Here is a 179,643-nt window from a genome sequence, read left to right on the forward strand (position 1 = left end):
GGTGGTGTTTCAAAAAGTATGCTGAAACAAAGCAGGTTGAATTTTGATAAAATAGAGAAATGCGAATAACTCTAGAAATCAAATGTCCAACCTGCCTCAGTGACAGTATAAAGAAAAATGGCATCAAAGTAGATGGGAAACAAAACTATCAGTGCAAAGACTGTAAACGTCAGTTTATTGGTGACCATGCTCTGAGCTATCTAGGATGTAATTCAGGCATTACTCGAAAAATATTACAGTTGATGGTCAGAGGTAGTGGTATACGAGATATCGCTGAAGTTGAGCGAATCAGTATCGGTAAAGTTTTACGTACTTTAACCGAATCGACCTACCAAATTCAGCCTAAACAAAGTCATTATGAGTCTCTTGAAGTTGATGAGTTTTGGACTTTTGTGGGAAATAAAAATAATAAACAATGGCTTATTTACGCCTACCATCGAGAAACAGGTGAGATTGTTGCTTATGTTTGGGGTAAAAGAGACTTAGCTACAGTTCAACGATTGAAAACAAAGCTTAAACAATTAGGTATTCACTACACCCGAATTGCAAGTGATCATTGGGACAGTTTCATAACTGCTTTTAAAAACTGCAAGCAAAGTATTGGTAAATTTTTTACTGTAGGTATTGAAGGTAATAATTGCAAAATAAGGCATCGAATTAGGCGTGGTTTTAGAAGGAGTTGTAATTTTTCAAAAAAGATTGAAAACCATTTTAAAGCTTTCGACTTAACCTTTTTTTACATCAATAATGGCTTCATTTAATGTCAGCATACTTTTTGAAACACCACCAACAAATTATGTCAACGCTTGCAGCGAATTGGAAAATTGTAGTTGTTGGAATGTGTATGGTTGCAACAACTACAACCATGTTCTATTTCATTACAGTTTACACCCCAACTTATGGAAAAGAAGTTCTACATTTAACAACTGCAGAAAGCTTATTTGCAACGGTAATGGTCGGGGCAAGTAACTTTATTTTATTACCTATAGGTGGTTATTTATCAGATAAAATTGGTCGAAAACCATTATTGATTACCACAACAGTTTTAATTTTTGTAAGTGCTTATCCACTATTAAGCTGGCTGACTCAAAACATTAGTTTGGCACACATGTTAGTTTCACTACTTTGGCTATCTCTGCTCTATAGCTTCTATAACGGCGCATTGGTTGTTTCCCTCACTGAAATGATGCCAAGCTCTGTAAGAATTGCTGGATTCTCTGTAGCGTATAGTCTTGCCACTTCTATATTTGGTGGGTTAACACCTATGATTGCCACATATCTTGTACAAGAATCTGGCAGCAAAAGTATGCCTGCTTTCTGGTTAATGTTTGCCGCAATCATTAGTTTAATTGCAACGCTTATTGTATTTCGCAATCGGAAAACTCTTGCTATAGAATCCCCATCAATGAAGGATCAACTTGCATAATCAAATAAGCAGTAATATTTAAACAGTTAAAGGAGACCTTAGTCTGCCTTTAACTGTTTTAAAATCGCTCTTAACACCTCTAACCGAGCTGTATATTTGTCATCAGTCGCAACAATATGCCAAGGCGCATACTCAGTGCTCGTCCGTTCAAACATATCTGCCGCCGCTTTTAAATAATCATCCCATTTATCACGATTACGCCAGTCTTCTGCGGTAATTTTAAAGCGTTTATGTGGTGTCTCTTCTCTGGCTTTAAAACGCTGTTCTTGCTCATCTTTACTAATTGCTAGCCAAATTTTCACTACAATGGTTTGACTATCAAACAAATCTTTTTCGAAGCGGTTAATCTCATCATATGCCCTTTGCCACTCTAAAGGTGACGCAAACTCTTCAACTCGCTCAACGAGTACGCGACCATACCATGTCCGGTCAAAAATCGTAATTTTTTCAGCTTCATTAATACGGTTCCAGAAACGCCATAAATAAGGATGTCTCGCTTCAAAGCGTTCAGGAGCTCCAATACAGTGAATTTCATATTCACGCGGATCTAAATTTTTAACAATTCGTTTAATGGCACCACCTTTACCTGCGGCATCCATTCCTTCAAACGCAATTACCACATTTCGTTTATCAAAGCGCATGCTATCTGCAATTCTTTTGCTCAGTTTATCGAGCTCTTTTTTATATTCAGCTTTATCAAGCTTTTCCTGAGCAGGTTTTAACAAACTTTCAGGAATCTTTGCTTGCTGCCATTTTCCTTTGACTTCACTTTCGTGCTCAGGTAAATCACGCATATTTTGCAAAAGATATTGGGCAAAAAACTGATCACGCTGTGTTTCATCTTCCCCATCAATAATGTACCAATCATCGGTAAAACGGCGGCGTAAATTTTGCAAAGTGTCATATTGTTTTTTATTACGCCAGTCTAAGCCATGGAGTTTATGCCAGTGCTGTTCAGAAGGGTCTATTTTATCTAACCGTTTTTGCAATGATTTCCAAGAAAGATCAAACCAGACTTTAATCACATCGACATAATTATTTTTTAAGTCTTGCTCAAATGAACGCATATTTTCAACATAGGCATCAAAACGTGCTTCATCCAAAGGCTCTGCAACATGAGTTGCAGTAACCAACAAGTCGCTATACCAATTACCAAACATCACCACAATTTGGCCTTCAGTTGGAATAAATTCTGAATAAAACTGCCAAAATGCTTCTGTATCGGTAAGCATACGTGGCGCATCTGCTTTTACCCGCAAATATCTCGGGTCTAACCATTCGCGAAGCTGCTTAACAGCCTCCCCCTTTCCAGCAAGCTCAATACCACTCATTAATATCAATGTACTTTTAGCATTAGGCTTCCCTCGACTATCTTTTAAAGCATATTGTGCTTCAATCAAATCGACTGAGAGCTGTTCTTTATCTCGAATTTCGAATTTCGGTTGTTGTTTACTCATAGTCTGGAGCTCTAATCTTTTATTGTTTAATTTCGATGATCTTTAACTTATGCGCTTAAATGATGAATTGCTATACAAATTATGTCATTGCGGCAAGATTTCACTTAAAAATTGACGCATAAATCATTTTTTTACATCTACTCGCCATAGTAGAAGGTTACAATGCCTCTTATGATTTTTTGTAAATAGCCCAATATTAGAGCCTTACATGTCTAAACTCGCTGCTTTTGATGATCTTTTACAACAATATAAAACATTTAATTATCATGATAATCCTGTACTTGCCCAACGTTTGCAAGATGTACAAACATGGCTAAAAGAGCGGATGAAAGATACCCATCATGACTTTTTTAATTTGCCAGAGCATAAGCTCATGTCAGAGTATTTTTTAAACCGTTTATATGGTGGCCCAGAGTTCGATGCGCTTGCTGCACAAATTGAACGTCTATTGAAATATGCCCATAAAGCCGAAAAAGTATTGCCTGAAAATGCGATTAAAACCGGAACTAAATCGGTAAGTTTGGCTGTGCTTGCGACTCAACTTGATGAGCAAGTGGCCATGCAACTTCTCACAGACTATCCAGCAGATACCATACTCACCGACGAGATCATGCGCTTAACCTTAATCAAGCTTGATCAAGCAGAAGCCCGTTATCAACAGCTTGCTCTTCTTGACGATCTAGGGATCGCTTTAGATAAATACATGCGTTCGTTTATGATGTTCACTGCTTTTAAAATGTGTAAAGGTATTGCTCAAAAATATCACTTTGAATTGATGTATGATTTTATTCAGGATGGTTTTAGCGCAATGAAACCATTAAAATCGGCTGAGGCTTTTATTAAGACTTTTACGGAAAAAGAACGTCAGATTGTTGAAAAAGTACATTCAGGACATCCGAATCCGTTTAGAGTGTGATAAGGTCGGCACATAGAAAAAACTCAACCTCGCGAAGTTGAGATTTTATTCATTATATTTGCATGATGATGCCTGTAAAAATAGACAAAATCTGTCATCATGCAGAACTTATTCCGTTTCACTTGAGTTTGAGTCTAGGAGAGACAATATGTCTAACGAAAACCAAAAGCCAACATCTCCAACTGAGCAGGCACAAAGTTCAGACAAAGTTAGCCCATTCCTAAGCTCACCTTTACCGCAAGGTACTCCTCAAGGGCAACAACAATCTTTACAGCAAACGCTAACAGATACACCTGTTAGTGGTTCTGTACCTAAATATAATTTACCACGTGGCGCAGGTAACACTGGCAACGTTGGTGAAACAACACACTTTGGTTACTCAACAGTTAGAACTGAAGATAAAGCTCAAAAAGTTGCTGAAGTTTTCCATTCGGTTGCAAGCAAATATGACCTTATGAATGACTTGATGTCATTTGGTATCCACCGTCTATGGAAGCGCTTTGCAATTAATATGTCTGGTGTTCGCCGTGGTCAACACGTGTTGGATATTGCTGGCGGTACAGGCGACTTAGCAAAAGTATTTAGCCGTGAAGTAGGTCCGCAAGGTCATGTGGTACTTTCAGACATTAACGAGTCTATGCTGAATGTTGGTCGTGACCGTCTGATCGATGCAGGCTGTACCAATGTCGATTTCGTTCTTGCCAATGCAGAAACATTAGAGCCATTTGCAGACAACAGCTTTGACCTTGTTACTATTAGCTTTGGTTTACGTAACGTAACTGATAAAGATGCAGCACTTGCTTCTATGTTCCGTGTACTTAAGCCAGGCGGTCGTTTACTGATTCTTGAATTCTCTAAACCTGTATTTGAGCCATTCTCAAAACTTTATGATCTTTATTCATTCACTGCTTTACCGATTATGGGTAAATTGGTTGCCAATGACTCAGAAAGCTATAAGTACTTAGCTGAATCAATTCGTATGCATCCAGACCAACGTACTTTAAAAGGTATGATGGAAAATGCTGGTTTCCAGAACTGTGACTATCACAACTTAACTGCTGGTATCGTTGCCGTTCACCGTGGCTTCAAACTGTAAGGTATAGCGATATGTGGTCGATTCTGGCACTTGGTGCAGTCGAACGTATCATTCATCATCTGATCGATCTGGATGCATTAACCCGCATTCAGCTCAATCAGTTACAGGGCAAAATGTTGCGTGTTGTGATCGATAGCCCGCAACTTTCTGTCGATGTATTCTTTGACCAAGAAAAAGTACGTCTTGAACCTACTGCAACTGGGCATAGCGAAAAACCTTCTATTTTTGAACAACGCCCTTTTGATCCGCAATTCAAAATTTCTGAAGCAACAGCAACTTTGCACGTTAAAGATGTGGTTGAACTCATCAAACTATTGGTGAGTGATGCAGACCAGATTGGTAATATCCCACTAGAAGGTGACTATCACCTATTACAAGATATTCAAAAAATTATGCAGCAAGCTGAACCTGATTTAGCTGCGCATTTATCAAAATGGGTTGGTCCTCAACTCGCTCATGAAATTGGCAAGATTCAGCTTGCACCAAAGCATTTAAAACGTTCTCTTCAAAGCCATCTATTTTTTGCTGAAGATGCTTTAAAAGAAGACAGTGGTTTATTTGCCCCACGTTGGGAAATGGACAATTTAAATCAAGCTACGCGTAAGCTTAATCAAGATATTGACCGTCTAGAAGCTAAATTGCAGCAGCTCAATGCACAACTACAACCCACTCAAGACTAGGTAAGACTGTATATGATTCCGCACGTTTCACGTTTACTCGAACTTTGGCGTATTGCAGCGCACTATAGACTCGATACGTTGTTCCCTGCGGATGAATTACCAGTTAAAGCTCAACGTGCATTAAGTGTTATTAAAATGCACCCAGCTGCATGGTCTAGTCGCGAACGTAAAAATCCTTTAAAGCTCAAAGAAGCTTTGGAAGAGATGGGACCGCTTGCAATTAAGCTTGGACAATTACTGTCAACTCGACGTGATTTGATTCCACCTGAAATACTCGCTCAATTGGTCTTACTTCAAGATCAGGTAAAACCTTTTGATAGCAATGTTGCCAAACAACGTATTCAAGAATCATTAAAAGCTGACGTAAATACCTTGTTTGCACGATTTGATGACCAGCCATTAGCAGCTGCTTCAATTGCACAAGTTCATACTGCTGCTTTGCACGATGGTCGAGAAGTTGTTGTTAAAGTGACTCGTCCTGACATTCGCAACCAAATTTTGCAAGACTTTGAGATTTTGGCATGGTTAGGCAACACACTAGAAAGCCGCCTTGAAGCTGCTCGTGCCTTACATCTATCTGAAATTATTCAAGATTACCGCCAGATTATCTTAAATGAGCTGGACTTGAGTATTGAAGCAGATAACACTCGTCGTATGCGCCATTATTTTACTGGCTCAACCATGATGTATGTGCCTGAAGTCTACATGGACACCAAAGATGTCATGGTAGCAGAGCGCATTACAGGTGTTCCTATTTCAGATACGGCAACCTTTGACCGTCTAGGCATGGATCGCGCTCAACTTGCAGAAAAAGGTTTAACCATTTTCTTTACACAAGTATTCCGCGATAACTTTTTCCATGCCGACATGCACCCTGGCAATGTCTTTGTAGAAACAATTAACCCAAGCAATCCACGCTTTATTGCACTCGACTGTGCAATTATGGGCGAGTTGTCTAAGCATGACCAAATGACCATTGCCCGCATGTTGCTTGCGGTAATGAACAGCAACTTTATGCAGCTCATTCAAATTGTGCATCAAGCTGGTTGGATTCCACCAGGTACAGACCAAGATGCGCTATCGCGCGAAATGCGTCGCACCGTTGGCCCAATGGTATCTAAACCAATGGATCAACTTGATTTTGCGGGTATCTTGATTCAAGTAATGGATATTGCTCGTCGCTTCCATTTAGAGATTCCACCACAGCTCATGCTGCTACTCAAAACTTTAGTGCATGTCGAAGGCCTAGGAACCGATCTTTACCCGCAGCTCGACATCTGGAAATTGGCAAAACCAATTTTGACAGAATGGGTCAAAGCCAACATGAACCCAGTCAAAAATATAAAAGAGTTAGGACAGCAACTACCTGACCTGCTTTTAGGTGCCCAAGATTTCCCAAGCTTAATTGTTGATAGTTTAAATGGTTTAAAAAATCAGTCTGCTTGGCAAGACCGTCAGTTACGCGAAATGCAGCAACTTCGTTTGCAAATGGAACATCAACAACGCCGCAGTTGGATATTTGGCAGTACCATGCTGATTTTGCTCACCATCGCGATTATTAGCCCTTGGTTTGTTTCTATTATTTTAATTGTGCTAAGCAGTTTATTAGCGCTTTGGCGTATATTGAAATAAGTTCTAAAACCCTTGCAAGTGCAAGGGTTTTTTATGGCCAACTTTAATTTTTAAAAAATATAGATCGCTTATTCGTTCATTGCTAAATTAACATTCATAAATGCTTGAAAAGAACAAACAATGAAAACACCTCATTTTGCCATTGTTGGTGCAGGTACAGCAGGTTTAGCCACTGCCATTTTGCTTGCCCGAGAAGGCAATAACGTTACTATTTTTGAACAAGTTGATGAGTTATCTCCAGTAGGTGCTGGGTTATTACTACAACCTGCGGGCTTAGCTGTATTTGAACATTTAGGTGTACTCGACAAAGCCTTAACCTTAGGTGCGAGAGTCACAGGCCTAGAAGGACAACTTCCGGATAAGCGCCTTTTAGTTAACAGTTATTATCACGAAGCATCAGCAAATCTTTATGGTTTAGGTATACACCGTGCCACTTTATGTCATGTACTCACTCAAAAGCTTAGCGAGTATTCAAGCCAGATTACTTGGTGTATGAACCATTCTATTGAAAGTTTTGAAGAACATAACGATGAAGTTCGGATATTCGGCAGCCATCAAAACCAAAAGTTTGATGCTTGCTTTGATGGCCTACTTATTGCCAATGGTGCTCGTAGCCAGTTACGCCCCAAAGCATGGGTAAAGGTTGACAAAGCTTATCCATGGGGAGCGGCGTGGAGTATCGTGCCTGAGTGCCAAGTCCTCGATTCTGAGATTCTGCATCAATTTTATGATCGCTCGAAAATTATGATGGGAATTCTTCCTACTGGAGCCATTCCAGCAGAACCTCAACAGCGCCTTTCGAGTATATTTTGGAGCTTACCTACCCCACAATTACAAAGCTTTTTGCAAGATGAACAAGCCAAGCAGGCTTGGTTAAAGCAAGTCTCAGAGCGATGGTCCAAAGTTGCAGAATGGCTCAAAGAAATTTTGTATAACAGTCCAACTGAGCCTAAATGGTTATCTGCAAACTATCGTGATGTCGTCATGACTCAATTTGGTCAAGGAAGAATCGGGGTAATTGGAGATGCAGCTCATGCAATGAGTCCACAGTTAGGGCAAGGCGCCAATATGGCATTATTAGATGCTTGGGCTTTTTCTCAATCATTACAACATGCCAATAAGAATCAGAATATTGATTGGTCCCTACTCTGGCAGCACTATCACCAGCTTCGCCAGTCATCCACCCAGTTTTATCAATTTCTCAGTCGCTCATTAACACCACTTTATCAATCTGATCATTGGTGGACTGGAAGTTTAAGAGATCTTGTTTTTCCGTGGATGTATCAAATTCCCTATTTTCGAAAGGAAATGGCCATCACAATTTCAGGTTTAAAGACTAGTCCGTTTCAACAACTTAATTATGATCAAGTCGCTCAATTACCTAAAGAAAGCCGTGCGTTTCATTTAAAAAATGAATCCCTGTCTGACTATTAACCCTATTGAATACTTGTGAGTAGCATATGAAAATCAGCCATCTTGATCATCTTGTTTTAACTGCTGCCAGTATTGAGAATACATGTAATTTCTATCAAACCGTATTGGGGTTTGAAGTCATCACGTTTAAAGGTAATAGAAAGGCTCTAAAGTTTGGAAATCAAAAAATAAATTTACACCAGCAAGGCAACGAGTTTGAACCGAAGGCATTACAGCCGACTCCCGGATCTGCCGACTTGTGTTTTATTTCAGACACTCCCATTTCCGAAGTGGTTGCACACATTAATCAGTTAAATATTCAAATTGAAGAAGGTCCTGTGGAACGTACGGGTGCAATGCATCCTATTCTTTCAGTTTATATTCGTGATCCAGATCAAAATTTGATTGAGATTTCAAATATTCTCACGCCTTAGTCATTTGAATAAGATACAGATTGGTAAGTGTTACAAGCTATTCATTACGCTAGCAAAGACAAAAAGGACAAAGAATTTTTCCGCAAAGCGACGTTGATGCCGTACACTATACAAGCTATTTTTTAGCATCAGATTGAAATCAATTTATAGTTCATATTTCTTTGGTGATTCCTCATGAATAACACGCAATGGCTCGATGAAGTAAAATTTAACGAACAAGGTCTTATCCCTGCCATTGCTCAACATCATCAAACCGGACGTATTTTGATGGTAGCGTGGATGAACCGTGAATCACTTGCGCTCACAGCAGAAAAAAATCAGGCTGTATACTTCTCTCGCTCTCGCCAAAAACTCTGGCACAAGGGTGAAGAATCAGGCCATTTCCAAACGGTTTATGAAATTCGTTTAGACTGCGACGGCGATGTAATTATTCTACAAATTGAACAGCACGGTGGTATCGCGTGCCATACAGGTCGTGAGTCTTGTTTCTACCGTAAACTTACTCCACAGGGTTGGGAAATTGTCGATGCACAATTAAAAGATCCTACCGCAATTTATGGTGACAAAGCTAAAACTGAAAGCCACGATCACGCTCACACCACTGAACAAGTTGATGTGCTTGCTCACTTAGGGCAATTAATGCAAGAGCGCAAGCAAGCAGAAGCAGACACTTCATATGTGGCAAGCCTCTACAAAAAAGGCATCAATAAAATTTTAGAAAAAGTTGGCGAAGAAAGCGTAGAAACTATTATTGCTGCAAAAGACTACGCTGCTCAGAATACAGAAAGCAATTTAAATGACTTGATTTATGAAACTGCCGATTTGTGGTTCCATAGCATTGTCATGTTGGGTTATTTCGATCTTAATCCACAACTTATTATTGACGAATTAGCTCGTCGTCAGGGTTTATCCGGTTTAGTTGAAAAAGCTAACCGCAACAAGGTTTAAAATCACTCAGTGTCGAATATCGAAAAACCTAAAGCCACCTATGAGCAAGCAATTGCCATAGATAATGGACGTCTTGGGCAATCATTTAAAGTGATTGCCTATGCGGGTACAGGTAAAACCACCACATTACAAATGATTAGCGATGCCATGCCTGAACGGCGTGGTATGTACCTAGCATTTAACAAGGCCATTGCAGGCGAAGCTCAGAACAAATTTCATCGCAATGTAGACTCCCGTACTTTTCACTCACTCGCGTTTCGTAGTGTGCCACGTGGTGTGACTGATAAATTACGCTTGCCTCGTTTAAGTCCAAGCTTTATTGCAAAAGAATATCGACTAGAACCGATTACCTTGCGACGTATGATGGGTGGGCGTTATGAAAAATACGTCTTAATGCCAAGTCGCCTCGCAAGCCTTGTCGCAAATGCGGTGAGCTATTTCTGTTCGACTAGCTCACAATACCCCGCTCCTCGACATATTCAGGCACCCAACTGGTTACATCCAGACGATATTACTGAGCTACAAACCCACCTTTACCCTGCTGTTGAACGGCGCTGGTTAGAGTCTATCGACCCGAACCATCAAGCCGGAATTGGTCACGATATTTATCTCAAGCTTTGGGCATTGTCTGAACCTAACATTCCAGCCGATTATGTCTTATTTGATGAAGCCCAAGATGCTGATCCTTTAATGTTAGGTATCTTACTTCGTCAAAAAAGTACGCAAGTTATTTATGTAGGCGATGCACATCAGCAAATCTACGCGTGGCGCGGTGCAGTAAATGCCATGCAACAACTACCTTTGCCAGAGTCTCGTCTCACCACTTCTTTCCGTTTTGGAGAGGCAATTGCCGATGTCGCCAACGCTTTGCTAGGGGGGTTAAATGAAACAGTTCCTCTGCTTGGCAATCTGAACCAAAAATCAAGTGTCGTCAATAAGCCTCATACCAAAATGCGTGATGCGATTTTGTGTCGTACCAATGCTCGGGCAATGGAGCTTTTATTAGCTGGTTTAGTTCACGGTGATAAAGTAAGTTTGCAGGCAGACCATCAAAAATTAAACCGTTTTGTAGATGCTGCGAGTCTCTTGAAACAGGGGAAACGAGTTACTGACGTTCCCGAGTTGGCATGGTTTAACTCATGGCATGATGTTCATGAATATTGTGAAACCAATGAAGGAAGTGACATTAAACCCTTGGTTAAACTGGTAGATGATCACGGCACTGACCCACTAAAAAAAGCGCTTGCAAAGATCACTCCACTTGAGCACGCTGACTATGTCATCTCTACTGCCCATAAAGCAAAAGGACTAGAATGGAATCGTGTCCATATTGAAGATGACTATCAATTTAAAATTAATGGCTTAGAGCACAAGATTACAGATGAAGAATTAAGATTACTTTACGTGGCCTGTACTCGTGCTAAAGTAAGTCTAAACATCCATCATCTTTATGATCTGATACAACAATTAAAAGTAAGGGCGCCTTTAAGTCTTCGAAAGTCGGTTGGTTGAAGCGCTCATAATTAGGTGAGCCTATGAGACTTGAATCTATCCAATTTAAACATGTTGCTCTGTTTCATGATCTAAAGATCCAGTTTGAATATGATAAACAACCAATTACTTTAATTTTAGGTGAACAGGCAACCGGAAAAAGTATGCTACTTAAGCATATTTATAATGCCTTAACATGGTTTCCTGCTCGCTTGAAAGATGTCCGTACTCCAGGCGTGGTTATGCCTGATCAAGACATTACCCTTTCTCGTTTGCAGTCTAAAATAGAAGTCAGTATTCATATTCCTTCAGAGTTTGGTCAACTCCCTGAAACAACTTCAGTACAGCAGACTGACACATCACTTTGTAGCTGGAAACTGTTTAAGACCTTAAATTCGAGTGGAATAGGCATGAGTCAAGTCGAAACTCAACAACTCGATCAAGCCATTGCACTTTATCATCAAGTAACGAGAAAAGACCCACTTCAAGGTCTGCCCTTACTTGCCTATTATCCATCTGAGCGCTTTGTTAACGATATAAGTTTGCTCAACAAAAACCTACCTGGCATTACCCAATCTATTTCTGCTTACGATATTAGTTTAATTCCATTTACAACGTTTACTCGCTTTTTTGAATGGCTACGTGAAATTAGCGATATTGAAAATGCGCAAGCAGCTCATGTTGTACAAAAAATTATTTCACAACAATCAAATCCAGAAGATCAGGACGAACTTTTACGCCAACTTCAAATCGAATTGGCAGGACAACCAAAGCAACTTCCCTCACCAAATTTATACGCACTCAAATCAGCGTTAAAAACTGTTTTTCCAGAGCTTTCTGAGCTCTATTTACAATATCACCCAAAGCTTCAACTTATGGCCCATTACCAAGGTGAGATTTTAACGTTTCAGCAACTTTCAAATACCACAAAAACATGGATTGCTTTGGTAGGTGATATTGTTCGTAGACTTTGTTTGCTCAATCCATTGAGCCTAAACCCTTGCCTTGAAGGCGAAGGAGTTTTGTTAATTGACCAGATTGATTCGCAATTAGATGCTCTGCATTGTTCTGAAATTTTAAATCGTTTACATCAAGCCTTTCCGCGTTTACAAATTATTGTGACTGGAAGTCGTGAAGAACTACTTGAACATGCAGTTACCTACCAATGTCTTAAATTAGAACATGGCAAGGTTACTCAACTTGATTTAAATACCACTCAACAGCAGCTTGAGCACCTTTATACGCTATTGCAAAGAGATGAAACAGTTCCTCATGTCGATACGCTACCGCTTGATACTCAACCTTCAATAACTCAAATCGACAGTTTGTACCAACAAATCCAAAGCTTAAATGAACAGCAAAAAATTGAATTATTACGTATGATTCATACAGGAGATACTTCAGAAGAAACTTCTTCTCTTTAAAACGTTATTATTCATTTAGTGCAATTTTTATAATAAAAACCTCATTCGCTAAATATACGATGAAATCTGGTTTTTAAGCTGAAAAATCACTAGATGTTGTTACCGCATGTAATAACATCAGATTTTTAATGATTTTTTAGTGTACAATAAATTTCATTTTGCGTTTTTATTATTCAAGTTGCGCAATACAACTTGTTTCTCGCTTTATTTTTCTAATTTGGTCGGGTTTTCAGAATATAAGCTTTGGAAATCTCTTTGAATTCCTATCTATTCTGAAATGAAAATTTCACCTTTAGGCTTCGGTCTAAATTATATATGGATACGAGTGTGCTACCGATAATTATCTTATTACCGTTAATATTAGGCACCACCCTTGTTTCATTGCTTCAACGGTTTTCACGTGGAGTAACGGCTTTAGGGGCAATCGGAGTCAGTTTAACCAGTTTTGGTTTATTACTGACTCAAGCTAAAACAGTGCTTAGTGGTGCAAGCATTCAACAAAGTTGGGATTGGTTACCACAACTTGGGATTAATCTGAGCTTTAGACTTGATGCCCTTGGTTTATTATTTTCTCTTCTTATTACCGGTATCGGTACACTCATTTATATTTATGCCTATTACTATTTAGGCCCTAAAAATTCACTAAGTAAACTATATTTATTACTCATGCTGTTTATGGCAGCTATGTTGGGTATTTCTCTTTCCAATAATTTAATTATTTTATTAGTCTTTTGGGAACTTACCAGTATTTCATCCTTCTTATTAGTGGGTTACTGGAGTCATTACGAAGCAGCCCAGCGTGGCTCACGTATGGCACTTACCATCACAGGAATGGGTGGACTCGCTATGCTAGGTGGATTTGTCTTATTAGGACAAATCACAGGTACCTACGAAATTAATGACATTGTCGGAATGAAAGATCTCATTCAAAGTCATCATCTTTTCGTTCCAGCGCTTTTGCTTATTTTACTCGGTGCTTTTACAAAAAGTGCGCAGTTCCCTTTCCATTTTTGGTTACCCAATGCAATGGCTGCACCCACTCCGGTATCGGCTTATTTGCACTCAGCAACCATGGTTAAGGCTGGTATTTTCTTATTAGCTCGTCTTGCACCTATCTTTATTGGTGCCGCGCTTTATCACAACATCGTTACTTTTGTAGGCCTATTTACGCTCTGTATGGCCGCATGCTTTGCAATCTTTAAAGAAGATTTAAAAGGACTGTTAGCCTATTCAACCATTAGTCATTTAGGTCTTATCGTCTGCTTGCTTGGTATTGGCTCACCTTTAGCTGTTGCAGCAGCGGTTTTTCATATTATTAACCATGCAACATTTAAAGCTGCGCTGTTTATGATTGCAGGGATTATTGACCATGAAACTGGTACACGTGATCTTAGAAAGTTAAGTGGGGTATGGCAATTACTGCCGTTTACCGCAACACTTACCATGATTACTGCAGCATCAATGGCAGGTGTTCCGCTCACCAATGGCTTTATTTCAAAAGAAATGTTCTTTACCGAACTGTTAGCAAACCTTTCAGGTTCAACAGTTATCTTTGCCAGCATTGTTGCGACTCTTGCTGGTATTTTTGCAGTGAGTTATTCAATCCGATTAGTACACGGCGTGTTCTTTGACGGTCCAATTGGTAAACAAGTGCCAAATAAAAATGCGCATGAACCACCAATTGGCATGCGAGCACCAGCCATACTACTTGCAACACTCTGTATTTTAGTGGGTATTTTCCCATCCTTACTAGTCGAGCCTTTAGTTAACAGTGTGACACGCGCAAGTCTCATGCAGCCTGATTTTGCAGGAACTCATCTTGCAATCTGGCATGGATTCAATGCACCTTTAATCATGAGTATTATTGCCTTAGTGGGCGGTACACTTTTCTATTTTGCTTTAGCAAAAGACGGCATGATTCGTAAAATTGACCTCGATCCAAGACTCGGTCGCTTACAAGGTCGCATTTTGTTTGATTTATTTTTAAAACATTTATTATTAACTAGCCGTAAAATCAAACAAAAAACTGAGAATGGTTCGCTACAAAGTTACCTGTTCCTCATCATTGCTTTTAGCATCATCATGGTTACCCTGCCTTTAATCAATCAAGGGCTTACAACAGGTACCCGTGAACTGACACATGCACCATGGATTGCTATTGTTCTTTGGCTAACATTATTCTCTGGTTGTTGGATGATGCTCTGGTTTCATCATGAGCGTATCAAAGCAGTACTGATTAGCGGTGCAATTGGTCTTGTGGTTACCATGGTATTTGTCACCATGTCGGCACCAGACTTAGCGCTGACTCAAATTACAGTCGATGTAGTTACTACTGTATTGCTGTTAATGAGTTTATCTCTACTTCCCCAACTCACACCATATGAATCTCTTCGTTCTCGACGTTTAAGAGATGCAGCTTTAGCAATTATTGGTGGTTTAGGTATCGGCTGGATTACGTGGCTCATTTTAACTCGTGATCACAATTCAATTTCATGGTTCTTTGCGCAGCAGTCTTTACCACTAGGTGGTGGTTCAAACATTGTAAATGTCATTTTAGTCGACTTCCGTGGCTTCGATACCTTCGGTGAAATTACTGTACTCGGCATTGCTGCGATTGGAGCACTTTGCTTAATGGATGGTATGCGGGTACATGGTACCACCATGACACAAGGCCTCACATATCGCTTTAACCCATCTCCACTCATGTTCCGTATTACGGCATCATGGGTACTGCCTTTAGCACTTGTCGTAAGTGTCTACATCTTTATGCGCGGACATAATTATCCTGGCGGTGGCTTTATTGCAGGTCTAATTACCTCAATGGCACTCATTATTCAGTACATTGCTTTAGGTCAAGATCAAGCGGAACAAATGCTAAAAGCACAATCTGGTCGTCTATACGAAGTCTGGATTGGTTCGGGTTTAACAATTGCAGGCTTAACTGGTATTGCCGCATGGTTCTGGGCACGCCCATTCTTAACTAGTGCTCATGTCTATGTTGAGTTACCAGTTTTAGGAAAACTACATCTGGCTTCAGCAGCAAGCTTCGATTTGGGTGTGTATATCACAGTGGTAGGTGCCACGATGCTACTCATTTCTGTATTAGGGGACTCTCGCCACTCGAGTATGTCTGGTCCTGTACCTCATGGGGAGAAATCATCATGATCAGTTTAGAATTCTTACTGGCCTCTGCCATTGGGCTACTTGTTGCGACAGGCATTTATCTCATTTTGCGTGCACGTACATTCCCTGTTGTATTGGGATTAGCCGTACTCGGTTATGCAGTTAACTTATTTTTATTCGCGATGGGCCGCTTACAAGTGAGCTCACCTGCAATTTTAACTGAAACGACGAATATTACAGACCCACTTCCTCAAGCACTTGTTTTAACTGCGATTGTTATCGGCTTTGCGACTACAGCGTTCATTGTGCAACTAGCATTACGAAGCCGCTATGAATCAGGTAGTGATCATGTTGATGCTAAAGAAGATATTTCCCCAACATACGACCCACGTGAGGATGAGCCGTGATGTTTGATTTTTTATCTTTTTGGCAAGCAAATACACCTATTTTCAGCATCCTCATTCCTGCTTTTACTGGTTTTATCTTATTACTTTTAGGTAATCCTGGCGCTGGCGCATTGAAAGAAGATTGGCGACAACCTTGGCGTCGTGGCATTAGTTTAGTCTCAGCAGTTGCAGGCTTAGCCACTGCTGTTAATTATCTTATTGTTGCAAATACCGGACAAATTACGGTTTATCAGTTGAGTGAGTGGTCAGCTCCTTTTGGTATTGTCTTGGTACTCGACCGACTCTCTGCATTTATGCTGGTTTTAACCAATGCATTAGCAGTTCCAGTTCTATGGTATGCCAGCGCAAATTGGGATACACGTGGACGCTATTTCCACGCCATATTCCATTTTCTTTTAATGGGATTATGCGGAGCATTTCTCACAGGTGACTTATTCAACCTGTTCGTTTTCTTTGAAATTTTGCTTATGGCGTCTTATGTCCTGCTACTACATGGACAAGGGAAGCCACGATTTCAACTTGGCGTACACTATGTCATTATCAATCTTTTAGCCTCTGCCCTATTCTTAATTGGCCTTGGTATGATTTATGGCAGTGTAGGCAGTCTAAATATGACTGACGTTTCACGCCTTTTACCAACTTTAGATGCAGACCAGCATAAATTAGCAGTTGCTGGTGCCCTACTCTTATTTGTTGTATTTGGTATTAAAGCTGCCATGTTACCGGTTGGTTTTTGGCTACCAAAAACTTATGCCGTTGCAAGTACGCCCGTTGCAGCAATATTTACCATTATGACCAAAGTGGGGATTTATGCCATTTTACGTGTCAATGGAACAGTATTTAACGATGTAATCAGTCAGGAAATCTTTAAAGGTTGGCTTCTTCCAATTGGTTTAGTCACTTCTTTATATGGTGTGATTGCAGCAATTGGTGCAGATCGTCTCAGACGTTTTGTTGGTTTTATGGTGCTGTCTTCGATTGGTACTCTATTGACCGCAATAGCAATGTCAAACACGCAAGCATGGTCAGGAGCATTGTTCTATCTCGTACATAGTACACTGATTGGTGCTGCGTTTTACCTGTTCTGTGGCTGGATGACTTCACAACGTGGTGACTTTAAAGATCACTTAAAGATTGCTCCGCGAATCAAGCAAGAAAAAGCAGCGATGCTGACTTATTTTTTAATTGCAATGATGCTTGCCGGGTTACCGCCTTTTAGTGGCTTCTTTGGGAAAGTATTTATTCTACAAGCGACTGTTGAAACTGCATATCAAGGCTGGATCATTGGAGTCGTGCTTGTTGTAAGTCTATTAAGCATTATTGCGTTAACACGTATCGGGTTTATTTTATTCTGGAGAGCTTCAGTACCAGAAGAAGACCCAAAAAATCCTGCTTACATGAGTTATCAAGCTCTACCTGTACAAGCACCACCACGTAATGATTCGGTTATTTATATTCTGCTTGCAGGCTTGATCACTTATGTAGTGTTTGCTTCACCCGTATTGCACTACACCACTGGTACGGCTCAACAAATTCAAAACCATGCGCTCTATCAGCAGTCTATTCTTAAGACTGACCAAAATGGCGAAACTATTAGTGTTCAGCCTTATGACTCATCTTATTTACCAGAAACAAAGTATGGTGGAGAAGTTGAAGATCATAATGCATATCTCGTTCCTGACATTATTTCTAAAGACACTTTTAACGGTGAGCATATTTCCGAATATAAGCGCCGCCAAATTCAGCAGCAGGAAAAATTGCTAACACCAACGATTGCTGATGAAAGTCAACTGAAACCTATGGAGCCTTAACAATGCAGCTATCTAAATTGCTTGAACGTTGGTTCCCACATCCATTTGTTTCTTTTTTGATTATTATTTTCTGGTTAATGCTCTCGCATAGTCTTGATGCCAGTGACCTACTTATGGCTGTAATTTTGGGTCTTGTGATTCCGCGTTTAGTTCGACCTTTTATTACCAGAACACCTCACATCCATTGGCAACCAGCAATAAAACTATTTTTTATTGTACTTTGGGATATTGTTATTTCCAATTTTCGTGTTGCAAAGCTGGTATTAGGGCCGCCTAAAAAATTACATCCTAAATGGTACCGTGTGCCTTTAGAAACGGAACATGAACAGGTAAATTCCTTACTGGCAATGATTATTACCACAACACCGGGAACTGTCTCAGCTGGTATTGATCAAGAACGTGGTGATATTCTGGTGCACTCACTGAGTACAGAAAATACCGAAAGTGATGTGCAAGACATCAAACAACGTTATGAAGCTCCGCTCATGGAGATTTTTGATGTAAAAAGCAAATCGGAGGACAACATATGATCATCCTACCTTATGCTCTTGGTATTAGCATGATTGCTATCACAATCTCTATGTTGCTTTGCTTGTTTCGAATGGTGATGGGGCCATCAATTGTAGATCGTCTTTTGGCACTCGATACGCTTTTTCTAAATGCAACTTGTCTGATTGTTGTATTAGGTATCTATTGGACAACCACCTCTTTATTTGAAGGGGCATTATTGGTTGCCATGCTAGGGTTTGTTTCGACAGCTGCTTTGGCACGTTATTTCACAACTGGTCATGTGATCGATTAAAGGGAGGTCAAAATGCAATTTACAATGGAAATTATTGTTTCGATCTTTCTGGTTTTCGGTGCATTCTTTATGTTAGTCGGGTCGATCGGAATGGTACGCCTACCCGATCTATTTATGCGCTTACATGCACCTACCAAATCGAGCACGTTGGGTTTAGGTAGCTTTTTAATTGCTTCAATGATCTTTTTTGCTTTCCAAGGCCGCTTTGGTTTTGCCGAACTATTGATCACACTTTTGGCTTTTATTACAGCTCCTGTTTCAGCCAATTTAATAGCACAAGCGGCACTGCATCTACGCTTACGCTCACTCAGTGGTGAAGTTCCTGAAGCAATAGAACGTCCATTACCATGGGATCGTTATAAAATCGGACAACGCTTTTCACAGAATAAACCTCCGATGGATCCACCTAAACATTAAGTAAAATGTTGAATAATAAAAAAGCCACCCCAAGGTGGCTTTTTTATTTTGAGTTTTAATTACTCTTGGTCATCTGACTTACGTTCCGGTAAATCTTGTACCGCTTTTTCAATAAGACCAAACATATAGTTACCATATGCATTAGTCTTATCGTAATGGAAACGTAAACGAGGCGTAATACGAGTTTTAATACGACGGCTTAACTCATGACGCAAGAAACCAGAAGCTTTATTTAATACATCTAAAGTTTCTTTATTTGCTGCTTCACTTTGTTCATCACCTAGCTCACGCCCCATAACAGTAACGTAAACTTCAGCATATCCCATATCCGCACTGACTTTCACCGCAGAGATGGTCACTAGACCACCTAAGCGAGGATCTTTAAGCTCTTGACGGATTAGCTCAGACAACTCGCGTTGTACTGAATCCGCCATGCGCTTTAAGCGTTGGCTACCCGCCATTAAAGACTCCGTTTAATCAATTGAACATCATATACTTCAATCTTGTCTTGTACTTTGATGTCTTTATAACCTTTGACCGCAAGACCACATTCCATACCGGCACGAACTTCCTCAACCACATCTTTATAACGACGTAATGATTCAAGTTCACCTTGGAACACAACCACGTCATCACGTAATACGCGAATCGGTTTATTACGATGCAATGTACCTTCAAGTACCATACAGCCTGCTGCTGCACCAAACTTACTTGAGTGGAATACTTCACGTACTTCAGCAACACCCAAGATTGTTTCACGGTGTTCAGGAGCAAGTTTACCGCTCATGGCATCTTTCACATCATCAATTAATTCATAAATGATGCTGTAGTAACGAATATCGATACCGTCTTGGTCACTGCGTTGACGAGCAGCTGTATCAGCACGAACGTTAAAGCCTAACAATACAGCTTCTGAAGATTCAGCAAGAATCACATCAGACTCAGTAATCGCACCAACACCTGAACTAATTACACGAACTTTTACTTCATCAGTAGATAGTTCATATAAAGCTGCATTTAATGCTTCTAAAGTACCACGTACGTCAGTTCTTAAAACAACGTTCACTGTAGGAACGTCTTTTTTGCCCATTGACGACATAATATTTTCAAGACGCATTGCGCTTTGACGGTCAATACGTTTTTGACGTTCACGGTCAGCACGAGCATCGGCAACTTCACGTGCTTTCTTCTCGTCATTTACAACAAGAACTTCATCACCTGCCATTGGAGCATCTGGAAGACCCAGAATTTCTACTGGAATAGATGGTCCTGCTGATTTAATTGGCTTACCGTTTTCATCAGACATTGCACGGACACGACCATAAGATGAACCTGCAAGAACAAGGTCACCAATATTTAATGTACCGTTTTGAACAAGAATAGAAGTTACTGCACCACGGCCTTTATCAACACGTGCTTCAATAACAACACCTTGCGCAGCACCTTCAGCAGATGCTTTTAATTCCATCAATTCCGATTGAATAAGAATTAAATCAAGGAGTTCATCAATACCTTGTCCAGTATGTGCAGAAACCTTAGCAATCGGAACATCACCGCCCCATTCTTCTGGAACGATTTGTTTCGTTGTTAATTCATTTAACACACGGTCTGGATCAGCAGATTCTTTATCCATTTTGTTGATTGCAACAATAATTGGAGTACCTGCTGCACGAGCATGGTCAATTGCTTCTGCAGTTTGTGGCATTACACCGTCATCTGCCGCAACAACCAATACCACGATATCTGTCGCTTTAGCACCACGTGCACGCATTGAAGTAAACGCAGCATGTCCCGGTGTATCAAGGAATGTAATGATTCCTTTGTCTGTTTCAACGTGATACGCACCAATATGCTGGGTAATACCACCTGCTTCACCAGCCGCCACTTTCGAACGACGGATACGGTCAAGCAATGATGTTTTACCATGGTCAACGTGACCCATAATCGTAACAACTGGTGGACGAGTTGTTTGCTCACCACGTGCTTCTTCAGCCGCTTCAAGCAAGTTATCTTCCGCTTGTGTATCAGAAACTAGAACAGGGTTATGGCCCATTTCTTCTACAACAAGTGCTGCTGTATCTTGGTCAATCGCTTGATCTTGGTTAACCAACTCACCCATTTTCATAAGTGTTTTGATAACTTCACGTACTTTAATCGCCATTTTTTGAGCAAGATCGGCAACAACAATACTTGAACCGATTTCTACATCGTAGACTTGCTTTTTAACTGGCTTTTCAAATCCATGCTTATTTGCTTGGCTTGATTTTAAACCACGTTTGTTATGGTTAACGAAGCTTTGCTCTTCTTGACCACGACGACCGCCTTTCTTACCAGCACGCGGGTTAGTAGTTGCACCACCGCGTTTAATTTCACGGTCTTCTTGCTTGAATGAATCTTCATAAGCTTGGCCAACAAGACCTGAAGCAAGTGGAGAATCATCAATTACGCGAATTGTTGTCGTTGTATCATCATTTGAATACTTAGACGCCATTTTGCGCATTTGTTCAAGTGTACGTTGTTGAGCTTCTTCAGCCGCTTTACGACGTGCAGCTTCTTCAGTTGCTTTTAACTGAGCTGTTTGTGCTTCGCGTGCTTTCTTTTGCTCTAAAGTTTCTGCTGGTTTTGGTGCAGGTTTTACTGTACCACCACCACGTTTTTTCACTACAACAGCAGCTTTAGGTGCTGACTGTGCAGCGCTATCTTGTTGATGAGCAGCACGCATAGCATCTAAAGTTGCTTTTGCTTTTTGCTCTGTTTGAAGACGCGCTTTTTGCTCTGCAGTATCACGCGCTTGTTGATCTGCACGTGTTTTAGCTTCTGCTTCTGCACGCGCTTTAGCTTCTGCTGCAATTTGTTCTGGGTTTGGCTTAGCAAAAACCTGTTTTTTACGTACTTCTACGTTAATTGTTTTTGCTTTACCTGAAGTACTTGCAACTTTAGCGGTACTGGTTGTTTTACGTTTCAACGCAATTTTTCCTGTGTTACCACTTTCCTGACCATGTACTTTTTTCAAATGATTGACCAAAGTATCCTGTTGTTCAGTGGTAATAATGTCGTCTGCTGTACGTTGAGGCAAACCTGCTTCACGAGCCTGTTCTAGGAGCTTCTCAACAGGACGTCCTACAGTGAGAGCTAACTCTTTAATCGACTTGTCCGTCATATTTCATCTCCTAGTTAAACCATGATTCGCGAGCTTTCATGATCAATTGACCAGCTTTTTCATGATCAAGACCTTCAATATCAGAGATATCGTCAGTAGCCTGATCTGCCAAATCATCAACGGTAATAATACCGCGAGCGGCAAGCGAGTAAGCGATCTCAGAAGTCATGCCTTCCATAGTGAGGAGGTCTGCGCTCGGTTCTTGAATATTTTCTTGCTGTTTCAAAGCATCAGTAAGAGCTGCTTCTTTTGCACGACTTTGCAATAACTCAACCAATTCAGCGTCAAGCTCAATTTCGTCAAAAGTTTCAGCAGGTACATAAGCAATCTCTTCTAGAGAAGTGAAGCCCATTTCCACCAATGCCATTGCTAAATCTTCTTCAATATCTAAACGTGATACAAACATGTCAAGATACTGCTGAGCTTCATTTTGCTGACGAGCACGATACTCTTCTTCAAGCATCATGTCGAGTTTATAACCAGTTAAATCAGAAGCCAAACGAACGTTTTGACCTTGTGAGCCAATCGCACGAGCCAATTGATCGCTGGTTGCAAAAATAATGTCGGCACTTCTTGCATCTTCATCAAGCACGATGCCTGAAACATCAGCTGGTTCTAATGCACTTGCAATGTATTGAGCTGGATCATCAGACCAAACCACTACATCAATACGTTCACCATTTAACTCTTGTTGCACAGCTTGGATACGCGTACCACGCATACCAATACACGCACCTACAGGGTCAATACGGTGATCATTTGTTTTCACTGCAATTTTAGCACGAACACCCGGTTGACGTGCTGCTGCTTTAATTTCAATGATTTCTTCAGAAATTTCAGGAATTTCTTTTTTCATTAAAGCAATTAACATTTCAGGCTTAGCGCGTGATAACAACAACTGAGCGCCACGACCTTCACGGTTAACATTATATAAAATAGCGTTTACACGTTGCTTTGGACGAAGAATTTCTTTAGGAATCATTTCTTCACGTGCAAGATAAGCTTCTGCGTTGTCGCCTAAGTCGATAATAAAGCCATCTTTGGTTTGTTTTTTCACTTCACCGTAAATCAACTCACCAACTTTAGACTCGTATGCATCAGCAACTAAAGCACGCTCAGCTTCACGAATTTTTTGTACGATAACTTGTTTTGCAATTTGTGCAGCAATACGACCAAACTCGATAGATTCCACTTCGAGCTCACGTACATCACCAATTGACCATTTAGATGGGTCAAGATCAGAAATCGCGTCTTGGCAAGCTGGCATTTCATGATCTTCATCTGCCACAACAGTCCATTGACGGAATGTACGGTAATCACCTGTTTTACGATCAATTTCTACACGAAGCTGAGCTTCTTCAGCATGTGTACCTTCGTAAAATCTTTTCTTCGTTGCAGCAACTAGAGCTTGTTCTAAAGCCTCGAAGATCGCTTCACGACTAACACCTTTTTCATTACTAACCGTTTCTACAACGGTAAGAATTTCGCGGCCCATAAGTCACCTACCGATTTCTTATATAATTTAAATAAATTTAATCTTGATAGATCAAGTTTGCTTTATCGATATTGTTGCTGTCGATATCAAGCACATGCTTTCCTTCAACTTCAACCTTAATCTCTTCATTTTCAAGGTCTACAGCAAGGAGTTTTGCTTGAAATTTACGGCGATTTTCTACTGCTGAAATTAAACGCAAAGCAACCTGTTGTCCAATGTAGCTTTGCAATTGTTCGAGTTGAAAAAATGGGCGATCCCAACCTGGTGAAGAAACTTCTAATGAATACTCACCTGAAATCGGGTCATGAACATCTAACATTGCGCCGACTTGTTGTGTAACTCGTACACAATCTTGCACACCAATACCACGACCTTGTTCTACTTCACCATCTTCATTAATCACTGGTTCAGCATTTTCATCAACTGGTCTATCGATATAAATACGCAATAATGAACGTTTACCTTGTGGAAGGAATTCAATTCCCCACAGGTCAACACTACATGCTTGCACTGCTGGGGCAATCATGTCATACAATGCTTGGGATTTATTTGATAATTTCATTTACTCTCGTCATTCTCGTGCGATTCAATCGGTTGTTTTAACCGACACAGACCTACTATAGTGAAGCATGACTATTTGACCAATTGATGTCGACACTACACGATAGCGATACGATAACCAATAAAAAAGGGCGTTAATCGCCCCTATGTAGCACAGAAAACAATAGTCCACTGTGCAAAAAGGCCCACTTGTCTGTGAGCCTCTTTTAAGAAACTTGGTAGCGGGAGCTGGATTTGAACCAACGACCTTCGGGTTATGAGCCCGACGAGCTACCAGACTGCTCCATCCCGCATCAACGTGCAAAAATTATATACAAATATCAAAAAAAGTCAATGTAAACTTATCTAATATTCGCTTGATTAAGTTGCACCTTAATCAAATTGGTAGCGGGAGCTGGATTTGAACCAACGACCTTCGGGTTATGAGCCCGACGAGCTACCAGACTGCTCCATCCCGCATCAATAAACTGCTTGCACTCAACTTTCTGGTTCAAAGTTGGTGCGGAAGGGGGGACTTGAACCCCCACGCCCGAAGGCACTACCACCTCAAGGTAGCGTGTCTACCAATTCCACCACCACCGCAGCTTGTGGGACGCATTCTAGTCCTTCCAACTGTAAAAGGAAAGCCCTATTTCGAATTATTGACCCGTTTTTGGTGCATTTGGTGAAGTTTCAGGCGATGTTGTTTGAGCTGGTGCTGTTGTTTGTACAGTTTTCAAGCTATACGCTTCCGTCGTCTGTTTTTTCGCAAAAACAGCAAGAGTTAAACTCGTTACAAAGAACAATGCAGTTAAAACAGCAGTTAAGCGAGTAAGGAAATTACCCGAACCCGATGCACCAAATACAGTTGCTGCACCGCCGCCGCCAAAAGAAGCACCAGCATCTGCGCCTTTACCGTGTTGCACTAAAATCAATGCAATCATCAGTACAGCTAAAATAATATGTACAACAAGTACAAAAGAGTGCATACCCTATCCTCGTTATTTGCTTTGCGCGAAGGCTTGTACAATTTGATAAAAAGATGCTGCATTTAATGAAGCACCGCCGACCAACGCACCATTAATGTCTGGACATGCAGCTAATTCAACAGCATTTTCAGCTTTTACACTACCACCATATAAAATAGCAATATCTGAACCCGCTGAAGTAAGCTGACATAAGCCTTCACGAATTTTAGCGTGCATCGCTTGTGCATCTTGTGGAGAAGCTGTTTTACCTGTACCAATTGCCCAGATAGGTTCATAAGCAATCACGACTTGGTTTTGCCATTGTTCAGCAGTAACCACAGGTGCAATATCGCAAATTTGCTGTAAAACAACTTGCTCTGCATGGCCTTGCTCACGCTGTTCAAGACTTTCACCCACACAATAAATTACAGTTAAGCCCGCACTTAATGCATTTTGGAGTTTCGCCTTCAAAATTTCAACGTTGTCGCCAAAAATATCACGGCGTTCAGAATGCCCGACCAATACGAAATTAATTTGGCTATCTTTTAATAATTCTGCACTAACTTCACCAGTATAAGCACCTGTACCTGCAATACGCGATACATCCTGCGCAACTGTATATACTGTTCTTGCAGCATCCTGCAATTGCGCCTGTACTGTTGTAAGTGCAATAGAAACAGGGGCAACGCCCACATGGCAGCTTTCATCTGCAATTTGGTTTTGTTGCAATAATTGTTTAAATTCTTCTATAAGTTGGTTGGCGTTAGCACGCATTGGATTCATTTTCCAGTTGCCAACTACCCAAGGCGTAATCGTCGTACCCGACATACTGCTCACCTTTCATCAAAAATGCAGCACATTCTACACGCATTTATACAAATTTCAGATACTTTTCTTTAATGGGATTACTTATATCTTTTCTACTCTTTGAAATTAAAAAAACTTTATAAGGGCTCAAACTTAAACATTCTAAAAATTAATCCATAAAAACTTCGACTGGTTCAAGCTTTAACAGTCTGAGTAGGACTAGAGCAACATTTTATAAGGTAGTAATTTTACATAACAAAAGTATAATTTTTCATATACCAATTATAAACACATTAGCATAGGCAGGCAGATGTCAGCATTACATACATCTCCAAAATTTACGGGGTTTTTTCGGCGTTTAGTCGAAGAAAAGCATGTGTCGGCAGCGACCATGCAAAATGCATTAGATGCAGCAAAGAGAGCTAAGCAGGATACAGTCGCATATTTAATTGAAGAGGTTCATCTCTCCCCTTCTTTATTGGCTGAAACAATCTCTGCTGAGTTTGCTGAACCATATTTTGATCTTGATGTTTATGACACATCTCAGATTCCAAAAGATTTGGTCGATCAAAAACTGATTTTAAAACATCGGATTTTGCCACTTATTCAAAGAGGGCAAATTTTATATGTCGCAACCAGCAATCCAAGCAATATTGAAGCGATTGATGCGATCCGCTTTAACAGCAAACTGATGGTTGAGCCTGTCATTGTCGAGCATCATAAGCTGGAAAAAGTTTTAGGCCAGCATTTTGCAGAAGAAAGCAACTTTGATTTTAATGATGAAGAGTTTGATCTCGATGTCAGCCTAGATGCACCTTCGACTCAAGAGGATGAAGAAGAAACACCTCAAGGTGATGAAGCTCCAATTGTTAAATACATTAATAAGTTGCTTATTGATGCCATTCGCATGGGCGCTTCAGATTTACATTTTGAACCGTATGAAAAGTCATATCGGGTTCGATATCGTGTCGACGGCGTGTTACGTCAAATTGCTAATCCGCCTTTACAATTGGCAAACCGTTTGGCTTCACGTTTAAAAGTAATGTCTCAAATGGATATTTCCGAAAAACGTGTCCCACAAGATGGTCGTATCAAACTTAAGCTCTCAAAAACTAAAGCAATTGATTTTCGTGTGAACTCACTTCCGACGTTGTTTGGTGAAAAGCTAGTTCTACGTATTCTTGATCCATCAAGCGCAATGCTAGGGATTGACGCCCTAGGATACGAAGAAGAACAAAAAGCTTTGTTTATGGAAGCTTTAGATAAACCACAAGGTATGCTTTTAATTACTGGACCAACAGGTTCCGGTAAAACTGTATCTTTATATACAGGCTTAAACATTTTAAATACTGAGAGCTCTAATATTTCTACTGCCGAAGACCCTGTAGAAATTAACCTTGAAGGGATTAATCAGGTTAACGTGAACCCGAAAGTAGGTCTTACGTTTGCTGCTGCACTTAAATCATTTTTACGACAAGACCCTGACATTATTATGGTTGGTGAGATTCGTGATTTGGAAACAGCAGAAATCGCGATTAAAGCTGCACAAACGGGTCACATGGTGATGTCAACACTGCATACCAACAGTGCACCGGAAACACTGACTCGCTTACGCAATATGGGGGTTCCTTCTTTCAATATTGCAACATCAGTCAACTTGGTTATTGCTCAGCGGTTAGCACGCCGCCTTTGCTCTCAATGTAAAACACCTACAAATGTTCCAAAACAAAGCCTATTGGAAATGGGCTTTACCGAACAGGATCTAGCACATCCAGACTTTCGCGTTTTTCAACCTGTGGGTTGTCCTGAATGTCGTGAGGGCTATAAAGGCCGTGTGGGTATTTATGAAGTAATGAAAGTTACACCTGAAATTTCCAAGATTATTATGGAAGATGGCAACGCTTTAGAAATCGCAGCTGCTTCTGAAAAATTGGGGTTTAATAATCTACGTCGTTCAGGTTTAAAAAAGGTGATGCAAGGGGTGACCTCTTTACAAGAAGTCAACCGTGTAACCAGTGAATAAGACACTATTTAAAATAAGGATAATCTAATGGCTGTCAAAAAGGCACAAATGATGCCTACTTTTGCTTATGAAGGGGTTGACCGTAAGGGTGTAAAAATTAAGGGGGAACTTCCAGCTAAAAATATGGCTTTAGCTAAAGTGACCTTACGCAAACAAGGGGTTACCGTTCGAACCATACGGGAGAAACGTAAAAATATTCTTGAAGGTTTATTCAAGAAAAAAGTATCAACGCTTGATATTACGATTTTTACCCGACAACTGGCGACTATGATGAAAGCGGGTGTACCGCTGGTACAAGGCTTTGAAATTGTCGCGGAAGGTTTGGAAAATCCAGCTATGCGTGAGGTAGTACTTGGGATTAAAGGTGAAGTTGAAGGTGGCAGTACCTTCACTTCAGCTTTAAGAAAGTATCCTCAACATTTTGACAATTTATTTTGTTCACTTGTTGAGTCTGGTGAACAATCAGGTGCGCTTGAAACCATGCTAGATCGTGTGGCGATTTACAAAGAAAAAAGTGAATTGTTGAAGCAGAAAATCAAGAAAGCAATGAAATATCCTGCGACAGTTATTGTGGTAGCCATTGTGGTGACTATTATTTTGATGGTTAAAGTGGTACCCGTTTTCCAAGATCTATTTTCTTCTTTTGGAGCAAAGTTACCAGCCTTTACGCAAATGGTCGTAGACATGTCGAAATGGATGCAAGAATACTGGTTTATTATGATTATCGCGATTGGTGTAATAATTGCCGCTTTTTTAGAAGCTAAAAAACGTAGTAAGAAATTTCGTGATGGCTTGGATAAACTCGCGCTTAAATTACCTATTTTTGGAGACTTAGTTTATAAAGCAATTATTGCCCGTTATAGTCGTACACTTGCCACAACCTTTGCAGCAGGTGTTCCACTCATCGATGCGCTTGAGTCGACTGCTGGTGCAACCAACAATGTCATCTATGAACAAGCTGTGATGAAAATTCGCGAAGATGTCGCAACAGGACAACAACTTCAGTTTGCCATGCGTTTATCTAACCGTTTTCCTTCTATGGCTATACAAATGGTTGCAATTGGTGAAGAATCTGGGGCGCTAGACAGCATGCTCGATAAAGTTGCGACCTATTATGAAAATGAGGTTGATAATGCTGTTGATGGTTTAACTTCAATGATGGAACCTTTAATCATGGCGGTTTTAGGGGTGTTGGTAGGCGGTCTCGTTGTTGCCATGTATCTTCCAATTTTCCAAATGGGCTCAGTTGTATAATGCAGGACATCATTGCTTATTTTATTCAAAACTTAACTGCACTTTATATTGCAGTTGCACTCGTGAGCCTATGTATTGGTAGCTTTCTTAATGTAGTGATTTACCGCACTCCAAAAATGATGGAGCAAGATTGGCAATTCGAATGTCAAATGCTCCTAAATCCAGAGCAACCCATTATTGACCATGAAAAACTAACATTAAGCAAACCTGCTTCATCATGTCCAAATTGCCACCAACCGATCCGTTGGTATCAAAATATTCCTGTCATAAGCTGGCTTGTGCTAAGAGGAAAATGTGGTCATTGCCAACATTCGATTAGTATTCGTTATCCAGTAATTGAACTACTCACCATGTTATGTTCATTGGTGGTGGTTATGGTGTTTGGTGCAACCATACAAATGCTTTGGGGTCTCGTCCTGACTTGGGTCCTGATTGCCCTCACCTTTATAGACTTTGATACACAACTTTTACCTGATCGCTTTACCTTGCCTTTGGCAGCACTTGGCTTGGGCATTAACACCTTTAATATTTATACCTCACCAAACTCAGCCATTTGGGGCTACCTTATCGGCTTTCTATGTCTTTGGATTGTCTATTACCTCTTTAAAGTGATTACCGGCAAAGAAGGTATGGGTTACGGCGACTTTAAGTTACTTGCAGCCTTAGGTGCATGGATGGGACCATTGATGCTGCCATTAATTGTGTTATTGTCATCTTTATTGGGTGCAATCATTGGCATCATCTTATTAAAGTTAAGAAATGAAAATCAGCCTTTTGCTTTTGGGCCATATATTGCCATTGCGGGTTGGGTTGCCTTTTTATGGGGTGATCAGATTATGAAGATTTATTTAGGAGGTTAAGATGGCTTTTATTCTGGGAATCACAGGTGGTATTGGCAGTGGAAAATCTGCTGCAACACAATGGTTCGAGTCCCAAGGAATTCAAGTCGTCGATGCCGACATCGTTGCGCGTGAAGTCGTTGAAAAAGGCCAACCTACTCTCCAAAAAATTCAGCAAACTTTTGGAGACTGGGTACTTCAGTCCGATGGTAATTTAGATCGTCGTGCCCTACGCGAACATATTTTTCAGAACCCTGAAGCAAGACACATACTCGAGAGCATTATCCATCCTGCGATTCGCCAATCGATTATTCAACAACTACAAAATCCAAAAAGTCCTTATGTGATTTTAGTTTCACCATTACTCTTTGAAACCAACCAACATGAATTGGTTAATCACACTTTATTAGTTGATGCGAGTGAACAAACTCAAATTCAGCGTGCAAGCCAGCGAGATGGGCAAAACCAGGAACAAATCCAGAAAATTATTGCTGCACAAATGCCACGCGAGCGTAAACGTGAGCTTGCCAATGACATTGTGTTTAATGACGGATTACTCGAACATTTATATCAGCAACTAGAGCCTTTACATCAAAGCTATTTGAAGCGCATCAACTAATCTTACATATTTTGCTGCTTAATTTTTTGTGTCAGGCTATCTTGTCTAAACCAGCGCCAAGGCTGTAAAGCGCCTATTCCCATACCTACTAAGCCCACAACAATTGATGGGCTTAATGACTCACCAAGTAAAGGTACAGCTAAAATAGCGGCAATGAACGGCGCCAAAGTGACAATACTTCCCGTTTTAAAAGCACCAAGACGTTGAATGGCAGCAACATAAGTCAAAGTTGCAATAATAACGACAAATACACCATGGAAAATGCCCTGTATCGCTAAATGAACAGGACTAACTTCCATGAAGTGCTTAGGCAAAAATAAAACATAGATGGGTAAATAAATAATTGCAGACCAAATCGCAACACTTGCCATAGAATGCCATGCAGAGAGCTTCCACTGTTTAAGTAAAACAGTGAAGATACCCCACCAAATCGCACTAATAAAAAGGAGTATGTCTCCAATTCCAAACGCAGAGGTACTTGTACGTAGCATCAAAATGCTCATGAGTGCTAAGGCAGCGATCATGATTGCGAGACTCGCCCATGTGTGTTTATCAAACGGCTGTCTAAATAAAATATAGGCAGCTATAGCAGTACAGATGGGTATGCAGCCATTTAAAAATATTGCAGCATGTGCGGCTGGAGCATAAAGAAAAGCGGTATAAACAGTCAGACAATAGATAACACCGCCAATGAGCGCCAAAATAACCGCATGCTTACTCCATAAAAAAGCGAGATCTTTTTTATAAATTAAGATAGGCATTAAAATTAGAAAGGCGATAGCGAAGCGCAGTGCGGCAATGTCCCAAGCACTGATGTGCCATTGTGCATTTAAACGAGCAAAAAGTGTAAACCCGCCCCAAATGCACATGGTCACCAATACAAAGAAATAACCTTGTTTACGGGGAGACATATGAAGACTGCTTAAAAACTAGAAAGGCAGCTCAATTATACCTCAGAACGCTGACGACAAGCCTCATAAAGTGCCATACCTGTTGCCACGCTTACATTTAGACTCTGTAAATTCCCAGACATCGGAATATAAACTTTGTGATCACACTGTGCCTGAGTAATTGGGCGCAAACCTGTATCTTCAGCTCCCATCACAATCACGACTGGGCCAGAGAAATCACACTTTTGGATTGGCATTGCACTTTCATCAAGCATAGTACCAATTACACGTATATGAGTTGTTTCTTTCAGATGAGCCAATGTACGAGCTAAATTTGTGACTTGAATAAATTTAACTTTTTCAGCTCCACCCGCCGCAACTTTACGAGCCGTTGGGGTTAAGCTTGCCGAACGATCACGAGGCACAATCACAGCTTGCACGCCCATTGCAGCAGCGGTACGGATACAAGCACCTAAGTTATGTGGATCTGTTACCTGATCTAATGCAAGCAATAAAGCATCTGGAGTTTCAGCCAAGATCTGATCTAGATCTTTTTCATTTAAAATCGGATGAGGACGTACTGCTGCTACTACACCCTGATGAAATGGCAAACCAGCAAGTTTTTCAAGACTATCACGGCTTGCCTTTTGTACACTAATTCCAAAAGGCTCTGCCAATTGCAAAATCTTTTGCAAACGTTGGTCATCCCGCCCTTTTAAAGTAAACAGGGTTAGCACACGTTCCGGCTCAAGTTCTAACAATGACTCCACTGAGTGAACGCCATAATAATATTCCGGTTTTGCCATGCTTGACCTCTAACAACGTTTGAGCAAAAAAATAAAAATCCTGCAAAGCCAACTTCACAGGATTTCTTTGGGCATAGTGTACCCGATTTAAACAGGAATTTCTTAGCCTTCTAAATGGCACACATAATCAAGCACTTCATCAGTCTCAATTTTAAAAACGCTGTTTCCAGGAACATAAAATGATTGACCAGCGCGGAACAATTCACTTTCATTACTGTCTGCAATTTTGACACGACATTCACCTGAAATAATTTCCATACGCTCAGGAACATGTGTTTCAAATGTTAAAGGCTGCTCAGTCGGCAAAATAACACCTAATGTTTTTTTCGTTCCATCTTCAAATTGCACGGTATGGCTGATACATGCTCCACCAAAATAAACGTTTGACTTTTTGATGACCGTTACATGATCAAATTGGGTTGAACTCATGCACATTCTCCAGATAATGCCGCATTTATATAAATTATGTTGAATGTAGTTTAATTGTGCCTAAATAACTAATCAATCAGTTTTCATACGCATAGACTTGTAATTTCCACTGCTGTAGCTGAATTTTTTTAGCAAAAGCGTGGGGTAAATTCACTTCAATATTTCGACTCTTCGACACAATTGCATCATATCTGCAAACTTCATCGTGATTTTCATCGAGTAAAACCCAATAAACTTTCTCTGCCGTTGGATGAGTAACAGCAGTTGTAACCACTGGTGAGCCATTATCCATGCCAATATGAAAATTATCTGGGTCATTTTGCATTGAAGCTGATTCATAAACCGGGAATTTGACACTATTTTCATCAAATTGCTGGCTATCATGTATAAGCACACTTTGTTTTAAAGTCGGCCAGATACAATAACGCAGATAATGTTGATCTATAACTCGATTATCCGGATACCTTCCAGTGGCAATATAATCTCTGATATGTGCTTCAATATTATGAAAATATGATATATTTTTTCACTCTTCAAAATAAACTGGCAAGTAAAAAATATCTTTCTACACAATTAAATAAATGTATCCATGAATAATTCTGATAATTTTTGATATCGACGATTATTGCTAAATAATAAACGAACAAGAATCTTGGAGTTCTATAATTTCAGTTAGAATAATAGATCACTTGTAGCAAATTCAAAACTTCTCTATCTTTAACCCATAATTTGGCGCGTTGGATGCGTTTATGCTCACACATTTAACTTTAATTAATTTTGCATTAGCTGATCATTTAGCTATTGATATAGAACAAGGATTTAATGTTCTAACAGGTGAGACAGGTGCCGGAAAATCATTATTACTGGATGCACTTTCTGCCTGTTTAGGTGAACGTACAGATACAAATTATGTCCGCTATGGTTCGGACAAAGCGGATGTAACCGCTGTTTTTACTTATCAGGACAATAGTCCTGAAGCGAAATGGCTACAAGACCATGAACTAGATGATGATTCTGGGGAAATTCATTTACGACGTGTTATTTTCGCAACTGGTCGCAGTAAAGCATGGGTCAATGGACGTCCGAGTAGTCTCTCTGAGCTTAAAGAATTAGGACGTTTACTGGTTCAGTTATATAGCCAACACAGCCAACAGCAACTTCTTGAACCACCTTATCCAAAGCATTGGTTAGACCGTTATAACAATTTTTATGCTGAAGCGAATGATGTCCGTGAAGCTTATAGTACATGGCAACGTACCATTCGTTTACACCAAGCAGCCTTAGATGCTCAAGCAACCCGTCTACAACGTATTGCGACCTTAGAGCTACAAATCGAAGAGCTTGAAGAGGTTATTCAAACCGATTACAAAGAAATCGAGCAAGAGTTCGATCGCCTTAGTCATCATGAACATATCATGCAAGATTGTAGCTATAGCCTGAATGCGCTTGATGAAGCTGAGCAAAACATTACTCAAGAAATGTCGTCGATTATTCGTCGTTTAGAATCTCATGCTGGACGTAGTGAACAGCTTTCTGAAATTTATAACTCATTATTAAATGCGCAAAGTGAAATTGATGATGCCACATCAAATTTACGTCAGTTCATTGATCGTCAAAGTTTTGACCCTGAACGAATGGAAGAACTAAATTCCAAGCTTGAAGTTTTTCATCGTCTGGCGCGTAAGTACCGTACTCAGCCAGAGACGCTCAAAGAAGAATACGAAACTTGGCAAAATGAGCTTGAACAATTGCACCAACTTGAAGACCCAGAGACTCTGGCAGAGCAAGTAGAAAAGTCACATGAGGAATTTTTAGAGAAAGCTCAGCATTTAGACAATATTCGTCGTGAAGCTGCTGCCCCACTTGCCAAACAGTTAACCGAACAAGTGAAACCCTTAGCACTACCAGAAGCCCACTTTGAGTTTAAGTTTGAACCCCTAGAACAACCAAGCTCAGAAGGTTTAAGCTTTATTCAACTTTTATTTACGGCTAATAAAGGTATACCACCACAACCATTGGCTCGTGTGGCATCGGGTGGTGAACTTTCACGTATTGCACTCGTCATGCAAGTCATGAACGCGGAAAAAACAGAAGCCGAAGTTTTAGTGTTTGATGAAATTGATGTGGGGATTAGCGGTGGTACAGCTGAAGTAGTTGGACGTTTACTTGCCGACTTAGCTCAACATGTCCAACTTTTATGTATTACTCACCAAGCACAGGTCGCTGCGCAATCTGATCAACATTTGTTAGTTAAAAAGCAGCAAACTGACCCAGCCAGTAGTACCATTGTACAACTTGATGAAAATCAGATTATTTCTGAATTAGCACGTATGTCTGGCGGTGTTGAAATTAATGAAACGACCTTACAGCATGCTAAACAATTACGACAACTTAAATTTCAGGCTTCTTCAAATTAATAAAGAAAATGAGAGAAAAAGATTGGCGAAATCCGATTAACTCTTGTATGTTGATAAAAAGAACCTATATAGATAAAAGGGTCGTGAGACCCTCTAGCGACATTTTTTGAGGGAGAACCGCTTAGGTGACCAAACAATACATGACTCACCGTTGTCTGATTGCCCCGCCAGAACTGGCAGATGACTTTTTTGCAAATACAGTAATTTATCTTGCCCGTCACGACGAAGAAGGCGCTCAAGGCATTATCATTAATCGTCCTGCTGGCATTCAAATTAAAGAACTCCTGAATGATTTAGATATTGATGCAGACAATGTAAATCCACATGAGGTTTTACAAGGTGGGCCTTTACGCCCAGAAGCAGGCTTTGTCCTTCATACTGGCCAACCAACTTGGCACTCTTCTATTGCTGTGGGTGAAAATGTCTGTATTACCACCAGTAAAGATATTCTTGATGCAATCGCACATAACGAAGGTGTGGGTCGCTATCAAATCGCACTAGGTTATGCGAGTTGGGGTAAAAACCAGTTAGAAGATGAAATCGCTCGTGGTGACTGGCTTATCTGTGATGCCGATATGGATCTGATTTTTAACTTACCGTACGACGACCGTTGGGATGCAGCCTATAAAAAGATTGGTGTAGATCGCACATGGCTGGCTTCTGAAATCGGACATGCTTAATGACTGTGACACAATCCAAATCAATTATGGCTTTCGACTTTGGCACTCAAAAAATGGGGATGGCGATAGGTCAATCTGCAATTGAAAGTGCTAACCCACTACCGTTATTTGTAATGAAAGATGGAATTCCTAACTGGGACCAGCTTTTAAAAATTGTAAAAGAGTGGCAACCTGATTTGTTTATTGTTGGTCTTCCATTAAATATGGATGATAGTGAGTCAGAACTTTCTACACGTGCCCGCAAATTTGCAAGACGTTTACGCCATCAAACCAATATTGAAACTTGGATGGTGGATGAGCGCTTAACGACGCGTGAAGCAAGAGAAGAGCTCGGCTTCTACCAAGAACAAGGACGCGCAAAGAAATTATCAGCAGATAGTTTTGCAGCAGCCTTGCTGATCCAGAGTTGGTATCGAAATCCAGTCGGCTTAACGCCATAAAAGTAAAAAAAGCATGTTTTACACATGCTTTTTTATTGAGTAGAAAAACTTAAGCTTTTTATTTTTCAATAATATGTACTGTCGCAGTACGGCCAGAAACAAAAGCAAGCTGATTTTTTGGCGATTCGTCTAACACAATTTTCACAGGTACGCGCTGCGCTAAACGAACCCAGCTAAAGGTTGGGTTTACGTTTGCAAGCAATTTAGAACTGCTTGAACGCTCACGGTCTTCAATACCCGATGCAATACCTTGTACATGACCTTTAATTTTTTGACTATCACCCATTAACTGTACACTCGCTTCATCGCCAATATGAATACGGTCTAATTTTGTCTCTTCAAAATATCCCACCACATAAAGTTGTTTACGGTCTAGTAATGCTGCAACTGCTTGCCCAACTTGAATATAATTACCAGGGCGCATATCAAAGTTAGAGAGTGTTCCATCTGCGGGTGCCACCACAGCAGCACGATGCATATTAAGTTCAGCTAAATGCAAGTTACTTGTCGCAGCTTCAACGAGTGCCTGTTGCTGCTTAATAGTTGCTTCTGCTTGTTCAATCGCAGCTTGAAGTTGTTCATGCTCTGCAAGGGATTGATCGCGTGTTGCAAAAACTTGATCTTGTTCTTGTTTAGAAATAGCGCCATCCATTAAGTTTGAATAACGGTTTGCGTTTTTCTCGGCTAACTTAATGTTTGTACTCGACTTAATTAAGTTAGCCTTGGCTTGTGCTAAACCTGCTTGCGCCTGAGCAAATGCTGCTTTTGCTTTTGCCAAATCAGACTTTGCTTGCTCTACATCTAAAGCTCGGCGAGAGACATCAATTTTAAAAAGCACCTGACCTTTTTTGACAGTTTGGTTATCTTGAACCAATACTTCTGTTACAAGCCCTGCTACATCTGAAGAAACTTGAATGACGTCACCACGAACGCGACCATCACGTGTCCACGGCGCTGCATTATAGTAATTCCACAAATGCACAATGGTATAGACCGCAATCATTAATGCGACAATCAAAATCACTGGACGGATGACTTTTTTCAACTCCAATTGATTCATTTCACTCACCTAACTCAATCTTTAATCTGGCAATCATCTTTAAGCACCTAACCCAACAAAAACTTGGTGTATCACCAAAAGTAATAAAAGGTAAAAACACAAATTGAAAATGCTGGGCAATGCAATCCAGCCTTGTGCAATCCATTTGTTAGTTAAAGGACTTAACAAGCGGAAACATATATATGCAAATAAGGCTTGGACGAGCAAAGCGGGCACGTAAATACCGTATACATTAAACTCACCCATGCGCTGTGGCTCCTGTAAGCGTACGATCTGCATTCATTTGGTTTGATGAAACATGACACATGCTATAAGCAATATTATTTAGTGAAATAAATAATCTTTGGCGAATAGCCATATCTTCTATATTTGAAGCAAGCTGTTTTAGTTCAAACAAAGTCTGATGAATATGTTGTATTAATACATCTGCTTCATCTTTTTCATTCTCTTTAGCTCTAAATAGCTCATCTAAATCTTGTTGCAAACGCCCAATATGATGCGCCAGTTCTGAAGATGACTGAACCTGATTTGCTAACTCTTGCAAACGGGTTAAATCAACAATTGCACTTGATTCAACAAGTGCCTGATGAATTGATTTTTTAATCTCTTCTGACTGAACCATTTTGGTATTTAAAACACCTACACGGTCTAACATCGCACGCAAATGAACTTTGAATTCAATACCATAAGGAATATAAATTGCTTGGCGCATCGCGCGATAATGTAAAGCCAGAATACGATTTGCACTGGTATCGGGTGACATAGCACGTACAACATCTATCACAATGAGAGATACCAATACACCCATGACCATACCAAATGAACTGTCTAGGTAAGACACTGCATCCATGCTATAAGCATTGTGCAAGTTCAGACCCATCATGGTATTAATACCGAGCACCATACCCACAGGCATGAGTGCCTGATTTGCCATCATAGAAACCGCAAATAAGAACATCGGTAGTAAAACGAGTCCAAGCTCCCAAAATGTAGTGACATGAGGGAAAACACCAAAAGCATAAATAAACACTAAAACAGCTGATGCCACACTTCCCCATATAAAAATACGTAAGACAGGAACAGGATTATCTAAAGCTGTTAAAATACAAGCAGTTACTGCACCAATCTGTGCCATCATAAATCCAGCCTTCCAGCCAGACAGAATCCACACACCTGTCACAATAAATGTAATGAGTACCGCACTAATACCACCTCTGACCGCTACCCCGTGATCTCGGTGTAAACTTGGATATTTAGTTGTCATTGGGGTAATGTTATCTGGTATCTCTTTATTACCCTGCTTGATGCGTTGCCATAAAACTTTTACAGCTAAAACATTACTAATAAAGTGGCGGACATCCATTTTCATGGCAGCCAATAAAACTTGCTGATGTTCAGAAGCCGAGTCATTTAAGTTCAAAAAGTCATTTTCAAACTCAGCAGGTAACTGCAAAACATTTTCATCAGTCATCTGGTCTTTTTGTTCGAGAAAATGAATTACATGACCTGAAAGCTGTTTTAATTTGTCCGCATGACTTTCAATAAAATTAAGTTCTTGTAACTGTTTAATTCGCTCGGACAAAGCAACTAAGTTTGCAACTACCATCGACATTTGATGGAGCATTTCTTGTAAAGGCTTGGTCATGCCATGCAATTCACCTTTTTCATAGCTCAAGTGAACTGCCAAAGCATGAATATCAGTTGTATCACGAGTAATTGCGGCTAAAAGCTGTGTATTGTTTTGCTGCTGATCTGCATTTAATAAGTTTGCAAACAGACTCTCGGTATCTTTGAGTGTTTTAGTTACACGCTGCTTAATGGCTGAACCAATATGCATAGGCAAAATAGTTGCGGAAACCACTGCACTTGAAATCACACCAATTGAAATCTCAAGTACACGCGCCAAAGCAATATCAAAAATATTGTACTGATCAATATAAGTAATCGCGTTGTACGCAATCATTGCAGTTGAATAACCCGCCAGCATAAATGCATAACTACGAGGCGTCCGGTCGAGTAAGGATACATAAAGCGCAAAGCCCACCCATAGTGATAACACCACCGTAAAGATCCACGGCGTATTAATCAGATGAGGCGTGATTGTTAATGCAACAATGGCGCCACCCACCGTCCCTAAAACACGATAGACACACTTAGACGACACCATACCCGAATAAGGGTTGGCGATAATCAAGACAGTACCGATCGACCACATTGGATTAATCAGGTCTAATTCAAACGAGACAAATAATGCCAACATGCCGGCAATAAATGTCTTTATTGCAAAAATTAGATCAAGCTTACTCGGGCGAAAAGCCAGTATTTGCTTTAATAACATGAACTCATCTCAAATACAGATTTGAACTGATGAGCATGCTCCTCAGCGTGCCCTTGCCTTTTTAAAAAGACAACACGACTTTGTCATTTGCCTTATAGACAAATGAGTTAATGAGAGCATCCTTCAATACAATGATTTTTCCTACATCTTTGCATGATATGCCCAGATGATTTCAGTTTGACCGCTATTTAGGCGACCAAGCTTAGGAAAGGAGAGACATCGAGAAAGCCGGCAGAGTAAACCAATTTCTCGATTAGATATTTTGTTGCACAATTTTTTCAAATTAAAGTGATTTAGTCAACTAAAATATCTTTATTTGATAATTTGATATGTTTTTAGTTAATCATATATGATGTACGAATCAAGAGAACTTTTCTGATTCTGAGCGTAAAATATTTAAATCAGGTAGTTATCTTGCAATTGAGACAAAGCTTCAATTTTTCTGTTATAAGAACTCAAGTGTGACTCTTTATTAAGGATACGAATAAGACATCATGGCAATTTCAAGTTTTGGCAAAATTTTAACCGTACTGGATTTATTTTCAGTTTCACGACCAGTGATTAATGTCGATATTATTTGCGAAGAACTTGGCTTGTCTAAACCGACCAGCTATCGTTATCTGAAAGAACTCGTATCAGCCGACTTATTAAAACGTATTAATGGTACTTCTGGCGATTACACTTTAGGCTCAAAAATAGCAGTTCTTGACTATGTATCCAGAACAACCGATCCACTTGTCCAAATCAGTACGCCGTTTATGCGTAATATTGTTGAGCGCACTGAACTTTGCTGTTTACTCACCTATTTAAATGACGACTATTGTATTGATATTCATCATGAAATTTTCAAAGATACAGAGCTACTTTCATATGGTCGAGGCTGCCCGCGTCCGATCTATGTTGGAGCTTCACCAAAAACAATGGTGTCACATTTAAGTAAACAGCGTATGCATGACTACTATGAACGTTTTCAGAATGAGCTATCGCAGTCAGGTTTTGCTCTAGACGAAACAAGCTTTATTCAACGCATGCGTAAAATAAAAAAACAAGGCTTCTATTTCTCACAAGGTGAGATTGACCCTAATGTTTCAGGCCTTGCCGTTCCCGTTCGTTTTTCGAGTAAAGAAGTTCCTTTGGCTTTAACATTAGTCGCATCAAAGAATCGTTTTGACTTTTTAAATATTCAAAAACTGATTGAAATTTTGCAAGAAAATGCTGGATTGATTGAGCAGCGGTTTATGGAACTCTCAGAAAAAGGTGAGATATAAAATAGTATTTTTGATAATTTAAAGTTTTTTTACATTTTTAAGCATTGAAAAAACCAAAATATTCTCATATTATGATTTTAGCACCTATTGATGATTCTTTTCATCAGCAGCTCATCAATAGAAGGCTCTCCCTCAGAGGAATAAGCTCATGCAGCCATCATGGGCTTTTTTTCTTGCCTAATTTTTAGCAAAAACTTATGAAAATTTGAACTGACGGAATGTCAGATTAATACGTGGTTGTAAAATTTTTGTCGAACGATTTAAATGATGTTGCCAATATTGTTGAGTTTCACCGCGCATCACAATAAGTTGCCCCGGCTGTAACCACATTTCAACTTTTTCTTTAGTGTGAATATGTCTAAAAGAGAACTTTCTGGTCGCTCCAAAACTTAAAGAAGCAATGGTGGTTGTTCTAGCTAAAGAAACATCTGAGTCGCTATGCCAAGCCATACCTTGCGTTCCATCTTCATAAAGATTGGCTAAGCAAGAATTAAATTTTTCTGAAAGAATTTGTTCTACCTGCTGTTTCAGCTTAGCAAGCGCTTTGTCCCACGGCAAAGAATCCCGAAAAACACCAGAATACTTATATCTATAATGCTCGTCACCATACCAAGCAACTTTGCGGGGAGTAATGAAGTGCTTGCCGTATAACTTCGCTTCATCATGTCGCCATGCCAGATGTTGATACAAATACTCAAAATATTTCTCGGCCTCTTCAGCACCTAAAATACATCCATAGTCCTGAACTTCACCATCATAAGGTAATAAATTTTCACAAGGTTCTGGAGAAAATAAATCTAGAGTCATGCAATCTCCCCTTGCTGCTTAGCTATCTCTCAAGCTAACAATGCCAGTTTAGTGCCGTTTTGCCAATGGTATTTACTCATCATACCAATTACGTGAGTTACGCTATTTTTGCGCTTTGCAATAAAAAAAGCCTTTCTCAAGGAAAGGCTTTTTAGAATCTTATTTGGTTTTATGGTTGCTTTAGATATGGCCACGCGGCTTTTAAATAAATAAACATTGACCACAAAGTAAGAATGACTGCTGTATATAACAAAGCATAAGCCAACATTTCTAAAGGCTGCCAGTTGAGTAAGAACACACTAATCGCAATCATTTGAAATGCAGTTTTATATTTACCTACAGTTGACACTGCTACACTGGTTCGCGCACCCAGTTCTGCCATCCACTCACGTAGAGCAGAAACAGTAATTTCCCGTGAAATAATAACAATTGCTGCAAAAGCCATCGCAATGGTAGGTTTCCACTGTACTAAAACAATAAGTGCAGCTGCTACCATGAGTTTGTCTGCAACTGGGTCTAGAAATCGGCCAAATGCTGAAGTCTGGTTTAAAGATCGTGCCAAATAGCCATCAAACCAGTCGGTTATAGCAGCCAGCACAAAGATCGCAGTCAAGATAATATGACGAGTCATACTTCCTACGTGCTCACCAATACCTATTGCAGGCGGCCAATATGCAATCACCAAAAATACTGGAATAAGCGCGATACGCGCCAAAGTTAGGATATTTGGGATATTCAGGATTCGCCCTGTGGTCATAAACACCGCCAATTTAGTCTTCACGCATCTTTTAACAGACAAAGACACATACTTCAATATTGTATCTATCTGTAACAGTCACTTTATACGAAATATGTGAATCGAGAAAGTAGATTGCTTAGGTAAATACCGTAACAGTTTGCCTCAAAATTGCAATTAAATGATCACTTTGATTCCAAAGATATGCATATTCTGTTGAGTAACCTTCACTTGCATATTCTGTGGCGACTTTATATTTAAACCAGTCACACAATTGATGCTGGACTGGGTTCACATACGTAATGTGCCACGTTAAAGAACTTGCAGGTGCAACTTGCTTAAACATTGGCAATACACCCGGCGGCCAAATATCCATGAGAACAATCAAATCAGGCAATGTAAGTTGACGATTTTCATGTTGCTCTGGTGAGAACCTTGACCAACCACCAAAGTCTGGATGCTCACTTGCTGTCACCGGATAATTACCCTCAGCCCAACACACTTCAAAGTGCTGAAAGCATTCAGGCATATGCTGACCAAAAGGAATGACAGATAAATTTTCAGGTTGTACATACGTAGGAGCAACGGGTTCTTGTTTGACCTCAATACTCGATGCGCGAGATGCCCCAAAACTTGCAACCAAAATGGTTTGCACTGCATCATCTTGCCATAAACGTGCCTCAAGCGTAGTGACTGACTTCCCCTCTCTTAAAACTTCAATAGTCAATCGGGCAGAGCCTTGCTGTACAGGCCCCACAAAAGTAACACTACAACTTAATAATCTTTTATTTGAATCTTGAATATGGGAGCATGCTTTTTGCATTAATAGCCCAGCAACAAGGCCCCCAAAAACCGTACGGCCCTGTAACCATCCTGCAGGTATATCAATCCATTCATTTTGTTTTACATCTTCAAATAGTTGTAATAATGACATGCATATCCCTAAGTCATGTGCGTGATTAGAAAGTATCTTTCATTATTTTGACCATCATGTGAATGGTCATTCAGCTATTAATTTACGAGCGCTTTTGTCACTCAAATTTTAAATACGTGGCTACTCATGCAAAATTTTATAAATTGTTCTTGCCATCACTTCACCTAAGCCCGGCACGACTGTCAGTTCTTTTTCCGATGCTTTTAACACGCCTTGAATCCCACCAAAATGTGTTAATAAATCTCGACGGCGTTTAGGTCCTAAGCCCGGAATTGCTTCTAAAACTGAGGTGCTACGGCGTTTATCACGTTTAGCGCGATGTTTGGTAATCGCAAAACGGTGAGCTTCATCACGGACCTGTTGAATCAAATGTAGGGCTTTATGATCTTCAGGTAACTGAATCTTTGTGCCATCAGTAAAATGAAGCGTTTCAAGTCCCGGTTTACGCCCCTCACCCTTTGAGACACCAATCATGAAAGCTTCAAGTCCAAGTTCTTGCATAACTTCCATTGCCATATGAAGCTGGCCTTTACCACCATCAATTAAAAGCAAATCAGGCAGCATCGCCTTTTTATAGCGACGCGTTAAAGCTTGTCGCATCGCAGCATAATCATCGCCCGCAGTAATATCTTGAATGGCAAATTGTCGGTAGTCACGTTTACGCGCACCGCCTTGGTCAAACACCACGCATGATGCGATCGGTGCTTCGCCCATGGTATGACTAATATCGAAACATTCGATACGATCAATTGGACGGCCAACCACCTGCTCAAGCTGGTGGAAACGCTCATTGAGTTCTAAGTGGTTACTCAACTGCCCTTTAATCGCATGTTGAACATTCATTTCGGCAAGCTCTAACCATTCAGCACGTGTTTCTCGTACACTGCTCTTAATCTGGACTTTCTTTCCAAACTGCTGTGCTAAGGCTTCTTCCAACTCTTTACGGTCAGGTAAGGCAGTATTTACAATCAGTTCACTTGGTACTTCATCGGCAACCTGAAAATAAAAGTTTGCCATAAAGTCACTTAGCATTTGTCCGAGGTCATCACCCAACATATCAGGGAAATAACTTTTACCGCCTAGCATACGTCCATTACGCACATGCATAATCTGTACACATGTCACACCAGCCTGATAAGCAATTGCCAAAATGTCAGCTTCACCTTTCACTTTGAAAACAGCTTGTTGCGCTTGTACTTCACGAAGCAAAGACAATCGGTCTCGATAAAAAACGGCTTTTTCAAATTCAAGATCTGCCGCAGCCTGCTCCATTTTCGCAATCAGTTCTTGGTTTAATTCTTTGGTGTCACCTTGTAAGAACCGAATACTGTTATTCACATCTTCTTTGTAATCTTCTGGTGAAACCAAGCCTACACATGGGGCCGAACAGCGTTTGATTTGATATTGTAAACATGGACGTTTGCGCTGTGAGAAGTAACTGTTTTCACACTGGCGCACATTAAAAAGTTTTTGTAAAACCAGCAAGGTATCTCGCGCACTATAAGCGCTTGGATACGGGCCAAAGAACTTCCCAATTTGATGTTTACCCTTGCCACGACCACTGGCAATTCGCGGATACGGCTTATCTGCGGAAACAAAAATATAGACATATGATTTGTCGTCTCGCAGCATGATGTTATAAGGCGGACGATGTTGTTTAATTAGGTTTTGTTCTAAAAGCAGCGCTTCTGTTTCTGAACGCGTGACAAGCGTTTCAATATCATAAATTCTGGCAACTAAAGCCTGAGTTTTTGGATGCTCAATGGTTTTGACAAAATAACTCGATACCCGATTTTTTAGGTTTTTTGCTTTGCCCACATATAACAACTCACCATCTTTCCCTAGCATTTTATAAACGCCTGGAAGCTGGGTCATATGAGCTAAAATTTTTTCAATATGAGGACGAGCGTTTTGATTCACTATTGGCATGCATGGCTTAATACTGAATACCTAATGTGATGTTTTCATCCTTACTTTTCAAGTGCTTTACTGTGCCAGAACCTAAATTTGACAAGCGATGACGAAGTAGACCGACAAAGTGTGTCGTAGGTCTTAAGAATCGAGACGATAGTAACTATATTTCACGTCTTTTTCTTTATACACCGCATAGGTTTTTTGACGAAAATCTGAGAACCAGCCATTGCCCGTATAGCCAGCAATATGCCCGTAGGTATGGCCACTGGTACGTTCAATAATATAAATATCGCCTTCTTGAGGACGGTTGAATGCCGGTTTGATTTTCTTATAGCCATTCTTTTCTAGAGTATGTCCCCAGTCAGATGCAGCCACTGGATGCTTTGAAACGTCTGCACCAGCCGCTTGTAAAGCAATACGGATATTCTTGGCACATTTTTCTTTACTGTGTTTTGCTGACATGCTTTCAAGTTTGCTTGAGAACTTATGCAGATCGATATTTTGGTCTTCTACCTTATGTCTTTTAGAAGCCGATCGGCTATGCTTTTTAGTCTCAGCAGAAGCTTTGTTTAACATCGCTTTCGTTTTTAAGTCACCCTGAGAACTTTCTTCTTTTCTCAATTTAATATGGTGAACATGTGCATGAGCTACGTGATGAGCATGAGCCATTTTGAAACCTACTTCCGCTAACCAGTCTTCGAAAAAACGGAGCAATTGTAGAATCAAAATTATGCGTTGGCTTTTAATAGTTGTAACAAATTCCTAGCATTGTGAAATTGGTCACAAAAAAAATTATCGAATTTATTCTATAGAAAATCCCTTTCGAGCTTACTATAGATTGGTCAATCCCATCTATTTCAACACGATTGACCAAGCACTTATAGAGGGTTTCAGATTAGTTTAAATTATTTAAATAAATCGTACGCTCTGCAGTTTTTTGAATAAAGCACTGGGTATATTGCATCTCTTGATTTTGCTTACGCATATCAGCAGTCCAATAATCGGATTGCTTCTGGTAAGTTTCTAAGTCCTTTTCAGGAATTTCTTCCACACTTTTTTGTGCCAGTACTTTACATTCAACATCACGTTTTTTAAACCAATCTGATTGATCTTGTTTAAATTGAGTTTTTTTATCGGCACCCAATTTATCCCAAGTCAGATTTAAGCGTTCCACTTGCTTCGCTTTGTCGCTATCCAATTCTTTTTTACGAACATCCATGGCTTCTTGAGCCAAAGCAGTCTGCTCTTCATTATTTTGTTCAGACATTTGTCGATTTTCTTCAATATTCTCGTCAATCAACTCATTTTCTTTAACATAAGCCGCATATTGCACAGCTTTAGTGGCAACAAAAACCAATCCTTCAATCACAGTGTTTTGACTTGGCAAATCAAATACCAAGCCCTCTTTATCTGTTTTTGTGATGTTATAGAGAAATTCACCTTTCAATTGGTCATTTTCAAGAGTCAAAGATGATTCATTATCCGAAAAATAGTCATTAAGCGTTTGCGATTCTTCATTAGAGTGACGCAGTTCTTCAACATATGCTTTTTCCGCACGTTTTTGTAAACCTTTAGGAAATGAAACAACTAACTGGCTTTCACAGCTGAGTTGTGTATTTTTTTGACTTTCATCTTCTAACGGTAAAGTGCGAATATTTTTAATTTCAAACTTCAAACCTTGATTAATTTTATTAAGAATATCAGCATCAACCTGATATTGACTTTGTCTTAAGCTACGTTCGATTTGCTTCAAATATTCTTTTTTCAAAGAGGTTTGAATCTGATTTAAATTGTCAGGATGCGTACAGCTCCAATCCGAAATTGCCTCAACTTTTTCTGTTTTTGATTTTGGCTCTGGCTTAGATTTACCACATCCAGTTAATATTACTGCTGCACTGAATGTAGTTATTACTAAAGCTTGTTTCATCACCGTATTCATTTATATTCCACGCAAATTTTTAAAATTTATCAAGTACAAGAAAGGTATATATTTACCAGTCGCATTATCATCCCAATAATTAATATAAAATTCACCTAAAATTTTAAATAAAATACTCCCCACGCTAATAATCATCGTTTTAAATGCATAAAAATAAATCTAAATGATTTAAATAATCACAATAAAAAAACGCCCTTTCGGGCGTTTTAATTAAAATACATATGGTCGTACAAAAATCAGGAAGAAAATCCCAAGCATGAGGAACCATTTTAAAAAGTAATATAACTTACGGTTTTTCGCTTTTAACGCTTTAGCTTTAATACGAATTTGGTACACATAACCAAAAGCTTTATTTAAACCACCCGTTTGGTCACCTGTTTCATTCGGTGAGCTTGCCGCAGTCATCACATTACGACCAAACCAATGATTAAAACGTTCCATCCATTTCACTTTCATTGGACGCTCAACGTCTGCAAAGAAAATAATACGGTTTTGATCAGTCTTATTTTCAGCATAGTGAATATACGTTTCATCAAACACAACGCTTTGACCGTCACGCCAAGAGTATCTTTCACCATCTACATCAATAAAACAACGGTCATCATTTGGTGTAATTAAACCCAAGTGATAACGAAGTGAGCCTGCGTACGGGTCACGGTGTCTAACCAAACGGCTGTCAGGAGCAAGTTCGGTAAACATTGCCGCTTTAATGGTTGGTAATGTTTTGAGTAAAGCAGTCGTTTTTGGGCAAAGCTCAGCAGCCGAAGGATGGCTTGACTCATACCATTTCAGGTAAAAACGTTTCCATCCTGTTTTAAAGAACGAGTTGAAACCTAAGTCATTGTAGGTACTTGATGCTTTAATCCCACCTTGGTCATATAAAGCTTTCGCTTCGTCTCGAATCATTTCCCAATTTTCATCTAACACTTTTAAATCTTTGAAGTGTTGAGTATCGATATAAGGCTGATTCGGTACCTTTGAAAAGATGTACATTAAAAAGTTAATCGGTGCGAGCAAGGTTGAATGGTCAAAAAATTGACGATAAAACGAGTGACGCACTTTGCCGCGATGTTGGATATACAATGCAGATATTACAAAAATCGCTAATACGATCCACTTAATCATATTGCTACTCTTTCAAAAGTTTAGGGCAACCTTACCTTATTTTTCAAAGGTAATCGCAGCCGGAAGATTATTAATTGGCGCAAATTTTAACAAAATTGACTTATAAAAAGCGAATGTCAAAAAATTAAGTTAAATAGTAGGCAGCCCTATTGTAATAAAAATTTAAAATATACTATATTTTTCCATAACATCCAGAAGGTTAAAATTCATCACAATTGTTACTGTTATTTATAGACGATTCTACGAACAATTGACATTTTTGACAGAAAATTAACTTTTAAAAATTACTCATTTTTATATAAAAATTTCATAATCCTAATGCCTTATAAACAAAAATTTAAATTAAAACAAATATCTTTGATTAGAACCTATCTTTATGATTTCTTTTATGCATTTAATAAAGATGAATTGAATAATAAATAAGATGACCCTTGCGTCACGGCTTGATACAACTTGTCAGGTTTTTTTTAGATATAGTTATCGTAAGATTAGCGAAGCATAAATGTGTACCGAAGTTGTGCACACGCTTCATAACATCAACTTAGAAGTCCTCCAAAACTAAGGAGATCAGGCATGATCCACGCTGGCAATGCCATTACCGTCCAAATGCTTTCGGACGGAATTGCAGAATTCCGCTTTGACTTACAAGGTGAGTCGGTCAATAAATTTAACCGCGCAACAATTGAAGATTTCCAAGCAGCGATTGCTGCTGTAAAAGCCAATAACGATATTAAAGGCTTAGTTGTAACTTCGGGTAAATCTACATTTATTGTTGGTGCAGATATTACTGAATTTGGCGAAAACTTCGCCCAAGGCGAAAAAGCAATTGTTGACTGGCTTATGCCTGTTCACGAGATCTTCAATAGCTTTGAAGATTTAGACCTTCCAAAAGTTGCTGCTATTAATGGCATGGCTTTAGGTGGCGGTTTTGAAATGTGCTTAGTGTGTGACTATCGTGTGATGTCAGAAGCTGCACAAGTGGGCTTACCTGAAATCAAACTCGGTATTTATCCTGGTTTCGGTGGTAGCGTTCGTTTAAGCCGTGTTATCGGTATCGACAACGCAGTTGAATGGATGGCAATGGCTGTTCCTAAAAAACCGGCTGCTGCACTTAAAGATGGTGCTGTAGATGCGGTTGTCGCTGCGGACAAATTACTTGAAGCTGCAACTGATTTGGTTAAACAAGCAATTTCTGGTCGTTTAAACTGGAAAGCAAAACGCCAAGAAAAACTTGATGCTGTAAAATTGAATCCGCTTGAACAAATGATGGCGTTCAACACAGCAAAAGGTGCAGTACTTGCTAAAGCAAACCCTGCTCAATACCCTGCTCCAAAATTATTACTTGATTCATTACAAGCAGGTGCAAGCCTTGCACGTGATGAAGCGTTAAAAGTTGAAGCTGAAGGCTTTGCGAAAGCAGCGATTACTCCACAAGCTGGTGCATTGATTGGCTTATTCCTCAATGACCAAGTTGTTAAGAAAACTGCTAAAAAACATGAAAAAGGTGCTCATCCTGTAAACCAAGCAGCTGTACTTGGCGCTGGTATTATGGGTGGTGGTATTGCTTACCAAGCTGCAAGCAAAGGCACACCAATTATCATGAAAGATATTGGTAACCCACAACTTGCATTAGGTATGTCAGAAGCGAACAGCTTGTTAACTAAACAAGTTGAACGTAAGAAAATGAAACCTGCGCAAATGGGTGAAACTCTTGCACGTATCCGCCCTACTTTAAGCTACGACGAGTTTAAAGAAGTTGATATCGTGATCGAAGCAGTTACAGAAAATCCAAAAGTTAAAGAAATGGTACTTGCGGATACTGAAAAGAATGTTCGTGAAAATACGATCATTGCTTCTAATACATCTACGATTTCAATCACACGTTTAGCGAAAGCATTACAACGTCCTGAAAACTTCGTTGGTATGCACTTCTTCAACCCAGTTCACATGATGCCGCTTGTAGAAGTTATTCGTGGTGAGAAAACTTCTGAAGAAGCGATTGCAACGACTGTAGTGCTTGCTCAAAAAATGGGTAAAACACCAATCGTTGTAAACGACTGCCCAGGGTTCTTGGTTAACCGTGTATTGTTCCCTTACTTTGGTGCGTTTGACCTTCTTGTAAAAGACGGTGCAGACTTCCAACAAGTTGACAATGTAATGTCTAAGTTTGGCTGGCCAATGGGTCCTGCTTATCTCATCGACGTTGTTGGTATCGACACAGGTGTACATGGTGCAGAAGTCATGGCAGAAGGTTTCCCAGACCGTATGAAGCCAGACTACAAAGGTTCAATTCAAGCAATGTACGAAGCTAAACGTCTTGGTCAAAAGAATGACGTTGGTTTCTACAAATACGTACTCGACAAGAAAGGCAAGAAAGCAAAAACTGTTGATCCAACAGCATATGAAATCATTGCTCCTTTCGTGACTGGTGAAAAACGTGAGTTTGATAACCAAGAAATCATTGACCGTATGATGCTTGCTTTCTGTAACGAAACAGTTCGTTGCTTAGAAGACAACATCGTTGCAACTGCCGCTGAAGCAGATATGGCAATGATTATGGGTGTAGGTTTCCCTCCATTCCGTGGTGGTCCATGCCGTTACATCGACCAAACAGGTGTTGCTGAATACGTTGCGCTTTGCGATAAATATGCACACTTAGGTAAGGCTTATGAAGCGCCGCAAATGTTGCGCGACATGGCTGCTAACAACAAAAAATTCTACGGTTAAGGAGCGACGTGAATGGCTACTTTAAATCCACGTGACGTTGTGATTGTTGATGGCGTTCGTTCTGCCATGGGCAAATCTAAAAACGGTATGTTCCGTAATGTACGTGCCGACAGTTTATCTGCTGAACTTGTACGTGCGCTCGTTGCCCGTAACCAGTTTGATGTAAACGAAGTTGAAGACCTGATCTGGGGCTGTGTAAACCAGACTCTAGAACAAGGTATGAACATTGGCCGTAACATCGGTTTATTGGCTGACTTGCCTAAAACTGTTGCTGGTCAAACAGTGAACCGTCTTTGTGGTTCGTCTATGCAGGCAATCCATACAGCGGCAGCACAAATTGCGACTAACCAAGGTGATATTTTCATTATTGGTGGTGTAGAGCATATGGGCCACGTAGGTATGATGCACGGCATCGACCTTAACCCAGAAGCATCTAAACACTATGCGAAAGCATCTAACATGATGGGCTTAACTGCTGAAATGTTAGGTCGCATGAACGGCATTACTCGTGAAGAGCAAGACGCTTTTGGTGTTGAATCTCACCGCCGTGCTTGGGCTGCAACTCAAGAAGGTCGTTTCAAAAATGAAATCGTTGGTGTTGAAGGCCACGATGCAAATGGCTTTAAAATCCTTTGCGACATCGACGAAGTTATTCGTCCAGATGCAAACCTTGAAGCGTTCAAAGCATTAAAACCTGTATTTGATCCTAAAGGTGGTTCAGTAACTGCAGCAACATCTTCTGCTCTTTCTGACGGTGCTTCTGCAATGTTGCTTATGTCTGCTGAACGTGCTCAAGCATTAGGTTTAAAACCACGTGCTGTCATTCGCTCTATGGCAGTTGCAGGCTGTGATGCAGCAATCATGGGTTACGGTCCAGTTCCAGCAACTCAAAAAGCGCTTAAACGTGCTGGTTTAACGATGGCTGATATTCAGACTATCGAGTTAAACGAAGCATTTGCTGCTCAAGGCTTATCAGTAATGAAAGGCTTAGGCGTTTATGATAAGCAAGACATCATTAACTTAAATGGTGGTGCGATTGCTTTGGGTCACCCACTAGGCTGTTCTGGTGCGCGTATCACCACTACGTTGTTAAACGTAATGGAACAACAAGATACTCAAATCGGTCTTGCAACTATGTGTATCGGCCTTGGTCAAGGTATTGCAACAGTGATCGAACGTGTTTAATTAACACCAAGATAAAAAAATCCCCGCTCAATGCGGGGATTTTTGTCCTAGTCGGAAATTTTAATATTAGATATTTTAGAAATTTCCAACTTAATATACGATACAAAGTTATTATATATATCAACAGTTATATTATTTTTTAGAGATAGAGGAAGCAAAGTTTTATATTCATCAAATGGTATAATATGTATTTCCTGAACTGTATAGTAAATTGGAAGAATTATTTTATTCTCTGCGGAAAATTCATTAAAAACATCAGGAAACAGTGTATCCGAAACTAAAATTGGGAAATCTGTATCTTCATAGCTATCATCAGCTCTTCTTTGCTCAGATCTAAAAATAATTTTAGATTCTAAAAAAAACTTTAAAGACTTTTCTATACTTTCAACCTGATAAATATTAATCCTATCATTCTCTGTACTAATGATATTTTTACTAAAAATTAAACTTATATCGCCTCTCCTAGCTAAATTGTTATTCACCAATTAAAATGTCTATGCGATAAACCATTTAAAATGTCCTGTTTTTAACCACAAGAGTCAAGCACAGGATTTAACTTTCTTTGTTCAATAACAGCTTTCTGAGCTTTACGACTCGGCATACTTTTCTTGAGACGGGAACGTTTATTCTGTTTTTCCAACTCTTCATGCTGTTGCTGAATATGTGCCAGAACTGTACCTAACCGTTTATTCTCAACGATCTCATTCTGCTGTAGCCCAGCTAATTTATTGAAAATGCTGTAGTTGAGCTTTCGTCCCTCGTACATGAGGGCCACAGTGCCATCTGGGTACTCCAGAAATGAAATATATTGCCCAACAAGCTTATGATTCAGCTCTGTCGGTTCAAGCAGATAAATACATTTGTCATAGGTCAGGGTCAGATTCTTGGTGACCTTACGCGGTTCCTGCCAGGTAAAAATATCATCCAGTTCAAGATGAGATTCGGTTAATGGCCGATGTAAATTCTTTGAGTTTCGCGCACACTTGGCAAACTTCTGATTGAAATGCTCAATAAAGCAGGGCAGCCAGGCATTTGCCTCGGCAATTGAACAGATACCTTCTAGGCGCATTTCCTTGATCAGGCGATCCTGGAGTGTTCTATTGGCACGTTCCACACGGCCTTTGGCCTGGGGTGAGTTGGCGAAGATAATATCAATATTTAACTCATTCAGAATCCGCCCAAATTGCGTGATCTGGCTGTCCTGGCTCGATTTCTGGTTCACTCGGAAGACCGAATGTTTATCGCTATAAAAGGCCAGAGGCTTACCGTATTGTTCAATGTAGGCTCGGGTTGAAAGCATATAGTCGAAGGTCGTTTCCGCCTCACAGAAGCGCAGATGCAACAGCTTTCCAGTGGCATCATCGATATAAACCAGCAAGCAGCACTTAGCAGCGCGTCCTTCGAACCAGTCATGATATGAGCCATCAATCTGGATTAGCTCACCGAAGCAATCCCGGTTATAACGTGGCTGATATGGACGTTTAAGGCGCTTGGATCGTGGAATCCAGAGGTCATTTGCAGTCATCCAGCGCCGAAGCGTTTCTACCGGGATATTCAGGTCAAACATGCTGCTGAGCTTCTCATGGGCCAAGGTAGGTCCAAATCCCAGCAGATGTTCAGAAATAATGGAAAGACATTTTGATTTTAATAAATCATCATGGCGACGATGGCCAGGTTGACCACGACTGGCATGCGCCATACCTGAAACACCATCTTGATTGAGCTTCTGTAATAACCGGGTAATTTGACGGGTTGAAAGATTAAGGATTTCAGCAGCACGGACTTGTGTAATACGATGATCTCGAACGTCTTGCAGAACAGCAAGACGTTGAATTTCTTTGTCAGACATAGTGATCAGCATCTATATTTCATATCCAGTCCATGATGTTTAAGCCATCATAAACTAGACATTTTTATTGGTGAGAATATAGACACTTTAAATGGGTTCTAACATAAATATTGCAAACCTTCTACTTTATGACAAATGAATAAGTCCATAGATTTAATAAAATTATCAATAATTTTAAGATCATCAATTAACATTATAATATCTGGATTAAAAACTTGAGGAATAGCATCATAATTAGCATAATATACTTTGGTTAAGTATATAATATTATATTTTTTAATATCCTTAAGACTCAAATAGCCTTTATTGGTATTAAATTCAATATTTTCAATACAATCAATATTATCTTGAATATATAATTTAACTAAATTATAAAACTCATCAAATATATTTTCGAACCCATTCTTCTTATGTAAAATATCATCAATAATTTCATGCATAATTTTATTATTAAAAAGTTCTACAAAACTTTTTAACCAATAATCTCTACTAACATTTAGACAATCACTTGCATCAAATCCATAAAAGTCTATACTAATATCATAAAAACTTCTAAATGGAAAATTAAAGCCCCACCCCTTATTCTCAGCCTTCTGCCCTTTGAAATAAAATTTTGATATTTCTCCTCCCGCAAATTCTTTTTTATTAATCATGAATTTCAAGTTTAATCGCTTATTCCAGTATACATAATTAAAATTTCTATATGATTGATTAAATTGAAATTTATCTTTAATTAATATTTCTTTTAATTGTCTCTCTAATCTTTCATCAAATATCAAAGGTAAATTTAAACTATCATTAAATATTTCTTTAATTTTTTTTATTATTTCTATATAAACTAAATCTCTTTTTAAAATTTCGTTATTTTCAATAAAACCATTCTTTTTTAAATAATTTTCTTGAACAAAGAAACTTTTTTCTAATTTTTCAATATTTAATGGCACTTCTAAATAAGTACCAATCCTAGCGCCTTGAGAACTCAATTTACTTATAAAACAATATCCATTATGACTATCAAGTGGAGAGTTCATTTCTACAAAAAAACTCTCATTTGTTATAAAACTTTTTGTTTTAATAAAAAATTTACTTGTTAAGAGGAATGTACTTTGTAAACCTATTCCAAAATAACTTGATGGTTTTATCCATAATGGCATTTCTAAAATTATTCTCTTTCTATTAATATTTTTACTTGAACCAGCGATTCTTTGCACAAATTTTAAATCATCTAAACTAAAGCCAATTCCGTTATCTTTAATAGATAAATAGTATCCATCTTCTCTTTCTAAAAATTTTATTTCTATGGGATATTCATTTAATATTGTTTTAAAACTCTGATCATCTGGTGTTAGGTCAGCTAGTATAGATTGATGTTCAAGCCAGATTCTTATTTGTGTTGCATCAATAGAGTTTTGGATAAGCTCTCTTAAAATACTTGAAATATCTGTATATAAATTAGCTCCTTGTAGTATTTTAATAGCATTCTTTTCTTCTAATGCAAATTTCATAGGTTTATGATCTAACAACTCCTTATTTCCATTGATTTTTACCTCTAGTTGCTCAATTGTAGGTAAAGAACCAAATTTTAAGTTAGGTACAATTAAGTTCCATTGTGACATTTGGTTTTGAAACTCTTCACGTATCCAACCAAACCAGTTTTGAGTTTCAACATAAGACATTTCATCAGAACATTCTGCTACAAGCTTCACCGTCCGTTTATCAAGCTGGAACTCACGCAATGACAAATGTTTATTATGATGATGTTTACTGACTGAAGGCATATTGCTGACATGTTTTGCCATAACAGGACAAAAACGGTTGTCATCTAAATCAAATAAGTCACCTAAACGAAGTAAACATCCTATAAATCTCGGATGACAATCCTCTGTACCCAAACCTGTCTGTTTATAAGGTAACGTTTCTATCAAAGTATCAAAATTCATACCATGAGAGACACAAATTTGTCCTAAATAACGATAAATCCGATTAGGTAAAAGTTCGGTTCTAGGTGAACTTATTCCTAGATCTTTAAATGGATCTTCAACAATTTTACCTACGCGCTTGTCATGCCCACGTCTAAACCACTCAGCAACTAATTGACGGTATTGTTCGATTCCATCAAAAGGATGATCTGCAGTACCAATTGCCGATAACCAATTATTTTCGACATAAGCTTGGCAAAATTTTTGTAAATCATGTCCTTTTTCATTTGCTATTGTTTGAATCATGAAATTGAAATCAGGATTTATATGGACTTCTTTTGCATTTTTTGCATCTACTAGCATTCCTACATCATGCCAATATGCAGCTTCAAGAATTAGCCATGCATCTGTGGCACTTAACAAATCGACATCATCACCAAGAATACGTTCGATATTCACTAATATTTGTTGTGAGTGTGATGCATTATGATTACTAAAGTGCGGGTAAAAACCGCCAATATTTTCTAATGCCTTTCCTACTAACTTTTGATCGAACTCCCACTGAGCATATAAAATTGCAACGTTAGCATCTGCTTCGCATTTATTTTTGAGGTGCTGAATTAATCTTGTACTCATATCTTTATTTTTAAATAAGTATAGTTACACCCATAATACCGCATCTTTTATTTTTCGATCAAAATAACAGACTCTTTTTAAATAAAAATCCCCGCTCAATGCGGGGATTTTTATTTTAACGGCCTTTTAAACCGTCTTGAATTTGCTGCTGTAAATTTATGAGGTCATTAAGGTTAACTTTCATCGTACCATCACGATAAGCACCAACATTACTTCGGTTAATATTCAAAGGTCTTAACATTTCAAAAATGCCGTTGGTTGGATCAGAAGACTGAATCCCACCCGCTACTGCCAAAATATATTCTCGTAAAAATGGAGAAAGTTGTGAGAGATCAGGCTGCGCCATAACGGGCTGATAATCTATGGTCGTCATCCCTTCAGGGACTAAAGCATTCTGTATATCGTTATGTATTTTATATTCATAGTGTTGTAGTGCTTGGCGTACCTTCTTATCTTCTTGAAACGGCACAAAGCCCACCTCATCACGTAGCTCAGATTCAGCCATAACGTGAATAGTGGGTAAAGTCGTTACTTCTTCTGCCTGAACAGTTGGTAAACCCATAAAAGCAAATGCAGCGATTAAAGCTGATTGTTTTAGAAAGTTCATAACTAGCTCCAAAAAAATCAGTCATCCTATTTCAATCAAAAGATGAAGATTCAAATAAAGGTCTCTATAAATAGGCTACAACAAACTGCTTTTTGATTCAGTAAGGCTCAGATAAACGGTAAATATAATTAAAATTTTTAATGTAATAGTAAGAGACTTTCTTAATAAAAAGCTGAATAGAAAAACCACCCTATAAATGAGTTATAACCATTTATAGGGTGAGATTTATCTTATAGATTTTATTTCTTCTCTAACATTTCTTTTAAAGAGTCGACCAATTGAGGAAATGTCGTATAACCTTCCCGACCTAAAAAGTGCCCGCCATTAGGAACAGTAATGTACGGCGCATCAATATCCTTAGCTAATTGAACTGTCAGTTTTGGTGGAACTAAATCATCATTATCAGATAAATACACCAGCTTTTTCTTTATGTCCTTAAAGTAATTGGTGTCGACTTTGCTTTTTGCTATATAAGCATCGAGTGGAGAAATGTCTGAAAGTGGCCTAGAGAACCCAGATACTAAAATCATTCCTCCAATATGTTGATAATCATGTCTTTGCAAAAAATGCAGCAAAGTAATTACACCCAAACTATGTGCCACAAAATAGGTATTTTCATTAACGTGAGGAATCTGTTCATCTAGTATCTTCTGCCAAGCATCTACATCGGGATGCTCAGAATCTGGAAATGGTATTAGGGTCACAGCCGTATGTTCATCTTCTATTTGATGTTTTAGGTCCAAAAACCAGTGATCATTTATAGAAGCTGAATAACCATGAAGTACAAATATTTGACGCATGTTCTTCTCCTGAAGTTCCAGTGTTTTGGCATTTGCAACAAATGACATCAATCCGAATAACACCAATAAAATGAGTTTTCTGATCATTGAACAAGTACCATTTTGAAAGATAAAAGCATGCTAAACTATGACACCACTGTTAAGGTCAAGTCTATTTTATGAACCTAGCTAAAGTCGCCGAACTTACAAAAGTTAGTCCGCGTATGCTGCGTTATTATGAAAGTTTAGGGCTAATACAACCGCATCGCGCAAGTAATAACTATCGCAGTTATACGCAAAAAGACATTGAAAATATTAAGAAAATTAAAATATTAAATGATGCTGGTATGACGCTAAAAGATATCCAAGTATTATTACCGTGTTTTGATTTAGATGAAAGGGTATTTACGCTCTGCCCTATTGTTCAAGAAAAGCTACAAACAGAACTGATGCATGTATCTGAGCAGTTAAACAAACTACAAACTTCTCAAAGTTTATTACAATCTTTCTTGGTAAAAGGCAAAGCTGAGAGCACCAATACATAGTAGTTGATGCTCATGCTGTCATTATTCTTCTAGCTCATTTTCTAAAGCAGCCACGTTCTTTTTCTTAATACTTTCAATTTTTGCATTAAGCTTTAAGACATGCTGGTAAAGCTCGTTAAATTTTTTAACTTGGGCATTTTCATGAAAAAGAATCATATGATCTTTCTTTTGCCACGAATAATTTTTTAGAAGTTTAAACATTTCCTCTGCGTCATCTAAAATTTGTAGCTCAATCACAAAAATTGCATGATCCTGATCAGCCTTTTGCTGAGTTCCCAATTTCATTTCAAGAAGTTGTCTCGTATCTGCATCAACAGATAATTCCTGAATTTTAGCGAGAAAAGTCTTATGAATTGATTCATATTCAGATTGATATTTATCTGAAGCTTTTCGAACATCCGCCAACATCTTTTCTGTTTCGGCATATTTTTGCTTTTTATCAATATCCAAACGGTCAACATTTAAAAAAGTGTCCCATTTTGCAGCTTTTAGTTCTCTTAAATATTCATTGCGCGCATTTACGTTTTGAACCCAATAATTTAAAAGAAACTCGGAGACTTGCTTGTAGTGTCCTGCAAGGCGTTTATCATGAATATCGAGTTGTACAGGTTTGGACCAATCTTGAGCCTGTTCATAAAGTTCACTCATTTTTTCACTCATCACCACATCGAACATTTCGCTACTGTCTTTAGCTTGTTGCTGTTTAATATGTTGATAGGAAAAAAAGACAATAGCTGCAATGACGACCAGACCTGCTATCGCAATCAAAATTCGGCGCATACGCACCTCCTATTTCCATTCTTATAGTTTTGCTCTTTATAGTTATAAAATAGAGCTCTTAGTTCTTTATATGTCATTTATTTCACAATACGCAACACTCTATTCGCTATTCAATGCTTTAAATCCTGATACATCACCCCTATTATGATGGGTAATTAAAATTTATGAGATTCTCCCATGCGTGTTGATGTCTGGTCTGATGTAGTTTGTCCTTTCTGTTACATCGGCAAAAAACGCCTTGAACATGTCGCGGCTGAAGCTGGTATTGAACTTGATATTCATTGGCATAGTTTCGAACTAGATCCAAATGCGCCAGCAACACATGACACTTCAAATACTGAGCGTTTAGCGAAAAAATATGGCCGTACCTATGAAGAGATGGAAGAAATGGAGCGCAACATTGCGGCCATGGCTGCCTCTGAAGGTATCGACTTCCAATGGCAAAAAGCCAACTCGGGCAATAGCTTTAACGCTCATCGCATTATTCACCTCGCCCAAAGTAAAGGCTTAGGTAACCAAGCAAAAGAAGCCTTTTTCCATGCTTATATGACTGAAGGTTTAGCGATTGGTGAACGTGAAGTAGTAGAAGAAATTGCTTCTCGTATTGGCCTTGATAATGCCGAAGTTGAATTCGTATTAGATACAAATGAATTGGCTGATTTCGTTCGTCATGACGAAAAAATTGCGCACGAGCAACTCAACGTAACTGGCGTACCATTCTTTGTATTTGATCAAAGAATTGCGCTTGCAGGTGCACAGCCTCGTGAAGTGTTTTTACAAGTGTTAGAACAAGCACAGCTCAAGTCAAATACTCAAGAAATCGAGCAAGATGATGCGGCTGTTTGTAATGATGAAACATGTGATATTCCACAAAATAAACAGTTTTAACTGTAAAATGTGAACAAATCGTATGTTTTATCACCGTTTTAGCAATAGAGCGTTCTAAAAAAAGAACTATTCAATTGTTTAAAAAGCGTTTATGATTGCCACTTAGAATATTCGCGCTGTAATGTTCTGTTTTTTATGTGTTTAATGATCGGAATTTGAAGTTTCCCTGATCTAAAATCCCCCTAGTTTGGGGGATTTTTTTTGCTTAAAAATTCTCGCTACTAGCTTAAACTTTTTCATTTAGTTCAAATATGTAAAAAAAGTTAAATTTACTTAACTTTTGTGTCGTCCTCTTGATTTTATTAGAAAAATCAACAAAAGTGACAATAACAACAAAACATAAAGATAGATATGAAAACATTTCACGTTATTACGTATCGGCAGCTTTTTGCACTTGTAACATTAGGATTTGGTTCAGTATGCATGGCTCATGCAGAAATAAATTCTTCGTCAACTCAGCAAGTAGAGAGTTTGCCATCTGGAGCTCAAACTCAAGAAAATAAAGATGAAAATCTTTTAGATCAGATCCCAAGGTGGATTGATGCAACTCCAACGATTTTTCCTGAGCAGTCCAATCACCCTATTGTTCCACCCATGGAACAAACTGAAGACCAGACTTGGTTTGATCGCAAGCAAAAGAAAATCCGCAATTGGGCCGATCATACATCTGAAAAAATTGACAACTGGTTTGGTGAAGTCGACCCTCAAAAACCAGCAACAGCAACGATCCGTGTCATGGTTGATAACTATTGGAATGAGTACGATAACTTTGAAATCAAGCCCAGAATTCGCGGTAAGATCAAGCTTCCTACACTAGAGAAACGTTTGAGCGTGGTATTTGGTGATGACTCATTAGATAATGAATTTAATAACAGTCCGGCCAATATCAATCAGAATCCAAATCAAGATTCAAACAAGAAAATTGATGCTAAACGCACACGAGATGACAATAGTTCAATCGCGTTACGATGGTCAAATTTCTCTAAAAAACTGCCGTTTGAAACAGATGCCGACTTGGGTATACGCTCTGGAGACGATGTGTATGTCCGTTTAAAAGCATCAAGAGATTGGCAATTACGTAATGATTTTAAATTTTATGCAGAAGAAATTTATCGATATGGTATTCATAGCGAAAATTATTTACGTACTAACCTAGAACTCACCCATGCTCGTCCAAATCAGCCAATATTATCCAATCAGTTCAGCTTAACGTATGCCGATGATCAAGACGATGATTTAACATGGGAGAACCGACTTTTCCGTGAACATAGTTTCTTTGCAAACAACCGTTTTAACTACGGTATTTATACCGGCGGTTATTACAACAGTAACGATTTACGTTTAAATAGTTGGGGACCATTTGTCTCATGGCGCCAACCTCTTTTACGTGAATGGTTCTTTGTACAAGGCGATGTCAATTACTTTAATGACCATCGTGAAGATCGTAATCATTTCGTGAGTACTTTCTTGCGTTTAGAAGCGCTGTTCTAATTGCTACGGACGACCTTGGAGGTTGCCTCCAAGGTGGTGAAAAATAAAATACTTTTAAATAAAAATTTAAGCTTTTTCCCTTACAATACTGAGCTAACTTTTGATTCCTGATTTTCAGAAAAATGAATCAATTCTCTTCTTTTTCATTTAAATATAAATCTAAAGCCTTACTTTGTATTTATAGTTTAGGTATGCTGGTTTTAATTCCCCATACGCAACTTTTCTCTAATTCTTTCAAGCATCCACGCTCTACAAGACGATCTCTACATTCTTCTACACTATTTATCAAAACTCCAAGATTCTCAGCATTTTCTGACCACTTACCCTGTGAAGCAGAAACAAATAATGATTCAGATGCCGCACTGATTCAGGACTTAATGGCCGTATTTGGAAATGATACGTTATGGAATCGTGTAAGCCAGTATAAAGATTCTTATAAAACCTTGGGTAAGAAAAAGAAGAAAGCTTCAACCCCTCGTATTTCGGTTAGTAATCCACTTACCGCAAGCTGGGATACGATTTCAACATGGATACCTTTTGAAAATAATCTTGATTTAGGCTCAAACTCAGACAGTGATGTTTACGTCCAATTTCTTGCCAAGAAAAAATGGAATTTAAGACATAATATGAGCTTAGATACAGAGCAACTGTTCCGCTATGGCTCAACCAGCAGGAACTACACTGAAACAACACTGAACTTGACGCAAAAAATGCAGGACAATACACTTTTTGCTAGTAAATTTAATATTAATAAAAGTGAAAATGAAGACTATAGTTGGGGTAATTGGACTTTTCAGCAATACGAGTTTGTAAAAGATAATCGTCTCACTTACGGCGTTTATAGTGGGGGCGTATATGCTAAAAATGACATTCGAGTAAATAGCTGGGGGCCTTATATTTCATGGCGCCAACCTATATGGCGAGATTGGATTTTTATGCAAAATGATCTTAACTTTTTTAACCATATTGATGATGACCCTAAGCATCAATTGAGTATGCAAATGAATCTAGAAGCTAGTTTTTAGCCAAAAATCATTAAGTTGTGGATAACTCTTTCTTTATCCACAAAAAAAGCCCCTGACAGTTCAGAGGCTTTTTTTATATCAAAATTATTTCAACAACAAGCTATTAATACGCTTCACATAAGCTGCTGGGTCTTCTGGTAAACCACCTTCAGCAATCACAGCCTGATCAAAAATCACGTTCGCCAAATCATCAAATTGTTCCGAGCCTTCAAGTTTTTTCACCAAAGGATGCTCAGGGTTAATTTCTAAAATTGGCTTGATTTCAGGAACAGCTTGACCTGCTTGTTTCAGCATACGAATAAGTTGCGGTGATAATTCACCTTCACTTGTTACTAAACACGCTGGAGAGTCGACCAAACGGGTTGTTACACGTACTTCTTTAGTTTTGGCTTTCAATGAGTCACTTAGCTTTTCAACCACAGGCTTAAATTGTTCAGCCGCTTGCTCAAGTGCCTTTTTCTCTTCTGCATCTTGCAAGTCACCTAAATCAACCGCGCCTTTAGAAACATTCTTCAATGGAGTACCGTCAAACTCTTGAACAAAATTCATTGCCCATTCGTCAACACGCTCTGCCATTAACAATACTTCGATGCCTTTTTTCTTAAACAACTCAAGCTGTGGTGAGTTTTTAGCAGCAGCTAAGCTGTCAGCAGTCACATAATAAATAGCTTTTTGGTCTTCTTTCATGCGAGCTTTATAGTCTGCAAAAGAAGTTACGACTTCATCATTTGTTGAAGTTGCATAACGTAATAATTTTAAAATACGTTCGCGATTACCAAAGTCTTCACCCAAACCTTCTTTAAGTACTGAGCCAAACTCAGTGTAGAACGCTTTGAACTTTTCTTGGTCTTTTTCATCTTCTGATTTAGCCAAACCATCAAGTACAGTCAATATACGGCGTGCGTTACCTTCACGAATTGTTTTGACATCGCGGCTTTCTTGCAACAACTCACGGCTCACATTAAGCGGTAAATCTGCACTATCCACCACACCTTGTACAAAGCGTAAATAGTTTGGAATTAAGTTATCTGCATCATCCATAATGAAGACACGTTTCACATATAGCTTAATTCCCGCTTTTGCTTCACGTGTAAAAATGTCATGAGGAGCTTTGCTTGGAATATAAAGTAATTGGGTATATTCAGTGCTACCCTCAACTCGGTTATGCGCCCAAGCAAGTGGTGCATCAAAGTCATGCGTTAAGTTTTTATAAAACTCAACATATTGCTCATCTGTCACTTCACTTTTGTTACGAGTCCATAAAGCACTTGCAGAGTTAATCGCTTCCCACTCGTCAGTTTTGACCATTTGGCCACCTTTAGGTTCTTCACCTTCAGCGACTTCCTCTTCTTGCCAAACTTCTTTTTGCATTTCAATTGGCAAGCTAATGTGGTCAGAATATTTGTTAACGATCTGCTTAACTTTATAAGATTCTAAATAATCAAGCGCGTCATCACGCAAATGAAGAATAATGTCAGTACCACGTGAAGCTTTATCAATTTGCTGAACTTCAAACTCGCCAGTACCACCACTAATCCAGCGCACCCCTTCAGATGCATCTAGACCCGCACGACGTGATTCAACCGTAATTTTGTCTGCAACAATAAAACCTGAATAGAAACCAACACCAAACTGACCAATCAACTGAGCATCTGCTTTCTGGTCACCCGTCAATTTTGACATGAAGTCTTTAGTCCCAGATTTTGCAATGGTACCCAAGTTATCAATTGCTTCTTGTTGGCTTAAACCAATACCGTTATCAGAGATCGTTAAGGTTTTATCTTCTTTATTTAAGCTGATTCGTACATGTAAGTCTGGATCATTTTCATAATATTCAGGATGATTGATTCCTTCAAAACGTAACTTATCACATGCATCAGATGCATTAGAGATCAGCTCACGCAAGAAAATTTCAGGGTTAGAATAGAGAGAATGCGTCACTAAATGTAAAAGCTGTGCTACTTCTGCTTGGAAACTATAATTTTGTGATGCTTGTTCACTCATAAATCACTCCTTAAATTTTGAAGTCTGTTTGTTCTCGAATGCTTTATGAATGGAGTATTTCTAGAATTTTTCAATCCTGAATATTAAAAAATTTTACTTTAATTAAAATGGGCCATGGCTTAACACTCTATCTTGCAGGATAGAATCCAACTGTTGTTGTCTCTGCTGATAAGCTTTGGAAATACAACTAACGTTGGCAGCGCAGGCATTTCTTTTTTTCAACCATTGTTGTTGAGTATCTTTTTGATTATCTCTGCCTCCCATCGGTAACGCATGTAAAACAATTTGATAGGTCGTTGCCATTTTCACATCTGCATCATTTAAAGAACGATTTTTACAAATACTCAGTTCTGTCTTAGTTTTTGCAGCATTACACGAAAAACTAGCAGCCTGTACATTATGGGCAAAAGCCATACCACTAAAAAGTGCTAGAGCTATGGCAAATTTTCTATTCATGAGATTATTCCTTTAAAGATATACAAAAAATAGTTTAAAAATAAAAGGTGAAATAATATGTAGAAAACTGTCTGTTTTATGCTTTTTTAGTGATATTAAAAATAAAAAACCTCACATAAAATCTATGTGAGGTGCCTGAGTCTAGGTTTGTTATTATATTCTTTCTATTTATTATTATGCTTAAAATCTATAGCTATAACCTAAAGTGTAAACAAATGGGTTAATATCTAAATCAAACTTAGCACCATTTGTTAAAGTAACTTCTGGACTAATATCTGCATAACGAACATCTACAAATACTCCCCAGTTTTTCGCATCAGCAGGCTGAAAGTTAAAACCAACTTGCCCTGCTACACCAAAATCTTCTTTTACTTTGTCAGCAACGCCTTGCTCATCCCAAGGAATAAATGCTGTCGCCCCGATACCAATATACGGTGTGAAACGAGTTGAATTTTTAAAATGATATTTTGCAGTAATTGTTGGTGGTAATTGTTTAATACGCGCGACATTCTTACCATCTAATAAAACATCATGATTGACTGGCGCTGCTAATAATAATTCAGCCGAAAAAGGAGATTCGCCAAAAAAGTATTCAACTGATGGTGTAAATGCATATTCATGATCAGCTTTTACTACACCTAAAGCAGTTGTTGTATCATCAGATGGTGCAATAACACTACCACCAAATTTTACTTGCCAATTACCAGCAAAAGTAAATGAAGACATCCCCATTAATGCAATAACCAACGCTTTTTTGAACACTTTAATATCTCCAACCTTATTTATATTTATAATAAACATTTATTTTAAATTGATGCAACACCTATTATAAAATTATTTTTATATTTATTTTTAAATAACTGTTTTAAATAAAATTATATATTAACCAACTATTTTAATTGGTTTTTATTCCAACCTTATTAATCAGAATTATTTTATATAACCAACCTTTTTAATATACTTTTAATTCCGAGCATTTTAATATAATTTATTTTAAATACATGTTTTATTTATTCCATAAAAAAAGCCTTCTTAATGATCACCTTTGGATAATTATTAAGAAGGCTTTAAATTTAATATATTATGAAAAATTATAAAATCATAGCTGCAATCCAGCCAAAAACGAGTAGAGGGATATTAAAATGAATAAATGTTGGAATAACAGTATCCCAAATATGGTCATGTTGCCCATCAACACCTAAACCAGCTGTAGGCCCTAGCGTTGAATCAGAAGCTGGAGAGCCTGCATCACCTAAAGCCGCAGCTGTACCTATCAGTGCAATCGTTGCTAATGGTGAAAAACCAAACTGTACACATAAAGGAACGTAAATCACTGCCAAGACAGGAACACTAGAGAAAGATGAACCAATACCAATCGTGACAAACAAACCAATACAAAGCATTAAGAAAGCCGCAAGGGCACGATTATCACCAATAATTTCAACCACTCCTTTTACAAGTTGATTAATATCACCCGTATGCGTCATGACTGATGCAAAACCCGCAGCAGAGATCATAATAAAGCCGACTAGAGCCATCATTCGCATACCTTGTACAAACACATCATCTGCATCTTGCCATTTAAAAATGCCTGCTGTAGACAAAATTGCGAAGCCGACTAGACCGCCTAAAATCATTGAGCCAGAATAAAGCTGTGCAACTAAAGTGAGACCTATCGCCAGTAAAGCCATAAAAATTGTTTTTTTTGCAATGACAGGAGCTTGTTCTGCTTCATGTTTAAGTTCTTCTGCATCTGCTTTTAGATCTGCTGTTTCATCTTGTACTGTTGCACGTAAAGGTTTATCTAAATCAATCGTGGTTACAGGAGTAATAGCTCGATCAGCATAAATTCTTGGTTTACGGTAACTAATAAATACTGCAACTAAAGTGCCTAACACCATACCTAAAACCGGAATTGCCATACCAATTGGCATCATGCCTCGTTCGACATGTAAACCATAAGCAGCACCGATTTTGTTGATATTCCCCATCAAAATTTGTTCAAGGAAAATCGCACCAAAACCAACAGGTAGAAAAATATAGGTACCCACCAAGCCCAAAGTCAGAATACAAGCTGCTGCGCGGCGGTCTAGTTTCAAGTGATTCATGACTCGTAATAATGGCGGTACGAGTACAGGAATAAATGCGATATGAACCGGAATCAGGTTTTGAGAGAAAATCGCAGAAATGAGTAGAATACCTAAGAGTAAATATTTTACTTTGGTTTCACGGCTTTTCCCCGCTTCCATTCCTAATAAACCAATCAGCTTATGGGCAAGTAGGTCAGGTAAACCCGATTTAGAAAGAGCAAGTGCAAATGCACCTAATACGGCATAAGCGAGCGCAACTTCAGCACCATCACCAAGGCCTGCATTAAAAGCATCAACAGTTTGAGAAAGACTTAAACCCGAGACAAGACCACCAACAATGGCAGAAACCACTAATGTCAATACGACAGAAACACGTGCTAGTGAGAGTAAAAACATCACAGCAATCGCCACAACAACAGCATTCATCAACAAATTCAGAACAAAATAAAAGGCGATATTCTATCAGATTCGCATCTACGAAGCCGAAAATATCGCCAAATTAGCAGTTTTGTATATTAAACAATCACTTATTTGCTTTGTGATTGAATAAACTCACGAATATGAGCTGCTACTTTCTCAGCTTGACTTAAAATAGCCCAATGGTTTGCTTCAAGCTCAACATACTCAAAGTTTTCAACCCATTTTGGCATCGCTTCCGTAATATATTCAGGGCTCACAAAAGTATCATATTTTAAAATAATTGCTTTAACTGGACACTGTGCATAACGCTGACGAGGTGCTGTTAAGCGAGGAATAAAATTAGCACGATATAAATTAATCCCGTATTTACCATCAGCAGAAATATTATTATTTAACGGTAAATTATCTTTTCGCTCTAAGTCTTTTAATATTTTACCCCACTTTTCTGGACTAAAAAGCGACCATACGGTTGGCGCGACAAATGGTAAATGGAAGGCACCGATATACCATGATTTTGTTAAAATTTTTAAGATCTTTGCAGGAGACGTTTTAAATTTATCTCTTAAGAACAACGCAGCGTGATCTAAACAAGGACCAGAAATGGTTGTATAAGATAACAAGCGGCCTTTAAATTTAGGTTCAGTTGCAGACTCCCAAGACTGAATCGAACCCCAATCATGTGCAGCCATATGGAACTGTCGATTTGGCAGTACTTCATCGACGACTTCTTTTAAATCTAAAGATAAGCGCTCTAAACGATAATCGCGTATCCGTTTAGGAATAGATGACAAACCCGCTCCACGGACATCATAAGTAACGATATAAAAATCATTAATTAAATATTCAATGACCGATTCCCATACTTCCTGATTATCAGGATAACCATGTACTAAAACTAATGGGGTCTTTTTCTCATCGCCCCAAGCCTTGGCACATAGGGTTTGTTGATCAGTTGTTGTTACTGTATAAATCTTTGGCTGCATAATCATTTCCTATTTTGTTTTTCAATTGATCATGTCGTTAATCGGATAAAGCATTGCCATCAATATAAAAAAGATGATACTTATCTAGTATGACCAGTGTTGCAATAAAAAAAATTGACTATTATGGCTATTTTAAAAAAACTTCAGAACATTCCTTCTATCTCTAAATTCTTATTTAATTATTATCCTCCCTACCGTGGTGCAGGGATTCATATTGAAATCATGAATTTAGAACTTTGCCACGTTCGGGTAAAAATGCCCCTTAGCTGGAAAAACCAAAATTTAGTGGGAACACATTTTGGCGGTAGTCTTTATTCAATGGTAGACCCGTTCTATATGCTTATTCTTATGCATCACTTAGGATCAAAATACATTGTCTGGGATAAAGCGGCTGAAATTAATTTTTTATCGCCTGGCCGAAGTACTGTTTATGCCGACATCCGAGTTGATTTAGCAGAAATCGAACAAATTCGAGAACTCGCCGAGAACTATGCGCCAGTTCTTAGAACATATCATCTCAATATTTTTGATGAATCTGGAGTAAGAATTGCTGAAGTACAAAAGACTCTTTACATCCGCCGCAAAAAAGCTAAAGCTTTCCACCAATAAAATAAGCGCTCAAAAGCGCTTATTTTATGTCAATAAATTCTATCTCTTCTCTTCATAGGCTGCGCCAGCACCACCGCCGAGTGCACCACCAATTGCAGCGCCCGTATCACCACCAAAAATTGCTTTACCTACGACAGAGCCAATACCGGCACCAATTGCGCTGCTTGTTGTCGAACTTTTATTACTACCTTTAGCATTTGCCCCCACACCGGCGCCTGCTGCTGCACCAACACCCGCACCTAAACCACCACCTACATGGTTACCTACGCCACCACCCACGGCCCCTCCTAATGCAGCAGCACCAATACGCTGATCAGATGGGCTCATATTTTGACAGCCAGTAAACATAACCGCAGACAATACTAAAGTAGACACTAAACCAATTGTTTTCTTCATGACCATACTCACTCCATTGTGCTCTATTCCAAGGATAATCTTCTTTTATGGGGAATTTTATGAGTTTGTGTTAACACACTGTTGTGGACGATTGATATTTTGTAAAAGCCTTATAGAATCGATAATTAATTCATCTTAACGCGCATAAATTAAGCAAAAAAAGAAGCCCTTAAAAACTTAAGAGCTTCTTTGTTAGATACGATCAATCTAACTTAGTACTTCCCTTTTTTTTCCTCATAAGCAGCTCCAGCACTACCGCCAAGTGCGCCACCAGCGGCAGCACCCGCCTCACCACCAATGACTGCTCCACCTAAAAGTGCCCCTACACCTGCGCCAATTGCACTATTACGCGTAGTTTTACTATTTGAACCTTTTGCATTTGCAGCTACACCTGCACCTAATGCAGCTCCTAAGCCTGCACCAAGGTTACCACCCAAGCTTTTACCCACTGCACCACCAGCACCACCACCAATCGCAGCAGAACCAATACGCTTACTTTCTGGACTTGCGTTTTGACAACCTACAAACAAAGTGCTCGACATTAAACCCACACCTGCAATCATCATCATTTTTTTCATTCGATTTACTCCAGTTTTCATAAGTAGGTAGCCTAATTTGCTTATGTGGAGTCTTTATCCCGCTTAAGTAATAAAATATTTGCTCTTTAATATTCTTATGTAATTACAACTTAAAATTGTTAAATAACTTTAAATAAAAAAGGCACCCTAAGGTGCCTTTTTTAATGCCAATCTAAACTTAGAATTGTTCTGAGTTTAATGCTTGGCTAAATGCTTGGTCTACTTCACTGAAGTCATTATGAAGCTCATGTTCTGCAGCTTCTGCTTCTTGACGACGACGCTCTAAGTGGTAAGCAAGACCAGTACCAGCTGGAATCAAGCGACCAACAACAACGTTTTCTTTCAAGCCACGTAAATCATCTTCTTTACCTGTTACAGCAGCTTCAGTTAACACACGAGTTGTTTCCTGGAACGATGCAGCAGAGATGAACGAGTCAGTAGAAAGCGATGCTTTCGTAATACCCATCAATTGACGTTCAAACTTAGCTGGGAACTTGTTCTGAGCCAATACAGCTTGATTCTCTTGAACAACGCGGATGTAATCCACTTGCTCGCCTTTGATAAAGCTTGTATCGCCACCATCAGTGATATCAACTTTACGCAACATTTGACGTACGATAACTTCAATGTGCTTATCGTTGATTTTTACACCTTGGAGACGGTAAACGTCTTGAACTTCGTTCACGATGTAGTTTGTTAATGCAACTTCACCTTTCAAACGTAAGATGTCATGCGGGTTTTGTGGACCATCAGAAATAGTTTCACCACGGTTCACATGCTCGCCTTCAAACACGTTGATTTGACGCCATTTTGGAATCAACTCTTCGTAAATTTCAGAGCCGTCATCTGGTGTAATCACTAAACGGTTCTTACCTTTAGTCTCTTTACCAAAGCTTACGATACCAGACACTTCTGCCAAGATTGCATGCTCTTTAGGTTTACGCGCTTCGAACAAGTCAGCAACACGCGGAAGACCACCGGTAATATCACGAGTACGCGATGTTTCTTGTGGTACACGACCGATAACGTCACCCACACCAATTGTTTCGCCATCACGGACAGTTACAATTGTATTTTGTGGTAAGAAGTAGAACTGTTCAGTGCCATCAGTCATATCTAATACGATTGCTGGACGTAAATCTTTACCAGAAGCAGGACGTGCTGTTACAGGTAAGATTTCAACAGTTGTCATACCAGTTGCATCATCAGTTTTCGATGTTGCAGTTACACCATCAGCAATTTGGCTGAAACGCGCTTTACCAGCAACTTCTGTTACTAATGGATGTGTATGCGGATCCCAAGTTGCAACGATGCCACCAGCCTCAACCATTTCACCATCTTTCAACAAGATGCTTGCGCCGTAAGGAAGTTTATAACGTTCGCGCTCACGACCTAGCTCATCAGCAATACCAATTTCACCTGAACGTGAAACTGAAACTAAATGACCTTTCGCATGTTGTACAGTTTTCACGTTGTGGAAACGTACAGTACCTTTGTTACGTACTTGAACACTGTTTGCAGCAGAAGTTCGGCTCGCAGCACCACCAACGTGGAACGTACGCATCGTTAACTGTGTACCTGGCTCACCAATTGATTGCGCAGCCATTACACCTACTGATTCACCTGGGTTCACCAAGTGACCACGTGCAAGGTCACGACCATAACAACGAGCACATACACCGAATGTAGATTCACATGCGATTACTGAACGTACTTTAACTTCATCGACACCAGCTTCTTCAAGCTGAGCTGCGATTTTCTCGTCAATTAACGTACCACGAGGTAATACAACTTCATCATCAGATGCACGACGTACATCTTCAGCAGTTACACGACCTAATACGCGGTCACGTAATGGCTCGATAACATCACCACCTTGAATGAATGGAGTCATCACCAAACCACCCGCTGTACCACAGTCAGGTTCGGTAATTACTAAATCTTGCGCTACGTCTACAAGACGACGAGTCAAGTAACCAGAGTTCGCAGTTTTTAATGCTGTATCGGCCAAACCTTTACGCGCACCGTGTGTCGAAATAAAGTACTGAAGTACTGTTAAACCTTCACGGAAGTTCGCTTTAATCGGTGTCTCAATAATCGAGCCATCCGGTTTTGCCATCAAACCACGCATACCAGCAAGCTGACGAATCTGTGCCGCACTACCACGGGCACCAGAATCAGACATCATGTAAATGCTGTTAAATGATTTTTGCTTCTCGTCTTCACCTTGTTTGTTTTTAACAACAGTGTAAGACAAGTTATCCATCATCGCTTTCGCAACTTGGTCGTTTGTACGCGCCCAGATATCGACAACTTTGTTATAACGCTCACCAGCAGTTACGAAACCTTGTTCGAACTGTTGTTCGATTTCACGAACTTCTGTTTCCGCTTTATCAATAATTGTGTGTTTCGTAGGTGGAATGAGCATGTCTTCCATACCTACCGATACACCTGAACGAGTCGCTTGACGGAAGCCCAAGTACATTAACTGGTCAGCGAAGATAACAGTATCTTTCAAACCAAGTTTACGGTAGCAAGAGTTGATTAACTTAGAGATGTTCTTTTTAGTCATCTCAAGGTTGATCATGTCAAAGCTTAAACCTTGTGGAACAACTTCCCAAAGCAAACAACGACCTGGTGTTGTATCAACGATAATCGTTTGGTGTTCACGTTCACCATTCTCATTGATAACAGTTTGATGCACACGCACTTTAACACGCGCATGAATCGCAACTTGACCAGTTGCAAGTGCACGGTTTACTTCGTGAGTATCGGCAAACACCATGCCTTCACCTTTGGCATTTACTGCATCACGAGTGATGTAGTAAAGACCCAAGACAACGTCCTGAGAAGGAACGATGATTGGCTCACCGTTTGCTGGTGACAAGATGTTGTTTGTTGACATCATCAATGCACGAGCTTCTAACTGTGCTTCAAGTGTCAATGGAACGTGTACCGCCATTTGGTCACCGTCGAAGTCGGCGTTAAACGCAGCACAAACGAGTGGGTGAAGACGGATTGCCTTACCTTCAATAAGAATAGGTTCAAATGCTTGAAGACCTAAACGGTGAAGTGTTGGCGCACGGTTCAACATCACTGGATGTTGACGAATTACAGATGCAAGAACGTCCCAAACTTCTGGAGTTTCACGCTCAACCATTTTCTTCGCAGCTTTAATGGTTGTTGCCTGACCTGAAGCTTGTAGTTTCGCGAAAATAAATGGTTTGAATAATTCAAGTGCCATTTTCTTCGGAAGACCACATTGGTGAAGACGTAAAGTAGGACCTACAGTAATTACCGAACGACCAGAATAGTCAACACGCTTACCTAACAAGTTCTGACGGAAACGACCTTGCTTACCTTTGATCATGTCTGCCAAAGATTTTAATGGACGTTTGTTAGAACCAGTGATTGCACGACCACGACGACCGTTATCAAGCAATGCATCTACAGACTCTTGTAACATACGTTTTTCGTTACGTACGATAATGTCTGGTGCTGCAAGGTCAAGAAGACGCTTCAAACGGTTGTTACGGTTAATCACACGACGATATAAATCGTTCAAGTCAGAAGTCGCGAAACGACCACCTTCAAGTGGAACTAATGGACGTAAATCTGGTGGAAGCACCGGAAGTACATTCATTACCATCCATTCAGGCTTGTTGTTTGAATCTTTGAATGCTTCCATCAATTTCAAGCGTTTAGACGCTTTTTTCAACTTCGTTTCAGAAGTTGTTTGAGGAATTTCTTCACGTAAACGTGAAATTTCAGCTTCAAGATCGATGTCTTTCAACAAGTCTTGAACAGCTTCCGCACCCATTTTTGCAACAAATTCGTCACCGTGCTCTTCTAGAGCTGTGAAGTATTCTTCATCATTAAGAAGTTGATACTTTTCAAATGGCGTCATGCCAGGATCAGTAACAACGTATGATTCGAAATACAACACGCGTTCGATATCACGAAGAGTCATATCAAGTAATAAACCGATACGGCTTGGTAACGATTTTAAGAACCAGATATGAGCAACTGGTGAAGCAAGTTCGATGTGACCCATACGTTCACGACGAACTTTCGCTGTAGTTACTTCAACGCCACATTTTTCACAAATGACGCCTTTATATTTCATACGCTTGTATTTACCACACAAGCATTCGTAATCTTTTACTGGACCAAAGATTTTGGCACAGAATAAACCATCACGTTCTGGTTTGAACGTACGGTAGTTGATTGTCTCAGGCTTTTTAACTTCACCATGAGACCATGACTTAATCATTTCTGGTGACGCAAGACCAATACGGATACGGTCGAACTCAATTGGTGCATGACCATCTGAATCCGTTTTCTTACGCATGATATCGAGCAAGTCTTTCAATTTTTTTCTCCGTGTGTCGGGAAGCCTCGCTTACCCGACTGGGTCACAAATATTGTTTTTTCCTAAAAAATCGTGAGTCTTACGACTTAGTCACCATTTTTCAGTTCAATGTTGATACCTAAAGAACGGATCTCTTTGGTCAATACGTTGAACGATTCAGGCATACCCGGATCCATATAATGGTTACCATCTACAATATTCTTATAGATGCGAGTACGTCCTTCAACGTCATCCGACTTCACTGTAAGCATTTCTTGAAGGGTATATGCTGCACCGTATGCTTCAAGTGCCCATACTTCCATCTCACCGAAACGCTGACCACCGAATTGTGCTTTACCACCAAGCGGCTGTTGTGTAACAAGTGAATAAGAACCAGTTGAACGCGCATGCATCTTGTCATCAACCAAGTGGTTCAACTTAAGCATGTACATGTAACCAACAGTTACTGGACGATCGAACTGTTCACCTGTACGTCCGTCAAACAATACTGTTTGACCTGTACGTGAAATGTCAGCTAATTCAAGTAAATCTTTAATTTGACTTTCTTCAGCACCATCAAATACCGGAGTAGCCAAAGGCACACCAGCGCGCAAGTTGCCTGAAAGTGCTAGGATTTCGTCATCCGTTAAGCTATCAAGATCTTCTTGCTCGCCACCGACTTTGTTATAAATCTTGTCTAAGAATTCACGTAGCTCTAAAACTGTACGTTGTTCTTTCAACATTTTTTCGATTTTGTCACCAAGCCCTCTAGCCGCCATACCCAAGTGAGTCTCAAGAATCTGACCCACGTTCATACGAGATGGTACACCCAGTGGGTTCAATACGATATCTACTGGTACACCGTTAGCATCGTGTGGCATGTCTTCAACAGGTAAGATGTTAGAAACAACACCCTTGTTACCGTGACGACCAGCCATCTTATCACCAGGCTGAATACGACGTTTAACAGCTAGGTAAACCTTAACAACTTTCAATACACCAGTTGTTAACTCGTCACCTGTTGCAAGCTTACGTTTCTTCTCAGCAAATTTCTCATCGATTTCTGCGCTCTTCTCTTTCAAGAATACTTGAATTTGAGTTAAACGCTCAGCGATTGCTTCATCTGTTGGCTGGATTTCAAGTAAATCAACAAGCTCTAAACCAGATAATAAATCTTCAGAAAGTTTATCACCGCGTTTAGTTGAACCACCGCCATTAGACTCTTGGCCTTTAAGTAAACGAATTACACGTTCACGAGCCGCTTCTTCGAAGATTTTATATTCTTCTTTCAAGTCTTTACGGTAAGAATCAAGCTGTGCTTTTTCAATCGCTAATGCACGGTCATCTTTCTCTAAGCCATCACGAGTGAAGACTTGAACATCGATAACTGTACCTTTAGTACCAGATGGAACACGTAAAGATGAATCTTTAACGTCAGCAGCTTTTTCACCAAAGATTGCGCGAAGCAATTTTTCTTCAGGAGTTAACTGAGTTTCGCCTTTAGGCGTTACTTTACCAACTAAGATGTCACCAGCAGTAACTTCAGCACCGATATAAACGATACCTGATTCATCAAGTTTAGAAAGCGCAGCTTCACCTACGTTAGGAATATCGGCAGTAATTTCTTCTGCACCTAACTTAGTGTCACGTGCTACACATGACAATTCTTGAATATGAATAGAAGTTAAACGGTCTTCTTGAAGAACACGCTCAGATAACAAGATCGAGTCTTCATAGTTGTAACCATTCCATGTCATGAACGCTACACGCATGTTTTGACCAAGCGCAAGTTCACCCATGTCTGTAGACGGACCGTCTGCCAAGATGTCACCACGAGCAACTTTATCGCCCAAATTCACGATAACATTTTGGTTAATACAAGTATTTTGGTTCGAACGTGTATATTTGATGAGGTTATAGATATCTACACCCGCCTCACCAGCAACCATTTCATCTTCGTTTACACGAATAACGATACGAGAAGCATCTACAAATTCAATTGCACCACCACGGTTTGCGATTACACACACACCAGAGTCACGTGCTACGTTCGCTTCCATACCAGTACCAACAAGTGGCTTGTCAGCACGTAAAGTAGGAACAGCCTGACGTTGCATGTTCGAACCCATCAATGCACGGTTCGCGTCATCGTGTTCAAGGAATGGAATAAGTGATGCAGCAACGGATACAACCTGCTGTGCAGAAACGTCCATATGCGTCACTTTTTCAGGTGGCATACGTACGAATTCACCTTGGTGACGAACAGAAACGAAGTCTTCTGTTAAGTTGCCATCTTTATCTACAGCAGAATCGGCCTGTGCAATAACAGTGCCTACTTCTTCAATAGCAGATAAATATTCAACTGCATCAGTTACACGACCATCTACAACTCGACGGTAAGGTGTTTCCAAGAAACCGAAATCATTCGCTTTTGCATATACAGAAAGCGAGTTGATCAAACCAATGTTTGGACCTTCAGGAGTTTCAATTGGACAAACACGACCATAGTGAGTTTGATGTACGTCACGTACTTCAAAGCCAGCACGCTCACGTGTTAAACCACCAGGACCAAGCGCAGATACACGACGCTTGTGTGTAATCTCAGATAATGGGTTGTTTTGGTCCATGAACTGAGATAACTGGCTTGAACCAAAGAATTCTTTGATTGCCGCAGCAACTGGCTTAGCGTTAATCAAGTCTTGTGGAGACAAGTTATCTGTTTCTGCTTGGCTTAAACGTTCTTTAACAGCACGCTCAACACGAACTAAACCAACACGGAATTGGTTCTCTGTCATTTCACCAACAGAACGTACACGACGGTTACCTAAATGGTCGATATCGTCTACTTCGCCTTTACCGTTACGGATTTCAACCAATGTACGTAATACATCGATGATATCTTCGTGCGACAAAATACCTTCAACTTCACGAGACTTCTGATCAGTACCAACTTCGTAAGGACGACCTAAACGACGGTTGAACTTCATACGACCTACTGGAGATAAGTCATAACGCTCAGAAGAGAAGAATAAGTTGTTGAATAAGTTTTCAGCAGCTTCTTTTGTTGGCGGCTCGCCTGGACGCATTACTTTATAAATTTCAACTAAAGCTTCTTCACGTCCTGCTGTTGTGTCTGCACGCAATGTATCAGCAACAAAAGAACCACGATCGATATCGTTTGTGAACAGGATGTTAAATTGCTTAACACCACCTTCCGCTAACTTCACCATCACTTCATGGCTTAATAACGTATTCGCAGCAATTACTTCACCATCACGTAAAGTAATATCTTCAGCAGTAATACGCTCATATAAGTATTCATCAGGAACTGAAAGCTTAGTTAAACCTGAAGCTTCCATTTGACGTACATGGCGCGCGTTAATACGTTTACCTTGCTCAACAATGACTTTACCTTCATTGTCAGTAATATCAAATTGAGCCATTTCACCACGTAAACGCTCAGGAACAAGGTCAATTTGATAACTGCCCATGTCTAGGTACACAGGTACTTTTTCGTAGAACAAATTCAAGATTTGTTCATTGTTATAACCTAGTGCACGTAACACAACAGTAGCAAGTAATTTACGACGACGGTCAATACGTACGTAAACTAGATCTTTTGCATCGAACTCGAAGTCTAACCATGAACCACGGTAAGGAATGATACGTGCTGAATACAACACTTTACCACTTGAGTGAGTCTTACCTTTATCATGGTCGAAGAACACACCTGGTGAACGGTGTAATTGAGATACGATTACACGCTCAGTACCATTGATTACAAAGGTACCATTTTCAGTCATGAGTGGCATTTCACCCATGTAGACTTCTTGTTCACGTACGTCTTTAATTGATTTAGTTTCGCGATCTTTAATAATCAAACGAATTTTTACGCGCATTGGTGCCGCATAAGTCGAACCACGTAAAATACATTCACGCACATCAAACTCAGGCTTACCAAGGCTATACTCAACAAATTCTAAAGCAGCATTGCCAGAATAACTTTCTATAGGAAAAACTGAACGAAATGCGGCCTGGAGACCGATATCTTCACGGTTTTTTGGAGATTTGCCACCTTGCAAGAACGTTCTATACGAATCGACCTGAATCGAGAGTAAGTACGGTGCTTCCATTACTTGGGGCAACTTACCAAAATTCTTACGGATCCGTTTCTTTTCGGTATATGAGTATGCCATCTGGAGTCCTCGGAAAGTAAACCAAGCCCGCCTGCAGAACGGGCTCAGAAGGAATTACACAGGCCGATATGGCCACCACTGCTTACAAATGCTGCAACTTTTAGTGGTACTAAAACACTTAACAATATTTTTTAAAAAGAAAAATATTGGTAAGCATTTGAAATTAATTGATTTATTTAGTTTTTTCTAAAAAATAAACAAAACTAACAAAAATCGAGCCGATTATTGTAACGCAAAAAGGCTGATGACCCAAGAGCCATCAGCCATTTTATGGAGCCGATTTAAAAACCGACTCCTTTTACAATTACTTAAGTGTAACTGTAGCACCAGCTTCTTCAAGTTTCTTCTTAAGTTCTTCGCCTTCTTCTTTAGAAACGCCTTCTTTAAGAACTTGAGGAGCACCTTCAACTAGGTCTTTAGCTTCTTTAAGACCAAGGCCAGTTGCTTCACGAACTGCTTTAATTACAGCTACTTTGTTAGCACCGAAAGAAGTCAACTCAACGTTGAATTCAGTTTGTTCTTCAGCAGCAGCAGCGCCTGCAGCAGGAGCAGCTACAGCTACAGCAGCAGCAGAAACGTTGAATTTCTCTTCGAAAGCAGAAATTAATTCAACAAGTTCAAGAACAGTTTTTTCAGCAACTGCGTTTAAGATTTCTTCGTTTGTTAAAGCCATGAGATTAACTCCAAATGGATATTGAATGGTGTGAAAGTAGATTTAAGCTTAAGCAGCTTCTGACTCGTTTTTCTCTTGGAGCGCTGTAAGTAAGCGACCCAATTTCGAAATAGGAGCTTGAAGAACAGATGCGAGCATAGTAAGCGCTTTTTCTTGGTTCGGAAGATTTGCAATTACACTAACATCAGCACCTTGATAAAGTTTGCCGTCAAATGCAGCAGCTTTTAATTCAAATGCTTTGTTAGTTTTAGCAAATTCTTCAAACAAGCGTGCAGCTGCACCCATATCGTCTTCAGAAGTTGAGAATGCTAAGATTGTTGGACCAACAAGGTTGTCATTCAAGATTGCAAATTGCGTATCTTGAAGAGCACGTTTAGCCAAAGTGTTACGTACAACACGTGTAGCAACACCTAGTTTACGAGCTTCAACACGAAGAGTAGTTAATTGCTCAACGGTTAAACCTTGATAGTCAGCAACAACGGCAGCGAACGCTGTAGAAGCAGTTTGAGCTACTTCAGCAACGATCTGTTTTTTGCTTTCAATAAGAAGAGCCATTGTAAAACCTCCTAACGGTGATTTATGTACTCAAAAAAGTACACTCCCAATTCGTAAGCCTTTCGACTTACACGCGGAGGAGGAACAAATCACACCACCGCGTCTACTCAGGCTGAGCTATTAAGAAAAGTCACTATTAAAAAAATAACGCCTTCTCGCCTGAGGTCTTTGACGCTGATAAATTCTCATTTATCAATTCAAAGTCTGCCTGATAAGTAAGTAATAAAGCTTTGCTTCATTCAAACTTAAATAAAAATATTTTTTATTTAAGTTTTGTCCTCATCAGGACTTTAAAATTCTTTACTAAGTTTAAAACTTAGTTAGAAACGTTGTTTACATCAACAGTAAGACCAGGACCCATAGTTGAGCTCAAAGTGATCTTTTTGATGTATACACCTTTAGAGGTTGCAGGTTTTAACTTTTTCAAGTCAGCAACTAAAGTTTCAACGTTTTGACGGATAGCAGCAGCATCGAAGCCTAATTGACCGATCGCAGCATGGATAATACCCGCTTTGTCTACACGGTAACGAGCCTGACCAGATTTAGCGTTTTTAACAGCATTCGCTACATCAGGAGTTACAGTACCAACTTTAGGGTTTGGCATTAAACCACGTGGACCAAGAATTGTACCGAGCTTACCAACAACACGCATAGCGTCTGGAGCAGCGATTACAACATCAAAGTCAAGGTTTCCACCTTGGATGCTTTCAGCAAGGTCATCAAAACCTACAACATCAGCACCAGCTTCTTTAGCAGCTTCTGCTTGCGCGCCTTGAGCAAATACAGCTACACGTACAGTTTTACCAGTACCTGCAGGTAATGTAGTTGCGCCACGAACAACCTGGTCAGATTTACGTGGGTCTACACCAAGATTTACAGCAACATCCAAAGATTCTTTGAATTTTGCAGCAGGTAGGCTGTTAAGAACTTCTACCGCTTCTTCCAAAGTGTAAACTTTGTTTGCTTCAACAGCAGCAGCAATGGCTTTTTGACGTTTAGTTAACTTTGCCATGTCTTATAGCTCCACTTCCAAGCCCATAGAACGTGCAGAACCAGCGATGGTACGAACACGTGCGTCTAAATCAGCACCAGTTAAATCTGGCTCTTTAGTAGTCGCAATTTCTTCTAACTGAGCACGAGTCAACTTACCAACTTTAGTTTTGTTTGGTACAGATGAACCCTTTTGGATACCAGCAGCTTTCTTAAGAAGAATAGAAGCTGGAGGAGTTTTCATGATGAATGTGAACGACTTGTCGTTGTACACAGTAATCACTACAGGAATTGGAAGACCTGGTTCAACTTTTTGTGTAGCAGCATTGAATTCTTTACAGAATGCCATGATGTTTACACCACGTTGACCTAATGCAGGACCAATTGGTGGAGATGGATTTGCTTTACCAGCTGGAACTTGCAGCTTGATATAGCCGTCAATCTTCTTAGCCATTTTAAAATACCTCTGGGTACAAACGCCGCTAGGCTCCCCAATCTTTACGCAACACTACTGTTACAACAACAATGCCCGATAAAATCGGGCGCTTTTCAACCAATTGAGATTAAATCGTTTTTTCGACTTGACGAAATTCGAGTTCAACCTGAGTTGGTCGATTAAATACATTAATCGTCAACGTTAAACGTGACTTTTCGTATTGAACCTCTTCCACCACACCCTTAAAGTCAGTGAATGGGCCATCAATAACGAGTAATTCTTCACCTGGTTCAAACATCGTCTTAGGACGTGGAGCTTCACCAGTATTACGTACACGCGCAAGAATCGCATCTGCTTCACGTTGAGTGATTGGTGCAGGTTTTTCGGGTGTACCACCGATAAAACCTAATACTTTCGGACATTCTTTAACAATATGCCAAGTATCGTCATTCATTTCCATTTCAACTAACACATAGCCAGGAAAGAATTTACGCTCAGACTTACGTTTCTTACCATCCTTCATTTCTACCACTTCTTCGGTAGGAACAAGGACATCACCAAAGCTATCAGCAACAGCGCTACGCTGGATTCGTTCTATAAGCGAACGCAACACTTGTTTTTCATAGCCAGAGTAGGCATGAATAATGTACCAACGTTTCATAGCTCTTTTACCCGATAATCAACTTAATTAACCAACCCAAACCATAGTCAAAGCACCATAAAACCAATGATGCAACAACTACAACCAATAGAACCTGCCACGATGTCGTGACTGTTTCTTGTTTTGTTGGCCAAGTTACTCGACGCAATTCGACTCGTGCATCTTTTAGCAAACGAACAAAGCCTTTACCTTGATGGGTGGCGTATAATAAACCTAAAGCCACAACGATACAAGCTAAAATTGCACCAACGCGAACCCAAACATTATTTGCAGGTGCCCAATACGCTGGCAAGTGCTGATTCACCATAGTAGCCGAAAGCAACAATGCAATTGCAATCACCCATAGAACAATATCTAGAGGCGAACCAGAACGAACAACTTCAGCAGAATTATTTCTTTGAGGAATTGGCGCGTCGCTCAATGCGTCACGCGATTTATCATTCGACATTTTTGTACTCGTCGTAGAACTCGCGACTTATTATATGAACAACTAAGCCAGCATCAAGCTTTTTATTTCAAAATATGGCAGGTCAGGAGGGACTCGAACCCCCAACATTCGGTTTTGGAGACCGACGCTCTACCAATTGAACTACTGACCTATAATGCAAGTTGAGAGCTAAAGCCCTCAACTTGAGACGTAATCCGTCACTATATTATGCTTATGCAGTTACTTTCGCAACAACACCAGCACCTACAGTACGACCACCTTCACGGATCGCAAAACGTAGACCTGGGTCCATTGCGATTGGGTGGATTAATTCTACTGACATTTCAACGTTGTCACCAGGCATAACCATTTCAACGCCTTCTTTCAACTGGATCGCACCAGTTACGTCAGTTGTACGGAAGTAGAACTGTGGACGGTAACCATTTAAGAATGGAGTGTGACGACCACCTTCTTCTTTAGAAAGTACGTATACTTCTGCGTCGAATTTAGTGTGCGGCTTGATTGTACCTGGTTTAGCAAGTACTTGACCACGTTGTACGTCTTCACGCTTAGTACCACGAAGTAATACACCACAGTTCTCGCCTGCACGGCCTTCATCAAGAAGTTTACGGAACATTTCTACGCCAGTTACAGTTGTTTTAACTGTATCTTTAATACCAACGATCTCTACTTCTTCACCAACTTTAACAATACCTGATTCTACACGGCCTGTTACTACAGTACCACGACCAGAAATTGAGAATACGTCTTCGATTGGCATTAAGAATGCTTTGTCGATAGCACGTTCTGGTTCTGGGATGTAAGAGTCAAGAGCTGCTACAAGAGCAAGAACTGATTCTTCACCGTAAGGACCTGCTTCACCGTTAAGAGCAGCAAGAGCTGAACCACGGATTACTGGAGTGTCATCACCTGGGAAGTCATAAGTAGAAAGAAGTTCACGAACTTCCATTTCTACTAATTCAAGTAATTCTTCGTCATCAACAAGGTCGCATTTGTTTAAGAATACGATGATGTAAGGTACACCAACCTGACGAGAAAGAAGGATGTGTTCACGAGTTTGTGGCATTGGACCGTCAGTCGCAGCACATACAAGGATCGCGCCGTCCATCTGAGCAGCACCAGTGATCATGTTTTTAACGTAATCGGCGTGGCCCGGGCAGTCAACGTGTGCGTAGTGACGAATTGGAGAATCGTATTCTACGTGTGAAGTATTAATTGTAATACCACGTGCTTTTTCTTCAGGTGCTGAGTCGATTTGTGAGTAATCTTTCGCTTCACCGCCGTAAGTTTTTGCACAAATAGTTGCAATCGCAGCAGTTAAAGTTGTTTTACCATGGTCAACGTGACCGATTGTGCCCACGTTTACGTGTGGCTTATTACGTTCAAACTTAGCCTTAGCCATGTTTATAATCCTCGTTTACGTCGAACACAATTCTGAGCAAACACCCAGCATCGACATGTCGCCTAAAAAATCAAACACCCAATACTTGAAAAGCAGACTAATAAGCCTGCTTTTTAAATCTTTGTAGAAAATCTACTAAACTGTATATCTGGAGCTCTTATCGAGATTTGAACTCGAGACCTCTCCCTTACCAAGGGAGTGCTCTACCACTGAGCTATAAGAGCGATTGTCCTTCGATGGAGCGGGAGACGAGGATCGAACTCGCGACATGCAGCTTGGAAGGCTGCCGCTCTACCAACTGAGCTACTCCCGCACTGTGTTGGCATATATACCACTTCAATCGAAGTTAATGGTGGTGAGAGAAGGATTCGAACCTTCGAAACTTTCGTAGCGGAGTTACAGTCCGCCCCCTTTGACCGCTCGGGAATCTCACCATATCACACTTATTTCAGTGTTGTTCTTTACTTCACAACTACACACCTTTAAGATGGTGCCGGCACACGGATTCGAACTGTGGACCTACTGATTACAAGTCAGTTGCTCTACCAACTGAGCTATGCCGGCTCTTCTTAATGTTTCGTACGTTTCGTATCGGAACGGTGTGCAGTTTAGCAAAACTTCCAAACGATGCAAGCGGTTTTTTAAAAAAAATCGCTAAAAACTCATAAAATCAATCCGTTTGATGATAATTCAACCGCTTTGATCACTGCGCGAGCTTTTATTTGGGTTTCATTCCATTCAGATTCAGGATTTGAGTCAGCTACCAAGCCTGCTCCAGCCTGTACATAGACTTTTTTGTCACGAATAACGCATGTACGGATTGCAATCGACATATCCATTTCACCATGCCATCCCAAATACCCCACTGCTCCACCAAAGACACCTCGTTTCACTGGTTCTACTTCATCAATGATTTCCATTGCACGAATTTTTGGGGCACCAGATAAGGTACCAGCAGGGAAAGTCGCTTTAAACACATCTAAAGCATCTATATCGTCACGAACTTCGCCTTGTACGTTTGAAACAATGTGCATGACATGTGAATAGCGCTCAATCACCATTTGATCAGTTACTTGAACCTTACCTATTTTAGAAACTCGTCCAACATCGTTTCGACCAAGATCAATTAGCATTAAGTGCTCAGCAATTTCTTTTTCATCTGAAAGTAAGTCTTTTTCTAAAGCAATATCTTCCTCTTTAGTTTTTCCACGCGGCCTCGTACCTGCAAGTGGACGAACTGTCGCAATACCATTTTCTAAACGAGAAAGAATTTCTGGTGAAGAACCAACAATATGAAATGGTTTTTTATCAGTAATCGTTTGCCCTTGTACCAAGAATAAATAAGGCGAAGGATTTAAATGACGTAATGCACGGTAAACCTGTAAAGCTTCACCATCAAAATCAGAAACCATGCGCTGCCCTGGAACAACCTGCATTACATCACCAGCACGGATATATTCTTTAACTTTTTCTACTGTTTCTAAGAACTTTGCTTTACCCGTAATTGATTCAAAATGAGGAGGAGTATGTGGTTTAGCTTGCAAGCTAACAGGAATAGCGAGTAACTGTTCTAATTGATCTAATTTTTGCTGGGCATCTTGATAAGCATTTGCCTGTGTTGCATCAGCGTGAACAATTAAAAATAGAGTATCTTTAAGGTTATCAAAGACAATAACTGTTTTTGACAACATTAACCACAAATCAGGTAACGTGATTGGGTCAGCTGCAGGTACATTCTTTAATCGTGGTTCAATATAACGGACAGCATCATAACCCAAATATCCCACTAATCCGCCTGTAAAGCTTGGTAAGTCTGGCAAGAGCTCTGCTGATGGCACTTTAAATTGTTTTTGGAAGTTACGAATATATTCAAAAGGATCTTGGCAATCTTGTTGTGTGATTGAGCCATCAGCATGCTGTATAGACAAAACCCCAGCATTGCATGAAAAAACGGTTGATTCGCCTAATCCAATCATAGAGTAGCGCGCCCAGTTTTCCCCACCCTCAACCGACTCAAATAAATAAGCTTGTGTTTGGTCTTTAAAACGAGCAAAAACCGATAATGGGGTTTCTGTATCTGCTAACCGCTGACGATAAACAGGAATAGTGTTATAACCAGCAGCCTTAAGTTGCTCGAATTGCGCTAATGTTGTCATGAATCTTCTCTAATATGGTTTCGATTTAAAAGTGTGTTTTTCTAGATTCGGTTTAGACACGCCATCGAAAAACCATACGCTTATTCATTCTTATCTCCATTTTCTTCATTAAACAATTAACTCAGCAAGACTATCAACAACTTGCTGAGGTTGGCAATCATAGATGCTTTCTCCATGATTATAGCCATAGCTAACCACAATACAATCAATTCCAGCACGGCGCGCAGCTTCTACATCATTGCTTGAATCACCAATCATTAACGATTGTGAAGCAGACGTATTTAGACTTTGCATGCAATGCAGCAATGGTAATGGATGTGGTTTTCTTTCAGGTAAGCTATCTCCCCCAAGTACAACTTGGAAATAAGAGGAAAGCTCTAATGCATCTAATAGTCCTTGAGCAAGTTTGACAGGCTTATTAGTAACACAAGCCATTTTTATATTTAGAGTTTGGCAATGTTTTAAAAACTCAGGTACACCAGAGTAAATTTGAGTATTTACACAAAGTTCTGCACCATATGTCTCTACAAATGTGTGCAATAAAACCTTATGTTGTTCAGCGTCTAATTTACCAAATAGATGAAGCAAAACACTTTCACAGAGTTTTGAGGCACCTTTACCCACCCATTCTCGTATTTGTAGTTCTGTCACCATTGGCCAACCGAGTGATTGCAGACTTAAATTCATAGACCGATATAAATCGGCAGCGGAGTCAACAAGTGTTCCATCCAGATCAAATAAAATTAAATCGCGCTTACTTAGTTGTGCAACAGACATTTTCTTCTACTCAAAATTAAAAAGGCATGCGTTTGGCATGCCTTGATTGTAAAAGCAGCAACGGATTATTTAAAGAATAACCATGCTAATACAGCTAAAATTACTAAAATAATAATAGTGATTAAACCAACTGAAGCATTCTTCTGTTGCTCTTTTTCTTCGGCAACACGAGAAACAGGCTCATCAAAAGTCACAGGTGATGGTTGTTTTACATTGACATCTACACCTTTAGGAATAGGCGCAGGTTTTGGAATAGAAATATTCTGCGGCATACCATCGTGGCGAACTTCTACCTCTGCAGCACGTTCTGCAAGGCTTGGCATGCCTTGATCGCTTAAATCCTGTGTTGGTGCAGCTTGCACTGGTTCTGCTTCAACTTCAGGTAAATCAGTAATTTTTTGAGCAGGTGCTAAAACCGAGAATTTGAAACTCGCAAATTGAACAATATCACCATCATGTAGCTGCTTTTCTTGCTCAATACGAATATCGTTTACAAATGTACCATTCGATGAATTAAGGTCTTGAACCCATAGCAATTGATCTTTTAAAAGCAATGCAGCATGGCGACGTGAAATTTCAGCAGCTTGTAACAACAAATCAGCGTCCTGATGACGCCCTACCAACATATCACGATCAACTGTAATTTCTTGTCCAGTAATTTCACCAGTAATTGCTTGTAGTTTCCAAGTCATGCATATGTCCTATTCATTTTTTATCAATCATAACATGCTACTACTGCGCTGTGTTTGGTCGCAGTGTGGTAGTTGTTACTGTATTTTTAGTACGATTCACTTCTGGTTCAGGCAACTGCAAAGTTTGCTTTTGAACCGTTGGTTCGACTGCTACAGGTGTGATTATGGTCGAACTTTTACCACCTGAAGGAACTTGCTGATAATTTTTTGACTGCGGAGCAATACTTGGGGCAGTCATCTTTTGATTATAGACGTCATCAACCTGTTCAGGCAGTTTTGCAAAATTACCATTTTTATCCATAGCTAATTGCAAGCTATAAAGCTGGTTATAGCGCTGCTGAGATAAACGACGAACATCATTTGCATCACCCACAATTGTTGGATGAATAAAGACAAGAAGGTTACGTTTTACATTACTTCTATTGTCCGAACGGAACAATCGTCCAACATAAGGAATACTACTCAAGCCGGGTATACCTTGTCTTGAAAGTGAGGTGTCATCCGACACCAAGCCACCAAGCACTACTGTCTGTCCGTGTTCAGCCAAAACTGCAGTTTTAATGGCGCGTTTACTTGTCACCAAATCAGCTGCTTGCCCACGATTATCTTGAACAGCAGAGACTTCTTGTTCTACTTCTAGACGAACCGTACCACCTTCACCAATATGCGGAATGACTTTTAATGTCACACCGACATCCTTTCGTTCTACAGTTGTATATGGGTTGATACCGGTACTATTGGTAGTCACTGAGCCTGTTACAAATGGAACGTTCTGGCCGACAACAATATAAGCCTCTTCATTATCCATCGTTACAATGGATGGCGTTGAAAGCAAGTTTGATTTGGTATTGGTTTTAAGGGCCTGAATTAATGCACCATATGCCTTACGGGAATTCTCAAAATTACCCAAAGCTAAAGTTGCACCATTACCTTTATTAGCACCACTAGCAATAGCGGATGCAGCTCCAGCCGAACCACCCGACAAATAACCAGCAGCAATAGAAGATAAGCTAGCACCTACATTACTAAAGCTAAGTAAACCAATCCCACTAGATAAATCGCCGAGTGCCCATTGAATTCCAAGTTGATCTGCATCATCACCCGAAACTTCAATAATTGCAGCCTCAATCAGTACTTGTTGGCGGCGAACATCCAGCTGTTGAATCGCAGATTCAATTTCACGCATTAATTGCGGATCGGCCTTAACGACCAAAGAGTTTTGAGCATTATCTGCAATAATGCTTACGCCATTTTGGCTAAAGCTGGAAATATTGTTCCGATTACTATTGTTTGAATTGCCATTTAGATTGATTGATGGAGTCGAGATCGAACTTCCGTTTGAACCTGATGTATTTGAACTCGAGTTCTGGTTATTCCCAATCAAATTATTCATCGAATTTGATGAGTTTGATGAATTGTTATTGTTACCAGACGACGAGACAGCTTGACCAGTGACCAAACCTTGTAAAATTTCTGACAAGCTTTTAGCACTTGCATATTTCAAACGGAAAACTTTTAAACCACCTAAACGGTCAGCAGAAGGTACATCCAGCATTTCAATCATGTGGCGAATGCGCTTACGCGTTCCCGGATCACCTTTTACCAAAATACGATTCGTTCGATTATCGGCAATAATACGAATACGAGCACCATTAAAATCTTTTGATGCTCCAGTTGCACTCATCGCTTCAAGTTGAGTAATAATTTCTTCTGCTTGACTCGACTGAAGGTTAATCGCCTCAATATCATTTTGCCCAGTTCCGTCTAAGTTACGGATAATATTTTCAAGCTGATAAATGTTCGCAGCTCGATCAGAGACAATAAGAGCATTGGTGCCTGCAATCGCAGCCATATGGGCAAACTGCGGCATTAAGGGGCGAAGTGCTGGAATTAAGTCATTTGGATTTGTGTTTTCAAGCCAAATCACTCGTGTAACAATTTGATCACCACGAACCTTATTTCGAGAATCATAAGGAATTCCCGAGTTTTTAACGTTGCTATCTGGCACAAGTTTAATTGTATTACCAGATGGAATCGCAACTACCCCATTTACATTTAAGACCCCAAGAAATAAATCATAAACCTCATCTTTATTTAAAGGTTTATTCGAAATAACAGTGACATTCCCACGCACTCTCGGATCAACAGCAAAGTTCTTACCAGTAATGTCTGCAACTTCATTAATAAAGGCAGTTAAGTCAGCATCACGTAAATTGATCTTCCATGTTTGGGCATAGGCACTGCTACTTACTGTCGCAATCAATGGGGCTGCTGCAAGTAATGCCCAAAGTGGACGTTGATGATTCAATAAAGCCATAACTCGCGATATTTCCTAACTCTTATGGTGACGTGTTATCACTAAAAACTTTGTTGTATGGTCATCACTTGATCACCACGTTTTATTTCTATTTTTACTTGTCCTGCTCGCCGAGCCTGTTCAAGTAATTGCACATCCGTTTGCCCTTGCCCAACCGTTTGACCATTTAAAGAGACAATTCGATCGCCAGGCCTTAAACCTAGCTTATTTCTAAGCGCGGTTGGTGTACGTTCTGTAACTTCATATCCTTCACCAGAGCCTCCACTAACCCCCATATCTTTGAGGTACTGATCTCGATTTCCTTGCATCTGCTGAATCGCTTGCCCCAAAGCTTCTTGGGTCGTATTCACAGGTGCCGTAGGCTGAGATGGCGTGACAGCTTGCGGTGATGCATTAGGAGTCATAGGTTGATATAAACCATTTGGCAGACCTTTGAACTGAAGTTCGCGAGTACTACCATTTCCTTGACGCAGTACCACGTGATCCCAATAAACCTCTGCCAGTTGATAAGAGGTAGAACCTATGGTTTCACCAACTCGATAACGTTCAGCAGTATTATCAACCTTAATAACAGCAGAAGAAAACTGGTTTGGATACCCAACCATTACGCCTTGTAATTCTAGATTCACATTTTCTTGAGCCGCATTGGCAGAAGGTTCATTAAAAATTGAAAAAGTACTAATGTTTGGTATTTGAGGTTGTTGAGAACCGAGTTCCACCCGATCAAATTGCATCATTTGAGGGGGGACTACCACCAACCAAAAAAATGAAGCCAGCTTCCAACATAACCACAAAATTAAAATAATAAGGACAACTACACTGAGTCTATCTAACTTTTGCCACTGTAACTGCTGTAATTTATCAATCCATGTTTTCATCAGTTACCACCTTGTAATAATGGTTGACGAGAACTAATGACAAAAGTATCTAAACCAGCTTTTCCGTCATAAGATGGAACATTAAGCAATAAACGCTGTGTAAGTTGAACATCAAGCATCATATTGGCATCCAGTAAAAGATTCGCCATTTTTTGATTGCGTTGATCTCGAATATCAATTTGTAGCTGCCCATTATGGTCAGTCAACTGTCCACTTAAAGAAGGCATATTCATACGATCTTGACGATCACCAATCGTGTAGACGAGTGCTCCACCACCCCAATGCAATTGACCATCAACCGCAGCAAAACCTTGCTCTTTTTTATAGTTAAATTGGATATCTTTAAGTTGAATACTATTTACAGGCCATTGCCAATTCACAATCTGCTTCAATGTTTCTGGCGCAACTTGCCCAGTCATGTTCCTTACAATGACTTTTTTGCCAAAACCATACGCCATGATCCCCGTTAACTGCGTATTACCACTATGAATATCAACATCTGCGGCGAAGCGTAATAAAAGTAAATCTAGAGGTCTTGTTTTCCAGTGAATGGTTCCGCGCAAAGCACCACGATGCCAGTCTGCCTGCCCCTGCCAGATATTCCCACTCACATTATGGACAGTTTGATTATTCTTTGAAAATTTAGAGATAAGCCAAGTCGCTGGAATCTGTAAAATAATAAAAATTAAAAATGCAATGAGGGCAAAAAACCACCACTTCCATTGCTTAGACTTTTTCTTCATTCAGCCTTACCAACATGCAAATTATCGTCCTTATATGAGAGTTCCTCTCTAGTCTGACATTATGCATACTTTTTCAACATCGCCAATTGACTTCATATAAAAAAACCAAGCAATCAAGCTTGGCATCTTCTTAAAGACTATAAGTTGAACGTATGACAGAATCATGAAAATTTAAGATGATCTTTCTAAATGTAAATTTAGTCTCAACAATACATTTAATTAGGAATTTAAACACTTTATTGATGACTTGATTTAAAATAAGAATTTTTATTTTTTTAAAATAAAAAAGCCAAGCAAAATCGCTTGGCTTTTTAAGAAGCAAAAACAATTAGATTAAGAAATCTTCAAGTTTTGCACCTTTTTCAATTTCAGCAACTAACCAACGTGGTTGTTTACCGCGACCAGTCCAAGTCTCTTCAGAATTGTTTTTGTTACGGTAACGTGGTTCTACAGATTTACGTGTAGTTTTCTTACGTTTTTGAGCACCAAACTCAAGAAGTTGTTCAACACTGAAACCTACATTTTCAGCAATCTCGATAATTTGATTATAAGCATCTTCGATTGCTTGATCTTTTTTGCTTGCAATTAAAGCTTCTGCTTCTTCTTGTAAGCGTTTTAACTCTTCAACAGATAATTCACTAATATCCGGTTTCATTAATAAATACTCCAGTCTTACTGACAATTCAAATAATACAGACAAAATTTAAAACATTAAATCATAACCAATAGTATTTATAATCTATTAAATAAGCAATAGTTCAAAAGACAAGTTCATCAGAATAATGCTATAAATTTACTTTTAATTACATTAATAATTATAATTGCAATATATTTTCTTAATATTTATTTAAGCTAAATGTATTAAGTCATGTCCTACTGATTTTTCTAATTCAATTATTTTACTTTTTACTTCATTTGGTATTTCACATTTTAACCCTGTCGTTTTATCTAGACAGACCATTATGGCTTCACCCGTCGCAACGATTTGCTGCTGTGCTTCACTCCATAATATATAAGCCATACGGAATGCGCTATTGCGTATTTCTTCTACGCGAACCCCTACTTTCAATACATCAGGATAAAAAACGGGTTTTAAATATCTACACTGACTTGAAGCAACAACAGTATATATATTGGGGATCAATATATTTACATTTTCCATATATAAAATACGTGAGCTTTCAATATATCTATAATATTGTACATTATTGACATGACCAAAAGCATCCATATCTCCCCATGCAACTTTCTGGTCGTATATTACAGGGTAGACAGACAGTTCTTTCATTTTTACCTCAGATTTTAAATTTTAAAAAATTTGCATCATTTTCAAAGATTAGGTTTAACTGTTTGATTAACTCATCATCTTCTTTTAAGGTGGATTTAATACGTAAATAGTTCATTAAAATATTATCAGGGTATAAACTTAATAATATTTCAGCTTCAGCTTGACGATTCGTTGCCATGTAAACATGCCATTTTGCAAATGTTAAAACTGGCAAATTCATATATTGAGTTTCAAGTTGATTTATCTTTTCTTCAACATCGGCATAGTCAGGAACCTGCTTAAGCAGTTGCTGCTGAAACCACAAATAAAATACTTCTGGATCAAATTGCTCTTTGAGCAGATGCAAAGTTAATGTTTCATGCTGAATACTCATTTCTGGCATACGTGCCAAAAGTTTTAGCCACAGCAATTTACTACTATAGGGTCTAGTTTGAATCTCAGACTCTAAATCTAGATAACGCTGTTGCAATGCATGCAAGTCATCAATTGAAGCTTGATCAAATTGTTGGAGAAGCTGCTGCAACCATAAATCACGATGCTCAGCGTCCAATAATCCATATTTCATTGAACGTAAATATAACCATGGTTGCTGTAAAGCAAGCTGCCCCCATAACGCAGTTAATCGCTGTTGATAGGCTGTCTCGATTTCTTCAAGCCATGGCGATAATTGATGCTGATATAGGAACTCAAGATGTGTTAATGCACGTTCAGCTTCATTTTGAGTTAAAAATATTTCAATCCGCTGTAACTCTGCCAATTCAAAAGCCATTGGTGGCGATTGATCTAAAGCATCTAGAGCCTTAGGGTAATCTTCATTTAATACTAAGAACTTGGCATCAATAATATTTTTTAAAAGCCCTGACTGGGTAAAAACCCGTTCGATAAAGACACGTTGATCTTCGGCGGCTTCTAATAGCCAGACAATACCCAATTGCTCATAGGGGTGAAGGTTTTTAAACTGAAAAATATTTTCTCTTTTACGTTGTTCACGAGAAGAATAACGTTTAATCCAAAGCCATATTAACTGAGCAATAAAACTCATTACGACAAAAGTAAGGACTAATCCCCACACGTTTGTTTGCAATTGCAGCTGTCGCCAGTAGATATAAACATATCCCATGCCGTAGCCATAGCTAAGCAAAGCCAAAGCTGCAAAAAGTACTAAACTAATAAGAAGATAAACCCATAGGAGATGTTTCATATGCCCTCCTTATGAGCCTAGTAGGCCAAGAGTCGATAATTTAGGTACAGGTACGATAGATAAGTGAGATACTTTAGCAATACGATTTTTCAATTGCTGACTGGTCGCATCTGGCATTTCATTTAATTTCTGCATTACTGATTGCAGCTCATTTTGATACTCAGCCATTTTTCCTTGGTTTAATGCCTGCTCGGCAATTAATAACCTTAGTTGCACTTCTTTCAGCACAACACTTCGATTCATTAAATTAATAGACGGTGTTTCTACTTTTTCAATACGGAACCATTTCTTCCACCAAGACACTGACTCAGATTGATCCATCTCAAGTTTAGGTCGAGCCAATGCTTGCTGAATATTTTTATCGATAGTTTGCAGTAGATCGTCAATCATTTGATGACGCTGATTTTGAGCAATTACGTATTGTTGTATTGCTTGTTTATCTTGTTCAAGCGCCTGATTTAGGCTGTGTTTTAATGCTGGAGCAATTTCATATTGAGGCAATGCTTGTTGTAATTGAGTTAAATGATCTACTGCATAAATAAACTGTTGTTGATCTATCGCAAACTGAATTAAGTCTAATTTTTGTTTAATTAATACCGTTGGCTCAATGCCTGCATGAATGATTTCACTATTTGTCGATGGTGCCGATTGAACATCACTACCCGGCTGGGTTTGAACTTGTCTCTTTAGTGCAACCAACTGATCATTCAGATTGGCATATTGCTGTTCCGATTGCATTAAGCTTTGCTGAAGCTCAGGAACCGTACGAGAAATTTGCCACATATCGTAGCTAAGCTTAGCCAACCAAGCGATGCCCAGCAAAATGATAATAGAAACAAGTTTTCTCATACGAATCCTTATAATGCCTGAATGTGATGAATCATCCCCGAAGGCGATAAATTTTCAAGTTGAATAATGTGAAAATGAGCCTGTTGCTGATCGCGATATTTTTTTACAAGTTGAAAAAGACGTGGTCCTAAAACCAAATATACACAATCAGGTTGTACATTATTATTTAAACAAAGCTCTAACCAATATTTCCAGCTTGCCTCACTGGTAATTAAGACAAGCCATTTTTCTAAATTATAATTTGAATTCTGTATCAGATGCTTAAATGTTGAATATGAGTCTTCTGGGCACTGCCGATGATATAAGACAAAATTTAAAATCTGGATACCTTGCTGCTGCAAAGTGTCCATCATAAATTGGCGGCCGCCTTCCCCTCTCCAAAAAGCCACACTACCCTTTTGTTGCATATTATAGAGAATAGGTAGTCTGAGCATGCCTTCAGAAGTTTCAACATCTGGAACATGTGCTTCAATTCCATATTCATGGAGACGATTCGCCGTGGCCTGCCCAACCGCAATCCACTGAATATGTTTTAAGTTATCTAGCTTTAAACCACTTTGCGTTAAGCACTGCATACCCACATCAACTGCAGTAGGGCTCACAACTACAATCGCTTGTGCATCTGTCAACTGCTGATAGAGTTGAAAGAGTGAATCTGAAAAAGGCTGAGCAACCAGTTCTAAAAGAGGTAAAGACTCGACCTGATACCCCTTGTTTTGCAAAGCTTCTGTTAATTCAGCTGCACGTGAGTCAGGTCGAGTATTAATGAACAGCATAATTTTAGTAAAGAGCCTTTAATAAATCGCCCGCACCTTGTTCAAGTAAGTTTCGAGCGAGGTTCTCACCTAATTGCTGAGCATTATGAATTTCATCGTTCAGTTCAGCACGCAGTAATGTTTGCCCATCGACACTACCTACACGGCCTTCAATATGAATTTTGCCATCTTGCAAGGTTGCATAGCCCGCAATAGGTACCTGACAACCACCTTCAAGATAGGCATTAAACGCACGCTCAGCACGTACACATACGTCAGTCTCTATGTGTAAAAGAGGTTGTATTAAAGCTAATACTTCTTGATCATCTGCACGGCATTCCAAACCAAGAGCACCCTGTCCAACAGCAGGCAGACTTACATTTGGCTCGATAGTATGACGAATGCGATTTTCTAATCCTAAACGTTTTAAACCAGCGCTTGCCAAAATAATCGCATCGTATTGATCATCATCTAGCTTAGATAAACGCGTCCCAACGTTACCTCGCAAATCAATAATTTGTAGATCTGGACGTTGTTTTAAAATTTGTGATTTACGACGTAAACTTGATGTACCAACTTTAGCACCTTGCGGCAAGTCAGCAAATTTTTCAAAATTATTTGAAACAAAAGCATCTAATGGATCTTCACGTTCACAAATGACTGCCAAGGTTAAACCTTCTGGTAATGCCATTGGCACATCTTTCATTGAATGTACAGCAAGGTCCGCGCGACCATCTAAAAGAGCAGCTTCTAATTCTTTAACAAACAAACCTTTGCCACCAATTTTTGCTAAAGGCGTATCTAAAATTTTATCGCCCTGCGTGACAAACTTGACCAACTCTACCGTTAAATCTGGGTGAAGCTCCTGCAAACGGGCACGAATATGTTCTGCCTGCCAAAGAGCAAGTGGGCTTTGTCGTGTAGCAATTTTCAAGGTTTTCATAAATTCAAGCATGGGCTGGTCAAACAATACACCCTAAACTTAACTTGATCCCTTAAAATTGCAAGTAAAATCTCACCAGCAAAAATAAGACAGGCGCAAGTTAAAGCTGATGTATCCGCTCTCTGAGCGTAGACAAATGACGACGGCTGACGGAAAGTCTTTCATCAAGACCTCGTAAACGAACCTGATACTGGCCTGAGCTCACAAGCTCTAAACCATCTAAATAAGCAATTGAGACCAAGGCATTTCGATGAATACGAATAAATTGATCTGCAAATTCAGTTTCAAGCTCTTTCAGTGTTTCATCAATTAATACACTGCCATTTTTATGACGTATCGTGACATATTTTTGATCTGCCAAAAAATAATAGATATTTTCAACAGGAATCAGTTCAACCCCACGGTAGGTTTTGGCAGCAATTTGATGTCTTTGTGTTTTTAAACCCTGTAAAAGTTCAGGGTTTGGCAAGGCATTGAGCTGTGCTTGGGTAAGTTGCGTTAACTGCTTTAAAGCTTGTTCAAGTTCTGCCGGATCAATCGGTTTAAGAAGATAAGCTTGTGCTTGTGACTTAAACGCCTCTAAAGCATGCTGATCATAAGCTGTACAAAAGACAATAGCAGGTCGAGGGTTAAGCTGGCTTAGCTGCTCCGCACAGATGAGACCATTCATACCCGGCATTTGGATATCAAGTAAAATCACATCCGGTTGATGAAGCCGTGCCTGTTCCAAGGCATCTTGGCCATGATGAGCTGTTGCAACAACCTCATGTCCCATCTTTGAAACTAAACGTGACAATCGCTCCACTGCTAATGGCTCGTCATCACAAATTAGCACCTTCATTCATCCTCCTTGTCACCGTTAACTTGGTCCATTTTTTTATGGTTAACTCTGACTGGCTTATTATTTTGATTGGTATTGATAGCTCATAATAGTGGTATATAAAGTTTCACCCTTATATACCTGGAACCTAACTGAGTTCCCATAATACGCTTTCAAGCGTTGTTTAACGTTTTCAAGAGCGATTCCATGCCCTTTCCGTGATTTTATTGTATCGTCTGTATAAGGGTTGGTAATGACTATACTGACCTGATTTTGCAATATTTCAACCAATACCCCTATGGTTGCCTTACCCATCATTGGTTCCACCCCATGAAAAATACTATTCTCTAACAAAGGTTGTAATGTCAATAAAGGAATCGTGACCTGCTTTAATTGCAAAGGTTCAAGCTCCACTTTCCAGTCGACTTGTAAACGCTCACCTAAACGTATTTGTTCAATCATTAAGTATTGTTTACTGAGTTCAATTTCTTCATACAAACTTACCAATTTTAATTCTTGGAAACTCGCTCTAAATAAACGCGACAGACTAATCAGCATACTTTCGGCTTTATCTGGGTCTATCGTAATTAAACTCACCACATTATTTAAACTATTAAATAAAAAGTGAGGATGAATACGCGCTTGCATGGCCTGAATACGCGCATTTAATTCTGCATATTGTTGATGTAACCACTGTTCTCTGACATATAAATAGCGCAAACAAAATGCGCCGAGTAGTATTCCATAGCTTAAATATAACGGGACATTGGTAAAATAAATGCTCCAGTCATGCGCTATATCACTCGTTCTTTTCAAGATTCCGAATTGAAAAAAATTACTTATTAATGTAGTTAATACGACAATGGCTTGCAGCATAACAAAGCCAATTGCCAAAGCATATTTTTGCTGCAGTTGACTAAAAAAATTTTGAAAATATTCAACTAAGGCAAAAAAAGACAAAATCACCCAGTTAATAAAAATCATATATTGTAAAAGGCGCGACCCGCTTAAGGCATGCCATGATTGCGCTTCAGCCAAAGCTAAAACCAGCGCCAAAACATTACTTGCGATAATTAATTCGAATAAATGTTGCCAACGATCAATTTTCGTAAAAAAATAGGAGGAATTTTGATTTCGATATGCTGTAGAAAACAACTTTGTTTGTTGAGCTTCGGCAAGTGATATACTCTTTTTTATTTTACTGAGCCACCATGACCACATCTTCAAATCCCCCTAATTCAGCAGCCCCAGACCAAACCTCAGGTATGTGGGGTGGTCGTTTTTCTGAAGCGACAGACGCTTTTGTAGCAGAATTTACTGCCTCTGTTCAGTTTGACCAACGTTTTTATAAGCAAGACATCGCAGGTTCAATTGCGCATGCTACCATGCTTGCAAAAGTTGGCGTACTCACAGAAGCAGAACGAGACGACATTATTGAAGGTTTAAGCACCATTCGTGCAGAAATTGAAGCTGGAAACTTTGAATGGCGTATCGATCTTGAAGATGTTCACATGAACATTGAATCACGTTTGACTCAGCGTATTGGCATTACAGGTAAAAAACTCCATACGGGTCGTAGCCGTAATGACCAAGTTGCAACTGATATTCGTCTTTATCTACGTGACGAAATTGATGACATTTTAGGTTTATTAGAGCGTTTACAAAAAGGCTTGTTAGGCTTGGCTGCTAAAAATGTAAATACAATTATGCCTGGCTTCACTCATTTACAAACAGCTCAACCAGTAACTTTCGGCCATCACTTATTGGCATGGTTTGAAATGTTGGTTCGCGATACTGAACGTCTTCAAGACTGCCGTAAGCGTGTTAACCGTATGCCACTTGGTTCTGCGGCTCTTGCTGGTACTACCTACCCGATCGATCGTGCTTATACAGCAGAACTTTTAGGTTTTGAAGCTGTATCTGAAAATTCTCTTGATGCTGTTTCTGACCGTGACTTTGCGATTGAATTTAATGCAGCAGCTGCGCTTATCATGATGCATTTATCACGTATGTCTGAAGAACTTATTCTTTGGACTTCTGCACAGTTCAAATTTGTGAATATTCCTGACCGCTTCTGTACTGGCTCATCAATTATGCCACAGAAGAAAAACCCAGATGTTCCAGAACTGATTCGTGGTAAATCTGGCCGTGTATTTGGTGACTTAATTAGCTTACTTACGCTCATGAAAGGTCAACCATTGGCATACAATAAAGACAACCAAGAAGATAAAGAACCTTTGTTCGATGCTATCGATACGGTTCGTGGTTCACTCATGGCATTTGCAGATATGATTCCTGCATTGGTTCCGAATATTGAAATCATGCGTGAAGCTGCACTTCGTGGATTCTCGACTGCAACTGACCTTGCTGACTACTTAGTGAAAAAAGGCGTTGCGTTCCGTGATGCGCATGAAATTGTAGGTAAAGCTGTTGCATTAGGTGTAGCTGAAGAAAAAGATTTATCTGAGTTAACACTTGAACAATTACAACAATTCTCTGACTTAATCACAGCAGACGTATTTGATAAAGCTTTAACACTAGAAGCTTCTGTAAATGCACGTGATCATATTGGCGGAACTTCACCAAAACAGGTTGAAGCTGCAATTACTCGTGCCCATACACGTTTAGAACAGTTATACGCTTAAGGATAAATCATGAGTCGCCAAGTATTTTGTCGTAAATATCAAAAGGAAATGGAAGGTCTAGACTTCGCTCCTTTTCCAGGTGCTAAAGGCCAAGATTTCTTTGAAAATGTTTCTAAGCAAGCATGGCAAGAATGGTTACAGCACCAAACTACGCTGATTAATGAAAAGCGTTTAAATGTGTTTGAACCAGATGCAAAAAAATTCCTTGAAGAACAACGTGAAAAGTTCTTCAATAATGATGAAAGTGTTGAAAAAGCAGAAGGTTGGAAACCTGAATAATTAGCTTGCTCTAACTCATTGTCATTGAGAAGGCAGATCTATATACATAGATCTGCCTTTTTTTACGTGAAACTTACACAAACATATAAAGCCTTACATAGAGCGCACAGGACTCTACATGACATAAATTCAATGAAACCTTATTATGAATCCATAGCAAGTGAGACACGATCCCTGTCGTGTTTTCTCTTAATGCACTTGATTTTCTGTCCTGAACTTCCCCCCAAAGTTCGGGACATTTTTTTATGTATTATTTTTAATTATAAAAAAGCCTTGTTTGAAACAAGGCTTTTATTTTCTCAATTAAAGCATTATTTTTCGTGGACTTTTGCTTCAATTTCTTCAATTTTGGTATGACGAGCATCAAAGCCTTTCGCCATATAAATCACTTGTTCAGCAATGTTACGCGCATGGTCGCCAATACGCTCTAAAGAACGCAAAACCCACATCACGTTAATTACGCGAGCAATATGACGCGGATCTTCAATCATATAAGTCATTAAAGTACGCGTTGCTGATTGATATTCACGGTCAATGTCAGCGTCTGCTAAAAGTACACGTAATGCCTGATCGGCATCTAAACGTGCAAAAGCATCAAGGGCATCGTGAATCATGACACGTACTTGGTTACCAATATGACGAGTTTCCATGTAACCACGAGGTGATCCACCCTCTTCACAGAGGTTTTGTGCAATACGGGCAATTTTTGCAGCTTCATCCCCAATACGCTCAAGGTCAGTATTGGCTTTGCTCATGGCAATCACCATACGCAAATCAATTGCTGCTGGATGACGACGCGCCAAGATGAGTGTCAAACCCTCATCAATATCACGCTCATATTGATTGACTGCATTATCTTTAAATTGAACATCAATTGCTAAATTCGCATCTGTATCAAGCAAAGAATGAATTGCATTGGCAACCTGTTGTTCGACCAAGCCACCCATGGTCATAAACTTTGTGTTCACATCTTGCAAATCTTCATTAAATTGAGAAGAAATATGATGGCTTAACACCGGATTACTTGGACTCAAGGAAGCCTCCAACATGATGGCGCAGGGATAAAATGATTGAGCATTAAAACACATCAATCATTAAATTTTTATGACAAAATTAAAATTCAGATAAAAGCATTTTTTATTACTGATACGTTAACCAGCTGTTTAATTCGACCAGATCTTTTTCACCTAACTGGCCTACAGCAGCTTTTAAACGCAGTACATTTAATAAATAGTCATATTGAGCATTAAGATAATCCTGTTTTGCAGAAAAAGCATTACGCTGCGCCAATAAAACATCAACCATACTTTTTAAGCCTTCGTTATAACTGGCTTTTGAAGCTTGCGACACCAGTGCCGAAGAATCCATTGCCGCTTTTCTTGCTTCAAGCTTGGCTCGATCTGTATCTACCTGCATGAAAGCGCTTTTTACGTCCACATTGGCACGGCGAATGGCCGCATCAAGTTGGGCTTGCGCTTTATTTAACTCTATAGTGGCTTTTTTAATAGAAGTTCGAGTCTGCCCGCCATTAAATAAGTTCCAGTTCATCTCTACCCCAACCTGATCAAACTTTCCATCAGTCGAAATGAGCGTTTCTGGGGTTTGTTTGGTATAGCCATAGCTCGCAACTGCATCTACCTGTGGATAAAGTGCTGCCTTTTCCACACGGCGTTGGTCTTCGGCATATTGCTTTTGTGTGCGTGCCTGCAAGATCTTTAAATTTTGTTGTTGGGCTAAACTTAACCAATCATCAAGCTGAGCTGGATAAGGTTTTTGAAAGGTAAAATCACTTCGTAAGACCGCAAGCTTATCTTGATAAGGGCCAATATATTCAGATAATTGCTCTTGTGCCAAAAGAAGCTGAACATTGGTCGCAATACGATTTGCTCTGGCATTTTGATATTGAGCATTTGCTTCACTTACATCACTACGCGCTACCAAACCCTCTTTAAGTTTGGCATTCATCATATTGAGCTGTTCAAGCAAAGCCTTTTCTTCTTGTAAATTTGCAGCAGTAAGTGCTTGCTGACGAAGTACATTAAAATAAGCTTCTGCGACATTTAAAACATGATCTTGTTTTTGCAGTTTTAAAGTGATTTCACTTAAAGCAATTGAGGTTTTAACTTGCTTATAACCTTCCCAAGCATCCATACGAAAAAGCGGCTGACGCGCAGATAGAGTCGCTTGTCGGGTTGTGGAAGTACTGCTTACTAAAGCATCTGACAGTCCTTCTTGATCTACACCTGGAAAATTTGAACGCTTTACTGTTTGGCTATTACGATTAATTTTTCCAGATAAGGTAACTGTCGGTAATAAAGCACCCGTTGCCAAGCCTAAATTGAGCTGATCTGCTTCAAATTGTTGTTGATTCGCTTGCCATGTCGGATCATTTTGTTTCGCGCGCTCATAAGTTTCAACTAAATCTAGAGCAAAACTTGACGAGGTAAAACTCCATAAACCCGCCACAAGCATTAATTTTATTTTCATTGTTTAAATCAACGATAAAACTTGGCTTTAAGACTAAGAAAAATTCGAATCAAACTCAAGCCATTAAAAGTTTTAGTTTTTTTAAGAGTCCTGCGGTTTTGATAATATTAAAATACAAATAAAAATCAAAAACATGCCGATCCATCCCAACCATGATACATGCTCACCCACCAACACAATCGCAAAAATCGCAGCAACTAAAGGTTCAAATAAAGTTAAGGTAGTCGCTTTGCTCGCATTTACAGTCTTTAAGCCAAAACCGAAAAGTAAATAACCTAAAAACATAGGAATCAGCATCATATAGCCAGCTACAAGTAGATTGGTTGAACTTTGTAATAAACCCCCACCTGTAACCAACAAAGTAGGAAGCAAAATAACTGCCCCACCACCCATAATCATGCCCATTGCAGCTTTAGAGGCAACACCTCGATCTATTAATCTTTTTGCAGCCCATGAATAAAGCGAATAAGTTGTAGCTGCGACAATTCCAAGAAAAATACCGAGGTATTTATTCCATTGATTTGTACTATTTAGAACTGCATGACTTTCACCCATCGACAACATCGCTACGCCAAGCACACCGCAAATAAAACTTAGAAACCAGATGGCAGATAAAGCTTTGCGATCAAAAAACCGCTCTAAAATTGCTGCAATCAGTGGAGCCGAGCCAATTGAAACCACAGTACCAATCGTAATGCCGGCATAATGCATTGAGGAATAAAAAGCCAAGGGGTAAATACCCACCGCCGCTACACCCAAAAGTAGTATTAAAAGATTCTCCCTTATAAATTGTCGGTTTTCACGGATCGCTCGGGATGCAACTAAAGCTTGTAAAAGACCTCCACCGCCCATCGCTGCGGCACCAATAGCAAGTGGGCCAAGTGTCGGTGCAAATGCCGCCGCAGTACCTGTTGTTCCCCACAAAATAGAGGCAACTAAAATCGCAATTGTGCCTCCATAGCTACTATTTTTAATGAGGCTAATCATGTGGACATTCTCTATTTAAAATGTCTTCTGCCATTTGCTTTGCTAATAGAAGTTGACGACTGTTGCCTTCCAACCCTGCTCGTGCCATAGAGCCTTCCAAAAGAAATGAAAGCTGTGTAGCCACATAGTTAACACGCTGTGAGTCTGGTATTAATTTTTTTAAATGCTCGGCAACAATAGCCTCAACTTCTTCTTTATGTTGTCTTACCGAACTTCGACCTGAACTATTCGCGGGAAACTCTGCGGCAGCATTTAAAAGCCCACATCCTCGAAACCCTTTTTCATAGGCAAATTCCGCATGGTCTTGATAGGCATCAAATACGGCTAAAATAGCGTCTTTAGGTGTTTTTGTTATTGCTAAACGGTTTTGATAAAGATCAAGCCACTCTTGATGCCGTGCAGCAATATAGGCATCGACCAACTCACCTTTTGAAGAAAAATTATTATAAAGCGACATCTTGGCTACATCTGCTTTAGTCGTAACTGAGTTAATACCAGTTGCAGTAATGCCATCGTTATAAAACAAAGTTGAAGCGGCATCGAGAATTTTCTGTCTTGCTGTTTTATCATTCATAGCTTTAATTTAAGTAGACCGACCTACCTAATAATAAAGATTTCTAACAATGATGCAATCTTTTTCCGAGTTATAATTTGAGCAATATTTACTTTGATAAAAATACAATCATGAAAAAAGTTTTAATGATGAGTATGTGCAGTGCACTACTTTTAGCTGGTTGCAATAAAACCTCACAGCAAGATCAAGTTGTATCTAAAGAACAAAAACCTACTGAACAAGAAGCTACCCAAAAACAAGAAAGTAGCTGCACACAAATCATGACTGCAATGCAAAAAATTAATCAAAACAGCAAAATAGAAGACTTAAACCAAATTAATGAAAAACTCAAAACCTGTGTTTCATCATTAAAAAATGAGGAACAAATTAAGCTAATGAATGCTTCAACCGCCATGTATCAACGTTTCCTTAAACAAGACGATAATGAAAAAACAGCGAAAGCTTTTGAGGCATTTGGCTATGCCATTTTAGAAAAAGAACCATTAGATGCTAAAAAAACAATGAAAACCAAGAAAAAGTTATTCGATCAGCTTAGTGCTCGTGATCAATATCTGATTCAACATGAGGGCCAAGTCTATATCGAACTTCTCTATCAAGGTGAAGGCATGTTTACGTATCGACGTCAGCCAAACTATTTAGTTGATGTTTTTGCTAAAGCCCTACCCGCTGACCAAAAAGAGTTCTTAACGCGTATGGCAAAAGACAATAAAAACATTTTCTATGACGACGGTGCTTTGGCTATCTCATGGAAAGAGCTTACTGAGCGTGCATTATTTTGGGAGAAATTTATTCAAAAATATCCAAAGAGTTATTTTATTAGTGATGCAAAATTATTATTTAATGAGTACCGATACTTTATTTTCTTTGGTCTCGATAATACGCCTGTGTCCGATGAGTTTGCTCCAAACACATGGATTGATAAAGATGCTTTACAACAAATTCAATTTTTATCTACACAAAAACAGTCGAGTTTAGCGAAACCTGCTCAAGAGTTTCTTAAATTTATTGCCACTCCAGTTGAAGAGCGAAATAAGCAGTTTAACCTAGATTTAATGGATGAAAATGGACAGGAAAAATCAAACTATCAGCTTGTACATGAACAGCTTGAGCAGTTATTAAAACTAGAGTCACCATGGAATACTCAAAGCTACCGTGACTGCCACATGGATGCGGTTTGTATAGATACAAATTGACAATGCCAGCCAACCTAAAACATGTTAGTCTTTAAATCGCTTGACGGAGCGCGAGTAATAGCTCGCTGAGATTGTGTAAATTCCGTGTTATCGCAACACAAGTTTGATCACAAGTACCGTTGAACCTGATCAGGTTAAGACCTGCGTAGGAATCAAGCCATCTAAAAACTTACAGCCTTAAATTTATCTACTAAAGATAAATCCGCCATCGTTTTTGGTCGTGCTTGATTCGTTGATGTTATTCATAAGGATCATGTGATGAACCAGTTAACGAATCTTTCTTCTGCTGAAATTTCAGCACAACATGAACAAGATGCAAAAGATTTAACCCGCATCTTGCCCGCTTCAAAAAAAGTTTATATTGAAGGCTCTCGCCCTGATATTCAGGTTCCAATGCGGGAAATTTCTTTAACAGATACCCCTACTGGACTTGGTGGTGAACATAATCCACCTGTTATGGTCTATGACACGTCAGGTGTTTATACAGATCCGAATGTTCAAATTGATTTAGACAAAGGTTTACCTTCAGTTCGCCAAAACTGGATTGAAGAACGTAATGATACCGATGTACTTGATGGCTTAACTTCAAAGTTTGGTCAGGAACGTTTAAAAGACATTCGTACCGCTGACATTCGTTTTGCTCATATTCAAAACCCACGCCGCGCTAAAGCAGGTAAAAATGTCACTCAAATGCACTATGCCAAGCAAGGTATTATCACACCTGAAATGGAATATATTGCAATTCGTGAAAATCAACGCCAGCGTGAAGGTGTTGATATGCGCCAACATGCTGGACAGAATTTTGGTGCAAAAAACTTAAAAGAAATTACCCCTGAGTTTGTTCGCCAAGAAGTTGCTGAAGGTCGCGCTATTATTCCTGCCAACATTAACCATCCAGAACTTGAGCCAATGATTATTGGTCGTAACTTCTTGGTTAAAATTAATGCCAATATTGGTAACTCAGCTCTTGGCTCTTCAATTGATGAAGAAGTTGCGAAAATGACTTGGGCAACCCGTTGGGGTGCCGACACGATTATGGATTTGTCGACAGGTAAGAACATCCATGAAACACGTGAATGGATTATTCGTAACTCACCTGTTCCAATCGGTACCGTGCCAATCTATCAAGCCCTTGAAAAAGTGGATGGTGTTGCAGAAGACCTAACTTGGGAAATTTTCAAAGACACACTGATTGAACAAGCAGAACAAGGTGTTGACTACTTCACAATTCACGCAGGTGTCTTGCTTCGCTATGTACCACTTACAGCAAACCGTTTAACGGGTATTGTGTCGCGTGGTGGTTCAATCATGGCTCAGTGGTGTCTAGCACACCATGAAGAAAACTTCTTATACACACATTTCGATGAAATCTGTGAAATCATGAAAGCTTATGACGTGTCATTTAGTTTAGGTGATGGCTTACGTCCGGGTTGTATTCAAGATGCCAATGACGAAGCTCAGTTCAGCGAACTTAAAACATTAGGTGAACTAACTCACCGTGCATGGGAACATGATGTTCAGGTCATGATTGAAGGACCAGGCCATGTACCAATGCACATGATTAAAGAGAACATGGACTTGCAGCTAGAAGTATGTAAAGAAGCGCCATTCTATACGCTTGGGCCATTAACAACTGACATCGCACCGGGTTATGACCATATTACATCTGCAATTGGTGCAGCCATGATTGGTTGGTACGGCACAGCGATGCTTTGTTATGTGACGCCAAAAGAGCATTTGGGCTTACCAAACAAAAAAGATGTTAAAGACGGAATTATTACCTATAAGCTTGCAGCACATGCTGCTGACCTTGCAAAAGGACATCCGGGTGCTCAAGTTCGCGATAATGCCTTGTCAAAAGCTCGTTTTGAATTCCGTTGGGATGATCAGTTCAACTTAAGTTTAGACCCTGACACAGCACGTAGCATGCATGATGAAACCTTACCAAAAGAGGCTCATAAATCTGCTCACTTCTGTTCAATGTGTGGTCCGAAATTCTGTTCAATGAAAATCACCCAGAATGTACGTGACTATGCCAACAATCTCACCAATAACGATTCAGAGGTTGAAGAAGGCCTCAAAGCGATGAAAGAGGTTTATCAAGAGCAAGGACAAAAACTGTATCATAAAGTGTAAATATTCAAAAAAAACACTTGCCTAGACATGATTCTCGGTTAGGATGAAATAAATAGATTTCGTCCTGATCGAATCATGAGTATTGTCGAGCGTCCAAGTTATACATCTAAAGATGTCGAAGTAACATCACGTGAATCTCTGTTCCGTGGTTTTATTCAAGTTGAAAAAGTTAGCCTTCGACATCGTCTATTTAATCAGTCTGAATATACTCCTGTATTGCAGCGCGAACTTGTACATCGGCCTGAAGCGGCTGGTGTTCTTCTCTACAATGACCAAAAACAACAGTTTGCACTGATTGAACAGTTTCGTGTGGGTGCTTTAGGTGATTTTCAATCACCATGGCAGCTTGAAGTTATTGCTGGGGTATTAGATGGTAATGAATCACCAGAAAACTGTATTCGACGTGAAAGCCTTGAAGAATCAGGTTGTGAAGTTCAGGATTTAGAACATCTATTTAGTTTTTACCCATCAGCAGGCGCATGTTCCGAGCTATTTCACCTGTATGTTGCCGAAACCAATTTACCCGATGAAGGCGGTATTTTTGGGGTAGATGATGAGGGTGAAAATATTCAGCTACATTTGTTTAGTTATAGTGAAATTCAAACACTACTAGACAGCGGACGTTTAAGAAATGCCCCTGTTATTATGGCATTGCAATGGCTGGCTCAACACAGCAAAACGATAATAAATCCGAAGAGGTAGGACGGTGACTTTTCAAGTCTCAACACTTTCACAAAAAAATCATGTCATCATACAAATTACCGATACACATTTATTGGAGTATCCACAGCTAGAATTTGTCGGGATGAATCCTGAAGAAAGTTTCCATGCCATTATCAAACAGATATTAAAGCTACATCCTGAAGCAGACGCGATTATTCATACTGGAGACCTCGCACAAGCACCAACACCGCTTACCTACAAGCGTTATATAAACTTTATGCAAACCTTGGGGTTACCTTTTTTTCATACGCTAGGTAACCATGACAATGTGGACCACTTTCCTTTGCATAACGAAAATCATCAGGAACCTGTGGTTGTAGGTTTAGGCAACTGGCGCATCATTATGCTCAACAGTGCCGTAAAAGGAAAAATAGATGGTCATTTGTCTTCAGAACAATTAAAAAATCTAGCGAACTTGCTTGAACAATTCGCAGATCATCCAGTTTTGCTGGCTTGTCATCATCATCCATTTGCCATGAAATCAAAATGGATTGATCATCATAAGCTTCAAAACTCAAATGCCCTTCTAGATACGTTAAGCCCGTTTAAAAATGTAAAGGCATTGGTCTGCGGACATGTCCATCAAGACTCTCTTAATATTTGGCAAGGTATCGAGTTTTTCTCCACACCTTCAACAAGTGTGCAATTTAAACCGTTTAGTAAAGATTTTGCGCTCGACCAAAATGCACCGGGTTATCGTTACATTCGTCTGAATAATGATGGCACTTTTGAAACAAAAGTATTTCGACTTGAAAATTTTAAAACCCTTATAAATACTGATATTTCAGGCTATTAACCCTATTTTTTATATGCTTATATAGAATTATGACTAGGGTAAACACGTTTTGAAAATATTTACGGGTCAGAATGACTATCATCTTGCAGGAAAAATCTATATGATGACGACCCGATGGGAAAATCCCATCGATGGTTTTCTATAAAAACACTTGCATATCACCATATTTTTTGCGTATAGATAATACGTGTATGATGAGGAATGCCCTATTATGGCGAATGACAACCACAACCAAGTTTTGGATGAACATACAGAAGTTGTAGTAGAAGGTGATAAAGCTTCTGCAAAACGTGCACGTAAAGTGAAACCTAAAACTTCTGACATAGGCACAACTGCAAGTTTATTTGGTATTGCACCTTATCAACCTAAGAAAAATGAAGAGTACATGTCTGAAGGACAGCTCGAGCATTTCCGACAAATTCTGCAAGCATGGAAAGCTGAATTAATGTCTGAAGTTGATCGTACTTTAAATACGATGCAAGACGAATCAACTGCACTGCCAGATGTAAACGACCGTGCTACCCAAGAAGAAGAATTTGCAATTGAATTACGTACACGCGACCGTGAACGTAAATTAATTCGTAAAATCGAACAATCTATGGAAGCGATTAAAAACGAAGACTACGGTTTCTGTGAAACTTGTGGTATCGAAATCGGTTTACGTCGTTTAGAAGCACGTCCAACTGCAACGTTATGTATTGACTGCAAAACTTTGGCAGAAATTAAAGAGAAGCAAAATAACGGTTAATATGACCGCTGTAGCTACTCAAGAAAAGCCCAGCTTTTCGTACTCAGGTCGGTTTGCGCCCTCGCCAACCGGCCCTTTACATTTCGGGTCACTGATTACTGCTGTTGCCAGTTATTGTGATGCCAGAGCTCATCAAGGGCGATGGGTAGTTCGTGTTGAAGACACCGACATCCCACGTATCTATCCCGGTAGTGAAGACCATATACTTGCATCAATTGAAGCTTTTGAGTTCGATTCCGATGCCGAGATTATCTTTCAAAAAGGCCGCCTAGACATTTATGAAAGCGTATTAGACCAGCTTAAAAAAGAAGGTCTGGTTTATGCTTGTCAGTGTACCCGTAAAATGCTCGGTTCAAATGCAATCTATGCAGGCACTTGCCGTGATTTACATCTCGACTTTCAAGATCAAGCAATTCGGGTAAAAGTTCAAGATCAGCAAATTTGTTTCGATGACCGCCTACAAGGATACCATTGCTCCAATCTGCAATATGACCTTGGAGACTTTGTTCTTAAACGCCGCGACGGCATTATTAACTATCAACTTGCTGTAGTTGTAGATGATTATCTGCAAGGCATTACTCACGTTGTTCGCGGTGCAGACCTCTTAGATAATACCGAACGTCAAATCTGGCTAGGTCAACTGCTCGGTTATCCTAAACTCAGCTATATGCATCTTCCCTTAGCTATGAATGACCAAGGGCAAAAACTTTCTAAACAAAACCTTGCTCATGCGCTTGATTTAACCAAGGCACCTCAATTACTACAACGAGCTATACAAGCACTAGGCCAACCAAACGTCGATTTAGACCGCCCCGAAGTCATGCTCAAGCAAGCTGTAGCGCAGTGGAATGTAGATTTAATTCCTCATAAACAAGAGCTCAGCGGAACATATTTATAAATAAAAAAGCCCGATTTGATATCGGGCTTTTTATAACAACTAAATGCTTTAGAAGTTTGATTCTTCTCTTTCAGGATTCACTTCTTGAGTTGATGCATCAATCTTTAAGATCAAACTAATCATGGCTGCGCACATCATTAAAGACGTACCACCATAACTAATAAATGGCAGAGTTAAACCTTTAGTTGGCATTAAGCCCATGTTCATACCCGCATTTACCAAAATCTGGAGTAAGAAAATAATACTAATGCCATAAGCTAAATAGCCCGCGCGAAGATAATGGTGTTTCAAAGCACGATGACCAATTTTGATACAACAAGCCAACATCAAGAAAGACAAGCCAATGACAATCGAAATACCAAAGAAGCCAAACTCTTCACCTAACACGGCCAACATAAAGTCAGTATGTGCTTCAGGTAAATAAGATAGTTTTTGAACACTATGTCCCAAACCTGTTCCAAACCATTCACCACGACCAAATGCCATGAGTGCATTCGATAACTGATAACCCACACCTAATGGGTCTGCCCATGGGTCAGTAAATGAAATCAAACGTTGAAAACGATAAGGCTCAAATAAGATTAAGAACACAATACCCGTTACAATCGCACCTAGCATGATTAAGAACTGCGTTGGTGGTGCACCAGCTAAAAAGAATACCCCAACCATCATCATGACAATAACGATCGTTGCCCCCAAGTCAGGCTCGGCAATAATCAAACCAACCGTAATTGCCATCACACCACTTAAACGCAGTAAACCTTTCCAGTGCGTACGAACCTCTTTAGCACGGCGTACCACATAGTCTGCTGTAAAGATTGCCATCATAACCTTGGCAACCTCTGTAGGCTGCAAGGTAAAACCACCGATTTTAATCCAACGAGTAGAACCATTCACTTCCGAACCTACCGCCAGAGCAGCAAGTAACAGCACCATGGTTAATAACCACAGCGGGAAAGTGTTTTTAAACCATGTATTCAGTGAGATTCGGTAAGTCAAATACGCCACTACCCCAGCAACCGCAATAGAAATTGCATGGCGGATGACATAGTGAAACGGGTTCTCATGCATATATTCGGCATAAGGCATGGAAGCAGATGCAACCATCACCGATCCGATACATAACAAAGCAACGACACAGAAAATCAGAACATTACGTGGTGTCACTTCCGCTGGCCATTTAGGCAATATCCGTTCATACCACTGATTGATTTTCTGGATTGTGGTCTGAGCTAAGCCTGCCATACTACATTCCTAATCATAATACTTCTTTAAACCAACGAATTGACGCAGGCAACAAACTGCTGACCACGGTCATTATAACTTTTAAACATATCAAAACTTGCACACGCTGGTGATAGCAACACCACGTCTTCAGCATGCGTTTCACGTTGACACAGCTCTACAGCTTCTTTAAGCGTTGCTGCATGTAAAATTTTAGTTGCACCTTGAATAGACTGCTCAATGACTGGAGCATCTTCACCAATCAATACCACAACTTTGGCATACTTTTCGATAGAAGAACGTAACGGAGCAAAGTCTTGGCCTTTACCTTGTCCACCCAGAATTAGGGCTACCTTACCTTTCTTCACTTCAATCGCAGCACCTAAACCATCAATTGCTGCAAGTGTAGCGCCAACATTGGTTCCTTTAGAGTCATTGTAATAACGTACATCATGCACGGTTTTTACATATTCACAGCGATGCTCTAAGCCTTTAAAATGTTTTAAAGTTTCAAGCATAGACTCCATAGGTAGGCCAATTGCTTCACCCAATGCTAAACACGCTAAAGCATTAGCTACGTTATGCATACCTTGAATATATAAGTCTGAGCTTTTAATTAAACGCTGCAAGCCACGAGCAAGCCAAAGTGTCCCGTCAGCATCTCTTAAAACGCCGTACTGGTTTAAGTCAGGTGCATTTAGTCCAAAGCTTTGCATAGGGGTTGTATCAGGTACAAGAGGACGGCTTAAAGCATCATCACGGTTAAATACAACTTTCTTGGTACCTTGGAAAATACGGTGTTTTGCTTTGTGATAACCCAACATGTTTCCGTGACGATCTAAGTGATCTTCACTCATGTTAAGGACTACAGCGACCTCAGCATTTAAGTGAGATGTGGTTTCTAACTGGAAGCTTGATAACTCAAGTACCAATAACTCTGGTTGATCTTTTAATAAATCTAGAGCTGGACGACCAAGATTGCCACCAACAGCAACTTTCTTACCTGCATCTTTAGCCATTAAGCCCATTAGAGTAGTCACAGTACTCTTCGCATTAGAGCCTGTAATCGCGACAATCGGCACATCTGTTGCACGGCGAAGTAGCTGAATATCACCTACTACAGAAATACCTTGAGCAATGGCTGCCTGAATCTCTGGTAATTGTGGTGCGAGGCCCGGGCTTAAAATAATTTCTTCTGCTTGTAATAGTAATTCTTGATCAAGCTGACCAAAACTGGTCTTTACTTCTGCAGGAATTTGATCATGACCGGGAGGTGTGGGACGAGAGTCTGTTACTGCAACTTGGTAGCCTTGTTCATGCAGGAAATTTACAGCAGAAACACCTGATATACCCAAGCCTGCTACAACTTTTAACCCACCACGTTGTATTAACATTTTTGCCCCACAATTTATCAATCGACAGAATGGCAAAAATGTTAGCACTTTGCTGTTTTGAATACTTTTTCAGTTTGACTTTTATTCTACTTTTTTTGTGTCAGTGCGTAAAAAAGCCATCATTCGATGGCTTTTTATACAAAAAAATTAGCGCCACTTCACCGTTTGCACAGGAGTGGACTTTTGTGCAGGTGCATCATCCGTAGAACAGCCACAATTGCCGCCACAACCAGCAGCCTGTTTAGGCTTCAGCCATGCCGCCAAACGCTGCCAGCCCAACTTTTGACACTGGGTTGATAGCACACGAAATACTGAAGCGGACGTTTGAGGAAATACCTTTTTAAAGACAACAATGGCACTCCACAACACCAATACAGCAACAATAAGGTAATCAAACATAAGCGCCTCCTATTAACCCCAAATGCGTGATGCAATTTGGTAGGTTAAAAATGACATGAGATAAGCCAAACCAAAGAGATAAGCCGTCATGACTGCCACATGTTTCCATGAACCTGTCTCACGGCGTACTGTTGCTAAGGTTGCTAAACAATGTGGTGCATAAACAAACCACACCAATAAAGACAAGCCTGTAGCCAATGACCAACCTGTGCCGTTTGCACTAATCAAATGGGCAAGCCCTTGTGCAACCGCATTATCATCAGCACCAGATAACGCATATACCGTACCTAATGCTGCAACCACAACTTCACGAGCAGCCATCGCAGGAATTAATGCCACCACGATTTGCCAGTTAAAGCCAAGCGGTGCAAATAAAGGCTGAATAAAGTGCCCTGCCATACCCGCAAAACTATAATCAATTGCTGGTAGTGTTGCGCCTTCTGGCGCTTGAGGGAAAGTACACAAGAACCAAAGAATAATAGTTAAGGCAACAATAATCCCACCAACACGACGCAAGAAAATCTTTGCACGTTCCATCAGCCCAATAGCAATACTTTTGGGGTCAGGAAAACGATAACTTGGTAACTCCATTAACAGCGCATGTTGTGATTTGTCTTTACGCAAGAACTTCATCACAAAGGCAACACAAAGCGCACTTAAAATACCCGCCATGTATAAACCAAACAGCACCAGACCTTGTAAGTTAAAGACCCCTAAAACAGTTTGACTTGGAATAAATGCACCAATTAACAAGGCATAGACAGGCAAACGTGCCGAACATGTCATGAGAGGTGCAACCATGATCGTGGTAAAACGATCACGCGAATCACTGATACTTCGAGTTGCCATAATGCCGGGAATGGCACAGGCAAAACTCGATAATAATGGAATGAAAGAACGGCCACTCAAGCCAGCTTTAAACATTAATTTATCGAGCAAGAATGCTGCACGCGGTAAATAACCTGACTCTTCGAGTACCAGAATAAAGAAGAAGAGAATCAAAATTTGTGGCAAGAATGCCAATACTGTGCCCGCTCCCGCCAGAACACCATCTACCACTAAACTACGTAGCACAGGTTGATGAATAGCTCCATTTAACCATTCACCTAACCATGGAATGACACCATCTTCGATTAAAGCTTTAAACGGTTCAGCCCAAGCAAATACTGCCTGAAAGACAATGAACATCATCACTGCCAAGCTGAATAAACCCAACACAGGATGTAAGAAAATTCGATCTAGAAAATCAGTACGTTTATCATCATGATCAACAAAATGAACTACATCTTTAAAAATCATTTCGATTTTTTGATGATGTCCACCACTTAAACCACTTAGCTCTGTATGCGGTACGGTATATTTTTCTTGGTCAAGCGCATGCAATAAGTTTTCGATGCCTGAGTTACGTACGGCAACCGTTTCAACAACTGGAACACCTAAACGCTCAGACAACTTCTGTGTATTGATTTGAATACCGCGACGACGCGCCTCATCCATCATATTCAATACAACCAGAATTGGGCGCCCTAATTCAATAATTTCAAGCACCAAACCCAAGTGCAGTTTTAAGTTGGTCGCATCGACAATACATAAAAAAGCATCTTGCTGCCCTTCTTCGGCAATTTTGCCTTGGCAGACATCACGAGTGATTTCTTCATCGGGGCTAGTTGCCTGCAAACTATAGGTACCCGGCAAATCTAGTACACGAACGGCACGGCCAGAAGGTAACTGAAAGTTACCGACTTTACGCTCTACGGTTACACCCGCATAGTTAGCAACTTTTTGTCTTGTTCCAGTTAGGTGGTTAAACAGTGAAGTTTTACCACAGTTTGGATTCCCAACAAGGGCAATACGTAGCGCATCCCTCATGCCGGTACTCCTTCTAACTGAATCTCGATTTTTTCCGCTTCCGCCTTACGTAAAGCGAAACGAGTAAAGCCAATTTGGATTAAGATCGGATCACCACCAAAAATACCCTTGGTAATCACTTCTATTCGAGTACCTGGCACAAAGCCCAGACTTTCCAAACGAATTGCGACCAAATCTTCTTGCTCGGACGTTTCTGTCATCCGATCTACTTTGGTGATGGTAGCCGCTTGCTTCACTTTCAACGCTGATAAACGCACCGCATCCGATCCTAAAACCTTTTTTTCTAGTATACATATAAATGAGAATAATTACCAAATAAGGTTAAATTTCAATTCTCACCTACTTTAATCGACAAATCTTAAAGTTTCTTTTAAAGTACAGTGGTTTAGAGGATATTGTTTATGATAAGTAAAAAACCGCGTATTCCGAGCCCTGTTCAAATTCCTGAACATTTGAGCTTTTTACAAGGTTTTCGTGACTATTTGGTTGCTCAAACAGTGAGTCCACATACTCGTAATGCTTATTTATCTGACCTAATTCAATGTGCTGAACTTCATAAAAAAAATAGCTTGCCGAAATGGTCGAGTGATGACATTTCTGATGTCTTAATTGAACTTACCCAAATAGGAAAAAGTCCACGCTCAATCGCACGCTGCTTATCTGCCCTACGCCAGTTTTACAAATTTTTACGTGAACAAAAATTACGAAGCGATAACCCCGTAGCGACACATCACTCACCCAAAATTGGCCGAGCTTTACCCAAAGATTTATCAGAAGAAGATGTAGAAGCACTGATTCAAGCGCCTGACATTACAACAGCTTTGGGGTTGCGTGACCGAGCGATGTTTGAAGTGCTTTATGCATGTGGTTTACGCGTTTCTGAGCTAATCAACCTACGCTTGGAGCTAATCAATTTAAAACAAGGCTATTTACGTATTACGGGTAAAGGCAATAAAGAACGTTTGGTACCTTTAGGTCAATATGCTTGTGATTGGGTAGAGCGCTACTTAAGCGATGCACGTCCTCAACTTTATAAAAGCTCAACTGACTATTTATTCTTAACTCAACATGGCGGAATCATGAGCCGTCAGAATTTTTGGTATGCGATTAAACGTTACGCCTTGCAAGCTAATATTCAAGCTGAACTATCGCCTCATACCTTACGCCACGCCTTTGCAACACACTTGCTCAATCACGGTGCTGACTTACGCGTAGTACAAATGTTATTGGGTCATAGCGACTTATCTACCACCCAAATCTATACCCATGTGGCACAAGTGAGAATGCAACAATTACATGAAAAACATCATCCTAGAGGTTAAAATTTTTTAAGCGAATGATTTGAAATTCATCAAACAATCGTTTGATTTCGTTCACAAAGGTTAAGAAAGTTTTAACAATACACACTAGATTTTTTGTTATGCTTAGCAGCTTCTGACTATAAATACTGATGAAATAAGGGTTATCTATGTCTTTTACCCGATCTCAACTTTTTCTTGCCTGTGCTTTGGCTTCTAGCTTGCTGTTCAGTGCTTGTTCTAAAGAAAACAAACCACAAAAAGAAGATGCACTCACAGCGACCGCACCTGCTACTGGGGAAGCGTCAACCATCATTGAACGCAATGCTAAACAGCGTTTAATTGAAACTTTGCAAAAACAATTTAAGAACGCAAATATCAACGCCAAAATTTTAGATATCAAGCCGACAGAAGTTCCTAATTTATATTGGGTAAATCTCGAAGGCATGACATCAATTTATACAACCAGTGATGGTAAATACCTGATTCAGGGTGATGTCATCCGTTTAGGTGGCAAAGAGCTGCATAATATTGGTGATAACCTGCAAGCTTCAGAAAATAAAAAGCATCTTGCTGCTTTAAAAAATGAAGATTTGATTGTTTACCCAGCGAAAGATGGTAAGGCTAAACATGTGATTTATGTGTTTACCGATGCAAGCTGTCCTTATTGTCATAAATTACATGAGCATTTAGCCGAGATTAATGAGAAAGGCATTGAGGTTCGTTACATTGCTTGGCCACGTGGTGAACAATTTATGCCAACTATGGAAGCCGTTTGGTGTAGTGCAGACCGTAAAGCTGCATTTAACCAAGCTGTACAGGGCGTTAGTATTCCGCCAGCTCAATGCAAAAACCCTGTCCGCGAACAATATCAACTTGGTTTAAACATGGGCGTGAATGGTACTCCTGCAATCTACAATGTTGATGGCGAGTACTTGGGTGGCTACTTAACACCAGATGAATTGATTAAAAAATTGAATAAATAATATTCGCCAAGCTGATGAATGATTAATCAGTCATCCCTTCAACAAAGCGCTGCTCATATTGCAGCGCTTTGTTTTTTCAATAATTAATACTTTTTCCACCAATGTTTAAAGACTGATCTAATCAGCTTTTCCGAACATCGCACTCTAATTGATTGAACAAGCATGAAAAGCGCTAGAGTCTGGCGTTTTTTTTAGCTATGATCTAGCTTCAACTAAATGATTAAATGATGATATGGAGTGTGACGTGAAACCAGTTCGCCTGGCAATACTCGGTTTAGGAACCGTAGGTGGAGGAGCCCTTAAACTACTACAAGAAAATGCCGCTGAAATTAAACGTCGCACCGGTCGAGAAATTCAAATTACCCACGTTGGAACACGTCGCCCTCGTCCAGATCTTGAATTAGAAGGGATTAAACAAAGCGCGGACTTACTTGACATCGTTCGTCAACCAGACGTTGATGTGGTTGTAGAAGTGATGGGTGGGATCCACCCTGCTTACGAAGTCATTATGGAAGCGATCAAACACGGCAAACAAGTCGTGACTGCAAATAAAGCCTTACTCGCTGAACATGGCAATGAACTATTTAAAGCAGCTGAAGACAATGCTGTACAAATTGCTTATGAAGCAGCAGTAGCTGGCGGTATTCCAATTATTAAAGTGATTCGTGAAGGCCTTGCTGCAAACCATATTGAATGGTTAGCAGGCATTATTAATGGTACAGGCAACTTTATTCTGACTGAAATGCGTGAAAAAGGTCGTGCATTTGATGATGTATTAAAAGAAGCTCAAGAACTCGGTTATGCAGAAGCAGATCCAACTTTTGACGTTGAAGGTATTGATGCTGCGCACAAGCTTACCATTTTAGCGTCTTGTGCGTTTGGTATTCCTCTTCAGTTTGATAAAGTTTATACCGAAGGTATCAGCAAAATCACTGCGCAAGATGTGAAATATGCCGAAGAGCTTGGTTTCCGCATTAAACACCTAGGAATTGCACGCCGTGCTGAAAAGGGTATTGAACTACGTGTTCACCCAACGCTTATTCCAGATGAGCAGCTTATTGCAAATGTAAACGGTGTTAAAAATGCTGTATTAGTTCAAGCGCATGCTGTAGGTCCAACGCTTTATTACGGTGCTGGTGCTGGTGCTGGCCCAACAGCTTCCGCTGTTGTTGCCGATGTAATTGATATTGTTCGTGACATCTCTTATACCGAAGATGGCGCAGGAACAATTCCTCAGCTGGCTTTTGAAGCATTAACAAATGTGCCAATTTTAAGCCGCGAAGAAATGACCACAGGTTATTACATCCGCTTAAATGCTGAAGATCAGACTGGTGTACTTGCAGATGTAACGACCATCTTAAGCCGTGCTGGAATCAGCATTGATGCCATCATGCAACAATCCCGCTTAAAAGACCTTATTCCAATCGTGATTTTGACCGATCCAATCGTTGAATCAAAAATGGATGACGCTCTTGCGCAAATTCAAGCATTACCTGCTATTCGTGGCGAAATCGTAAGAATTCGTTTAGAATCGCTCGATAGTTAATCAGGTTGAGGGAAAGATTCCCTCTCCCGCTTCACCTCTAATTGGAACACCATCATGTCTAATGCCAATCGTTATACTGGTCTTGTAGATCGTTATCGTGACCGTTTGCCAGTTTCGGCAACTACTCGTGCTATCTCTTTGGGTGAGGGCAACACCCCACTCATTAAACTTGAGAATATTCCACGTATTATTGGCAAAGATGTTGAAATTTATGTGAAATATGAGGGTTTAAACCCGACTGGTTCATTTAAAGACCGTGGTATGACCATGGCTGTAACCAAAGCGGTTGAAGAAGGCTCTAAAGCGATTATCTGTGCATCTACTGGTAACACTTCTGCTGCTGCTGCTGCATACGCTGCTCGCGCTGGTATCAAAGCATTTGTTTTGATTCCGGAAGGCAAAATTGCGATGGGTAAAATGGCGCAAGCGATGATGTATGGTGCGATCACTATGCAAATCCGCGGTAACTTCGATGATGGTATGCGTCTTGTAAAAGAAGTGGCTGATCAAGCACCTGTAACGATTGTAAACTCAATCAACCCTTACCGTTTGCAAGGTCAAAAAACCATTGCTTATGAAATCGTTGAAGCTTTGGGCCGTGCGCCTGATTATCACTGCTTGCCAGTAGGTAACGCAGGTAACATCACAGCTCACTGGATGGGTTATACAGAAGCTGTAGCAAACCAACCTGCTGATCAGTTCGAACAAGTTATTTACGATGCTGCGACTGATCAATTCACTGGCCCTAAACCAGAAGGCTTACCAACAATGGTAGGTTACCAAGCTTCTGGCGCAGCTCCATTCTTACGTGGTGCTCCAGTTGAAAGCCCTGAAACAGTTGCAACTGCAATCCGTATTGGTAACCCACAAAGCTGGAACCATGCAAAAGCTGTGGTACGTGACTCTAAAGGCTGGTTTGATGAACTTCAAGACAGCGAGATTTTAGAAGCTCAACGCTTACTTTCTATGTATGAAGGTGTATTTGTTGAGCCAGCGTCTGCTGCTTCTATCGGCGGTGCAATCCGTGACATTAAAGCGGGTAAAATTGCTGAAGGTTCTGTCATCGTATGTACAGTAACTGGTAATGGCTTGAAAGATCCTGATACTGCAATCAAACAATGTGCTGATGCAGTGATGTTGTCAATTGATGCAACAATGGACCAAGTAAAAGATTCGATTTTATCTAATATGTAAGATCTGAGTTTTTATAAGAAACGGCTGTTTAATACGGCCGTTTTTTTATGTCTTTTTTATATCCATAAAAAAACGCTTCTTGATAGAAGCGTTTTTTAAATATTGAACTTAAATACGTTTTGGCAAATTACTCAACCAACCCAATAAGTTAGTTGCATCGTTATTACGTGCCTGTGTACTTGGCTCACCAAGCAATACAATCACTGCTGGACGTGAGTTTACAGTCGTATGCATCACGACACAGCGACCGGCTTCATTGATATAACCAGTTTTTGACAAGTTGATATTCCAACCACCATTACGCACTAGCGCATTGGTATTGTTAGATTTCAACACGCGATAACCCAAGTTAAAATCATAAGTCGGTGTAGTTGAGAATTGACGGATTAAACCATACTGAGATGCTGTACTCGCCAAAATTCCTAAATCACGTGCAGAAGAAACATTGCGTGGGTCTAAACCAGTTGATTCATAATAATGAGTTGCACTCATACCCAAAGAACGTGCTTTAGCATTCATCGCTGCTACGAATGCAGGACGACCACCCGGATAAGTACGCGCTAAAGCTGCTGCTGCTGGGTTTTCAGATTTCATTAGAGCAAACAGAAGAACTTCTGCACGGTTCATCTTGTCGCCAACACGTAAGGTTGAGCTTGAGTTTTTACCATTTGCACCAGCAAAATCAATTTGCTCAAGTGTAATTTCTTCTGACATGTTTAAACGCGCATCTGCCGTTACAACTGCTGTCATTAATTTGGTAATAGACGCAATCGGTACCGATGCATTGGTATTTTTACTATAAAGAACCTCACCTGTTTGCGCATCCATGACAAGTGCAGCACGTGCACTTACACTCGGCTGGGCATTAAAACCCCCGGTATCACGAATTGGAGCAACTCTAGGTGTAGAGCTAATAACTTTCGGTGCATTACTGCCACGCAAAGTTGTAGTTACAGATGTTGAACCTTGCGGAGTTGGCTCATCATCTTCATCATTTAAAAGTTGACTAGCATCCGCTGCCGACCAATTTAAACTTGCAGTACCAGTACTCCCTGAGGACGGGTTATTGACGAGTTCTGCAAAGCTTGTTGAACTCAAACTAAGCAAAATAGACATGCTTAGCACATGCATTAAAGACTTTTTAGAATTTTTCACGGCACAATACTCGACTCAGGGTGACACACATTTGCGCTTACTATCATTATGCCTTACATTTGAGATATAAGGTATAAAGGTTTACCGACACAATTGTGCACAACTATTCGCTCACTATAGAAGAATAGGATTGCTAATTTTGTCATTCCATTGCAAGCTTATTTTGCTTTATGTAACAAAAAACTTGTTTTTTGAAAGAAAGGAGGTCTTCTTGATTACAGTTTTAGTTGTCGATGACCATGAACTGGTACGTACGGGTATTTGCCGTATGTTAGAAGATCATGCAGATGTTGAGGTAATTGGACAAGCCGAATCTGGGGAAGAAGCAATTGCTATCGTTCGCCAACAACATCCGCAAGTCGTACTACTTGATGTCAACATGCCGGGCATCGGTGGCGTAGAAACAACTCGTCGTTTATTACAAACAGCTCCAGAGACGAAAGTCATTGCTGTGAGCGGCCTTGCCGAAGAACCCTACCCGTCTTTATTGCTAAAAGCCGGTGCAAAAGGTTATATCACCAAGGGGGCACCAATTGCCGAGATGGTTCGTGCAATTAACAAAGTGATGCAAGGTGGTAAATATTTTAGTGCTGATATTGCCGAACAACTAGCAAGCTCATATTTATACGACACCCAACAATCCCCTTTTGATTCGTTATCAGAACGTGAAATGCAAGTTGCCATGATGGTTGTCAACTGCATTAGCGCACAAGAAATTGCCGATAAACTTTTTGTGAGCGTGAAAACTGTAAATACTTACCGTTATCGTATTTTTGAAAAGTTAGCAATTGATAGCGATGTAAAACTTACACATCTTGCGATTCGCTACGGTCTGATTAAACCATAATCAGACTTACATGCACTCTCCTTTAAATTCATCCCTGTCCCATACGATTTTTCGTTTGGGCACTTGGTATGGTTTATACCGTCTTATTATTGCGGTTAGCCTGACTATTATTTTGGTTTCAACCAATGCTCAAGCCGACAATAGTTTGCAGCAACCATCTTTATATTTTTATACGCTACTAGGCTACTCAATTGTCAGTCTTGTTCAATTGTTAGGCTTTAAATTTATCGCAACTCAGGCAACACGCCAGCTTGCTTTATTTTTTATTGTCGATGTTATTTGTTTGAGTTTACTGACTTTTTCTGTTGGTGAACCAAATTTACAGCTTAGTCTACTTTATGTAATTGCAATCTTTACCTCGGCAATTTTGCTCAGCGCAAGAATGTCTTTAATCATTACCTTGCTTGCGATCATTGCAGTTATTTACCAACGCTTCGTGGGGAGTTTGTTCGACTACAACAATCTAAACACGATTGGGAATAGTGCCTTACTCGCTTTCTTATTTTTTGTCGTTCATGGGATTGGTCAAATTGCGGTTCAGCGCTTTAAATTACTTGAAGCTTTGACCTTTCACCAGTCAGTTGAACTTTATCAACTTCAAAATATTAACCGTTATATTTTAGAACAAATTGAAGAAGGCTATTTAGTCTTAGATGAAGACTACAACATTGTGCTCAGCAATCCAGCTGCTTGCTCACTGCTCGGTATTCCACCCCAATTTGCCAACGAAAAATATCCTTTAGCCAAGTGGCATACCGACTTATATGAGATTCTTAAGTTTGGTGAATTACAAGAAGGTGACCGATTTATTTTTGAGTCCCGCCTATCGACTTATTCCATTAATATTAAAGTGCAGCACCTTTTGGTCCCACAACAAGCACTGACACTGCTCATTTTACAAGATGCCCAGCAAATTAATCAGCAAGCACAACAGCTCAAACTTGCTGCTTTAGGGCAACTTTCAGCAAGTATTGCACATGAAATCCGCAATCCTTTGGCTGCAATTGTACAAGCAAATGAGCTACTTAAAGATAGCGATCCAGAACAACAAAATACTTTGCGACATATGATTGGTAAACAAGCCAAACGTATTGACAGTATTGTTCAAGATACTTTGGGGCTTGCACGTAGTGAAAGAACTCATCCTATTCAGATTGACTTAAGTCATTTTATAACAAGTTTATTCGAAGAAGATTTATCAGACGTTAAGCACTCTATCCGACTCGAAATATCTGATAATTATCTAAAATTTTTATTTGACGAAAAACAATTACGACAAGTTATGATCAATTTGGTGCGAAATGCTTTACGGCATAATGCACCTGATTCACCTAATGTCACGATCAATATTCATTCACAAGCAAATAAAATTTATATTGATGTGATCGATTACGGTGAAGGTGTATTAAAACGTGATATATCTCAACTATTTAAACCATTTTTTAGTACCGAAATTAATGGAACTGGTTTAGGATTATACTTGTCTCATAGTTTCTGTGAGGCAAACCATGCAAAGCTCACTTATGTAGAGCAAAAACAAGGGGCATGCTTCAGAATAGAGTGCCCAATAATATATTGATTTTTTTATTAGGTTTTTGGGGAAATGGCAGAACAGCAACCACTGGTTTTGCTTGTAGACGATGAAGAAGATTTGTGCCTTTTAATGCAAATGACACTTGCACGAATGGGGATTAAAACACATCTTGCTTATCGGGTTGAACAGGCCAAACAACTCTTCACTCAGTTTCATTACGACGCATGCTTAACCGATTTAAATCTACCTGATGGTAGCGGGTTAGACTTAGTCAAACATGTCTCTCAAAACTACCCCAACACCCCAATTGCAGTTTTAACTGCATACGGCAATATGGATATTGCAATTGCTGCATTAAAAGCAGGTGCTTTTGATTTTGTGAATAAACCTATTAACCAAGTCCATTTAGATCAGTTATTGCAAAAGGCGCTCAATCGGCAACAAACAGATCAAGACTTTGCAGAAACAGCGCTAGAAAATAAATTATTAATCGGCCGTTCTCTACCTATTCAACAATTACGCATTGCAATTAAAAAAATTGCTCGCTCTCAAGCACCTGTATTTGTTACAGGTGAGTCAGGAACAGGTAAAGAAGTAGTTGCCAACCTAGTTCATCGGTTAAGTAACCGTAGTGAAGGTCCTTTTATTGCAATTAACTGCGGTGCCATTCCAACTGAACTCATGGAAAGTGAGCTGTTTGGACATAAAAAAGGCAGTTTTACTGGGGCAACTCAAGATAAACAGGGTCTGATTTTATCGGCTCACGGCGGTAGTTTATTTTTAGATGAAATTGCCGAATTACCACTTAGTATGCAAGTCAAACTACTGCGTGCGGTACAGGAAAAAAAGATCCGTCCTCTCGGTTCCGATCAGGAAATTGATGTTGATTTCCGTGTCATTAGTGCGAGTCATCAAGACTTGGATTTATTGGTTAGACAAGGCAAATTCCGTCAGGATTTGTTTTTCCGTATCCATGTTATGGACTTGATGTTACCACCGCTACGAGAACGTGGCGAAGATGTCCTTTTACTTGCAAATCACTTTATTCAGAAAATTTGTATGGAGTGGGAAACACCACCCAAACAATTAAGCGACGCAGCCGAGACTTATCTCTTACAGCAACACTTTCCTGGCAATGTTCGCGAATTAAGAAACATGATTGAGCGAGCAATCACCCTAAGTGACGATGCTCAAATTGATGTACCACACTTACATCCAGCACCATTAAGAGCAAATATCTCTAGCTCAGTACCATTGGTATCTCAGACAATACAAAATAACGTGACAACGCCTCAAGTTGTAAAAAAATTGCCAACTGAAGGATTGGAGCGTTATTTAGAGAACATTGAAAAAGATATTCTGCTCAATGCACTCAATATGACCCATTGGAACAGAACTTTAGCAGCAAAAAAACTAGGAATGACGTTTCGTTCTTTACGTTATCGTTTGAAAAAATTTGGCTTAGACACCGAGACTGAACAGGAAGTATAAACCTTACTTCCTTTTTAGAAGTAAATCGGCAACACGCTCCAAATAAACATCTTCTTTCATTTCTGGCGGTAAGGGATAGGTCTGATTAGGTTGAATACCTTGCCCTTCAATCATATTACCATTTGGTGTGTAGTAATGTGAGACCGTCATTTGCAAGGCTGCCCCACTAGGCAGAGGGAAAAGCTTTTGTACAACACCTTTTCCATAACTTTTTTCGCCAATGACCCAAGCACGCTGATGCTCTTTCATTGCAGCAGTAAAAACTTCTGCTGCTGATGCGGATCGATGATTAATTAAAATACCGACCTTTATATTTTGAAAATCATTGCCCGGTAAAGCCTGAAATTGCTGATTACCTTCTGAACGACTTTTTGTAGAAACAATAATGCCATGATTTAAAAATAAATCGGCTGACTCAACAGCAGCAGATAGCAACCCGCCTGGGTTATTTCGTAAATCAATTAATACTGCTTTTAAACGCGAAGAACTATTTTCTTCAATCAAACGCTTAATTTCATTAGCAGTATCTTGCTGGAACACTCTAATTTTTAGTACCAATACCTGATTGTGTAACATGACAGGTTCGATGTCAGTTTCAATCTTTTTATTACGAACCAAACTGATTGGAGTATTTGACTCCTCGGTCTGTACCTGAAGTGTTGATCCTATTGAACCATACAGCAAACCAGATATTTGATCTTGCGTCAGGTTCTTAAGTTCTTGATTATCAATTTTTAAAATTGTCTGGCCATTTCTTAAGCCTAGTTTATATGAATCTGAACCTGTCTTAAGGTCGCGAATCATCCATTTATGAATATGTGCTTCTGGACTTAATGCAAAATCAACCGAGGCTAGATCACCTTCGGTATATTGAATGAGTTGACGGTATTCTTCAGGAGACAAATAGCGTGAATAACGATCTAAACCGCTGACTAATCCTTTAATGGCTTGTAAAAATAAAGCATCGTCCGACTTTTCATCGACATAGTTATCCCGAACAATCCCATAAATTTGTACAAACTGCTGAATCGACTCAATAGGGACTTCTGCATAACTTTCTTCTGATTCTGCCGGATCAACATGCTGCGGTGATAGTTTTTCTTTTACAACAGGAGCAGCAAGAGCGAGGTAGCTGCAACACATCAATACACTACCCAAAAAAGCTTTATATATTTTGTGTTGCAGCATTTAGTCACCTATCGCTTATGCAGATAATGTAATCAGATTACGACCTTGCATTTCCGCAGGTACAGGAATCTGCATTAGATTAAGGATAGTCGGTGCAACATCTGCAAGTACACCACCTTCTGCAATTGTCGCTTGAGTTGGACCAACATAAATAAATGGTACAAGCTCTGTTGTATGTTGAGTATGAACCTGACCACTTTCATAGTCCTGCATTTGCTCGACATTGCCATGATCAGCAGTAATCAGCATGTGGCCTTTTTTCGCCATCACAGCTTCGTATACACGACCTAAACATGTATCAACTGCTTCAACAGCCTTAACCGCAGCATCAAATACGCCTGTATGACCTACCATATCACCATTGGCAAAGTTCACAACAAGTAAATCGTACTCACCTGAGTTAATTGCCTTAACGAGTTCATCAGTTACTTCATAAGCACTCATTTCAGGCTTTAGGTCATATGTTGCAACGTTTGGTGATGGAATGAGAATACGCTTCTCACCTGGGTATTCATCTTCACGACCACCACTAAAGAAGAATGTCACATGGGCATATTTTTCTGTTTCAGCAATACGTAATTGCGTTTTGCCAAGAGAAGATAAATATTCACCAAGTGAGTTTTTCAACTCTTCAGGCATATATGCCACAGGTGCATCAATACTTGCTTGATAACGCGTCAACATGACAAATTTAGAAAGGTTCGGCACAACTTTACGCTCAAAACCAGCGAAGTCTTTTTCAACAAACGCACGAGTAATTTCACGAGCACGGTCAGCACGGAAGTTCATGAAAACAACGCTATCGCCATCTTGAACTTTAGCCACATCACCAATACGAGTTGCTTTTACAAACTCGTCATTTTCATTTGCAGCATACGCAAGCTCTAAACCTTCTACTGCCGTTTGTGCAGTACGAAGTGCTTCACCTTCAGTCAATAAACGGTAAGCCTGTTCTACACGGTCCCAACGGTTATCACGATCCATTGCAAAGTAACGGCCAATCATAGTTGCTATACGACCTTGACCCGGATATTGAGCAAATAGAGCATCTAATTTTTCTAATGAAGGTTGCGCACTACGTGGAGGAGTATCACGACCATCAAGGAATGCATGAAGATAAACTTTTGCACCACGTTTTAATGCAAGCTCACACATCGCCACAATATGATCTTCGTGTGAATGAACACCACCTTCAGAAAGTAAGCCCATAATATGAACTGCACCACCAGCAGCTTTAGCTTTTTCAACAGCGTCAATCAATACTTCATGTTTGAAAAAATCGCCAGTACGAATGTCTTTAGTAATACGGGTAAAATCTTGATACAACACACGGCCTGCACCAAGGTTCATATGGCCAACTTCAGAGTTACCCATTTGTCCATCAGGCAAACCTACATCTTCACCAGAACCAGAAATGAGACTATTTGGATGCTTTGCTTTCATTGCAGTTAAATTCGGGGTTTTTGCTGCAAGAAAAGCATTATCTTCAATCGCTTCACGGTGTCCAACACCATCCATAATGACCAGAACGTGAGGGATCTTGCCAGCAGTTGCATCCGTCATAATCAATTTCTCTTTTGTCTACAATTTCATCGCAATATCTTACCGAATTTTCGGTGAAGACTCTAATTTTTCCTATAGCTTTCACCAATGCCTATCATTGAGAAAGCCATTCATATTCTTTTGAATTAACGGGCGCGGTAAAGTAAATAACTACCTGCACCGAATAGCAAAGCAATAGGTACAAGCACAAACCAAGCAGGTGAAGGTGCGTATACCAAACTTGCGTAACCCAAGAAATCTTGTAAGTAATAGAAACCCAAACCAATAAAGAGTGCGATCACCAATCTGAAACCCATTGATTGTTGACGTAGTGGCCCAAAAATAAAAGAACAAGCGACTAACACCAAGGTAATGAGAGAAAATGGAGAGGCAACTTTTTGCCAAAAAGCTAATTGGTAAGTTTTAGGGACTTGGCTATATTCATCCATATAACGCATGAAGCTAACCAACTGACTTGGAGATAAGTCTTCAGGATCTAAAGTCACCATGTGTACGTATTTAGGTTGCAAAGCCAATCCTAAAGACTGCTGTTCATGATTATTTTGTATTGAATTACCATCTGTAAGAATGTCTGTTTGGCTAGCTTTCTGTAAAGACCATTGACCATCTTTGATAAACTTACCTTGCTCTGCATTAATTAGAGATTGCAAACGGTAATCTTTGTCAAAGTCTACAACTTGAATGTCTCTTAAATTTCCTTGCGAGTTTGCATAGTCAATATAGATAAAACGCTGTCCTTCTCGTGACCAATAACCTTTCACTTCACCTAAAGCAGCTGCTGAACGGTGACTTTTAACACTTTGTGCTTGCTCATTTGTATAAGGAACAACCCACTCACTAAGTGCAAAAGATAAAATAATAAGCAGCAAAGCTGAGCGCATCACCCAACCTACAATACGCCACAAGCTAATACCAACTGACCGCATCACAATCAGCTCGCTGTTGGATGCTAAAGCCCCTAATCCAATCACAGCCCCAATTAAGGCCGAAATAGGTAAAATCTCATATAGATAGCGGGGGGCACCCCATAACACATAGATAAAAGCTTGCCATGCATTATAGTCAGGCTTTAACTCACCCAACTCACCCAAATAAGTAAACAAGACCTGTAAAACAGATAAAACAATGGTGGTACCAAACATTGCAAGCGCAGTGGTTTTCGTCACATATTTGGCGACTATTCGACGTGCTAACATTATAATTTCACCCGCTTGATCTGTTTCTTGATTTTCGGCCCTAATTTCTGTTTACGTGAAAATAAGGCAGCTGCAATTGCATAAACCAATAAAGCTGCTGGATAAGCCCAAATGTCCAGCTCTCCTCTACTGATACGAGTCTTAATCGCAATCATAAGAACAATCAGACTCGCGAAAATAAAAATAGATGGAATAAGACGATAATAACGGCCCTGTCGTGGATTTACCTCAGACAATGCAACTGACATCATGAGAGCAACAATGATGGTAAACGGACCAAATAAACGCCAACCCAACTCACTTCTGATGACAGGATCATTGCTTTTATCCAATAGCTTAGAGGTTGGAAGTGCTCCTACATCACTACTTTCAAACTTAACATCCTTATCATTTTCTAAGCGCAGACGATAAGACTGGAACTCTGCTTGCGTATATTTCGGTTGTCCCGGATATATTTCATAACGGCGACCTTGAACCAGATCGACAACATTGGCTGTATCATTAGCCATCTCAACACGTGTTGCCTCTTTTGCCAAAATCATGACATCTGGCTTATCTTCTTTAGTAGCGCGTTGATAAAAGAAAATATCCTTGAGGTTTTTACGGTCTTCCGACAGTGAGCCTGCATAAATCGTATAAGGCCCTGAAGAAATAAACTCTCTTGGGCGAACCAAATCAAAACCCGTCCGTACAGCTTGGGTTGTCGTTAGTTTTTCAAATTCACGCAGTCCCCACGGCGTCATCCACAACATGAGCACAGACTGACAAACCATGTAAACCAGTGTCATTGGAATGAGTAAGCGTGCTAATTGATGACGACTTACTCCACTACCATTGAGTACGGCCATTTCATGGTCAACATATAAGCGACCAAACACCAGCATTAAGCCAATAAAAAAACCTAGTGGTAAAATAAGGGTAAGGAATTCGGGTAAACGATATCCTACGATGCTAAATAAAATACTAGCATCTAAACGCCCCTGCGCCGCCACACCAAAGTATTTGATCAGACGACCACCCATCATGATTAAGGTCAATAATGCAATGACCACCAATGAGGTAGAGACAACTTGCTTGACGAGATAACGCCGAATAATCAAATTAATACTTCCAAAAGGCTAAACGGGACGAACGCTAGTTTACCCGAATGTTAAAAATATAAAACCGCACATTGCAACGCTATGCTTGAAAGTGTTTCAATGTTTTAATCCAACATAACTTTCTATAGGCAATCACGGCAGCCATGAAATTTACAACTTATACAACTTTCCCTGAACAAACATCTAATGAATCTTTGTGGGTTTTAGTTGATTCAGAACAGCTACAAACCAACCTCAACACATATCAAATCAATAACATAGAAAATATTCTTACAGCGACTCAATTTAAAGCTAACTTCAACGAAACGTTGCCATTGTTTGGTCAGCTTACTCATCAAGCTCATACCCAATTACTTGGTTTAGGAAAAGCAGCTGAACTTCAAGCAGTTAAGTTAGCAAAATTGGCACAAACCATTATCAAATCGACACAAAATAAATTTAAGCATATCGCAATTGATATTGCTGCGTTACCTGTCGAATACCATTATTTATTTGCATTAAGCTTAACTCAAGCAGCTTATGGTTATGATGAGTTTAAATCGAAAAAAAATGAATTTGTGTTACAACAAGTTGATTTAATTAGTTCACAAACCAATCTTGATGAAAGCCAACTTGCCTTGGTGCATGCCGTACAATCTGGTCAGTCTTATGCTCGTGACTTAGGAAACCGTCCAGGTAATATCTGTTTCCCTGAATATTTAGCTGAACAGGCATTAGCTTTAGCTGCAGAATTCCCAGACTTACTTAAAGTGACTGTCTTAAATGAGCAGCAAATGGCTGATTTAGGCATGTATGCATTCCTAGCTGTAAGTAAAGGATCTGAACGTCCGGGTCGTATTGTCACTCTTGAATACCAAGCAAACCTTGAACAAGCCCCTGTTGTACTTGTAGGTAAAGGCGTTACTTTTGATACAGGTGGTATTTCTTTAAAACCAGGCCTTGGCATGGATGAAATGAAATTCGATATGTGTGGTGCAGCTTCTGTGCTTGGTACAATCCGCGCATTATGTGAAGCACGCCTTCCAATTTATGTGGTGGGCGCGATTGCTGCAGCAGAAAATATGCCTTCAGGTAAAGCAACTCGTCCGGGCGATATCGTAACGACCATGAGTGGTCAAACTGTTGAAATTTTAAACACCGATGCAGAAGGCCGTTTGGTTCTTTGCGATACGTTAACGTATATCAAACGCTTCAATCCGGCAGTAGTCATTGATATCGCAACTTTAACCGGTGCTTGTGTAGTTGCACTAGGTAAAGTGTTAAGCGGCTTATTCTCTCCTGACGATGCTTTAGCAACTGAGCTTCAACAAGCGGGTGAACAATCATTTGACCGAGTATGGCGTATGCCAGTGATTGATGACTATCAAGAACTACTAGACTCACCTTTTGCAGATATAGCCAACATTGGTGGTCCACATGGCGGTGCGATTACAGCGGCCTGCTTCCTTGAACGTTTCACACGTGATTATCGCTGGGCTCACTTAGATGTAGCCGGTACAGCTTGGTTATCAGGTTCAGCAAAAGGTGCAACTGGTCGTCCAGTACCGTTACTTATGCAATTCTTAGCCAACCGTGTAAATACGAATGGCTAAAGTTAGCTTTTATTTGTTTGAAACGAGTGAAGAACGGCAAGTCGATAGTGCTTGCCGTTTGTGCCGAAAGATTCTACTGAAGCACTCACAGATCTGGTGGTACTGCACAGATGTGCAGTTACAACAAACACTTGATGAAAAACTTTGGAGCTTTGATCCGACCAGCTTCATTGCTCATGGTATTGATCAGGCAGACGCAGCAGTATGTATTTCGGCTAAACAACCTACTGAACAAGGCTGGTTGGCATTTAATTTTAACAATCATGCACTTGAACAAGTGAATCATTTTAGCCACATTATAGAAATTGTTGAAAATAATGAAGCAGCCAAGCAAATTGGCCGAGAAAAATTTAAAATGTATCGTCGTTTGGGTATAGAACCTCGAACCTTTAAATTATAACGCGCTAAAATGTTGAGACTGTTGAGTAAAGGAGAAGTGTGGTGGCATTAAATGTCGGGCAAGATTTTAAAAAAAGATGGTTAAATGCGCCTGAAGCTGTCCGTCATGCCTATCAACAGGATTTGGCACGTATTTGCGATTTATTAGAGCCTCAGACGCCTATTCAACTTTGGGTACTCAATGACGAGAAAGCCCAACTAGAATCGCAAAAAAACATTGAACAGGCTTATGCAGACCTCAAAGCAGAGTTAATCGAACAAGCACGCATTCGCCGTCAGCTTGCTTTAGAAAAATCTCTTGCAGATAAGCGTGCAGTTGAAGCAGCCTATGCTGCTGAATTGCAAGCCGATGAAGTTCGTAAGTTTGATGAGCAGACCCAAGCTCTACAAGCTTTCTGCAGTCATTTAGAACAGGAAGTTGCTGAACAAACTGCACGTTATCAAAAAAACCCTGAAACACCTGCTGTAGACTATTCTTCTGGTGTAAAACTTAGCATTACCGATGATCAAATCTTATCGGAGCTTGAAAGTTTACGAATTCGTTTAGAACTTGAAGCTGAAAACTTAATTGAACATTCTGTAACGGCTTTCCGTGCCAAACTAGAGGCGGCAGCTCAAGAAGAAATTGAATACATATTAAATAATTCTAAGTTTTCTGATGAAAAAATAGAAAAGTAAAATTTTAAAAACGCTCTTTGTCATCAAAATGACATTTAATTGTCACAAAATAGTCATGCATAATATTCTTTTAGTTCAAATAATTATTAGAATAATGCATGGTTATTTATCAAAATTAAAGTGAGTAAAAATGGACATTCCACATCAGATTTCAACGCAACTTGAGCAGCTTAATCAGGGTGAGCAATGGACATTTTCAGCACAAGAACTTTATATGAGTCATAACGACTTTAATTCACTTTCTATTTTGCTGACACGAGCGTCAGAAAAAGGTCAATTTTCAATTACACGCACCCAGCATAATAAACCATGGGTTGGCACACATTCGGTTACTCTCACCAAGCATTAATTTTTAAAATAAAAAAACCGGAACATATGTCCGGTTTTTTATTTTGGCGATTTAAAATTTATTTTAAAAAACCATTTTCAGCTAAAAAAGCCATACTAATATTTGACTCAGTTTTCTGTTCAGCAGCTTTATCACCTAGCAATAAACGCTCGATATAACGCGCTAAGACATCTACCTCAAGGTTAACTTTGCTACCTACTTGCCATGTCCCAATATTAGTACGTTCTGCTGTATGGGGAATTAAGTTCAAACTTAAAATATTACCGCGCAAATGGTTAATGGTTAAACTAATACCATCTACAGTTACAGAGCCTTTCTCTGCTAAATATTTAGCAAGTTCTACAGGTGCTGTCACTTCATAATAGACGGAACGAGCATCTTCACGCACTACGGTAATTTCACCTACACCATCAACGTGACCACTTACAATATGACCACCAAAACGAGTTGTTGGTAGCATCGCTTTTTCAACATTGACACGCTGACCAACTTTCCAGTTACCCAAAGTGGTACGGTTTAAACTTTCGCGAGACACATCAGCCGCATACCAGTTATCACCCCACTCAATAACGGTGAGACAGATTCCATTGGTTGCAATTGAGTCACCCAAATGTACATCCGACATATCCAAATCGGTTTGAATACGTAAACGCACATCGCCACCTACACTTTGCAGGCTTTCTACTTTACCTAAACTTTCAATAATGCCTGTAAACATGGCTCAATCTCCAAATCTTTCACACTGCTTAAGTTGCAGCGCTTACCAAAGTGCAAGTTGCGTACTATTACCTGAAGTATCTACACCACCTAGCTCGGCAAAGTGGTAAAGCTGGCCTAACAATTGGCGTAACGGTGGTCCTGGTTTGGCATGTGTATCTGTAATCACAATAAACTCGAGCACGCGTGCACGTTCTGACTGACGTTGTTTACTTACGCGATAACGTGGAACATCTTGAGTCAGTAAAGTGACTTTTCCGCGCTCCAGATTGGCCATAAGTAAATCTTTTGGCTCAATGTTACCATCGGTCGAATAACTGGTCAGAATATAACGTGCATTGATGGTTGAAAGTAATTTTTCATACGCATCTTTTGCATGTTTAGACGAGTTATATGGACTTGGACGCTCTTTACGCCATGCACGATCAATACCGCTCTTATAACCTTTGGTATCTGGTGAAGGTAAATCAACCTGATCCCATAAAGTTAATGCATTTAAAACGTGATAGTTACTACTGTAAGCATGCTGGTTATATGGTGGGTCAAGATAGGCAACATCTACTTCAAAACCACTCATCTGATTTGCTAAATGTTGTGAATCTACACACCACATTTCAGCGGCTGGACGTTTCCGATCACCAATCTCACAGAAACGGCTCGGTGTTAACCAAAGTAATGATTCAATACGCTCTAAAGCCGTTTGTGTACGTCCGCCCCACCCTTGGTGAAAGCTTTTAAATACGCCACTTGTATTGCTCACGAAGCTAGCTGAATAGAGCAATGGTGCAAGTAAAGCACTCATCTCTACATCATTAATTGCACCTTGTGCCTGCCATGTTGCGATTTGCTGGCGAATCGCATCGATACGCATACCATTACGGCGTTTAAAGAACAAACGGTCACGGGTTGGATCGTATACATCATCGTTACGAGGACAAAGGTTATGTGTAACCCAGCCCTTAACCTCAGGCAATCTATTTAAATAATCGATAGCTTTTTGATAGCCGCCAAGCTCTTTAAAAGCAGGCGCATCAACACAGGCTAAAATCGCATGATTTAAGGCATGGCTATAAGGTTCCCAGTCATTCGCAATGACACGGTAACCATTTTGACGTGCCAAACGAGATACCACACCGCTACCCGCAAAAAAGTCGGCAAAAATCGGAGGATTCTTTTTCTTGCTGTTCAGCGTCCCTGTAATTTCTAGGGCTTCTAAAATCAAGTGGAGCAATCGGCGCTTGTTGCCCAAGTAGGGTACAAGCTGATGAAAAAGATATTCGTCGGTCGTGCGGGCTGCATGGCGACGTTTGTGGTAAACCGAAGGCTCTGAATTCATACTTTCTCTTGCGTAGGGATTAACCTTAAGCGTATATCTTGATCAAGTTGTACTACATCAAGAAGTTTAAAACGAAGTTGCTGTGCCATATATTCAAATTCTGCATTGAACATGGCTCTGGCACTTTGCCCCAATAAAGTCGGGGCAACATAACTGATCATTTCATCTACCAAACCTTCTTGTAAAAAGACGGTAGACAAAGTTGCGCCAGCTTCAACCAACACATCATAAATTTGGTATTGCTTAGATAAGGTCTGTAGTAGTGTTTTTAAAGGCTGAATTTCTAATTGTATCACGCCTAAGTCAGCGAGTTCCTGACGATATGGCCCCATCACCATGACAGTTTCAGGATTTTCTAAAATTTTAGCGGTGAGCGGTAAGCGCCCTCTCCGATCTAGAATTACCCGTTTTGGTTGAGCAACTGTCTCGATATCAATATTATTGAGTGAGCGTACATTAAGCTGACAGTCATCAGCAATCACAGTATCAATACCTGTAATCACGGCACCTGAAATCGCACGCCAATGCTGCACATCTTCACGAGCAGCAGAACCCGTAATCCACTTTGACTCACCAGATGCCATTGCAGTACGCCCATCTAAGCTAGAGGCAACTTTTAAACGTACATATGGCATGCCCGTAGACATCGCTTTTAAAAAGCCTTGATTAAGTTTGGCTGCTGAATCTTCACAAATACCGATTTCTACTTCAATACCAGCATTTTTTAAAATCTGAACCCCTTTACCCGCAACAAGCGGGTTTGGATCGGGACATGCCACAACCACTTTTTTAACCTGCGCCTTCACGAGTGCCTCAGCACACGGAGGTGTTCGTCCATAATGAGCACATGGTTCAAGTGTTACATAAGCGGTTGCACCTTGTGCTTGCTCACCAGCTTCACGTAATGCAAAAACTTCAGCATGGGGTTGACCAGCTTTTGGGTGAAAGCCTTCACCAATGACCTGATTATCTTTGACAATCACGCACCCAACATTTGGATTTGGTTTTGTCGAATAAAGTCCTCGTTTAGCAAGTTCAATCGCTTGCTGCATCCAGTACTGATCTTGTTTCAACTCAGACATATACATCTCAAATGATTATTGCTCACGTTGTTGCATTTGCTCAATTTGACGACGAAATGCTTCAACATCCTGAAAGTCCTGATAAACCGAAGCAAAACGAACATAGGCAACGTGATCAAGTGCAAATAAAGATTGCATGACAATTTCACCAATTGTTCTAGACTTAACATCACGCTCACCTAAACGGCGAATCTGCAATTGAATATCGCTTAGAACCGTTTCGATCTGCTCTTGTGTCACTGGACGCTTTTGTAAAGCATGCATAAGCGAACGACGTAGCTTCGCTTCATCGAACGGTTCATTTTTTCCATTCGATTTGATCACACGGGGCATCACCACTTCATAGCTTTCAAAAGTGGTAAAACGTTCACCGCAAACTACACACTCACGACGTCGACGAATCTGACAGCCTTCTGCGGCTAGCCGAGAATCGATGACTTTACTATCTGCGGCGTTGCAAAATGGACAATGCATAGCGGACTTAATAGGGTCAATTACTTTGACCTAGTGTAGCAAAATTTCTACGCTTACTGAACCAGCATTCTATGAGACAAAAAAACAGCCTTGAGCCAGATCAAAGCATCGCTTTGATCACAGCTCAAGACTGTTTTTAATACAGCAGATATATTATGTATTATTCAATACGTTCGCCATGTTGGCTTAAATCCAGACCCATACGTTCATCATCGGCATTAACACGCAGACCAATCACCACATCAATCACTTTAAGAATAATGAAGGTTACAACACCGCTATAAACCATAGTTGCAAGTACACCTTCAACTTGTACCCACAATTGACCAGCAAATGTTGGAGCTAAAGTCACACTAGCCGCTTTGATGATTTCATCACTGTAGAACACGCCAGTTAAAATCGCGCCGACAATACCACCTACTGCATGTAAACCAAAGGCATCCAATGCATCATCTGCCTTGAGTAAGCGTTTAAGTGCTGTAATACCCCAGAAGCAAACAACACCACCGATTAAGCCCATCACTAGAGCTCCGCCTACACCGACGAAACCAGCTGCTGGTGTAATCACAACCAAACCAGCCACAGCACCAGATGCACCACCTAATACAGAAGCTTTACCACGAATCATACGTTCTACAACTAACCAAGAGAACGCAGCAGCAGCGGCAGCAACTTGAGTTACTAAAATTGCCATACTTGCACGAGCACCAGCGCCTAACGCACTACCACCGTTGAAGCCGAACCAACCCACCCAAAGTAAGCTTGCACCGATTACAGTTAAAGTTAGGTTATGCGGTGCCATAGATTCACGGCCAAGGCCAATACGTTTACCAAGCATGTAAGCTGCGACTAAACCTGCAACACCAGAGTTGATATGTACAACTGTACCACCAGCAAAATCTAACGCGCCTGCTTTAAATAACCAACCATCTGTTGCCCACACCCAGTGAGTAATTGGCGCATAAACTACGAGTACCCAAATAGTAATAAAGGCCATGAAAGCTGAATATTTCATACGGTCAGCAATCGAACCACTCAAAATTGCGACAGTAATGATTGCAAAAGTCATTTGGAAAATAACAAACAAGCTTTCAGGAATTGTTCCAGTTAGTGCATTAAAGCCTACGCCGTTGAGCATCGCTTTAGACAAGTCACCAAAGTATGCACCTGTGCCAGAGAACGCGAGTGAATAACCAGCAATCACCCAAATTAAACTTACCAAAATTGCAGCAGAAAGGCTAAACATCATGGTACTTAAGACGTTTTTCTTACGGACCATACCGCCGTAGAACAATGCCAAGCCAGGAATCGTCATCAACAGTACTAAAGCTGTTGAAACTAAAATCCAAGATGTATCGCCTGTATCGAGTTTTGGTGTAGGTGCTGGAGCTGCCGGAGTTGCTGCGGCGGCTGGTGCTGCTGCAGTTGTTGCAGGAGCTGCAGATGTTGATGTTGCTGTAACCTCAGATGTCGGTGTTGTTACAGTCTCTTCTGCCCAAGCGGCAGTACCACCCAAAAGTGCGCCTGTTAGACTCAGCGCCATAAGCATTTTTTTCATTCGTGTCCCCCAACCTCATTTGCGAGCTATTTATTGCTCAGCAAGCTTTGTGCCAATTTAGACAGCATCTGGTCCTGTTTCACCCGTACGGATACGGATGACTTGTTCCAGATTAGTCACAAAAATCTTACCGTCGCCGATTTTCCCAGTACTTGCCACACGAGTAATTGACTCAATTACTGCGTCGACCATTTCATCGCTAATCGCAATTTCGATTTTTACTTTAGGTAAGAAATCAACCACATACTCCGCGCCGCGGTAAAGTTCTGTATGCCCTTTTTGACGACCAAAACCTTTAACTTCAGTTACGGTAATCCCTTGTACACCAATGTCAGAGAGTGCTTCTCGCACATCATCCAATTTAAACGGTTTTACAATTGCAGTTACAAGCTTCATGTTTGTTTCCTTCGGCTTCTTTTCACCAGTAAGGTTTTATGTTCAATTTTCATGCCAATATTTCAAAGGTTGGAGGAGATGAATCTTTTGCATGAGCTTTCTTTATAACCTATTTAGTTATCAAGATGTAGATGAGCTACTAAAAATAAAATGAATTTGCAGTCCTGTTTTTATTTCAATTTATTGTTATGCAATATCGGAAAGCCAAGAAGCCTATATCCTAAGTTCAAGCAGTGTTAAACTGACAAGTAAAGTGAATACAACAGTTTGGATATCCCATGTTAGAAACTCTATTACAGGCCATTTTGGAACAAATTGACGAGCCTAAAAAAGATTTAGAAAAAAATTTACGTGCATTATTAAATGAAACTGTCGAGAAATTAGACCTCGTGTCGAAACAAGAAATCGAAAGACAGAAAACCGCCCTCCATTTAGCCAACCAACGTTTAGAAGAGCTACAAAAACAAGTAAGTCTGTTAGAAGGAACTTTAAAGAATAAAAAATAAGCACCAACGTAGCGCACTTATACTTTACAACGATTAAAAATGAAGCACCATAATGGAACAATAAGATGTCTTTTTCTAAAATTTATACTCGGGGACTTTTAGGATTGCATGCACCTCTCATAGAAGTAGAGGTGCACGTGAGTCAAGGCTTACCTTCTCTAACGATTGTAGGGCTTGCTGAAGCAGCAGTTAGGGAGAGTAAGGACAGGGTTCGCTCAGCCATTATTAATAGTGGATTTCAGTTTCCGACTAAACGGCTGACTATTAATCTTGCTCCCGCAGATTTGCCCAAAGATGGTTCACGTTTAGATTTACCGATTGCATTAGGGATATTAATTGCCTCAGGTCAGCTTCCAGAGAACTGCACAGAAGACTTTGAATTTATTGGAGAGTTAGCACTAGATGGTCATGTAAGACCAGTTTCAGGCGCTTTAACTTTGGCAATGGCATGCCAGCAAGCTCAGCATAAAATTGTTTTACCCCAAGATAATAGTCAGGATATTAGTCACTTACCAAATCTTGAGTGTTATCCGGTGAGCCATTTAAAAGAAGTTTGTGAACACTTTTTAGGAAATACTAAGCTATCTCAGGTGCAATCATCTTCCCGCTCAAATGCCATGCCGTATAAATTTGACCTTGCAGATGTAAAAGGCCAGCTACGCCCGCGCCGTGCACTAGAAATCGCTGCCGCTGGAGGGCACTCCTTGCTCTTTAAAGGACCACCTGGTACAGGTAAGACTTTACTCGCCTCACGCCTTCCTTCAATTTTACCGCCACTATCTACTCAAGAAACGCTTGAAGTTGCTAGTATTTATTCTATTTCAAATACGCCACATACTTTTGGACAGCGTCCTTTTCGTGCACCACATCATACTGCATCCGCAATTGCACTAGTTGGGGGCGGCTCACATCCTAAACCGGGTGAAATTACCTTATCTCATTTAGGTGTTCTATTCTTAGATGAATTGCCCGAGTTTGATCGTAAAGTATTAGAAGTTTTACGCCAGCCACTTGAGTCAAAAGAAATTATTATTTCACGAGCAGCGCGGCAAATTACCTATCCTGCCAACTTCCAACTGATTGCAGCCATGAACCCCTGCCCATGTGGTTATGCATTTAATCAAGACAGTCGTTGTCAGTGCTCACCCGAGAGTATTAAACGTTATCAGAATCGTATATCGGGCCCGTTACTTGACCGTATCGATTTGCATATTGATGTGCCACCTTTAAAAGCTCAGGAACTGCAAGACCCAACGCCTGCTGAAGATTCTACAACTGTGCGACAACGTGTGATTTATGCTTATGAACAACAAATACAAAGACAAAATTGTTTAAATCAAGCGCTTTCACCGAAACAATTAGAACAATTCGCTGTCTTAGATGAAACATCACAGCGAATGATTGAAATGGCTCAGCAACGTTTAAATTTATCGGCTCGTGCTTATCATCGTGTTTTACGAGTAGCGCGGACCATTGCCGATTTAGCTCAAAGTGAGATGATTCAAAGTCCTCATCTTACAGAAGCGCTCTCTTATCGAGGCAATCATTCTTAAGATAAAACAGCGGATCGTGTATCCGCTTTTTTAATATGTAACTGAGTCGTTCATTAGAGAATTTGTTAAAGCCTATATAAAAAGGCACAAAAGAGGACGCTATGAAAATTTTGGCTATATCGGGTAGTGCAAGAAAAGTATCTACCAATACGGCGCTATTAAAAGCAATGAGGGATATAGCACCGTCCAGTATTGAGTTTACAGTTTTTGATCAAATTAATAATCTGCCTATCTTTTCTCCAGATAATGAAGGAGAAAAAACGCCTACTGTAGTGGAAGATTTCATCAAATCTGTTTCTGCATCAGATGGAATTATTATTTCAAGTCCTGAATATATTCGTTGTATTCCGGGCGGTCTTAAAAATGCAATTGATTGGATGGTTTCCCGTACCGAAATTATAGACAAGCCGATTATTCTAGTTCATGCATCTAGTCGCGGTGACGACATGCTAGTTTCTTTAAGAAGAGTACTTTCGACAGTGAGCAGCAACTTTTTTGAAGATTTATTTTTACGCTTCTCTCTTCTCAGTAAATCTCCCGAACAAATTTTTGAAATGCTACATACTGAAGAATATAAGTCACAAATCACACCGTTCCTGCTTAGCTTTGTCTCAGAAATTCAAAAGTATAAAGACCAATTAGAGTGAGCTTTCTTAAAATGAAATAACAGATTATGAGTTCACTGTTCTTTTATTAAGAATCTCATTTAGCTTCTCGATTAAAGCAGTGATTTCTTTCTCTGATAAAGCGGCAAAACCCAAGCGAATACAACGATTAGAAGACCCTATTTGTTTAAACTTATGCTCTGTATCAATGTTAAGATCTTTTAACTGTATAAGCTGATCTTGAGTAAATGGTTTCTGGAATTTCGCCCATAAGGCCATTCCGCCCGCGGGTCGTTGTATATGAACACTCTCTGCAAAAATTCGCTGAAACTCATCTAAGGCATGGTCTCGACGTAGCTGATATATTTTTTTCATTTTGCGAATGTGCCGTTTGATCTCCCCTCGCTGCATTAAATCTGCTAAAGCAAGTTCCGTAATGTTATTGCCTTGCCGATCAATCAATAAAATATCTTCAGTAATGGATTGAATGATTGGTGAAGATGCCACGATGTAACCCAAACGAATACCCGGTGCAAAAACTTTAGACAATGAACCCACATGAATAACTAATTCAGAATGAGGCAAACTCGCTAAGGGTGGCATAGGCCGGCTGTCATAATGGAATTCATGGTCATAGTCATCTTCAATAATATAAAAGCCCCATTTTTTTGAAAGCTCTAAGAGTTGAAGACGGCGATTCATTGGCATCGTGACAGTGGTGGGATATTGATGATGCGGAGTTGTATAAATGGCAGCAACCGAGTGTTCTTTTAAAATTCGTTCTAGATCTTCAATAATAATACCCTGTTCATCTAGTTTGACAGCAACCACTTGAAAGCCATTTGATTGGAACGCTTTAACAGCAGATGGGTAATACAGCTCTTCAACGACAATAACACCCTGCCGATTGGGTAATGCACGAGATGCAAGAAAAATTCCCATCTGGCTACCACGCACAATACAAATCTCATCTTCGGCAACATTCATAAAACGTTCCATCGAGAGCATTTGTCGTAAGGCTTGTCTTAACTCAATCATTCCCCGCGGGTCGCCATAGCCCATGTACTGGTTTTGCGTAATTTTAATCAGTGCATGGCGATAGGCGCGTGAAAATAGTTCGTAGGGAATAAGTCGTGGATCTGGCACACCATCGTTATGTGGATAGACAGCAGTGCTTTGAATTAGAGATTTCTCTTGTTCTATTTGCTCAAAGGCTGGCTCTATCTCAATTGAACTTTCAGGCAAAATATCTGCCACAAATGTGCCTTTTCGGGGACGAGTCACCAACCATCCTTGTGCCTCTAGTTCTTCATAAACTGCCTGCACGGTTTTCCGATTAATTCCTAGTTCTTTTGACAAGCTACGAGACCCCGGCAACATAGTCCCCTGCCCTAAACGGCCACTTAAAATTTCCTGACTAATCAAGTTAGTCAGTTTTAGGAAAACCGTTTTTTCTTCTCTTTCATCGATACGAAAATGTACTTGCCAAGGTCTTAGCATATTCGCCCCATCTGGACCATATAACTTATGAAAACTGGATGTATTGATTGATCCAGTTGTTTTCTATTCTGCCTTCACCTACTTAATTTGGTCAACTTGGACTGGAGAAGAGATGAAGACTGCTTCTGTAAATAAACAAGACCTGATGCAACACGCACAGCAAGACATGCAAAAGTGGATTAGCGACTCAGATTTAACTGACCGCCAAAAGCTTGCACTCACTTGTCGTATTTTATTTGACCATGGCCATGATGCTGGTTTGGCAGGTCAAATTACATGCCGTAGTGAAAATAAAGAAACCTTTATTACCCAACGTTTCGGTTTAGGTTTTGATGAAATTACTGCTTCAAACTTACTTGAAGTGAACCAAGATTTAGAACCCATCCATCAAGAAGGAATGGCAAACCCAGCCAACCGTTTTCACACATGGATTTATAAAGAACACCCAGAGGTGAACTGCATTATCCATACACATCCTACGCATGTCGCGGCTCTTTCCATGCTTCAAATTCCGCTCATGATTTCTCAAATGGATGTCTGTGCACTTTACGAAGATTGCTCATTTGTAGGCCATTGGCCGGGTGTTCCTGTGGGCAATGAAGAAGGTATTTTGATTTCCTCTGCTCTTGGTAAAAACCGCGCTGTTTTGTTGTCTCACCACGGTCAACTGGTTACAGGAAAAACCATTGAAGAAGCCTGCAACTTGGCTCTTTTAATTGAACGCGCAGCTCAACTGCAACTACTAGCCATGTCTGCTGGGCAAATTCAGCCGATCCCACACGATTTAGCCACAGAAGCACATAACTGGGTATCGACCGATAAACGTAACAAAGTGAACTTTGCTTACTACGCACGTAAAGCTTTGAAAAAACATTTTGACTGTATTTAAAAAGAGATTTCGACCATGAAACTACACGGCATTATTGGCTACCCTGTTACGCCATTTTCTGATGACAACACCATTAACCTTCCTGTTTTAAAACAGATGCTGGATTTGCTTATTGAAAATGGCTGCGATGCGATTGCACCTCTAGGCAGTACAGGTGAAAGCGCTTATCTTGAATGGGATGAGTGGTGTTTAGTCGCGAAAACTTCTATTGAAAGTATTAATAAACGCTTACCTGTCATTATTGGAATTTCAGAACTCACCACCGATCAAGCCATCAAAAAGGCACAAATCGCGCAAAGCTATGGTGCAGATGCACTTATGGTGATTCCTGTATCGTACTGGAAACTAACTGATCAAGAGATTTTTGAATATTATCAAGCGATTGCTCAGGCAACGACTTTGCCGATTATGGTGTATAACAATCCTGCAACGAGTGGTGTTGATATGTCTCCAGAGTTAATTGTGCGTATGTTTAATAACATTGCAAACATCACGATGGTGAAAGAAAGTAGCGGTGATATTCAGCGCATGCATAAAATTCAGGAACTCTCAAAAGGTGAACTTCCATTTTATAACGGCTGTAACCCTCTAGCTTTAGAAGCTTTATGTGCAGGAGCAAGCGGTTGGTGTACAGCAGCACCGAACTTATTAGGCCAACGACCTCAACAGCTGATTGAATATGTAAAAAATAGTGATTTAAGTCAGGCACAAAAGTCATTTTACCAACAACTTCCTTTACTCCGCTTTATTGTAAATGGTGGTTTACCCAAAACGATTAAAGCAGGCTTAGAACTAAAAGGTGTCTCTGCAGGCTCACCACGTAAACCTTTATCGAAGGCCACAAATACTGAGCTTAACCAGTTAAAACAACTACTTTCTGAAATAGAAAACTAATAAAAAAGCGGGTAAATAACCCGCTTTTTTACAGCATAAACTTAGAAAGTTTTAGTTAAACTAAATACTAAGCCAGCGTCGTAAAGTTTTTTCTGAGCATCAGTCATACCAGAAGTACTGACATCTGTACCCACTACATCTAACTCAGCCAAAACACCTAAAATATTACGGTTGATACCAACTTTGTAATCGATATAGCTGTCGTCTGTTCCAGGACCACCAGCCACTACAGCTAAAGCTTCTTTATTTTTAAATTTGTTATAGCCAACTGATGCAAGTCCAGTAAATCCAGTGTTTGCAATTGGTGCAGAATAACCAACGTTAAAATACCAGAACTGTTTAGAGTTCGCCCAATAGTCATTTGAATAGTTGACGCCCACACTGAGTGCATCACCTTTAAGTAAAGAATCAGCAAACGTTAATTTACCGTAAACTTCATTAAAATCTAATCCGTTTTTACCATCATAACCGACACCATTACGGTCAAAACTATGACCCGAACCAATGTAACCATAATGAATTACACCAACATCATAAGTAGGTGCAAGCTTATCGGATAACTTTAAAGTATTGGTATAGCCCAAAGCCACATCTGTTTCAGTTGAGTTACCTGTTACGCCAAAATCAACACTTGAGCCCCAAAGCGATAAATAAGCCCCTGATTTATGAGAAAAAGTGAAACCGCCTTGAATGGCAGGGTTATTTGAAGATTGGGTAACACCACGGAAGCGATAGTCTGTGGTCGCTGCTACACTTCCAGTTGTCGTGATGCCGTAAAAAGATGATGGAGCATTTTCAGCCATAACCATGGTTGAACCTGCCGTGAGTACGCCGAATGCTACTGCTTTAAGTGCAAATTTCATCATTTTGATCTCCCCCACAATGAACGCACGATTTAATTGAATTAAACAAATTTTGTTACTTAAGCTTTAGCAATTGCTGTGCCAAGTCCATATTTGATATCGCTGCGCTGCATCAGTTTTGAAATCAAATTCTTTTTAAAATGAAAATATCGCCTAACGCTCATAGAAATATATTTATAAAAAACAATCCAATAAAAATAAATTATTACAAAGCTAAAAATGCTCAACATAGAAAAACCCCTTGTCAGAAATTATTACCGAGGTTGGAAGTATTCATTTTATGCACGTAAATTTTCTATTTAGATTTAAAGACTAGATATAAAAAGTATGTAAATTATTGGAGGCGATTCTAGTAATGTTCTGGGGGTGAGCATTTTTACTTACTTCATTTCTTTATTTATTTTTGAGTTAAAAGTGGTGAACTATTTTGGGTCTTTTTTAAGCGATAATATAAACAAAAAGAGTACTGCACAGAATTTACGCAAAATATCGCACTAATTTTGATCAGCTTAATTAAATTGTATTGGCTTTTTATAACAATCCACTCTTATACATTGCGCTTTAAAAACAATGTTATATTGTAACAATTTAAAGGATGTTTAAAATGAATCGTCGAAAAAACCAACTTAAAGAAAGGTTAAAAAGTAAACATATCCAGCAAAAAAGAGCAAAAAACGAACACAAAAATCAACTATTTTTTAAAGTTTGAATATAAAATAAATGGTAAAAATCAACTAAAAAATAAATTACTTTTTTTATTTTAAACAATACATTAAGTATAAAACACTATGAGTAAATTTACTAAACATCCAGTACCACATTAATCAATTTCTGCATAGCATATATAAAATAAAATCAACAAAAATATATCTTTTTTATAGATTACTTATACAATTGATGGAAATCCTAGGCCCTGAATTATAACAAGGCACAGGATTTATCGTTTTTATGAGGTTCTTTAAATATGCTAAATGCACAAAAACTTACATTAGCAGTTCTCATTTCTGCGGCAATAATTTCCTCAGCTCAGGCAAGCGAGCAAAGTGAGGCAAAAGGATTTGTTGAAGATGCGAACGGTTCTATTCTCTTCCGTACAGGTTATCTAACTCGCGACAAGAAACAAGGCGCGAAAGATACCAGCTCAGTTGCTCAATCGGCAATTGTAAATCTTGAATCTGGCTTTACCCCTGGTATCGTTGGTTTCGGTGTTGGCGTTGTTGGTGATGGTTCATTTAAAATCGGTGAAAATAAAAATGCCGGCAACCAAATGATTCCTAAAAACAATGATGGTTCAGCTTATGACCATTGGGGTCGTGGTGGCGGTAGCGTTAAAGCTCGTTTCTCAAATACGACTGTACGCTATGGTACTCAAGTACTCGATTTACCAGTTTTAGCAAGTAATACTGGCCGTATGGTTCCTGAATACTTTACAGGTACTTTATTAACAAGCCATGAAATCAAGAATCTTGAGTTAGTTGCTGGTAAATTCACAAAAGACCAAATGTCTGACCAAATCAATACCGATGCCGATGCGTCTGGCAGAGGCCTTGATCGTGCAATCGTTTGGGGTGGTAAATATAAGTTCAATGATAACTTAAATGCCTCTTACTATGGTTTAGACAGCAAAAATGCGCTTGAACGCCATTATGCTAATGTGAACTTTAAACAGCCTTTAACAAATGGCAGCTCATTAACTTATGACTTCAGTGGCTACCACACTAAGTTTGATGCTAATGCACATACTTATTCAGCAACTGGAACAGTAGCACCTAACTATGGTGCCACTGGTGTAGCTGGCGAAGAAAAAACCAACAACATTTGGGCATTCTCTACCACTTATAACACTGGTCCACACAGTGTTATGCTTGCTTACCAACAAAACACTGGTAATGTTGGTTATGACTATGGTCAAAATGCTGACGGCTTCCAAAGTATTTATTTACCAAACTCTTATATGTCTGATTTCATCGGTAACCACGAGAAATCTGCACAAATTCAATACAACGTTGATTTCGGTAAATTAGGTGTATTACCTGGTTTGAACTGGACAACTGCATTTGTATACGGTTGGGACATCAAAGTTCGCAATGTAACTGACGATGCTCAAGAGCGCGAATTCTTCAACCAAGTAAAATACACAGTTCAAAGTGGTTTTGCTAAAGATGCAAGTCTTCGTATTCGTAACTCTTACTACCGTGCGAGCGATGCTTACCAATCTAATGCGTACATCGGTGATACAAACGAATGGCGTATCTTCCTTGATATTCCTGTGAAATTATTCTAATTCATAGATCTATCAAGCATAAAAAAACCTACCTCTGGTAACACAGGTAGGTTTTTTATTGAGCCTAGAATATCAATTGAGACACTCTAGGCTCATAAAATCAGAGCTTATTTAGCAGCTTCGATTGCTTTCAATACTTCAGCTTTAGCAACGTCAGCACCTTCCCAACCGCTGATTTTCACCCATTTGCCAGGTTCTAAATCTTTGTAGTGGCTGAAGAAATGCTCAACTTGGCTAATCAACAATGGAGGAAGATCTGTATATTCCTTCACGTCTTTGTAAAGTGGAGATAATTTCTCGTGTGGAACTGCGATTAATTTCGCGTCGATACCACCGTCATCTTCCATGTTTAATTTACCAACTGGGCGGCAACGAATTACAGAACCAGCAGCAACAGGATGTGGAGTTACAACAAGTACGTCTAATGGATCACCATCTTCAGACAAAGTATTTGGTACATAACCATAGTTTGCTGGATAGAACATTGCTGTACCCATGAAACGGTCTACAAACAATGCATCAGAATCTTTGTCAATTTCATATTTAATTGGCGCTGCATTTGCAGGAATTTCAATGATGACATAGATGTCATTTGGTGCATCTTTACCTGCTGGGATATTGCTGTAACTCATATCAATACTCTTTCGTTATGAAGTCAGATGTAAAATCCACTCGATTATAACGTGGATATCATCAAAATGATGCCGATTATACAATGCGCACACGCGAAAGTTGATATGAATGGTGACAGAATGACACTCAAGTCAGCTTAATTGTCACGATCAACAAAAATATTGGACATAACAATGATAAAAACCAGACAATCGAACGTAAAGTTGCCCAATTACATAAATAACAGATGCCATAAATGACACGTAAAATAATATATGCCCAACCCAATCTCAAAATAAAGTATTCAGGAACGACCATATATTCAGCCATCAAAATAGCTGTTAAAAATAAAGGTAAACTTTCAAAACTGTTTTGTTGTACTGCATTTGCCCGAGCAGCGATACCCTTTGTATTAGCAAGAAAATCTCTTGGGTTCTGATTATCAACGGGTTGAAAACCGCCTTTAAATTTTGCAATTACGGTAAATGCGTATGGCAGCAAACATGCCACTAAAATAATATAGATAATGCTGCTGATGCCGTGCATAGTGCCATCCATCACTGAAAATACTGTTGATCATGCTATCATAACTGATCGTTTTTACCTGAAATTTTATGCAATCGCATGTCATCACTGATTTATAGGGCTATGTATGCAACAACCTGATCAAAAAGAATTGTTTGATGTCTTGGAAAAGCAAAAGAAGAATCAGCTTCAGGTAGACCTCATATTTAAAATTGTATTACCCATCGTCGCTTTTTTACTGAGTGTAATTTGTGCAAATTTAAATTGGCAATCGACATTGGGTACCTTTGTGATTTTAACGATTGCCTTTATTGCTGTAGGTATTAAAAGACTTCCTTTATGGCATTGGCTGATTGTAATTAGCTTATATTGCCTCGCAGATAATTACCTGAGTTATGGTCAGCTTGATTTAACTCACCTACGTTTACAACTTGGCACTATGCTTGTTTTTGTAGGTATGGTTGGAATCGGCCGCCCTTATGTAGACCGATGGTTTATGAAAAACCGTTAATCATAAAAAAGCGCCCTATGGCGCTTTTTTATTATTCAAGAATTATGCAGGCTTACGTAAATCTTTACGTAAAATTTTACCTACATTTGATTTTGGTAATTCATCCATAAACTCAACATAACGAGGGCGTTTGTAGCCTGTTAAGTTTTCTTTAGCAAAGTTCAAAATTTCTTCAGTTGTTAAACTTGGATCTTTTTTCACAATAAAGAGTTTTGGCACTTCACCTGATTTTTCATCTGGAACACCAATTGCGGCAACTTCCAATACTTTTGGATGTTTAGCAATAACTTCTTCAATTTCACTCGGATAAACGTTAAAGCCAGAAACCAAAATCATATCTTTTTTACGGTCTACAATTTTTGTATATCCTCGGCTGTCCATAATACCAATATCACCAGTACGGAAGAAGCCATCGGCTGTCATCACTTTAGCGGTCTCATCCGGACGGTTCCAATATCCTTTCATGACCTGAGGACCACGGATTGAGATTTCACCTTGTTCACCTAAAGGTACTTCTTTTCCATCATCATCCAAAATTGCAACATCGGTTAATGGTAATGGAATACCAATCGTACCGCTAAATTCAGTCGATGTCGGTGGATTCGCAGTTGCTACTGGCGAAGTTTCTGATAAACCATAACCTTCGATAATGGTTGTACCCGTAATTTTCTTCCAAGCTTCTGCTGTAGAAGGTAAAACTGCCATACCACCGCCCATCGCCATTTTTAAATTGCTATGGTCGAGTTGCTTAAACTCTTCATTATTTACTAAAGCATTAAATAATGTATTTACTGCTGGGAAAAATGATGGTTGATATTTGCGCAATTCATTAATTACAGCAGGTAAATCACGAGGGTTTGGAATTAAGATATTTGCCTGTCCTTTGTACATACCGTACATCGCACAAACCATGAATGCAAAAATATGGTAAAGCGGTAATGCACAAACAATACGGTCGCCTTTCGCCCCATCATTTGCACCAAATTTACTTTGGAAAATACCATCACACTGTAAAAGGTTAGCAACCAAATTACGGTGAGTCAGCTCAGCCCCTTTTGAAACGCCCGTTGTACCACCTGTATATTGAAGTACGGCTGTATCGCTTAAAGTTAAATTCGGACGTTTGTAATTGCTTGGATTTTCTTTATTTAATGCGCTATTAAATTTAACATGGCCCGGAATGTTCCAAGCTGGAATTTGTTTGCGCACTTTACGCAAAACAAAATTGACTAAAGTACCCTTAAGTGTACCTAACATGTCTCCAACAGAAGCAACTACAACATGCTTGACTGGAGTTTTACCTAAAATACTTTGGTAAACGCTTGCAAAGTTCTCGATAATGACAAGAACTTCAGCACCTGAGTCATTTAACTGATGCTCAAGCTCACGTGCAGTATATAGTGGGTTAACATTCACTAAAATTAAACCAGCACGGAAAACCGCCAAAGCCACTACAGGATACTGCAATACGTTTGGCATCATCACTGCCACGCGAGTTCCTTTTGCTAACCCCAAATTTTGCAAATAGGTCGCGAATTTACGGCTTGCAAGCTCCAACTCGTTAAATGACATGGCTTTATCCATAAAGATAAAGGCATCACGAGAACCAAATTTCTGGAAATTACGCTCAAAAATATCAACAATTGAGGTATTTTCTGCAGGCAATGCTACTGTTTCTGGTATCCCTGTCTTTTGGTATTCTGCAAACCAAATCTTTTCCATAATGCCATTATCTCCGATTCGTAATCCTTAGTAATAACTGTTATTCAATGCCCCAGCTATTCTTTAGCTTCTTGGTGCCAGAACATATTTAAAACTTATTGGCACATTCATGACACTTTCGAACAAGATTATGAGACAGAAGTTTTGACAATTTGTCCCTGTCAAATTTTTTGCATGGAGTACAAATTACGTACTCCAAATTGCTGCCCTTTTAATCATTATTCAATACCAACAAGTTCAGTTCATTGCTTGAACTTGTTGCCATATATAGCGTATTTATGTTGCCAGACGCTAGCTTTATCTCTGAATCAACAGTTTATTTGCTTTTTGATATCCACGTGGTAAGAGCTGACCTTTCGAAGCACGTTTACCCATGTATTTTTGTAGATCATCACCTTTTAATTTCAGATGTTGTTGACCTGCAACCACCTGAATTATTTCATCTAGGTTCAAGGTTGTCATGGATAAAATCTGCTCTTTAGCTTCAAGTTGTATCAACTTATTACCTTTACCTTTATTTAAATTTGGTAATTCTGCCAAATCTAAAATTAACAAACGCCCTGCTGAGCTAAGCACAGCCAAATGTGTCATGTTTTGTGCGGAGATAAGCGGTAAAGCTTTTGCCTTATCAGGCACTGTTAAGAATGTCTTACCAGCTTTGGCATTTGTATCTAACTGTTTAACTTGAGTTTTAAAACCATAACCCGCTGAACTTGCAGCAATTAGTTCAGATTCATCATCATCTAAATAAGCCTGAATAAACGCTACCCCACTTGCTGGAGATAGTTTCGAACTTAATGGATCACCTAAGCCTCTGGCTGAAGGTAAGCTACTAATTGGTAAGGCATAACTACGCCCTGTTTCATCAAGGAAGTAAACTCGTTGATTGGTTTTACCTACTGCATGGCTTAAATATTGATCCCCTGCACGGTAGTTTAGGTTTTCAGCATCAACATCTGCTCCTTTTGCTGCACGAACCCAACCCGCTTCTGATAAAACGACAGTTACCGCTTCAGCTGGCATTAAATCTTGTTCTTTAATTTGAACAGCTTCAGCACGTGCAACAATTGGAGAACGGCGTTCGTCACCAAACTTTTTCGCGTCTTCTTTTAGTTCGCCAATAATCAGATTTTTCAAAGATTCAGGATTTTCCAATTGTTCACGAATAATGGCAGCTTTTTCAGCAAGCTCATCTTGTTCGTGACGGATTTCCATCTCTTCAAGCTTTGCCAAATGGCGTAATTTCAGCTCTAAAATCGCTTCTGCTTGTATTTCATCAATATTGAAATGTTCCATCAATACTGGCTTAGGCTGATCTTCTTCACGAATAATACGAATCACTGTATCAATATCAAGATAAGCAATTAACAAACCCGCCAAAATATGCAGGCGCTTTTCAATACGATTTAAATGATATTGCAAACGGCGAGTTACCGTTTTTTTACGGATTTCGATCCATTCAAGCAAGATACGGCGAATCGATTTAACTTGAGGACGACCATCTTCACCAATCATGTTCAAATTGACACGATAGCTTGACTCTAAATCAGTGGTCGCAAATAAGTGGCTCATCACTGCTTCCGCATCAATACGATTAGAACGCAGCACAATCACCAGTCGTGTTGGGTTTTCATGATCAGACTCATCACGTATATCTACCACCAATGGTAGCTTTTTAGCCTGCATCTGGTCGGCAATTTGAGTAATCACTTTAGAGCCAGATACTTGATACGGTAACTCAGTAATCACGATTTCATGCTTTTCAACGGTATAAACCGCACGCATGCGATAACTACCACGACCAGTTATCTGGATCTTAAGCAACTCTTCTGGCGGAGTAATAATTTCAGCTTTGGTTGGTAAGTCTGGAGCTGGAATATATTCAGCTAATTTCTCATCTGAAGTTTGTGGGTTACGAATTAAGGCAATCGTTCCTTTAATCACTTCACGTAAATTATGCGGTGGAATATCGGTTGCCATACCTACAGCAATACCGGTTGTACCATTGAGTAGAATATTCGGAATACGCGCTGGCAACGTAATGGGTTCTTTTAATGAGCCATCAAAGTTATCTTGCCATTCAGTTGTGCCCTGACCTAACTCATTTAACAACAACTCACTGTAAGCCGAAAGTTTGGCTTCTGTATAACGCATTGCAGCAAATGACTTAGGATCATCTGGTGCTCCCCAGTTACCTTGACCTTCGATTAAGGGATAACGATAACTGAAAGGCTGAGCCATTAATACCATGGCTTCATAACAAGCTGAGTCACCATGTGGATGATACTTACCAAGTACATCACCCACTGTACGCGCTGATTTTTTAGGCTTACCACTATTTTTTAAGCCTAGTTCGCTCATGGCATAGACAATACGGCGCTGTACAGGCTTTAAGCCATCACTGATATGCGGCAATGCACGGTCCATAATGACGTACATGGCATAATTCAAGTAAGCCTGTTCAGTAAATTCGGCTACAGAGCGGTTTTCTGTCGCATGATGCGCAAGGCTGGTCATAGTCAGCTTATCTTCCAAATCAGTCGTTATTTTAAGTGTGTATTATGCTAAGTGGGCTATGTTACAGACACAAGAGGGACTCTGTCACCTGAGCGTCAAATTATGTCTTATCTCTCTATATTTTTAGTTACTTGCTATAAAGTTAGGCAAAACTATAGTCCGATCGACTCTAGTCTTTTCCCTTGAGTCTCTTCACCTAATATCAAAATAACCAATGCCACAGCAAGTAAAACAACAGTAAACATCATAAAAACGTGATTAAACCCGTTTTTAGCGACCATCATATGAGTCACAACGATTGGCGCTACAATGCCACCAATACGCCCCATTGCCGATGCCCAGCCCGAACCAAAGGCACGAATATTGGCCGGATATTGTTCTGGCGTATAGGTATATAACACTCCCCATGCACCTAAATTAAAGAATGACATGAGACAACCCCAAAACATAATGCTATTTACGCTGTTAGCTTGTCCAAAGAAATATGCAGATAAGGCACAAAACCCGATAAATGCCGCGAGTGTAATTTTTCGACCTAAGCGTTCAACAAACCAAGCAGCTGCTAAGTAGCCCGGTAGCTGCGCCAAAATCATAAGCAATACATATTCAAATGATTTAACAACATCGTAGCCTTGTTTCACCAATAGACTTGGTAACCAGGTAAAAATCCCGTAATAGGAATACACAATTCCAAACCAGATCAGCCAGAGCATTAAACTTCTACGAGCAAATTGACCACTCCAGAGCTGTTTAAATGAAACTTTTTGTCGCATCGCCACAGGCACGACTTCAATATGGTGAACTATTTGCACGCACGCTTCGGCTTCTAGTTTTTGTACCAGTGCATGCGCCTCTTCAATACGACCACGGTTAATCAGGTAAGGTATCGACTCAGGGACTTTTTTCCAAATCACTAAAATATAAAGAAGTGGTAGGCCGCCCATAAGAAAGGCGATATGCCAGCCAAATTTAGGAATAATAAAATAAGAAATGAGCGCTGCAACCAGCCAACCTAGTCCCCAAAAACTTTCAAGCAGAACAATAAATCGGCCACGAACATGAGCAGGAACATATTCACTGACCAGTGTGACTGCTACAGGTAACTGACCACCTAGTCCAAGCCCCACAATAAACCGAAAAATTAATAGCCACTTTAGATCAGGAGCAAAAGCACATAAAGCTGTAGCAATACTATAAATGGCCATCGTAATCGCAAATACCGTTTTACGGCCAAAACGATCTGCTAAGGCACCAGAGCAAACTGCACCGATAGCCATGCCCACAAAGCCGATACTGACAATCCAACCGCTTTCAGCCGGTGTTAATGACCAGTCTTTAACAAGGGTTGTCATAATAAAAGCAATAATGCCGGTATCCATCGCATCAAACATCCATCCCAACCCTACTACCCATAAAAGCGTGTAGTGAAATTTGCCGATTGGGAGATTTTGTATACGTGAAACCAGATCCATAGGATTAACTCTACTGGAAAGATTAAGTGAGCAAGACCATATATAGAATTGTTATATCATGCCCACATCAAGTTCTGAATGATTAATGTTCGTCGGTAGAAGAAGCCGACTCTGCATCATCATCTTTATAAATAAATTTAGGCATTTCCAAACCAAAATAAATGGCAATCAAACGTAAGGTAAAGCCGAAAATTAGAGTCGAAATAACAGTTAACTCTAGACTTAATCCTATATCCTGACAGACCCAATAACAGATCACTGCCACAAAAGAAATACTCGCGTAGAGTTCACGGCGGAAAACAAATGGCACATCGTTACATAAAATATCACGTAAAATACCACCCGAAACCCCAGTCAAAACACCTGCTACGGCTGAAACGACAAAGCCATGTCCCATTTGTAAGGCAATCTGACAACCAATAATGGTAAAGCCAATCAAACCTAAAGCATCAAGTACCAAGAAAATGTTATGTAAATGGCGCATCCATTTAGCAATAATGATGGTAACAAAGGCAGCGCAACACGTTAAAACTAAATATTCAGGATGCTTCACCCACGTTAAAGGATAGTGCCCAAGTAGTACATCACGTACAGAACCACCACCCAAAGCTGTTACACAGGCAATCAGTACAACACCGAACCAGTCCATACTCCGACGTCCAGCAGACAATGCTCCAGTCATAGCTTCGGCAGTAATCGCAATAATATAAATAACGGTGAGTAACATTGCCCTTTCCTTCAGGCCAAACGGTGGGCGTATTTTAAGATAAACTTATAGGAATTGTGCACAGCATTGTTTAAATTTTTTTCCTGAACCGCAGATACAAGGCTGTTTCATAGTGACCTGCATATCGACCGTTGGATCAAGGAAAAACCATTGCTGCTGTTGATACACAAAATGTGAAACTTCATGGTGGATTTGAGCACTTTTTCCATCATGATAATGAGCTTTGAACTCCACCTGTGCATGAGTCTTATCCAACTTTTCTTTGGCTTGGATGACTTCCAAACCCAACCATTGATTTTGTTTACTCCAATCTGCAATAGCCTCTTTATCAAGAGCAGATTGCTGTCCTAGTGCTGTAGTCTGAACAATATAATCAATTTGTTGTAATGCAAAAGCACTATAGCGGGAACGCATAAGCTGCTCCGCTGTCAGGGCTTTTGCTGTACCTAAATGTAAAGGCTCACAACATTCTGCATAACTGCCTTTTGCACATGGACAAGTGTGTTGAGTCATTCTGTGTTTCTCAAATAAAAAAATAGCTCAGAGTTGAGCTATTTTATGATGTTTCTAGACTTAAAATGTCATTTAATCTTTTGATTCATCTTGTTCGATAGAAACAATATGAACTTTCTCGATCTTGTGACCTTCCATAGTTACAACTTCAAAGCGATAACCATCCGCTTCCACAGTTTCACCATTTTCAGGTAAACGACCTAAATGGAATAACAAATAACCCGATAAAGTAGAATATTGTTCACTTTCATCTACCAAGTCACGACCAAGTAAAAGAGATACGTGGCGAATATCGGTTGAACCTTCAAGTATTAAAGAACCATCTTCTAAGCTTTCAGCTGCTGCATCTAGTTCGTCTTCGTCAGGGAACTCACCTGCAATAGCTTCTAAAATATCAATTGGTGTCGCAATACCTTCAATTGAACCATATTCATTTAGAACAATGGCCATTTGTAAAGGAGCCTGACGTAATTGCTCCATCACCATAAGCACTTGAGCATTTTCATGCACAATAACTGGTTCACGTAAGTGCTTTTGGAAATCGACAACACCCGTTTCAATAAAGTTATTTAAAACTTTATGCGTAAGCGCGATACCTTCAATATTATCAAGTTCACCACGAGCAACAATTAAACGTGAATGTGTCATCGACATTAAACGTTCTTTCAAAACTTCCGGTTCGTCGTCTAAATCAATCCATTCAAGTTCAGGTCGTGGAGTCATCACCGACTTTACTGGACGTTCAGATAACCCAAGTACACCTTGTACAAGCACACTGTGGTAAACACCATTTTCTTCGTCAAAAACTTCATCGGCAAAAGCTTGTGTAGCCAATACATCTTCGTTATCAGCCGTTTGAGTATCGGAAGTAGAACTGCTATTTTTACTGCCTAACATGCGTAAAACTGCAGATGCTGTGCGATAACGTAAATCTGTAGTAGTGACTAGCTTTTCTTGATTGCGGCGCATGGTTTGGTTGATCATTTCGACTAAAATCGAGAAACCAATCGCAGCATATAAGTAACCCTTCGGAATATGGAAACCAAAACCTTCCACCACCAAAGAGAAACCAATCATCATTAAGAAGCCAAGACACAGAATAACGACTGTTGGGTGCTTATTTACAAAGTCCATGAGTGGTCTCGAAGCCCACAACATGATACCCACAGCAATCACAACAGCAACCATCATCACTGACAGCTCTTTGACCATACCCACCGCAGTAATTACGCTGTCTAATGAGAATACGGCATCAAGCACAACAATCTGGACAATAACCATCCAGAACGCGGCATGGACTGGATTATCTTCTTTATGAAGCTGTTTACCTTCCATTCGCTCATGCAATTCCATGGTGCCTTTAAATAACAAGAACACACCACCGAATAATAAAATCAAATCACGACCAGAGAATGGATGATCAAAAATATGGAAAAGCGGTTGGGTGAGTGTCACAACCCAAGCAATTGAAGCCAAGAGGACAAGACGCATTCCCAAAGCGAGTATTAAACCCACTATACGTGCCTTAGTACGTTGTTCTGGCGGTAACTTTTCAGCCAAAATAGCAATAAAGACGAGGTTATCGATCCCTAGTACGATTTCAAGAACAATTAATGTAGCTAAGCCTACCCAAGCAGACGGATCAGACATCCATTCAAAGATCATTGATCCTGCTCCTGTGCTGGGTGGATTTTATCTTTATTGGGCAACGCAACAGGCGTACCTAGACAAAGGGGAAATAATGTTTTTTTAGGACAAGAAATTAAAACGGAGCGACTACAACCACTACCCATATTTGTTCATATGTTGTTAAACGAATTTTCAGTATAGGCAAGATTTAACATAAATTCATCATTTTTATTTGATCATTATATGTATTCACCAAACCCATACAAAACATGGGTCTTTCCTATAAAACTGCTTATAAAGTTGTCATATTTTTTGCTTAGTGTAGACAAGAAATATGAACGTGATAAGGTGAAAATAAAGCAATGAATAGCGTATTAACAATGGCAGTAAACGATTCACCAATAACATCTGTAAAAACAACACAACCTCTTATTGCATTATATTGTGGCTCACGAGCAGGAAATAAGCCGATTTATCGAGAAAAGGCAATTGAATTAGCCAGCGGAATAGCGGAACAAGGTTTTGGTTTAGTCTACGGCGGTGCCAGCATTGGTTTAATGGGCCAAGTTGCAGAAAGTGTGCTTGCACATGGTGGAGAAGCTGTAGGTGTCATTCCTGAATTTATGCTTGATTATGAAGTCGCACATGCAGGACTAACTGAATTGCATGTGGTCGAAACCATGCATGAGCGTAAGGCCATGATGGCAGAGCGTGCAAGTGCATTTATTGCATTACCTGGCGGTTTAGGAACATTCGAAGAAATTTTGGAAATTGCGACTTGGGGCCAACTCAATCAGCACCAAAAACCCATGATTTTATATAACGTAAATGGTTTTTATAATCCATTAATTGCCCAGCTAGATCATGCGGTTCAAGAAGGTTTTCTTCCCCTTCAACACCGAGCAAAATTAATTGTATGTGAAGAAATCGATCAAATTTACAACGTCATCCGAAACTTAAAAATGCCAAAGAGATTTGTTGTGTAAACTCTCCTATCTCAATAAAAAAGCGGTTCTTCCGCTTTTTTTGTTTTCACTATTTTCACCGTTGCCTTCAAGAGCAATTAGATTTAGTAAAGGGGCACTCAACATTGTCTTACTTTTTTTACTTTCAATTTGTTTTAAACTAAACCAAAACGTTAACTTTCAAATGTTATGAATGCCACGCCGACTCACCAAGCCTTGCAACCTGAATATCGCTTACTCGTACTTTTGGTGTCTATTGGCTTTTTTATGCAGGCATTAGATACCACAATTGTAAATACTGCTATTCCTGCAATGGCACACCATTTAAATGAAGACCCATTACGTATGCATAGCGTGGTGGTGGCTTATGTTTTGTCGGTTGCTGCCTGCATTCCTTTAAGTGGATGGTTAGCCGATCGGTTTGGCGTTAGAAATACATTTTTATCAGCAATTATTATTTTTACTTTAGCTTCTTTGGGGTGTGGGCTGTCTCAAAATCTGAATGAACTTTTATTTTTCCGTGTCATTCAGGGTGTGGGAGGAGCACTATTACTCCCCGTTGGTCGTTTATCACTTTTAAAAATTATTCCCCGAACTCAATTCCTAGCTGCTATGAGCCTCATGAGTCTGGCAGGTTTACTTGGCCCTCTCGCAGGTCCAACATTAGGAGGCTGGTTAGTTGAAGTGGCAACATGGCACTGGATTTTTCTTATTAATATTCCAATGGGTGTACTCGGTATATTAATGACATTAAAAGTCATGCCAAATGTAAAAGAACCTACGGTTAAAACCTTTGATCTTATGGGGTTTGTGCTCTTGGTGGTTGCAATGATTGGCTGGTCTTTAGGTATTGAACATCTTGCCTCTCCTGAATATTCCAAATGGTTAAGTATTTCTCTATTAATAGTCGGAGTAATTGCAACACTTTGGTATGCCTATCATTCCCATACTCATCAAAATGCATTATTCCGTAGCCGATTATTTAAAAATAAAATTTTCGCAATTGGGATTTTAGGTAATTTCTTCGCTCGCTTTGGTGGTAACGCTTTACCTTTCGTCATACCACTCATGTTGCAAGTGGCTTTTGGATTTGAACCATTTATTGCGGGTTTAATGATGATTCCACTAGTGCTAGGTTCACTTTTTTCTAAGCCGATTGTTAGACCTATTATTCAGAAAATGGGTTATCGCCGCTTTCTGTTAATTAACACCACATTAGTCGGTCTATGTATTGCATCTTTTGCGATTATGACTGTCGACACGCCTACTTGGTTTAGAGCCTTACACTTTTTCTTGTTTGGTACATTAAACTCATTACAGTTTGTAGGTATGAATACACTGACTTTAAAAGACTTGCCTCAACAAGATGCAAGTAGTGGAAATAGTTTCCTATCAATGATTATGATGCTTTCTATGAGTATCGGTGTTGCATTGGCAGGTACTCTCATTAATGTATTTACCAATTACTATGGTACAGCCCATGTGACAACAGCGTTTCATGTCACTCTAGTCTGTTTGGGCTGTATTAACGTCATTACTGCGCTTATCTTTTGGCAAATTCCAAAAAATACACCTGTGTAAGCAGTTGCATTTTTAGCATGGTTTCTCGTTCGTAAATCACGCTATTATGTGAGCTTCATCTTGATACTGAGTTTTGCATGACCAAGCTGGCAAAAACCTTTTCTGCACCACGCTACAACACCGTAATCGGTATTGTTTTAGCTTGTGTCATGGGGGTTCTCACTTACTTCGGTCTGTTCTATCAACAAAAAGCAATTGCTCAAGATTATCCAGTTCAAGGCTTTGATGTTTCTCATCATCAAGAAGAGATTAACTGGAAAAAAATATCACCCCAAAAATTCCAGTTCGTCTATTTAAAAGCGACTGAAGGCGGTGATTATAAAGATTCAAAATTTCAAGAAAACTGGTTAAAAGCACGCGAACATGGATTTCATGTAGGGGCTTATCATTTTTATCGTCTATGTCGTGATGGTAAAACACAAGCTGAAAATTTTATTGCAACTGTTCCCAAAAAAGTCGATGCGCTTCCACCTGTTATCGATCTCGAATATGATAGCAACTGTATTAATACACACACCAAAGAACAATTACTTAAAGAAATAGGCATTATGCATGACCGCTTAAAACAGCATTATGGCAAACAACCTATCTTTTATATCTCCAAAACTTTTTACCATATTGTGTTAATAGGAAATTTCCCTAATACCCCGCTTTGGGTTAGAGATTATGAAGGAAAACCTGAACTGAAAGACAAAAGAAAATGGCTCTTTTGGCAGCATAGTAATCAAGGTAAAATTGAAGGCATGTCAAAGCCAGTAGACTTAAATGTTTATGAGGGTTCAGTCAAAGAGTGGCATCAATTTTTACAGCAACAAGGCATCGTGAAAGCACAATAATATGCGCAAAATCATTCATATCGATATGGATGCCTTTTATGCATCGGTCGAATTGCGAGAGCGTCCTGATCTAAAGCATCTTCCTGTCGTTATCTCTTCTCATCATCCGCGCGCTGTAATTGCGGCAGCTTCTTATCCTGCCCGTGAGTTCGGTTTACGCTCTGCCATGTCTATGAGCCAAGCAAGAAAACTATGCCCTCAAGTTGTTATTATCGAACCTAATTTTGAAAAATATCGTACAGTCTCGGCTCAAATCCATTCAATCTTTCAGCAATATACTCTTCTCATTGAACCTTTATCGCTTGATGAAGCATATTTAGATGTCACTGAGAATTTAAAGCAAATCGCGAGTGCAACCGAAGTGGCTATGCATATTCGGGAAGATATTTTTAGACTAACAGGACTGACTGCCTCGGCTGGTGTAGCACCTAATAAATTTTTGGCAAAAGTCGCTTCTGACTGGAATAAACCGAATGGTTTATGTGTAATCAAACCATCTCAAGTCGCTACTTTTATTCAAGACCTTCCGCTAAAAAAGATTCCTGGCGTGGGCAAAGTTACCCAAGAAAAACTCCAACAGCTTGAATTGCACACACTAGGTGACTTGCAAAAAATTGAAGAAGCGGTTTTAGTTCATCACTTTGGTAAATATGGGCAACAGCTTTATTTATACGCCCAAGGTATTGATAACCGCCCTGTTCAAGCTGAACGTGCTCGTCAGCAAATTTCGAAAGAAACCACATTTGATAGTGATTTAACCCTAACTCAGTGCCAACCTTATTGGCATGGCTTAGCTGAAAAAGTTTGGCAAAGTTTAGAGAAAAAACAACTCTATGCTCGTGGCGTAAATATTAAGCTCAAACTCAAAAATTTTCAGACTTTACAACACAGTAAAAGTTTTAAAACTCCAATCCATTCTCAACAAGATTTGATTCAAGTTTTATTCTTACTTTTAAATGAAATGCATATTCCCGAAAACTTCCAATTTCGTCTTATTGGAATTGGTGTTTATCAGTTACAGACCAAAGCTGACGACTTCCAACTTTCATTATTATAATTGATGTTTTTTTATTCAAAAGAACAAGATTTAGACAAAAACTGTTACCTTTTGATCAAAAATTACAGTAATCTAATTAGCGCATATTCATTACCCATGTATTTGCAACATGCCAAAGCAACCTTTACTTTAGGCATATCGTCCTGTGATTGGCGTGACGACCAAATCCGAATATTACAGGGCTCTTCTGATACATGGCTTAGATTTTTTTATCACAATAATCTACTTAAATTCCTTTGTACTTGCTTGCACCAACCCTGCATCTATTCATAAAATCAAAGCTATTCAATAAATACACTTTAGAGCATTTTTATGACGGTAAAGCGTTTACACGTGACTTCACGCTACTGCGAAGTTGCGATTTCAGGTAATTTAGTCCATTTAGCAGGCCAACTCGCTGATGACACCAGTGTAGACATTACGGCACAGACTCAACAAACTTTAGACAATATTGATCGTTTACTTGCTGAAGCTGGTACTGACAAAAGCCATATTCTTTCAGTCATGATTTTTCTAAAAGATATTGAAACAGACTATGCAGCCATGAATGCTGTATGGGATGCATGGATTAGCAAAGAAAATCCACCTGCTCGTACTTGTGTGGAGTCTAAACTTTACGCACCTGACGTACTAGTAGAAATGACTGTCGTTGCGGTACTTCCATAGTTCTTATTGATTTTAATCAATAAAAAAATGAGCAATATTTACAGTAATATTGCTCATTGTTTATAGTTCAAAAAATTCTAATATCCGTATTTTATTCATATCGTCTTTAATAAACCCTAAAATCAAAATTTTATAATCTCTACTTGTTAAGACTTCACAAAAGCATTTGAGATTCGCTCTAACTGCGGCGTGGCATGTAAAGTTGCCATCTCTGATTCAGGGGTCAATAAATCTCTTCTTAAATCATTATAATCAGGCACACTGCTGTAGCGTAGTACACGGTAACCAGCAAGTTGTAATAAACGGCGTTCATACTGCTGATGTGCACGACGTAAACCATTTTCTTCAAGCATAACCACCACAAAAACTTGGTAATTTTGATCAAGTACCACAAAGTCAGCCGTCATATTTTGATATTTTCGACGGGTGTGAGCATATTTAGTTGTTAATAAAGCATCAAATGAGACATGAGCTAATACAGTAAATTTAGGAAATACTGTTTGTAAACGAGTAAGAGTCATTTGCTCATGACTACTTAATACAGCACGGCGCTTTAAAGCACTGTCTTGTTGGTGTTTTCTTGAGAGGCTTTTCGCCGCCATAATGACAGTCAAAAAGAGTAGTAAGATCGTAATTAAATAGTACATGGGTCTAATCCTTTAAGTTTTTTATAATGATTTTGCTAGATCACGCTTTGTTTTAATTGATAACGACACAGCCGTTTTTTAAAAGGTTCACTTAGTAATTTCACTTGTAGTTATCAAGCTTGGCTTAAATTTAGCCACCCTCAACATTATTTATAATCATAGAGTCAACAACAATCAAGTGCAGCTCGTCAGATTTTGGATATTTATCATTATTCGTTACGTTTTTTGTACTTTAAATCTGCAAAAATCTCACTATACGATTTAAATAACCTCATGAAAAACAAAAAAGGCTCTGTTTAAGAGCCTTTTTTATCATTATCCACGTGCTTTTGACTTTGGTTTACTTTTCCCACCAAATGGTCTCTTCTCACCTGTTTCACGAGGAGGCAAACCAGTATGTTGCGTTAGTACTTGACCTTTTTGTGGACGCTTCTGATTTGAATGATTACTCGTTTGCTGGTTATTTCGTTTAACCGAATCCCCTGCCGTAGACGAGTTTTTCTTACGGGCAGATTTATATTCCCCTTCAGTACCTTTTGGCTGATAGGTCGGAATTAAATGCTGCTTTGAATTACCAATCAAATCGGCACGGCCCATTTCTTTTAAAGCTTCACGAAGTAATGGCCAGTTGTTTGGATCATGGTAACGTAAGAATGCTTTATGCAGACGACGGCGTTTCTCACCTTTTACAATATCAACTTTTTCAGTATAACGAGCGACTTTAGCAAGCGGGTTTTTGCCCGAATAATACATGGTGGTTGCAGTTGCCATTGGTGATGGATAGAACGTCTGTACCTGATCGGCACGGAAACCATTCTTTTTCAACCAAATAGCAAGGTGCATCATGTCATAATCTGAAGTACCCGGATGTGCAGCAATAAAGTAAGGAATGAGATACTGCTCTTTTCCTGCTTCTTTACTGAAACGGTCAAACATTTGCTTAAAACGATCATACGTACCAATACCCGGTTTCATCATTTTAGATAATGGGCCTTGCTCAGTATGTTCAGGAGCAATTTTTAAATAACCACCAACGTGGTGTTGCACCAGCTCTTTGACATATTCAGGGTTGAGTACAGCCAGGTCATAACGTAAACCTGAACCAATCAGAATCTTCTTCACACCTTTAATCGCACGTGCTTTACGGTAAAGCTGCACTAACGGCGCATGATCGGTATGTAAGTTTTGACAAACGCCCGGATAAACACAAGAAGGTTTACGACAGTTCTTCTCAATTTCTGGGTCTTTACAGTGCAAACGGTACATGTTTGCTGTTGGGCCACCTAAGTCTGAAATAATGCCGGTGAAATTTGGTGCCGTATCACGAATTTTTTCAATCTCACGTAAGATCGAATCTTCCGAACGGTTTTGAATAATACGACCTTCATGTTCTGTAATCGAACAGAATGTACAACCACCAAAACAGCCACGCATAATGTTGACTGAGAATTTGATCATATCAAATGCAGGGAAACGCGCATCACCATAAGTAGGATGTGGCAAACGTGCATAAGGTAAATCAAACACATAATCCATTTCCTCAGTAGTTAGAGGAATTGGAGGCGGGTTAATCCACACATCACGCTCACCATGGCGTTGAACCAACGCACGAGCATTACCCGGATTAGTTTCAAGGTGCAAAATACGGTTTGCATGTGCATAAAGCACTTGATCATTCGCCACTTCTTCAAAAGAAGGCAAGCGAATAACTGCCAACTCGCGTGGAGGTAATTTGTGTTTAATTGCTTTTGAAGGTGCTGGCTTTAATTGAACGATTTGAGTATCGTCATCGAGTTTGTCACCTTCACGCACAATCGGATTCGCAACAATCTCTTTTTGGAAATTTTGATACTGAGCTAAAGAATTACCCTTTTCTTTTTCAACCTCACAGCCATCAATATCTTCTGTCATGACATATGGGTTAATAATTGGGTCAACACGCCCAACCGTATCTACATCATTACTCGCAACTTCAACAAACTTTGCTTTTGATGCTTTGTTATGTTTATTAATAATAAATGCCGTACCACGAACATCTGTAATCTCATGGATTTTTTCACCTTTAGCCAAACGATGCATCACATCAATAATGGCACGCTCACCATTACCATACATCAGCAAATCGGCTTTTGAGTCCATCAGAATCGAACGACGGACTTTATCTGACCAATAATCATAGTGTGCAATACGACGTAAACTTCCTTCAATACCACCTAATAACACTGGTACATCTGGGAAAGCTTCACGACAACGTTGGCAATATACTGTTGCAGCACGGTCAGGACGTTTATTTGGCTCATTATTTGGAGAATATGCATCATCAGAACGGATTTTACGATCTGCCGTATAACGGTTAATCATCGAATCCATATTACCTGCGGTTACACCCCAAGCAATCGTTGGCTTACCTAAAACGCGGAAACTTTCAACATTGGTCCAATCTGGCTGCGCAATAATTCCGACACGGAAACCTTGTGCTTCAAGTACACGCCCAATCACACCCGATACAAATGATGGGTGGTCAATATAAGCATCACCACAGACTAAAATAAAGTCACAAGCATCCCAGCCGAGTTGGTCCATTTCTTCTCGTGACATCGGCAAAAATGGCGCTGGTTCAAAACACGACGCCCAATATTTGTCGTAATCAAACAGCGCTTTTGGCGCAGTTTGCATGGTATAAGCGGTAGACATGGCTTGCGAATCTCGGCTAGCAGATGAAGGAGAGACATCTAAAGATGAAAGCCGATCATTTTAACATGAATTTCATTCATTTTCCCTGTTTATAAAACATGCGAAAACAACAATATAGAAATTAATTTGATTAAACTTTACTCAATATTTTATTCTTAGAATAAATACGGCGGAACAAAATCCGCCGCAGTTTTAATTTTTATTTATAGAGCTTAGAACAAAGCTTTTGGCAAACGAATTTGAATAATCTCGTTATCATCAGCCAGTTTTGCGTTGCGTCCTGTTGAACCAGGGAAGTTATTGTCATTTAGTACCGTGAGCGTTGTACCATTTTCAATAATCACATCTTCAATGGTTTCAAACGGGAAAGCAAAAACTTGTCCCGTACCAATATCCCCTGCTCTAGCTGTGCCATACAACATATTCGGGTTAGCAATTTTAATTAAATCGACTAAATCTTCACGGCTTACTAGCTGACCTGACTCATTCAATTTAATACGGATTAATTTTTTATATCCGCCTAAATTATTCTGAGTCGCATCACGCTCAATAATAATGCCTTCTTTATCATTAAAGAGTTGGAAGTCACCAATATTGGTTGCCTTGCTGTCTAATTGGAACCAATAATATTTCCCTGTATACGCTTTTTTCTTAATGTCGAATTGAGAAATCAGCAACTGTCTTTCCGTTTCCCGAATTGATTTAATTGGCTTTTCTATAAGCGGGTAAAGATACTGCCCATCTGGTGAAATTGCCATACCTTCAAAACCACCACTTTGCTGAACTAGAGGTTCTACAAAATTAATTTGCGCTTTATTAAACTGATTTTGTGGTGAACGTAATTCTTGGGTCGGATTTAATGGGTTTGGTAAAGCGATTGGTGCATCTAGTAACACACCATCCGCTGAAAAATGAAGTAAATAAGGGCCAAACTCATCCCCAATCCAATAAGTTCCATCGCTAGTACTTTGCATTGACTCTGGGTCAAAATCAGCACCCGTTAATAAACGCTCAGGCGTATTACCGTTCACGATATTAAAAGGAATTAACTTATTTGGATCACGCAATTGAATAAAGCTTTGTACCGTAACCTGCCCTGTACCTTTGGTTTTAGTTTTGAAATCAGGTTTTAATTTATAAATACGAAGTAAGAAGTCTGCTGAATTATCTTGGGTACCAAAGCCATTATCGGCCATTGCCATATAGCTGCCATCTTCATTTTTTAATGCAGCAGAAAAACCTTGTACAGGCTGGCCTTTAAATGGAGGATAAATTCCATTTGCACCTTTTACATATGCACCAGAGTCTGGGCCAGCAGCATAAGTTTCTACAGGCAATTTGGCAAAAGAAATTAAAGTTGGTTCGGTAACGTTTTCAGTAGGTGATGTTTGTTCTTGATCGTTATTATCGTTACATGCCGTCAATCCTAAACTGGCGCAGCATAATAATGCGACTAAAGTTTTTTTGCTCATAAATTTGTACGTTTGGTAAAAAATTAAGCAAATTTAATCAAGCTTATATGAAGTTTTTACTTCAAAAAGATGAAATCTTTATGGCGAAAATATGACAAACCCAACTATTCAATACAGACACAAACTAAATGAATTCATCAAAAAGAATTAAAGTTTCGTTGGCTGATATTCTCCAGCAATTGCTGCTTTCAAAAAGTTCTGAAAAGTTGGGCATTCCATATGATTTTCAGCAGGACATACAGCAGCATGCTGTAATCCTTGACTAATAAAATGTAAACGCTTTGCCATTTGCTCTAGTTGTTCAGCTTTATCTTTTAATTTTTCCCGATCAAGATCAGGCTTACCATCTTGCCCAAACATTGTAGCGATCTCATTTAAAGAAAAACCCGCAGCACGTCCTAAAGCAATAAGTGCCAGTTGATCAAGCACCTGCTTACCATACTGCCGACGTAAACCTTGCCGCCCAATCGACTTAATTAGCCCCTTCTCTTCATAAAAACGTAGTGTAGCGGTTGTGACTTTTGCCTTTTTAGCAACTTCACCAATATCCATAATCACCTCTTGACTTCAAGTGAACTTGAACTTGCACAATAAATTTATCACGTTTCATACGTATAAAAGCAAGGTGTAAAAATGAATACCTCCATATTATTCTTCCAAGCTTTATGTCTTGGTATTGGTGCAACAGTTATTATGGATATATGGCTGTTAATACTAAAAATATTTAAGATCCCGACCTTAAATTTTGCCTTTCTCGGACGCTGGATCGGCTGGATATTCCACGGAAAAATCATCCATCAATCTATCGCTCAAAGCCCTCAAATTAAGGGTGAATATTTTTTAGGTTGGGTTGCTCACTATAGTGTCGGGCTAATCTTTTCATTTAGCTTTCTTTTCATTGTTGGCTCAACTTGGCTTAGTCATCCTCAGTTTTTCTCAGCACTAGTATTTGGTGTAGTCACCGTTCTCATCCCTTTTTTTATTATGCAACCCGCCATGGGTAGTGGTTTTGCTTCATCAAAAACACCTCATCCTTTTTTGAACTGTCTAAAAAGTTTGATGAATCATAGTGTTTTTGGTTGTGGCTTATATCTCACTGCAAAACTATTTCAAATTTAGATAAGAAGGAAACTATCCATGAAAACTGTTGCCATTATTTACTATAGTCGCCAAGGGCATACACAATTTATCGCTCAGCAAATTCAAACAGGTATTTTGAGCCATCAAGATATTGAAGTAGATTTACTCAATGCCGAACATCTCATCGAAAACCCAGAAACACTAATTAAATATGATGGTTTAATTTGGGGATCTCCTACTTATTTAGGTGGCGTGTCTTCCAAGTTAAAACAACTCATGGATGCGACGGGACCATTATGGAAAAAACAGAGTTTTAAAGGAAAGCTAACAGCTGGATTTACCGTTTCCTCTCTTCCCGCAGGTGATAAACAATCGACACTAATTTCGATTTTTACCTTCTGTATGCAACACGGCATGTTATGGGTCGGCAACCCGATTATACCTGAGCAACACCAAGGTATTCCTTATACTCAAGCAGCCAACCGTCTCGGTTCATGGTCAGGCTTAATGGCTCAGGCTGAACATGGCAGTAATGCCGATAGGTTTGATGAAGGAGATATTAAAACTGCTCAACAATTTGGAGAAAATTTTGCATTAACCTTAAATGCTTATCAAGGAAGATAAGACCATGAAAGCACAGAAGCTTTTATTCCTCTTCATTTTATCTGGAATGATGTCTTTTATAGTTTCAGGTATTTCAACTTTTAAATTAGTGGGACTAAATCATCATTTCCTTTCATTGTGGGTATCGGCTTGGATTATTGCATGGATATTGGCTTTTCCAAGTGTATTGATTTGTGCTCCTGTAGCCCAAAAACTTGTCGACATCGTATTTAAGTAAGTTGATCTGTAAGTTAAAACGTACAAAAATTGCGGTGATTTGCGGATATTCAGCTTTAGTATTATTTCATAATATATGAATCATAGAGAGACAGGATGTCTCATTGAAGAAGAATAAGAACGCAGGAAGCGGTAGTTGACAGGAGTTAGCTACATAAAGCTGAATACGAAGGAGCCTCGACAGGATGTCGGGGTTTTTTCATTTCACTTATACAAAATTCTTACTTTTTAGATGTGCTAAGCAACAGAACTAATATTGATCCGATAAGTACGGCTAAATACGATTATTTCATTTGAAACTTCATGATTGGTTTTGTATTTTGCTTACCTCATCTTTAACCCAAAATCGTTTTGAACCATCACAATTACACATCCTTGGTCTGAAATTTCTCATAACTTTTTTAATGATCATCATGACAGGATGTACAAGCTTAGGCCCTAATAGTGGCTCATTTACTTGGCGTTCAAATAAACTATCATCTGGCTTACAAAAAGCTTATTCCGTTCCGCTGAGTACAGCCAATCGCTTATCTCCTATGATTATTCAAAGTGCTGACAAATATAATGTTCCTCCACTTTTACTCGCGGCAGTCATCAGACAAGAGTCGAACTACAATAGTAATGCCCGTTCTCCAACTGGGGCTGTTGGTTTAACTCAAATTATTCCAAGCTATTGGCAACAAACTTGTGCTGGTAATTTGTATGATGAATCTACAAATATCCAATGTGGTGCTTATATTTTAAATCATTACTATCAAACCGCAGATAGCTGGTTCAAAGCCACGGCTTATTATAATGTTGGGCCAACAGGATATGATCGAAGCTTCTGGACCCGTCACAAAGCGAAAAAATATGCCCGATCTATCAAGCATCATCAAAAAAATTTAAAAAATGCTCTATAAAAAACTTAAATAAAAGCCCATCAATGGATGGGCTTTTTTATGCGGTTAATTTTATTCGTCAAATAAACCTTCAAATAACACAGAAGACAGATAACGTTCCCCACTATCTGGCAGAATAACAACAATGGTTTTACCAGCATTTTCAGGACGCTCTGCAATTTTAGCAGCGGCTGCCAATGCAGCTCCACTTGAAATACCCACTAAAATACCTTCTTGAGTTGCACAGTTTCTCGCCCATTGAATTGCTTCTTCGCTAGTCACTGGTAAGACTTCATCCACAAGGTTCAAATCAAGATTCTTTGGAATAAAGTTCGCACCAATTCCCTGAATTTTATGCGGTGCAGGTGTAATGTTCTCACCATTTTTAGTTTGAGTAATAATTGGAGATTCAGCAGGTTCAACAGCTACTGAGTACAATGGCTTATTTTGAACCTGTTCAAAATAACGAGAAATACCTGTAATCGTACCGCCAGTACCGACGCCCGCAACTAAAATATCGACTTGCCCACCTGTAGCTTGCCAAATTTCAGGACCAGTTGTGTCTACATGAATTTGTGGATTCGCTGGATTTTCAAATTGTTGTGGCAAGAAATAAAGATCTGGCTGTTCAGTTGCTAATCGTACAGCCTCATCAACTGCACCTTTCATTCCTTTCGCGGGTTCAGTTAATACCAAATTAGCACCTAAAGCTTTTAATACTTTTCTACGCTCAAGGCTCATACTGGCAGGCATAGTTAGAGTAATTGAATAACCTTTTGCCGCAGCTACAAATGCCAATGCAATACCAGTATTACCACTCGTTGGCTCAACAATATGCATACCTTCTTTTAATACACCACGCTTTTCCGCATCTGCAATAAGTGCCGCTCCGATGCGGCATTTCACAGAAAATGCAGGGTTACGGCTTTCCACTTTTGCTAATACGGTTGCACCTGTTTTAATCAATCGGTTAATACGTACTAAAGGTGTATTACCAATGGCTTCGGCATTATTTGAATATACCGCGATACCTAAATTGTTGGGAGTTGGAAATTGCTGATCGGTAGACATGTTATATCCTTATTAGATTTGGAATGATTCTGAATCATTATAGGCTTGTCTAATAAACAGGAAAGTAGAAAAAGTTAAGTAATATGAAAAAATGACAGCTACATCTATTTTAGACAGAATAAAAAAATGAATTTATTAGATCATTAGAACTACCAAACTTCACCCTCTCGCCATTCTGCGCAAATACTATCGGCCTCTGAACTGTGTGAGAGTAGATCTTTCATATGGATACTCAAAGGATATAGCATAATTTCATAGTCATCAGTCAGATAAGTAGATATATCTTTTTTGATGTACAAATCCCCCCACCAAGTAGTCCAACCTAATTTTTTATAAAATGCTTCATCTTCTGGTTGTAATGCAGCAAGTTCATATTCCAAATCAGTTAATGCTTCAACTAAATATTTTAGTAATTGTGATGCAAGCCCCTTACCTCTCATCGTGTAATCAGTGGTCACATACTCTACATAAGCAGTTTTTACATCGGAGCTGCCATTTATAGTAAAAACTCTATCCGTCCATAAGGCATGTGAAACAATTTGATCATCTAATATACCCACGACATGAAATGCTTTTTGCATGAAAGCATATTGGCTCCATGGATCTTCATCAAAAGCAGCAAAACATAATTCAGCAATTTGATTGCGTTGATTTTTATCTAGATCTTGGGCTGCGATAATTTTGAACTGCATAGATGAAAACTCAAATTTAACTATTTATTTTAACTATTTATAGATTAAGCAAAGATTGGAATATTATGAAATGTTTTTTTATTACATTGAACTAAGACCCTATATCTCTAAAATAGAGTAACTGTGTAAATCTGTTCTTTTGATTATGTGTTTTCTATTTCTCTTCCGCGCATAAAGCAACACCCCGGTTTCTTTCGAGACCGGGGTGTTTGAATAATGAGCTGGCGATGACTTACTCTCACATGGGTAACCCCACACTACCATCAGCGCTAAGAGGTTTCACTTCTGAGTTCGGGAAGGGATCAGGTGGTTCACTCTTGCTATGGTCGCCAGCACAACTGTTTATGGATACTTGCTTTGGTCTTATTGATTGCCGAAGCGTTTTCCAAATCTTTACAGATTGGGCTGATTGAATCTGACTTGTTCATTTTATCTAGTGGAGTAACTAAATCAAGTTGCTTTGTAGATTTATGAATCGATTGATGCTTTATATACAACTGCTTGGGTGTTGTATAGTCAAGCCTCACGAGCAATTAGTATTGGTCAGCTTCACATATCACTATGCTTCCACATCCAACCTATCAACGTCCTAGTCTCGAACGGCTCTTTAGAGGAATAAATTCCTAGGGAAATCTTATCTTGAGGTAGGCTTCCCGCTTAGATGCTTTCAGCGGTTATCCCTTCCGAACATAGCTACCCGGCGATGCGACTGGCGTCACAACCGGTACACCAGAGGTTCGTCCACTCTGGTCCTCTCGTACTAGGAGCAGATCCTCTCAAATTTCCAGCGCCCACGGTAGATAGGGACCGAACTGTCTCACGACGTTCTAAACCCAGCTCGCGTACCTCTTTAAATGGCGAACAGCCATACCCTTGGGACCTGCTTCAGCCCCAGGATGAGATGAGCCGACATCGAGGTGCCAAACACCGCCGTCGATATGAACTCTTGGGCGGTATCAGCCTGTTATCCCCAGAGTACCTTTTATCCGTTGAGCGATGGCCCTTCCATACAGAACCACCGGATCACTAAGACCTACTTTCGTACCTGCTCGACTTGTGGGTCTCGCAGTTAAGCGCGCTTTTGCCTTTATACTCTACGCGTGATTTCCGACCACGCTGAGCGCACCTTCGTACTCCTCCGTTACTCTTTAGGAGGAGACCGCCCCAGTCAAACTACCCACCAGACACGGTCCTCGTCCCGGATAACGGGACAGAGTTAGAACCTCAACATTACCAGGGTGGTATTTCAAGGACGGCTCCATTGGAACTAGCGTTCCAACTTCAAAGCCTCCCACCTATCCTACACAAGTAAGGTCAAAGTTCAGTGTCAAGCTGCAGTAAAGGTTCACGGGGTCTTTCCGTCTAGCCGCGGGTACACTGCATCTTCACAGCGATTTCGATTTCACTGAGCCTCTGCTGGAGACAGCGCCGCCATCATTATGCCATTCGTGCAGGTCGGAACTTACCCGACAAGGAATTTCGCTACCTTAGGACCGTTATAGTTACGGCCGCCGTTTACTGGGGCTTCGATCAAGAGCTTCGCTTACGCTAACCCCATCAATTAACCTTCCAGCACCGGGCAGGCATCACACCCTATACGTCCACTTTCGTGTTTGCAGAGTGCTATGTTTTTAATAAACAGTTGCAGCGGCCTGGTTTCTGCGGCTGTCATCAGCTCAGGAAGCAAGTTCCATCACCAACAACAGCGTACCTTCTCCCGAAGTTACGGTACCATTTTGCCTAGTTCCTTCAGCAGAGTTCTCTCAAGCGCCTTGGTCTACTCGACCTGACCACCTGTGTCGGTTTCGGGTACGATTCCTGTGTAACTGAAGCTTAGAGACTTTTCCTGGAAGCATGGTATCAGCCACTTCACTGTACAAGTACAGCTTGCTATCGGATCTCAGTATAGAGTACCCCGGATTTGCCTAAGATACATACCTACATCCTTCCACCTGGACAACCAACGCCAGGCTGACTTAACCTTCTCCGTCCTCTCATCGCATTACACAGAAGTATTGGAATATTAACCAATTTCCCATCGACTACGCCTTTCGGCCTCGCCTTAGGGATCGACTCACCCAGCCCCGATTAACGTTGGACTGGAACCCTTGGTCTTTCGGCGAACGGGTTTTTCACCCGTTTTGTCGTTACTCACGTCAGCATTCGCACTTCTGATACCTCCAGCATACTTCTCAATACACCTTCATCGGCTTACAGAACGCTCCCCTACCACTTGACTAATGTCAAATCCGCAGCTTCGGCACATAGTTTTAGCCCCGTTACATCTTCCGCGCAGGCCGACTCGACTAGTGAGCTATTACGCTTTCTTTAAAGGGTGGCTGCTTCTAAGCCAACCTCCTAGCTGTCTATGCCTTCCCACATCGTTTCCCACTTAACTATGATTTTGGGGCCTTAGCTGGCGGTCTGGATTGTTTTCCTCTTGACTACGGACGTTAGCACCCGCAGTCTGTCTCCCGGATAGTACTCATAGGTATTCGGAGTTTGCATCGGTTTGGTAAGTCGGGATGACCCCCTAGCCGAAACAGTGCTCTACCCCCTATGGTATTCGTCCGAGGCGCTACCTAAATAGCTTTCGGGGAGAACCAGCTATCACCAGGCTTGATTAGCCTTTCACCCCTATCCACAAGTCATCCCCTGGCTTTTCAACGACAGTGGGTTCGGTCCTCCAGTTAGTGTTACCCAACCTTCAACCTGCTCATGGATAGATCGCCTGGTTTCGGGTCTATACCCAGCAACTAAACGCCCTATTAAGACTCGATTTCTCTACGGCTCCCCTATACGGTTAACCTCGCTACTGAATATAAGTCGCTGACCCATTATACAAAAGGTACGCAGTCACCGAACAAGTCGGCTCCCACTGCTTGTATGCATGCGGTTTCAGGATCTATTTCACTCCCCTCACAGGGGTTCTTTTCGCCTTTCCCTCACGGTACTGGTTCACTATCGGTCAGTCAGGAGTATTTAGCCTTGGAGGATGGTCCCCCCATATTCAGACAAGGTTTCACGTGCCTCGCCCTACTCGTCATCATTATGTGTGCCCTTTCGTGTACGGGAATATCACCCTCTACGTTCGCACTTCCCAGAGCGTTCCACTAAAACACACATAACTTAATGGGCTGATCCCCGTTCGCTCGCCGCTACTGAGGGAATCTCAATTGATTTCTTTTCCTAAGGGTACTGAGATGTTTCACTTCCCCTCGTTCGCCTTGCAACACTATGTATTCATGTTGCAATACCTACCTTAAAGTAGGTGGGTTCCCCCATTCAGAAATCTCCGGATCACAGGATATTTGCCGCCTCCCCGGAGCTTTTCGCAGGCTATCACGTCTTTCATCGCCTCTGACTGCCAAGGCATCCACCACATGCACTTAATTACTTGACTATACAACCCCAAACAGTCGTTACACCTACAAGTTGGTGTAGCAACAGAACAAATGATCTCTCATTCATCCATACAGTTCGAAGTACTGTGTATCTAAACACTGTACAGCTTCAATCTAAATTCATATACCAAAACGCTTGATTCAGTTAATTTGCTAGTTCTCAATTCATCTAGATTAATTGCTTAATCTAAACTCTTGAGTGAACAATTTATTTCAGACTCAATTTTGCCAATCTGTTAATGAATAAACATGCCTTCGTCAGGTCATGCTTAATACCGTGATACTTAAATCACAGAAGTTAATAAACCAAGACCGAAATCTCTATTTACTAATTTCTGTAATCCGAACTTCTCTTAAGTTCTGGTGGAGACTAGGAGAGTCGAACTCCTGACCTCCTGCGTGCAAAGCAGGCGCTCTACCAACTAAGCTAAGTCCCCAGCTTACATCATCAGTCATGTATCTTTTTATCTACAACTTCAACCAGTCAAAGTCATGGTGGGTCTGACAAGACTTGAACTTGTGACCCCACGCTTATCAAGCGTGTGCTCTAACCAACTGAGCTACAGACCCTCAGATACATCTATGAAGAACAACTTGTTGTGGATTCTTACCAATCGTCAATCTTTCGTTAAGGAGGTGATCCAGCCGCAGGTTCCCCTACGGCTACCTTGTTACGACTTCACCCCAGTCATCGGCCACACCGTGGTAACCGCCCTCTTTGCAGTTAGGCTAGCTACTTCTGGTGCAACAAACTCCCATGGTGTGACGGGCGGTGTGTACAAGGCCCGGGAACGTATTCACCGCGGCATTCTGATCCGCGATTACTAGCGATTCCGACTTCATGGAGTCGAGTTGCAGACTCCAATCCGGACTACGATCGGCTTTTTGAGATTAGCATCACATCGCTGTGTAGCAACCCTTTGTACCGACCATTGTAGCACGTGTGTAGCCCTGGCCGTAAGGGCCATGATGACTTGACGTCGTCCCCGCCTTCCTCCAGTTTGTCACTGGCAGTATCCTTAAAGTTCCCGACATTACTCGCTGGCAAATAAGGAAAAGGGTTGCGCTCGTTGCGGGACTTAACCCAACATCTCACGACACGAGCTGACGACAGCCATGCAGCACCTGTATGTAAGTTCCCGAAGGCACCAATCCATCTCTGGAAAGTTCTTACTATGTCAAGGCCAGGTAAGGTTCTTCGCGTTGCATCGAATTAAACCACATGCTCCACCGCTTGTGCGGGCCCCCGTCAATTCATTTGAGTTTTAGTCTTGCGACCGTACTCCCCAGGCGGTCTACTTATCGCGTTAGCTGCGCCACTAAAGCCTCAAAGGCCCCAACGGCTAGTAGACATCGTTTACGGCATGGACTACCAGGGTATCTAATCCTGTTTGCTCCCCATGCTTTCGCACCTCAGCGTCAGTGTTAGGCCAGATGGCTGCCTTCGCCATCGGTATTCCTCCAGATCTCTACGCATTTCACCGCTACACCTGGAATTCTACCATCCTCTCCCACACTCTAGCTAACCAGTATCGAATGCAATTCCCAAGTTAAGCTCGGGGATTTCACATTTGACTTAATTAGCCGCCTACGCGCGCTTTACGCCCAGTAAATCCGATTAACGCTTGCACCCTCTGTATTACCGCGGCTGCTGGCACAGAGTTAGCCGGTGCTTATTCTGCGAGTAACGTCCACTATCTCTAGGTATTAACTAAAGTAGCCTCCTCCTCGCTTAAAGTGCTTTACAACCATAAGGCCTTCTTCACACACGCGGCATGGCTGGATCAGGGTTCCCCCCATTGTCCAATATTCCCCACTGCTGCCTCCCGTAGGAGTCTGGGCCGTGTCTCAGTCCCAGTGTGGCGGATCATCCTCTCAGACCCGCTACAGATCGTCGCCTTGGTAGGCCTTTACCCCACCAACTAGCTAATCCGACTTAGGCTCATCTATTAGCGCAAGGTCCGAAGATCCCCTGCTTTCTCCCGTAGGACGTATGCGGTATTAGCATCCCTTTCGAGATGTTGTCCCCCACTAATAGGCAGATTCCTAAGCATTACTCACCCGTCCGCCGCTAGGTCAGGTAGCAAGCTACCCTTCCCCGCTCGACTTGCATGTGTTAAGCCTGCCGCCAGCGTTCAATCTGAGCCATGATCAAACTCTTCAGTTAAAATCATTTTGCACCTTATTTAAAGACAAGGTGCCAATTCTGGCTCATCAATTACTGACTTAAATTTCGCTCAAATAAACTTCGAGTAATTTAAACCAATCAATCAATGAAAATTATTTCGATTAATCAATCAGTAAAAATCCACACAAGTTGTTCTTCAATTCTCTTAATGAT

At 39.9% G+C, this 179,643-nt stretch carries 158 protein-coding genes, 10 tRNA genes, 3 rRNA genes, 4 pseudogenes and 1 riboswitch; of the genes and pseudogenes, 67 read left to right on the top strand and 108 right to left on the bottom strand.

Going from position 1 to position 179,643, the window contains the following annotated elements; genetic code table 11:
* Window positions 1-59 precede the first annotated feature (59 nt).
* Both F985_RS06490 and F985_RS06495 read left to right on the top strand, forming a co-directional pair.
* Window positions 60-761, top strand: coding sequence for an IS1-like element ISPa14 family transposase (locus F985_RS06490; protein ID WP_001223318.1), 702 nt, complete (start codon window positions 60-62; stop codon window positions 759-761).
* A gap of 26 nt (window positions 762-787) precedes the next feature.
* Window positions 788-1,426: pseudogene (locus F985_RS06495) on the top strand (MFS transporter); the annotation flags it as partial.
* 38 nt (window positions 1,427-1,464) lie between these two features.
* On the opposite strand, the gene pap reads toward F985_RS06495, so the two are convergent.
* Entirely contained in the window at window positions 1,465-2,883 is a 1,419-nt protein-coding gene (gene pap, locus F985_RS06500) for a polyphosphate:AMP phosphotransferase (RefSeq protein ID WP_004699039.1), read from the bottom strand.
* Window positions 2,884-3,091: 208 nt separating this feature from the next.
* Between pap and F985_RS06505 the strand changes: the two genes are divergently transcribed.
* From F985_RS06505 to F985_RS06575, 15 genes are all read left to right on the top strand, one after another.
* Complete coding sequence (locus tag F985_RS06505) at window positions 3,092-3,799, top strand: DUF8198 family protein (protein WP_004699041.1); 708 nt, start codon at window positions 3,092-3,094, stop codon at window positions 3,797-3,799.
* 148 nt (window positions 3,800-3,947) lie between these two features.
* Entirely contained in the window at window positions 3,948-4,895 is a 948-nt protein-coding gene (ubiE, locus tag F985_RS06510) for a bifunctional demethylmenaquinone methyltransferase/2-methoxy-6-polyprenyl-1,4-benzoquinol methylase UbiE (protein WP_004699042.1), read from the top strand.
* An 11-nt stretch (window positions 4,896-4,906) separates the two neighbouring features.
* Window positions 4,907-5,575, top strand: coding sequence for a ubiquinone biosynthesis accessory factor UbiJ (locus tag F985_RS06515; RefSeq protein ID WP_004699044.1), 669 nt, complete (start codon window positions 4,907-4,909; stop codon window positions 5,573-5,575).
* 12 nt (window positions 5,576-5,587) lie between these two features.
* Complete coding sequence (locus F985_RS06520) at window positions 5,588-7,207, top strand: ABC1 kinase family protein (RefSeq protein WP_004699046.1); 1,620 nt, start codon at window positions 5,588-5,590, stop codon at window positions 7,205-7,207.
* Window positions 7,208-7,327: 120 nt separating this feature from the next.
* Window positions 7,328-8,641, top strand: coding sequence for an FAD-dependent oxidoreductase (locus F985_RS06525; RefSeq protein ID WP_004699048.1), 1,314 nt, complete (start codon window positions 7,328-7,330; stop codon window positions 8,639-8,641).
* A 26-nt stretch (window positions 8,642-8,667) separates the two neighbouring features.
* Window positions 8,668-9,054, top strand: a complete 387-nt coding sequence (locus tag F985_RS06530) for a VOC family protein (RefSeq protein WP_004699049.1) — start codon at window positions 8,668-8,670, stop codon at window positions 9,052-9,054.
* Between the two features lie 174 nt (window positions 9,055-9,228).
* Window positions 9,229-10,002 (top strand): bifunctional phosphoribosyl-AMP cyclohydrolase/phosphoribosyl-ATP diphosphatase HisIE, encoded by a 774-nt coding sequence (hisIE, locus tag F985_RS06535; RefSeq protein WP_004699051.1) that lies wholly within the window; start codon window positions 9,229-9,231, stop codon window positions 10,000-10,002.
* A gap of 9 nt (window positions 10,003-10,011) precedes the next feature.
* Window positions 10,012-11,514 carry a UvrD-helicase domain-containing protein gene (locus F985_RS06540; RefSeq protein ID WP_004699053.1) on the top strand — a complete coding sequence of 501 codons (1,503 nt, stop codon included), beginning with the start codon at window positions 10,012-10,014 and terminating at the stop codon, window positions 11,512-11,514.
* Between the two features lie 23 nt (window positions 11,515-11,537).
* A complete protein-coding gene (locus F985_RS06545; RefSeq protein WP_004699055.1) occupies window positions 11,538-12,917 on the top strand; it encodes an AAA family ATPase in 1,380 nt (459 codons plus the stop codon).
* Window positions 12,918-13,232: 315 nt separating this feature from the next.
* Window positions 13,233-16,082, top strand: coding sequence for a monovalent cation/H+ antiporter subunit A (locus F985_RS06550; protein ID WP_004699057.1), 2,850 nt, complete (start codon window positions 13,233-13,235; stop codon window positions 16,080-16,082).
* Complete coding sequence (locus tag F985_RS06555) at window positions 16,079-16,447, top strand: Na+/H+ antiporter subunit C (protein ID WP_000624229.1); 369 nt, start codon at window positions 16,079-16,081, stop codon at window positions 16,445-16,447. Before F985_RS06550 ends, F985_RS06555 begins: the two co-directional genes overlap by 4 nt.
* Window positions 16,447-18,258, top strand: coding sequence for a monovalent cation/H+ antiporter subunit D (locus F985_RS06560; RefSeq protein WP_004699059.1), 1,812 nt, complete (start codon window positions 16,447-16,449; stop codon window positions 18,256-18,258). The genes F985_RS06555 and F985_RS06560 overlap by 1 nt, the downstream gene beginning before the upstream one ends.
* A 2-nt stretch (window positions 18,259-18,260) precedes the next feature.
* Window positions 18,261-18,788, top strand: a complete 528-nt coding sequence (locus tag F985_RS06565; protein WP_004699061.1) for a Na+/H+ antiporter subunit E — start codon at window positions 18,261-18,263, stop codon at window positions 18,786-18,788.
* Window positions 18,785-19,060 (top strand): monovalent cation/H+ antiporter subunit F, encoded by a 276-nt coding sequence (locus tag F985_RS06570; protein ID WP_004699062.1) that lies wholly within the window; start codon window positions 18,785-18,787, stop codon window positions 19,058-19,060. The genes F985_RS06565 and F985_RS06570 overlap by 4 nt, the downstream gene beginning before the upstream one ends.
* A gap of 12 nt (window positions 19,061-19,072) precedes the next feature.
* A complete protein-coding gene (locus tag F985_RS06575) occupies window positions 19,073-19,477 on the top strand; it encodes a Na+/H+ antiporter subunit G (RefSeq protein ID WP_004699064.1) in 405 nt (134 codons plus the stop codon).
* A gap of 59 nt (window positions 19,478-19,536) precedes the next feature.
* On the opposite strand, the gene F985_RS06580 is transcribed toward F985_RS06575, so the two are convergent.
* The 9 genes from F985_RS06580 to tpiA all read right to left on the bottom strand — a co-directional run bounded on the left by F985_RS06580 (window position 19,537) and on the right by tpiA (window position 26,468).
* On the bottom strand, window positions 19,537-19,938 hold the full coding sequence (locus F985_RS06580; protein ID WP_002114836.1) for a ribosome-binding factor A: 402 nt from the start codon (window positions 19,936-19,938) through the stop codon (window positions 19,537-19,539).
* Complete coding sequence (gene infB, locus F985_RS06585) at window positions 19,938-22,637, bottom strand: translation initiation factor IF-2 (RefSeq protein ID WP_004699066.1); 2,700 nt, start codon at window positions 22,635-22,637, stop codon at window positions 19,938-19,940. The genes F985_RS06580 and infB overlap by 1 nt, the downstream gene beginning before the upstream one ends.
* A 10-nt stretch (window positions 22,638-22,647) precedes the next feature.
* Window positions 22,648-24,132, bottom strand: a complete 1,485-nt coding sequence (gene nusA, locus F985_RS06590) for a transcription termination factor NusA (protein ID WP_004699068.1) — start codon at window positions 24,130-24,132, stop codon at window positions 22,648-22,650.
* Between the two features lie 37 nt (window positions 24,133-24,169).
* Window positions 24,170-24,694 carry a ribosome maturation factor RimP gene (gene rimP, locus F985_RS06595; RefSeq protein WP_004699069.1) on the bottom strand — a complete coding sequence of 175 codons (525 nt, stop codon included), beginning with the start codon at window positions 24,692-24,694 and terminating at the stop codon, window positions 24,170-24,172.
* A 215-nt stretch (window positions 24,695-24,909) separates the two neighbouring features.
* Window positions 24,910-24,986 (bottom strand) — tRNA-Met (locus F985_RS06600).
* A gap of 89 nt (window positions 24,987-25,075) precedes the next feature.
* Window positions 25,076-25,152: transfer RNA gene (locus F985_RS06605), tRNA-Met, on the bottom strand.
* Between the two features lie 38 nt (window positions 25,153-25,190).
* Window positions 25,191-25,275, bottom strand: a tRNA-Leu gene (locus F985_RS06610).
* A gap of 56 nt (window positions 25,276-25,331) precedes the next feature.
* Window positions 25,332-25,661 carry a preprotein translocase subunit SecG gene (gene secG / locus F985_RS06615; RefSeq protein WP_002156913.1) on the bottom strand — a complete coding sequence of 110 codons (330 nt, stop codon included), beginning with the start codon at window positions 25,659-25,661 and terminating at the stop codon, window positions 25,332-25,334.
* Window positions 25,662-25,673: 12 nt separating this feature from the next.
* Window positions 25,674-26,468, bottom strand: coding sequence for a triose-phosphate isomerase (gene tpiA / locus F985_RS06620; protein WP_004699071.1), 795 nt, complete (start codon window positions 26,466-26,468; stop codon window positions 25,674-25,676).
* Between the two features lie 289 nt (window positions 26,469-26,757).
* Between tpiA and pilB the strand changes: the two genes are divergently transcribed.
* From pilB to coaE, 4 genes are read left to right on the top strand one after another with little or no spacing between them, the layout of a single operon-like run.
* Window positions 26,758-28,470, top strand: a complete 1,713-nt coding sequence (gene pilB, locus F985_RS06625; protein WP_004699074.1) for a type IV-A pilus assembly ATPase PilB — start codon at window positions 26,758-26,760, stop codon at window positions 28,468-28,470.
* A 27-nt stretch (window positions 28,471-28,497) separates the two neighbouring features.
* On the top strand, window positions 28,498-29,724 hold the full coding sequence (locus F985_RS06630) for a type II secretion system F family protein (protein WP_004699076.1): 1,227 nt from the start codon (window positions 28,498-28,500) through the stop codon (window positions 29,722-29,724).
* On the top strand, window positions 29,724-30,584 hold the full coding sequence (locus F985_RS26240; protein ID WP_004699077.1) for a prepilin peptidase: 861 nt from the start codon (window positions 29,724-29,726) through the stop codon (window positions 30,582-30,584). Before F985_RS06630 ends, F985_RS26240 begins: the two co-directional genes overlap by 1 nt.
* A 1-nt stretch (window position 30,585) precedes the next feature.
* On the top strand, window positions 30,586-31,182 hold the full coding sequence (coaE, locus tag F985_RS06640) for a dephospho-CoA kinase (protein WP_004699080.1): 597 nt from the start codon (window positions 30,586-30,588) through the stop codon (window positions 31,180-31,182).
* A gap of 2 nt (window positions 31,183-31,184) precedes the next feature.
* Here coaE and F985_RS06645 read toward each other — a convergent pair whose 3' ends face one another.
* The 4 genes and pseudogenes from F985_RS06645 to F985_RS0104160 form a co-directional block, all read right to left on the bottom strand.
* A complete protein-coding gene (locus F985_RS06645) occupies window positions 31,185-32,093 on the bottom strand; it encodes a DMT family transporter (RefSeq protein ID WP_004699081.1) in 909 nt (302 codons plus the stop codon).
* Between the two features lie 35 nt (window positions 32,094-32,128).
* Entirely contained in the window at window positions 32,129-32,878 is a 750-nt protein-coding gene (rlmB, locus tag F985_RS06650; protein ID WP_004699084.1) for a 23S rRNA (guanosine(2251)-2'-O)-methyltransferase RlmB, read from the bottom strand.
* 102 nt (window positions 32,879-32,980) lie between these two features.
* Window positions 32,981-33,307, bottom strand: a complete 327-nt coding sequence (gene ppnP, locus F985_RS06655) for a pyrimidine/purine nucleoside phosphorylase (RefSeq protein WP_000099685.1) — start codon at window positions 33,305-33,307, stop codon at window positions 32,981-32,983.
* Between the two features lie 76 nt (window positions 33,308-33,383).
* Window positions 33,384-33,818: pseudogene (locus tag F985_RS0104160) on the bottom strand (tetratricopeptide repeat protein); the annotation flags it as partial.
* 238 nt (window positions 33,819-34,056) lie between these two features.
* Between F985_RS0104160 and recN the strand changes: the two are divergent.
* From recN to ruvX, 3 genes are all read left to right on the top strand, one after another.
* Entirely contained in the window at window positions 34,057-35,724 is a 1,668-nt protein-coding gene (gene recN / locus F985_RS06660; RefSeq protein WP_004699088.1) for a DNA repair protein RecN, read from the top strand.
* 125 nt (window positions 35,725-35,849) lie between these two features.
* Window positions 35,850-36,404, top strand: a complete 555-nt coding sequence (locus F985_RS06665; protein ID WP_004699090.1) for a YqgE/AlgH family protein — start codon at window positions 35,850-35,852, stop codon at window positions 36,402-36,404.
* Complete coding sequence (gene ruvX / locus F985_RS06670) at window positions 36,404-36,844, top strand: Holliday junction resolvase RuvX (RefSeq protein ID WP_004699093.1); 441 nt, start codon at window positions 36,404-36,406, stop codon at window positions 36,842-36,844. The genes F985_RS06665 and ruvX overlap by 1 nt, the downstream gene beginning before the upstream one ends.
* A gap of 58 nt (window positions 36,845-36,902) precedes the next feature.
* Here the strand turns inward: ruvX and F985_RS06675 are convergent, their stop codons facing one another.
* Genes F985_RS06675 through F985_RS06685 form a run of 3 tightly spaced genes read right to left on the bottom strand, consistent with a single transcriptional unit; the run spans window position 36,903 to window position 40,242 of the window.
* Entirely contained in the window at window positions 36,903-37,904 is a 1,002-nt protein-coding gene (locus F985_RS06675) for an HlyD family secretion protein (RefSeq protein ID WP_004699094.1), read from the bottom strand.
* Window positions 37,905-37,943: 39 nt separating this feature from the next.
* The gene (locus F985_RS06680; protein WP_004699097.1) at window positions 37,944-38,150 is read right to left on the bottom strand and encodes a DUF1656 domain-containing protein; all 207 of its coding nucleotides are present in this window, start codon (window positions 38,148-38,150) and stop codon (window positions 37,944-37,946) included.
* Window positions 38,143-40,242, bottom strand: coding sequence for an FUSC family protein (locus tag F985_RS06685; protein ID WP_004699099.1), 2,100 nt, complete (start codon window positions 40,240-40,242; stop codon window positions 38,143-38,145). The genes F985_RS06680 and F985_RS06685 overlap by 8 nt, the downstream gene beginning before the upstream one ends.
* A 494-nt stretch (window positions 40,243-40,736) precedes the next feature.
* Here F985_RS06685 and F985_RS06690 point away from each other — a divergent pair, with 494 nt between their 5' ends.
* On the top strand, window positions 40,737-41,510 hold the full coding sequence (locus F985_RS06690) for an IclR family transcriptional regulator (protein WP_004699103.1): 774 nt from the start codon (window positions 40,737-40,739) through the stop codon (window positions 41,508-41,510).
* A 195-nt stretch (window positions 41,511-41,705) separates the two neighbouring features.
* Here F985_RS06690 and F985_RS06695 read toward each other — a convergent pair whose 3' ends face one another.
* The 8 genes and pseudogenes from F985_RS06695 to lpxO form a co-directional block, all read right to left on the bottom strand.
* Complete coding sequence (locus tag F985_RS06695) at window positions 41,706-42,317, bottom strand: alpha-ketoglutarate-dependent dioxygenase AlkB family protein (protein ID WP_004699106.1); 612 nt, start codon at window positions 42,315-42,317, stop codon at window positions 41,706-41,708.
* A 169-nt stretch (window positions 42,318-42,486) separates the two neighbouring features.
* The gene (gene pgsA, locus F985_RS06700; protein WP_004699108.1) at window positions 42,487-43,074 is read right to left on the bottom strand and encodes a CDP-diacylglycerol--glycerol-3-phosphate 3-phosphatidyltransferase; all 588 of its coding nucleotides are present in this window, start codon (window positions 43,072-43,074) and stop codon (window positions 42,487-42,489) included.
* A 118-nt stretch (window positions 43,075-43,192) separates the two neighbouring features.
* A complete protein-coding gene (locus tag F985_RS06705) occupies window positions 43,193-43,987 on the bottom strand; it encodes a thioesterase family protein (protein WP_004699111.1) in 795 nt (264 codons plus the stop codon).
* 120 nt (window positions 43,988-44,107) lie between these two features.
* Window positions 44,108-45,907, bottom strand: coding sequence for an excinuclease ABC subunit UvrC (gene uvrC / locus F985_RS06710; protein WP_031944417.1), 1,800 nt, complete (start codon window positions 45,905-45,907; stop codon window positions 44,108-44,110).
* Window positions 45,908-46,039: 132 nt separating this feature from the next.
* Window positions 46,040-46,570 carry a CHAP domain-containing protein gene (locus tag F985_RS06715; protein WP_004699114.1) on the bottom strand — a complete coding sequence of 177 codons (531 nt, stop codon included), beginning with the start codon at window positions 46,568-46,570 and terminating at the stop codon, window positions 46,040-46,042.
* 226 nt (window positions 46,571-46,796) lie between these two features.
* A complete protein-coding gene (locus F985_RS06720; RefSeq protein ID WP_004699117.1) occupies window positions 46,797-47,840 on the bottom strand; it encodes a lysozyme inhibitor LprI family protein in 1,044 nt (347 codons plus the stop codon).
* Window positions 47,837-47,963, bottom strand: a pseudogene (locus F985_RS25980) (hypothetical protein). The gene F985_RS06720 and the pseudogene F985_RS25980 overlap by 4 nt, the downstream one beginning before the upstream one ends.
* 87 nt (window positions 47,964-48,050) lie before the next feature.
* Complete coding sequence (gene lpxO, locus F985_RS06725) at window positions 48,051-48,965, bottom strand: lipid A hydroxylase LpxO (RefSeq protein ID WP_004699120.1); 915 nt, start codon at window positions 48,963-48,965, stop codon at window positions 48,051-48,053.
* Window positions 48,966-49,538: 573 nt separating this feature from the next.
* On the opposite strand from lpxO, the gene fadB reads away from it, so the two are divergent.
* Window positions 49,539-51,692 carry a fatty acid oxidation complex subunit alpha FadB gene (fadB, locus tag F985_RS06730; RefSeq protein ID WP_004699123.1) on the top strand — a complete coding sequence of 718 codons (2,154 nt, stop codon included), beginning with the start codon at window positions 49,539-49,541 and terminating at the stop codon, window positions 51,690-51,692.
* 12 nt (window positions 51,693-51,704) lie between these two features.
* Window positions 51,705-52,877 carry an acetyl-CoA C-acyltransferase FadA gene (gene fadA, locus F985_RS06735; protein WP_004699126.1) on the top strand — a complete coding sequence of 391 codons (1,173 nt, stop codon included), beginning with the start codon at window positions 51,705-51,707 and terminating at the stop codon, window positions 52,875-52,877.
* 47 nt (window positions 52,878-52,924) lie between these two features.
* Here fadA and F985_RS06740 read toward each other — a convergent pair whose 3' ends face one another.
* From F985_RS06740 to F985_RS06760, 5 genes are all read right to left on the bottom strand, one after another.
* Window positions 52,925-53,359 (bottom strand): hypothetical protein, encoded by a 435-nt coding sequence (locus F985_RS06740; RefSeq protein WP_004699127.1) that lies wholly within the window; start codon window positions 53,357-53,359, stop codon window positions 52,925-52,927.
* 44 nt (window positions 53,360-53,403) lie between these two features.
* Window positions 53,404-54,738, bottom strand: coding sequence for an ISNCY family transposase (locus F985_RS06745; protein ID WP_004699130.1), 1,335 nt, complete (start codon window positions 54,736-54,738; stop codon window positions 53,404-53,406).
* 86 nt (window positions 54,739-54,824) lie between these two features.
* On the bottom strand, window positions 54,825-57,281 hold the full coding sequence (locus F985_RS06750) for an HD domain-containing protein (protein ID WP_004699131.1): 2,457 nt from the start codon (window positions 57,279-57,281) through the stop codon (window positions 54,825-54,827).
* A gap of 115 nt (window positions 57,282-57,396) precedes the next feature.
* Window positions 57,397-57,888 carry a hypothetical protein gene (locus F985_RS06755; protein WP_004699134.1) on the bottom strand — a complete coding sequence of 164 codons (492 nt, stop codon included), beginning with the start codon at window positions 57,886-57,888 and terminating at the stop codon, window positions 57,397-57,399.
* A gap of 239 nt (window positions 57,889-58,127) precedes the next feature.
* Window positions 58,128-58,775: an RBBP9/YdeN family alpha/beta hydrolase gene (locus F985_RS06760; protein ID WP_081401240.1), complete on the bottom strand. Its 648-nt coding sequence runs from the start codon at window positions 58,773-58,775 to the stop codon at window positions 58,128-58,130.
* Window positions 58,776-58,846: 71 nt separating this feature from the next.
* Here F985_RS06760 and F985_RS06765 point away from each other — a divergent pair, with 71 nt between their 5' ends.
* Window positions 58,847-59,212: a MerR family transcriptional regulator gene (locus F985_RS06765; protein WP_004699137.1), complete on the top strand. Its 366-nt coding sequence runs from the start codon at window positions 58,847-58,849 to the stop codon at window positions 59,210-59,212.
* Between the two features lie 21 nt (window positions 59,213-59,233).
* Here F985_RS06765 and F985_RS06770 read toward each other — a convergent pair whose 3' ends face one another.
* Window positions 59,234-59,992 (bottom strand): hypothetical protein, encoded by a 759-nt coding sequence (locus F985_RS06770; RefSeq protein WP_004699140.1) that lies wholly within the window; start codon window positions 59,990-59,992, stop codon window positions 59,234-59,236.
* A gap of 177 nt (window positions 59,993-60,169) precedes the next feature.
* Here F985_RS06770 and F985_RS06775 point away from each other — a divergent pair, with 177 nt between their 5' ends.
* From F985_RS06775 to F985_RS06785, 3 genes are all read left to right on the top strand, one after another.
* Window positions 60,170-60,880 carry a DsbA family oxidoreductase gene (locus F985_RS06775; protein ID WP_004699142.1) on the top strand — a complete coding sequence of 237 codons (711 nt, stop codon included), beginning with the start codon at window positions 60,170-60,172 and terminating at the stop codon, window positions 60,878-60,880.
* 351 nt (window positions 60,881-61,231) lie between these two features.
* On the top strand, window positions 61,232-62,371 hold the full coding sequence (locus tag F985_RS06780; protein ID WP_004699144.1) for a hypothetical protein: 1,140 nt from the start codon (window positions 61,232-61,234) through the stop codon (window positions 62,369-62,371).
* 122 nt (window positions 62,372-62,493) lie between these two features.
* On the top strand, window positions 62,494-63,396 hold the full coding sequence (locus F985_RS06785) for a hypothetical protein (protein WP_004699146.1): 903 nt from the start codon (window positions 62,494-62,496) through the stop codon (window positions 63,394-63,396).
* Between the two features lie 84 nt (window positions 63,397-63,480).
* Here the strand turns inward: F985_RS06785 and htpG are convergent, their stop codons facing one another.
* From htpG to F985_RS06810, 5 genes are all read right to left on the bottom strand, one after another.
* Window positions 63,481-65,400, bottom strand: a complete 1,920-nt coding sequence (gene htpG, locus F985_RS06790; RefSeq protein WP_004699147.1) for a molecular chaperone HtpG — start codon at window positions 65,398-65,400, stop codon at window positions 63,481-63,483.
* Window positions 65,401-65,502: 102 nt separating this feature from the next.
* Window positions 65,503-65,856, bottom strand: a complete 354-nt coding sequence (locus tag F985_RS06795) for a lysozyme inhibitor LprI family protein (RefSeq protein ID WP_004699150.1) — start codon at window positions 65,854-65,856, stop codon at window positions 65,503-65,505.
* Window positions 65,857-66,036: 180 nt separating this feature from the next.
* Entirely contained in the window at window positions 66,037-66,618 is a 582-nt protein-coding gene (locus F985_RS06800) for an OmpW/AlkL family protein (RefSeq protein WP_004699152.1), read from the bottom strand.
* Between the two features lie 329 nt (window positions 66,619-66,947).
* A complete protein-coding gene (locus F985_RS06805; RefSeq protein ID WP_004699154.1) occupies window positions 66,948-68,372 on the bottom strand; it encodes a Na+/H+ antiporter family protein in 1,425 nt (474 codons plus the stop codon).
* A 101-nt stretch (window positions 68,373-68,473) separates the two neighbouring features.
* Window positions 68,474-69,355, bottom strand: coding sequence for an alpha/beta fold hydrolase (locus tag F985_RS06810; protein ID WP_081401241.1), 882 nt, complete (start codon window positions 69,353-69,355; stop codon window positions 68,474-68,476).
* Between the two features lie 117 nt (window positions 69,356-69,472).
* Between F985_RS06810 and F985_RS06815 the strand changes: the two genes are divergently transcribed.
* Window positions 69,473-69,958: a DUF4442 domain-containing protein gene (locus tag F985_RS06815; protein WP_004699157.1), complete on the top strand. Its 486-nt coding sequence runs from the start codon at window positions 69,473-69,475 to the stop codon at window positions 69,956-69,958.
* Between the two features lie 39 nt (window positions 69,959-69,997).
* Here the strand turns inward: F985_RS06815 and F985_RS06820 are convergent, their stop codons facing one another.
* The 30 genes from F985_RS06820 to F985_RS06965 form a co-directional block, all read right to left on the bottom strand.
* Window positions 69,998-70,354, bottom strand: a complete 357-nt coding sequence (locus F985_RS06820) for a hypothetical protein (protein ID WP_025469071.1) — start codon at window positions 70,352-70,354, stop codon at window positions 69,998-70,000.
* Window positions 70,355-70,566: 212 nt separating this feature from the next.
* A complete protein-coding gene (locus F985_RS06825; protein ID WP_004699161.1) occupies window positions 70,567-70,932 on the bottom strand; it encodes a hypothetical protein in 366 nt (121 codons plus the stop codon).
* 178 nt (window positions 70,933-71,110) lie between these two features.
* Window positions 71,111-75,304 carry a DNA-directed RNA polymerase subunit beta' gene (gene rpoC / locus F985_RS06830; RefSeq protein ID WP_004699163.1) on the bottom strand — a complete coding sequence of 1,398 codons (4,194 nt, stop codon included), beginning with the start codon at window positions 75,302-75,304 and terminating at the stop codon, window positions 71,111-71,113.
* A gap of 86 nt (window positions 75,305-75,390) precedes the next feature.
* Entirely contained in the window at window positions 75,391-79,479 is a 4,089-nt protein-coding gene (gene rpoB / locus F985_RS06835) for a DNA-directed RNA polymerase subunit beta (protein ID WP_004699165.1), read from the bottom strand.
* Between the two features lie 304 nt (window positions 79,480-79,783).
* A complete protein-coding gene (gene rplL, locus F985_RS06840) occupies window positions 79,784-80,152 on the bottom strand; it encodes a 50S ribosomal protein L7/L12 (protein ID WP_004699168.1) in 369 nt (122 codons plus the stop codon).
* Window positions 80,153-80,200: 48 nt separating this feature from the next.
* Complete coding sequence (rplJ, locus tag F985_RS06845; RefSeq protein WP_004699170.1) at window positions 80,201-80,707, bottom strand: 50S ribosomal protein L10; 507 nt, start codon at window positions 80,705-80,707, stop codon at window positions 80,201-80,203.
* Window positions 80,708-81,023: 316 nt separating this feature from the next.
* The gene (rplA, locus tag F985_RS06850; protein WP_004699173.1) at window positions 81,024-81,719 is read right to left on the bottom strand and encodes a 50S ribosomal protein L1; all 696 of its coding nucleotides are present in this window, start codon (window positions 81,717-81,719) and stop codon (window positions 81,024-81,026) included.
* A gap of 3 nt (window positions 81,720-81,722) precedes the next feature.
* The gene (gene rplK / locus F985_RS06855) at window positions 81,723-82,151 is read right to left on the bottom strand and encodes a 50S ribosomal protein L11 (protein WP_001074682.1); all 429 of its coding nucleotides are present in this window, start codon (window positions 82,149-82,151) and stop codon (window positions 81,723-81,725) included.
* 109 nt (window positions 82,152-82,260) lie between these two features.
* Entirely contained in the window at window positions 82,261-82,794 is a 534-nt protein-coding gene (gene nusG, locus F985_RS06860) for a transcription termination/antitermination protein NusG (protein WP_004699175.1), read from the bottom strand.
* Window positions 82,795-82,801: 7 nt separating this feature from the next.
* Entirely contained in the window at window positions 82,802-83,242 is a 441-nt protein-coding gene (gene secE, locus F985_RS06865) for a preprotein translocase subunit SecE (RefSeq protein WP_004699177.1), read from the bottom strand.
* 75 nt (window positions 83,243-83,317) lie between these two features.
* Window positions 83,318-83,393, bottom strand: a tRNA-Trp gene (locus F985_RS06870).
* 60 nt (window positions 83,394-83,453) lie between these two features.
* Window positions 83,454-84,644: an elongation factor Tu gene (gene tuf, locus F985_RS06875; protein ID WP_002157016.1), complete on the bottom strand. Its 1,191-nt coding sequence runs from the start codon at window positions 84,642-84,644 to the stop codon at window positions 83,454-83,456.
* Between the two features lie 149 nt (window positions 84,645-84,793).
* Window positions 84,794-84,868: transfer RNA gene (locus F985_RS06880), tRNA-Thr, on the bottom strand.
* Between the two features lie 13 nt (window positions 84,869-84,881).
* Window positions 84,882-84,957, bottom strand: a tRNA-Gly gene (locus F985_RS06885).
* A gap of 37 nt (window positions 84,958-84,994) precedes the next feature.
* Window positions 84,995-85,078: transfer RNA gene (locus tag F985_RS06890), tRNA-Tyr, on the bottom strand.
* Between the two features lie 54 nt (window positions 85,079-85,132).
* A tRNA-Thr gene (locus F985_RS06895) sits at window positions 85,133-85,208 on the bottom strand.
* 98 nt (window positions 85,209-85,306) lie between these two features.
* Window positions 85,307-86,800, bottom strand: a complete 1,494-nt coding sequence (gene trpE, locus F985_RS06900) for an anthranilate synthase component I (RefSeq protein WP_004699180.1) — start codon at window positions 86,798-86,800, stop codon at window positions 85,307-85,309.
* Between the two features lie 108 nt (window positions 86,801-86,908).
* Window positions 86,909-87,577 carry a phosphoglycolate phosphatase gene (locus tag F985_RS06905; protein WP_004699181.1) on the bottom strand — a complete coding sequence of 223 codons (669 nt, stop codon included), beginning with the start codon at window positions 87,575-87,577 and terminating at the stop codon, window positions 86,909-86,911.
* Between the two features lie 65 nt (window positions 87,578-87,642).
* Window positions 87,643-88,269: an FHA domain-containing protein gene (locus tag F985_RS06910; RefSeq protein ID WP_004699184.1), complete on the bottom strand. Its 627-nt coding sequence runs from the start codon at window positions 88,267-88,269 to the stop codon at window positions 87,643-87,645.
* A 40-nt stretch (window positions 88,270-88,309) separates the two neighbouring features.
* Window positions 88,310-90,586, bottom strand: a complete 2,277-nt coding sequence (gene gspD / locus F985_RS06915; protein ID WP_004699186.1) for a type II secretion system secretin GspD — start codon at window positions 90,584-90,586, stop codon at window positions 88,310-88,312.
* 41 nt (window positions 90,587-90,627) lie between these two features.
* Window positions 90,628-91,464 carry a type II secretion system protein N gene (locus F985_RS06920; protein ID WP_004699188.1) on the bottom strand — a complete coding sequence of 279 codons (837 nt, stop codon included), beginning with the start codon at window positions 91,462-91,464 and terminating at the stop codon, window positions 90,628-90,630.
* Window positions 91,464-92,207, bottom strand: a complete 744-nt coding sequence (gene gspN / locus F985_RS06925) for a type II secretion system protein N (protein ID WP_004699190.1) — start codon at window positions 92,205-92,207, stop codon at window positions 91,464-91,466. The genes F985_RS06920 and gspN overlap by 1 nt, the downstream gene beginning before the upstream one ends.
* A 328-nt stretch (window positions 92,208-92,535) precedes the next feature.
* Entirely contained in the window at window positions 92,536-92,862 is a 327-nt protein-coding gene (locus F985_RS06930; RefSeq protein WP_002053185.1) for an H-NS histone family protein, read from the bottom strand.
* Window positions 92,863-93,054: 192 nt separating this feature from the next.
* The gene (locus F985_RS06935) at window positions 93,055-93,495 is read right to left on the bottom strand and encodes an acyl-CoA thioesterase (RefSeq protein WP_004699193.1); all 441 of its coding nucleotides are present in this window, start codon (window positions 93,493-93,495) and stop codon (window positions 93,055-93,057) included.
* A gap of 7 nt (window positions 93,496-93,502) precedes the next feature.
* Window positions 93,503-94,696 (bottom strand): hypothetical protein, encoded by a 1,194-nt coding sequence (locus tag F985_RS06940; protein ID WP_004699195.1) that lies wholly within the window; start codon window positions 94,694-94,696, stop codon window positions 93,503-93,505.
* 9 nt (window positions 94,697-94,705) lie between these two features.
* Window positions 94,706-95,545, bottom strand: a complete 840-nt coding sequence (locus F985_RS06945) for a hypothetical protein (RefSeq protein ID WP_004699197.1) — start codon at window positions 95,543-95,545, stop codon at window positions 94,706-94,708.
* A gap of 8 nt (window positions 95,546-95,553) precedes the next feature.
* Window positions 95,554-96,321: a uroporphyrinogen-III synthase gene (locus F985_RS06950; RefSeq protein ID WP_004699198.1), complete on the bottom strand. Its 768-nt coding sequence runs from the start codon at window positions 96,319-96,321 to the stop codon at window positions 95,554-95,556.
* A 4-nt stretch (window positions 96,322-96,325) separates the two neighbouring features.
* Entirely contained in the window at window positions 96,326-97,243 is a 918-nt protein-coding gene (gene hemC / locus F985_RS06955; protein WP_031944420.1) for a hydroxymethylbilane synthase, read from the bottom strand.
* A 100-nt stretch (window positions 97,244-97,343) separates the two neighbouring features.
* On the bottom strand, window positions 97,344-98,084 hold the full coding sequence (locus F985_RS06960) for a LytR/AlgR family response regulator transcription factor (RefSeq protein WP_004699201.1): 741 nt from the start codon (window positions 98,082-98,084) through the stop codon (window positions 97,344-97,346).
* A 60-nt stretch (window positions 98,085-98,144) separates the two neighbouring features.
* Window positions 98,145-99,284, bottom strand: coding sequence for a sensor histidine kinase (locus tag F985_RS06965; RefSeq protein WP_004699205.1), 1,140 nt, complete (start codon window positions 99,282-99,284; stop codon window positions 98,145-98,147).
* On the opposite strand from F985_RS06965, the gene argH reads away from it, so the two are divergent.
* Window positions 99,275-100,708, top strand: a complete 1,434-nt coding sequence (gene argH, locus F985_RS06970; RefSeq protein ID WP_019457019.1) for an argininosuccinate lyase — start codon at window positions 99,275-99,277, stop codon at window positions 100,706-100,708. The two genes, F985_RS06965 and argH, sit on opposite strands and share 10 nt — an antisense overlap.
* Before the next feature lie 9 nt (window positions 100,709-100,717).
* Window positions 100,718-100,987: an oxidative damage protection protein gene (locus tag F985_RS06975; RefSeq protein WP_004699209.1), complete on the top strand. Its 270-nt coding sequence runs from the start codon at window positions 100,718-100,720 to the stop codon at window positions 100,985-100,987.
* Window positions 100,988-101,298: 311 nt separating this feature from the next.
* On the opposite strand, the gene phoU is transcribed toward F985_RS06975, so the two are convergent.
* From phoU to F985_RS06995, 4 genes are all read right to left on the bottom strand, one after another.
* Window positions 101,299-102,021, bottom strand: a complete 723-nt coding sequence (phoU, locus tag F985_RS06980; protein ID WP_000075183.1) for a phosphate signaling complex protein PhoU — start codon at window positions 102,019-102,021, stop codon at window positions 101,299-101,301.
* Window positions 102,022-102,127: 106 nt separating this feature from the next.
* Complete coding sequence (abuO, locus tag F985_RS06985) at window positions 102,128-103,474, bottom strand: multidrug efflux outer membrane protein AbuO (RefSeq protein WP_004699212.1); 1,347 nt, start codon at window positions 103,472-103,474, stop codon at window positions 102,128-102,130.
* A gap of 81 nt (window positions 103,475-103,555) precedes the next feature.
* On the bottom strand, window positions 103,556-104,461 hold the full coding sequence (locus F985_RS06990) for a DMT family transporter (RefSeq protein WP_004699216.1): 906 nt from the start codon (window positions 104,459-104,461) through the stop codon (window positions 103,556-103,558).
* Window positions 104,454-105,035: a TetR/AcrR family transcriptional regulator gene (locus F985_RS06995; RefSeq protein ID WP_004699217.1), complete on the bottom strand. Its 582-nt coding sequence runs from the start codon at window positions 105,033-105,035 to the stop codon at window positions 104,454-104,456. Before F985_RS06995 ends, F985_RS06990 begins: the two co-directional genes overlap by 8 nt.
* Before the next feature lie 110 nt (window positions 105,036-105,145).
* Between F985_RS06995 and F985_RS07000 the strand changes: the two genes are divergently transcribed.
* The 6 genes from F985_RS07000 (at window position 105,146) to gluQRS (ending at window position 111,529) form a co-directional block, all read left to right on the top strand.
* Entirely contained in the window at window positions 105,146-106,228 is a 1,083-nt protein-coding gene (locus F985_RS07000) for a hypothetical protein (RefSeq protein ID WP_212749715.1), read from the top strand.
* 34 nt (window positions 106,229-106,262) lie between these two features.
* Window positions 106,263-106,397: riboswitch (TPP riboswitch) on the top strand.
* Between the two features lie 89 nt (window positions 106,398-106,486).
* Window positions 106,487-108,364, top strand: coding sequence for a phosphomethylpyrimidine synthase ThiC (gene thiC / locus F985_RS07005; protein ID WP_004699222.1), 1,878 nt, complete (start codon window positions 106,487-106,489; stop codon window positions 108,362-108,364).
* Window positions 108,365-108,439: 75 nt separating this feature from the next.
* Entirely contained in the window at window positions 108,440-109,066 is a 627-nt protein-coding gene (locus tag F985_RS07010) for an NUDIX domain-containing protein (protein ID WP_004699225.1), read from the top strand.
* A gap of 4 nt (window positions 109,067-109,070) precedes the next feature.
* Window positions 109,071-109,883 carry a 3',5'-cyclic-AMP phosphodiesterase gene (gene cpdA, locus F985_RS07015; protein WP_004699227.1) on the top strand — a complete coding sequence of 271 codons (813 nt, stop codon included), beginning with the start codon at window positions 109,071-109,073 and terminating at the stop codon, window positions 109,881-109,883.
* A 211-nt stretch (window positions 109,884-110,094) separates the two neighbouring features.
* Complete coding sequence (dksA, locus tag F985_RS07020; protein WP_002121205.1) at window positions 110,095-110,631, top strand: RNA polymerase-binding protein DksA; 537 nt, start codon at window positions 110,095-110,097, stop codon at window positions 110,629-110,631.
* A 1-nt stretch (window position 110,632) separates the two neighbouring features.
* Complete coding sequence (gene gluQRS, locus F985_RS07025) at window positions 110,633-111,529, top strand: tRNA glutamyl-Q(34) synthetase GluQRS (protein WP_004699233.1); 897 nt, start codon at window positions 110,633-110,635, stop codon at window positions 111,527-111,529.
* 48 nt (window positions 111,530-111,577) lie between these two features.
* Here gluQRS and ftsW read toward each other — a convergent pair whose 3' ends face one another.
* The 5 genes from ftsW to F985_RS07050 all read right to left on the bottom strand — a co-directional run bounded on the left by ftsW (window position 111,578) and on the right by F985_RS07050 (window position 116,672).
* A complete protein-coding gene (gene ftsW, locus F985_RS07030; RefSeq protein ID WP_004699234.1) occupies window positions 111,578-112,774 on the bottom strand; it encodes a putative lipid II flippase FtsW in 1,197 nt (398 codons plus the stop codon).
* A 26-nt stretch (window positions 112,775-112,800) separates the two neighbouring features.
* Complete coding sequence (gene murD, locus F985_RS07035) at window positions 112,801-114,147, bottom strand: UDP-N-acetylmuramoyl-L-alanine--D-glutamate ligase (protein WP_004699236.1); 1,347 nt, start codon at window positions 114,145-114,147, stop codon at window positions 112,801-112,803.
* Window positions 114,148-114,294: 147 nt separating this feature from the next.
* Window positions 114,295-114,546 carry a DUF6587 family protein gene (locus tag F985_RS07040; RefSeq protein WP_004699237.1) on the bottom strand — a complete coding sequence of 84 codons (252 nt, stop codon included), beginning with the start codon at window positions 114,544-114,546 and terminating at the stop codon, window positions 114,295-114,297.
* A 12-nt stretch (window positions 114,547-114,558) separates the two neighbouring features.
* Window positions 114,559-116,415, bottom strand: a complete 1,857-nt coding sequence (gene feoB / locus F985_RS07045; protein WP_004699238.1) for a ferrous iron transporter B — start codon at window positions 116,413-116,415, stop codon at window positions 114,559-114,561.
* On the bottom strand, window positions 116,412-116,672 hold the full coding sequence (locus F985_RS07050) for a FeoA family protein (protein ID WP_004699241.1): 261 nt from the start codon (window positions 116,670-116,672) through the stop codon (window positions 116,412-116,414). The genes feoB and F985_RS07050 overlap by 4 nt, the downstream gene beginning before the upstream one ends.
* A gap of 144 nt (window positions 116,673-116,816) precedes the next feature.
* Between F985_RS07050 and xerD the strand changes: the two genes are divergently transcribed.
* From xerD to thrC, 4 genes are all read left to right on the top strand, one after another.
* On the top strand, window positions 116,817-117,737 hold the full coding sequence (xerD, locus tag F985_RS07055) for a site-specific tyrosine recombinase XerD (protein WP_004699247.1): 921 nt from the start codon (window positions 116,817-116,819) through the stop codon (window positions 117,735-117,737).
* Window positions 117,738-117,883: 146 nt separating this feature from the next.
* Window positions 117,884-118,699, top strand: coding sequence for a DsbC family protein (locus F985_RS07060; RefSeq protein ID WP_004699249.1), 816 nt, complete (start codon window positions 117,884-117,886; stop codon window positions 118,697-118,699).
* Between the two features lie 244 nt (window positions 118,700-118,943).
* Complete coding sequence (locus tag F985_RS07065; RefSeq protein ID WP_004699253.1) at window positions 118,944-120,245, top strand: homoserine dehydrogenase; 1,302 nt, start codon at window positions 118,944-118,946, stop codon at window positions 120,243-120,245.
* Between the two features lie 54 nt (window positions 120,246-120,299).
* A complete protein-coding gene (thrC, locus tag F985_RS07070; protein ID WP_002048893.1) occupies window positions 120,300-121,439 on the top strand; it encodes a threonine synthase in 1,140 nt (379 codons plus the stop codon).
* A 108-nt stretch (window positions 121,440-121,547) separates the two neighbouring features.
* Here the strand turns inward: thrC and pbpG are convergent, their stop codons facing one another.
* Complete coding sequence (gene pbpG / locus F985_RS07075; protein ID WP_134263468.1) at window positions 121,548-122,594, bottom strand: D-alanyl-D-alanine endopeptidase PBP7/8; 1,047 nt, start codon at window positions 122,592-122,594, stop codon at window positions 121,548-121,550.
* A 211-nt stretch (window positions 122,595-122,805) separates the two neighbouring features.
* Between pbpG and gacA the strand changes: the two genes are divergently transcribed.
* Genes gacA through F985_RS07090 form a run of 3 tightly spaced genes read left to right on the top strand, consistent with a single transcriptional unit; the run spans window position 122,806 to window position 126,466 of the window.
* A complete protein-coding gene (gene gacA / locus F985_RS07080) occupies window positions 122,806-123,441 on the top strand; it encodes a response regulator transcription factor GacA (RefSeq protein ID WP_004699257.1) in 636 nt (211 codons plus the stop codon).
* 10 nt (window positions 123,442-123,451) lie between these two features.
* Complete coding sequence (locus F985_RS07085) at window positions 123,452-125,020, top strand: sensor histidine kinase (protein WP_004699258.1); 1,569 nt, start codon at window positions 123,452-123,454, stop codon at window positions 125,018-125,020.
* A gap of 24 nt (window positions 125,021-125,044) precedes the next feature.
* Window positions 125,045-126,466 carry a sigma-54-dependent transcriptional regulator gene (locus tag F985_RS07090; RefSeq protein ID WP_004699259.1) on the top strand — a complete coding sequence of 474 codons (1,422 nt, stop codon included), beginning with the start codon at window positions 125,045-125,047 and terminating at the stop codon, window positions 126,464-126,466.
* A gap of 3 nt (window positions 126,467-126,469) precedes the next feature.
* On the opposite strand, the gene F985_RS07095 is transcribed toward F985_RS07090, so the two are convergent.
* From F985_RS07095 to lptF, 4 genes are all read right to left on the bottom strand, one after another.
* Window positions 126,470-127,654: a S41 family peptidase gene (locus tag F985_RS07095; RefSeq protein WP_004699262.1), complete on the bottom strand. Its 1,185-nt coding sequence runs from the start codon at window positions 127,652-127,654 to the stop codon at window positions 126,470-126,472.
* A 15-nt stretch (window positions 127,655-127,669) separates the two neighbouring features.
* A complete protein-coding gene (gpmI, locus tag F985_RS07100; RefSeq protein ID WP_004699264.1) occupies window positions 127,670-129,217 on the bottom strand; it encodes a 2,3-bisphosphoglycerate-independent phosphoglycerate mutase in 1,548 nt (515 codons plus the stop codon).
* Between the two features lie 125 nt (window positions 129,218-129,342).
* Complete coding sequence (gene lptG / locus F985_RS07105) at window positions 129,343-130,413, bottom strand: LPS export ABC transporter permease LptG (RefSeq protein ID WP_004699266.1); 1,071 nt, start codon at window positions 130,411-130,413, stop codon at window positions 129,343-129,345.
* The gene (lptF, locus tag F985_RS07110) at window positions 130,413-131,513 is read right to left on the bottom strand and encodes an LPS export ABC transporter permease LptF (RefSeq protein ID WP_004699267.1); all 1,101 of its coding nucleotides are present in this window, start codon (window positions 131,511-131,513) and stop codon (window positions 130,413-130,415) included. Before lptF ends, lptG begins: the two co-directional genes overlap by 1 nt.
* A gap of 143 nt (window positions 131,514-131,656) precedes the next feature.
* Here lptF and F985_RS07115 point away from each other — a divergent pair, with 143 nt between their 5' ends.
* The 4 genes from F985_RS07115 (at window position 131,657) to F985_RS07130 (ending at window position 134,531) form a co-directional block, all read left to right on the top strand.
* Entirely contained in the window at window positions 131,657-133,105 is a 1,449-nt protein-coding gene (locus F985_RS07115) for a leucyl aminopeptidase (protein WP_004699268.1), read from the top strand.
* Window positions 133,098-133,505: a DNA polymerase III subunit chi gene (locus F985_RS07120; protein ID WP_004699269.1), complete on the top strand. Its 408-nt coding sequence runs from the start codon at window positions 133,098-133,100 to the stop codon at window positions 133,503-133,505. The genes F985_RS07115 and F985_RS07120 overlap by 8 nt, the downstream gene beginning before the upstream one ends.
* A 38-nt stretch (window positions 133,506-133,543) precedes the next feature.
* Entirely contained in the window at window positions 133,544-134,182 is a 639-nt protein-coding gene (gene blhA / locus F985_RS07125; RefSeq protein ID WP_019456998.1) for a cell division protein BlhA, read from the top strand.
* A gap of 130 nt (window positions 134,183-134,312) precedes the next feature.
* A complete protein-coding gene (locus tag F985_RS07130; protein WP_004699271.1) occupies window positions 134,313-134,531 on the top strand; it encodes a hypothetical protein in 219 nt (72 codons plus the stop codon).
* Window positions 134,532-134,589: 58 nt separating this feature from the next.
* Here the strand turns inward: F985_RS07130 and F985_RS07135 are convergent, their stop codons facing one another.
* The 6 genes from F985_RS07135 to glnK all read right to left on the bottom strand — a co-directional run bounded on the left by F985_RS07135 (window position 134,590) and on the right by glnK (window position 140,094).
* Complete coding sequence (locus F985_RS07135) at window positions 134,590-135,249, bottom strand: riboflavin synthase (protein WP_004699272.1); 660 nt, start codon at window positions 135,247-135,249, stop codon at window positions 134,590-134,592.
* A gap of 42 nt (window positions 135,250-135,291) precedes the next feature.
* Entirely contained in the window at window positions 135,292-136,584 is a 1,293-nt protein-coding gene (locus tag F985_RS07140; RefSeq protein WP_004699273.1) for a DNA adenine methylase, read from the bottom strand.
* Complete coding sequence (gene ribD, locus F985_RS07145) at window positions 136,581-137,666, bottom strand: bifunctional diaminohydroxyphosphoribosylaminopyrimidine deaminase/5-amino-6-(5-phosphoribosylamino)uracil reductase RibD (protein ID WP_004699274.1); 1,086 nt, start codon at window positions 137,664-137,666, stop codon at window positions 136,581-136,583. Before ribD ends, F985_RS07140 begins: the two co-directional genes overlap by 4 nt.
* A gap of 15 nt (window positions 137,667-137,681) precedes the next feature.
* Window positions 137,682-138,140, bottom strand: coding sequence for a transcriptional regulator NrdR (gene nrdR / locus F985_RS07150; protein ID WP_004699275.1), 459 nt, complete (start codon window positions 138,138-138,140; stop codon window positions 137,682-137,684).
* A gap of 160 nt (window positions 138,141-138,300) precedes the next feature.
* Window positions 138,301-139,698, bottom strand: a complete 1,398-nt coding sequence (locus F985_RS07155; protein WP_004699276.1) for an ammonium transporter — start codon at window positions 139,696-139,698, stop codon at window positions 138,301-138,303.
* A 57-nt stretch (window positions 139,699-139,755) separates the two neighbouring features.
* On the bottom strand, window positions 139,756-140,094 hold the full coding sequence (gene glnK / locus F985_RS07160) for a P-II family nitrogen regulator (RefSeq protein ID WP_000780326.1): 339 nt from the start codon (window positions 140,092-140,094) through the stop codon (window positions 139,756-139,758).
* A gap of 278 nt (window positions 140,095-140,372) precedes the next feature.
* Here glnK and F985_RS07165 point away from each other — a divergent pair, with 278 nt between their 5' ends.
* The 3 genes from F985_RS07165 to F985_RS07175 all read left to right on the top strand — a co-directional run bounded on the left by F985_RS07165 (window position 140,373) and on the right by F985_RS07175 (window position 142,800).
* Window positions 140,373-140,600 carry an accessory factor UbiK family protein gene (locus F985_RS07165; RefSeq protein WP_004699277.1) on the top strand — a complete coding sequence of 76 codons (228 nt, stop codon included), beginning with the start codon at window positions 140,373-140,375 and terminating at the stop codon, window positions 140,598-140,600.
* A gap of 65 nt (window positions 140,601-140,665) precedes the next feature.
* On the top strand, window positions 140,666-142,153 hold the full coding sequence (locus F985_RS07170) for a YifB family Mg chelatase-like AAA ATPase (protein WP_004699278.1): 1,488 nt from the start codon (window positions 140,666-140,668) through the stop codon (window positions 142,151-142,153).
* A gap of 101 nt (window positions 142,154-142,254) precedes the next feature.
* Window positions 142,255-142,800, top strand: coding sequence for an NADPH-dependent FMN reductase (locus F985_RS07175; protein WP_004699279.1), 546 nt, complete (start codon window positions 142,255-142,257; stop codon window positions 142,798-142,800).
* 24 nt (window positions 142,801-142,824) lie between these two features.
* Here F985_RS07175 and pdxR read toward each other — a convergent pair whose 3' ends face one another.
* Window positions 142,825-144,258: a MocR-like pyridoxine biosynthesis transcription factor PdxR gene (gene pdxR / locus F985_RS07180; protein ID WP_004699280.1), complete on the bottom strand. Its 1,434-nt coding sequence runs from the start codon at window positions 144,256-144,258 to the stop codon at window positions 142,825-142,827.
* A gap of 112 nt (window positions 144,259-144,370) precedes the next feature.
* Here pdxR and F985_RS07185 point away from each other — a divergent pair, with 112 nt between their 5' ends.
* Window positions 144,371-145,147: an aldolase gene (locus F985_RS07185; RefSeq protein WP_004699281.1), complete on the top strand. Its 777-nt coding sequence runs from the start codon at window positions 144,371-144,373 to the stop codon at window positions 145,145-145,147.
* A 15-nt stretch (window positions 145,148-145,162) separates the two neighbouring features.
* The gene (locus tag F985_RS07190) at window positions 145,163-146,041 is read left to right on the top strand and encodes a dihydrodipicolinate synthase family protein (protein ID WP_004699282.1); all 879 of its coding nucleotides are present in this window, start codon (window positions 145,163-145,165) and stop codon (window positions 146,039-146,041) included.
* A gap of 41 nt (window positions 146,042-146,082) precedes the next feature.
* Here the strand turns inward: F985_RS07190 and F985_RS07195 are convergent, their stop codons facing one another.
* Window positions 146,083-146,907 (bottom strand): TorF family putative porin, encoded by an 825-nt coding sequence (locus tag F985_RS07195; protein WP_004699283.1) that lies wholly within the window; start codon window positions 146,905-146,907, stop codon window positions 146,083-146,085.
* A 961-nt stretch (window positions 146,908-147,868) separates the two neighbouring features.
* Here F985_RS07195 and F985_RS07200 point away from each other — a divergent pair.
* Window positions 147,869-149,188 carry an OprD family outer membrane porin gene (locus F985_RS07200; RefSeq protein WP_004699285.1) on the top strand — a complete coding sequence of 440 codons (1,320 nt, stop codon included), beginning with the start codon at window positions 147,869-147,871 and terminating at the stop codon, window positions 149,186-149,188.
* A 107-nt stretch (window positions 149,189-149,295) separates the two neighbouring features.
* Here the strand turns inward: F985_RS07200 and ppa are convergent, their stop codons facing one another.
* Entirely contained in the window at window positions 149,296-149,820 is a 525-nt protein-coding gene (gene ppa / locus F985_RS07205) for an inorganic diphosphatase (protein ID WP_002121243.1), read from the bottom strand.
* A gap of 127 nt (window positions 149,821-149,947) precedes the next feature.
* Window positions 149,948-150,346 carry an MAPEG family protein gene (locus F985_RS07210; protein WP_004699287.1) on the bottom strand — a complete coding sequence of 133 codons (399 nt, stop codon included), beginning with the start codon at window positions 150,344-150,346 and terminating at the stop codon, window positions 149,948-149,950.
* Window positions 150,347-150,452: 106 nt separating this feature from the next.
* Between F985_RS07210 and F985_RS07215 the strand changes: the two genes are divergently transcribed.
* Window positions 150,453-150,836: a hypothetical protein gene (locus F985_RS07215; protein ID WP_004699289.1), complete on the top strand. Its 384-nt coding sequence runs from the start codon at window positions 150,453-150,455 to the stop codon at window positions 150,834-150,836.
* A 42-nt stretch (window positions 150,837-150,878) separates the two neighbouring features.
* Here the strand turns inward: F985_RS07215 and F985_RS07220 are convergent, their stop codons facing one another.
* The 6 genes from F985_RS07220 to F985_RS07245 all read right to left on the bottom strand — a co-directional run bounded on the left by F985_RS07220 (window position 150,879) and on the right by F985_RS07245 (window position 159,452).
* Complete coding sequence (locus tag F985_RS07220) at window positions 150,879-152,558, bottom strand: long-chain-fatty-acid--CoA ligase (protein WP_004699291.1); 1,680 nt, start codon at window positions 152,556-152,558, stop codon at window positions 150,879-150,881.
* A 297-nt stretch (window positions 152,559-152,855) separates the two neighbouring features.
* Complete coding sequence (gene parC / locus F985_RS07225) at window positions 152,856-155,075, bottom strand: DNA topoisomerase IV subunit A (RefSeq protein ID WP_004699292.1); 2,220 nt, start codon at window positions 155,073-155,075, stop codon at window positions 152,856-152,858.
* Window positions 155,076-155,227: 152 nt separating this feature from the next.
* A complete protein-coding gene (niaP, locus tag F985_RS07230) occupies window positions 155,228-156,547 on the bottom strand; it encodes a niacin transporter NiaP (protein WP_004699295.1) in 1,320 nt (439 codons plus the stop codon).
* A gap of 82 nt (window positions 156,548-156,629) precedes the next feature.
* Window positions 156,630-157,274 (bottom strand): trimeric intracellular cation channel family protein, encoded by a 645-nt coding sequence (locus tag F985_RS07235; protein WP_004699296.1) that lies wholly within the window; start codon window positions 157,272-157,274, stop codon window positions 156,630-156,632.
* A gap of 45 nt (window positions 157,275-157,319) precedes the next feature.
* Window positions 157,320-157,787, bottom strand: coding sequence for a YchJ family protein (locus tag F985_RS07240; protein ID WP_004699299.1), 468 nt, complete (start codon window positions 157,785-157,787; stop codon window positions 157,320-157,322).
* Between the two features lie 72 nt (window positions 157,788-157,859).
* A complete protein-coding gene (locus F985_RS07245; protein WP_004699300.1) occupies window positions 157,860-159,452 on the bottom strand; it encodes a TerC family protein in 1,593 nt (530 codons plus the stop codon).
* 326 nt (window positions 159,453-159,778) lie between these two features.
* On the opposite strand from F985_RS07245, the gene F985_RS07250 reads away from it, so the two are divergent.
* The 4 genes from F985_RS07250 (at window position 159,779) to dinB (ending at window position 163,855) form a co-directional block, all read left to right on the top strand.
* Window positions 159,779-160,402, top strand: coding sequence for an LOG family protein (locus F985_RS07250; protein ID WP_004699303.1), 624 nt, complete (start codon window positions 159,779-159,781; stop codon window positions 160,400-160,402).
* A gap of 168 nt (window positions 160,403-160,570) precedes the next feature.
* Window positions 160,571-161,962 carry a multidrug transporter subunit MdtD gene (mdtD, locus tag F985_RS07255; RefSeq protein ID WP_004699306.1) on the top strand — a complete coding sequence of 464 codons (1,392 nt, stop codon included), beginning with the start codon at window positions 160,571-160,573 and terminating at the stop codon, window positions 161,960-161,962.
* A 77-nt stretch (window positions 161,963-162,039) separates the two neighbouring features.
* Window positions 162,040-162,798 carry a glycoside hydrolase family 25 protein gene (locus F985_RS07260; protein WP_004699308.1) on the top strand — a complete coding sequence of 253 codons (759 nt, stop codon included), beginning with the start codon at window positions 162,040-162,042 and terminating at the stop codon, window positions 162,796-162,798.
* A gap of 1 nt (window position 162,799) precedes the next feature.
* On the top strand, window positions 162,800-163,855 hold the full coding sequence (gene dinB / locus F985_RS07265; protein ID WP_004699310.1) for a DNA polymerase IV: 1,056 nt from the start codon (window positions 162,800-162,802) through the stop codon (window positions 163,853-163,855).
* A 58-nt stretch (window positions 163,856-163,913) separates the two neighbouring features.
* Here dinB and F985_RS26070 read toward each other — a convergent pair.
* Window positions 163,914-163,976: pseudogene (locus tag F985_RS26070) on the bottom strand (hypothetical protein); the annotation flags it as partial.
* 191 nt (window positions 163,977-164,167) lie between these two features.
* On the opposite strand from F985_RS26070, the gene F985_RS07270 reads away from it, so the two are divergent.
* On the top strand, window positions 164,168-164,521 hold the full coding sequence (locus F985_RS07270) for a RidA family protein (RefSeq protein WP_004699313.1): 354 nt from the start codon (window positions 164,168-164,170) through the stop codon (window positions 164,519-164,521).
* 146 nt (window positions 164,522-164,667) lie between these two features.
* On the opposite strand, the gene F985_RS07275 is transcribed toward F985_RS07270, so the two are convergent.
* The 4 genes from F985_RS07275 to F985_RS07290 all read right to left on the bottom strand — a co-directional run bounded on the left by F985_RS07275 (window position 164,668) and on the right by F985_RS07290 (window position 169,886).
* Window positions 164,668-165,168 carry a DUF2726 domain-containing protein gene (locus tag F985_RS07275; protein ID WP_004699315.1) on the bottom strand — a complete coding sequence of 167 codons (501 nt, stop codon included), beginning with the start codon at window positions 165,166-165,168 and terminating at the stop codon, window positions 164,668-164,670.
* 315 nt (window positions 165,169-165,483) lie between these two features.
* The gene (locus F985_RS07280) at window positions 165,484-167,862 is read right to left on the bottom strand and encodes a YgiQ family radical SAM protein (RefSeq protein WP_004699317.1); all 2,379 of its coding nucleotides are present in this window, start codon (window positions 167,860-167,862) and stop codon (window positions 165,484-165,486) included.
* Between the two features lie 212 nt (window positions 167,863-168,074).
* Window positions 168,075-169,334 (bottom strand): esterase-like activity of phytase family protein, encoded by a 1,260-nt coding sequence (locus F985_RS07285; protein ID WP_004699319.1) that lies wholly within the window; start codon window positions 169,332-169,334, stop codon window positions 168,075-168,077.
* A 147-nt stretch (window positions 169,335-169,481) separates the two neighbouring features.
* Entirely contained in the window at window positions 169,482-169,886 is a 405-nt protein-coding gene (locus F985_RS07290) for a helix-turn-helix domain-containing protein (protein ID WP_004699321.1), read from the bottom strand.
* 81 nt (window positions 169,887-169,967) lie between these two features.
* Between F985_RS07290 and F985_RS07295 the strand changes: the two genes are divergently transcribed.
* The 4 genes from F985_RS07295 (at window position 169,968) to F985_RS07310 (ending at window position 172,156) form a co-directional block, all read left to right on the top strand.
* Window positions 169,968-170,453, top strand: a complete 486-nt coding sequence (locus F985_RS07295) for a DUF2938 domain-containing protein (RefSeq protein ID WP_004699327.1) — start codon at window positions 169,968-169,970, stop codon at window positions 170,451-170,453.
* 18 nt (window positions 170,454-170,471) lie between these two features.
* On the top strand, window positions 170,472-171,038 hold the full coding sequence (locus F985_RS07300; protein WP_004699328.1) for a flavodoxin family protein: 567 nt from the start codon (window positions 170,472-170,474) through the stop codon (window positions 171,036-171,038).
* A gap of 4 nt (window positions 171,039-171,042) precedes the next feature.
* Complete coding sequence (locus tag F985_RS07305) at window positions 171,043-171,255, top strand: DUF2798 domain-containing protein (RefSeq protein WP_004699330.1); 213 nt, start codon at window positions 171,043-171,045, stop codon at window positions 171,253-171,255.
* 292 nt (window positions 171,256-171,547) lie between these two features.
* Window positions 171,548-172,156, top strand: a complete 609-nt coding sequence (locus tag F985_RS07310) for a lytic transglycosylase domain-containing protein (RefSeq protein ID WP_081401243.1) — start codon at window positions 171,548-171,550, stop codon at window positions 172,154-172,156.
* Window positions 172,157-172,207: 51 nt separating this feature from the next.
* Here F985_RS07310 and cysK read toward each other — a convergent pair whose 3' ends face one another.
* From cysK to F985_RS07345, 7 genes are all read right to left on the bottom strand, one after another.
* Window positions 172,208-173,206, bottom strand: coding sequence for a cysteine synthase A (gene cysK, locus F985_RS07315; RefSeq protein ID WP_004699333.1), 999 nt, complete (start codon window positions 173,204-173,206; stop codon window positions 172,208-172,210).
* Between the two features lie 149 nt (window positions 173,207-173,355).
* Entirely contained in the window at window positions 173,356-173,898 is a 543-nt protein-coding gene (locus F985_RS07320) for a GNAT family N-acetyltransferase (protein WP_004699335.1), read from the bottom strand.
* A 219-nt stretch (window positions 173,899-174,117) separates the two neighbouring features.
* Window positions 174,118-174,232, bottom strand: a 5S ribosomal RNA gene (rrf, locus tag F985_RS07325).
* A gap of 178 nt (window positions 174,233-174,410) precedes the next feature.
* A 23S ribosomal RNA gene (locus F985_RS07330) occupies window positions 174,411-177,301 on the bottom strand.
* 362 nt (window positions 177,302-177,663) lie between these two features.
* Window positions 177,664-177,739: transfer RNA gene (locus F985_RS07335), tRNA-Ala, on the bottom strand.
* 56 nt (window positions 177,740-177,795) lie between these two features.
* Window positions 177,796-177,872: transfer RNA gene (locus F985_RS07340), tRNA-Ile, on the bottom strand.
* A gap of 59 nt (window positions 177,873-177,931) precedes the next feature.
* Window positions 177,932-179,469: ribosomal RNA gene (locus F985_RS07345) — 16S ribosomal RNA — on the bottom strand.
* Together the 16S, 23S and 5S rRNA genes with 2 tRNA genes alongside form the textbook arrangement of a ribosomal RNA operon.
* Window positions 179,470-179,643: the final 174 nt, after the last annotated feature.

It is taken from the genome of Acinetobacter seifertii (genome assembly GCF_000368065.1).
In the GTDB taxonomy this organism is placed as follows: Bacteria; Pseudomonadota; Gammaproteobacteria; order Pseudomonadales; family Moraxellaceae; genus Acinetobacter; species Acinetobacter seifertii.

Coding starts and splice junctions, on each gene's coding strand:
- F985_RS07185 (WP_004699281.1), top strand. CDS start 144,371: ATGAAGACTGCTTCTGTAAATAAACAAGACCTGATGCAACACGCACAG.
- F985_RS06505 (WP_004699041.1), top strand. CDS start 3,092: ATGTCTAAACTCGCTGCTTTTGATGATCTTTTACAACAATATAAAACA.
- secG (WP_002156913.1), bottom strand. CDS start 25,661: ATGCACTCTTTTGTACTTGTTGTACATATTATTTTAGCTGTACTGATG.
- rlmB (WP_004699084.1), bottom strand. CDS start 32,878: ATGGCAAAACCGGAATATTATTATGGCGTTCACTCAGTGGAGTCATTG.
- F985_RS06975 (WP_004699209.1), top strand. CDS start 100,718: ATGAGTCGCCAAGTATTTTGTCGTAAATATCAAAAGGAAATGGAAGGT.
- parC (WP_004699292.1), bottom strand. CDS start 155,075: ATGACCAGCCTTGCGCATCATGCGACAGAAAACCGCTCTGTAGCCGAA.
- pgsA (WP_004699108.1), bottom strand. CDS start 43,074: ATGACCACAGGGCGAATCCTGAATATCCCAAATATCCTAACTTTGGCG.
- F985_RS06940 (WP_004699195.1), bottom strand. CDS start 94,696: ATGAAACATCTCCTATGGGTTTATCTTCTTATTAGTTTAGTACTTTTT.
- F985_RS06760 (WP_081401240.1), bottom strand. CDS start 58,775: ATGATCAGAAAACTCATTTTATTGGTGTTATTCGGATTGATGTCATTT.
- F985_RS06525 (WP_004699048.1), top strand. CDS start 7,328: ATGAAAACACCTCATTTTGCCATTGTTGGTGCAGGTACAGCAGGTTTA.
- F985_RS07285 (WP_004699319.1), bottom strand. CDS start 169,334: ATGAGCAAAAAAACTTTAGTCGCATTATTATGCTGCGCCAGTTTAGGA.
- F985_RS07060 (WP_004699249.1), top strand. CDS start 117,884: ATGTCTTTTACCCGATCTCAACTTTTTCTTGCCTGTGCTTTGGCTTCT.
- gpmI (WP_004699264.1), bottom strand. CDS start 129,217: ATGACGGATGCAACTGCTGGCAAGATCCCTCACGTTCTGGTCATTATG.
- hemC (WP_031944420.1), bottom strand. CDS start 97,243: ATGAAAACCTTGAAAATTGCTACACGACAAAGCCCACTTGCTCTTTGG.
- F985_RS07155 (WP_004699276.1), bottom strand. CDS start 139,698: ATGAAAAAAATGCTTATGGCGCTGAGTCTAACAGGCGCACTTTTGGGT.
- F985_RS06905 (WP_004699181.1), bottom strand. CDS start 87,577: ATGTCTGTTGCACAACTAAGTAAGCGCGATTTAATTTTATTTGATCTG.
- F985_RS07010 (WP_004699225.1), top strand. CDS start 108,440: ATGAGTATTGTCGAGCGTCCAAGTTATACATCTAAAGATGTCGAAGTA.
- F985_RS06715 (WP_004699114.1), bottom strand. CDS start 46,570: ATGGCTCATGCTCATCACGTAGCTCATGCACATGTTCACCATATTAAA.
- F985_RS07220 (WP_004699291.1), bottom strand. CDS start 152,558: ATGGAAAAGATTTGGTTTGCAGAATACCAAAAGACAGGGATACCAGAA.
- F985_RS06565 (WP_004699061.1), top strand. CDS start 18,261: ATGCAGCTATCTAAATTGCTTGAACGTTGGTTCCCACATCCATTTGTT.
- F985_RS07000 (WP_212749715.1), top strand. CDS start 105,146: ATGAAAAAAGTTTTAATGATGAGTATGTGCAGTGCACTACTTTTAGCT.
- F985_RS06755 (WP_004699134.1), bottom strand. CDS start 57,888: ATGAACTTTCTAAAACAATCAGCTTTAATCGCTGCATTTGCTTTTATG.
- argH (WP_019457019.1), top strand. CDS start 99,275: ATGACCACATCTTCAAATCCCCCTAATTCAGCAGCCCCAGACCAAACC.
- coaE (WP_004699080.1), top strand. CDS start 30,586: ATGGCTTTTATTCTGGGAATCACAGGTGGTATTGGCAGTGGAAAATCT.
- nusA (WP_004699068.1), bottom strand. CDS start 24,132: ATGGGCCGCGAAATTCTTACCGTTGTAGAAACGGTTAGTAATGAAAAA.
- ubiE (WP_004699042.1), top strand. CDS start 3,948: ATGTCTAACGAAAACCAAAAGCCAACATCTCCAACTGAGCAGGCACAA.
- F985_RS07260 (WP_004699308.1), top strand. CDS start 162,040: ATGACCAAGCTGGCAAAAACCTTTTCTGCACCACGCTACAACACCGTA.
- fadA (WP_004699126.1), top strand. CDS start 51,705: ATGGCTACTTTAAATCCACGTGACGTTGTGATTGTTGATGGCGTTCGT.
- F985_RS06560 (WP_004699059.1), top strand. CDS start 16,447: ATGTTTGATTTTTTATCTTTTTGGCAAGCAAATACACCTATTTTCAGC.
- F985_RS07200 (WP_004699285.1), top strand. CDS start 147,869: ATGCTAAATGCACAAAAACTTACATTAGCAGTTCTCATTTCTGCGGCA.
- tpiA (WP_004699071.1), bottom strand. CDS start 26,468: ATGTCGGGTACGACGATTACGCCTTGGGTAGTTGGCAACTGGAAAATG.
- F985_RS07190 (WP_004699282.1), top strand. CDS start 145,163: ATGAAACTACACGGCATTATTGGCTACCCTGTTACGCCATTTTCTGAT.
- rplA (WP_004699173.1), bottom strand. CDS start 81,719: ATGGCAAAGTTAACTAAACGTCAAAAAGCCATTGCTGCTGCTGTTGAA.
- cysK (WP_004699333.1), bottom strand. CDS start 173,206: ATGTCTACCGATCAGCAATTTCCAACTCCCAACAATTTAGGTATCGCG.
- infB (WP_004699066.1), bottom strand. CDS start 22,637: ATGACGGACAAGTCGATTAAAGAGTTAGCTCTCACTGTAGGACGTCCT.
- F985_RS06580 (WP_002114836.1), bottom strand. CDS start 19,938: ATGGCGGGTAGCCAACGCTTAAAGCGCATGGCGGATTCAGTACAACGC.
- F985_RS06745 (WP_004699130.1), bottom strand. CDS start 54,738: ATGCTGATCACTATGTCTGACAAAGAAATTCAACGTCTTGCTGTTCTG.
- F985_RS07090 (WP_004699259.1), top strand. CDS start 125,045: ATGGCAGAACAGCAACCACTGGTTTTGCTTGTAGACGATGAAGAAGAT.
- F985_RS07170 (WP_004699278.1), top strand. CDS start 140,666: ATGTCTTTTTCTAAAATTTATACTCGGGGACTTTTAGGATTGCATGCA.
- F985_RS06950 (WP_004699198.1), bottom strand. CDS start 96,321: ATGCTGTTCATTAATACTCGACCTGACTCACGTGCAGCTGAATTAACA.
- F985_RS07300 (WP_004699328.1), top strand. CDS start 170,472: ATGAAAACTGTTGCCATTATTTACTATAGTCGCCAAGGGCATACACAA.
- trpE (WP_004699180.1), bottom strand. CDS start 86,800: ATGACAACATTAGCGCAATTCGAGCAACTTAAGGCTGCTGGTTATAAC.
- lpxO (WP_004699120.1), bottom strand. CDS start 48,965: ATGATTAAGTGGATCGTATTAGCGATTTTTGTAATATCTGCATTGTAT.
- F985_RS06720 (WP_004699117.1), bottom strand. CDS start 47,840: ATGAATACGGTGATGAAACAAGCTTTAGTAATAACTACATTCAGTGCA.
- F985_RS06805 (WP_004699154.1), bottom strand. CDS start 68,372: ATGAATGCTGTTGTTGTGGCGATTGCTGTGATGTTTTTACTCTCACTA.
- nusG (WP_004699175.1), bottom strand. CDS start 82,794: ATGAAACGTTGGTACATTATTCATGCCTACTCTGGCTATGAAAAACAA.
- F985_RS06530 (WP_004699049.1), top strand. CDS start 8,668: ATGAAAATCAGCCATCTTGATCATCTTGTTTTAACTGCTGCCAGTATT.
- fadB (WP_004699123.1), top strand. CDS start 49,539: ATGATCCACGCTGGCAATGCCATTACCGTCCAAATGCTTTCGGACGGA.
- F985_RS07195 (WP_004699283.1), bottom strand. CDS start 146,907: ATGATGAAATTTGCACTTAAAGCAGTAGCATTCGGCGTACTCACGGCA.
- glnK (WP_000780326.1), bottom strand. CDS start 140,094: ATGAAGCTTGTAACTGCAATTGTAAAACCGTTTAAATTGGATGATGTG.
- F985_RS06990 (WP_004699216.1), bottom strand. CDS start 104,461: ATGATTAGCCTCATTAAAAATAGTAGCTATGGAGGCACAATTGCGATT.
- F985_RS06515 (WP_004699044.1), top strand. CDS start 4,907: ATGTGGTCGATTCTGGCACTTGGTGCAGTCGAACGTATCATTCATCAT.
- F985_RS06935 (WP_004699193.1), bottom strand. CDS start 93,495: ATGAAAGAACTGTCTGTCTACCCTGTAATATACGACCAGAAAGTTGCA.
- F985_RS07245 (WP_004699300.1), bottom strand. CDS start 159,452: ATGATCTTTGAATGGATGTCTGATCCGTCTGCTTGGGTAGGCTTAGCT.
- F985_RS06550 (WP_004699057.1), top strand. CDS start 13,233: ATGGATACGAGTGTGCTACCGATAATTATCTTATTACCGTTAATATTA.
- gspN (WP_004699190.1), bottom strand. CDS start 92,207: ATGAAGAAAAAGTCTAAGCAATGGAAGTGGTGGTTTTTTGCCCTCATT.
- F985_RS06690 (WP_004699103.1), top strand. CDS start 40,737: ATGGCAATTTCAAGTTTTGGCAAAATTTTAACCGTACTGGATTTATTT.
- thiC (WP_004699222.1), top strand. CDS start 106,487: ATGAACCAGTTAACGAATCTTTCTTCTGCTGAAATTTCAGCACAACAT.
- F985_RS07270 (WP_004699313.1), top strand. CDS start 164,168: ATGACGGTAAAGCGTTTACACGTGACTTCACGCTACTGCGAAGTTGCG.
- F985_RS06555 (WP_000624229.1), top strand. CDS start 16,079: ATGATCAGTTTAGAATTCTTACTGGCCTCTGCCATTGGGCTACTTGTT.
- xerD (WP_004699247.1), top strand. CDS start 116,817: ATGATAAGTAAAAAACCGCGTATTCCGAGCCCTGTTCAAATTCCTGAA.
- recN (WP_004699088.1), top strand. CDS start 34,057: ATGCTCACACATTTAACTTTAATTAATTTTGCATTAGCTGATCATTTA.
- F985_RS07095 (WP_004699262.1), bottom strand. CDS start 127,654: ATGCTGCAACACAAAATATATAAAGCTTTTTTGGGTAGTGTATTGATG.
- F985_RS06820 (WP_025469071.1), bottom strand. CDS start 70,354: ATGAAGAAAACAATTGGTTTAGTGTCTACTTTAGTATTGTCTGCGGTT.
- F985_RS26240 (WP_004699077.1), top strand. CDS start 29,724: ATGCAGGACATCATTGCTTATTTTATTCAAAACTTAACTGCACTTTAT.
- F985_RS06815 (WP_004699157.1), top strand. CDS start 69,473: ATGGCTATTTTAAAAAAACTTCAGAACATTCCTTCTATCTCTAAATTC.
- F985_RS07135 (WP_004699272.1), bottom strand. CDS start 135,249: ATGTTTACAGGCATTATTGAAAGTTTAGGTAAAGTAGAAAGCCTGCAA.
- secE (WP_004699177.1), bottom strand. CDS start 83,242: ATGTCGAATGATAAATCGCGTGACGCATTGAGCGACGCGCCAATTCCT.
- F985_RS07305 (WP_004699330.1), top strand. CDS start 171,043: ATGAAAGCACAGAAGCTTTTATTCCTCTTCATTTTATCTGGAATGATG.
- F985_RS06920 (WP_004699188.1), bottom strand. CDS start 91,464: ATGAAAACATGGATTGATAAATTACAGCAGTTACAGTGGCAAAAGTTA.
- gspD (WP_004699186.1), bottom strand. CDS start 90,586: ATGGCTTTATTGAATCATCAACGTCCACTTTGGGCATTACTTGCAGCA.
- pilB (WP_004699074.1), top strand. CDS start 26,758: ATGTCAGCATTACATACATCTCCAAAATTTACGGGGTTTTTTCGGCGT.
- F985_RS07290 (WP_004699321.1), bottom strand. CDS start 169,886: ATGGATATTGGTGAAGTTGCTAAAAAGGCAAAAGTCACAACCGCTACA.
- F985_RS06960 (WP_004699201.1), bottom strand. CDS start 98,084: ATGAAGGTGCTAATTTGTGATGACGAGCCATTAGCAGTGGAGCGATTG.
- F985_RS06520 (WP_004699046.1), top strand. CDS start 5,588: ATGATTCCGCACGTTTCACGTTTACTCGAACTTTGGCGTATTGCAGCG.
- F985_RS06785 (WP_004699146.1), top strand. CDS start 62,494: ATGAATCAATTCTCTTCTTTTTCATTTAAATATAAATCTAAAGCCTTA.
- F985_RS06765 (WP_004699137.1), top strand. CDS start 58,847: ATGAACCTAGCTAAAGTCGCCGAACTTACAAAAGTTAGTCCGCGTATG.
- F985_RS07140 (WP_004699273.1), bottom strand. CDS start 136,584: ATGAATTCAGAGCCTTCGGTTTACCACAAACGTCGCCATGCAGCCCGC.
- F985_RS06995 (WP_004699217.1), bottom strand. CDS start 105,035: ATGAATGATAAAACAGCAAGACAGAAAATTCTCGATGCCGCTTCAACT.
- dksA (WP_002121205.1), top strand. CDS start 110,095: ATGGCGAATGACAACCACAACCAAGTTTTGGATGAACATACAGAAGTT.
- rimP (WP_004699069.1), bottom strand. CDS start 24,694: ATGAAATTATCAAATAAATCCCAAGCATTGTATGACATGATTGCCCCA.
- thrC (WP_002048893.1), top strand. CDS start 120,300: ATGTCTAATGCCAATCGTTATACTGGTCTTGTAGATCGTTATCGTGAC.
- F985_RS06750 (WP_004699131.1), bottom strand. CDS start 57,281: ATGAGTACAAGATTAATTCAGCACCTCAAAAATAAATGCGAAGCAGAT.
- F985_RS06945 (WP_004699197.1), bottom strand. CDS start 95,545: ATGAGAAAACTTGTTTCTATTATCATTTTGCTGGGCATCGCTTGGTTG.
- F985_RS06965 (WP_004699205.1), bottom strand. CDS start 99,284: ATGTGGTCATGGTGGCTCAGTAAAATAAAAAAGAGTATATCACTTGCC.
- F985_RS07130 (WP_004699271.1), top strand. CDS start 134,313: ATGGACATTCCACATCAGATTTCAACGCAACTTGAGCAGCTTAATCAG.
- rpoB (WP_004699165.1), bottom strand. CDS start 79,479: ATGGCATACTCATATACCGAAAAGAAACGGATCCGTAAGAATTTTGGT.
- F985_RS07115 (WP_004699268.1), top strand. CDS start 131,657: ATGAAATTTACAACTTATACAACTTTCCCTGAACAAACATCTAATGAA.
- F985_RS06685 (WP_004699099.1), bottom strand. CDS start 40,242: ATGTTATTAAAGCAAATACTGGCTTTTCGCCCGAGTAAGCTTGATCTA.
- ftsW (WP_004699234.1), bottom strand. CDS start 112,774: ATGGCAGGCTTAGCTCAGACCACAATCCAGAAAATCAATCAGTGGTAT.
- ppa (WP_002121243.1), bottom strand. CDS start 149,820: ATGAGTTACAGCAATATCCCAGCAGGTAAAGATGCACCAAATGACATC.
- ruvX (WP_004699093.1), top strand. CDS start 36,404: ATGACTGTGACACAATCCAAATCAATTATGGCTTTCGACTTTGGCACT.
- F985_RS07280 (WP_004699317.1), bottom strand. CDS start 167,862: ATGTCTACCGCTTATACCATGCAAACTGCGCCAAAAGCGCTGTTTGAT.
- F985_RS06695 (WP_004699106.1), bottom strand. CDS start 42,317: ATGACTCTAGATTTATTTTCTCCAGAACCTTGTGAAAATTTATTACCT.
- F985_RS06575 (WP_004699064.1), top strand. CDS start 19,073: ATGCAATTTACAATGGAAATTATTGTTTCGATCTTTCTGGTTTTCGGT.
- gluQRS (WP_004699233.1), top strand. CDS start 110,633: ATGACCGCTGTAGCTACTCAAGAAAAGCCCAGCTTTTCGTACTCAGGT.
- F985_RS07040 (WP_004699237.1), bottom strand. CDS start 114,546: ATGTTTGATTACCTTATTGTTGCTGTATTGGTGTTGTGGAGTGCCATT.
- niaP (WP_004699295.1), bottom strand. CDS start 156,547: ATGGATCTGGTTTCACGTATACAAAATCTCCCAATCGGCAAATTTCAC.
- F985_RS06780 (WP_004699144.1), top strand. CDS start 61,232: ATGAAAACATTTCACGTTATTACGTATCGGCAGCTTTTTGCACTTGTA.
- pap (WP_004699039.1), bottom strand. CDS start 2,883: ATGAGTAAACAACAACCGAAATTCGAAATTCGAGATAAAGAACAGCTC.
- nrdR (WP_004699275.1), bottom strand. CDS start 138,140: ATGCATTGTCCATTTTGCAACGCCGCAGATAGTAAAGTCATCGATTCT.
- htpG (WP_004699147.1), bottom strand. CDS start 65,400: ATGAGTGAACAAGCATCACAAAATTATAGTTTCCAAGCAGAAGTAGCA.
- F985_RS06705 (WP_004699111.1), bottom strand. CDS start 43,987: ATGTCATTATTACAACTATTTGAAGATGTAAAACAAAATGAATGGATT.
- F985_RS06795 (WP_004699150.1), bottom strand. CDS start 65,856: ATGAATAGAAAATTTGCCATAGCTCTAGCACTTTTTAGTGGTATGGCT.
- F985_RS07235 (WP_004699296.1), bottom strand. CDS start 157,274: ATGTTACTCACCGTTATTTATATTATTGCGATTACTGCCGAAGCTATG.
- hisIE (WP_004699051.1), top strand. CDS start 9,229: ATGAATAACACGCAATGGCTCGATGAAGTAAAATTTAACGAACAAGGT.
- tuf (WP_002157016.1), bottom strand. CDS start 84,644: ATGGCTAAGGCTAAGTTTGAACGTAATAAGCCACACGTAAACGTGGGC.
- F985_RS06930 (WP_002053185.1), bottom strand. CDS start 92,862: ATGAAACCGGATATTAGTGAATTATCTGTTGAAGAGTTAAAACGCTTA.
- F985_RS07085 (WP_004699258.1), top strand. CDS start 123,452: ATGCACTCTCCTTTAAATTCATCCCTGTCCCATACGATTTTTCGTTTG.
- ppnP (WP_000099685.1), bottom strand. CDS start 33,307: ATGAGTTCAACCCAATTTGATCATGTAACGGTCATCAAAAAGTCAAAC.
- mdtD (WP_004699306.1), top strand. CDS start 160,571: ATGAATGCCACGCCGACTCACCAAGCCTTGCAACCTGAATATCGCTTA.
- F985_RS06810 (WP_081401241.1), bottom strand. CDS start 69,355: ATGATTATGCAGCCAAAGATTTATACAGTAACAACAACTGATCAACAA.
- F985_RS06770 (WP_004699140.1), bottom strand. CDS start 59,992: ATGCGCCGAATTTTGATTGCGATAGCAGGTCTGGTCGTCATTGCAGCT.
- F985_RS06645 (WP_004699081.1), bottom strand. CDS start 32,093: ATGTCTCCCCGTAAACAAGGTTATTTCTTTGTATTGGTGACCATGTGC.
- rplJ (WP_004699170.1), bottom strand. CDS start 80,707: ATGGCTCTTCTTATTGAAAGCAAAAAACAGATCGTTGCTGAAGTAGCT.
- feoB (WP_004699238.1), bottom strand. CDS start 116,415: ATGAGGGATGCGCTACGTATTGCCCTTGTTGGGAATCCAAACTGTGGT.
- lptG (WP_004699266.1), bottom strand. CDS start 130,413: ATGTTAGCACGTCGAATAGTCGCCAAATATGTGACGAAAACCACTGCG.
- F985_RS07210 (WP_004699287.1), bottom strand. CDS start 150,346: ATGCACGGCATCAGCAGCATTATCTATATTATTTTAGTGGCATGTTTG.
- abuO (WP_004699212.1), bottom strand. CDS start 103,474: ATGAAAATAAAATTAATGCTTGTGGCGGGTTTATGGAGTTTTACCTCG.
- F985_RS07120 (WP_004699269.1), top strand. CDS start 133,098: ATGGCTAAAGTTAGCTTTTATTTGTTTGAAACGAGTGAAGAACGGCAA.
- F985_RS06570 (WP_004699062.1), top strand. CDS start 18,785: ATGATCATCCTACCTTATGCTCTTGGTATTAGCATGATTGCTATCACA.
- F985_RS06910 (WP_004699184.1), bottom strand. CDS start 88,269: ATGACTTGGAAACTACAAGCAATTACTGGTGAAATTACTGGACAAGAA.
- murD (WP_004699236.1), bottom strand. CDS start 114,147: ATGTTAATACAACGTGGTGGGTTAAAAGTTGTAGCAGGCTTGGGTATA.
- rplL (WP_004699168.1), bottom strand. CDS start 80,152: ATGGCTTTAACAAACGAAGAAATCTTAAACGCAGTTGCTGAAAAAACT.
- F985_RS07215 (WP_004699289.1), top strand. CDS start 150,453: ATGCAACAACCTGATCAAAAAGAATTGTTTGATGTCTTGGAAAAGCAA.
- F985_RS06545 (WP_004699055.1), top strand. CDS start 11,538: ATGAGACTTGAATCTATCCAATTTAAACATGTTGCTCTGTTTCATGAT.
- F985_RS07320 (WP_004699335.1), bottom strand. CDS start 173,898: ATGCAGTTCAAAATTATCGCAGCCCAAGATCTAGATAAAAATCAACGC.
- F985_RS07295 (WP_004699327.1), top strand. CDS start 169,968: ATGAATACCTCCATATTATTCTTCCAAGCTTTATGTCTTGGTATTGGT.
- F985_RS07240 (WP_004699299.1), bottom strand. CDS start 157,787: ATGACTCAACACACTTGTCCATGTGCAAAAGGCAGTTATGCAGAATGT.
- F985_RS06775 (WP_004699142.1), top strand. CDS start 60,170: ATGCGTGTTGATGTCTGGTCTGATGTAGTTTGTCCTTTCTGTTACATC.
- pdxR (WP_004699280.1), bottom strand. CDS start 144,258: ATGCTAAGACCTTGGCAAGTACATTTTCGTATCGATGAAAGAGAAGAA.
- F985_RS07175 (WP_004699279.1), top strand. CDS start 142,255: ATGAAAATTTTGGCTATATCGGGTAGTGCAAGAAAAGTATCTACCAAT.
- F985_RS06630 (WP_004699076.1), top strand. CDS start 28,498: ATGGCTGTCAAAAAGGCACAAATGATGCCTACTTTTGCTTATGAAGGG.
- F985_RS06490 (WP_001223318.1), top strand. CDS start 60: ATGCGAATAACTCTAGAAATCAAATGTCCAACCTGCCTCAGTGACAGT.
- F985_RS06680 (WP_004699097.1), bottom strand. CDS start 38,150: ATGGGTGAGTTTAATGTATACGGTATTTACGTGCCCGCTTTGCTCGTC.
- F985_RS06675 (WP_004699094.1), bottom strand. CDS start 37,904: ATGAATCAATTGGAGTTGAAAAAAGTCATCCGTCCAGTGATTTTGATT.
- rplK (WP_001074682.1), bottom strand. CDS start 82,151: ATGGCTAAGAAGATTGACGGCTATATCAAGCTGCAAGTTCCAGCTGGT.
- ribD (WP_004699274.1), bottom strand. CDS start 137,666: ATGTCTGAGTTGAAACAAGATCAGTACTGGATGCAGCAAGCGATTGAA.
- F985_RS06825 (WP_004699161.1), bottom strand. CDS start 70,932: ATGAAAAAAATGATGATGATTGCAGGTGTGGGTTTAATGTCGAGCACT.
- F985_RS07275 (WP_004699315.1), bottom strand. CDS start 165,168: ATGTACTATTTAATTACGATCTTACTACTCTTTTTGACTGTCATTATG.
- F985_RS07250 (WP_004699303.1), top strand. CDS start 159,779: ATGAATAGCGTATTAACAATGGCAGTAAACGATTCACCAATAACATCT.
- F985_RS07165 (WP_004699277.1), top strand. CDS start 140,373: ATGTTAGAAACTCTATTACAGGCCATTTTGGAACAAATTGACGAGCCT.
- dinB (WP_004699310.1), top strand. CDS start 162,800: ATGCGCAAAATCATTCATATCGATATGGATGCCTTTTATGCATCGGTC.